The organism is Bradyrhizobium genosp. P (assembly GCF_049949265.1).
In the GTDB taxonomy this organism is placed as follows: Bacteria; Pseudomonadota; Alphaproteobacteria; order Rhizobiales; family Xanthobacteraceae; genus Bradyrhizobium.
Genome location: NZ_CP188195.1, coordinates 6,735,265 through 6,965,950 on the forward strand (window position 1 = coordinate 6,735,265; position 230,686 = coordinate 6,965,950).

191 protein-coding genes and 5 pseudogenes (2 of these 196 running past the window's edge) are annotated in these 230,686 nt (G+C 63.8%); 86 read left to right on the forward strand and 110 right to left on the reverse strand.

Annotated features, from left to right (window positions below):
* Positions 1-342, forward strand: the 3' portion of a protein-coding gene (locus ACP2YO_RS32320; RefSeq protein WP_024579268.1) for an Lrp/AsnC family transcriptional regulator. Its footprint begins 120 nt before the window's first position; only the last 342 of its 462 coding nucleotides appear in the window; its start codon lies off the left edge, out of view; the stop codon is at positions 340-342.
* 205 nt (positions 343-547) lie between these two features.
* Positions 548-1,588 (forward strand): IS110 family transposase, encoded by a 1,041-nt coding sequence (locus tag ACP2YO_RS32325; protein WP_426435186.1) that lies wholly within the window; start codon positions 548-550, stop codon positions 1,586-1,588.
* Between the two features lie 835 nt (positions 1,589-2,423).
* Here the strand turns inward: ACP2YO_RS32325 and ACP2YO_RS32330 are convergent.
* The gene (locus tag ACP2YO_RS32330) at positions 2,424-7,436 is read right to left on the reverse strand and encodes a putative Ig domain-containing protein (RefSeq protein WP_426435187.1); all 5,013 of its coding nucleotides are present in this window, start codon (positions 7,434-7,436) and stop codon (positions 2,424-2,426) included.
* A 335-nt stretch (positions 7,437-7,771) separates the two neighbouring features.
* Between ACP2YO_RS32330 and ACP2YO_RS32335 the strand changes: the two genes are divergently transcribed.
* Positions 7,772-9,427, forward strand: coding sequence for a Spy/CpxP family protein refolding chaperone (locus tag ACP2YO_RS32335; RefSeq protein ID WP_426435188.1), 1,656 nt, complete (start codon positions 7,772-7,774; stop codon positions 9,425-9,427).
* 28 nt (positions 9,428-9,455) lie between these two features.
* On the opposite strand, the gene ACP2YO_RS32340 is transcribed toward ACP2YO_RS32335, so the two are convergent.
* Positions 9,456-10,679: a fumarylacetoacetate hydrolase family protein gene (locus ACP2YO_RS32340; protein WP_426435189.1), complete on the reverse strand. Its 1,224-nt coding sequence runs from the start codon at positions 10,677-10,679 to the stop codon at positions 9,456-9,458.
* A gap of 258 nt (positions 10,680-10,937) precedes the next feature.
* On the opposite strand from ACP2YO_RS32340, the gene ppk2 reads away from it, so the two are divergent.
* Together ppk2 and ACP2YO_RS32350 are read left to right on the forward strand one after the other, a co-directional pair.
* On the forward strand, positions 10,938-11,792 hold the full coding sequence (gene ppk2, locus ACP2YO_RS32345; protein WP_426443367.1) for a polyphosphate kinase 2: 855 nt from the start codon (positions 10,938-10,940) through the stop codon (positions 11,790-11,792).
* A 277-nt stretch (positions 11,793-12,069) separates the two neighbouring features.
* Positions 12,070-12,963, forward strand: a complete 894-nt coding sequence (locus ACP2YO_RS32350; protein ID WP_426435190.1) for a transporter substrate-binding domain-containing protein — start codon at positions 12,070-12,072, stop codon at positions 12,961-12,963.
* Between the two features lie 135 nt (positions 12,964-13,098).
* On the opposite strand, the gene ACP2YO_RS32355 is transcribed toward ACP2YO_RS32350, so the two are convergent.
* From ACP2YO_RS32355 to ACP2YO_RS32365, 3 genes are all read right to left on the reverse strand, one after another.
* Positions 13,099-14,196, reverse strand: coding sequence for an ISAs1 family transposase (locus ACP2YO_RS32355; RefSeq protein WP_426435191.1), 1,098 nt, complete (start codon positions 14,194-14,196; stop codon positions 13,099-13,101).
* A 140-nt stretch (positions 14,197-14,336) separates the two neighbouring features.
* Positions 14,337-15,005, reverse strand: a complete 669-nt coding sequence (locus tag ACP2YO_RS32360; RefSeq protein ID WP_426435192.1) for an amino acid ABC transporter permease — start codon at positions 15,003-15,005, stop codon at positions 14,337-14,339.
* 158 nt (positions 15,006-15,163) lie between these two features.
* Positions 15,164-15,922, reverse strand: a complete 759-nt coding sequence (locus ACP2YO_RS32365; protein ID WP_426435193.1) for an SDR family NAD(P)-dependent oxidoreductase — start codon at positions 15,920-15,922, stop codon at positions 15,164-15,166.
* A gap of 217 nt (positions 15,923-16,139) precedes the next feature.
* On the opposite strand from ACP2YO_RS32365, the gene ACP2YO_RS32370 reads away from it, so the two are divergent.
* Positions 16,140-16,508, forward strand: coding sequence for a helix-turn-helix domain-containing protein (locus tag ACP2YO_RS32370; protein WP_426435194.1), 369 nt, complete (start codon positions 16,140-16,142; stop codon positions 16,506-16,508).
* 188 nt (positions 16,509-16,696) lie between these two features.
* Positions 16,697-17,641: a hypothetical protein gene (locus ACP2YO_RS32375; RefSeq protein WP_426435195.1), complete on the forward strand. Its 945-nt coding sequence runs from the start codon at positions 16,697-16,699 to the stop codon at positions 17,639-17,641.
* A gap of 145 nt (positions 17,642-17,786) precedes the next feature.
* On the opposite strand, the gene ACP2YO_RS32380 is transcribed toward ACP2YO_RS32375, so the two are convergent.
* The 6 genes from ACP2YO_RS32380 to ACP2YO_RS32405 form a co-directional block, all read right to left on the reverse strand.
* Positions 17,787-18,869: a zinc-binding dehydrogenase gene (locus ACP2YO_RS32380; protein WP_426435196.1), complete on the reverse strand. Its 1,083-nt coding sequence runs from the start codon at positions 18,867-18,869 to the stop codon at positions 17,787-17,789.
* A gap of 138 nt (positions 18,870-19,007) precedes the next feature.
* Positions 19,008-19,427: a hypothetical protein gene (locus ACP2YO_RS32385; RefSeq protein ID WP_426435197.1), complete on the reverse strand. Its 420-nt coding sequence runs from the start codon at positions 19,425-19,427 to the stop codon at positions 19,008-19,010.
* Positions 19,428-19,441: 14 nt separating this feature from the next.
* Positions 19,442-19,795, reverse strand: a complete 354-nt coding sequence (locus ACP2YO_RS32390; RefSeq protein ID WP_426435198.1) for a hypothetical protein — start codon at positions 19,793-19,795, stop codon at positions 19,442-19,444.
* A 182-nt stretch (positions 19,796-19,977) separates the two neighbouring features.
* Positions 19,978-20,967, reverse strand: a complete 990-nt coding sequence (locus ACP2YO_RS32395) for a DMT family transporter (RefSeq protein ID WP_426435199.1) — start codon at positions 20,965-20,967, stop codon at positions 19,978-19,980.
* Between the two features lie 174 nt (positions 20,968-21,141).
* A complete protein-coding gene (locus tag ACP2YO_RS32400) occupies positions 21,142-21,981 on the reverse strand; it encodes an aldo/keto reductase (RefSeq protein ID WP_426435200.1) in 840 nt (279 codons plus the stop codon).
* Between the two features lie 227 nt (positions 21,982-22,208).
* Positions 22,209-23,687 (reverse strand): aldehyde dehydrogenase family protein, encoded by a 1,479-nt coding sequence (locus ACP2YO_RS32405; protein ID WP_426435201.1) that lies wholly within the window; start codon positions 23,685-23,687, stop codon positions 22,209-22,211.
* 117 nt (positions 23,688-23,804) lie between these two features.
* Between ACP2YO_RS32405 and ACP2YO_RS32410 the strand changes: the two genes are divergently transcribed.
* Positions 23,805-24,890 (forward strand): substrate-binding domain-containing protein, encoded by a 1,086-nt coding sequence (locus tag ACP2YO_RS32410; RefSeq protein ID WP_426435202.1) that lies wholly within the window; start codon positions 23,805-23,807, stop codon positions 24,888-24,890.
* A 65-nt stretch (positions 24,891-24,955) separates the two neighbouring features.
* On the opposite strand, the gene ACP2YO_RS32415 is transcribed toward ACP2YO_RS32410, so the two are convergent.
* The 7 genes from ACP2YO_RS32415 to urtA form a co-directional block, all read right to left on the reverse strand.
* A complete protein-coding gene (locus tag ACP2YO_RS32415; protein WP_426435203.1) occupies positions 24,956-25,303 on the reverse strand; it encodes an FmdB family zinc ribbon protein in 348 nt (115 codons plus the stop codon).
* A 90-nt stretch (positions 25,304-25,393) separates the two neighbouring features.
* Complete coding sequence (gene fmdA, locus ACP2YO_RS32420; RefSeq protein ID WP_426435204.1) at positions 25,394-26,623, reverse strand: formamidase; 1,230 nt, start codon at positions 26,621-26,623, stop codon at positions 25,394-25,396.
* A 90-nt stretch (positions 26,624-26,713) separates the two neighbouring features.
* On the reverse strand, positions 26,714-27,403 hold the full coding sequence (gene urtE, locus ACP2YO_RS32425) for an urea ABC transporter ATP-binding subunit UrtE (RefSeq protein ID WP_426435205.1): 690 nt from the start codon (positions 27,401-27,403) through the stop codon (positions 26,714-26,716).
* A gap of 94 nt (positions 27,404-27,497) precedes the next feature.
* The gene (gene urtD / locus ACP2YO_RS32430) at positions 27,498-28,253 is read right to left on the reverse strand and encodes an urea ABC transporter ATP-binding protein UrtD (protein ID WP_426435206.1); all 756 of its coding nucleotides are present in this window, start codon (positions 28,251-28,253) and stop codon (positions 27,498-27,500) included.
* Between the two features lie 11 nt (positions 28,254-28,264).
* Positions 28,265-29,398 (reverse strand): urea ABC transporter permease subunit UrtC, encoded by a 1,134-nt coding sequence (gene urtC / locus ACP2YO_RS32435; RefSeq protein WP_426435207.1) that lies wholly within the window; start codon positions 29,396-29,398, stop codon positions 28,265-28,267.
* Between the two features lie 22 nt (positions 29,399-29,420).
* Positions 29,421-30,347 carry an urea ABC transporter permease subunit UrtB gene (gene urtB, locus ACP2YO_RS32440; protein WP_426435208.1) on the reverse strand — a complete coding sequence of 309 codons (927 nt, stop codon included), beginning with the start codon at positions 30,345-30,347 and terminating at the stop codon, positions 29,421-29,423.
* Positions 30,348-30,537: 190 nt separating this feature from the next.
* Positions 30,538-31,800 (reverse strand): urea ABC transporter substrate-binding protein, encoded by a 1,263-nt coding sequence (gene urtA, locus ACP2YO_RS32445; protein WP_426435209.1) that lies wholly within the window; start codon positions 31,798-31,800, stop codon positions 30,538-30,540.
* A gap of 170 nt (positions 31,801-31,970) precedes the next feature.
* On the opposite strand from urtA, the gene ACP2YO_RS32450 reads away from it, so the two are divergent.
* Both ACP2YO_RS32450 and ACP2YO_RS32455 read left to right on the forward strand, forming a co-directional pair.
* On the forward strand, positions 31,971-35,339 hold the full coding sequence (locus ACP2YO_RS32450; RefSeq protein ID WP_426435210.1) for a hybrid sensor histidine kinase/response regulator: 3,369 nt from the start codon (positions 31,971-31,973) through the stop codon (positions 35,337-35,339).
* A complete protein-coding gene (locus ACP2YO_RS32455) occupies positions 35,329-36,255 on the forward strand; it encodes a response regulator (protein WP_426435211.1) in 927 nt (308 codons plus the stop codon). Before ACP2YO_RS32450 ends, ACP2YO_RS32455 begins: the two co-directional genes overlap by 11 nt.
* Before the next feature lie 188 nt (positions 36,256-36,443).
* On the opposite strand, the gene ACP2YO_RS32460 is transcribed toward ACP2YO_RS32455, so the two are convergent.
* The 5 genes and pseudogenes from ACP2YO_RS32460 to ACP2YO_RS32480 all read right to left on the reverse strand — a co-directional run bounded on the left by ACP2YO_RS32460 (position 36,444) and on the right by ACP2YO_RS32480 (position 43,256).
* Positions 36,444-37,346: an SMP-30/gluconolactonase/LRE family protein gene (locus ACP2YO_RS32460; protein ID WP_426435212.1), complete on the reverse strand. Its 903-nt coding sequence runs from the start codon at positions 37,344-37,346 to the stop codon at positions 36,444-36,446.
* Between the two features lie 83 nt (positions 37,347-37,429).
* Positions 37,430-40,129: a molybdopterin-dependent oxidoreductase gene (locus ACP2YO_RS32465; RefSeq protein WP_426435213.1), complete on the reverse strand. Its 2,700-nt coding sequence runs from the start codon at positions 40,127-40,129 to the stop codon at positions 37,430-37,432.
* A gap of 1 nt (position 40,130) precedes the next feature.
* Positions 40,131-41,349 (reverse strand): annotated as a pseudogene (locus ACP2YO_RS32470) (NAD(P)/FAD-dependent oxidoreductase).
* 8 nt (positions 41,350-41,357) lie between these two features.
* Positions 41,358-41,783 carry a globin family protein gene (locus tag ACP2YO_RS32475; protein ID WP_426435214.1) on the reverse strand — a complete coding sequence of 142 codons (426 nt, stop codon included), beginning with the start codon at positions 41,781-41,783 and terminating at the stop codon, positions 41,358-41,360.
* 90 nt (positions 41,784-41,873) lie between these two features.
* On the reverse strand, positions 41,874-43,256 hold the full coding sequence (locus ACP2YO_RS32480; RefSeq protein ID WP_426435215.1) for an MFS transporter: 1,383 nt from the start codon (positions 43,254-43,256) through the stop codon (positions 41,874-41,876).
* Positions 43,257-43,894: 638 nt separating this feature from the next.
* On the opposite strand from ACP2YO_RS32480, the gene ACP2YO_RS32485 reads away from it, so the two are divergent.
* Positions 43,895-44,734 carry a formate/nitrite transporter family protein gene (locus ACP2YO_RS32485; RefSeq protein ID WP_426435216.1) on the forward strand — a complete coding sequence of 280 codons (840 nt, stop codon included), beginning with the start codon at positions 43,895-43,897 and terminating at the stop codon, positions 44,732-44,734.
* 105 nt (positions 44,735-44,839) lie between these two features.
* Here ACP2YO_RS32485 and ACP2YO_RS32490 read toward each other — a convergent pair whose 3' ends face one another.
* On the reverse strand, positions 44,840-45,754 hold the full coding sequence (locus ACP2YO_RS32490) for an intradiol ring-cleavage dioxygenase (protein WP_426435217.1): 915 nt from the start codon (positions 45,752-45,754) through the stop codon (positions 44,840-44,842).
* A 157-nt stretch (positions 45,755-45,911) separates the two neighbouring features.
* On the opposite strand from ACP2YO_RS32490, the gene ACP2YO_RS32495 reads away from it, so the two are divergent.
* The 3 genes from ACP2YO_RS32495 (at position 45,912) to ACP2YO_RS32505 (ending at position 50,300) form a co-directional block, all read left to right on the forward strand.
* The gene (locus tag ACP2YO_RS32495; protein WP_426435218.1) at positions 45,912-47,186 is read left to right on the forward strand and encodes a serine hydrolase domain-containing protein; all 1,275 of its coding nucleotides are present in this window, start codon (positions 45,912-45,914) and stop codon (positions 47,184-47,186) included.
* A gap of 175 nt (positions 47,187-47,361) precedes the next feature.
* Entirely contained in the window at positions 47,362-48,819 is a 1,458-nt protein-coding gene (locus tag ACP2YO_RS32500) for a sensor histidine kinase (protein ID WP_426443368.1), read from the forward strand.
* 161 nt (positions 48,820-48,980) lie between these two features.
* A complete protein-coding gene (locus tag ACP2YO_RS32505) occupies positions 48,981-50,300 on the forward strand; it encodes a dicarboxylate/amino acid:cation symporter (RefSeq protein WP_426435219.1) in 1,320 nt (439 codons plus the stop codon).
* A gap of 95 nt (positions 50,301-50,395) precedes the next feature.
* Here ACP2YO_RS32505 and ACP2YO_RS32510 read toward each other — a convergent pair whose 3' ends face one another.
* Complete coding sequence (locus ACP2YO_RS32510) at positions 50,396-50,788, reverse strand: hypothetical protein (RefSeq protein WP_426435220.1); 393 nt, start codon at positions 50,786-50,788, stop codon at positions 50,396-50,398.
* A gap of 477 nt (positions 50,789-51,265) precedes the next feature.
* Between ACP2YO_RS32510 and ACP2YO_RS32515 the strand changes: the two genes are divergently transcribed.
* Positions 51,266-51,661: a helix-turn-helix domain-containing protein gene (locus tag ACP2YO_RS32515; RefSeq protein WP_426435221.1), complete on the forward strand. Its 396-nt coding sequence runs from the start codon at positions 51,266-51,268 to the stop codon at positions 51,659-51,661.
* Between the two features lie 193 nt (positions 51,662-51,854).
* On the opposite strand, the gene ACP2YO_RS32520 is transcribed toward ACP2YO_RS32515, so the two are convergent.
* Positions 51,855-52,832, reverse strand: coding sequence for a Bug family tripartite tricarboxylate transporter substrate binding protein (locus tag ACP2YO_RS32520; protein WP_426435222.1), 978 nt, complete (start codon positions 52,830-52,832; stop codon positions 51,855-51,857).
* 253 nt (positions 52,833-53,085) lie between these two features.
* Between ACP2YO_RS32520 and ACP2YO_RS32525 the strand changes: the two genes are divergently transcribed.
* A complete protein-coding gene (locus ACP2YO_RS32525) occupies positions 53,086-54,432 on the forward strand; it encodes a L,D-transpeptidase family protein (protein WP_426435223.1) in 1,347 nt (448 codons plus the stop codon).
* Positions 54,433-54,613: 181 nt separating this feature from the next.
* The gene (locus tag ACP2YO_RS32530) at positions 54,614-54,949 is read left to right on the forward strand and encodes a hypothetical protein (RefSeq protein ID WP_426435224.1); all 336 of its coding nucleotides are present in this window, start codon (positions 54,614-54,616) and stop codon (positions 54,947-54,949) included.
* 33 nt (positions 54,950-54,982) lie between these two features.
* Here ACP2YO_RS32530 and ACP2YO_RS32535 read toward each other — a convergent pair whose 3' ends face one another.
* The 8 genes from ACP2YO_RS32535 to ACP2YO_RS32570 all read right to left on the reverse strand — a co-directional run bounded on the left by ACP2YO_RS32535 (position 54,983) and on the right by ACP2YO_RS32570 (position 64,031).
* A complete protein-coding gene (locus ACP2YO_RS32535) occupies positions 54,983-56,065 on the reverse strand; it encodes an isocitrate/isopropylmalate dehydrogenase family protein (protein ID WP_426435225.1) in 1,083 nt (360 codons plus the stop codon).
* A gap of 129 nt (positions 56,066-56,194) precedes the next feature.
* The gene (locus tag ACP2YO_RS32540; protein ID WP_426435226.1) at positions 56,195-57,265 is read right to left on the reverse strand and encodes an alcohol dehydrogenase; all 1,071 of its coding nucleotides are present in this window, start codon (positions 57,263-57,265) and stop codon (positions 56,195-56,197) included.
* 132 nt (positions 57,266-57,397) lie between these two features.
* Positions 57,398-58,354 carry an ABC transporter ATP-binding protein gene (locus tag ACP2YO_RS32545; protein WP_426435227.1) on the reverse strand — a complete coding sequence of 319 codons (957 nt, stop codon included), beginning with the start codon at positions 58,352-58,354 and terminating at the stop codon, positions 57,398-57,400.
* 8 nt (positions 58,355-58,362) lie between these two features.
* Positions 58,363-59,349 carry an ABC transporter ATP-binding protein gene (locus tag ACP2YO_RS32550; RefSeq protein WP_426435228.1) on the reverse strand — a complete coding sequence of 329 codons (987 nt, stop codon included), beginning with the start codon at positions 59,347-59,349 and terminating at the stop codon, positions 58,363-58,365.
* Positions 59,346-60,218, reverse strand: coding sequence for an ABC transporter permease (locus tag ACP2YO_RS32555; protein ID WP_426435229.1), 873 nt, complete (start codon positions 60,216-60,218; stop codon positions 59,346-59,348). Before ACP2YO_RS32555 ends, ACP2YO_RS32550 begins: the two co-directional genes overlap by 4 nt.
* Complete coding sequence (locus ACP2YO_RS32560) at positions 60,205-61,155, reverse strand: ABC transporter permease (RefSeq protein ID WP_426435230.1); 951 nt, start codon at positions 61,153-61,155, stop codon at positions 60,205-60,207. The genes ACP2YO_RS32555 and ACP2YO_RS32560 overlap by 14 nt, the downstream gene beginning before the upstream one ends.
* Before the next feature lie 6 nt (positions 61,156-61,161).
* Positions 61,162-62,703 carry an ABC transporter substrate-binding protein gene (locus ACP2YO_RS32565; protein ID WP_426435231.1) on the reverse strand — a complete coding sequence of 514 codons (1,542 nt, stop codon included), beginning with the start codon at positions 62,701-62,703 and terminating at the stop codon, positions 61,162-61,164.
* Positions 62,704-62,819: 116 nt separating this feature from the next.
* Positions 62,820-64,031 carry a CaiB/BaiF CoA transferase family protein gene (locus tag ACP2YO_RS32570; RefSeq protein ID WP_426435232.1) on the reverse strand — a complete coding sequence of 404 codons (1,212 nt, stop codon included), beginning with the start codon at positions 64,029-64,031 and terminating at the stop codon, positions 62,820-62,822.
* A gap of 200 nt (positions 64,032-64,231) precedes the next feature.
* Here ACP2YO_RS32570 and glgA point away from each other — a divergent pair.
* Both glgA and ACP2YO_RS32580 read left to right on the forward strand, forming a co-directional pair.
* Positions 64,232-65,627: pseudogene (glgA, locus tag ACP2YO_RS32575) on the forward strand (glycogen synthase GlgA).
* Positions 65,628-65,692: 65 nt separating this feature from the next.
* A complete protein-coding gene (locus tag ACP2YO_RS32580; RefSeq protein WP_426435233.1) occupies positions 65,693-66,151 on the forward strand; it encodes an N-acetyltransferase family protein in 459 nt (152 codons plus the stop codon).
* A gap of 22 nt (positions 66,152-66,173) precedes the next feature.
* Here the strand turns inward: ACP2YO_RS32580 and ACP2YO_RS32585 are convergent, their stop codons facing one another.
* The 4 genes from ACP2YO_RS32585 to ACP2YO_RS32600 all read right to left on the reverse strand — a co-directional run bounded on the left by ACP2YO_RS32585 (position 66,174) and on the right by ACP2YO_RS32600 (position 72,104).
* Complete coding sequence (locus ACP2YO_RS32585) at positions 66,174-67,493, reverse strand: MFS transporter (RefSeq protein WP_426435234.1); 1,320 nt, start codon at positions 67,491-67,493, stop codon at positions 66,174-66,176.
* Positions 67,494-67,497: 4 nt separating this feature from the next.
* The gene (locus ACP2YO_RS32590) at positions 67,498-68,016 is read right to left on the reverse strand and encodes a PRC-barrel domain-containing protein (protein ID WP_426435235.1); all 519 of its coding nucleotides are present in this window, start codon (positions 68,014-68,016) and stop codon (positions 67,498-67,500) included.
* 53 nt (positions 68,017-68,069) lie between these two features.
* Entirely contained in the window at positions 68,070-70,271 is a 2,202-nt protein-coding gene (locus ACP2YO_RS32595) for a glycogen debranching N-terminal domain-containing protein (protein ID WP_426435236.1), read from the reverse strand.
* A 69-nt stretch (positions 70,272-70,340) separates the two neighbouring features.
* The gene (locus ACP2YO_RS32600) at positions 70,341-72,104 is read right to left on the reverse strand and encodes an ABC transporter ATP-binding protein (protein WP_426435237.1); all 1,764 of its coding nucleotides are present in this window, start codon (positions 72,102-72,104) and stop codon (positions 70,341-70,343) included.
* A 311-nt stretch (positions 72,105-72,415) separates the two neighbouring features.
* Between ACP2YO_RS32600 and ACP2YO_RS32605 the strand changes: the two genes are divergently transcribed.
* Positions 72,416-73,483 carry a glycosyltransferase family 4 protein gene (locus ACP2YO_RS32605; RefSeq protein ID WP_426435238.1) on the forward strand — a complete coding sequence of 356 codons (1,068 nt, stop codon included), beginning with the start codon at positions 72,416-72,418 and terminating at the stop codon, positions 73,481-73,483.
* Positions 73,484-73,506: 23 nt separating this feature from the next.
* Here the strand turns inward: ACP2YO_RS32605 and ACP2YO_RS32610 are convergent, their stop codons facing one another.
* Both ACP2YO_RS32610 and ACP2YO_RS32615 read right to left on the reverse strand, forming a co-directional pair.
* Complete coding sequence (locus ACP2YO_RS32610; RefSeq protein ID WP_426443369.1) at positions 73,507-74,037, reverse strand: GntR family transcriptional regulator; 531 nt, start codon at positions 74,035-74,037, stop codon at positions 73,507-73,509.
* Positions 74,038-74,247: pseudogene (locus ACP2YO_RS32615) on the reverse strand (hypothetical protein); the annotation flags it as partial.
* Between the two features lie 245 nt (positions 74,248-74,492).
* On the opposite strand from ACP2YO_RS32615, the gene ACP2YO_RS32620 reads away from it, so the two are divergent.
* The 5 genes from ACP2YO_RS32620 to ACP2YO_RS32640 are packed head-to-tail and all read left to right on the forward strand — an operon-like array spanning position 74,493 to position 79,014.
* On the forward strand, positions 74,493-75,692 hold the full coding sequence (locus ACP2YO_RS32620; protein WP_426435239.1) for an ABC transporter substrate-binding protein: 1,200 nt from the start codon (positions 74,493-74,495) through the stop codon (positions 75,690-75,692).
* 16 nt (positions 75,693-75,708) lie between these two features.
* Positions 75,709-76,578 carry a branched-chain amino acid ABC transporter permease gene (locus tag ACP2YO_RS32625; RefSeq protein ID WP_426435240.1) on the forward strand — a complete coding sequence of 290 codons (870 nt, stop codon included), beginning with the start codon at positions 75,709-75,711 and terminating at the stop codon, positions 76,576-76,578.
* Entirely contained in the window at positions 76,578-77,564 is a 987-nt protein-coding gene (locus tag ACP2YO_RS32630) for a branched-chain amino acid ABC transporter permease (RefSeq protein ID WP_426435241.1), read from the forward strand. Before ACP2YO_RS32625 ends, ACP2YO_RS32630 begins: the two co-directional genes overlap by 1 nt.
* Before the next feature lie 9 nt (positions 77,565-77,573).
* On the forward strand, positions 77,574-78,317 hold the full coding sequence (locus tag ACP2YO_RS32635; protein ID WP_426435242.1) for an ABC transporter ATP-binding protein: 744 nt from the start codon (positions 77,574-77,576) through the stop codon (positions 78,315-78,317).
* Positions 78,310-79,014 carry an ABC transporter ATP-binding protein gene (locus ACP2YO_RS32640; protein ID WP_426435243.1) on the forward strand — a complete coding sequence of 235 codons (705 nt, stop codon included), beginning with the start codon at positions 78,310-78,312 and terminating at the stop codon, positions 79,012-79,014. Before ACP2YO_RS32635 ends, ACP2YO_RS32640 begins: the two co-directional genes overlap by 8 nt.
* Positions 79,015-79,124: 110 nt before the next feature.
* On the opposite strand, the gene ACP2YO_RS32645 is transcribed toward ACP2YO_RS32640, so the two are convergent.
* Positions 79,125-81,053 (reverse strand): alkyl/aryl-sulfatase, encoded by a 1,929-nt coding sequence (locus ACP2YO_RS32645; RefSeq protein ID WP_426435244.1) that lies wholly within the window; start codon positions 81,051-81,053, stop codon positions 79,125-79,127.
* A 39-nt stretch (positions 81,054-81,092) separates the two neighbouring features.
* Complete coding sequence (locus ACP2YO_RS32650) at positions 81,093-82,913, reverse strand: flavin-containing monooxygenase (RefSeq protein WP_426435245.1); 1,821 nt, start codon at positions 82,911-82,913, stop codon at positions 81,093-81,095.
* A gap of 122 nt (positions 82,914-83,035) precedes the next feature.
* Here ACP2YO_RS32650 and ACP2YO_RS32655 point away from each other — a divergent pair, with 122 nt between their 5' ends.
* Positions 83,036-83,824, forward strand: coding sequence for an IclR family transcriptional regulator (locus ACP2YO_RS32655; RefSeq protein ID WP_426435246.1), 789 nt, complete (start codon positions 83,036-83,038; stop codon positions 83,822-83,824).
* A 4-nt stretch (positions 83,825-83,828) separates the two neighbouring features.
* Here ACP2YO_RS32655 and ACP2YO_RS32660 read toward each other — a convergent pair whose 3' ends face one another.
* Positions 83,829-84,833 (reverse strand): ABC transporter substrate-binding protein, encoded by a 1,005-nt coding sequence (locus ACP2YO_RS32660; RefSeq protein WP_426435247.1) that lies wholly within the window; start codon positions 84,831-84,833, stop codon positions 83,829-83,831.
* Between the two features lie 100 nt (positions 84,834-84,933).
* On the opposite strand from ACP2YO_RS32660, the gene ACP2YO_RS32665 reads away from it, so the two are divergent.
* The 6 genes from ACP2YO_RS32665 to ACP2YO_RS32690 all read left to right on the forward strand — a co-directional run bounded on the left by ACP2YO_RS32665 (position 84,934) and on the right by ACP2YO_RS32690 (position 90,834).
* Complete coding sequence (locus ACP2YO_RS32665; RefSeq protein ID WP_426435248.1) at positions 84,934-85,581, forward strand: TetR family transcriptional regulator; 648 nt, start codon at positions 84,934-84,936, stop codon at positions 85,579-85,581.
* A gap of 785 nt (positions 85,582-86,366) precedes the next feature.
* Positions 86,367-87,137 (forward strand): ABC transporter permease, encoded by a 771-nt coding sequence (locus tag ACP2YO_RS32670; RefSeq protein WP_426435249.1) that lies wholly within the window; start codon positions 86,367-86,369, stop codon positions 87,135-87,137.
* An 11-nt stretch (positions 87,138-87,148) separates the two neighbouring features.
* Positions 87,149-88,186 (forward strand): NAD-dependent epimerase/dehydratase family protein, encoded by a 1,038-nt coding sequence (locus ACP2YO_RS32675; protein ID WP_426435250.1) that lies wholly within the window; start codon positions 87,149-87,151, stop codon positions 88,184-88,186.
* Positions 88,173-88,997: a GNAT family N-acetyltransferase gene (locus ACP2YO_RS32680; protein WP_426435251.1), complete on the forward strand. Its 825-nt coding sequence runs from the start codon at positions 88,173-88,175 to the stop codon at positions 88,995-88,997. The genes ACP2YO_RS32675 and ACP2YO_RS32680 overlap by 14 nt, the downstream gene beginning before the upstream one ends.
* A gap of 8 nt (positions 88,998-89,005) precedes the next feature.
* Complete coding sequence (locus ACP2YO_RS32685) at positions 89,006-90,061, forward strand: dihydrodipicolinate synthase family protein (RefSeq protein ID WP_426435252.1); 1,056 nt, start codon at positions 89,006-89,008, stop codon at positions 90,059-90,061.
* Positions 90,049-90,834, forward strand: a complete 786-nt coding sequence (locus ACP2YO_RS32690; RefSeq protein WP_426435253.1) for an ABC transporter ATP-binding protein — start codon at positions 90,049-90,051, stop codon at positions 90,832-90,834. Before ACP2YO_RS32685 ends, ACP2YO_RS32690 begins: the two co-directional genes overlap by 13 nt.
* A 32-nt stretch (positions 90,835-90,866) precedes the next feature.
* Here the strand turns inward: ACP2YO_RS32690 and ACP2YO_RS32695 are convergent, their stop codons facing one another.
* Genes ACP2YO_RS32695 through ACP2YO_RS32705 form a run of 3 tightly spaced genes read right to left on the reverse strand, consistent with a single transcriptional unit; the run spans position 90,867 to position 94,775 of the window.
* Positions 90,867-91,970, reverse strand: a complete 1,104-nt coding sequence (locus tag ACP2YO_RS32695; protein WP_426435254.1) for an ABC transporter ATP-binding protein — start codon at positions 91,968-91,970, stop codon at positions 90,867-90,869.
* Between the two features lie 15 nt (positions 91,971-91,985).
* Complete coding sequence (locus ACP2YO_RS32700; protein ID WP_426435255.1) at positions 91,986-93,011, reverse strand: ABC transporter substrate-binding protein; 1,026 nt, start codon at positions 93,009-93,011, stop codon at positions 91,986-91,988.
* A gap of 24 nt (positions 93,012-93,035) precedes the next feature.
* Positions 93,036-94,775 carry an ABC transporter permease gene (locus tag ACP2YO_RS32705; protein ID WP_426435256.1) on the reverse strand — a complete coding sequence of 580 codons (1,740 nt, stop codon included), beginning with the start codon at positions 94,773-94,775 and terminating at the stop codon, positions 93,036-93,038.
* A gap of 317 nt (positions 94,776-95,092) precedes the next feature.
* Here ACP2YO_RS32705 and ACP2YO_RS32710 point away from each other — a divergent pair, with 317 nt between their 5' ends.
* From ACP2YO_RS32710 to soxA, 8 genes are all read left to right on the forward strand, one after another.
* On the forward strand, positions 95,093-96,493 hold the full coding sequence (locus ACP2YO_RS32710) for an MFS transporter (protein WP_426435257.1): 1,401 nt from the start codon (positions 95,093-95,095) through the stop codon (positions 96,491-96,493).
* 152 nt (positions 96,494-96,645) lie between these two features.
* Positions 96,646-97,095: a (2Fe-2S)-binding protein gene (locus tag ACP2YO_RS32715; protein WP_426435258.1), complete on the forward strand. Its 450-nt coding sequence runs from the start codon at positions 96,646-96,648 to the stop codon at positions 97,093-97,095.
* A gap of 10 nt (positions 97,096-97,105) precedes the next feature.
* Complete coding sequence (locus tag ACP2YO_RS32720; protein WP_426435259.1) at positions 97,106-99,292, forward strand: molybdopterin cofactor-binding domain-containing protein; 2,187 nt, start codon at positions 97,106-97,108, stop codon at positions 99,290-99,292.
* Between the two features lie 56 nt (positions 99,293-99,348).
* Entirely contained in the window at positions 99,349-100,620 is a 1,272-nt protein-coding gene (locus tag ACP2YO_RS32725) for an FAD-dependent oxidoreductase (RefSeq protein WP_426435260.1), read from the forward strand.
* Complete coding sequence (gene soxX / locus ACP2YO_RS32730; RefSeq protein WP_426435261.1) at positions 100,607-101,062, forward strand: sulfur oxidation c-type cytochrome SoxX; 456 nt, start codon at positions 100,607-100,609, stop codon at positions 101,060-101,062. Before ACP2YO_RS32725 ends, soxX begins: the two co-directional genes overlap by 14 nt.
* Before the next feature lie 9 nt (positions 101,063-101,071).
* Entirely contained in the window at positions 101,072-101,551 is a 480-nt protein-coding gene (locus ACP2YO_RS32735) for a SoxY-related AACIE arm protein (protein WP_426435262.1), read from the forward strand.
* Positions 101,551-101,871, forward strand: coding sequence for a thiosulfate oxidation carrier complex protein SoxZ (gene soxZ / locus ACP2YO_RS32740; protein WP_426435263.1), 321 nt, complete (start codon positions 101,551-101,553; stop codon positions 101,869-101,871). Before ACP2YO_RS32735 ends, soxZ begins: the two co-directional genes overlap by 1 nt.
* Complete coding sequence (gene soxA, locus ACP2YO_RS32745) at positions 101,868-102,641, forward strand: sulfur oxidation c-type cytochrome SoxA (RefSeq protein WP_426435264.1); 774 nt, start codon at positions 101,868-101,870, stop codon at positions 102,639-102,641. Before soxZ ends, soxA begins: the two co-directional genes overlap by 4 nt.
* Here soxA and ACP2YO_RS32750 read toward each other — a convergent pair.
* Complete coding sequence (locus ACP2YO_RS32750; protein ID WP_426435265.1) at positions 102,638-103,411, reverse strand: ferredoxin--NADP reductase; 774 nt, start codon at positions 103,409-103,411, stop codon at positions 102,638-102,640. The two genes, soxA and ACP2YO_RS32750, sit on opposite strands and share 4 nt — an antisense overlap.
* A 165-nt stretch (positions 103,412-103,576) precedes the next feature.
* Here ACP2YO_RS32750 and ACP2YO_RS32755 point away from each other — a divergent pair, with 165 nt between their 5' ends.
* Positions 103,577-104,773 (forward strand): amidohydrolase family protein, encoded by a 1,197-nt coding sequence (locus ACP2YO_RS32755; RefSeq protein ID WP_426435266.1) that lies wholly within the window; start codon positions 103,577-103,579, stop codon positions 104,771-104,773.
* Between the two features lie 125 nt (positions 104,774-104,898).
* Here ACP2YO_RS32755 and ACP2YO_RS32760 read toward each other — a convergent pair whose 3' ends face one another.
* The 8 genes from ACP2YO_RS32760 to ACP2YO_RS32795 form a co-directional block, all read right to left on the reverse strand.
* A complete protein-coding gene (locus tag ACP2YO_RS32760) occupies positions 104,899-105,354 on the reverse strand; it encodes a MarR family winged helix-turn-helix transcriptional regulator (protein ID WP_426435267.1) in 456 nt (151 codons plus the stop codon).
* Between the two features lie 16 nt (positions 105,355-105,370).
* Positions 105,371-106,075, reverse strand: a complete 705-nt coding sequence (locus ACP2YO_RS32765) for an ABC transporter ATP-binding protein (RefSeq protein ID WP_426435268.1) — start codon at positions 106,073-106,075, stop codon at positions 105,371-105,373.
* Positions 106,072-106,863 carry an ABC transporter ATP-binding protein gene (locus ACP2YO_RS32770; RefSeq protein ID WP_426435269.1) on the reverse strand — a complete coding sequence of 264 codons (792 nt, stop codon included), beginning with the start codon at positions 106,861-106,863 and terminating at the stop codon, positions 106,072-106,074. The genes ACP2YO_RS32765 and ACP2YO_RS32770 overlap by 4 nt, the downstream gene beginning before the upstream one ends.
* Positions 106,860-108,749, reverse strand: coding sequence for an ABC transporter permease (locus tag ACP2YO_RS32775; RefSeq protein ID WP_426435270.1), 1,890 nt, complete (start codon positions 108,747-108,749; stop codon positions 106,860-106,862). Before ACP2YO_RS32775 ends, ACP2YO_RS32770 begins: the two co-directional genes overlap by 4 nt.
* A gap of 222 nt (positions 108,750-108,971) precedes the next feature.
* Positions 108,972-110,174 (reverse strand): ABC transporter substrate-binding protein, encoded by a 1,203-nt coding sequence (locus tag ACP2YO_RS32780; RefSeq protein ID WP_426435271.1) that lies wholly within the window; start codon positions 110,172-110,174, stop codon positions 108,972-108,974.
* 29 nt (positions 110,175-110,203) lie between these two features.
* Positions 110,204-110,788 (reverse strand): amino acid synthesis family protein, encoded by a 585-nt coding sequence (locus tag ACP2YO_RS32785; protein WP_426435272.1) that lies wholly within the window; start codon positions 110,786-110,788, stop codon positions 110,204-110,206.
* A 20-nt stretch (positions 110,789-110,808) separates the two neighbouring features.
* Complete coding sequence (locus ACP2YO_RS32790) at positions 110,809-111,717, reverse strand: UPF0280 family protein (protein ID WP_426435273.1); 909 nt, start codon at positions 111,715-111,717, stop codon at positions 110,809-110,811.
* Positions 111,714-113,165, reverse strand: coding sequence for a 6-hydroxynicotinate reductase (locus tag ACP2YO_RS32795; RefSeq protein WP_426435274.1), 1,452 nt, complete (start codon positions 113,163-113,165; stop codon positions 111,714-111,716). The genes ACP2YO_RS32790 and ACP2YO_RS32795 overlap by 4 nt, the downstream gene beginning before the upstream one ends.
* Positions 113,166-113,456: 291 nt before the next feature.
* On the opposite strand from ACP2YO_RS32795, the gene ACP2YO_RS32800 reads away from it, so the two are divergent.
* From ACP2YO_RS32800 to ACP2YO_RS32835, 8 genes are all read left to right on the forward strand, one after another.
* Positions 113,457-113,924, forward strand: coding sequence for a (2Fe-2S)-binding protein (locus ACP2YO_RS32800; protein WP_426435275.1), 468 nt, complete (start codon positions 113,457-113,459; stop codon positions 113,922-113,924).
* The gene (locus tag ACP2YO_RS32805; protein ID WP_426435276.1) at positions 113,924-117,460 is read left to right on the forward strand and encodes a molybdopterin cofactor-binding domain-containing protein; all 3,537 of its coding nucleotides are present in this window, start codon (positions 113,924-113,926) and stop codon (positions 117,458-117,460) included. The genes ACP2YO_RS32800 and ACP2YO_RS32805 overlap by 1 nt, the downstream gene beginning before the upstream one ends.
* Before the next feature lie 60 nt (positions 117,461-117,520).
* Positions 117,521-118,825: a nicotinate phosphoribosyltransferase gene (gene pncB, locus ACP2YO_RS32810; protein ID WP_426435277.1), complete on the forward strand. Its 1,305-nt coding sequence runs from the start codon at positions 117,521-117,523 to the stop codon at positions 118,823-118,825.
* A 44-nt stretch (positions 118,826-118,869) separates the two neighbouring features.
* Entirely contained in the window at positions 118,870-120,165 is a 1,296-nt protein-coding gene (locus tag ACP2YO_RS32815; RefSeq protein WP_426435278.1) for an O-acetylhomoserine aminocarboxypropyltransferase, read from the forward strand.
* A gap of 3 nt (positions 120,166-120,168) precedes the next feature.
* Positions 120,169-120,948: an alpha/beta fold hydrolase gene (locus tag ACP2YO_RS32820; RefSeq protein WP_426435279.1), complete on the forward strand. Its 780-nt coding sequence runs from the start codon at positions 120,169-120,171 to the stop codon at positions 120,946-120,948.
* Between the two features lie 252 nt (positions 120,949-121,200).
* Positions 121,201-121,521 carry a type II toxin-antitoxin system MqsR family toxin gene (locus ACP2YO_RS32825; RefSeq protein ID WP_426435280.1) on the forward strand — a complete coding sequence of 107 codons (321 nt, stop codon included), beginning with the start codon at positions 121,201-121,203 and terminating at the stop codon, positions 121,519-121,521.
* The gene (locus tag ACP2YO_RS32830) at positions 121,514-121,918 is read left to right on the forward strand and encodes a type II toxin-antitoxin system MqsA family antitoxin (RefSeq protein ID WP_426435281.1); all 405 of its coding nucleotides are present in this window, start codon (positions 121,514-121,516) and stop codon (positions 121,916-121,918) included. Before ACP2YO_RS32825 ends, ACP2YO_RS32830 begins: the two co-directional genes overlap by 8 nt.
* Before the next feature lie 311 nt (positions 121,919-122,229).
* On the forward strand, positions 122,230-122,511 hold the full coding sequence (locus ACP2YO_RS32835) for a transposase (protein ID WP_426435282.1): 282 nt from the start codon (positions 122,230-122,232) through the stop codon (positions 122,509-122,511).
* 759 nt (positions 122,512-123,270) lie between these two features.
* Here the strand turns inward: ACP2YO_RS32835 and ACP2YO_RS32840 are convergent.
* From ACP2YO_RS32840 to ACP2YO_RS32880, 9 genes are all read right to left on the reverse strand, one after another.
* A complete protein-coding gene (locus tag ACP2YO_RS32840; RefSeq protein WP_426435283.1) occupies positions 123,271-123,441 on the reverse strand; it encodes a hypothetical protein in 171 nt (56 codons plus the stop codon).
* Between the two features lie 135 nt (positions 123,442-123,576).
* Entirely contained in the window at positions 123,577-125,181 is a 1,605-nt protein-coding gene (gene tnpC, locus ACP2YO_RS32845) for an IS66 family transposase (protein WP_426443212.1), read from the reverse strand.
* A 73-nt stretch (positions 125,182-125,254) separates the two neighbouring features.
* Positions 125,255-125,599, reverse strand: a complete 345-nt coding sequence (gene tnpB / locus ACP2YO_RS32850; RefSeq protein ID WP_426433797.1) for an IS66 family insertion sequence element accessory protein TnpB — start codon at positions 125,597-125,599, stop codon at positions 125,255-125,257.
* Positions 125,596-125,982, reverse strand: coding sequence for a transposase (locus ACP2YO_RS32855; protein ID WP_426435284.1), 387 nt, complete (start codon positions 125,980-125,982; stop codon positions 125,596-125,598). The genes tnpB and ACP2YO_RS32855 overlap by 4 nt, the downstream gene beginning before the upstream one ends.
* Before the next feature lie 66 nt (positions 125,983-126,048).
* Positions 126,049-126,225: a hypothetical protein gene (locus ACP2YO_RS32860; protein WP_426435285.1), complete on the reverse strand. Its 177-nt coding sequence runs from the start codon at positions 126,223-126,225 to the stop codon at positions 126,049-126,051.
* A 555-nt stretch (positions 126,226-126,780) separates the two neighbouring features.
* Positions 126,781-127,803 carry a S1C family serine protease gene (locus ACP2YO_RS32865; RefSeq protein WP_426435286.1) on the reverse strand — a complete coding sequence of 341 codons (1,023 nt, stop codon included), beginning with the start codon at positions 127,801-127,803 and terminating at the stop codon, positions 126,781-126,783.
* A 79-nt stretch (positions 127,804-127,882) separates the two neighbouring features.
* Entirely contained in the window at positions 127,883-128,332 is a 450-nt protein-coding gene (locus ACP2YO_RS32870) for a hypothetical protein (protein WP_426435287.1), read from the reverse strand.
* A 7-nt stretch (positions 128,333-128,339) separates the two neighbouring features.
* The gene (locus ACP2YO_RS32875) at positions 128,340-129,941 is read right to left on the reverse strand and encodes a GMC family oxidoreductase (protein ID WP_426435288.1); all 1,602 of its coding nucleotides are present in this window, start codon (positions 129,939-129,941) and stop codon (positions 128,340-128,342) included.
* 148 nt (positions 129,942-130,089) lie between these two features.
* Positions 130,090-131,316: a cytochrome P450 gene (locus ACP2YO_RS32880; RefSeq protein WP_426435289.1), complete on the reverse strand. Its 1,227-nt coding sequence runs from the start codon at positions 131,314-131,316 to the stop codon at positions 130,090-130,092.
* Between the two features lie 237 nt (positions 131,317-131,553).
* Between ACP2YO_RS32880 and ACP2YO_RS32885 the strand changes: the two genes are divergently transcribed.
* Positions 131,554-133,191, forward strand: coding sequence for a flavin-containing monooxygenase (locus ACP2YO_RS32885; RefSeq protein ID WP_426435290.1), 1,638 nt, complete (start codon positions 131,554-131,556; stop codon positions 133,189-133,191).
* Between the two features lie 530 nt (positions 133,192-133,721).
* Here ACP2YO_RS32885 and ACP2YO_RS32890 read toward each other — a convergent pair.
* The 4 genes from ACP2YO_RS32890 to ACP2YO_RS32905 form a co-directional block, all read right to left on the reverse strand.
* Positions 133,722-137,024, reverse strand: coding sequence for a carboxyl transferase domain-containing protein (locus ACP2YO_RS32890; RefSeq protein ID WP_426435291.1), 3,303 nt, complete (start codon positions 137,022-137,024; stop codon positions 133,722-133,724).
* 198 nt (positions 137,025-137,222) lie between these two features.
* Positions 137,223-138,107, reverse strand: a complete 885-nt coding sequence (locus ACP2YO_RS32895) for an ABC transporter permease (RefSeq protein WP_426435292.1) — start codon at positions 138,105-138,107, stop codon at positions 137,223-137,225.
* The gene (locus tag ACP2YO_RS32900; protein WP_426435293.1) at positions 138,104-139,060 is read right to left on the reverse strand and encodes an ABC transporter permease; all 957 of its coding nucleotides are present in this window, start codon (positions 139,058-139,060) and stop codon (positions 138,104-138,106) included. The genes ACP2YO_RS32895 and ACP2YO_RS32900 overlap by 4 nt, the downstream gene beginning before the upstream one ends.
* A 64-nt stretch (positions 139,061-139,124) precedes the next feature.
* Positions 139,125-140,672: an ABC transporter substrate-binding protein gene (locus ACP2YO_RS32905; protein WP_426435294.1), complete on the reverse strand. Its 1,548-nt coding sequence runs from the start codon at positions 140,670-140,672 to the stop codon at positions 139,125-139,127.
* Positions 140,673-140,845: 173 nt separating this feature from the next.
* Between ACP2YO_RS32905 and ACP2YO_RS32910 the strand changes: the two genes are divergently transcribed.
* Positions 140,846-141,943, forward strand: a complete 1,098-nt coding sequence (locus ACP2YO_RS32910; RefSeq protein ID WP_426435191.1) for an ISAs1 family transposase — start codon at positions 140,846-140,848, stop codon at positions 141,941-141,943.
* A 70-nt stretch (positions 141,944-142,013) separates the two neighbouring features.
* Here ACP2YO_RS32910 and ACP2YO_RS32915 read toward each other — a convergent pair whose 3' ends face one another.
* Genes ACP2YO_RS32915 through ACP2YO_RS32925 form a run of 3 tightly spaced genes read right to left on the reverse strand, consistent with a single transcriptional unit; the run spans position 142,014 to position 146,511 of the window.
* Positions 142,014-143,006, reverse strand: coding sequence for an ABC transporter ATP-binding protein (locus tag ACP2YO_RS32915; protein WP_426435295.1), 993 nt, complete (start codon positions 143,004-143,006; stop codon positions 142,014-142,016).
* Positions 143,003-144,079 (reverse strand): ABC transporter ATP-binding protein, encoded by a 1,077-nt coding sequence (locus tag ACP2YO_RS32920; protein WP_426435296.1) that lies wholly within the window; start codon positions 144,077-144,079, stop codon positions 143,003-143,005. The genes ACP2YO_RS32915 and ACP2YO_RS32920 overlap by 4 nt, the downstream gene beginning before the upstream one ends.
* Positions 144,079-146,511 (reverse strand): CaiB/BaiF CoA transferase family protein, encoded by a 2,433-nt coding sequence (locus ACP2YO_RS32925; protein WP_426435297.1) that lies wholly within the window; start codon positions 146,509-146,511, stop codon positions 144,079-144,081. The genes ACP2YO_RS32920 and ACP2YO_RS32925 overlap by 1 nt, the downstream gene beginning before the upstream one ends.
* 279 nt (positions 146,512-146,790) lie before the next feature.
* Between ACP2YO_RS32925 and ACP2YO_RS32930 the strand changes: the two genes are divergently transcribed.
* Positions 146,791-148,005 carry a mandelate racemase/muconate lactonizing enzyme family protein gene (locus ACP2YO_RS32930; protein ID WP_426435298.1) on the forward strand — a complete coding sequence of 405 codons (1,215 nt, stop codon included), beginning with the start codon at positions 146,791-146,793 and terminating at the stop codon, positions 148,003-148,005.
* A 129-nt stretch (positions 148,006-148,134) separates the two neighbouring features.
* Here ACP2YO_RS32930 and ACP2YO_RS32935 read toward each other — a convergent pair whose 3' ends face one another.
* The 4 genes from ACP2YO_RS32935 to ACP2YO_RS32950 form a co-directional block, all read right to left on the reverse strand.
* On the reverse strand, positions 148,135-149,382 hold the full coding sequence (locus tag ACP2YO_RS32935; protein WP_426435299.1) for an ABC transporter substrate-binding protein: 1,248 nt from the start codon (positions 149,380-149,382) through the stop codon (positions 148,135-148,137).
* 261 nt (positions 149,383-149,643) lie between these two features.
* Positions 149,644-150,657 carry an IS5 family transposase gene (locus ACP2YO_RS32940; protein WP_426434110.1) on the reverse strand — a complete coding sequence of 338 codons (1,014 nt, stop codon included), beginning with the start codon at positions 150,655-150,657 and terminating at the stop codon, positions 149,644-149,646.
* Between the two features lie 205 nt (positions 150,658-150,862).
* The gene (locus ACP2YO_RS32945) at positions 150,863-152,902 is read right to left on the reverse strand and encodes a hydantoinase/oxoprolinase family protein (RefSeq protein ID WP_426435300.1); all 2,040 of its coding nucleotides are present in this window, start codon (positions 152,900-152,902) and stop codon (positions 150,863-150,865) included.
* 7 nt (positions 152,903-152,909) lie between these two features.
* The gene (locus tag ACP2YO_RS32950; RefSeq protein WP_426435301.1) at positions 152,910-154,565 is read right to left on the reverse strand and encodes a hydantoinase B/oxoprolinase family protein; all 1,656 of its coding nucleotides are present in this window, start codon (positions 154,563-154,565) and stop codon (positions 152,910-152,912) included.
* Between the two features lie 264 nt (positions 154,566-154,829).
* On the opposite strand from ACP2YO_RS32950, the gene ACP2YO_RS32955 reads away from it, so the two are divergent.
* Genes ACP2YO_RS32955 through ACP2YO_RS32970 form a run of 4 tightly spaced genes read left to right on the forward strand, consistent with a single transcriptional unit; the run spans position 154,830 to position 158,060 of the window.
* Entirely contained in the window at positions 154,830-155,318 is a 489-nt protein-coding gene (locus tag ACP2YO_RS32955) for a DUF305 domain-containing protein (protein WP_426435302.1), read from the forward strand.
* Positions 155,318-156,775 (forward strand): YncE family protein, encoded by a 1,458-nt coding sequence (locus tag ACP2YO_RS32960; protein WP_426435303.1) that lies wholly within the window; start codon positions 155,318-155,320, stop codon positions 156,773-156,775. The genes ACP2YO_RS32955 and ACP2YO_RS32960 overlap by 1 nt, the downstream gene beginning before the upstream one ends.
* Complete coding sequence (locus tag ACP2YO_RS32965; protein ID WP_426435304.1) at positions 156,772-157,302, forward strand: RNA polymerase sigma factor; 531 nt, start codon at positions 156,772-156,774, stop codon at positions 157,300-157,302. The genes ACP2YO_RS32960 and ACP2YO_RS32965 overlap by 4 nt, the downstream gene beginning before the upstream one ends.
* The gene (locus ACP2YO_RS32970; protein ID WP_426435305.1) at positions 157,299-158,060 is read left to right on the forward strand and encodes an anti-sigma factor family protein; all 762 of its coding nucleotides are present in this window, start codon (positions 157,299-157,301) and stop codon (positions 158,058-158,060) included. Before ACP2YO_RS32965 ends, ACP2YO_RS32970 begins: the two co-directional genes overlap by 4 nt.
* A 180-nt stretch (positions 158,061-158,240) precedes the next feature.
* Here ACP2YO_RS32970 and ACP2YO_RS32975 read toward each other — a convergent pair whose 3' ends face one another.
* The gene (locus ACP2YO_RS32975) at positions 158,241-159,485 is read right to left on the reverse strand and encodes an MFS transporter (protein WP_426435306.1); all 1,245 of its coding nucleotides are present in this window, start codon (positions 159,483-159,485) and stop codon (positions 158,241-158,243) included.
* A gap of 215 nt (positions 159,486-159,700) precedes the next feature.
* The gene (locus ACP2YO_RS32980) at positions 159,701-160,546 is read right to left on the reverse strand and encodes a CmcJ/NvfI family oxidoreductase (protein ID WP_426435307.1); all 846 of its coding nucleotides are present in this window, start codon (positions 160,544-160,546) and stop codon (positions 159,701-159,703) included.
* 306 nt (positions 160,547-160,852) lie between these two features.
* Here ACP2YO_RS32980 and ACP2YO_RS32985 point away from each other — a divergent pair, with 306 nt between their 5' ends.
* Complete coding sequence (locus tag ACP2YO_RS32985; RefSeq protein ID WP_426435191.1) at positions 160,853-161,950, forward strand: ISAs1 family transposase; 1,098 nt, start codon at positions 160,853-160,855, stop codon at positions 161,948-161,950.
* A gap of 271 nt (positions 161,951-162,221) precedes the next feature.
* Here the strand turns inward: ACP2YO_RS32985 and ACP2YO_RS32990 are convergent, their stop codons facing one another.
* The 6 genes from ACP2YO_RS32990 to ACP2YO_RS33015 are packed head-to-tail and all read right to left on the reverse strand — an operon-like array spanning position 162,222 to position 168,323.
* Positions 162,222-163,163, reverse strand: coding sequence for an ABC transporter substrate-binding protein (locus ACP2YO_RS32990; RefSeq protein WP_426435308.1), 942 nt, complete (start codon positions 163,161-163,163; stop codon positions 162,222-162,224).
* Positions 163,160-164,254 (reverse strand): LLM class flavin-dependent oxidoreductase, encoded by a 1,095-nt coding sequence (locus ACP2YO_RS32995; protein ID WP_426435309.1) that lies wholly within the window; start codon positions 164,252-164,254, stop codon positions 163,160-163,162. The genes ACP2YO_RS32990 and ACP2YO_RS32995 overlap by 4 nt, the downstream gene beginning before the upstream one ends.
* 32 nt (positions 164,255-164,286) lie before the next feature.
* Positions 164,287-165,459 carry an acyl-CoA dehydrogenase family protein gene (locus tag ACP2YO_RS33000; RefSeq protein WP_426435310.1) on the reverse strand — a complete coding sequence of 391 codons (1,173 nt, stop codon included), beginning with the start codon at positions 165,457-165,459 and terminating at the stop codon, positions 164,287-164,289.
* Positions 165,453-166,247: an ABC transporter ATP-binding protein gene (locus ACP2YO_RS33005; RefSeq protein ID WP_426435311.1), complete on the reverse strand. Its 795-nt coding sequence runs from the start codon at positions 166,245-166,247 to the stop codon at positions 165,453-165,455. Before ACP2YO_RS33005 ends, ACP2YO_RS33000 begins: the two co-directional genes overlap by 7 nt.
* Positions 166,241-167,251 carry an ABC transporter permease gene (locus ACP2YO_RS33010; protein ID WP_426435312.1) on the reverse strand — a complete coding sequence of 337 codons (1,011 nt, stop codon included), beginning with the start codon at positions 167,249-167,251 and terminating at the stop codon, positions 166,241-166,243. The genes ACP2YO_RS33005 and ACP2YO_RS33010 overlap by 7 nt, the downstream gene beginning before the upstream one ends.
* Positions 167,229-168,323 carry an ABC transporter substrate-binding protein gene (locus tag ACP2YO_RS33015; protein WP_426435313.1) on the reverse strand — a complete coding sequence of 365 codons (1,095 nt, stop codon included), beginning with the start codon at positions 168,321-168,323 and terminating at the stop codon, positions 167,229-167,231. The genes ACP2YO_RS33010 and ACP2YO_RS33015 overlap by 23 nt, the downstream gene beginning before the upstream one ends.
* Before the next feature lie 475 nt (positions 168,324-168,798).
* Here ACP2YO_RS33015 and ACP2YO_RS33020 point away from each other — a divergent pair, with 475 nt between their 5' ends.
* The 3 genes from ACP2YO_RS33020 to ACP2YO_RS33030 all read left to right on the forward strand — a co-directional run bounded on the left by ACP2YO_RS33020 (position 168,799) and on the right by ACP2YO_RS33030 (position 171,905).
* Positions 168,799-169,785, forward strand: coding sequence for an ABC transporter substrate-binding protein (locus ACP2YO_RS33020; RefSeq protein ID WP_426435314.1), 987 nt, complete (start codon positions 168,799-168,801; stop codon positions 169,783-169,785).
* Between the two features lie 301 nt (positions 169,786-170,086).
* The gene (locus tag ACP2YO_RS33025; RefSeq protein ID WP_426435315.1) at positions 170,087-170,866 is read left to right on the forward strand and encodes an SDR family oxidoreductase; all 780 of its coding nucleotides are present in this window, start codon (positions 170,087-170,089) and stop codon (positions 170,864-170,866) included.
* Between the two features lie 90 nt (positions 170,867-170,956).
* Positions 170,957-171,905 (forward strand): IS630 family transposase gene (locus ACP2YO_RS33030; RefSeq protein WP_426435316.1). Its coding sequence is split into 2 segments (ribosomal slippage): positions 170,957-171,292 and positions 171,294-171,905, totalling 948 coding nucleotides; the frame shifts between segments, so codons are not numbered across the junction.
* An 83-nt stretch (positions 171,906-171,988) separates the two neighbouring features.
* Here ACP2YO_RS33030 and ACP2YO_RS33035 read toward each other — a convergent pair.
* Positions 171,989-172,288 (reverse strand): HU family DNA-binding protein, encoded by a 300-nt coding sequence (locus ACP2YO_RS33035; protein ID WP_426435317.1) that lies wholly within the window; start codon positions 172,286-172,288, stop codon positions 171,989-171,991.
* A 423-nt stretch (positions 172,289-172,711) separates the two neighbouring features.
* Here ACP2YO_RS33035 and ACP2YO_RS33040 point away from each other — a divergent pair, with 423 nt between their 5' ends.
* The 4 genes from ACP2YO_RS33040 (at position 172,712) to ACP2YO_RS33055 (ending at position 178,048) form a co-directional block, all read left to right on the forward strand.
* On the forward strand, positions 172,712-174,325 hold the full coding sequence (locus ACP2YO_RS33040; protein ID WP_426435318.1) for an ABC transporter substrate-binding protein: 1,614 nt from the start codon (positions 172,712-172,714) through the stop codon (positions 174,323-174,325).
* 290 nt (positions 174,326-174,615) lie between these two features.
* Positions 174,616-175,593 (forward strand): ABC transporter permease, encoded by a 978-nt coding sequence (locus ACP2YO_RS33045; RefSeq protein ID WP_426435319.1) that lies wholly within the window; start codon positions 174,616-174,618, stop codon positions 175,591-175,593.
* A gap of 2 nt (positions 175,594-175,595) precedes the next feature.
* Positions 175,596-176,426, forward strand: a complete 831-nt coding sequence (locus tag ACP2YO_RS33050; RefSeq protein ID WP_426435320.1) for an ABC transporter permease — start codon at positions 175,596-175,598, stop codon at positions 176,424-176,426.
* Complete coding sequence (locus ACP2YO_RS33055; protein ID WP_426435321.1) at positions 176,423-178,048, forward strand: ABC transporter ATP-binding protein; 1,626 nt, start codon at positions 176,423-176,425, stop codon at positions 178,046-178,048. The genes ACP2YO_RS33050 and ACP2YO_RS33055 overlap by 4 nt, the downstream gene beginning before the upstream one ends.
* Before the next feature lie 242 nt (positions 178,049-178,290).
* Here ACP2YO_RS33055 and ACP2YO_RS33060 read toward each other — a convergent pair whose 3' ends face one another.
* Positions 178,291-179,595, reverse strand: coding sequence for an NAD(P)/FAD-dependent oxidoreductase (locus tag ACP2YO_RS33060; RefSeq protein WP_426443370.1), 1,305 nt, complete (start codon positions 179,593-179,595; stop codon positions 178,291-178,293).
* A 75-nt stretch (positions 179,596-179,670) separates the two neighbouring features.
* Here ACP2YO_RS33060 and ACP2YO_RS33065 point away from each other — a divergent pair, with 75 nt between their 5' ends.
* Entirely contained in the window at positions 179,671-180,525 is an 855-nt protein-coding gene (locus tag ACP2YO_RS33065) for a VOC family protein (protein ID WP_426435322.1), read from the forward strand.
* A gap of 22 nt (positions 180,526-180,547) precedes the next feature.
* Positions 180,548-181,711: an NAD(P)/FAD-dependent oxidoreductase gene (locus ACP2YO_RS33070; RefSeq protein WP_426435323.1), complete on the forward strand. Its 1,164-nt coding sequence runs from the start codon at positions 180,548-180,550 to the stop codon at positions 181,709-181,711.
* A gap of 231 nt (positions 181,712-181,942) precedes the next feature.
* Here the strand turns inward: ACP2YO_RS33070 and ACP2YO_RS33075 are convergent, their stop codons facing one another.
* Positions 181,943-182,644, reverse strand: coding sequence for an alpha/beta hydrolase (locus ACP2YO_RS33075; protein WP_426435324.1), 702 nt, complete (start codon positions 182,642-182,644; stop codon positions 181,943-181,945).
* A 294-nt stretch (positions 182,645-182,938) separates the two neighbouring features.
* Between ACP2YO_RS33075 and kynA the strand changes: the two genes are divergently transcribed.
* Both kynA and kynU read left to right on the forward strand, forming a co-directional pair.
* A complete protein-coding gene (gene kynA / locus ACP2YO_RS33080) occupies positions 182,939-183,775 on the forward strand; it encodes a tryptophan 2,3-dioxygenase (protein ID WP_426435325.1) in 837 nt (278 codons plus the stop codon).
* 124 nt (positions 183,776-183,899) lie between these two features.
* Complete coding sequence (gene kynU / locus ACP2YO_RS33085; RefSeq protein WP_426435326.1) at positions 183,900-185,171, forward strand: kynureninase; 1,272 nt, start codon at positions 183,900-183,902, stop codon at positions 185,169-185,171.
* Between the two features lie 77 nt (positions 185,172-185,248).
* Here kynU and ACP2YO_RS33090 read toward each other — a convergent pair whose 3' ends face one another.
* The 3 genes from ACP2YO_RS33090 to ACP2YO_RS33100 form a co-directional block, all read right to left on the reverse strand.
* A complete protein-coding gene (locus ACP2YO_RS33090) occupies positions 185,249-186,919 on the reverse strand; it encodes a regulator (RefSeq protein WP_426435327.1) in 1,671 nt (556 codons plus the stop codon).
* A gap of 13 nt (positions 186,920-186,932) precedes the next feature.
* Positions 186,933-187,625 (reverse strand): cysteine hydrolase family protein, encoded by a 693-nt coding sequence (locus tag ACP2YO_RS33095; RefSeq protein ID WP_426435328.1) that lies wholly within the window; start codon positions 187,623-187,625, stop codon positions 186,933-186,935.
* A 210-nt stretch (positions 187,626-187,835) separates the two neighbouring features.
* Positions 187,836-188,903, reverse strand: coding sequence for a YeiH family protein (locus ACP2YO_RS33100; RefSeq protein ID WP_426435329.1), 1,068 nt, complete (start codon positions 188,901-188,903; stop codon positions 187,836-187,838).
* 87 nt (positions 188,904-188,990) lie between these two features.
* Between ACP2YO_RS33100 and ACP2YO_RS33105 the strand changes: the two genes are divergently transcribed.
* Complete coding sequence (locus ACP2YO_RS33105) at positions 188,991-189,962, forward strand: LysR substrate-binding domain-containing protein (protein WP_426435330.1); 972 nt, start codon at positions 188,991-188,993, stop codon at positions 189,960-189,962.
* Here ACP2YO_RS33105 and ACP2YO_RS33110 read toward each other — a convergent pair.
* The 3 genes from ACP2YO_RS33110 to ACP2YO_RS33120 all read right to left on the reverse strand — a co-directional run bounded on the left by ACP2YO_RS33110 (position 189,910) and on the right by ACP2YO_RS33120 (position 192,999).
* Positions 189,910-190,167: a hypothetical protein gene (locus ACP2YO_RS33110; RefSeq protein ID WP_426435331.1), complete on the reverse strand. Its 258-nt coding sequence runs from the start codon at positions 190,165-190,167 to the stop codon at positions 189,910-189,912. The genes ACP2YO_RS33105 and ACP2YO_RS33110 overlap by 53 nt on opposite strands.
* Before the next feature lie 111 nt (positions 190,168-190,278).
* Positions 190,279-191,517 (reverse strand): ATP-binding protein, encoded by a 1,239-nt coding sequence (locus tag ACP2YO_RS33115; RefSeq protein WP_426435332.1) that lies wholly within the window; start codon positions 191,515-191,517, stop codon positions 190,279-190,281.
* A 198-nt stretch (positions 191,518-191,715) separates the two neighbouring features.
* Entirely contained in the window at positions 191,716-192,999 is a 1,284-nt protein-coding gene (locus tag ACP2YO_RS33120; protein ID WP_426435333.1) for an allantoate amidohydrolase, read from the reverse strand.
* A 375-nt stretch (positions 193,000-193,374) separates the two neighbouring features.
* Between ACP2YO_RS33120 and ACP2YO_RS33125 the strand changes: the two genes are divergently transcribed.
* From ACP2YO_RS33125 to ACP2YO_RS33145, 5 genes are read left to right on the forward strand one after another with little or no spacing between them, the layout of a single operon-like run.
* Complete coding sequence (locus tag ACP2YO_RS33125; RefSeq protein WP_426435334.1) at positions 193,375-194,484, forward strand: BMP family ABC transporter substrate-binding protein; 1,110 nt, start codon at positions 193,375-193,377, stop codon at positions 194,482-194,484.
* On the forward strand, positions 194,481-195,590 hold the full coding sequence (locus ACP2YO_RS33130) for an ABC transporter permease (RefSeq protein WP_426435335.1): 1,110 nt from the start codon (positions 194,481-194,483) through the stop codon (positions 195,588-195,590). The genes ACP2YO_RS33125 and ACP2YO_RS33130 overlap by 4 nt, the downstream gene beginning before the upstream one ends.
* A gap of 1 nt (position 195,591) precedes the next feature.
* A complete protein-coding gene (locus tag ACP2YO_RS33135; RefSeq protein ID WP_426435336.1) occupies positions 195,592-196,518 on the forward strand; it encodes an ABC transporter permease in 927 nt (308 codons plus the stop codon).
* 19 nt (positions 196,519-196,537) lie between these two features.
* Positions 196,538-197,221, forward strand: coding sequence for a cysteine hydrolase family protein (locus ACP2YO_RS33140; protein ID WP_426435337.1), 684 nt, complete (start codon positions 196,538-196,540; stop codon positions 197,219-197,221).
* Positions 197,218-198,750 carry an ABC transporter ATP-binding protein gene (locus ACP2YO_RS33145; RefSeq protein ID WP_426435338.1) on the forward strand — a complete coding sequence of 511 codons (1,533 nt, stop codon included), beginning with the start codon at positions 197,218-197,220 and terminating at the stop codon, positions 198,748-198,750. The genes ACP2YO_RS33140 and ACP2YO_RS33145 overlap by 4 nt, the downstream gene beginning before the upstream one ends.
* A 246-nt stretch (positions 198,751-198,996) precedes the next feature.
* On the opposite strand, the gene puuE is transcribed toward ACP2YO_RS33145, so the two are convergent.
* Positions 198,997-199,935, reverse strand: a complete 939-nt coding sequence (puuE, locus tag ACP2YO_RS33150) for an allantoinase PuuE (RefSeq protein ID WP_426435339.1) — start codon at positions 199,933-199,935, stop codon at positions 198,997-198,999.
* A gap of 1 nt (position 199,936) precedes the next feature.
* Positions 199,937-200,350 carry a DUF3830 family protein gene (locus ACP2YO_RS33155; RefSeq protein WP_426435340.1) on the reverse strand — a complete coding sequence of 138 codons (414 nt, stop codon included), beginning with the start codon at positions 200,348-200,350 and terminating at the stop codon, positions 199,937-199,939.
* Positions 200,351-200,558: 208 nt separating this feature from the next.
* Between ACP2YO_RS33155 and ACP2YO_RS33160 the strand changes: the two genes are divergently transcribed.
* The gene (locus tag ACP2YO_RS33160; RefSeq protein WP_426435341.1) at positions 200,559-201,293 is read left to right on the forward strand and encodes an SDR family NAD(P)-dependent oxidoreductase; all 735 of its coding nucleotides are present in this window, start codon (positions 200,559-200,561) and stop codon (positions 201,291-201,293) included.
* 131 nt (positions 201,294-201,424) lie between these two features.
* Positions 201,425-201,628: a hypothetical protein gene (locus ACP2YO_RS33165; protein ID WP_426435342.1), complete on the forward strand. Its 204-nt coding sequence runs from the start codon at positions 201,425-201,427 to the stop codon at positions 201,626-201,628.
* A 25-nt stretch (positions 201,629-201,653) separates the two neighbouring features.
* Here ACP2YO_RS33165 and ACP2YO_RS33170 read toward each other — a convergent pair whose 3' ends face one another.
* From ACP2YO_RS33170 to ACP2YO_RS33195, 6 genes and pseudogenes are all read right to left on the reverse strand, one after another.
* Positions 201,654-202,523, reverse strand: coding sequence for an aldose 1-epimerase family protein (locus tag ACP2YO_RS33170; protein WP_426435343.1), 870 nt, complete (start codon positions 202,521-202,523; stop codon positions 201,654-201,656).
* A gap of 113 nt (positions 202,524-202,636) precedes the next feature.
* Positions 202,637-203,406 (reverse strand): annotated as a pseudogene (locus ACP2YO_RS33175) (enoyl-CoA hydratase-related protein).
* 20 nt (positions 203,407-203,426) lie between these two features.
* Positions 203,427-203,861, reverse strand: a complete 435-nt coding sequence (locus ACP2YO_RS33180) for a MarR family winged helix-turn-helix transcriptional regulator (RefSeq protein ID WP_426435344.1) — start codon at positions 203,859-203,861, stop codon at positions 203,427-203,429.
* Positions 203,862-203,985: 124 nt separating this feature from the next.
* Complete coding sequence (locus tag ACP2YO_RS33185) at positions 203,986-204,813, reverse strand: carbohydrate ABC transporter permease (RefSeq protein ID WP_426435345.1); 828 nt, start codon at positions 204,811-204,813, stop codon at positions 203,986-203,988.
* A complete protein-coding gene (locus ACP2YO_RS33190) occupies positions 204,810-205,706 on the reverse strand; it encodes a carbohydrate ABC transporter permease (RefSeq protein WP_426435346.1) in 897 nt (298 codons plus the stop codon). Before ACP2YO_RS33190 ends, ACP2YO_RS33185 begins: the two co-directional genes overlap by 4 nt.
* A complete protein-coding gene (locus ACP2YO_RS33195) occupies positions 205,703-207,061 on the reverse strand; it encodes an ABC transporter substrate-binding protein (protein WP_426435347.1) in 1,359 nt (452 codons plus the stop codon). The genes ACP2YO_RS33190 and ACP2YO_RS33195 overlap by 4 nt, the downstream gene beginning before the upstream one ends.
* A gap of 156 nt (positions 207,062-207,217) precedes the next feature.
* Here ACP2YO_RS33195 and ACP2YO_RS33200 point away from each other — a divergent pair, with 156 nt between their 5' ends.
* The 3 genes and pseudogenes from ACP2YO_RS33200 to ACP2YO_RS33210 form a co-directional block, all read left to right on the forward strand.
* The gene (locus tag ACP2YO_RS33200; RefSeq protein ID WP_426435348.1) at positions 207,218-207,976 is read left to right on the forward strand and encodes a FadR/GntR family transcriptional regulator; all 759 of its coding nucleotides are present in this window, start codon (positions 207,218-207,220) and stop codon (positions 207,974-207,976) included.
* A 302-nt stretch (positions 207,977-208,278) separates the two neighbouring features.
* Positions 208,279-209,175: a CHAD domain-containing protein gene (locus ACP2YO_RS33205; protein WP_426435349.1), complete on the forward strand. Its 897-nt coding sequence runs from the start codon at positions 208,279-208,281 to the stop codon at positions 209,173-209,175.
* A 120-nt stretch (positions 209,176-209,295) separates the two neighbouring features.
* Positions 209,296-210,534: pseudogene (locus ACP2YO_RS33210) on the forward strand (SulP family inorganic anion transporter); the annotation flags it as partial.
* 38 nt (positions 210,535-210,572) lie between these two features.
* Here ACP2YO_RS33210 and ACP2YO_RS33215 read toward each other — a convergent pair.
* Positions 210,573-210,713: a hypothetical protein gene (locus ACP2YO_RS33215; RefSeq protein ID WP_426435350.1), complete on the reverse strand. Its 141-nt coding sequence runs from the start codon at positions 210,711-210,713 to the stop codon at positions 210,573-210,575.
* Here ACP2YO_RS33215 and ACP2YO_RS33220 point away from each other — a divergent pair.
* Positions 210,712-212,265 carry a hypothetical protein gene (locus tag ACP2YO_RS33220; protein ID WP_426435351.1) on the forward strand — a complete coding sequence of 518 codons (1,554 nt, stop codon included), beginning with the start codon at positions 210,712-210,714 and terminating at the stop codon, positions 212,263-212,265. The two genes, ACP2YO_RS33215 and ACP2YO_RS33220, sit on opposite strands and share 2 nt — an antisense overlap.
* An 11-nt stretch (positions 212,266-212,276) precedes the next feature.
* Here the strand turns inward: ACP2YO_RS33220 and ACP2YO_RS33225 are convergent, their stop codons facing one another.
* A complete protein-coding gene (locus tag ACP2YO_RS33225; protein WP_426435352.1) occupies positions 212,277-213,128 on the reverse strand; it encodes a division plane positioning ATPase MipZ in 852 nt (283 codons plus the stop codon).
* Positions 213,129-213,316: 188 nt separating this feature from the next.
* Positions 213,317-214,105: a crotonase/enoyl-CoA hydratase family protein gene (locus ACP2YO_RS33230; protein WP_426435353.1), complete on the reverse strand. Its 789-nt coding sequence runs from the start codon at positions 214,103-214,105 to the stop codon at positions 213,317-213,319.
* 107 nt (positions 214,106-214,212) lie between these two features.
* Between ACP2YO_RS33230 and ACP2YO_RS33235 the strand changes: the two genes are divergently transcribed.
* The 3 genes from ACP2YO_RS33235 to ACP2YO_RS33245 all read left to right on the forward strand — a co-directional run bounded on the left by ACP2YO_RS33235 (position 214,213) and on the right by ACP2YO_RS33245 (position 216,875).
* Complete coding sequence (locus tag ACP2YO_RS33235) at positions 214,213-214,782, forward strand: TetR/AcrR family transcriptional regulator (RefSeq protein ID WP_426435354.1); 570 nt, start codon at positions 214,213-214,215, stop codon at positions 214,780-214,782.
* 49 nt (positions 214,783-214,831) lie between these two features.
* On the forward strand, positions 214,832-215,590 hold the full coding sequence (locus ACP2YO_RS33240; RefSeq protein ID WP_426435355.1) for an SDR family NAD(P)-dependent oxidoreductase: 759 nt from the start codon (positions 214,832-214,834) through the stop codon (positions 215,588-215,590).
* 250 nt (positions 215,591-215,840) lie between these two features.
* Entirely contained in the window at positions 215,841-216,875 is a 1,035-nt protein-coding gene (locus tag ACP2YO_RS33245; protein ID WP_426435356.1) for an LLM class flavin-dependent oxidoreductase, read from the forward strand.
* A gap of 36 nt (positions 216,876-216,911) precedes the next feature.
* Here ACP2YO_RS33245 and ACP2YO_RS33250 read toward each other — a convergent pair whose 3' ends face one another.
* From ACP2YO_RS33250 to ACP2YO_RS33280, 7 genes are all read right to left on the reverse strand, one after another.
* Entirely contained in the window at positions 216,912-218,408 is a 1,497-nt protein-coding gene (locus ACP2YO_RS33250) for a sugar ABC transporter ATP-binding protein (RefSeq protein ID WP_426435357.1), read from the reverse strand.
* Positions 218,405-219,502 (reverse strand): SMP-30/gluconolactonase/LRE family protein, encoded by a 1,098-nt coding sequence (locus ACP2YO_RS33255; RefSeq protein WP_426435358.1) that lies wholly within the window; start codon positions 219,500-219,502, stop codon positions 218,405-218,407. Before ACP2YO_RS33255 ends, ACP2YO_RS33250 begins: the two co-directional genes overlap by 4 nt.
* Positions 219,499-221,622, reverse strand: a complete 2,124-nt coding sequence (locus ACP2YO_RS33260) for an ABC transporter permease (protein ID WP_426443371.1) — start codon at positions 221,620-221,622, stop codon at positions 219,499-219,501. Before ACP2YO_RS33260 ends, ACP2YO_RS33255 begins: the two co-directional genes overlap by 4 nt.
* Positions 221,623-221,690: 68 nt before the next feature.
* The gene (locus tag ACP2YO_RS33265) at positions 221,691-222,707 is read right to left on the reverse strand and encodes a sugar ABC transporter substrate-binding protein (protein ID WP_426435359.1); all 1,017 of its coding nucleotides are present in this window, start codon (positions 222,705-222,707) and stop codon (positions 221,691-221,693) included.
* A gap of 38 nt (positions 222,708-222,745) precedes the next feature.
* Positions 222,746-223,717 (reverse strand): ABC transporter permease, encoded by a 972-nt coding sequence (locus tag ACP2YO_RS33270; RefSeq protein ID WP_426435360.1) that lies wholly within the window; start codon positions 223,715-223,717, stop codon positions 222,746-222,748.
* The gene (locus ACP2YO_RS33275) at positions 223,717-224,490 is read right to left on the reverse strand and encodes a TetR/AcrR family transcriptional regulator (RefSeq protein ID WP_426435361.1); all 774 of its coding nucleotides are present in this window, start codon (positions 224,488-224,490) and stop codon (positions 223,717-223,719) included. Before ACP2YO_RS33275 ends, ACP2YO_RS33270 begins: the two co-directional genes overlap by 1 nt.
* Before the next feature lie 326 nt (positions 224,491-224,816).
* Positions 224,817-226,385 carry a GMC family oxidoreductase gene (locus ACP2YO_RS33280; protein ID WP_426435362.1) on the reverse strand — a complete coding sequence of 523 codons (1,569 nt, stop codon included), beginning with the start codon at positions 226,383-226,385 and terminating at the stop codon, positions 224,817-224,819.
* Between the two features lie 225 nt (positions 226,386-226,610).
* On the opposite strand from ACP2YO_RS33280, the gene ACP2YO_RS33285 reads away from it, so the two are divergent.
* The 3 genes in view from ACP2YO_RS33285 to ACP2YO_RS33295 are tightly spaced (each overlapping or abutting the next) and all read left to right on the forward strand, a layout consistent with a single transcriptional unit that may run on beyond the window.
* A complete protein-coding gene (locus tag ACP2YO_RS33285) occupies positions 226,611-227,669 on the forward strand; it encodes an HlyD family secretion protein (RefSeq protein WP_426435363.1) in 1,059 nt (352 codons plus the stop codon).
* The gene (locus tag ACP2YO_RS33290; RefSeq protein ID WP_426435364.1) at positions 227,666-229,996 is read left to right on the forward strand and encodes an ABC transporter permease; all 2,331 of its coding nucleotides are present in this window, start codon (positions 227,666-227,668) and stop codon (positions 229,994-229,996) included. Before ACP2YO_RS33285 ends, ACP2YO_RS33290 begins: the two co-directional genes overlap by 4 nt.
* On the forward strand, positions 229,983-230,686 hold the 5' portion of the coding sequence (locus ACP2YO_RS33295) for an HlyD family secretion protein (RefSeq protein ID WP_426435365.1). The gene runs 268 nt beyond the window's last position; the window shows 704 of its 972 coding nt (coding positions 1-704); the start codon lies at positions 229,983-229,985; its stop codon lies beyond the right edge, outside the window. Before ACP2YO_RS33290 ends, ACP2YO_RS33295 begins: the two co-directional genes overlap by 14 nt.

The window sequence follows — 230,686 nt, forward strand, 5'->3', positions numbered from 1 at the left end:
GTCAAGCTGCTCGAGGAGCGCGGCGTGATCAGCCGCTATATCGCGACCGTCGACCAGAAATCGCTCGGGCTGCATGTCTCGGTCTTCATCTCGATCAAGCTCGCGCGGCAGAAGGAGGAGGACCTCAACCGCTTCGCGCGCGCGATCTCCAAATGGGACGAGGTGCTCGAATGCTATCTGATGACCGGCAACCGCGACTATTTGTTGCGCGTCGTCGCCGCCGACCTTTCCTCCTATGAAGCGTTTCTGAAGAACAAGCTGACCCGTCTCGACGGCATCGCCTCGATCGAGTCGAGCTTTGCGCTTAGCCAGGTAAAGTATTCCACCGCGCTGCCGGTGTAGAGCTGCTTGTTCAGGGCTTCGCTCGCACCAATCTCTCTCGCTGTCGTCCTGGCGAAAGCCATAGCCACCGAATTCGATTGTGAACGGGATCGTGGCCCCAACCTGGCGCAATAATTTGCATTTGGGGTTGATGGTGTGGACGGCCCCCTACGGCATCAGTGTGCCAGAATGAGGTTGTTGCAAATCTCAGACAAGGGAGCCGTCCGTGAGAGAGATTATCCGCATTGGAATGGATACGTCGAAGTATATTTTTGTGCTGCATGGGGTTGATGCGGCGGAACAGCCTGTGTTGCGCAAGAAGCTTGCGCGCAAGCAGGTGCTGGAGTTCTTCGCCAAGTTGCCGCCGACCGTGATCGGGATGGAGGCCTGTGGGGCCTCGCACCATTGGGCACGGGAGCTTCGCAAGCTGGGCCACGAGGTGAAGTTGATGGCGCCGCAATTGGTGAAGCCCTATGTGTCGCGGAACAAGAACGACGGTCGGGATGCGGAGGCGCTGTGTGAAGCGATGAGCCGGCCGAGCATGCGGTTCGTGCCGGTCAAGACGGTCGAGCAGCAGGCCGCGCTGATGCTGACGGGTGTCCGCGCTGGATTGATCGCCCGGCGCACCCAGCTCGGCAATATGGTCCGCGGCCATGCGGCGGAGTTTGGCCTGATCGGGGCCCAAGGGACCGACAAGATCGAGCCGCTGCTGGCGCGGATTGCGCAGGACGAGACGCTTCCTGCCCTGGCACGCGAGCTGTTTACGGTGCTGGGCCGCGACTACACCAAACTCGTGGGCGAGCTGCAGGAGATCGAAGCCAGATTGATGGCCTGGCACCGCTCCGACGCCGTGGGCCGGCGTCTGGCGCAGATCCCTTCTGTCGGGCCGATCGTTGCAACGACGCTCGTGATGAAGACACCCGATCCCCATGCTTTCCGCTCCGGCCGTCACTTCGCAGCCTGGCTCGGCCTCACCCCCCAGGATCACTCCACCGCCGGCAAAACCAGGCTTGGCAAGATCACGCGGGCGGGCGACGAGGACCTGCGCCGCCTGCTGGTGATCGGGGCAACGGCGGTCATCCAGCAGGCCAGACGCGGGCGCGGCCATCACTCGCGCTGGCTGCTGGCCCTGATCAAGCGCAAGCCACCGAAGCTTGCCGCCGTGGCGCTCGCCAACAAGGTGGCCCGCATCGCCTGGAAGCTGATGGCGACCGGCGAGAGTTATGACGCCGCACGGATCAATGCCACCGCGGCAGTCGCCGTCTAACAGATTGGCCGGCTGGCGGGCTCGCTCGTCAGCCGACCCGGAGCTGCAGGAGCAGATGGAGCGATCGATCGAGCAACGATGCGAGACAGTCCGTAGGACCCATCGGCCGTCAACAGGCCGCGTGGTTGTTTGGAACTCGCATCGCGCAAACCATCTTGGCCAGCGATCCATCCGATCGCACTCAAAAGGCCGGACATATGGATGCAAGCGATCCGATCCGCTCAAAAAGCTCTTGTGCCACGGGGGCCGTCCACATATGGGTCCTGGCTCGCCAGGACGACGCCGAATGTTTGGCCCACGTATGAGCCATACATCCGCATTCTCGCGATATGATTTGTCCGAGCTTTGCATTTCGTTTGCCCTCTCATCTTGTAGAGGGCGCAGGGAAAGCCGGGTGCCGATCGCACCCGTGGGCCCGGTGCAACAAAAAGCACCGGGGTAGGACCACAGGTGTAACCGGAAACAACCCGGCTTTCCCTGCGCGATGGGTTACGGCTTATACGTGCTCTCCCCGGTGAGACTGGGCTTGCTTGTCACCGCCGTCAGCAAGAGACCTCAGTCTCTTGTGACAGGACACCTGCCACTAGGGCGGCAGGCCTGCACGATTTCGCCGTCCGCCACCTGCCACGATCGTCCATCGCGACATCGGCGTCCACCGCATCCCACCGCGCGTTCGTGACGATCGCGAGCGTCCCTCAATCGGGTGAGACGGACAAATCTATAGCACTGAGTTGCCCTTCTGAAAATCGGAATATTTCGCTAGGAAGGCCTTGACAGGTTTTGATGAGTTGCCCGTCGTCACGTCGCGACGTCCACATCGCGCGCAGCTCGGCGCTTACCAGAATGGTATTTGTGCCTTGGCGGTTGCGGTCCACGTCCTGGTGTCGCTGCCGATCCCGCCATATTGGGCACCTACCGCGATGGTCGCTCCGCTGCCAAGCTTTGCACCGAGACCGCCGGTCAGGCGAGCCGACCAACCCTGCAGCAGCGGCGTCGAGGCCAGCGGCACACCGCCCGTCGCGGCAATGTCGGCGGCATCATCCTGCGTGAAGTAGTAGTCGCCATAGAGCCCGAGATAGGGCACGAGCAGAACCTCATCCGCCCAGCTCAGCGGATAGGACATCTTGACGCCGCCCGATGCCCGGCCGGTGCCGAAATCGTGTTCCGCCTGCTGCGTGCCAAGCGAATCGACATAGGCATTCTCTCTTTCCCAAAGCGCATAGACCTTGGCCGACGGTTCGATGAAGAATCCTGCTGTCTTGTAATTGCCGGTCAGGCCGGTCGAAACCATCCAGCGCTGGCCGTTGAAATTGCCCTGCGCGGTGCCGGCTGTGCCGTCATAGCCGATACCGGAATAGGCTGCGGACAGATCGTAGAGCAGCGTCGGCAGGATCTTCCAGCCCATATAGGCGCCAACCGTCCAGCCGTCGCCGGTCAGCTTGCCGTTGATGTCCTGCTCCGTGTAGTTGAACGTCTCATAGCCGCCGAGCATGCCGACCACGAAGTTGGGCCGCAGCTTGTAGGTCAGTCCCATGATCGTATTCAGTTGCAGGCCGTGCAGCGTCGATTGGGACACGAGCGAACCTGCCGGTGTCGCCGCTGCTGCCCACCTGTCGACGCCGGCGCCGCGAACGTCGATCCAGAACAGCCAATCCTTCTCTTCATGAAACGTCTTCGGCGGCGCTTTCTTCGCCGCCTGCTGATCGATCGCCGCAAACGCATCGTCGATCCGTGAGGACTTCCGCTCGCGGCCGGATCGGCCATCCGGGCCTAGAATCCCGCCGCTGTTGCCCGAGCCCGGCGCGGTCGTTGTTTTGGTCTGGCCGCCCTGGTCATCCTCGCTGGCCGCGAACTGATCGGCCGCAAAATTGAACCGCACCCCCGACTGCGAGGGCGTGACGAACACGCCCCCGTTGCCGAAGGCGTCCGAGATCGCATCGTCGATCGCGCCGGAAATCGCCTGTCCGGAGCTTTGTGCCACCATGCGTGTGACGTTGAGCTGCAGGGCGCGCAGCCTCACGCTGTCGACGGGGATATTGACCGTCTGCGCGAGTGCCGGCGAGCTGCTGGGTCCGAAGGTGGCGTTGCCGGCATAGCGCGCGGTGATCGTGTGGCTTCCCGTCGTCAGCGTCGACGTGGTGAAGGCGGCAGCGCCGGAGGACAAAGCCGCGGTCCCGAGCAACGCGCCGCCATCGCTGAACGTCACGTTCCCGGCCGGCGTTGCGCCGCCCGCGCTCACGGTCGCCGTGAACGTGACCGGTTGTCCAAAGCTGCTCGGATTCAGCGACGAGGTGATCCCGACCGTGGTCGCAATGACGCCGACCCCAAGCGTGAAGCTTGCCGTTGCGGACGAGCCGAGGCTGTCGGTGACGGTCACGGTGTAGCTTCTCGCTGCGGCCGGCGCCGTTGGGGTGCCGCTGATCGTCCCGTTCGCGGCGTTGACCGTGAGGCCCGTGGGCAGTGTCGGCGAAACGGCGTAGCTCAAGGGCGCAGTGCCACCGGAGCCGGTCACCGGCACGAAGCTGGCGGCCTGGTTCACCGGCAGCAGCGTTGATGCGACGGCCGTGATCGCGGTCACGGGACCGCTGATGATCAGGCCAAAGGTCGCGGTCGCAGTCGCGCCGTTGGCGTCGGTCACCGTCACCGTATAGCTCGTGGTTGCACTCGTGACGGTCGGCGTGCCGGTGACCGCGCCGGTGCTCATGTTCAGGCTAAGGCCCGCGGGCAGGATTGGCGAGACGCTGTAGGACAATGGCGCGGTGCCGCCGCCGCCGGTCACGGGCGTAAAGCTGGTCGCGGGCCGGTTCTCCGTCAGCGTCGTGGAGGCGACCGCCTGGGTCGCCGTCACCGCGCCATTGACCGCCAGGCTGAACGTGTTGGTGGCGGTCGCGCCGTGGGCGTCCGTCACCGTGACTGTGTAGGCCCTCGCTGCGCTTGTCGCCGTGGGCGTGCCGGTGATCGCGCCGGTGGATGAGCTGAAGCTGACGCCCGCAGGCAACGCCGGAGATACGCTGTAGGTCAGCGGCGCGGTCCCGCCCGCACCCGTCACCGGCGTGAAGGAGGTCGCGGCCTTGTTCTGCGTCAGGGTCGTTGATGCGATCGCCTGGGTCGCGGTGACCCCGCCATTGACGGTCAGGCTGAAGCTGGCCGTCGCGGTCGCGCCGTTCGCATCGGTCACCGTCACGGTGAAGCTCGTGGCGGCACTTGTCGCGGTGGGCGTGCCGGTGACGGCGCCGGTGCTCGTGTTCAGGCTGAGGCCCGCGGGCAGGATCGGCGAGACGCTGTAGGTCAGGCTGCCGGTACCGCCGCCGCCGGTCACCGGCGTGAAGGATGTCGCGGCCCTGTTCTGCGTCAGCATCGTCGAGGCTATCGCCTGGGTCGCGGTCACCGCGCTGTTGACGGTCAGGCTGAAATTCGCGGTTGCCGTGGTGCCATTGGCGTCGGTCACCGTGACGGTATAGCTGGTGGCCGCACTCACCGCGGAAGGCGTGCCGGTGACGGCGCCGGTCGACGGGCTGAAGCTGAGGCCCGAAGGCAGGCTTGGCGAGACGAGGTAGGTCAACGGTGCGGTTCCGCCGCCTCCGGTCACCGGAGTAAAGGACGTTGCCGCCTTGTTCTGCGTCAACGAGGTGGATGCGATCGCCGTGGTTGCCGAAAGAGCACCATTGACGGTCAAACTAAAGCCCGCGGACGCGGTTGCGCTGTCGGTGTCGGTCACCGTGACGGTATAGCTCGTGGTCGAGACCGACGCACTAGGCGTGCCGGAAATGGCGCCGGTGGCGCTGTTCAAATTGAGCCCCGGCGGGAGGCTCGGCGAGATGCTGTAGGTCAGGCTGCCGGTGCCGCCGCCGCCGGTCACCGGAGTGAAGGGCGTTGCGGCGTGGTTCTGGGTCAGCATCGTTGATGCGATCGACTGGGTCGCCGTCACAGCCGGGTTCACAGTGAGCGTGAAGCTGTTGGCGGCGGTCGCGCCGTTGATGTCTGTCACCGTGACCGTATAGCTCGTGGCCGCACTCGTTCCGGTCGGCGTGCCGGTGATGGCGCCGGTCGAGGTGCTGATGCTGAGGCCCGCGGGCAAGCTCGGTGAGATGCCGTAGGTCAGGCTGCCGCTGCCGCCGGCGCCGGTCACCGGCGTAAAGGACGTTGCGGCGTGGTTCTGGGTCAGCATCGTTGATGCGATCGATTGGGTCGCCGTCACGGCGGAGTTCACAGTGAGCGCAAAGCTGTTGCTGGCGGTCGCATTGTTGACGTCCGTCACTGTGACCGTATAGCTCGTGGCCGCACTCGTCCCGGTCGGCGTGCCGGTGATGGCGCCGGTCGAGGGGCTGAGGCTGAGGCCCGCGGGCAGGCTCGGCGAGATGCTGTAGGTGAGGCTGCCGGTGCCGCCACCGCCAGTCACCGGCGTAAACGGCGTTGCGGCCCGGTTCTGCGTCAGCGTCCTGGACGGGATCGACTGCGCCGCCGTCACCGCAGGGTTCACCGTGAGCGTGAAGCTGTTCGAGGCCGTCGAGCCGTTGCTGTCAGTCACCGTCACCGTGAAGCTGCTCGCGGCATGGGTCACCGCCGGCGTGCCGGTGATGGCGCCGCTGCTTGAATTGATCGAGAGACCCGACGGCAGTGTCGGCGAGATGCTGTAAACGAGTGGCGCCGTGCCGCCGCTGCCAGTCACCGGCGTGAAGCTCGTCGCCGCATGGTTCTGTGTCAGGGCCATGACCGCGATCGACTGCGTCGCGACGACCGCGGGGTTAACCGTGAGCGAGAAGGTGTTGCTCGCGGTCTGGCTGTTGGCGTCCCTTACCGTCACCGTGAAACTGCTCGTGGCATGGGTCACGGCCGGCGTGCCGCTGACCGCGCCCGTGCTCGGGTCGAACGAGAGGCCGGTCGGCAGCGGCGGCGAGATGCCATAGGTGAGCGGCGCGGTGCCGCTACCGCCCGTCACCGGCTTGAAGCTGGTCGCGGTGACGTTCTGGGTCAGCGTTGCCGAAGCGATCGACTGGGCCGCCGTTACCGGTGCATTGACGACCTCGGGCAACGTCGACGAGGTGCTGGTCTGAAAGTTTGCGCTTCCGCTGAAAACGGCCACGATGGAATGGCTCCCGGCGGGAAGCGCGGTCGTGCAGGTTGCCTGACCGTTCGAAACGGTTTGTGCGCCGCAACCCGAAATGACGCTGCTGTCGCTCTTGAATGCGACGGTCCCCTCGTTGACCGTGCCGGTGCTCGTCACCGTTGCGGTGAACGTCTCGGTCTCGGGAAAGGTCGCCGGATTGACTGAGCTGGCGACAGTGGTCGTCGTCGCAGGCGCCTGGCTGATCGTAATGGGGATGACGATCGCCTGATTGCCTCCCGTGTTCCCTGGCGTGGTGTCGATGTAGACCGTTACCGAGTCGCTCGTCACCGACGTCGAACTCACGGACACCGTATAATAGGTATTGAGTGAAGGATTGCCCGCGTTACAACCGCCTGGAGCGACGGTTTGAAAGTTACAAGGAAGATAAGTGAACGTATACGTCGCGCCGCTGGTGCCGGTGACGGTAAAGCTCGAAAAATCTGCTGTGCTTCCGGCGCTCGGCAGCAAGCCGTAGTCATAGAGGTCGCACGTATTGCCGTCACTGTCGGTGTTTAAACCTCCGCCCACCAAGATCAGCCCCGGGGTGGCCGCGGCGCTCGAAAATGCCAACGGGGTCGGCGAGACGCATTGATTCCAGTTGAACGCCAATGCCTGCGTTGGAGAAAACAGCGACAGCAGCAGGACAAGCCCGGCGATCCACGCGCCGATCCTGGCGATATTGGCGCCGCTGGCAAATCCGCCGTCCCGAGCAACGCTTTCGCCGCCCATCAAACGCGACATTGGTGCACTTAAAGTTTCAAGTAAAAAATGCAAAACACTCCAAGCTTGAGTACCAGCCCGCTACCGTGACGAATAGGCGCACCAGCGGTTTTTCTGGAACAGTTGTCGATCTGCCACAGACGCCGAGCTGTGGAGAGCGCCTGACCGATCTCGGCACCGAGGTGCGAACGCGGCAGCGCTCATCGCAAATTCCCATTCCGCGCACGCGCGACATCGCCGGACGGGAGAGAGTGCTCTCGAACAATTGTTTACGGTTCGTGTCACCGCCGGAACTTCCCGGCCCTCCATCGTGTTGAGCATTAGTGCCCAGAACTCGATGTAGGTAGAGGACGAAGATGCTGAAGGCAGCCGGCAGATCGGCCATGCTGGCGTTCGTCGGGATTGTCGCCGGAACGCTCGCGGTCAATGGAGCCCATGCGGCCCGTGGCGGGGGTGGTTTCCACGGCGGCGGTGGCGGTGGCTTTCATGGCGGTGGTGGTGGCGGCTTCCATGGCGGCGGCGGTGGCGGCTTCCATGGCGGCGGCGGCTTCCACGCGGGCGGTTTCCGTGGCGGTGGTGGCGGCTTCCACGGCGGTGGTTTCCATGGCGGTGGTTTTCATGCTGGCGGGCTTCGTGCCGGCGGCTTCCACGGCGGCGGCTTTCACACCATTCATGCTGCGCCGCGAACGGGCCGCAGCTTCGGTGCGCGTCAATTCCCGTCACACGCTAATGTCCATGCTCCGGCCATCTCGCACGGCGCTGTCGCCGCCCATCATGCGCCCTCGGCCGCCGTAATGCGGCACAACGCCAGCGTCATCGGCCACTCCTTGTCCTCCCGTCAGATCAGAACCGCACTGCACCGGCCGGGCGGCCTGCGAAACCCGATAGCGCGTGCCGCCATCACGACCGCGGCTGCCGGAGCGGCGTGGAGCCATTTCCATGGCGGCGGATGGGGACGCCATCCCCATGGCGGCTACGGCTGGGTCGGTCCGGTGTTCTGGCCCTACGCCTATTATGATCTCTACGACTACACCTGGTGGGGCTCGGACTATGATCCGCTGTTCTGGGACTACGGCTACGGCGATCTCTACGCCGGCCTGTTCGCGCCCTATGGCTACGACGCCTTGAGCGGATATGCGGATTATCTGCCCGGCCGCGGCGGATCGCGGCAGCCGAGCGGCTCCAGCGGCGGTGGTCAAACAACAGCTCTCGCAGATATGTGCGGCAGCGATAGCCGCGACATCGCCGGTTTCCCGATCGAGCAATTCCGCAGCACCATCCAGCCCAATGCCGAGCAGAGTGCCGCGCTCGACGACCTCGCGAACGCCTCTCAGAAGGCTTCCGAAATCATTCTGAACTCATGTCCGAAGGACATCGCACTGACCGCACCGAGCCGCCTCGCCGCGATGCAACAGCGTGTCCAGGCCATGCGGGACGCCGTCGATACCCTGAAGCCGGCGATGGACAAGTTCTATGGTCTGCTCAGCGACGAGCAGAAGGCCAAAGTCACCGCGCTAGTGGACGATCAGCGGCGGTCGCGGAACGGTGGCGCGGAGCAGCAGAAAGTCGCTGATACCGGTAGCTGCAACGCCGGACCGACAGCTACCGCGCCGTGGCCAGGCGACATCATCGCGAGCAAGGTGAAGCCGACCGAGGCTCAGCAAGCAAGCCTGAAAGATCTTCAGGACGCGGCAGCGAAGGCGCAGGACATCCTGAAATCATCCTGCTCACCGGCAGACGCGCGCACGCCACCGGCGCGGCTTGCGGCCGCCGAAGCACGGCTGGATTCCATGCTTCAGGCGATCGGGACGGTTCGTCCTGCGCTCGACAAGTTCTACGGCTCGCTGACCGATGAGCAGAAGGCTGCGTTCGACGCGATTGGTCCCGAACAAAACGGATCGAAGACGGCGATGGCCACTGATACTGACGAGGCGCCGCGCGCACATCATCATCGGCACCATCGTTACGGGCTCAATGTCCCGCGCATGGTCTTCCGGATGATGGGGCTGTGAGGCGTGACGCGCAGGGTGGGTAACACCGTCATTGCGAGCGAAGCGAAGCAATCCATCCGTCCACGCGCGTTGATAGATGGATTGCTTCGTCGCTTCGCTCCTCGCAATGACGATGCAATCTGAGGCCGAACGTCCAGGGTTCGCATTCGTCACTGTTGCGCATCCGGTTGACGAGCTTGCCGAGCTGAGGGGCTGCGATGGTGACGATGTCGTCGGGCTTGTGGGTAAAGCCCTCGCCCTTTGTGTCGCGATCCTTGACCGGCGCGAACATGGTGCCGAGGAACAGCGCGAAACCATCGGGATATTGATGCACAGCCCCGATGGTCTGGGCGACGAGATCGGTGGGGTCGCGGCTGATCTTGCTGATCGAGGAATGGCCCTCGAGCACGAATCCATCGGCGCCCTTCACCGTCAGGCCGACATCCATCTTGCGCACGTCATCCAGTGAAAACGTCTGGTCGAACAGCCGCAGCAGCGGGCCGATCGCGCAGGAGGCGTTGTTGTCCTTGGCTTTCGACAGCAGCAGCGCCGAGCGGCCCTCGAAGTCGCGCAAATTGACGTCGTTGCCGAGCGCGGCGCCGACGATCTGGCCTGTGCTCGAGACCACCAGCACCACCTCCGGCTCCGGATTGTTCCAGGTCGATTTCGGATGCAGCCCGGCGTCCATGCCTGTGCCGACCGAAGACAATGTTGGCGCCTTGGTGAACACTTCGGCGTCCGGGCCGATGCCTACTTCCAGATACTGGCTCCAGGCGTTCTGCTCGATCAACACCTGCTTCAGCTTGATCGCTTCCGCCGAGCCCGGCTTCAGCTTCGAGAAATCGTCGCCGACCAGGCGCACAACCTCCTTGCGGATCGCCTCGGCCGAGGACGGATTGCCGCGCGCCCGCTCCTCGATCACGCGTTCCAGCATCGAGATGGCGAAGGTGACACCGGCGGCTTTCAGCACCTGCAGGTCAACCGGCGCCAGCAGCCAGGGCCTTGTCGCGTCGCGACCGTCGGGCGGCGTGTTGGCAAGGATGTCAGCGAGGTCGCCGATCCGCTCGCCTTTGGCTGCACGCAGCGCGGCCGCCGGATCGGGCTCCTCGCACAGCGCGCTGACCGTCGGGAAATGCGCGGTCACGTCGAACAGGCCATCACGGCGCGCCGCCATCACGGCCGGACCGCCGGCCTGTGGCAGCCAGACCCGCCCGGCCAGCGTGCCATCGGTGCCATCTGCCGGCAGTACGTCGTTTGGCGTGAGCGTGATCATCGGTTTCTCCCTTTTGCTCTTGTCGGCGCTTGTTAGCACAGTCCCGACAGCCCTGTGAAACGGCCGTCATCGCGATGTCACACGAAGGTAACACGGGCCGTCAATGCTCCCGGCGCGATCCAAATTTCATGGAAAGACGGATTCATGGCTGCCTCCGCCCCCACCCACGAAGCCTTGAGCGACCAAGCCTTAGGCGACAGACCCTTAAGCGACGAAGCCTTGCGTGACGAGGCCCTGCGCGCGCGCATCCACCAGGAGATGGCCGACAGCCTCGACGAGGAACTCGAACTCGAGCTCGACGACAACAGGCTCGACGACCTCGACCATGAGACGGGGCCGGCGCTCGACCGCAAGCTTTATTTCCGCGAGCTGCTGCGGCTGCAGGGCGAACTGGTGAAGCTGCAGGACTGGGTGCACCACGAGAAGAAGAAGGTCGTCGTGCTGTTTGAGGGACGCGATTCCGCCGGCAAGGGCGGCGTCATCAAGCGCATCACCCAGCGCCTCAACCCGCGCATCTGCCGTGTCGCGGCGCTGCCGGCGCCAAGCGAGCGCGAACGCACGCAATGGTACTTCCAGCGCTACGTCGCGCATCTGCCGGCCGGCGGCGAGATCGTGCTGTTCGACCGCAGCTGGTACAACCGCGCCGGCGTCGAGAAGGTGATGGGGTTCTGCACCGAGGAGCAGTATCAGGAGTTCTTCAAGTCGGTGCCGGAATTCGAGCGCATGCTGATCCGCTCCGGCACCATCCTGGTGAAATACTGGTTCTCGATCACCGACGAGGAACAGCAGTTCCGCTTCACCATGCGAATCCAAGACCCGCTCAAGCAGTGGAAGCTGAGCCCGATGGACGTCCAGGCGCGCAGCCGCTGGGAGCAGTACACCAAGGCCAAGGAGACGATGCTGGAGCACACGCATCTGCCTGATTCACCGTGGTGGATCGTCGACGCCGTCGACAAGAAGCGCGCCCGGCTCAACTGCATCTCGCATCTGCTGGACCAGATCCCCTATCAACAGGTTGAGCACGCGTCGGTCACGCTGCCGGCGCGGGTGCACAACCCGGACTATCACCGCGGCCCGGTCCCGCCAGACATGTACGTGCCGACGAAGTTCTGATCTTCTCCCTCTCCCCGCTCTTCGCGGGGTCGAGACGAGCGAAGCTCGCTCTTAGAGGGTTGGGGTGAGGGGCTGCCTCCACGAACACGGCGAGAGATGTACTCGCGGAGAGTCCCCCTCACCCGAATTCGAGCGTTGCTCGAATTCGACCTCTCCCCGCAAGCGGGGCGAGGTGACGAGATAAGCATCACCTCGCCTACTAATGGCGCAGGCTGGTACACTTGCTGCCGTCAGACGCCGACGCTAGGCTTCCCCGATTTGGTGCAGGGAGGCCTTGGTGACTCAATCCGACGATGTGAAGATTTCAGAAGACCGCCGCGACGCGCTGCGTTATGCGCTCGGGATCGGCGGTGGCGCCGCGCTCGCCGCCGCGATGGCCACTCCGGCCTCGGCGCAGACGGCCGCCGACAACACGCTCGACCGCATCCGCGCCAACAAGGTGCTGCGCATCGCCGTGCTGCCGGGCGAGCTGCCCTATTTCAACAAGGATCTCGCCACCGGCACATGGTCCGGCTTCTCGATCGAGATGGCCAACGATTTGGCAAAACTGCTCGACGTCAAGCTGGAATATGTCGAGTCCACCTACGGCAACTCGATCCTCGACCTGCAGGCCAACAAGATCGATCTCGGCTTCGCGCTCAACCCGACCCCGCAGCGCGCGCTGGTGGTCGACTTCACCAACCTGGTGTTCCCGCATCCATTCGGCGCGATGCTGAAGAAGGGCCTGGAGGCCAAGACTTCAGAGATCAAGACATGGGCCGACATCAACAAGCCCGAGGTGAATATCGCGGTCGACGTCGGCTCGGCCAACGAGGCGGTCGCCCGGCGCTTTGCGCCCAACGCGACCATCAAGTCGCTGAAGTCGCGCGACGAGGTGATGCTGGAGATGTCGTCGGGCCGCGTCGACGTCGTCGTCAACGCGCTGGTGCTCGGCCTGACCGCGATCGCCAAGAACCCGAATCTCGGCACCTACAAGATCCTGACCTCGCCGTCGGTGACGATCGCGAGCGGCATGGCGGTGCGCCGCGAGCCCGACAAGCACTGGCGCGATTTCCTGTCGGTGTGGGTCGACTACAACCGCGGCATCGGCCAGATGCGCGAATGGTTCGTCAAGGGACTGGCGCTCAGCGGCGTCAAGCCCGAGGACGTGCCGGTGGAGTTGAATATTTGATGTGAGAGCCTGCTCTCTCTCCCGCTCTTGCGGGGGACGGCCGGGGTGGGGGTGCCGCCCCGAGTCAGAATCTTCAAGTGGAGAAAGCCCCCACCCGCCGCGCTTCGCGCAGCGACCTCCCCCGCAAGCGCAGGGCTATCGCATGTGGCCGAGGAGTTCAAAAAGGAAGGCATCGTTCCATCCGGCGCGTTTGAGCTTGCCGCGCAGGGAGACTGTGGTGTCTGGGTGAGCCTGGGCGACGTTGAGGGCCAGGCGGCGAAGCACGGCCAGATTGGCCGGTCCGTTGTCTTTGCGATTGCGAGCAAGATCCTCGTCGAGGGTGACGTCGAGCGGCCAGTGAAGGCTATTTTCGATGCCCCAATGAGCGCGGACGATGCGCAGGACCTCTTTGCGGCTATAGGGGCGGCTCATCAGGAAGTAGCGCTCGACCGTGTCGTCCTGGCCCCGCTTGCTGGTGATGCGGGCAACAGCTTTGAGGCCTGGAAAGTCGTGCTTCCTGGCCATGTCGGGAGCCGGTGCAACGAGAGCAACACGCTTTTCGTTGCGTCCATGTTCAGCGTCTTTGGTGGTGAGCGAGGTCTTGCCCTTGCGTTTGGCGGCGCGGATTGCGGCTTTGGCATCCTCCAACAGAGTAGGCTGGTTCGCCTTCACCGCCAGCACGTAGTCGCCGCCCCGTTCCACGATCGCCTTGGCCATCGCGCGGTGGCAATGCAGGGCGTCGGCTGTGACCACGCAGCCCTTGAGCTGCAGAAGCGCAAGCAACTGCAGGGCGCCATCGGCTTCGTTGTTGTTCGGCGCCAGCACATTGGCGAGCGCCATGCGCGTCTGCGCCGCCCAGGCGGTCACCATCACCGGCGGCATGTGGCTCTTGCCGCGTTCGTAGCCGCGCCGCAACGCTTTGCCGTCGAGCGCGATCACCCCGCGTGGCCGCTTGATCTTCGCGCCTTGCGCAAAGGCCTTCATGAAGCGCCGAAACGCGACCTCAAACGCCTTCGGGTCAAGCATCCGGAACACCCGACTGAATGTGTCGTGGCTCGGCAGACCGTTCTTAAGCTCCAGCACATCCTGCCAAAGATAGGCCTTCATCCGGGCAAACAGCGCCATGTCGGTGCAACTCGTCGCCCCGCACAGCGTCGCCATCAGCGCGAGGAACAATATCTCGGTCAGGTCATGCAGCGCGTTGTCGGCCCGCGGGTCGGGCAACTCCGAAAAGCATTCCGCAAATCTCTGCATCGGCTGCTCCCTCAAGATCAGGAGCTATCCTCAGAATCCTTTTCTTCCGATTTGGCAACTACTTGCAGGCACGCACATGCGATTCCCCTGCCCGCAAGCGGGAGAGGTGAACTTTTGATGCGGCGGCAGCGTCGATCAGCTCACACCTTGTCGTAGGTCAGGCCGCGCTCCAGGTGCCGCGCCACCAGCGTCGACGGGAACAGGATCGCGAAATAGATCAGCGCCACGACCGTGTAGACCTCGAGCGGCCGGTAGGTGTCCGCATTGATCAGCGTCGCGTTGTAGACCAGATCGGGGACTGCGATGATCGACACCAGCGAGGTGTTCTTCAGTTGCGTCACCGACTGGTTGACATAGGGCGCCATCATCGGCTTCAGCGCCTGCGGCAGGATCACGAGCCGCATCAAGCGCCAGCCGCGGAAGCCGAGCGCCTTGGCGGCATCCCATTGCCCGACCGGTACACTCTCGATACTGCCGCGCACGATCTCCGCGTAGAACGCACCGCCATAGAGCGAGAGCACGCTGACGGCTGCGACATGCGCCGGAATGTTGACGCCGATCACCACCGGGAAGGCGTAGTAGAACCAGATGATCTGCACCAACAGCGGCGTGCAGCGGAACAATTCGATATAGGCGATCAGCAGCCAGTCAATGAAGGGAATGCGCCGCAAGCGCAGCATGCCGACGATCAGGCCGATCTGCGATCCCAGGATGATGGTGCCGATCGTGTAGGCGATGGTCCAGCCGAGCCCGAGCCAGAACAGATGACTGTATTTGGCAAGGATCCCAAAATCCCAAACGTAGTTCATCCTGCCTCTCGGTTACATCGGCCGATGTGATGTTCAAACATCGCAGGCGGGCTGGCAGAAGTCACGCGCTATAGCGGCTCGGCGAAACCGCGCGCGCATCGAATGACGACTGATCGACGGCGCCCAGCGCGACGACGTCTGCGCCAACGCCGATGCGATCACATCAAGGTCAGCCCGCCATCGACCGGCAGCATGGAGCCGGTGACATGGCCCGCTTCCGGCGACAGCAGGAACGCGACCACGGCGGCGACCTCGTCGGCCTGGGCCAGTCGCTGCATCGGATTGGCTTTTGCCACCCGCTCCCAGGTCTGCGGATCCAGCGCGCCGACCAGCCCGGGATCCTTCTGCGTGTAACCCGGCATCACGGCGTTGGCGGTGGCGCCTGAGGGCGCAAGCTCGATCGCCAACGACTTGACCAGCACTTCGAGCGCGGCCTTGGCCGCGGCCGATCCGGGATAGGTGGCGCCGGGCACGAAACGATGCGGCCCGAAGCTCGAGACCGCGACCACGCGCCCGTGCGCGTTACGGGTGAGATCAGGCAGCGCAGCGGCCGCCATCTCGTGGAATGCTGCCGCCATCACGGCAAAGGCGCGCTCCAGGCCTTCACGCGGCAGGCTGGCAAAATCGCGCCGGTCGGCAAAGCCCGCGGCGTGCACGATGGTATCGACCGGCCCGAACGCGGCGCGCGCCGCATTGACGAGTTCGGCGCCGGTGCCGGCCGCGGCCAGATCGCCGGTGCGATATTCGACTTTTGCGCCCTTGCTTCGGCAGGCTTCTGCAACAGATGCCAGCCGTTCGCGCCCGGCGGCTTCGGCGCCCCGTCCGTGCAGCATCAGGCACTGATCGGGGCCGGCCAGCCGCCGTACAACCGCAGCACCGATGCCGGAGCCGCCTCCCGTGATGATTGAAACTCGCATGAACCGCGTGAGATGAGCTGCTTGCCGAGGATTTTGGACTATAGGTTCGGCGTCACGAAATGCAAACCGGGATCACAATCCCGCGCGGACGCCGGGCGCCGCAATACGCCATTCACATGCGCAACCTATAGTTGACAACGGCTGCGAAAGTACCATTTTCAGCCGGGACGCGCACCGAGGCCGGGCTCGAGCGCGGGCGGGAAGCGGCAGCAGGGGCATGGCGGCGAACGGCGCGAAAACCATATCGACCCGCGGGGAGCGGCTGATCGCGGCCATGGAGATGCGTGGCATGCGCAAGCAGCATGCGCTGGCGCACGCGCTCGGCGTCAACGAGAGCACCGTCACGCGCTGGATCAAAAACGGGCCGATGTCGCTGGAGAGCGCAATCGCGCTCTGCCAGGCACTAGATATGTCGCTGGACTGGTTTCTTGCCGGTCACGGATCAATCGACCGGAACGGCACCGCGTCTGCGCTGCCGCCGGCGGACGCGCGGCTGTGGTCCTCGTTCAGGAAGTTCGAAGCCAGCATGAGCACGCAATCGAGGTCGCTGCTGATCGATTTCATGGACTCGATGGTGCCGCGCTAGGGCGCGGTCGCGGCGATTGTCCGCCTCTTGTTCCGCCCCTTGCCCGCGGCGCAAGGACAATTTCGCCGCGTTGCCCTCCGCGCAACTAAAACGCGACAATATAGTTATAACACATCCTAAGATTGAATCTCCCATAAGCTCCGACCAACGGTCGCAGAAACCCATGCTTGAAATTTAAGAGGATCGTCATGCCCACACCGATTACCATCAACGTGCGCAACAACAGCCCGACCCTTCAGAACTTCTTCTTCTTCCAGCAGCCGGCGGTCTACACCGGCGGGCAGGAAGTCTACACCAACAGCCTGTACACGCAGGCGCTGCTGCCTTACGCGACGTCGGGTGCCGTCCTGACGTTTTCGGTGGTGCTGCAGTTCTATGCGGGCGTTCAACAGCAGGTGAGCCCGCCGGTGATCGGCAAGCCGTCCGGACAATTGGCGGCCAGCCAACCGATCGGTCTGACGCCGGCCAGCGGCGGCGCGCAGACCAACAACACGACGACCATGACGGTCAATCCGTCGCTCGGCCTCTCGGTACCGGTCTCCACGTCCGGGCCGCAGACCGGCTCGTTCCGCATCATCACGCCGGTCTTCAATCCGGTGCTGACCAATTACAACGCCGGCTCGGCCGTGCAGACGCTGACCGGCGGCATCACGCTGTCGAACTTCGTGACCGCCCAGCCGAACACCAATCTGGACTGTCAGCCGGTCATCATCTTCTACGTCCAGACCGGCACCTACACGCCCGGCACGGTGATGAACTTCACGTCGTCATCGGCCACCGCCGCGCTCTGCAACGCAACGCCGGGATATTCGACCTTCAATGTCGTGTACAACGCGGACGGCACCTGGACGGTTACGCCCTTCGCGCTGGTTCGCGCTTTGGGGGGCGCATTTGAACTCGTCGAAGGTAACACCGCCACCAATGCCGAGATCCTGAACGAGGCGGGAACGGCCGTCATCGCGACCGGCTACGTCGCCGGAGGCAACTTCAATTCCCCGATCCTGGTGCAGAATCTGAACAACCCAGGGGCCATCAACATGCTCAGCGAGTATCAGGTCGGACCGATCGGCGGCCCGTATATCGGCACCATGTGCACCCAAAAGCTCGGAACCGCCGCGACGTTCTCCGCCTAGACCATGACCGGTTCTGACTGAATCAGGACCGGCAGGTGCGATCATGATGCGATGGCAGGACATCGCATCATGATCTTGTTGCTTGGCGTGATTGTCCGGGCGCCGAAGGCTACCGCCAGAAAACTACCGCCAAATTACCGCCAAATTACCGCCAGGGCTCGACGACGATCTTGGTGTGCGCCTCGGGATTGGCGAGGTCGGCAAACGCCTGCGCCACGCCGCCGATGCCGACGCGGCCGGTCACCAGCGATGCGGCATCAACCTGCCCTTCCGCGATCAGGCGCAGCGACCAGGCAAATTCCTCCGGCGTGTAGCCGAGCACGTATTGGACGTTCAGCTCCTTGACGATGCCGAGCATCGGCTCGGAATGATCGGTCTCCATGCAGACCCCGACCACGACGATTCGGGCGTGGCGCGGAGCCCCCTCGAACACCTGCTGCAACACGCCGGGAACGCCGACACATTCGAAGATCAGCGCGGGCTTCACGGCCGGCAACATCGCTTGCAAAGGTGGTCTCGCGGCCTTCTCTTCCGCCGTCATCTGCGCGTGCTCGGCCCAGCTCGCATAGGGCTGCGTCCTGGCGGGATCGATCACGACATCGGCGCCCATCTGCTCGGCGAGCCGGCGCCGCGCCGGCGAGTAATCGGCGGCGACGATCGGGCCGAGCCCTTTGATCTTCAGCGCGGCGATGACCGCGAGGCCCACCGGGCCGCAGCCGATCACTAGCGGCACCTCGCCACCCCTGATATTGGCCATCGCCACCGCATGCACGCCGACCGCGAGCGGTTCGGTCAACGCAGCGTGCTCGGCCGCAAGTCCGTTCGGCACTTCCAGCAGCAGGGCCTCGCTGAGCAGCATCTGCTCGGCATAGGCACCGAGATTGTCGTTGGAATAGCCGATGCCCTGCGGCCCCTGCGGCGTCACAAGCGTCGGCACCGAGCACACTTTTGTGCCGGGCTTCAGCCTGCGCGCGGTGTCCGGACCGTAATCAAGTATCTCGCAGCAGAACTCATGGCCGAACACGACGTCGCGGGACGGGTCCATCGGCTTGCGGCCGGGAAAGAATTTGGTCAATTCCGCCATGCGGTGAGCGTGCTTGCGCGCGTGCAGATCGGAACCACAGATACCGCAGGCCAGCGATTTGACCAGCACCTGGCCGGCGCCCGGCTTCGGCTCGGGCATGGTGCCGGCGACGATCTCGCCGTCCCTGAAGATGGCTGCGCGCATAATTCCTCCCCTGCTCTGTTTCCAGAACAGTAGCACGGCGGATCACAACGAATAGCGCATGGCACCCTTGCCGGCGCAGGATTGCGTCACGTTGGAAAACTCGCCTTCGAAGGTCGCTGCGACCGACCAGCCGTTGCGTCATTTGATCTCGGCAGAGGCCGTGGTCAGGGCCAAGGTCAGGTTGCTGGCGCCGCCGGCCTGAAATTTTGCATTTTGCAGCGTCACCGTGCCCGTGCCGACCGAACGGGAGTTGGTCACGACCGCCGTCGTCAAATCCACCAGCGTACCGCCGGAGTAGGTATTGATGCCCGACAGCTGAACGTTGGCACCGCTGGAGCCCGTATTGTTCAAGTGCAGGTTGCCGGCGCCGGTACCGTCCGCGATTACGCCCTGCAGATTGACCTGGGCGCCGTTCGCATCGACCGTGCCGCCCGCGGCATTGACGGCGATGGTGTTGGAGAAAGCGACGCTGGAGATCGTCGGCGCTTGCATCTGGAAGGTGCCGCCATTGAGCGTGATGGTGCCGCTGCCGACCGAATACGCATTCGTCGCCTGCACCGTTCCGGCCGAGATCAGCGTGCCGCCGGAATAGCCATTGGTACCAGCACGCTGGTGCCGAGCTGCTGTACCATCACGCCAGGCGTAATGCCGTCGTTGATGTTGGCGTTGATGGTGATGGTCTTGACAGGGACGTGGCCAGTGTCGTTCGCAAGGTTGATCAGGCCGCCGGTTGGCTGCGCGCCGGCGGTTGGGGACCAATTGCTTGCGGCTTGATAGTCGTCGGTGGCACCGGTCGATGTGAAGCTCTGCGCCTGCGCCGTGCCGCCCCACAGCGCGCCGGCAATTGCGGCGGCGACAAGCGCGGTGACCGCTCGTCGCGGACCTTGCTTAAACCGGCAAGTCAAAAGCCAATAAATGAAAAACACGACAACGCCCGGAAGCTCCGGCGCGCGCGGCACCGGTTACCTCAGCCTACCATGCGGTTTTCTGCAGTTTTGCGGATTGTTTCCGGACCGATCGTCCCGAAGAGACTTTCGGCCGATCTGTTGTACCCGTGCAACGTTCAGAGCGCCCTGCGTCGCAACCAGCGCGCGATTTCGACCGTCAATCAGGCATTTGGCGAGGGTTCGCCGGCTACGGCCAGCAATTGCGAGCGGCGGATGCGCTCGCGGTGGGCGGTGTAGAGGCCGCTCGCGACGATGAACGCGGCGCCGGCAATGGTCCAGCTATCGGGTAGTTCGCCGAAGACGAGGAAGCCGAGGATGCTGACCCACACCAGCTGCGTGTAGGAAAACGGCGCCAGCACCGAGGCATCGCCATAGCGGAACGCCAGTACCACGATCCACTGCCCCGCAGTCGACGCCACCCCGATCAGGATGCCGAACAGGATGTCGTGCCAGGTCGGTGTGACCCAGACGAACGGCACCAGCGCGGAGACAATGACGACGCCTACGATCGACGAATAGGCCATGATGGTGACGGGGCGTTCGCCGCCGCTCATCATGCGCGTCATGATCAGCGTGCCCGCCCAGGCCAGCGCGGACACGATCGGGAAGAACGCCGCAGGATGGAACGCGGCGGTGCCGGGCCGCAGGATGATGAAGACACCGACCAGACCGACCGCGGTCGCGATCCAGCGCCGCAGGCCGACCTTCTCGCCGAGGAACGCGATCGACAGCGCGGTGACGAACAGCGGCGAGACGAAGCTGGTAGCAGAAGCCTCCGCGATCGGCAGGAAGCTCAGTCCGGTGATGAAGAGCAGCGACGAGCCGAGCAGCGCCGAACCGCGCAGCACATGCAGGCCCGGACGGTTGCTCTGCAACGCAAACAACCGCGAGCCGGGCAACATCGAAGGCAGCATGATCAGCGCGAACACCACGAAGCGGATCCAGGTGATCTCGACCGAGGGCAACGTCGACGACAGATATTTTGCGGTGACGTCGGAGGTGCCCAGAAACACCGTCGACAGCAGGATCAGCGCGATGCCCTTGAACGGCCGGTCGGTGCGCGCAGGTGCTTTGCGAGCGGCGGTCGTCTTTGCAGGCAATGGCAAATAGGCGCCGTCCAGACTGGCGGCAGCGGCGGGGGGCGGAGTCACGGCAATCTCGATGGCAAAATAAAGCGAATCTGCGAGCCTCTCAAAAACTCCAATTCCGCCCAGAGAACAATGCCCGAAAACGGGACTCCGATATGCATCCGGGCGCGCGGCGGCCTGCCGCAGCCTGCGCGCAGCCGTCATTGAAACAGTTCGTTAAGAACTGTGTGCGCGGCGCTAGAGCATCGGAAGCGAGCGCGGCTTCGGCCCGCGCGGAAACGCCTTGTCGAGCGCTGTGATCTCGCTGTCACCGAGCTTGAGATCTCCAGCCGCCGCATTCTCCCCCGCATGATCCGCGCTCGATGCCTTCGGAATCGCAAGCACGGATGGAGCGCGAGTCAGGAAGCTGAGCGCCACCTGGCGCGCGGTCGCCTTGTGCGCATCCGCGATCGATTGCAGCACCGCGCCGCCCTTGCTCGATGGCGATGGAAAATCATTGTGGCCGAAGGGCGAATAAGCAACGACAGCGACGCCATGTTGCTCGCACCACGGGATCACCGCGTGCTCGAGCGCGCGCTCCTGCAGATGATAGAGCACCTGGTTGCAGGCAATCTTGCCCTCGCCCGCGACGTCGAGCAATTCGTCGAGATCCTCGGTGTCGAAATTGCTGACGCCCCAGGAACGGATCTTGCCGGCCGCGATCAACTCATCGAACGCCGCAACCGTGTCCGCCAACGGGTAGGACCCGCGCCAGTGCAGCAGATAGCAGTCGAGGCGATCGGTCTTCAGCCGCTTCAGCGAACGCTCGCAGGCGGTGATGGTGCCACGCCGAGACGCGTTGCTCGGCAGCACTTTTGAGACCAGGAACAGTCTGTCGCGCTGGCCTGCGGTGGCGTCCGCGATCACGAGCTCGGCGTCGCCATACATCTCCGCGGTATCGATATGGGTCATACCGGCGTCGATGCCGCGCTTCAGCGCAGCGACAGCCGACTTGCGGTCGCCGCGATCGAGATACCAGGTGCCCTGCCCGATCACCGAAACCCGCGGGCCGTTGCTGCCGAATGTTTTTGTCTGCATGGTCGTCTCGTCGTTCCCGTGATGTTTGGAACCGCGAGCAGGACGATAGAGCAAACGGGCGATAATGTCTCCACACCGTCGTCCCTGCGAAAGTAGGGACCCATAACCACAGGGCGTTGTTGTTGAGAAACGCTGTGGCCACAGCGTTCTGCAACACGCACATTTGTGGTTATGGGTCCCGGGTCAAGCCCGGGCGCGCGCTCGCACAACGGCGCCTCTCTACCACCTCAAACGTTGAGATTCATCCACACGGCCTTCGGCTCGGTGAAATTGTCGAGCGCGGCGGTGCCGTGCTCGCGGCCGAGGCCGGAGTCGCGCTCGCCGCCCCACGGCAACCGCACATCGGTATAGCCATAGGTGTTGATCCACACCGTTCCGGCGCGCGCCCTCTTCGCAAATCGCTGCACGCGGCCGATGTCGGCGCTCCAGACACCGGCGGCGAGGCTGTAGGCGGTGCCGTTGGCGATGCGCAGCGCATCCGCCTCGTCCTTGAACTTGATCACGCTGACGACGGGGCCAAAAATCTCCTCCTGCGAGATCCGCATTTCGTGCGCGACATTGGCGAACACCGCGGGGCTGATGAAATAGCCGCGATTGCCGACGCGTTCGCCGCCGGTCGCAAGCACAGCGCCCTCTTGTCTGCCGATCTCGACATAGTCGAGGATCGAGCGCATCTGCTTCTCGGAGATGACGGGGCCGAGCACGGTGGCGCGGTCGGCCGGATCGCCGATCCGCAGCGCCTCGGCGCGGGCGACCAGGCGTTCGACCACCTCGTCATACGCCTTCTCCTGCACCAGCACACGCGAGCCTGCCGAACAGACCTGCCCGGCGTTGAAGAAGATACCGGCCGCCGCCGCCTTGGACGCGGCTTCGAGATTGGCATCGTCGAAGATCACATTGGCGGACTTGCCGCCGAGTTCGAGCGATACCCGTTTGAAGTTGCCGGCGGCGCCCTTCATGATGCCGCGGCCGACGCCGGGCGAGCCCGTAAACGTCACCTTGTCGACATCGGGATGATTGACCAGCGCGTCGCCGACCACACGGCCGGGACCGGTGACGATGTTGAGCACGCCGCGCGGCAGGCCGGCTTCGAGCGCGAGTTCGCCGATCCTCAGCGCCGACAGCGAGGTCAGTTCGGCAGGCTTCATCACGACGGTGCAACCACAGGCCAGCGCCGGCGCGAGCTTCCACATCCCGATCATCAGCGGGAAATTCCACGGCACGATCGCAGCGACGACACCGACCGGTTCGCGCACCGTATAGGTCAGCGCGTCGTCGCGCGTCGACACGACCTCGCCGCTGATCTTGTCGGCCCAGCCTGCGTAATAGATCAGCGTGTCGATTGCGGCCGGGAGATCCTGGCGCAGCACCGCCGAGATCGGCTTGCCGGCATCGAGACTCTCGAGCGCCGCGATCTCGTCGGCGTGCTGCTTGAGAAGCTCGGCCCATTTCAAGAGGATGTGGCCGCGCTCGGCGGCGCGCATGGTGCGCCATGGCCCCTCGAAGGCGCGGCGGGCGGCGGCGACGGCGCGGTCGACATCGGCCTCGTTGCCTTCGGCAACCGTCGCGATCACCTGCTCGGTCGCGGGATTGAGCGATTTGAAGGTGCGTCCGGACAGCGAACGGACTCGTGCGCCGTCGATCAGCAGCAGTTCGTCCCTCGGAGCCTGGCGGCGGTCCTGAGCATGGTCATATGCAACTGACATCATATTTCTCCCTGTGTTCTGCTTCAACCTAGGAGACATTCTTCAGCAGTAAATATGATATCTTGTACCTATTGGTATACCAGTATATGAAGTAGACTTCATAAGCGGTGAACCAAAATGCTGCAGATCGAGATCGAGACCGTCTGGCGTTTTCGGAAAGACGACAGTCGGCAGACCATCGTCGTGATGCTCGGCATCCTCAACGAAATCAGGAAGACCGGGAAGATCACCAGCGCCGCCAACGACGCGCATCTGTCCTATCGCCATGTCTGGAACCTGATCGAGCAGTGGTCGGACTTCTTCGGCGTGCCGCTGGTCGAGACGCAGCGCGGCAAGGGCTCGAAGCTGACGCCGTTCGGCGAGAAGCTGGTATGGGCCGGCCAGCGCATGCAGGCACGGCTCGGGCTGCAGCTCGAAAATCTCGCCCAGGAGCTGGTCACCGAGATCAAGCCGTTCCTGCAGCAGCGGCCGCAGGTGATCCGCGTCCATGCCAGCCACGGTTTTGCGGTCTCGAAGCTGCGCGAATTCCTCGATCGCGAGAGCGGCATGGGCGTCGACCTGCGCTACGTCTCTAACCAGAACTCGCTGGTGTCGCTGGCGCAGGGCGCCTGCGATCTCTCCGGCGTCCATCTGCCGCGCGGCGAATTGCGCGCGCAGGGCATCAAGGCCTGCGCGGAATGGCTCGATCCGCGCGAGGACCGCGTGATCAATTTCGTGACCCGCGAGATGGGACTGATGGTCAAGCGCGGCAACCCGCTGAAGATCGCCTCGCTGAAGGACCTGGTCGACCGCAAGGCCCGCTTCGTCAACCGCGATCACGATTCCGGCACGCGGCTGCTGTTCGACCAGTTGCTGGCGCTGCACAAGATTCCCGAGAGCCGGATCAACGGCGCCCAGCAGATGGAATTCACCCATGCCGCGGTCGCGGCCTATGTCGCGAGCGGCATGGCGGATGCGAGTTTCGGCGTCGAGGCCGCCGCGCGGCAGTTCGGATTGGACTTCATCCGGCTGCTCACGGAGGATTATTTCTTCGTCTGCAAGCGCGCCTTCCTGGAGACCGAGCCGATGCAGCGCGTGCTCGACATCATGAAGAGCGGCGAGTTTCACAAGGCCGTGGGCGCCCTTCCCGGCTATATCGCGTCGAACACCGGCGCGGTCAGCGGCGTGAAGGATTTTCTCGACAAGATGTATTCGGATCGTTGATCAGGGACGTCCGTCGGCAAGCTGAGCCGCGGTACCGGTAACGCGACGATTTGGCGCCAACGCGCCTAGTGGCTGATCATCCAGGGACGCGCAGTCGGGAACCCCTTCGCACCGCTTTTGCTCTTGGTCACCAGCCGCGCCGGCTTCTTCTTCCCCGTCGAGCAGCAGCCGCAGCCCGGGCCGTGCGAAGCCTTGTACTGATCGAGCGTCTTCGGCGCGTGTCGGCTCTGCTCGTTGGTCGCATGTGCCTTGCGCTTGTCCGAGGGCATGCAGAAGAAGGCCGGCGCGGTCAGGATCACGCGCGGCGATTGCGTTTCGCATTGCGGACAGTCCAGCGGCAGGTCGCATTCGGCCATCGGCCGCATGTCGGTGAACGGGCCGCAATCGTTGCAGAGATATTCGTAGACGGGCATCTTTGATCCTTGCGCAATCGAGTGTGATATCTCTCGCGATGGATGCGGGGCGGCCACTAGCCGGGCCGTCCCGCATCCATCGCGCAGGGATCACTTGTCGGGTGAGATCGGCATCTGGATGTCGCCCTTGATGTGCTTGATCGGTCCGGCCGATGACGGCATCACGTCGAAGTCGAAGATCTCCGTCGGCAGCCACAGCGTGGCGCAGGCATTGGGCACGTCGACCACGCCGGAGATATGGCCCTGGCACGGCGCGGTGCCGAGGATCGAATAGGCCTGGGCGCCGGAGTAGCCGAACTTCTTCAGATACTCGATCGCGTTCAGACAGGCCTGGCGATAGGCGATGTGAACGTCGAGATAATGCTGCTTGCCGGCCTCGTCGACCGAGATGCCCTCGAAGATCAGATAATCCTTGTAGTTCGGCGTGATCGGCGACGGCTTGAACACGGGGTTCTTGATGCCGTATTTCGAGACGCCGTCCTTGATGATGTCGACCTTGATGTGCAGCCAGCCGGCCATCTCGATGGCGCCGCAGAAGGTGATCTCGCCGTCGCCCTGGCTGAAATGCAGGTCGCCCATCGAGAGGCCACCGCCGGGCACATAGACCGGGAAGTAGATCTTCGAGCCGCGCGAGAGATCCTTGATGTCGCAATTGCCGCCGTGTTCGCGCGGCGGCACGGTGCGTGCGCCTTCGAGACCGATCTTGGCCTTGGCGTCGCCCTTGGCCTGACCGGCATGCGCGGTCGGCGCAAACGGAGGATTGGCAAGACCCGGGACGCGGGTCGGGTCGGTCGCGATCAGCTCGGCTTCACGCTTGTTCCAGGCCGCCAGCATCTTGGCATCGGGCAGACAGCCGATCAGGCCAGGATGGATCAGGCCGGCGAAGTTGACACCGGGGATGTGACGCGACGACGTGTAGAGGCCTTTGATGTCCCAGATCGACTTCTGCGCCAGCGGGAAGTGATCGGTGAGGAACCCGCCGCCGTTCTGCTTGGAGAAGAAGCCGTTGAAGCCCCAGAGGCTCTCCTTCAGCGGGCCGACGTCGAGGAGGTCGACGACCAGGAGATCGCCGGGCTCGGCGCCCTTGACGCCGATCGGGCCTGACAGGAAGTGCACGATCGACAGATCGATGTCGCGCACGTCGTCGGCCGAGTCGTTGTTCTTGATGAAACCACCGGTCCAGTCGACGGTCTCGATGATGAAGTCGTCGCCCGGGCTGACCCACTCGACGATCGGAACCTCCGGATGCCAGCGGTTGTGGATCTTGTCGTTTTCATAGGCCGACTTGTTGAGATCGACCTTGATCAGTGTATCAGGCATCGCAATGCTCCCCTTGGTTTACACGGTTGAAAGTTTGAGCGTGATCTTGTCGGAAAACCGCTTCACACTTTTCCGGATCACGCTCCGTGGCTACACAGACAGATATTTCGAGATCTGCGCCGCATCGACGCTGGCGCGCGGATCGTCACGAACGATCTCGCCGTTCTCGATGACGAGAACGCGGTCGGCGATGTCGAGCGCAAAGCTCAAGACCTGCTCGGAGACGACGATTGACAGTCCCCGCTCGTCGCGGATGCGCTTCAAGGTCCGCGCCATGTCCTTGATGATCGACGGCTGAATGCCCTCGGTCGGCTCGTCCAGCAGCAGCAACTTCGGCTTGGTCGCGAGCGCGCGGGCGATCGCCAATTGCTGTTGTTGCCCGCCGGAGAGATTGCCGCCGCGGCGCCCCTTCATCTCCAGCAGCACCGGGAAAAGTTCATAGATATCACCGGGAACTTCCGAACCGCCGGAGACCACGAGCCCGGTCTCGATATTCTCCTCCACCGTCATGGTGGAGAAGATCATGCGGCCCTGCGGCACATAAGCGAGGCCCTTGGCGACCCGCTGATAGCTCTTCATGGTGCCGAGTTCGGTGCCATCCATGGTCACCGAGCCGCTCTTGGTCGGCAGGATGCCCATCAGCGATTTCATCAGCGTGGTCTTGCCCATGCCGTTGCGCCCCATGATCGCGACGATCTCGTTGGACGCGACCGAGACGTTGAGGCCGTGCAGCACCTCGCTCTGGCCATAGGCGACGTGAAGATCGTTGATTGCCAGCATGCGGTTCTCCTACGGCTTAACGTTCTTCACCTCTCCCCATCGGGGAGAGGTGAACTGAGTTCGCGGCTATGGCTCGACCTGCGTTGATCATCCGTCAGTGTCCGAGATAGACTTCGATCACCTTCGGGTCGTTCTTGACGTGCTCCATGGTCCCCTCGGACAGGATCTGTCCCTGGTGCAGCACGGTGACCTTGTGGGCGATGTCCTCGACGAACTTCATGTCGTGCTCGATCACGAGCACCGATCGGTCCTTGATGATGCGGTTGAGCAACTCGGCGGTCTTGGCACGCTCGGAGACGCTCATGCCGGCGACCGGCTCGTCGAGCATCAGCAGGTCCGGATCCTGGATCAGCAGCATGCCGATCTCGAGCCACTGCTTCTGGCCGTGGCTGAGCTGGTCGGCATAGGTGTTGAGCCGGTCCTTCAGGAAGATCATTTCGGCAACCTCCTCGACCCGCTGCTTGACGGCGTCGTCACGTTTGAACGCCAGCGAGCCGAACACGGTGCGCCCGCGCGGGTAGGAGATTTCGAGGTTCTCGAACACGGTGAGGTCCTCGAACACCGACGGCGTCTGGAACTTGCGTCCGACGCCGGCCTGCACGATCTCGTTCTCGCGCAGCCTCGTCAGCTCCTGGCCGCGGAATTGGATCGAGCCCGAAGTCGCCCTGGTCTTTCCGCAGATCAGGTCGAGCACCGTGGTCTTGCCGGCGCCGTTCGGGCCGATGATGACCCTGATTTCGTTCTCTTCGACGTAAAAGGAGAGATCGTTGACCGCCTTGAAGCCGTCGAAGGATACGGTGAGGCCGGAGACGGCGAGCAGGAAGTCCTTGGGCTGATGACCGACTAGCATGATGGTCCTCCTCACTCGGCCGGTGCGCCGTCGGCGATCAGGGCCGCCGATTTCGGTTTGCGTGACGCCAGCAGGCGATCGATGCGCGGCTGGACATAGTCCGCCCAGATCCCGGACAGGCCGTTCGGGAACGCCAGCACGACCGCGATGAAGAGCGCGCCGAGGCCGAACAGCCAGAGCTGCGGAAAGGATTCCGACAGGCTGGTCTTGGCGAAGTTGACCAGCAGCGAGCCCCACACCGCGCCGAAGATCGACATCCGGCCACCGACCGCGGTGTAGATCACCATCTCGATCGACGGCACGATGCCGACAAAGGACGGCGACATGAAGCCAACCTCGAGCGTGAACATCGCGCCGCCGATCGCGGCGAACACCGCTGCGGCGCAGAAGGCGAAGATCTTGAAGTTGGCGACGCTGTACCCGGAGAAGCGCACGCGGTCCTCCTGCTCCCTCATCGCTACCAGGATGCGCCCGAGTTTTGTCAACCGGATGAATTGCGCGGCGATGATGCAGCCGAACAGCAATACCACCTCGACGAAGTACAGGATGAACTTGGCGTGGTCGGTACGGATATCCCAGCCGTGCAGCGTACGCAGGTCGGTGATGCCGTTGATGCCGCCGGTGTAGCCCTGCTGTCCCACGATCAGGATGGTGAGGATCGCCGCGATCGCCTGCGTGATGATCGCAAAGTAGACGCCACCGACCCGGCGCTTGAACATCGCGGCGCCGATGATGAAGGCAAAGAACGCCGGCACAACGAGGATCGCGAGCACCGTGAGCGGAAAGCTGTGAAACGGCTTCCAGAACGTCGGCAATTCGGTGATCTGGTTCCAGTCCATGAAGTCGGGAATGCCCGGCGTCGACTGGATCTTGGTGTTCTCGACGCTGGAGGCCTCGAGCTTCAGATACATCGCCATGCAGTAGCCGCCGAGGCCGAAGAACACGCCCTGCCCCAGGCTCAGGATGCCGCCATACCCCCAGCACAGCACGAGGCCGATGCCGACGAAGGCGTAGGTCAGATATTTGGCAACCAGATTGAGGCGGAAGATATCCAGCGCCAGCGGCAGGATGACGAACAACACGAGCGCCAGTGCGATGAAGCCGATGAGTTCGGAGCGATTGAAAAAGCGCGAGTTGATGACCATGACTTTTATCGCCTGCCTGTTCTTACTTGCGGACCTTGAGCGCGAAGAGTCCCTGCGGCCGCACCATCAGGATCCCGACGATCGTCAGCAGCGTGATGACCTTGGCCATCGATCCCGACAGGAAGAACTCCAGCGTCGACTGGGTCTGCGAGATCGAGAAGGCGGAGGCGATCGTCCCGAGCAGGCTGGCGGCGCCGCCGAACACGACGACCAGGAAGGTGTCGACGATGTAGAGCTGGCCGGCGGTCGGTCCGGTCGATCCGATCATGGTGAAGGCTGAACCCGCGATCCCGGCGATGCCGCAGCCGAGGCCAAACGTGTAGCAGTCGACCTTCTCGGTATTGATGCCGACGGCGCCTGCCATGACGCGGTTTTGCACCACCGCACGAACCTGCTTGCCCCATTTCGACCAGAACAGCACGTAGGCGACCGCGAGGGTGATCAGCATGGTCAGCGCCATCACGAACATGCCGTTGATCGGGATCTGGATCGAGTCGGTGGCCTGCCAGGAACCCATCATCCATTCGGGCAGATCGACGCCGACCTCGCGCGCGCCGAAGATCGAGCGATAGGCCTGCTGCAAGATCAGGCTGAGGCCCCAGGTCGCGAGTAGCGTATCGAGCGGGCGCTTGTAGAGATGGCGTATCAACGCCCACTCGACCAGCATGCCGAGCGCGCCCGAGGCCACGAACGCCAATATCATCGCGACGAAGAAGTATCCGGGAAACAGTGACGGGAGATATTGCTGGAACGCATTCGACGTCATCCAGGTGACGTAGGCGCCCAGGATCATGAACTCGCCATGGGCCATGTTGATGACGCCCATCTGGCCGAAGATGATGGCGAGCCCCAGCGCCATCAACACGTAAACGGAGAACAGGATAAGCCCGGCAAAGCCCTGCATCGCGAGGATGGCGCCGAGATCGCCGATCGAATAGTCACCGAACATGATGGTTCTCCGTTAGTCCAAGGGCGCGCCTCGCTTCACCTCTCCCGCTTGCGGGGGAGGTCGCAGCGCATCGAACGATGCGTTGCGGGTGGGGGCTCTTTCCTCACGAAGAGCGTGACTCGCGGAGACACCCCCACCCCAACCCTCCCTCGCAAGCGGGAGAGGGCGTACAGTTTCCTCTGCGGCGGCCTTACTGGTAGCCCTTCGGGAACGGATTCGGCTCGACGAGATCGGCGGTTTCGTAGATCAGCTCGTACTGGCCATCGGCCTTGGCGCGTCCGACCCTAGTCTTCGACCACAAATGATGGTTCTCGTGGATACGGACATAGCCTTCCGGTGCGCCTTTGAACTCGACGCCGGGCGACGCCGCTGCGATCTTGTCGATGTCGAAGGAGCCGGCCTTCTCCGCGGTTAACTTCCACAGCCACGGGCCGAGATAGGCAGCCTGGGTGACGTCTCCGATCACGGTCTTCTCGCCCCACATCTTCTTGAACGCGGGCACGAAGGCCTTGTTGTTCGCATTGTCGAGCGACTGGAAGTACTTCATGCAGGCATAGGCGCCCGCGATGTTCTCGCCGCCGATGCCGTCGATCTCGTCTTCGGTCACCGAGATGGTCAGGAGCGTCTGCTTCGACAGGTCGATGCCGGCCGCCTTGAGCTGCTTGTAGAAGGCGACGTTGGAGCCGCCGACGATGATCGCGTAAATCACGTCGGGCTTGGTCAGCTTGATCTTGTTGATGACCGAGTTGAACTGGGTCGAGGCAAGCGGGAAGTATTCCTCGCCGACCACCTTGCAACCTTGCAGATGGCCCTCGATGTGCTTGCGCGCGATCTTGTTCGAGGTACGCGGCCAGATGTAGTCGGAGCCGAGCAGATAGAAGCTCTTGGACCCCTTGGTCTTGTTGACCCAGTCGAGGCCGGCGAGGATCTGCTGGGTGGCTTCCTGGCCGGTGTAGATGACGTTCTTGGACTGCTCGAGGCCTTCATAGAAGGTCGGGTAGTACAGCATGCCGTTGTACTGCTCGAATACCGGCAGCACCGCCTTGCGCGAGGCCGAGGTCCAGCAGCCCATCACGGCGGCGCATTTGTCGTTGACCAGCAGCTTCTTGGCCTTCTCGGCGAAAGTCGGCCAGTCACTCGCGCCGTCTTCCTGGATAAACTTGATCTTGCGGCCGAGCACGCCGCCGGTCTCATTGATCTGCGAGATCGCGAGCTTCTCGGCTTCGACCGACCCGGTCTCGGAGATCGCCATGGTGCCGGTCACGGAGTGGAGGATGCCGACGGTGACTTCGCTATCGGTGACGGCAAGACCCGTGGTATTGACCGCGGAAGTCGCCGGAACGTCCGCGAACGAGGGACGCGGCAACATCGAAATGGCCGGCAGCGCGGCCATCCCCATCAAGAGCTTGCGCCGAAGTGGAGACTTCAGGCCTCGTTTAATCTCGTCTGACATGAGCACCCCATTGGTTCGAGAACGCTTATTGGTGGGGCAAGGATTGCTTATTTTTGTGCAGCGCACTGATACGCAAGATCGCGTATACTGCACCGCAAAATAGCGACGTAGGTTTCTGGTACGGGATTGCCAGCGACAGAGAGCTTTTTCCGGATCAGGAGTGGGGCGAAGTGGCAGGGCGGCAGCGGATTGACCGCGTCAGGCGCCAGTACAACCAATGGGTTGCAAACCAGACGCTGGAAGACTACGCGCTCCGCTTCACCGCCAAGAGCGCGCGGCGGTGGTCGGCCGCCCGCGTCGCCAACACCGCGCTCGGCGCGATCTCCTTCCTCGCGCTGGAAGCGATCGGCGGCACCATCACGCTGAACTATGGCGCGATGAACGCCTCCGCCGCGATCCTGGTCGTCAGCGTGATCATCTTCCTGTGCGGACTGCCGATCGCCTACCACGCGGCCAAATGCGGCATCGACATCGACCTGCTGACCCGCGGCGCCGGCTTCGGCTATATCGGCTCGACCATCACCTCGCTGATCTACGCCTCCTTCACCTTCATCTTCTTCGCGATCGAGGCGGTGATCCTGGCGAGCGCGCTCGACATGTGCTTCGGCATTCCGCGACCGATCGGCTATTTGATCAGCGCGGTCGTGATCATTCCGCTGGTGATCTACGGCATCACACTGATCAGCCGCTTCCAGCTCTGGACCCAGCCGCTGTGGATCGTGCTCCACATCATGCCGTTCGCGGCGATCGCCTGGGCCAATCCGCATTCCTTCGCCGAGTGGCGCAAGTTCGCCGGCGACCACGGCGACCCGTCCGGCCATCTCGACCTCCTGCTGTTCGGCACCGCGGCCTCGGTCGTGTTCGCGCTGGTGGCGCAGATCGGCGAGCAGGTCGACTTCCTGCGCTTCCTGCCGCGCGACCGCCGTACCTCGCGAAAAGCCTGGTGGATCGCGCTGCTCGGCGCCGGCCCCGGCTGGATCGTGCTGGGCGCGCTGAAGCTGCTTGCCGGCTCGTTCCTCGCCTTCTTCGCGCTCAGCCACGGCGTCTCCGCTGAGCACGCCGCCGAGCCCGCGAACATGTATCTCGAGGCGTTCCGATACGTGCTGTCGCAGCCCGATCTAGCGTTGGCGCTGACCGGTACTTTCGTCATTCTGTCGCAGGTCAAGATCAACGTCACCAACGCCTATGCCGGCTCGATCGCCTGGTCGAACTTCTTCTCCCGCCTCACCCACTCGCATCCCGGCCGCGTGGTGTGGCTGGTGTTCAACGTCGTGGTCGCGCTGCTGTTGATGGAGATCGGCGTCTACAAGGCGCTGGAGCAGACGCTCGCGCTCTATTCCAACGTCGCGATCGCCTGGGTCGGCGCGCTGGTTGCCGACCTCGTCATCAACAAGCCGCTCGGCCTGCGCCCGCAGCACATCGAGTTCAAGCGCGCACATCTCTACGACGTCAATCCGGTCGGCGTCGGCGCGATGACGATCGCCACTGTCGTCTCGATCAGCGCGTTCTACGGCCTGTTCGGGCCGACCGCGAAGGCGCTGTCGGCATTCGTCGCGCTCGCGGTCGCCTTCATCGCGGCGCCGCTGATCGCCTGGGCGACCGACGGCAAATACTACATCGCGCGCAAGCCGAAGCGGAGCTGGCAGGACCTCGAGGCGATCCAGTGCTGTATCTGCGAGCATTCCTTCGAGCCGGAGGACATGGCCGCCTGCCCGGCCTATGCCGGGCCGATCTGTTCGCTGTGCTGCTCGCTCGACGCGCGCTGCCATGACCTCTGCAAGCCGCATGCGCGAGTCCAGGCGCAGGTGTCGGAGACATTGGGCAAATTGCTGCCGCAACCGATCTACGCCCGCATCAACTCGCAGCTCGGGCATTATCTCGGCGTGTTTCTGGTCTCCGCCGGACTCGTTGGACTGGTGCTCGGGCTGATCTATTTGCAGACATCGGCGACCGTGCATGGCGCTCCGTTCCTGGGCGACGTGCTCCTGAAGGTGTTCTTTGCGCTGATCCTGATCATCGGCGTGGTCGCCTGGCTGTTCGTGCTGGCGCAACAGAGCCGCCGCGCCGCGGAGGAAGAAACCCGGCGGCAGACCACGCTGCTGATCCAGGAAATCGACGCCCACAAGCGCACCGATGCCGAGCTGCAGCGCGCCAAGGAGGTGGCCGAGTCCGCCAACCTCGCCAAGAGCCGCTATGTCGTCGGCCTGAGCCATGAGCTGCGTTCGCCGCTGAACGCGATCTCCGGCTACGCGCAGCTCCTGGAGCAGGACAACAGCCTGCAGACGCGGCCGCGCGATCAGGTGCGTGTGGTCCGCCGCAGCGCCGATCATCTGTCGGGGCTGATCGACGGCATCCTCGATATCTCCAAGATCGAGGCGGGGCGGCTCTATCTCTCGCGCGACGAGGTGCGGCTGACCGATTTCCTCGACCAGCTCGTCGGCATGTTCCGCCTGCAGGCCGCCGCCAAGGGCGTCGACTTCGTATTCAAGCGGCCGAACGTGCTTCCCGTCGTGGTCTATGCCGACGAGAAGCGGCTGCGGCAGATCCTGATCAACCTGCTCTCGAACGCCATCAAGTTCACCCAGCGCGGCAGCGTGCGCTTCATCGTCCATTATCGCAGCCCGGTGGCCGAGTTCGAGGTCACCGATACCGGACCAGGCATCCAGGCCGACGATCTCGAGCGCATCTTCGCGCCCTTCGAGCGCGGCGCGCTCGGCGTCTCGCAGCCGCAGACCGGCACCGGGCTTGGCCTGACCATCAGCCGCCTGCTCGCCGGCGTGATGGGCGGCGACATCAAGGTCTCAAGCACGGTCAGCGCCGGCAGCACGTTTCGCGTCAAGCTGCTACTCTCCGAAGTCACCAATCCGCGACGCGATGCGCCGGTCGACGCTCCCGTTTACGGCTATCACGGCCCGCGCAAGACCATCCTGGTCACCGACGACGACCCGACCCATCGCGACCTCTTGCGCGAGGTGCTGGCCCCGCTCGGCTTCATTCTGCTCAGCGCCCCCGATGGGCCAGGCTGCCTCGCGCTCGCCCAGCATTGCCGGCCCGACCTGTTCCTGCTCGACATTTCCATGGCCGGCATGGACGGCTGGACGGTCGCCGAAACCCTGCGCTCCGCCGGCCATCACCAGGCGCGGATCCTGATGATCTCGGCGAGCGCGCTGGAAGCGCATGGCGCGCCGATGGCGCAGCCCTTCCACGACGGCTATCTGATGAAGCCGATCGACATCCCGCGGCTGCTCGAAACCATCCGCCAGGTGCTCAAGATCGAATGGCAGTACGAGGCCGCGCAGGTCGTGGGCCCGCAATGGAAGCCCGAGAGCGGCACGCGTCCGCCGGTGAAATATGTCGAGGAGCTGATCGGCCTCGGCCAGCTCGGCTATATCAGGGCGATCCAGCTCAAGCTCGACGAGATCGGCAATGAGCTGCCCGAGCATGCCGACTTCGTCGGGCAGATGCGCACGCTGATCGACCGTTTCGATCTCGACCAGTACATGGCGACGTTAAAGACATTGCATAGCTATGACCATTGAACAAAAAAAGCGCGACGTCGCCCTCGTCGTCGACGACTCTCCCGAAACGCTGCGCTTGCTGACCGACGCCCTCGACGGCGCCGGCATGACGGTGATGGTGGCGCTGGACGGCGCCTCCGCGATGCGGATCATCGACCAGATCACGCCCGACATCGTGCTGCTCGACGCCGTGATGCCCGGCATGGACGGGTTCGAGACCTGCAGGCGGCTGAAGCGCGATGCTGGATTGGACGGCGTGCCGATCATCTTCATGACCGGGCTCGCCGAAACCGAGCATATCGTACGCGGGCTGGAGGCCGGCGGCGTCGACTATGTCACCAAGCCGATCGTGATCGAGGAGATGCTGGCACGCATCCGCGTCCACCTCGCCAATGCGCGCATGACCCAGAGCGCGCGGGCTGCCCTCGACGTCTCCGGCCGCTATCTGCTTGCGGTCAACAATGCCGGCAAGCTGTTATGGGCGACGCCGCAGGCACAAAAACTGCTGTCGGACACATTGGCCGACGACGCCGACGATTTCATGCTGCCGGACCCGATGCTGCAATGGCTCGATCAGGCCCAGAAGGGCAAATCCGGCGCGAAGACCGCGACCATGGCGGCGTTCCCCGGCAACGAGCAACTCCGCCTGCAATATATGGGCAAGCTCGGCCCCAATGAATTCCTGCTGCGGCTCGCCAAGGACACCTCAGGCGACATGCCGGCCGAATTCTCCAGCGAGCTCGGCCTCACCACCCGCGAGGGCGAGGTGCTGTCCTGGCTCTCCAAGGGCAAGACCAACCGCGACATCGCGCAGATCCTCGGGCTGAGCCCACGCACGGTGGACAAGCATCTGGAGCAGATCTATTCCAAACTCGGCGTCGAGAACCGCACCGCCGCAGCGGCGATCGCCGTGAATGCGAGGAACAGCAAGGGGTAGAGAGCCTACTATGATGCTTCCTGCTCCCTCGCCCCGCCTTTGCGGGGAGAGGGTTGGGGTGAGGGGCTTTCTCCACAAACTCGATAACAAATGGACTCGCGGTAACTCCCCCTCACCCGGATCGCATCCAGCGATGCAATCTGACCTCTCCCCGCAAGCGGGGCGAGGTGACTTTTGAGGCCGCTTCGCTACCCATCCAGCCCGCTGATGTCAGCCACCAGCACCGAGCCGGTCACCGACTCCGTGATGTACAGCCGGTCGCGGTTGGCGCCGCCGATCGCGACGTTGGTGCAGCTCTGCCCGGCGCAGGACTTGATCCGCGCGATGCATTCACCGTTCGGCGCAAAGACGAAGACATGGCCGAGCGAGGCGTGCGCGACGAACAGCCGCCCTTTCTGATCCATCGTCATGCCGTCGGGTCCGCTCGGCCCGAACAGCGTGCAGAAACGCCCGACCTTCGAGATGCTGCCATCCTTCATGAATGGCGCGCGCCAGACCGCATTGTCGCGCGTCATCGCAACGAACAGCACGGCTTCGTGCGGATCGAGCACAAGACCGTTGGGGCTGATGCCGGTATCGATCAGGCAATCGAGCTGGCCATTGGTCCGCAAGCGATAGACACGGCCGGTCGGATCGTGCAGGCCGGTCTGGCCCTGGTCGGTGAAATAGATGTCGCCGTTACCAGCGATATGCAGGTCGTTGCAGCCGCGGAATGATTCCGAATTGCGCGAGCGCAGAAGCGGCGTGACCTTGCCCGATTTGGCGTCCAGCTCCACCAGCCCAAGCCTGTAATCAGCAATCAGGATGCGGCCCCTGGCATCGATCTTCAGCCCGTTGGGCCAGCCGTCATATTCCGCGACCAGCGACCATGTCTTGTCCGGCGCGATCCTGAAGACGCGGCCGAACGGAATATCGACGAGATAGAGATTGCCTGACGCATCGAATGATGGGCCCTCGATGAAGCAGTCGGTCACGGCGCCCGGCCGGTTGGCGTCGGCCCATTCGGTCGCCACCTTGCGGCGAAATTCGGCTGGCACGGCGGAGAAGATTTCGGTCGGGATCAGTCTCGGCGGCGTTTCCAGATACATCATTTTCTTGATTCACCCATTCGCGGAACGGGTGGACCATAAATCGTTCTCCCCGTCATTGCGATACGCAGGGGCGGACGCAGTGCCTAATTCGCCGCGGCCAATAGGGGTTGCCCGGTGTCAGACGGCGTCTGCGCAATCAACCGCTTCAGTTCCGGAATGCAGGAACCGCAGTTGGTGCCGGCTTTCAGCTGGGCGCCGATGTCGCCCGCCGATCTCGCCCCCGCCGCGATCGCATTGCAGATCGTGTCGCGGCCGACGCCGAAGCAGGCGCAGACTACCGGGCCCGCGCTTGCCACGCCCTCCGCCGACTTGCCCGAGAGCAGCATGCGGCGCTGCACGTCGCTCAACGCATCTGCTGCGAACAGGCTCTTCACCACGTTCCAGTCGCCGGCGTCCCCTGCCGGACCGATGAAGACGCAGGCCGCGATGCGGCTGCCGTCGAAGGCCGCCGCGCGGTACACGCCGCCGCCGAAATCGTTGAACTCGGCAAGATCGTCGCCGGCCTTCGCTTTCATCCAGGCTTGCCAACCCTTCAGATCGGCATTGTCGGCGAACAGGTAGCCGTAGCCGCCGTTGACGGCGACGCGCGCAACCCAGGCATGGTCGGGCAGTTCCAGCGGAACACGCGAGAGCGCGAAGCCGCGGAACACGTATTCGTAGGGCGCGATCGATGCCGGCGTCGCCTTGTTCTCGGGCTGGCCGGAGAACGGATCGATGAATGGCGCCACCAGCGAGCCGACCCGCGCGCCGGTCGCGGTCTCGGCACTCCAGTGGATCGGCGCGAACAGCATGCCGCGCTGCTGCCGCTCGCTGACGACGACGCGTAATGTGCTCTGGCCATAGTCGGTGGTGACGCGCGCAAAGCTGCCGTCGGCGACGCCGTATTTCAGCGCATCATCGGGATGCACCTCGACGAACGGCTCGGGAAGGTGCTGGCCGAGCCGCGGGCTCATGCCGGTGCGCGTCATGGTGTGCCACTGGTCGCGAATGCGGCCGGTGTTGAGCCGCAGCGGACGTGCCGCGGTCGTCTCGGTGCGCAGCGCCGGCGTCTCCGGTGCGATGAAGCGCGCCTTGCGATCGTTGGCGTAGAAGCTACCCTCGGCAAAGAATCGTTCCTGCGGCTGCGCATTGAGCCTAACAGGCCATTGCACCGGCGCCATGGCGTCGAAGCCTTCGTCGGAAACCGCCTTTAGCCCGCCGATGTCGAAATCGCGCGCCCCATTGTTCTCGAACGCGGAGAGCGCGGCATGCTCGCGGAAGATATCCGCAGCCGAATTGAAAGCGAAAGCGGCGCCGAAGCCGAGGCGTTTGGCGACCTCGCTCACGATCCACCAGTCCGGCTTGGCCTCGCCGGGCGCCTTCAGGAACGCACGCTGACGCGAAATCCGCCGCTCGGAGTTGGTCACCGTGCCCGACTTCTCGCCCCAGGCCTCCGCCGGCAGCAGCACATGCGGGCCCGCCGCGACGGTGTCGTTGGAAAGGACGTTCTCGGAGACCACGAACAGGTCGAGCTTTTGCAGCGCCTCGCGCACGCGGTCGGCGTCCGGCAACGACACCGCCGGATTGGTGCCCATCACCCACAGCGCCTTGATCTCGCCGCGGCCGATCGCCTCGAACATCTGCACCGCCTTCAACCCTTCATGGGTCGCAATCCGCGGCGCCTTCCAGAACCGCCTGACACGATCGATGTCGGGCGGCGTAAAGCCCATATGGGCGGCGAGCTGGTTGGCGAGCCCACCGACCTCGCGGCCGCCCATCGCATTGGGCTGACCGGTCAGCGAGAACGGTGAGGCGCCAAGCTTGCCGATCCGCCCGGTGGCGAGATGGCAATTGAGGATGGCGTTGACCTTGTCGGTGCCCTGCGCAGATTGATTGACGCCCTGCGAATACAGCGTCACCACCCGCGGCGTACTGGCGAACATCCGAAAGAACGCGGCGACGTCCTGCTCGGCAAGGCCGGTCGCGAGCGCGGTTGCGGCGATGCTGCCGACCATCCGGCGCGCCCGCTCAAGCGTGTCGTCGAAGCCGGCCGTGTGGCGCTCGATATAGTCAGGGTCGAGCGCGTCATTGTCAGCGAGATGCACCAATAGACCATTGAACAGCGCGCTATCGGTGCCGGGCTTCAACCCAAGGAAGAGGTCGGCGTCTCCGGCCGTGTCGGTGCGGCGCGGATCGATCACGACAAAGCCCGCCCCGCGCTTTTGCTTGTTGGCGAGCATGCGCTGGAACAGCACCGGATGACACCAGGCAGCGTTGGAGCCAACGAACACCAAAAGGTCCGCCTCGTCGAGATCCTCGTAGCAGCCGGGCACCGTGTCGGCGCCGAAGGCCCGGCGATGGCCGGCGACTGACGAGGCCATGCACAGCCGCGAATTGGTGTCGACATTGGCGCTGCCGATGAAGCCCTTCATCAGCTTGTTGGCGACGTAATAGTCCTCGGTCAGCAACTGGCCGGAAAGATAGAACGCGACCGCGCCCGGACCGTCGCGCCTGACGATGTGCTGGAAGCGATGCGCGACGTGGTCGAGCGCGTCGCTCCAATCAACGCGCTGCATCGCGTCGCCGCAACGGATCATCGGATGCAGCAAGCGGCTCCCGAGTCCGAGCGTTTCGCCGAGCGCGGAGCCCTTCGAGCACAGCCGGCCGAAATTGGCGGGGTGCTCGGGATCGCCCGAGATTGCTGCCCCGCCGCGGCCATCCGGTGTCGCCAGCACGCCGCAGCCGACACCGCAATAGGCGCAAGTCGTCCTGACGGCACGGAGCGCGGGATCGATCATCGTCATCTCACGCGGCCTCCGACTGCGTCGCGAGCGAGCGGCCGAAGATCATGTCGGCGCGGATCTGCGCGATCGGTTTCCGGCTCCGGATCAGATCGAGATACCAGAGTGCATCGGCGGTATCGCCGATCAGCACCGCACCGGTCAGGCGGCCGTCGGCAATGACGAGCTTCTTGTAGGTGCCGTGGTTGACGTCGCGAAGCACGAGAACTCTCGCTGCCGCCAGCCCCCATGAAATCGCCGGCCGAAAATACGCCGACGCCTGAAACCTTCAGATTGGTCGCGACGACGCTGCCGGCATAGGCCGCGTCGGTGCCGGCGAGATGGCTTGCCAGGACGCGCGCCTGCTCATAGGCCGGCTCGACCAGGCCGTAGCAGATGCCGCGGTGCTCGGCGCATTCGCCGATCGCAAACACACCGGGCACGCCCGCCTGCAGATGGTCGTCGACCACGACGCCGCGGTTGACGGCAATGCCGGCGTCACGTGCGAGCGCCGTGTTCGGCCGGATGCCGGCGGCGAAGATCACGGCGTCGGCGTCGATCTGCCTGCCGTCGACGAGTTCGACACCGGTCACGCCGGCTTCGCCATGAATGCGTGCTGTGCTGGCATTGAGCAGGATCTCGATGCCCTTGCGCTCGACCAGCGACTTCAACAGCGCCGCCGCCGGCCCGTCGAGCTGGCGCTCCATCAGCCGGTCCATCAGATGCAGCAGCGTCACCGTGGCGCCTGCCTTGGCGAGACCATAGGCCGCCTCTAACCCCAGCAGTCCGCCGCCGACCACGACGACGCGCTTCTTCAGCGCGGCCAACGTCAGCAAGAGGTCGACATCGCGGGTGTCGCGAAAGGTGTGGACCCCGGCGAGATCGGCGCCTGATACGTTGAGCCGCAGGGCCGACGATCCGGTCGCCAGCACCAGCTTGGAGAAGCCGATGCTCTCGTCGTTGGCGATCTTGATCTCGCGGCGGCCGACATCGATCTCGGTCGCCATGCAATTATACTTCAGCGTGACGCCGCGCTCGCGCCACCACGATGCCGGCTTCAGCTCGATCTCGTGCGAGGCGGCCTCGCCGGCCAGCACCGACGACAGCAGCACGCGGTTGTAAGCGAGCCGCGGCTCGTCACCGATCACGGCGATGGCATAGCGGCCGAGAGCGACCTTCGACAATTCGTCGACCAGACGCGCAGCCGCCATGCCATTGCCGACGATCACCAGCGGCTCGCTCATGGCAGCTCCTACTCGGCCGCCTGCGAGGCGCCATAGGCTTCGGAAATCATGTAGCCGGCCAGCGTGCCATAGGCTTCGGTCCAGGCGGTGGCGACCTCGGGCGTCCAGGCCTCGCCGAGGCCCTTCTCCAGCGTCCATAGCAGCGCGCCGCCGACCACCGGATAGTGCTCGGGCCTAGCGCCGTAGCCGACGTGGCGCTTGGCGAGCGCGCTTGCGGCGGGAAGCACCGACGGCAAATTGCTCAATCCGTTGACGACGACAGCTAGCGTCGCCATCAGCTTCTTGCGCTGCTCGGTCATGTCTGACGGAAACATCGCCTGGACGCCTGGCGCGACCTCGAACAGGCGATCATAGAAGATGACCGCGGCCTGTTCCGAAATCGGCGCCACCTTGGAAAAGGACTCCTGTACCAACGTCACTTGATCGGGTGTCATCGTTTCCTCCCTGTGGTTTGCGATTCCTCTCCCCTGCAAACAGGGGAGAGGTCGCTGGCGTGTGCGGCCCGAGGTGCCGCGCAGTCGGCGTCAGATCCGCGCTCCGGCAAGGCTCGACACGCTTGATGAAGCAGGGCTCCGGCGCAGGTAGTAGAACCAGGTGAGCGCGAGGCAGACCGCGTAGAACGCCAGATAGATTTCGAGCGCGAGCTGCGGGCCGCCGGTCACGGCGATCGACTTGCCGAAGCCGCTCGGGATCAGATAGCCGCCGCAGGCTCCGATGGCGCCGATGAAGCCGAGTGCGGCGCCGCTCTCGATGCTGGCCGTCTTCAGCGCCAGCGCCTTGCCGGCTTCGCCCTTGCCCTTGGCCTTCTGCAGGTTCTCCTCGCGGAAGATCGACGGGATCATCCGGTAAGTCGATCCGTTGCCGACGCCGGTGGTGACGAACAGGATCAGGAACATCACGAGGAAGCCGGTGAAATCCTTGATCCCGACGAAGTAGAGGACACCGATCGTCGCCGCTCCCATCGCGATGAAATTCCAGAACGTCACGATGGCGCCACCGACCTTGTCGGCGAGCAAGCCGCCGAGCGGGCGCGCCAGCGAACCGACCAGCGGTCCAAGGAACGCGATGGCGATGGTGACGGCCGGAAACTGCGTCTTGATCAGCAGCGGGAACGCCGCCGAGTAGCCGATGAAGGAGCCGAACGTGCCGACATAGATGAAGGCCATGATCCAGGTATGCTTGCGTCCGATGATCGCGAGCTGGTCCTTGAACGAGGACTTGGCCGACGTGAGATTGTTCATGAAGAACACCGCACCGAACACCGCGATGCAAATCGGGATCAGCCACATCAGCCCGGCATTCTGCAGATAGACTCCGGAGACCGGCGTTGCCTGGTAGAGGTTGATAATGCCGATGCCCATCAGGATCGGCGTGAGCAATTGCACGCTGCTGACGCCGATGTTGCCGCCGGCCGCGTTCAGGCCGAGCGCCCAGCCCTTCATCCGGTCCGGATAGAAGAACGAGATGTTGGTCATGCTCGAGGCGAAGTTGCCGCCGCCGAGACCCGCCGTAGAGGCAACCAACAGCATCAGCCAGAACGGCGTATCGGGCTGGCTGACGAAATAAGCGAGCCCGAAGGTCGGAATGAACAGCACCGATGCACTGAAGATCGTCCAGTTGCGGCCGCCGAACATCGTCACGGCGAAGGTGTAGGGAAATCGCATCAACGAGCCGATCAGGCCCGGAATGGCGACGAGCTGGAACAGCTGATCGGTGGTGTAGTGGAAGCCTGCCGCCGGTAATTTGGTCGCAACGATGCTCCAGATCAGCCAGACCGAAAACCCGATATGCTCGGCCACGATCGACCAGATCAGGTTGCGCCGGGCGACGACCTTGCCCTTGGAATTCCAGAACGCCTCATCCTCGGGATTCCAATCGGAAATCCAGGTCGGGTTCTCCTTGCTCATTACAAATTCCTTTCTGGTCGCTGTCGTTTGGACGCACGGAGACACGCTCCGGGGTGGCCCCAGCGTTTGCGGTGTCAAAATTCGGATGATTGGTTTCGAAGGACGGCGGCGATGGCGTCTGCCTGAGGTGATTCAAGCTTCGTGCCAAATCGCATGCGCGATGAAATACGAACAACTACAGTGTGTTGCGTCGATCGCACGGATCGCGCGCGGATTAGACCGCGCATTGAAAACTGGCGATTCGCTCAATCGTTGTGCGTCGCACAATTCTCAAGCATGCCGCTCATGAAATAAGCAAGCCATTGAACGCGGAGCGGGCGCGAGGCCCGCGCCATGCGAACAACGCGCAGAAACAACCGGAAACTCCGACAACTTCGCGCGCGCGCTCGTTGGCATAAGCGTTGCTTTGAATCCGGTCAGTCAACGAGGACTACGGGTCAGCCGGATTGTCGAGGCCAACGCTTGGCCGAGGCTGTCGGCGGCTTCCAAAGCCGCTTTGCCGAGAGATCTCGGCGCAGTCGTCGTGACGCCATTTCACAGGGCATTCGCACTTTTGCGCCGAACCCCGCGGTCATCCGCGGCGCTGCTCCGTGCTGAGCAATCGGCGCTCTCTTTCATTAGACGCAAGGGGAAACAGAATGTCCTATCTCGCACCTTCCGAATTCGTCACCAAGATGGTGGACGCCGGTGAGTCCAAGATCTTCATGTCCACCAGGGATACGGTCATCCGCGCCTATATGGCCGGCGCGATCCTCGCATTGGCGGCCTGGTTCGCCGTGACCATCAACGTCAACACCGGCCAGCCGATCGTCGGAGCGCTGTTGTTTCCGGTCGGATTCTGCATGCTCTATCTGCTGGGCTTCGACCTGCTGACCGGCGTGTTCGTCCTGTCTCCCCTCGCACTGCTGGACAAGCGTCCGGGCGTCACGATTGGCGGCGTTCTGCGCAATTGGGGCCTTGTGTTCGTCGGCAATTTTGCCGGCGCGCTGACGGTCGCGTTCATGATGGCCTTCGTCACGACGTTCGGCTTCACGCAGGACCCCGACAAGGTCGGCGCGGCGATCGGAAACATCGGCGAAAGCCGCACACTCGGCTACGCCGCGCATGGGGCCGCCGGTATGGCGACGCTGTTCATCCGCGGCATGCTGTGCAACTGGATGGTCTCCACCGGAGTCGTCGGCGCCATGATCTCCACCACGGTCCCCGGCAAGGTCATCGCGATGTGGATGCCGATCCTGGTGTTCTTCTACATGGTGTTCGAGCATTCCGTCGTGAATATGTTCCTGTTTCCGTCCGGGCTGATGCTCCACGCCAAGTTCTCGATCATGGACTATTTCATCTGGAACGAGATTCCGACCGTGCTGGGCAATCTGGTCGGCGGCCTCGCCTTCACCGGATTGACGCTCTACACGACCCACGTTCTGACGCAGCCGAAGCGCGCGGTGTCCAAGACGGCTCCGACCCGCGCCGCGGCCTGATCGCGGCTGCCTAGAACGAAGGGGCCACGCCCGAACAGGGCGAGGCCCCTCAATCTCTCGCCGTCGCCCCGGCCGACGTCCGGGGCGGATGGCACCGATCCGACTTCAAGCGGGCTCGGCCACCTTGGTCCCGAGCGGCGCCGGCGCCATTCCGCCGCCGGGCTTCACGCGGAACTCATAGCTCATCAAATGCCACGGACCATCGGACGTCTTGCCATCAGGCATCACCGGGTCGGTCCGCCTCTCGACCTTGGCGATCAGCTCATCCTTCACGCCGAACACGACGTCGGAGTCGATGTACTTGTCGCCCTCCATGAAGACATGCGTGATCAGCGGCTCGTGGCCATCGGCGTTGACCAGGAAGTGCACATGCGCCGGCCGCATCGGGTGTCGGTTGGTCTGCGTGATCATCTGCCCGACCGGACCGTCGGTCGGGATCGGATAGCTGCACGGCACGATGGTGCGGAAATAGAAGCGGCCGTCGGCATCGGTGATGAAGCGCGCGCGCGACGACGGGCCCTGCGTGGCGTAATTGGGTCTTTGTGAATCGTAGAAGCCGTCGTCATCGGCATGCCAGATGTCGACCGGGACATTGGCCAGCGGCTTGCCGTCGAGGTCGGTGACGCGGCTCTGCACGAACATGCGCTCGCCAGGCAGGCTCGCCGAGACGTCGGTGCCGTGCGGCGCCACCTTGTGCTCGCCGACATAGAACGGGCCGAGCACCGTGGTCTCGGTGGCGCCGTCGCGATCCTGGTGGTTGACCGCGTCGACCAGCATCGACACGCCGAGCACATCGGAGAGCAGAATGAACTCCTGGCGAATATCGGTGCACTTGTGGCCGGTCCGGGTCAGGAAATCGATCGCGTAATCCCACTCCTCGAAGGTGAGATCGGTCTTGCGCACATAGTCGTGCAGCGACTTCACCAGCTCCTGCAGCAGGAACTTGGCCCGCGGATTGGGCGTTTGGTCGAAGCTGTGGATCACGGCGGCGGTGAGCTCGGTGTCATTGAACTGAGTCATCTTGGCGTTTCCATTGAGGTCAGTTGAGGTCGCTCGGGGGGCGCGCTTGCAGGCGGCAGCCTACACCACCGCCGCAGGGCAGGTAAGCGGCGGCCGGTTGCTGCAACGGACACTTTTCGGCTATCAAATCCTTCCTCGCCAGCCGGAGAAGAGCCCGATGTTAGCCCCCACCCCTGCCTCGCCCGAATCCGCGGGAATGTCGACCACGGCGCTCAACCGCCTCGAAGCGCATCTGAAGACCCGCTACATCGATTCCGGCCGTTTTCCCGGCACACAGCTCCTGATCTACCGCCGCGGCAAGATCGTGCATTCGGCGGTCCAGGGCTTTGCTGATCTCGAGCGCAAGGCGCCGGTCAAGGACGACACCATCTTCCGCATCTATTCGATGACCAAGCCGATCACCACGGTCGCCTTCATGATGTTGGTCGAGGAAGGCCGCGTCGCGATCGACGAACCCGTCGCCAAATACATACCGGAGTGGAAGAACCTCGGCGTCTTCGTCGCGGGCAATGCGCCAGCCTTCCTGACCCGTCCACTGAGCCGGCCGATGCTGATCGTCGACCTGTTGCGGCACACCTCGGGTCTCACTTACGGCTTCCAGCAGCGGTCCAATGTCGATGCGGCCTACCGCGAAAAGAAGATCGGCGAGGTCATCAAGGCCGGCACGCTCGACGCCATGATCGAGGATCTTGCGAACATTCCGCTGGAGTTCTCGCCGGGCGAGGCCTGGAACTATTCGGTCGCCACCGACGTGCTCGGCTACCTCGTCGGCAAGATTTCGGGCATGCCGTTCGAGCAGTTTCTCAAGGAGCGCATCTTCAAGCCGCTCGGCATGAACGACACCGACTTCTTCGTGCCGGCCGACAAGGCGCACCGCTTTGCCGCCTGCTATTCCGCCGACCCGCAGGGCGGCATGACCTTCCATTCCACCGAGCGCAAGGGCTCGCTGACGCTGCAGGACGATCCGGCCACGAGTTCGTTCCTGTCGCCGCCCTCGCTGATCTCGGGCGGCGGCGGGCTGTGCTCGACCGCGGCCGACTACCTCACCTTCTGCCGGGCGCTGATCAATGGCGGCGAACTCGGCGGCGTTCGCCTGCTCGGCCCGAAGACGCTGAAGCTGATGACCTCGAACCATCTGCCCGGCGGCGTCGACCTGCCGGCGATGTCGCGCTCGCTGTTCAGCGAGGCGGCCTATAACGGCATCGGGTTCGGCCTCGGCTTCGCCGTCACCATGAACCCGGCCCAAACCATGATTGCCGGCAGCCCGGGCGAATTCAACTGGGGGGGTGCCGCGACGACGTCGTTCTTCATCGATCCGGCCGAAGAGCTGATCACGATCTTCATGACCCAGGTGCTGCCATCGAGCGCCTACCCGCTGCGGCGCGAACTGCGTACCATGGTCTATGCGGCGATCACCGAAAGCAATTTGTGACATCTGCGATTCCGCTGCGCACACCGGGCGCCGCGGAACTTTCCCGACCGCCGACTATTTCCTTGGCGGATTTTCCCGACTTCTCCTAAGTTCACGGCAAACAGGCGTTTGAGCCGGGACCTTCGTGCCGAAACTGACATTGCCAGTCCGTCTCGCGCTTCTGGTCGCGGGAACGATGTTGCCGCTGATCGTCTTCGCGGTCGGAATCGTCTTCCACAATTACGAACAGGACCGCAAGGACGCCACCCAGCGCGTGCTCGAAACCGTCCGCAGCATCCGCCTGGTGCTGGACGCCGAGATGCAGCGCATGACCGGCGGGGTGGAGGTGCTGGCGCTGACCGATTCACTGCGCAACGGCGACTTCAACAACTTCCGTCGCATGGCCGGCGGCTTCCTCGACCAGTACGGCAAGGACGGCGTCGTGATCGTCGCGGATCGTCAGGGGCACCAGCTGTTTTCCTCGGTCGCATCGGATACCGCAAGCCTGCCGCTGCGCAACAACGTCACGATCATCGAGAAGGTGTTTTCGACCGGGCACCTGCAATACTCCAATTTATTCACCGGCGCGGTGAAGCGGCGCCCGGTCGTCACCGTCGAGGTGCCGGTGATGCGCGACGGCGAGGTGCTCTATGACATATGCTTCAGCCCGCCGATCGATATCTTCCAGACCATCCTCGAGAAACAGCGCCCGAGCCGAGATTGGACCCTCAGCATTTTCGACGGCGAAGGCGTCAACTTCGCGCGCGTCCCGAGTTCGCATGACACTGTAGGCCAGCGCGCCTCGCCCTCGCTCCGGGCCGAGATGTCCCGCCACGACGAGGCGACCTTCCCGACCGTGTCGCTCGAGGGGGTGCCGCTGATCACCAGTGTCGCACGGTCCGCGATTACCGGATGGACCGTCGCCGCAGGAATCGCTGAAAGCTCGCTGGTGGCGCCGCTCTGGCGCACGCTCGCGATCACGAGCGTGATCGGCGGCGTGCTGCTCCTGGTCGGCCTCGGCTTTGCGTTGCGGATGGCGACCGCGATCGCGCGCGGCGAAATGCTGCACGATCTCCTGATCGAGGAGCTCAACCACCGCGTCAAGAACACGCTGGCGCTGCTGCAGTCGATCGCCACCCAGACGTTCCGCAGCGCCAGCCGTGCCGAGCGCGAGAAATTCGAGGGACGGCTCGGCGCACTGGCCGAGGCGCACAATTTGCTCAGCACGGAAAAATGGCAGGGCTCCGACCTCCAGGACGTGGTCGGCCGGGTGCTGCAGCCCTATGTGCTCAACACTCCCGAGCGGGTCAGGATGTTCGGCCCGCGTGCGCCATTGTCGCCGCGGCTTGCCGTGGTGCTGTCGATGATCGTGCATGAGATCGCAACCAACGCCGCCAAGTATGGCGCGCTGTCGAACGAGACCGGCACTGTGACGCTGGACTGGGAGGTCCGCGAGGACGGCGCGGACCGGAAGCTCAGGATGATCTGGACGGAGGCCGGCGGCCCGCTTGTGACAGCTCCGATCCAGCGCGGTTTCGGCTCGCGGCTGATCGAGCGTAGCGCCCGCGATCAGCTCGGCGGCGAGGCCACGGTCGATTTCCTGCCCCGCGGCGTCGTCTATACCCTGACCTGCACACTCGAAAGCGACGGCTAATCCGGACAGATTCCGCTGCAACTGGAAAGGCTTGCTCAGGCCACAACATGGTGGGCGCAAACAGCGCCACGGATCCTTCGGCACGAGGCTTCGTACGACATTCTGGCATGCAAGTTGCTACGACATGGCCGGTTCGGGCCGGCTAAAATCAGGGGGAATTCATGTCGACCATCGCAGTGGTTGCCACCGAGACACGCAAACCGCTTTACTCGTCGCTGTTCGTTCAGGTGCTGGCCGCGCTCGTGCTCGGCGTCGTGCTCGGCGTTGCCGTGCCCGATTTCGCCATCACGCTGAAAATCCTCAGCGACGCCTTCCTGAAGCTGATCTCGATGATTGTCGCGCCGATCGTGTTCTGCGTGGTGGTGCACGGCATCGCTGGCGCCGGCGACCTCAAGAAGGTCGGACGCGTCGGCGTCAAGGCGCTGGTCTATTTCGAGGCGATGACGACGGTCGCGCTCGTGGTCGGCTTGTTGCTGGCCTATCTGTTCGGACCCGGTCACGGGATGAACATCGATACCTCGACGCTCGATCCCAAGGCGCTCTCCAGCTATGCCGGCAATGCGCAGAAGCTGAAGGGCGAAGGTGTCGGCAGCTTCCTGATGAACATCATTCCGACCACCTCGTTCGACGCGCTGTCACGTAACGACGTGCTGCAGGTGCTGTTCTTCGCGATCATCTTCGGCACCAGCCTGGCGCTGGTCGGCGGCGAGAAGGGCGAAAAGATCACCTCCTTCATCGATGCGGTCTCGACCGTGCTGTTTCGCGCGATGGGCCTGATCGTACGCGTCGCCCCGCTCGGCGTGCTCGGTGCGGTCGCCTACACGGTCGGCAAATACGGTGTCGGTTCGCTCAAGCAATTGCTGTCGCTGGTCGCGCTGTACTATCTCTCACTCGCGATTTTCGTGCTGGGCGTGCTCGGCGGCGTGCTGGCGCTCGCGGGAATCAACATCCTCAAGCTCCTCGGCTACCTGCGCGAGGAACTGATGATCGTGCTGGCGACGGCATCGTCCGACGCCGTGCTGCCGCAGATCATGCGAAAACTCGAAGCGCTCGGCGTCAAGAAGTCCGTCGTCGGCCTCGTGATCCCGACCGGCTATTCGTTCAACCTCGACGCCTTCTCGATCTACCTCACGCTAGCGGTCGTGTTCATCGCGCAGGCGACCAACACGCCGCTGTCATTCGGCGACCTGCTGCTGGTGCTCGGTGTGTCCTTGATCACCTCGAAAGGCGCGCATGGCGTGCCGGGCTCCGCGATCGTCATCCTGGCTGCGACGCTCAATGCGGTGCCGAGCATTCCCGCGATCGGCCTTGTGCTCGTACTGTCGGTCGACTGGTTCATCGGCATGGCGCGCGCGCTCGGCAATCTGATCGGCAATTGCGTCGCCACCGTTGTTGTCGCCGCATGGGAGGGCGATCTCGACCGTGACCAGGCCCACCGGGTGCTTGATGGCGCCGAGACGGTGGATGTGACGGCAGGCTGAGGCCCGGTCAACACAAATGGCCCCCGCGCGTACCGCGGAGGCGCGACAAAATCGCGCACACATCAATGTGACTCAACCGGCGATTGAAAAATAGTCTACTTGATGAGCTTCAAATAGGGCGGCAGCCGGCTGGCCGGCTGCTGCGTCTCGACGTCCGATGCCACCATGTCGCACAATGCTTTCAGCTCGGAATCGGTCACCTTGTGCAGCTCCATCCGAAGCTCGAGGATGGCGAGGGAGAGCAGCCGCGCGGTCTCCGCGCTTGCCCGGTCGAGCAGAAATGCCTGGCACTCCTCCAGGGTCGCCAGAAGCGACAGCAATCGTTCTTCCGTACTTGCGACCGGCATATCTTCCACTCCCGAAGCCGCGAGGTAGAGTCGAGGCGTTTCCCTCTTTCGCTTCATTGGCCTCTCCCGCAAGGGCTCGCCGGCTTGTGGTCGGGCGCACGCCGGATGATTCAGAACTTTTTGGCGCTTGTCCAGCAACATTCCGAAAGCCTGGCTTGCACTTACGTCAAACTTTCGCAGGGACCCGCCAACTCGGGCTCACATCGTTCCGGCCTCTGCGACCTCTGGCTGCACCAGCAGGGGTTGCATCTGAAATCGGATGCCCGTAAGATAGGGAGGCCCGTAGAAATACGGGTAGTGCGTCGGTGCAGCAGTAACCATGCGCAAAATCTGTGACGATCAAACTCGCGCTAGTTGTGGTTCGGTCAATATTTTGCCAAATGTGGAAGGCGGGGTGTCGAGAGGCACCTTGGCGTGATCGACTTTAGGTAGTTAGTCACGTCGGTATCAGGATGCTTCCGCCGCGCCAGTGCGCTTGGATATCATCCCGCGATCTTCTTGGGTTTTCGTAGTTCTCACGACGAACTTACGATCCACACGAACTTGACGCGGTACATCATGGACGAATCCCTGACCTAATCCGGGCCAGGGATTCCTGATTGAAGGACGGTCACCAGAATGAACAGATCAGCAGCAAAGAAGATGAAGCAGCGCAGTGCCGGCAAACCGGACATTGAGTTGGGCAAGCGGATTCGCCTGCGACGCGTGGAGCAGAAGATCTCGCAGGCCGAGCTCGGCGACAAGCTTGGCGTCAGCTTTCAGCAGGTTCAGAAGTACGAGAAGGGTGTCAACCGCGTTGGCGCCGCGCGCCTTCAGCAGATCGCATCCGCGCTCGACGTGCCGGTCACCTTCTTCTACGACGGTGACGGCAAGGCCCGCGAAGTCGAAAGCCTCCTGTTCCTCGACAGCGCCTTCAGCCTGCGGTTGCTGCGCGCCTACAGCAAGATCAAGGACCAGACCGTCCAGCGTCAGCTGGTGTCCTTGATGGAATCGATTGCCGCCAACGAAGCCTGAGCGGCGTCACACGTCGGATCGCCGCGCCGCGAACGCGGTCAACGGACCGAGCGGATCGGTCGTTGGTGCGGTGCGCCGCTTGTGGGCGGAAGAATATCAAAGCGCTGCCATCGCGGATGGCGGCGCTTTTTTCTTTGGCTTCGCGTTTCTTCACGCGAATGCATCATCCGGATCAAGTCCGGGACAGAAACGCTCAGCGGATCCGGACACCGGATTTCTGTACGATCACAGCCCAGCGGTCGACCTCGGCCTTGATGTAGGCGGCAAAACCGTCCGGCGTCGATGCCGGGAACGGCTCAAGCCCGAACGACGTGAGCCTGGCTCGGGCGGCCGGATCGGCCGTCAGCCGGCCGATCTCCCCCGCAAGCTGGTCGACAATGCTGCGCGGCGTGCCTGCAGGTCCAACCACGCCCTGCCACGCCAACAGGTCGAAGCCCGGCAGCCCGCTCTCGGCAAGGGTCGGAAGATCCGGCACCGCTGCGATGCGCTTTGCCGTGGTGACGCCGAGCGCCCTCACCTTGCCCTCGCGGATCTGCTGCAGTGCCGGACGCAGGTCGACCATCATAAAGGGGATGTGACCCGCGACGACATCGAGCAGTGCCGGCAGGCTGCCACGATAAGGCACGTGGCGGATGTCGATGCCTGATGCCGCCTTCAGCATCTCCGCACCGAGATGCTGCGGACTGCCGTTGCCGGCCGATGCGTAAGCCAGTCCAGGTTTCGACCTGGCATAGGCGATGAACTCAGTCAGCGATTTCACCGGAATCGCAGGATTGACGATCAACACGAAGGGGACGCCGACGATCAGGGCGATCGGCGCGAAATCCTTGACGGGATCGTAAGGCAATTCCTTGTACAGCGTCTTGTTGACGGCAAGCGTCGTCGAGGTCGCCATCAACAGCGTGTAGCCGTCGGGATCGGATCTGGCCACCAGCTCGGCGCCGAGCGTGGTCCCGACGCCGGGCTTGTTCTCGACAATGACGCTCGCACCGAGCCCGTCTTTCAACTGATCGGCGACCAGCCGGCCCAGCAGATCCGTGGTGCCGCCGGCCGGATACGGCACGATCAGCTTGATGGCGTGATTCGGATAAAGGCCCACCGCCAACGCCGGCAGGTCCGCCAGCAGCAGCGCGCCGCTTCCTGCAAGGAGACCCCGGCGTGTCAGTGCCATCGCAATCTCTCTGCCCTTTTTTCTTGGCACGTCGCGAACCATACTATCCGTCAACACGACATAGAGCGAAACAAGAGACCGATTCGGGCGCCAACGTGGTGAGAAGGTTACGGCGCAGCAACAGCCACCACCAAAATTTAATCAAGACGCAACGCTCTTGGTAGATCATCACGCCCGCACGAACGTGCCGCCATTTCGTCCGGCCGAGGGCCGATCTGACTCCAGCGCCGCGCGCATTCCGGGGAAACGCGATATGCAGAGAGTGACACTCGTTGCCATGGCCACGATGCTTTCGGCTCTGCCGGCATTTGCCCAGACCGCCGGCGCACCCGGTCCGGCCACGGCACCCCCGCCTCACCATGCCGCGCCCGCGGCGGCTCCGGCGCCGGTCGCCACACAAGCAAACCAGCCAAAGCTGGCCATGGCCGCCGCCACGCCCGAATCGCGATCAGCCGCCGCCCTCGCACTCTCGCACGAACCGACCTACGACCAGGGCACCGCACAACGCATTCGCGAAGCGGCGCTCAGCTATTCCGATCTCGCCGTCCGCGGCGGATGGCCGACGATCCCGACCGACGCGAAATTCGCAACCGGCGTCCAGGGGAGCAATGACGATCTGCTGCGCAAGCGCCTGATCGTCACCGGCGACCTCGCCGCCGACAAGGCCACCGGCGCCTATGATGAGGTGCTGGCCGAGGCGGTGAAACGCTTCCAGACACGCCACGGCCTCGCCGCCACCGGGACGGTGACGCCGCGGACGCTAGCTGCGCTCAACGTTCCCGTGCAGAAGCGGATCAAGCAGCTCGACGCGTCGCTGGAGCGTCTCACCCAGATGGATTTCCAGTTCGTGCAGCGCTACGTGATCGTCAACATCCCCGCCGCCTTCGCCGAGGCCGTCGAAGACGACAAGGTCGTGCGGCGCTATCGCGTCATCGTCGGCAAGACTGAAAAGCCGTCACCGACGCTCACCGCCGAAATCACCAGCGTCAATCTCAATCCGACCTGGACGGTGCCGTCGTCGATCACGAAGACGGAAATCTCGACGCATATGCGCAAGGACCCGAGCTATTTGTCGCGCATGCACATGGAAGTGCTCGACGCCCACGACAACCCGGTCGATCCGAATTCGGTGGATTGGTCCGGCAACCATACGCCGAACGTCACGGTGCGGCAACAGAGCGGCACGTGGAACGCGCTCGGTGCGGTCAAGATCGACATGCCGAACGCCTATTCGGTCTACATGCACGACACCAACCAGCACAGCCTGTTCAGCGACGACTATCGCTTCGATTCGCATGGCTGCTCGCGTGTCGACAACGTCCGTGACCTCGCGGCGTGGCTGCTCAAGGACCAGCCGCAATGGACTCGCAGCGCGATCGATGCGGCGATCGCCACCGGGCAACGCCAGGACGTCCGTATGCTGAAGAAGGTGCCGGTCGCCTGGATCTATCTCACGGCCTGGATGACGAAGGACCAGACTGTCCAGTTCCGCAACGACATCTACGACCAGGACCAGCAACTGCTGGAAGCCACGGCCGAGGAAACGGCCTTCTTCAACAAGGCCGCCGAACATCCGCTGACCGCGCATCTGGCACAGTAAGCGCGACACCTCGCCATTCTGTCGCGCGGCCAATTGTCGCCCGACATGCGAAGCGACGTCAGAACTCCGCGTTCTCCTCGTTGAACTGAAATCCGTAAGACCAAGTGCACGGGCTCGTCTTTTTGTCGCAGCAACCAAGCGGCCGCATGGACGTTTTCAGACTTCAACCAAGGAGACCTCAATGAATATCAAGCTTGCTATTATTGGACTGGCCGCTTTGGGAAGCGCAGCCTCGATGCCGGGCGCGGCGTCGGCGATGCCGAACGGGCTTCCGCAAGCCAGCCACATCGCAGGCGAAACGTCCCATGTCGACCAGGTGCGCTATGTCTGTGATTCCTGGGGCCGCTGCCACTGGCGTCCAGGTGCGTATAGCGCTTACGGCTACTACGGTCCGCGCCATCACGGCTGGCATCATCGTCCGCAATTCCAGCGCCACCATCATCACGGGCCGCGCCATCACGGCGGATATCGCCAGGGTGGACATCAAGGCGGACATCAAGGTGGACACCGCCGCTGAAGTCAGCGAGGGGGCTTCGGCCCCCTCATCTCTCTACAGTGCCGCGATCACGGCCTTCGCGACATCGGCAGTGCCGTTGCTGCCGCCGAACTCGAACGGCTTGATGCCGTCGGCATAGACCTTGTCGACGGCACGCTCGATGTTCTCAGCCGCTTCGGCCGCGCTCTCGAGGCCGTGCTTGTCGGCGAGCCAGTCCAGCATCATCGCGACCGACAGGATCATCGCAGTCGGATTGGCCTTGCCCTGGCCCATGATGTCGGGCGCTGTGCCGTGGCACGGCTGGAACACCGCGTGACGATCGCCGATGTCGGCCGACGGCGCCATGCCCATGCCGCCGATCAGCCCCGCCGTCATGTCCGAGAGGATGTCGCCGAACATGTTCTCCATCACCATGACATCGAAATCCCAAGGACGCTTCACCAAGAGCGCCGAGCAGGCGTCGACGTAGAGGCGATCGGTTCTCACATCCGGATGGCGTTTGGCGGCCTCGTCGAACATCTCGCGGAAGAACGCAAACGCCTTGAACACATTCGCCTTGTCGACGCAGGTCAGCCCGCCACCCACGCGGCCCCGCGCCTTGCGCCGCGCGGCGAGGCGGAAGGAGAATTCGAACAGCCGCTCCGATGTCTTGCGCGTGATGACCAGCGTTTCGCGCGCCTCGCTGTCGGTGACGACACCCTTGCCCATTGAAGCGAACAGGCCTTCGGTCGATTCCCTGACAACGACGAGGTCGATACCCTTCTTGTCGGCACCGACGATCGGGCTCGGCACGCCGGGGATGAGACGCGCCGGACGCACGCCGGCATAGAGGTCGAAGTGAAAGCGCAGCTCGACCTGCGGCATGATCTCGGTGTTATCGGGATAGCGCACCGACGGCAGGCCGCACGCGCCGAGCAGGATCGCGTCCGCCTCCTCGCAGAGCCGCACCGTGGTATCAGGCATCGACTTGCCGGTCTCCTGGTAGTTGACGGCGCCGGCCGGCGCCTCGGTGAGGCGGAATCTCAGATCCGTTCGCGCCTCGATCTTGCGCAGCACCTCGAGCGCCGGCGCCATCACCTCCGGGCCGATGCCGTCGCCGCCGAGGACTGCGATATGAAGTGCGTTGTTGGCAGACATGGGATTCCCTTGGGATGAACGAAAGAAAGATGGCCGTCATTGCGAGCGAAGCGAAGCAATCCATATTTCAGCACGGGGAAAGATGGATTGCTTCGTCGCTTACGCTCCTCGCAATGACGACGATGGAGCCTAAGGCGTCAGCACGGCACGCCCGACCAGTTTACCCTTCTGCAGATCCGTCAGCGCCTCGTTCACCTTGGCGAGCGGCATTGGCGTCACCGGGATCGCAGGAATCTTCTTTGCACGCACCAGATCGAGCAGCTCCTGCGTCTCGCGGAGATTGCCGACATAGCTGCCCTGGATGGTGACGGCCTTGATCGGGATCAGCGGCAGCGCCCAGGGCGCGCCGCCGCCGAACAGACCCACCATCACGAGCTTGCCGCCCTTGGTCAGGCAATCGAAGCCGAGCTGCGCGGTCTGGGCATTGCCGACCAAGTCGATCGCGGCGCGGATCGGCTGGCCGGCCTTTTTCGTCAGTTGCTCCAGCGCATCCGGCGCCATGCCATCGACAGTGGCGAGTGCACCGGCGGCTTCAGCCGCCTCGCGTTTCCTGGCATCGATATCGACCACGACAGCGCCCTTGCCGCCCATCGCCTTCAGCAGCGACAGCGCCATCAGGCCGAGGCCGCCGGCGCCAAAGATCACGATCGGGGTATCGAAATCCTTCTCGACCTTCTTCAGCGCGCTGTAGGTCGTGACGCCGGAGCAGGCGTAGGGTGCGGCCGTGACCGGATCGAGCCCCTTGAGGTTGAGCAGATATTTCGGATGCGGCACGGTCATGTGATCGGCATAGCCGCCGTCGCAATAGACGCCGAGCGCATTCGGCTTGACCGCGCACATGTTCTCGTCGCCGCCGAGGCAGGTCGGGCATTTGCCGCAGCCGAGCCAGGGATAGGCCAGCGCGACATCGCCGATCGTGAGACCGCCCTTGTCGGCTTCCGCGACGTCGGGCCCGAACGCCGCGACCTCGCCGACCGTCTCATGCCCCATCGTGCGCGGCAGCGAGACGCCGCGATCCTTCAGGGACAGCGGCTTGCGGCCGTGGCCGAGATCGTAGCCGCCTTCCCAGATATGCAGGTCGCTGTGGCAGACGCCGGCGGCCTTGACCTTGATCAGCACCTGCGTGCCCGACGGTTGGGGCGTCGGATGATCGACCTCTTGCAGAGGGGCATGGAAATCGACGACCTGGAAACTTTTCATCACTGCTCTCCCGGAGACCTTGTTCTTGCGGTCGAGCTTGCCACGCCCGTCCGCTCAGGACAAACGCTCAAGACCCGTATTTCGAGCGAGGCGGTATGCACATCACTCGAAGACGGCCACGTCACCCGATATTCAGATCAGCGGGTGATGGCAAGCCGCGAGTTGGCCCGGCGCAACCATGCGCAGTTCCGGCACCTCGTCCGCGCAGCGCGCGTCCGCCCGCGGACAACGGGTGCGGAAACGACAACCCGATGGCGGCGCGATCGGCGACGGCGGCTCGCCGACCGGCACGCTGCTGTTAGGGCGGACATCCGGATCGGGTACCGGGATCGCCTCGATCAGCAGCGCGGTATAGGGATGCGCCGGCCTCGCGAAGAGCTGCTCGGATGGTCCGACCTCGCAGAGCCGGCCGAGATACATCACCGCGACACGGTCGCTGACCGCCTTCACGACGGCGAGATCGTGAGCGATGAACAACAGGGTCAGGCCGTAGCGCGCCTTCATCTCTTCGAGCAGATTGAGGATCTGCGCGCGGATCGAGACGTCGAGCGCGGAGACCGGCTCGTCGCAGATGATGAATTCCGGATTGAGCACCAGCGCGCGGGCGATGCAGATGCGCTGGCATTGACCGCCGGAGAATTCATGCGGCAACCGTCCGCTGACCAGCGCCGGATCAAGGCCGACCGCCGACAGCACGTCGGAGACAATCTGCTTGCGCCTGCCCGGATCCTTGACGCCCGAGATCACCAGCGGCTCGGCAACGATATCGCCGATCCGCCGCCGCGGATTGAGCGAGGCGATCGGGTCCTGGAAGATCAGTTGCACGCGTCGGCGCATCTTGCGCAGCGCATCGCCCTGCATGGTGGTGAGATCGTGGCCGTCGAACAGCACCTTGCCCGATACCGCCTGGCGCAACTGCAGCACGGCGCGGCCGAGGGTGGATTTGCCGCAGCCGGATTCGCCGACCAGTCCCAGCGTCTCGCCGCGCGCGATCTCGAGACTGACATCGGAGACCGCGTGGACCGTCTTGCCGCCCACCGAATATTCGACGACGAGGCTTTCGACCTTCAACAGCGGATCGGATGACATCTGTTGCATCATGCGCCGACACCCGCCGCGATCGGATGGAAGCAGGCGTAGAGATGCTCCGGCGTCTCGGCCGCGCGGAGCGGCGGCTTCTCCGCGCTGCAACGGTCGGCGGCATAGCGGCAGCGCGGCGAGAACGAGCAGCCCTTGAGCGGCCGGGTCGGATCGGGCGGGCGCCCCGAAATCGCCGGCAGCGGCGTATGCGGCGCGGCGTCAAGCTTTGGCAGCGCGGCGAGCAACGCCTCGGTGTAGGGCATCCGCATCTGCTTGAACAACGCCGGGGTCGGGGCACGCTCGACCACCCGGCCCGCATACATCACCGCGACCTCATCGGCGCGGCCGGCCACCACGCCGAGATCATGGGTGATGATGATCATCGCCATGTGGCGGCGCTGCTGTTCGCGCGCCAGCAGATCGAGGATCTGGGCCTGGATCGTGACGTCGAGCGCGGTGGTCGGCTCGTCCGCGATCAAGAGCTTCGGTTCGCAGGATAATGCGATCGCGATCGCCACGCGCTGGCGCATGCCGCCGGAGAGCTGATGCGGATATTGCGCCAGCCGCTGCTCGGGCGCGGGGATGCCGACGGCCGCAAGCAGCTCGATGCTGCGAGATTTTGCCTTGGCCAGATCGAGTTCGAGATGCTCCTGGATGGTCTCGATCAACTGGGTGCCGATCGTCAGCACCGGATTGAGCGACGTCATCGGGTCCTGAAACACCACCGCGAGCGAGCGGCCGCGCAACTTGCGCAATTTCTCCGGCGGCAGTTTCAGGAGATCCTGGCCGTCGAACATCACGCGGCCGGACAGCCGGGCCTTTTTCGGCAAAAGCTGCAGGATCGTCCGCGACAGCATGGTCTTGCCGCAACCGGACTCGCCGACGATGCCAAGCGTCCTGCCAGCGCCGACGGCGAGATCGACGTGATCGACCGCCCGCAGATTGCCGCGCGACGTCGGCAGGTCGACCACCGCGTCCTCGACCGAGAGCAGAACGCCGCTCACAGCGCGCCCTGCCTTGGATCGGTGAATGCACGCAGGGTATCGCCGATCAGGTTGAAGGCGAGCACGGTCAGGAACATCGCAATGGCCGGGATGAAGGCGAGCCGCGGCGCCACGTCGAGGCTCTCACGCCCCTCCCCGATCATGCTGCCCCAGCTCGAGATCGGCGGCGGGACGCCGAGGCCGAGGAAAGACAGCGCGCCCTCGACCACGATGGTGACGGCGACGCCGAGCAGGAAGAAGGCGAGCAGCGGCAGCAGCACGTTCGGTAATAGCTCGCGCAGCAGGATGCGCGCGTGCGAGGCACCGAGCGCCTGCGCGGCGATGACGAACTCGCGCCGCGCCAGCGTCAGCGTCGAGGCCCGCGCCACCCGCATGAAGGCGGGAATACCGAGCACGCCGAGGATACAGGTCAGGTTGAAGATCGATTGTCCGAGGAAGGCGGTCACCGCCAGCGCCAGGATCAACGGCGGAAATGCCAGTAGCACGTCCATGCTGCCGACCACCAAGGATTCGAAACGGCCACGGAAATAGCCCGCGAGCATGCCGAGCGCGCCGCCGAAGGTCACCCCGATCACCGGCGCGCAAAGACCGACGATCAGCGAGATCCGCGCGCCATAGATCAGCCGCGACAGCTCGTCCCGGCCGAGCCCGTCAGTGCCGAGCCAATGCTCGACCGAGAACGGCGCCCGCCGCTCCAGCATGTCCATGTCGGTCGGGCTCGGCAGCGGCAGCAAATCGGCAAAGATCGCAACCGCAAACACCAGCGCCATCCAGCCGATGGCAAACCAGAACAGCATTCCGAGCCGGCGCCCGCGCCGTGCCGGCCGCGCACCGGTCTGCTCGTCGAGGCTGAGCTCAAGCGTGGCCATGTCGGATCCTCGGGTCGAGCACGGCATAGAGCAAATCGACGATGAAGTTCATGATCACGAAACCGGCGGCAACGAGCAGCACGACGCCCTGCAGGATGATGAGGTCGCGGGTGTAGATCGCGCCGACCAGAAGGCGGCCGATCCCGGGCAATGCGAAGATCGTTTCGACGATCACGGTACCCCCGATCAGGCGGCCGATATTGATGCCGGTGATGGTGACGAGCGTCAGCGACGAGGGCTTCAGCGCATGCACGAACAGGATGCGCGACGCCTTCAGGCCCTTCGCCTTGGCGAGCGCGATATAATCCTCCTGCAGCGCCGCGATCATATCGGAGCGCAGCACGCGCATGATGCCCGGCCACTCCGCCAGTGCGAGCGTCAGCGCCGGCAGCACCATGAAGCGCAGATTGGCGAACGGGTCTTCGGTGAACGGCACATAGCCGGTCGCGGGCAGCCAGCGCAGCTCGACCGCGAACAGATAGATCAGCAGGATCGCGGACAGGAAGGTCGGCACCGATAGCATGCCGAAGGCGGATCCGGTCATGAAACGATCGAATGCGCTGCCGGCCCTGGCCGCGCAGGCGATCGCGAGCGGCACGCCGATCGCAAGCCCGATCAGCTCGGCGAAGATCATCAGCTCGAACGACACCGGAATGCGCTCGCTGACGGCTTGCAGCACGGTCTGCCCGGTGCGGAACGAGCGGCCGAAGTCGCCCTGCAGGATGTGCCAGAGCCAGCCGAAATAGCGTAGCCAGAGCGGCTGATCGAGCCCCATGTCGTGACGCAAGGCCGCGACGTTCTCAGGCGTCGCCTGATCGCCGAGGATCACGTAGGCAAGATCACCCGGCAGCAGCGAGGCGATCACGAAGGTCAGCACCGAGACGGCCATCAGCACCGGTATAAGATACAGCAGCCTTCGCGCGACGAAGAACAGCATGAAGGATTATTCCTTCCAGGCGTCGGAGACGTCGAGCACCCCGTTGAACATCTTCGGCACGCCCTTCACTTTCGCGCTCGAGATGGCGTAGTAGGTGTTCTGGAAGGTCCAGAACCAGATCGCCTCCTTGTTGATCAGGCGGCTCGCCGCGCAATAGTCCTCAGTGCGCTTGGCGACGTCAGCGGTGGTGCGCGCGTGCTCGAGCAGGTGGTCGAGCTCCGGGTCGGAGAAGTTCGCCAGTGCCACCGGGCTGCCGGTGTGGAAATTGGCGTACATCTGCGGATCGGGATCGGCAAGATCGACGATGCGCCACGGCGTCAGCTGGAACTGGCGCATGAAGGCGCGCGGCACGATGGTGGCCTGATCGACCTGATCGATCTCCATGTTGGCGCCGATCCGTTTCCAGAATTGCTGCAGCACCTGGCCGATGGTACGTCCGCGCGGCGTCGCGGACACGATCATCTTGAAATCAACCGGTTTGCCGTAATCCTTGAGCAGCGCCTTGGCCTTGGCGACGTCCTCCGGCAGCGCGCCGTCGTCCTTGCATTTGACCCAGGAGCCATCGCCATAGGGATTGGTGGCCGGCCGCGCGAGACCGTTGGTGACCGCCTGTGACATCTTCTTGCGGTCGAGCGCCATCACCAGCGCCTGGCGCACGCGGACGTCGTCGAACGGCGGAGCCTTGGTGTTGAAGGCATAAACCTGCGCGCCCGAACCGGCATAGGTGTGCACGGCGAGGCTCGGATCCTTCTGAGCCCGGAGGATGTTGTCGGCGTCGTATTCGTCGTCCCAGATGATGTCGGCTTCACCCGATTGCAGCGAGGCAAAGCGCGACTGCGCGTCCGGCAGCGGCTTCAGGACGATGCGGTCGAGGTAGGGCTTGCCCTTGTCCCAGTAGTCCGGGTTCTTCTCCAGCACCATGCGGTCGCCGGCATTCCAGGATTTCAGGATGTAGGGACCGGTGCCGACCGGGTTGCGATTATAGTCGTCGCCCTTGGTCTTCCATGCGGTCGGGGACTGCATGACGTTGTTGGAGCTTTGAATCGACTGCGTCGCCGGGAAGTTCACCGACGGGTCGCTGAAATGATAGATCACCGTCAAATCATCGACCACCTCCACGCTGGTGATGGCGGTGATGTAGAACGCGCAGCGGCACTTGTTGGCGGGATCCTTCTGGCGGTCGAAATTCTCCTTCACGGCCTGCGCATTGAATGGCGTGCCGTCGCTGAATTTGACGTTCGGGCGAAGCTTGATGGTCCAGGTCTTGAAGTCGTCGGAATGCACCCACGACAATGCGAGTTTCGGCTGCGGTTCGCCCTTGTCGTCGAGCGTGGTCAGCGTGTCGAAGATCGCCGCCGCCGCAGTATTGGCCGATGTGTCGTAGACGCCGACCTTGAGGGGATCGAAGCCCGGAATGTCCAGTTCCTGGCCGACGGTGAGCGCGCCGCCCGACTTCTGCGCGCTAGCGGGCATCGCGAATGCCGCCGAAGCAAATCCCGCGACAAGAAATAAACGCGCAAGCGCTTGCGCGCGGATGACCGGCTTCATCGATGCTCCCTCCGAGGTCCTCAGCGTCCGGTGTTCCGGATCGTCGTGTGATGTCAGGCACATTGTCCGGAATCGCCGCGCGCGGCAAGACCGTAACAAGGATGAAAGGCCGCAGGTTAGCTGCGCGCCGTTTTCGGCGATTGCGCGGCAAAACCTGCGATCTCATTCTCGGAGAGGCCGATCTCCTTCAGATAGGACAGCGTATGCTCGCCGAGCGTCGACATCCGTTTGCCGGCAGCAACCGTCGCGCCGGACATCCGGAACGGCAGATTGAGCACCTTGAAGCTGCCGCCGCCGTCCTCGACCTCGGCCAGCCCGCCGCGATGGGCTATTTGTGGATCGGCCAGCGCTTCGCGCACGGTGCGGTAGGCCGACGACGGCACGCCATATTCGTTGAGCGCCGCAAGGCAGGCTTGCGTGCTGATCGCACGTGACCAGACCTCGACGCCCTCCATCAGGCTCGCCCAATTGTCCCGCCGATCGGAATATCTTGCAAAGCGCGGATCGGACACCCATTCGGGATGGTCGATCACCTGCATCAGGCTCTGGAACGTCTTCTCGCTGGCGATCGCCACCATCACGTAGCCGTCGGTGGTTTCGATCGGCCCGAACATCGGACGCTGCGCCGGCTTCACCTCGAATTGCGACCACTGCAGTTCGTTCAAGGTCAGGCTCAGCATCGATTCCAGCATCGAGACGTCGATGTGCTGCCCCTTGCCACCGGCGCTGCACTGATAGAGCGCAGCCGAGATCGCGCCGAATGCGTAAACCCCGGTCAGCACGTCGGCGTGGTAGATGCCGCAATAGTCCGGCCGGCTGCGGCCCGGCTGGTAGGCGAGATGCGCCATTTCGTAGCCGGAGGCGGCATGGATCACCGGTGCATAGGCCGGCAATTCCGCCGACGGTCCGGTCTGGCCGTAACCCGAGATCGAGCAATAGATCAGCTTCGGATTGATGTCCCTGACGGAGGCATGGTCGAGCTTCAGCCGCCGCATCACGCCGGGACGGAAATTCTCGACCAGCACATCCGCGGTCGCGATCAGCCGGCGCACCGCCTCGACGCCTTCAGGCGACTTCAGGTCGAGCACGACACTCTTCTTGCCGATATTGAGCTGGCCGAAGGCCGTCGAGCAATTATTCCTGACCGGCGGGCGGGTCCGCATCGTCTCGCCCTCGGTGGTTTCGATCTTGATCACCTCGGCGCCCATGTCAGCAAGCATCCGGGTGCAATGAGGGCCGGCGATCGTGGTCGAAAAATCGAGCACGCGAAGGCCGCCGAAACTCCGTGTCAAACTCCCCTCATCGTTGCCGGCTATTGTCGTATCCAAGGCTTCCTCCACGCGCGGTTCTTCATTGCTCGATGTCGCGCGACCCTAGAGTGAGCTGCACGGACAGGAAAGCGTCTCGTCCAGACCGGGCCGCCGGCCGTCTTGCATTTTAATCAGCACCAAACTGGACCTAATCTTGCATAGTTCTTCACGGGCTGGAACGAGGGCGCTTGTTGAAGGTCTTATTCGTTACGACGGAGATGGACGATTTTGTCCGCGTGGGCGGGCTTGCCGCTGTTTCCGCGGCTCTTCCCCGGGCCTTACGCCCATGGAGCGACGTCAGGATCATGCTTCCCGGTTACCGGGACGTGGTCGAGCAGTTCACTCATATTGAAATTGTTGGGCAATGCGCCCCGCTTGCCGAGATGCCGGCCTGCACGCTCGGGCGCGCATCGACCAAGGACGGGCTGCCGGTCTATGTGCTGTTGTGCCCGCAACTCTACGACCGGCCGGGCAATCCGTACGGCGACGAGTTGGGCCGCGACTGGCCGGACAACGACATCCGCTTCGGCCGTTTTGCCTCAGCCGCTGCCGAACTTGCAGCCGGGACCTTGGACAAGAATTGGGCAGCGGACCTCGTCCATGCCAATGACTGGCAGGCGGCGCTCACACCGGCTTACCTCGCCTGGCGGGGGCTGCAGATTCCATCGATACTGACCATCCACAACCTCGCCTATCAGGGCCTGTTTCCGAGGGACTCGCTGCGGCGGATCGGCGCACCGGAAAGCTCCTTCCACATCGACGGACTCGAATTCTACGACAAGCTCTCCTTTCTCAAGGGCGGGCTCGTCTACGCTTCGCATTTGACCACGGTCAGCGCGACCTATGCGAGGGAGATCACGACCACCGAGCTCGGCTGCGGGCTCGAAGGCCTGCTGCGCGTCCGCTCCGACGCCGACCAGCTCACCGGCATCCTGAACGGCATCGACGAGAGCTGGGATCCGCGCTTCTGCGCGCAGCTTTCAAAACACTTCGGCGCCGGCGACTGGCAAGGCAAACAGGCCAACGCCGACTACGTCCGCAGGCAGTTCGGGCTCGCGCTCTCGCGCGGACCGATCTTCGGCCTGGTCGCCCGCCTCGTGCACCAGAAGGGCGTCGACCTCGTGCTGTCGGCGGCCGACGCGATCATCGGGGACGGCGGACAGATCGTCGTTACCGGCAGCGGCGAGCCCGCGATCGAGGATGCGCTGGTGGCCGCGCACCGGCGCCGGCCGGACGCGATCGGCGTCGTGATCGGCTTCAACGACACAGGCGCGCCGGATTTTTGCCGGCAGCGATTTCACCCTGACGCCGTCGCGCTTCGAACCCTGCGGGCTGAGCCAGATGTATGCGCAGCGCTTCGGTTCGCTGCCGATCGGCCACCAGACCGGTGGCCTTGCCGAGACCATCACCGACGGCGAGACCGGCTTCCTGTTCTCGCAGCCCTCGGCCGAGTCCTTCCTTGGCGGCGTCCGGCGGGCGTTCGACGCCTACCGCGCCAAGGATCGCCTCGATACCATGCGCCGCAGCGCGATGGCCAAATCCTACAGCTGGGATTTGTCGGCCACCTGCTACAGCGCGCTCTACAAGAGGCTGATCGTGCCGCGGGCGGCGTAGACTTGTCCTGACAGACCAAGGACCTGTATCACACCTACGGTCTTGTCTCCGTGAGGATCTGCTCAATGACGCACATTGCTTTCCGCCGAGCTGAAGCGGCCGATCTTCCGGCGATCGTTGCTCTGCTGGCGAACGATATTCTGGGCCAGCAGCGAGAGGACGTCAGCTCTCCGCTGAACCCGCACTATGTCGACGCGTTCCAGGCCATCCTTGCCGATCCCAACCAGTTGCAGATGGTCGCGACCTCAGGCGATGAGGTGATCGGCGCCCTTCAACTCACGTTCATTCCCGGACTGGCACGCAAGGGCGCCTGGCGCGGACAGATCGAGGCGGTCAGAATCGCGGAAACGCACCGGGGATCGGGTGTTGGGCAGCAGATGTTCGAGTGGGCGATCGACCAGTGCAGAGCGCGAGGCTGCAATCTCGTCCAGTTGACGACCGACAAGACACGCGCTGATGCCCACCGCTTCTATGACCGGCTGGGATTCGTCGATAGCCACCTGGGCTACAAGTTGACGCTTTGACGTTTGCGCCGTCCGGTTCGCCTCACGCCGTCCGCCGCGTCTCCGGCATCACCAGCCAGATCATCATAAGCCCAAGCGCGGCGACCCCGGCGAGCCCCATGAAAGCTGTGCTGCTGCCGAGCTTGTCGCTGACATAGCCGGCCAGGATCGTGCTGAGCGAGGCGCCGATACCGACTGCCGTGCCGACGATGCCCTGCGCCAGATTGAAATGGCCGCTGCCGAAGGCGACGTCGGCCACCACCAGCGGCACCATCACGCTGAACACCGCCGCGGTGATGCCGTCGAAGACTTGCACTGCGACCAAGAGATAGGGATCGGTCACCGTCGCAAACAGCAGGCCGCGGATCACGAGCGAGGCGAACGCGATCAGCAGCAGCGGCCGCCTTCCCCAGGCCTGCGCCTTGCGGCCGACCGAGGGCGAGGCAAGTGCTACGATCGCCTGAGGCACGATGATGCAGGCGGCGATCAGGACCGGCGCCCACTGGCTCGACCGCGTCGTGACCACGCCGGCCATCAGCGGCAGCATCGCGGCGTTGCCGAGCTGGAACAGCATCACGCTGCCGGCAAAGATCAGCAGCGTCCGCTGGCACACAAGGCTCCAGACGCTGGTTGCTTTCTTGTCGGGCTGTTCGCGCTTCACCTCGCCATGGGCCTGTGCGATGTCGATCTCGCGTTCGCGGATCCGCGACAGCGATAGCAGCGTCGGGATCGCAAGGATGAAGGTGACGAGGAACACCGAGCGGCTCGACAGCAGGTAGCCGCAGGCGCCCATCAGCGCCGCGGCCGAGCCGTTGCCGAGCGAGGCGAAACGCGCATTGCGCCCCAACCTCTCTCCGATCGCAAGCGGCCCGACCAAGCCGAGGCTGATCGCCGCGATCGCCGGACCAAGCACGCAGCTTGCGAGCGCATGAAATGTCGCGGCCAGCGCCACCACCGGGAAGATCGGCCACAGCGCATAGGCCAGCGCGCTGACGCCGATGGTGGCCACCGCAAACCCCGCGACGACCCGCTCGGAGCGCGCCGCATCGACGATCGCGCCGCCCGGCATTTGACCGAGCAAGCCGATGACGCCGCCGATCGAGAGCACGAAGCCGATCTCGACCTGGGTCCATTTCTGCGTCGTCAGATAGACCGCGACGAACGGACCGAAGCCGGTCTGAACGTCGGCCAGGAAGAAGATGAACCAGTCGAGCCCGTGCTGGCTTTCGCGCGACGGCGTGCGCGGCTCCTCCGGCTTGGGTTGATCTAGAACTAGGGGCACAACATTGGTGTCGCCGGCTGATCGCTTGCCACGACCGTCGCCAACCGTCTCGAAGGGGTTCGGACGCGCGACCAGCTTCATTCCCCTAATGTTCGTCGTCCCACGGGTGGAGGCTTCCGGCCGCGCCCAGCACGATCAGCGGTGTGTCTTCCTTGTATTCGGGCGCCGCGCTAACCTGCTGCTTGGTCAAATCCAGGGAGATGCTGTCGCTCTTGTTGGAAACCCAGGCAAAGCGCAGTGCCTTCCAGTCAACGACGATCTTGCGGCTGCCGACGCCGAGAAACCCGCCAAAGTCGATCACCGCGGCGCGAACCTTGCCGTCGCGGTCGACGATGACGTCGACGATACGGCCCATATCCTCATTGGCCGCACTTACCACGTCGCGCCCGAGAATGCCGTGCGCGTCGCGGGCCCCGATCACGGTAACGGACGGCGGCGGCGCTGGTTGCTTCGCAGTTTCCTTGGCAGGTTCCTTGGCAGGTTCCTTGGCCTGTTCCTTCGGTGCGGCGTTTGCCGGTGGAGGCGCTGTATCATCGGCTGCGCGGACGACGGCAGACGCCAGCAACGCCACCGCGGCGAGCGTGAACAAGATTCTCGAACGCATAAAACTCTCCCACGATGTTCCTGACCTCACGCGAGGCGACCGCGCGACTGTTCTTAATGCGTCAACACGATCGAGACCTGGATCTGCCCGCGCGTGCGCAATACTTCGAGCGACACTTCGCCGTTATGGCGGCGCAGCCGCAGGTCGACGCTGGAGGCGCCGAGCCGCAGGTCGCGCAACACCACCTCGTTGAGGAATTCCGGCAAATGCGGATCACGCAGGCGGATCTCGCCGCGTGCGGTGTCGAATTCGAGTCCGAGTGCGGCCTCCAGCAGGGTGAAGGGCGTTGCACTCGCCCAGGCCTGTGGCGCGCAGGCCACCGGATAAAGCACCGGACCGCGCCGGCGCTCGCGGCGGAAGCCGCAAAACAACTCGGGCAACCGCCGCAGCTCCATATAGCTCGCTGCGTCGAACAGCCCCTTGAACAGATGTGCCACCGAATGCTTCAGGCCGTAGCGGGCGAGACCAAGTGCGATCAGCGCATTGTCGTGCGGCCAGATCGAGCCGTCATGATAGGACATCGGATTGTAGCGCGCTTCGCCGACCGCGACGGTGCGGATGCCCCAGCCCGAAAAGAACTTCTGGCTCATCAGGTCGACGGCGACCAATCGCGCGCGGTCCTGGCGCACGATACCGGAAAACAGCAGCTGGCCGGCATTGGACGTGCGCACCTTGCACTGTTGCTTGGCGCCGTCGAGCGCCAGCGCATAGGTGCCGAGCTCCTCGCACCAGAACGCCGCCTCGAAGCGCTCGCGCAGACGTTCGGCCTCGCCCTCCAGCTTCTCGGCTTTCTCGGGCATGCCAAGCCGCCCAGCCGCACGCGCGGCGAGCCGCTTGCCGGCAAACACATAGCCCTGCACTTCGCACAGTGCGATGTATCCTTCGGCCAACCGTCCGTCGGCATGGAAAATGGCGTCGAAGGAATCCTTCCAGCCTTGATTCTGAAGACCCTGCTCGGTGGCGCGCTGATACTCGACGAAGCCGTCGCGGTCGGGATCGCCCGGTCCATCGATCCATTGCAATCCGGCTTCGACCGCGGGCCACAGCTCGCGCAGCGTCTCCTCGTCGCCGGTGCGCTCGAGATAGAGCCCGGCCAGCAGCACGAACAGCGGCGTCGAATCGACGCTGCCGTAATATTGCGCGAACGGAACTTCGCGCAGCGCCGCCATCTCGCCGCCGCGCATCTCGTGCAGGATCTTGCCCGGCGCAGCATCCGCAAGCGGGTCGACGGTCTTCGCCTGGAAGAAGGCCAGCCGCTTCAGCACGCCTCGGGCGATCCGCGGATCGACCCACAGCATCTGCATCGCGGTGATCAGGCCGTCACGGCCGAACGTCGTCGAGTACCAGGGGATGCCGGCATAGGGGTAGCGGCCCTGTGGTGTCTCGGTCATCAGCATATTGAGGTCGGCCATCGCCTGGCACAGCACCTCGTTGAAGATGTTGTTGGAGGTCTCGATGCTGGCCGCACCGGCCGTCGATTGCCGCATCTCGCGGCGATGGGCGAGCAGCCCGCGGAAGAACGGCACCGGCTTCTGCATGATCGGCTTGTTGCAGGACACCGCGACGAACAACGAGGTGGCCTGCGCCGGCGCGAGATCGAAATGATAGGTCGCCGCATTCACCGACAGCCGGGTCGGCCGCGGATCGAAATGCAGCGCCGTGATCCGCGATTGATCGTCGAGGCCGGAATATTCCAGCACCACGTCGGTTGGCCCCAGGAGCTTGCTTGTCGCCGCGCCGCGCCGCGGGCGGCGCTCACCACGCACCTCGAACAGATCGGCAAAGTCGTTGTCGAACAGCAGCGTGAGATCAAAGCTCGCCGGACAGTCGCCGTGATTCTGCAGGCCGATGCGCTGATAGGCAGTGCCGCGCCACAGGAAGATCGAGCGCACGATGTGCAGCGTATCCTTCTGCAGCACCAGGCGGCCGTTACGATAGACGTCGGAATTGGTAAGGTCGACCGACAACGCCGAATTGTCGTCCCGCATGTTGGAGCCGAGCAGCAGCGGCTGCACCTCCTCCAGCACCATTTCGAGCCGCGCAAGGTAGCGCGTATCGGCGTTGAACAGCCCGTCGGGGCCGCCGGCCGAAGCGCCGATGTCGCCGTGGCTATCGAGCACGATGAAGGTGTCGTCGTGCTTAAGCGAACGCCGCGGCCGCGCCGCCGGCCCGGTCATCGGAATGTAGAACGGCGATTCCACGATGATCTGCTCGGCGATGCGAGCGCTGATCTGCGTAACGACGTCGGCTGCCATCTGGACCTCGGGCGACTTTTATTGCTGCGACGAACGCAATGGAACGCAAGGACGCTTGATTGCGCGCCGTCAGGCCGCGCTGGTGGAGAGGCGGCCCATTTCGCGCGCGACCAGGTCGCGATACGGCCCCTTGCCCTTCACGAGGATGTCCGGCGGACCGTCCTCGACGATGCGGCCGCCCTGCAGCATCACGACGCGGTCGAAGTTTCGCAGCGTCGCGAGGCGGTGCGCGATCGCCACCACTGTACGCCCGCGCATCAGCCGCGACAACGCCTCGCGGATCGCCTCCTCTGAGTCGGCGTCGAGCGCCGCGGTGGCTTCGTCGAGCAGCAGGATCGGCGCATCCTTCAGGAAGGCGCGCGCGATGGCGATCCGCTGCCGCTGCCCGCCGGAGACCTTGATGCCGCGATCGCCGACGATGGTGTTCATGCCTTCCGGCAGGGTCTCGATGAAGTCGCAGCGCGCCGCGATCGCCGCCCGCAGCACCTCGTCGTCAGAGGCGTTCGGCCGGCCGTAGCGGATGTTCTCCATGATCGAGCGGTGGAACAGCGAGATGTCCTGCGGCACCACCGAGATCGCCTCGCGGAGACTGAGCTGAGTCACCCGGGAAATGTCCTGGCCGTCGATCGTGATGCTGCCCTGCTCCACGTCGTAGAAGCGCTGCAGCAGGGTGAACAGGCTGGACTTGCCGCCGCCGGACTGACCGACCAGGCCGACCCGCTGGCCGGGCTGGATGCGCAGGCTGAAGCGCTCGAACACCTGCATGCCGCCGGGATAGCCGAACGTGACATTGTTGAAGGCGATCGCCGCGCCGCTCTTTACCAGAGGCTCGGCTTCCGGGTGGTCGTTCAGCTCGTGCGGCTGCAACAGGGTCGCGAGCGCTTCGGTCAACCGTGCGACATGCTGGGTGACGTCGACCAGCGCGACGGCGAGATCGCGGGTGGCGCTGAGGATCGAGATGCCGAGTGTGCAAACCAGCACGACGTCGCCGGTGGTCGCCGTGCCCTGCTGCCAGAGATTGATGGCCCAGGCCAGCATGGCGATCGTCAGCACGACGGTCACGGCCGCGTGAGCGAGGCGGAGTTTCTCCAGATAACGCAGCGAACGGCCCCGCGCGACGACTTCCCGGTTCACCGTTGCATCAAAGCGACCGTGCTCGTAGCGCAGGCCACAGAACGCACGCACCAACGGCAAATTGTTGATGACGTCGACCATTTCGCCGTCGACCGCCGCGGCCTTGCTGGCGAAATCGTCGTGCAGCGGCTTGCCGGCGGCAGCCAGATGGAACATCGCCAGCACCATGGTTCCCGCAACAAGCACGAGCACGGCCGACATCGTTAGGCTTACGGTTCCAATCAGTGCGATTGCCGAGAAGGTCGCTATGCACGGCGGCAACACGTTCCATACGAACATATTCTCGACCGTGAACACCGCGTTCGAGGTCGCGGTGATCCGGCTGGTCAGCATGCCTGGCAACCGGTCCGAGAAATAGCTCGGCGCGTGGCCGGTGAGATGGCGGAACATGTCGCGTCGCAGGTCACCGGTGACGCCGACAAAGGTGTAACTCGCCGTCCAGCTTGCAATCCGCCACAGGAAGTTGTCGGCCGCGATCAGCGACATGAGCAAAGCGAATGCCAGCCATACGCCCCCCGCGGATGACGGACCTGCGGAGAGGGTATCGACCAGGCTCTTGACGCCGTATTGCGTGCCCACGGAGCAGGCAACTGCCGCAACGACAGCCGACAAGATGACAACATGCGAGGTGGGACGCTGGCGCAGATAGCGCACCACAAACGGAAACGGCCGATGCGCATATCCTGAGAGATGATCCATGACGTCCTGCAAACCTGTTGAGGGTGAACGAGATCTTTTTTAGTTAAGTTTCCCGTGCACGATGACGTGAAGAGCGGCGAGTCGATTCCTTGTTGCAGCCATCACTGCGCAACAATTTTGCAACGGTGCCGTCGACAAAAGCTGTTGGAGCGAGATGGCATCAGCAAGACCACAGTGTGAAGGAAGGAAGGAGCGGCAGATGTCACACACCTAAGGAACCTCGCACGTGCGAGAACGTTCCCGTCTCGGCATGCCGGTGCCATCAAAGGGCTAGGGTTGTTTCATTCACATCACACACAGGAGATGAAGAAATGCGCATCGCGCAGGTGGCCCCGCTGACGGAGGCAGTTCCCCCCAAGCTATACGGCGGGACCGAACGGGTCGTGCATTGGTTGACGGAGGAACTCGTGGCGCTCGGCCATGATGTCACGTTGTTCGCCAGCGGCGATTCTCAGACGTCAGGGAAGCTCGATGCGACCTGGCCGAAGGCCCTGCGCCTTGACGGTTCCGTGCGCGATCCAAACGCGCTGCACATGGTGATGCTGGAGCGCGTCAGGCAGAAGGCCGACGACGACGAGTTTGACTTCCTGCACTTCCATCTCGACTACTATCCGTGGTCGCTGTTCCACCGGCAGCCGACGCCCTTCTTGACCACGTTGCACGGTCGGCTTGACCTTCCCGAGCACCAACCTGTCTTCAATACATTCTCGAAGATTCCGGTCATCTCGATCTCCAATGCGCAGCGCCGGCCCGTTCCGCAGGCGCACTGGGTGCGTACGATTCACCATGGCCTGCCCGAGAACCTGCTGACACCGCAGCCCGCCAGGCAATCCTATCTCGCCGTGCTCGGACGCATCGCGCCGGAGAAAGGCGTCGATCGCGCAATCAAGATCGCGACCCGCTGCGGCATCCCCCTGAAGATTGCGGCAAAGGTCGATCGCGCCGACCAGGACTATTACGACGAGCTGATCAAGCCGCTGATCACGGACAATCCGCTGATCGATTTCATCGGCGAGATCAGCGACCGCGAGAAGCCGGACTTCCTGAGCGGTGCAATCGGCCTGCTGGTTCCGATCGACTGGCCGGAGCCGTTCGGTCTTGTGATGATCGAGTCGATGGCCTGCGGCACGCCCGTCATCGCCTATAACCGCGGCTCGGTGCCTGAGGTGATCGACGACGGCCTCACCGGCTTCATCGTCGAGGACGAGCTCAGCGCCGTCGCGGCGGTCGGCCGTCTCGCCACCCTCGATCGCAATGCGATCCGCAAGCAGTTCGAGACCCGCTTTACCGCACGCCGCATGGCGCTCGACTATCTCGCCGCCTATCGCGGCCTGATGGAAGCCAAGCCGCGCTTCAAACTGGTGGCGAGCGCCGAGTAGCTTGGCTTGGTTACCGGCTCCGTTCAGGGCACGGGAGTTAGCTCGGCCTTGCCGAAGCGGCGTTCATAAGCCTTGATATAGGCTTCCGGCGACGGCTTCAGGTGGCGCCGGGTCAACGCCACCAGATCGTCGCGACGCGAGCCGCGGAGCGCTTTGATCATATCAAGGTGATCGCGGCGCGCGCCGTCGAGCGATTGTGGAAAGGCATTTGCGTAAGAACGGATCCCGTAGACCTTCTGAGCGAGCCAATCGATGGTTTCGATCAGGCAGGCATTGCCGCACAGGCCGAACAGGGCCTGATGAAAACTGAGATTGCTGTAAAAGACAGTCAGGAGATCACCTGCGACAATGGCCGCGGCGTGCTTGCGCTGCAATTCCTCCAGCCGCTCGATATCCTTGCGGCTGACAGGGAACGGAATGATGCAGACCGCCATCACTTCCAGTTCTTCGCGGACCGCGTAGATTTCCTTGACTTCCAGCGGGGTCAATCCACGCACCAGCGCGCCGCGATTTGGAATGCGCTCGACCAGGCCCTTTTTCTCGAGCTCGAACAAAGCCAGTCTCACGTCACCGCGATGGGTCTGGAACAAGTCGCAGAGGTCCTGTTCGACCAGACGTTCCTTCGGCTGACGCCGCCCCAGCACGATGTCCTCCTCGAGCCGCTTTGCGATCACAACCGCCGCCGGCTCGCGCACAGGCGATGCCGCTATCTGACGGGACTTGGCGGCTCCAACTCTCGCGCGCTTGGATGGTTTTCCGACCATAATCTCCCCGGTTTGGCAGCCGCGTCCTGCCAGGCGCAACCCATCGGCGTCACACGACGGCGTATACAATCATGATAATATTGAAAACTATATTGTAAACAATTTTGGGAAAGGCTACGATCGCGAAAAACCGGTGGACAGCCAGCTGTACCGGTGCCACAGGGGGAAACGGCGTGAAAAAAGTTCGCAAGGCTTCTGTTGGCAACGCGACTTCTGTCGATGACAGAAGTGAGCCGAAAGCGAATTTGTCGAAGCGACAAAGCCGTCGCCAGTTTCTCGTCAGGACCGGCGGTGTGCTCGCCGCCGGCGCGTTCGGCGCCGTCCCGCTGCGGGGCTGGGCCGCCGATCCCGTCAATATCGGCGCATTGTATCCGACCACCGGCAGCATGGCGCAGATCGGCGGCGGCTGCGTCGCAGCTGCGAAACTCGCGGTCGAGATGGTCAACGAGGCCGGCGGCATCAAATCGCTCGGCGGCGCCAGGCTCAACCTCATCATGTCCGACGTGCAGAGCGACACCACGGTGACGCGCACCGAGACCGACCGCCTGATATCAGGCAACAAGCTCTCGGCGATCCACGGCTGCTATGCCAGCGCATTGACGCTGATCGCAAGCGAAGTCTGTGAGCGCGCCAAGGTCCCGATCATCACCGGCTCCAGCTCGGACCAGCTCAACAAGGGACGCACCTACACATTCACGCCGTTCGCGCGCGCTTCGCAGTTCGCCAAGACACAATTGCAAATGGCCAAGCTCGCCAGCGAGCAGGCCAAGGTCGCGGTCATCTTCGAGAACACTGCATTCGGCACCTCGACCTCGAACGGCCTGAAGGAACTGGCGCCCGGCGAAGGCGTCGAGATCGTGATGTTCGAGCCCTACTCCGCCGGCTTCACCGATGCAAGTCCGCTGATCAACAAGGTCAAGGCCTCCGGCGCCAATACGCTGTTCGCGATCTCCTATCTCAACGACCTCATCCTGATCGTCCGCACCGTGAAGCAGGTCGGGCTGAGCGTCGCGATCAACGGAGGCTCCGGCGGCTTCGTGATGCCGGATTTCTACAAGAATGTCGGCAAGGCCGCCGAAGGCCTGCAGGGCGTTGCGCACTGGAATCACGACGTCAGCGACGAGGCCCAGAAGGTCAACGTCGAATTCAAGAAGCGGACCGGGGATTTCGCGTTCGAATATGCCGGTGGCCTGGTCGCGCAGACATTCATGCTCGCCGACGCGCTGGAGCGGGCCGGCTCAGCCGATCCCAGGAAGGTGAGGGACGCGCTCTCGACGCTCGATGTCTCGTCCGGCTATGCAGCGATGGCGCCCGGCGGCAAGGTAAAGTTCGGGCCCGACGGCAAGAACATCTATGGCCGCCCGGTCGGCGTGCAGTGGCAAAACACCGATCTCGTCAGCGTCTTCCCGAAGGAAGACGCCCGCGCTCCGCTGATGAAAACCTGAACATCGGTCGCACCGCATGTGGGAGACTCTGGCCCAGGCCGTGATCAACGGCCTGCTCATCGGCGGCATCTACGCACTCGTCAGCATCGGCGTCACGCTGATCTTCGGCGTGGTCAAGATCGTCAATTTCGCCCAGGGCGAATTCGTGATGATCGGGATGTACATCTCGTTCTTCCTCGCGACCCAATTCGGCATAGATCCGCTGGTTTCGCTGGTCGTCTCGATGCCGGTGCTGTTTGTCGCCGGCGTGCTGATCCAGCACTTCCTGATCCGGCGGGTGCTGGGGCCGAACGACATGCCGCAGATCTTCCTGACCTTCGCGCTGTCGCTGCTGCTGCTGAACCTGGCGCTGATGCTCTTCACCGCAAATTACCGGACCGTCCACACCTCCTATTCCGACGAAGCGCTGCATTTCGGCGGGCTCTACATTCCCGTGGCCAAGCTGATCGCTTTCGGTGTCGCGATGGCGCTGAGCGGCCTGCTCTGGGTGTTCCTGCACACTACCGACCTCGGCCGCGCGATGCGTGCGGCGTCGCAGAACCGCGACGTCGCGATGCTGATGGGGATCAATCCCAACCGCGTGTTCGCGGTCGCGTTCGGCGCGGCGCTGGCGCTGGCCGGTGCCGCTGGTTCGCTCCTGATGCCGTTCTATTCGGCCTATCCGTTCGTCGGCCAGACCTTCGTGCTGATGGCATTCGTCGCGGTCGTGCTGGGTACGCTCGGCAACGTGATCGGCGCGCTGGTCGCGAGCCTGATGATGGGAGTCGCCGAATCGCTCGGCATCCAGTTCGTCGGCGCAGATTCAGGCTTGATCGTGGTGTTCGCCATGCTGCTGCTGACGCTCGCCTTCAAGCCAACGGGCCTTGGCGCCAGGTGGGGCCGCTGATGTCGGCGTCCGGAAAAATGAAATGGCTGTGGCTGGCGCTGGCCGCCGTGGTCCTGATCGCCCTGCCCCAGCTCGTCACCTCGTCGTTTGCGGTCGACATCTTGATCCGCATCCTTCTGTTCTCGTTCATCGGCGTCGCCTGGAATCTGATGGGCGGCTACGCCAAGCAACTGTCGCTCGGGCACGCCGCCTATTTCGGGCTCGGCGCCTACACCTCGACCATCATGCAGGTGAACTATGGCATCTCGCCCTGGATCGGGATGGTCGCGGGCGGTGTGGTGGCGATGCTGGCGAGCCTGCCGATCGGCTGGCTCTGCTTCCGCCTGCGCGGCCCCTATTTCACCATCGCCACCATCGCGACCGCACAGGTGCTGATGCTGATCTTCCTGAAATTCCGCGACTTCGCCTGGGGCGCCGAAGGCACCACGATCCCAAACCTCGGCAGCGCGCCCTTGATGATGCAGTTCGAAGACAAGTCGTCCTATTATTACGTGATCCTCGGACTTCTCGTCGTCGGCCTGTGGATCACCCATCTGATCGAGAGGTCATGGATGGGCTATTATCTCGTCGCGATCGGCGAGGATGAAGACGCAGCGGAAGCGATCGGCGTCAACGCGCCGAAGATCAAGCGCGACATCTACCTGATAAGCGCTTTCCTGACCGCGCTCGCCGGCACCTTCTACACGCAATACATCTACTTCATCGATCCCGCGACCGCCTTCAGCTTCAATATCTCGATCGAGGCGGCGCTGGTGTCGATCGTCGGCGGCATCGGCACGCTGTGGGGACCCGTCATCGGCACCGTGTTGCTGGAAACCACATCGGCGCTGCTGCAGAGCTGGCTCGGCAGCTCGGTCGGCGGCATCCAGCTCACGGTCTACAGCCTGATCCTGATCGCGGTGATCCTGTGGCGCCCCACCGGACTGATGGGCGTCATCAGGGACATCTACCAACGCTACGTCCGGCGCAAGCCGGCGCGGGCCTGAGGGCCGGCGATGGCGGACGCACTGGTCATCAAGGGTCTCAGCAAACGCTTCGGCGGCCTGCGCGCCGTGCAGGATGTCAGCTTCTCGGTGCAGGAAAACGAGACGGTGGCACTGATCGGTCCGAACGGCGCCGGCAAGACCACGAGCTTTCATCTGATCACCGGTTTCCATCGGCCCGACTCCGGCTCGGTGCTCGCCTTCGGCAAGGAGGTCGTGGGCTTAAGGCCGCATGACGTCTGCGCGCTCGGGATGGCCCGTACGTTCCAGGTGGCAAAGCCGTTTGGCGCGATGACGGTGCTCGCCAACGTGATGACGGGCGCCTTCCTGCGCGACCGCCACGTCGCCGCCGCACGCAAGACCGCGCTCGAGGCAATCGACTTCGTCGGGCTCGGCGCCAGGGAACAGACCGCGGCCAAGGACCTCACCACCATCGACCAGCGCCGGCTGGAAATGGCCCGCGCGCTGGCGACGCAGCCGAAGATCCTGCTGCTCGACGAGGTGATGGCCGGGCTCAATCCGTCCGAGATCGACCAGGCCGTAGCGTTGATCAAGAAGCTCGCGACCGCCGGCCTGACCATCGTGATCGTCGAGCATGTGATGCGCGCGATCATGGCGGTGGCGCGTCACATCGTGGTGCTCGACCACGGCCAGAAGATCGCCGAGGGCGCGCCGAAGGAGATCGTCGAGAATCCCGAAGTGATCCGCGCCTATCTCGGCTCCTATGTGCATCCGCCGGGAGACGCCCATGCTTGAGCTTACCGGCGTCAGCGCCAGCTATGGCTCGGTTCCGGCCATCACCGATGTCAGCATCTCCATTGGCGAGGGCGAAGCCGTGGGCCTGCTTGGCGCCAACGGCGCCGGCAAGAGCACGACGCTGCGCGCCGTCTCCGGCATGGTCAAACTGTTCGCCGGCAAGGTCACGTTCGACGGCGTCGACCTCGCCAGGCTGCCGCCCTACCGCATTCCCGAGCTTGGCATCGCGCATGTCCCGGAGGGCCGCCAGGTCTTTCCCGAAATGACCGTGCAGGAGAACCTCGAGATCGGCGCCTATGTGCCAAAGGCCAAGGCCGACCGCGCCCGCACGATGGAGCTCGTCTACAACATCTTCCCGCGCCTCGCTGATCGCAAGAAGCAGCTCGCCGGCACCATGAGCGGCGGCGAGCAGCAGATGCTCGCGGTCGGGCGCGGACTGATGCTCAAGCCTCGCCTCCTGATGCTCGACGAACCCTCGCTGGGCCTGGCACCCGTGATGACCGACGTGACCTTCGAGAAGATCGGCGAGATCCACAAGATGGGCACCGCGATCCTGCTGGTCGAGCAGAATGTCAGCCGCGCGCTGTCGCTAGTGCAGCGCGCTTATGTGCTCGAAAGCGGCAAATTGATCATACACGGCACCAGCACCGAGCTTGCCAACAACAAGCAGGTGCAGGCGGCGTATCTCGGGATTTGAGACGCTGCCTCCTCCGTCATTGCGAGGAGCGAAGCGACGAAGCAATCCATGCCTCAGCAAGCGGCAATATGGATTGCTTCGCTACGCTCGCAATGACGGCGAGGATTCATCTAATTTACCACCGTCCGCTTCGGCTCGACGATTTCGAACATCCGCGGGAATTCGTCCATCAGCGCCATCAACTCGCCGAGCCGCATCGGGTCGCCCGCTGCCTTGATCTTGCCGGCGCTGACGGCCTCCGGGAACGTGGTCAGCTTGGCGATGATCTCATCGAGCGTGCCGCGCGCCAGCGTGAAGCTGGCGTGCGCGTCGGGCGCCTGCGCGCCCTTCACATAGGTCAGCGCCGCATTCTCCAGATTGAGGATGAAGCTCTCGCCGGTATCGGTGAAATTCCAGTTCAGCACGATGCGCTTGCCTTCAGCCTTGGGACCGTTGAGGCGGATGCCGAGCACGTCGAAGAGCTGCCCGGTGCGCAGCGCGGCCAGCGTTTCGCGCGGCATCGGAGCGCGCGGCGGCGTCTTCGGCATGCCCTGCCGCAACTCCTGGGCGCCGAACAGATAGGCGTTGCGCCAGGTCGAGCTTTCGGCGGCGTAGCCAAGCTGCTCGAACGTGTCGGCCAGCATCGCACGCGCCCCCTGATTGTCCGGTTCGGCAAACACGAGGTGACCGACCGCCTGCGCCACGAAGCGGAATTCACCTTTGGCGAAATCCGCCGCGGCGCGTTTCAGGATCGCATCCGCACCGCCCATATACTCGACGTATTTCTTGCCTGATTGCACCGGCGGCAGCGGATCGAGATTGACCGGATTGGCGTCGTACCAGCCGAGATATTTTTGGTAGATCGCCTTCACATTGTGCCTGATGTGGCCGTAGTAGCCGCGGCCGTGCCAGGCGCCTTCGAGGCTCTGCGGCAGGCGGATGGTTTCCGCAATCTCGGCCGCGTTGAGCCCGTGGTTCATCAGCCGGATGGTCTGGTCGTGGGCATATTTGTAGAGATCGCGCTGCTGGCGGATCATGGTGTCGATCCGCTCCTGTCCCCAGACCGGCCAGTGATGCTGGCCGCACATCGCCTCCGCCTTGCCGCCCCACATCTGCAACGCTTCGCCGAGATATTTCGACCAGGCCAGCGCATCGCGGACATCGGCGCCGCGGAACGGCAGCAGATTGTGGAAATTGTGCGTGCAATTCTCCGCGAGGTTGAGAAGCTTGTAGCGCGGCAGGAAGAAATGCATCTCCGCCGGCGCCTCGCTGTTCGGCGCCATCTGGAATTCGAATTCGACGCCGTCGATGATCCTGATGTCGCCGGTCGAGATGATCAGGTCGGTTGGCCGCAGCAGAGCCACGGCGCCGGCCGCCATGGTCTTGCCGAGGCCGCAATCGACCTGGCCGCGCACACCCTTGGCGAGGAACGGCCCGAACTGGTATTGCGCGCGACGCAGCATCGCCGGCCCCGCGATGATGTTTTCGGAGACCGCGTGCTCCATGAAAAGATCAGGCGCGATAATCGGCACGCCGGCCGCCAGCATCTCGTCATCGATCACGCCACGCGCGCCGCCCCAATGGTCGGTGTGGGTGTGGCTGAATATGACGGCGGCGACCGGCCGCTTGCCGCGATGCTGAAAATAGAGCTCCATCGCCGCGCGTGCGCCTTCGATCGAGGTCAACGTGTCGACCACGATCACGCCCTTGTCGCCCTCGATCAGCGTCATGTTGGCGATGTCTAATCCGCGCACCTGGTAGACGCCCGGCACCACCTCGAACAGGCCATGGTGCATGTTGAGCCGCGACTGCCGCCACAGGCTGGGATCGACGGATGGCGGCGCCTTCTCCTCGGAGAGGAAGCCATAGGGTTCGAGGCTCCAGACCGTCCGGCCCTGCGCCGAGGTGATCTTCGCGTTTTCGATGGTGCCGAGGAAGCCGCGCGCAGCGTCGTCGAAATCGCTGATATCCGAGAACGGCAACGCCTTCAGCGTCGCCTCATGCTGCGCGATGACGGACGGAGATGCGGCTTTCTGTGACGTGTCGCCTTCTGTCGTCATGGTCGTTTACTCCCTCGTACCAAGTTTGATTGCGCTTGCTCAGCGAAACCGCACACCTTCGAACTGGCCGCTGCGGCGCCACTCGTCGATATATTTGAAATAGGCCATCGCGCCGGCCGGATGGCCGACACTGAGCTTGGCCGCCGGACTCGGCGCATGTCCCTCATTGTTGTAGTAGCCGGGCGTGCAATCGGGACCGCCGATCATCCGGCCGACGCCGGTCAGCAGCAGTTCGACCCAGCGATCTTCAGCCTCCTTGCTGACCTCGATCTGCCCAAAGCCGTTTGATTGCGCATGCTGGACCATCTGCGCAATCGTCCGTGCGGCCTCGGTCAGATTGTGCGGTACGTTGGAAATGAGATTGGCGCCTTGCGTCGGCTGCACGAAGAACGCGTTTGGAAAGCCGTGGACGTGGATGCCGTGCTTGGTGCGCATGCCCTGCGCCCAATGGTCCGACAGCTTGATGCCGTCGCGGCCGGTCAGGTCGAAGCCGGCCCGGCGCTTGTACTCGGTGCCGACTTCGAATCCGGAGGCATAGATGATGCAATCAAGCTTGTATTCCCTGCCCGCGACGACGATCCCGTTTCCGGTGATGTGCTCGACGCCCTTTCCGTCGGTATCGACCAGATGCGTGCCTGACGTATTGAACGCTTGAAGATAGGAGTCATGGAAGCAGGGCCGCTTGCAGAGCTGGCCGTACCAGGCTTTGAGGTTTTTCGCCGTGTCGCGATCGCCGACGATGCTGTCGATCCGGTTGCGGATTTCTTCCATCTTTTCGAAGTCGGAATCCTCAAAGGCGGCCCGCATGTTTTCGACGGTCCTTTGTTCGCGCGGCAGCAGCATGACCTTGGCGCGGATCCGCTTCGACAGATCGGTCCAGCCATCCTGCACCAGATCTTCTTCGGCCGAGCCGCCGGCCTGGTTGGCCGTGAAATTCTCCAGCCAGCGCAGTTGCCAGCCGGGCGTGGCGATTCCGGCGAACCAGTCGGGATCGATCGGGACATTGCCGCGCACGTCGACCGACGACGGCGTGCGCTGGAACACGTACAATTCCTTGCAGGCGCGCGCGAGATACGGCACGCACTGCACGGAGGTCGCACCCGTCCCGATGATGCCGACGCGCTTGTCGGCAAGCTTGTCCATCAGCGCGCCCAAGGGATCGCCGCCGGTGTAGTCATAGTCCCAGCGGCTGGTGTGGAACGAGTGCCCCCTGAAATTCTCGATGCCGGGAATGCCGGGAAGTTTCGGCACGTGCAGCGGGCCGGTGCCGATGCCGACATATTGCGCGGTGAAGATATCGCCCCTGGTGGTACGGATGGTCCAGCGCGACTGCGCCTCGTTCCAGTCCAGGCTCACCACCTCGGTGTGAAACAGCGCGTTGTCGTACAGGCCGAAATGTTTGCCGATCCGCTGGCAGTGCGCGAGGATTTCAGGCGCGTGCGCGTATTTCTCCGACGGCATGTGGCCGGTCTCTTCCAGCAGCGGCATGTAAACCATCGACGCCGTGTCGCATTGTGCGCCGGGATAGCGGTTCCAGTACCAGGTGCCGCCGAAATCGCCGCCCTTCTCGATGATGCGGACATCCTTGATGCCGGCCTCGGTGAGCCGCGCCGCCGTGGCGAGCCCGGCAAAGCCGCCGCCGACGAAAGCGAAGGTGACGTGGTCGGTCTTCGGCGCGCGCGGGGTGACCGGTGTGTAGGGATCGACGAGGTAGTGCGCCAGTTGTCCCTTGATCTGCAGATACTGCTCGTTGCCGTCAGCACGCAGCCGCTTGTTGCACTCCTCCAGATACTTTTGGCGCAGCCGCTCCTTGTCGATGGCAGCGGGTTTCAGGTCGCGGGGCTGGTCCGTCATCGTCATCTGAAAGCGCCTTGATTCAGGGAACTCAGCGGGATTTCGCTCACAGATAAACCTATATCGACATGATTGGCAAATTCATTCCGATATGTTGACAAAATTCCAATATGAGACCACTATTTCGTATGACGTCACTGATTGCAGCCGAGCCGCAGACCGATCCGTCCTTTGCGACCACCCTGGCGCATGGGCTCGACGTGCTGGCGGCATTTCGCAAGCACACCGGCGCCCTGTCGAACGCCGAACTCGCCCAGCATACCGGCCTGTCGCGGCCGACGGTGTCGCGGCTGACCTACACGCTGGAGCAGCTCGGCTACCTCCGGCGCGACCCTAAGGGGCGCTTCGTGCTCGGGCTCGGCGCGCTCGCCGCCGCCTATCCGGTGTTGTCGTCCCTGAAGGTCCGCCAGCTCGCGCGGCCGCTGATGCGCGTCTTCGCGACCTATGCCGGCGGCACGGTGTCGATCGCGATGCCGTTCGGGCTCGACTTCATCTATGTCGAGACGCTGCGCACCACCGACGCGGCGCCGCATGTGCCCGATGTCGGCTTCGTCAGCACGCTGGCGCCGACCGCGGTCGGCCGCGCGCTGTTGTCGCTGTTCACAGGCGATGAGCTCGACGGCTACGTGGCGCGCGTCAAAGCCGACCGTCCGGACGAGTTCGATTACGTCGAGAGGCGCACGCTGCCCGACATCGAATTATGCAAGGAGCGCGGCTTCGCTGTTTCGCTCGGTGAGTGGCGGCGTGAAATCTTCGGCGTCGCCGCGCCGCTCTACCGCACGCCGACAGGCGAATGCCTGGCAGTCAATTGCGGCGTTCCCTCATTCCGCTTCAGCGCCGAGCAGATCGAGCGCGAATGCGGCCCGCGCATCCTCGGCCTCGCCCGCAGCATCCGCGCACTGGTCGCGGAGGGTTAGCCGGTCACTTCTTCACCTTGCTCGCGTCCATCTTGATGCTCTCATCGAGCATCCTGGTCGTGAACGCGGTGTTGACGTCGAACGGCTTCTCCATCCCAAGATAGGTCTGGACCAGCTCGTAGTCCTTCTTCATCCGCTCGCCGTCGATCCAGCCCAGCGCCTTCGTCGTGGTGAATTCGTCCGTCATCAGATATTTGATGCGTTCCCACTGCCGCTGCTGGTTCTCCTTGTCGAGGCCGGAGGCTTGGTCGAGCAGCGCTTTCAGGCAGGGCGCGACGTCGGCGACGCAGGCCGCATAGGCCTTCTGGGTGACCCGCACGAACGCTTCCACCAGCTTCGGGTTCTTCGCCATGTAGGCGCCGTTGACGATGAGCGAATTGCCATACGGGTTGAGCCCGATGTCCTTCCAGTTGATGTAACCGAGGTCGCTGCCGAACTCGATCACCTTCAGGTCGTGCTCATTGTAGAAGTCGCTGATGATATCGACGCTATGGCTCTTCAGCGCAGCGATCTTCGCGGTCGGGCCGACATTCACAAAGGTCACGGAGTCGGGCGTAATGCCTGCGGCCTTGGCGAACGCCGGCCACATCACGCGCGAGGCGTCGCCGGGCGGGTTGCCGATCTTGTGGCCGGGAAAATCCTTCGGCCCGTTCACGCCGTAGCTCTTCAGCCAGTAGAAGGTCTGGCCGGTGTTGGCATAGATGCTCATCAGCGCCACCACGTCGGCGCCCTTGCCCTTCGCCACCAGCATGGTCGCGAGATCGGCGATGCCGAACGGCGAACCGCCGGAACCGACCTTCAGCGCCGAGACGCCGGAGCCCTTGCCGACCTCGATGGTGAGATCGATGCCGGCCTTCTCGTACCAGCCCTGCGACTTGGCATAATAGAACGGCGAATGATCCGCGGTCGGCGTCCAGTTCAGGGTCAAATTGACCGGCTCGCCCGCGAAGCACGGCACCGTCGGCATCGCGAGCGCCATTGCCACAGCCGCCGCTCTCAAACCCCTCATCGCACTCTCCTCAGGCCACAAGGCCGGCCTTGTCGTTGCGCGCCCCTGACGCTACCAATGCAGCAGAGGACAAGACGAGTTGTCAACTGTTTGGTTGGAAATGCTCAAGAGACGATCGGACGACACAAAGCCGCAGCGGCGTGACCCCGTCGCCACAAGGAAGAAACTATTGACCGCCGCGCGGCGCGAATTTGCGCAAAATGGCCTCGCCGGCGCCCGGGTCGACGAGATCGCGGCCCGCGCCGGCGTCAACAAGCAGCTCGTCTACCACTATTTCGGCGACAAGGACGCGCTCTACCTCGCGGTGCTCGAGTGGGTCTATGAGGAAATCCGCGCCCAGGAGCGCAAGCTCAATCTCGAAGGCCTGCCGCCCGATCAGGCGATCAAGGCGCTGATCGAGGCCTCGTTCGACCATCTCGCCGCCCACCCGGATTTCATCGTGCTGCTGAACGACGAGAACCGCGGCGGCGCCCGGCATGTGCGCGGTTCGCGGAAACTCGAGGCCATGCACTCGCCGCTGGTCAGCATGGTCTCGAAGATCCTCGCTGAAGGCGTTCGCGCCGGCACCTTCCGCAAGGGCGTCAACCCGGTGCATCTCTATATTTCGATCGCGGGGCTGAGCTATTTCTTCTTCTCCAACACGCCGACGCTGTCGGCGATCTTCGGCAAGGACCTGTCCAGCACGACGGAGAAACGCGCGCGGCGCAAGCATGTGGTTGATCTCGTGATGCAGTCGCTGCGGCCGTAGGGCGCTTCATCCCCCTAATCACTGATTTGCCCGACGGCGCAAGCCCTCACAATAAAAATATTCTGATTTTCGGAAGCGCAACTCAGTGATATAGATGTCCCCGTCTCACCCGATTGAGGGACGCTCGCGATCGTCACGAACGCGCGGTGGGATGCGGTGGACGCTGCTGTCACGACTGACGAGCGTGGCAGATAGCGGACGGCGAAATCGTGCAGGCCTGACGCCCTAGTGGCAGGTGTCCTGTCACAAGAGACTGAGGTCTCTTGCTGACGGCGGTGACAAAAGAGCCCAGTCTCACCGGGGAGAGCACGTATAAGCCGTAACCCATCGCGCAGGGAAAGCCGGAGTTCCCGGTTACACCTGTGGTCCTACCCCGGTGCTTTTTGTTGCACCGGGCCCATGGGTGCGATCGGCACCCGGCTTTCCCTGCGCCCTCTACCAAGAGAGAGGGCAAACGAAATGCAAAGCTCGGACAAATCATGTCGCGAGAAGGCGAAGCTGCGTCCTCATCTAAACCTGTCATCGCCCGGCCTTGTGCGCAATTGCGCACTGGGACCGGGCGACCCAGTACGCAGCGGCCCATCGGCTCAAGCACAACCATCTCTGGAATACTGGATCAACCGCATGCGCGGGTGATGACACCGCGATCGTTGATCGTGAATCGAGAACCATCCTCGATGTCGTCCTGGCGAAATCTAATCAACCAGATAGTTGAAAGATGCTGGAAGTCGCGGTAGGCTGCCCGCACGGGCCCGGCGCACGGACCCAGCCAACGGAGTATCCAGGTGTTCAACGACGGAGGACGATCGACGCGGACGATCGCGATCATCCTGATCGTGCATCTGGCCGTGATCGTGCTCTGGCAGGTCGCGGTCGACGCATTCCACATCCCGAAATTCATCCTGCCCTCGCCGTTGGCGACACTCGCGACGCTTGGCGGCGCCAAATATGCCTGGCTGCCGAATCTTCTGGTCACCGCGGCTGAAATCCTCGGCGGCTTCTGCCTCGGGGCCCTGGTCGGCGTCGCGCTCGCCGTGGTGTTCAGCTGGTCGCCGCTGGTCAGCCTGGTGCTGCTGCCGCTGTTCGTGACCCTCAACATGATCCCGAAGGTCGCGCTCGGGCCGCTGTTCATCGTCTGGTTCAGCTACGGCATCATCCCGAACATCCTGATCGCGTTTTCGATCTGCTTCTTCCCGATCCTGCTCACCACCGCGCGGGGCCTCAGCGAGGTCGAGCCCGATCTGCTCGATCTCGTCAAATCGCTGCGCGGCTCACGCTGGACGCTGTTCCGCAAGATCCAGCTGCCGGGCTCGCTGCCTTACGTGTTCTCGGGGATGAAGGTCGGCGCCATCCTCGCGGTTGCCGGCGCGGTCGTCGGCGAGTTCATCGCCTCCGAGCGCGGGCTTGGCTACCTCATGATCCAGGTGCAGTCGTCGCTCGATACGCCTGCCATGGTGATGGCCGTGGTGCTGCTGACCCTGCTCGGGGTCGCCCTCTACGGTCTCGTGCTCGGCTTCGAACGGTTGTTCGTGGTCCGCGACATCAGGCTGCAATGACAGGACGAAACATGCTGCTGACCCGCGACACCCTGCCCGATACCATCCCCGACATCGCAGAGCTCGACGATCTGTTGTGCCGGCCGAGCCAGGCGTTGATCGACGATCTCGGCAAGGTCGACGGCGACATCATGATCCTCGGCGTCGCCGGCAAGATGGGCCCGACGCTGGCAGCACTTGCCAAGCGCGCGGCGCCCGATCGCCACGTCATCGGTGTTGCGCGCTTCAGCGATCGAAGCGTGCAGGATTGGCTGCAGTCCCGCGGCGTCGCGACCATCAATTGTGACTTGCTCGACGAGGCCGCGATCGGGGCGCTGCCGAAAAGCCCGAACGTGATCTTCATGGCCGGCCGCAAGTTCGGCGCCGAGGGCGATCTCTCGCTGACCTGGGCGATGAATGCGCATGTGCCGGCGCTGGTCGCACAGGCCTTCGCGAGGTCGCGGATCGTCGCGTTCTCGACCGGCTGCGTCTATCCCTTCGTGCCGGTCGACGGCAAGGGCTCGGATGAAGAGATGGCGCCGAACCCGCCCGGCGAATACGCGCAATCCTGCGTCGGCCGCGAGCGCATGTTCGAATACTTCTCGCGCCAATTCGCCACGCCCGGCCGGCTGTTCCGCCTCAACTACGCGATCGATATGCGCTACGGCGTGCTGCACGACATCGCGACCAAGGTCCTGACGGGCAAGCCGATCGACGTCAGCCTCGGCCATGTCAATTTCATCTGGCAGGGTGACGCGGCGGCGCAGGCGCTGCGCTGCCTGGCTCATTGCGACACGCCGACCTCGCCGATCAATGTCAGCGGCCATGAGATCCTCGCGGTGCGCGATCTCGCCGCCAAATTCGGCCAGCGCTTCGGCCGCACGCCTGTCATCGTGGGCAAGGAGGAGCCTACCGCCTGGCTCACCAACACCGCGCAGGCTGTCAAACTGTTCGGCCTGCCGGTTGTCGATACCGATCAGCTCGTCGCATGGACCGCCGACTGGGTTGCGCGGTCGATGCCGAACCTCGGCAAGCCCACCAAATACGAGGTCCGCGATGGCCGCTACTGAGGAGCTCGCGATCGTCGAGCTCGGCGTCGACGACGCGCCGGCGGGATTGACGTTATCGACGGAAGCGCACTGGAACCAGAACGAGGCCGACTGGCGGTTCTTTCTCACCCACGGTATCGTATTCGGCGTCCGCGACCGCGGTCAGTTGATCGCCAGCGCAGCGCTGTTGCCCTATTCCGGCGGCAACGCCTGGATCAGCATGGTGCTCGTGACTGCAAGCTGGCAGCGCCGCGGTATCGCGACACGGCTGGTCGATGCCTGCCTCGACGCGGCGAGAACGCGGAAGCTGACCACATGGCTGGACGCGACACCCGCAGGCGCCTCGATCTACGGGCCGCTTGGATTCACGCCGGCGTTTGAACTGCGGCGGCTACGCCTGATCACCCCTGCGCAAATCACGAGCGTGCGCGCGCTCTCGGCCGGAAATCCGGACGAACTAATCGCGCGCGACCGGCAAGCGATCGGATTTGATCGCGAATCGCTGCTCCGGGCGTTTTGCGACCGCCCCGGCTCACGCCTCGTCTCCGATGAAAAGGCGATCGCCCTCGTCCGCAGCGGGCGCGTCGCCCGCCATATCGGGCCGCTATTCGCGGACGATATCGCAAGCGCCGTCGCGCTGGTCGACACCATCGCGCACTCCGAGGCGCGGCCGCTGATCATCGACGCCGTGCATTCGCAACTCGATTTCCTGAAGGGTCTTACCGTCGCCGGCTGGACCATCGAGCGGCCATTCCAGCGGATGCGATTCGGCCCACGAACCGCAGAGGCTGCCGCGCTGCCCTTTGCCGTCGCCGGCCCGGAATTTGGATAGGACACGCCATGCATCACAGTGAGATCAAGCCGGACATACGCAAGCTGATCGCCGACGGCACGGTGATTCCGGCGCACCCGCTCGCGCTCGATGCCAACCGCCAGCTCGACGTCAGGCATCAGCGCGCGCTGACGCGCTATTATATCGATGCCGGTGCGGGCGGGCTCGCGGTCGGCGTCCACACCACGCAATTCGCGATCCGCGACGTCGGCCTCTACGAGCCGGTGCTGGAACTTGCCGCCGAGACCGCAGCAAGCTGGAGCAAGCGGCCGCTCGCGATGGTCGCCGGTCTTGCCGGTCCGACCAACCAGGCAACTGCGGAGGCCAAAGTCGCGCGCGGCATCGGCTATCACGCCGGACTTCTGAGCCTCGCCGCGATGAAATCGGCCTCCGAGGACGAGATCATCGCCCATTGCGCGGCAGTCGCGAAGGAAATCCCGCTGGTCGGCTTCTATCTGCAGCCGGCGGTCGGCGGCGTCATCCTCGGTGCCAATTTCTGGCGGCGGTTTGCCGCGATCGACAACGTCATCGCGATCAAGATCGCGCCGTTCAACCGCTATCGCACGCTCGACGTGCTGCGCGGCGTGCTGGCGGCCGGCGCGCTAGACCGCGTCGCGCTCTATACCGGCAATGACGACCATATCCTGCTCGATCTCACATTGCCGTTCGACCTGCGCGACCGGGGCATCACAACGCGGACTTATTTCAAGGGCGGCCTGCTCGGCCACTGGTCGGTCTGGACCGCAAGCGCCATCAGGCAGTTCGAGACCTGCAAGGCGGCACGCCACCAGGAGACCGTGCCGGCCGACCTGCTGGCGCTCGACGCCCGCGTCACCGATTGCAACAGCGCCTTCTTCGACGTCGCCAACAATTTCCACGGCTGCATCGCCGGCTGCCACGAAATCCTGCGGCGCCAGGGGCTGCTGGCCGGCATCTGGTGCCTCGATCCGAATGAAGGCTTGAGCCCGGGCCAGATGGAAGAGATCGACCGCGTCTGCCGTGAGCACGCCGATCTCTCCGATGATGCGTTCGTCGCCGCAAACCTGCAGAAATGGCTGGCATGACGGCGGAGCCCTTCATCAGCCTGCGCAACGTCCGGAAGGTCTATCGTTCCAAGCGCACCGAATTCCTCGCGGTATCGGACGTCACCATGGACGTGCAGGAAGGTGAGCTGGTGTCGCTGGTCGGCCCATCCGGTTGCGGCAAGACCACCGTCCTGAAGATCCTGGCCGGCCTGCACGCTGCCGACGGCGGCACGGTCAGAATCGGCAACGCGACGACGCCGTTCGATCCGGCGCGCGATATCGGCATGGTGTTCCAGCAGGCGCTGCTGCTGAAATGGCGCACCATCCTCGACAATGTGCTGCTGCCGGCGGAGATCGTCGGCCTCCCGATCAAGGCGGCGCGCGAGCGCGCCCGCGATCTGCTCAAGCTGGTCGGGTTGGCCGGCTACGAGGACAAATATCCGCAGCAGCTCTCCGGCGGCATGCAGCAGCGCACCGCAATCGCACGCGCCTTCGTCCACGATCCAAAACTGATCCTGATGGACGAGCCGTTCGGCGCGCTGGACGCGCTGACCCGCGAGCAGATGAACCTCGAAATGCTGCGGATCTGGCGCGAGAGCGGCAAGACCATCATCTTCGTCACCCACTCGATCCAGGAAGCCGTGTTCCTGGCCTCACACTGCGCCGTGCTGACGGCCGGCCCGGCGCGGATGGCCGAATATTTCCCGATCGACCTGCCCTTGCCGCGCGACCTGCCGATCAAGACGACGGATGCGTTCGGCGCCTATGCGCGGCGGATTTACGCGAGCCTGGGGCTGGCGCCACACGCTTAGGATTTAAGGATATCGAGCAAAGCCCAGACGAGCTATTCATACGACGACGGCCCGCTGTCGCGATAGGCCCACAGGCAGTCGCGCGGCAGTGCGACCTGCGCCTCGACGCCGACCTGGTGCCGCGCGGCGGTGCCGAGTTCGATCGCCTCCAGCCGCTTGCCGAACAGCTCGAGACCGTAGGCGGTCTGGGTGCCTTGATAGCGGCGGTCGACCACCTTGGCCTGGAAGGTGTTGCCGCCGTCCGGACGCCCGATCGCGATGTTCTCCGGCCGCAGCGCGACGCGCACCTTCTCGTCAGGTGCAAGCGCGTGAAACAGGGCCACCTCGCCGAGCCTGCCGTCACCGAAATCGACCACGCCGTATTTGCCGTTGCACGCGACCAGCGTGCCCGCGAGTTCGTTGGTGGCGCCGGTGAAATTCGCGACGAACAGATCGGCCGGACGATTATAGATCCGATCGGGCGTATCCATCTGCAAGAGCTTGCCGTCCCGCATCACGCCGATGCGGTCGCCGAGCACGACGGCTTCGGCCTGGTCGTGGGTGACGTAGAGCGCGGTCATGCCGGTCTGCTTGAGGATGATGCGGAGATCATCGCGCAGCCGCAGGCGCAATTTGGCGTCGAGGTTCGACAGCGGCTCGTCGAGCAGCAGCAATTGCGGTCGGTACACCATGCTGCGCGCCAGCGCCACGCGCTGCATCTGCCCGCCCGAGAGCGCGACCACCGGCCTATCGGCATATTCGGACAGGCCAACCAGCGCCAGTGCTTCGTCCACCTTGCGGTTGGCGTCAGCGCGCCCGATCTTGCGGTGTTTCAGCGGATAGACCACGTTCTGCCGCACCGTCATATGCGGCCAGACCGCATAGGACTGGAACACCATGCCGAGTTCACGCGATCGCGGCGGCACCTGGATTCCGCGCGCGGGCGACGATACCACGCGTCCCGCAATGCTGATCTCGCCATCGGTCGGATGCTCGAGCCCGGCGACACAGCGCAAGGTCGTGGTCTTGCCGCAGCCCGACGGCCCGAGCAGCACTACGATCTCGCCGGCAGGCACGGTGAAGCTAACGCCGTCGATCGCCGGGCGGCCGATCGCGAACTGTTTTCTGAGCTCGGTGACTTCGAGCGTCGCCGTCATCTCTGCATCCGTCGCTTATTGCCGGTAGCCGAACGTCTTGTCCCAGTCCGCCACCCATGCGGCGTGCAGCTTCACATACTCGTCGAATTTCGGATACCAGAGCTTGACCACCTTGGAATCGAACCCCTCAGGGAATGCCGGCGGCACCTTCAGCGAGGTGAGGTTACCGAGTTCCTTGATCATGAAGGTCTGTCCCTCTTTCGACATGCACCAGTTCAGGAACAGCTTGGCGGCGTTCGGATGAGCGGCCGTCTTCGGAATGCCGGTGGCGTAGGGGTTGACCGGCGCGCCCTCGGGCGCGAAGAAGATTTCGATCGGCGCGCCGTCCTTCTTCTTCTGATAGATGATGTTATAGAGCAGCGGTCCCATCGCGATCTCGCCGCGCACCAGCGCATCGGCCATCGGCGCCCCGGAGGGATAGAGAATCGGATGGGTCGCCGCCTGCCTCGCCCAATAGTCCTCGCCGAGCACCTGGCGTTCGAACATGATCCGCGTCCAGGTCGTGCCGCCGGACTGCGCGAACACCTGCCCCGTCATCTTGTCATATTGCGGCTTGGTCAGGTCCATCCAGGATTTCGACGGATCCTTCACCAGCTCGGTGTTGTAGGCAATCGACCACGCGATCGTCGCGCGTGGCCAGAGTTTTGGCGAGATCAGCGCAGCCGGATCATACTCCGCGGCATTCGGCGGCGCGTAGTCCTGGAACAGATCCTCGAGCGGCTGCATCAATGCGCGGTCGGAGTGATCGACCACGTCGGCGATCAGCTTGCCGGCGGCGGCCTCGGTCTTGACGCGGGTGATGAGCTGGCCGCCGGGCGCGCGGACCATCTCGACCTTGATCTCGGGAAAACGCTTGTTGAAGGCCTTGATCACCTCCTGCTCGATCTCGGCAAAGTTCGCCGTGTAAAAGACGAGCTTGCCTTCGGCCTTTGCGGCTGCGATCAGTTCCGACGAGCCGAACTCCTGCGCCTGCGCAATCGGTGTCAGCGCGAACGTCGCGACACCGGTCAAGGCCAGTGTGGTGAAGGTCCGTCGATCCATCGCCAATCCTCCGCTTGCTTGTTGTTATCCGGTCCGGCCCACATTGGCCTGCGTCACCCCGCGCGACAGCCAGTTGGCGCCGCCGATCAAGACGCCGAGCAGCACCGTCTGCACCAGACTGAAGGCCGCCGTCTTTCCGATGTTGCCGCCCTCGTAGTAGTCGAGCAGCAGCACCGACATCACCATCGTGTTGCTGGTGTAGAGAAACAGCGACGAGCCGAGCTCGCGGATCGCCAGCACGAACAGCAGCGTCATGGCCGCCAGCACGCCCGGCCGCGCCAGCGGCAGCACGATGGTCCTGATCGTGCTCAGCGTCCCCCTGCCGCAGACCCAGGCCGCTTCCTCGAGCTCGCGGTGGATCTGCAGGAACGAGGTCGACAGCGCCTTCACGGTGTCGGGCATGAAGCGAGCAATGAAGGCGAGCGCCAGAATCCAGATCGTGCCGTACAGCCCGCCGGGCACGCCGATCCAGGCCCAGAGATAGGCGACGCCGACCACCAGGCCGGGGATCGCAACCGGCAGCGTCGAGATCAGGTCGATCGCGCGCCGTCCGGTGACCCGCGTGCGATGGATGGTGTAGCCGATCGCAAAGGCCAGCGCTCCGCCGGCGATCGCGGTGATGACGCCGACCTCGACCGCGTTGTAGATCGAGTTCAGCGTCAGCGGATTGTCGAAGATGCTCTGGAAATGCATCAGCGAATATTGCCGCATGTCGAACAAGCTGGCGGCGTCGCGGATGAACATGAACTTGCGGAAGGCGGCAACGATCAGCGCCAGCAACGGCAGCACCACGACGATGAGAAGATAGACGATCGCAAGCGCCAAAGTGAGCCACCGCCACGGGCCGAGGTCGAGACTGCGCGGCCGGAATGCCTTGCCGGCGACGGTCGTGTAGCTGCGTCCGCTCAGCACCCTCTGCTGGAGGTAGACCAGGCCACCCGTCACCACCATCAGGATGATCGCGACGGCGGCCGCGGTGTTATAGAGCGGCGGCGACCAGTTGGTGAGCTTGAAGATGTAGGTGGTGAGCACGCTGAGATTGGTCGGCGCGCCCAGCACCGCGGGGATGCCGTAGATACCGAGCATCACGATGAACGACAGCAGCATGCCCGAGACGATCGCCGGCATGATCAGCGGAAACGTCACCGTGAACAGGGTTGCGAACGCGCTGGCACCGGAGATTTCGGCGGCCTCCTCCAGGCTCGGATCCATGTTGCGCAGCGCCGAGGCGGTGAACATGTAGACGTAAGGCGCGTAATAGATGCCGAACACGAATACCAGGCCCCACATCGAATAGAAATCGACGCGCAGGTCGGACCCCATCGACTTCAACATCGTATTGATCAGCCCGGTCTTCGGCGAACCGAGGATCGCCCAGGCCACGCCGGCCACCAGCGGGGGCGCGAACAACGGCAGGATGCTGGCGGCGGCAATGAAGCCCTTGAATGGCGTGTTGGTGCGCACCACAATCCAGGAGAAAAACAGGCCGATCGCGACCGCTACTCCCGTGCCGCCGCCGCAGGCGATCAATGTGTTGAGCAGCGCCTCCCCGACATTCGGATTGGCGAGCACGGTGAGGAAATTGGCGACCGACAAATGGCTCAGGCTGATACCGTCGACCACCGGATTGGTGTCGGTCAGCGCGCCGAGCAGCAGCATGAAGACGGGATAGATGACCAGGAAGGCCAGGATCGCCAACAGGGCTGCGACCCAGAGACCGGTGAGCGCACGCTGACGGGCGCCCTCGCCGGCGCCACGCGTCATCTCGCTGCGCCGGTCCGCCTGTCCGTGCAATGCGCTTCCCCTCTGCGGCCCATTCTGAAATTGCAGCCGCCTTGTATACCAAGGGTAGTCGAATGCTCCGGTGACGCAAGCTATCCGAAAGTCGCCTTGGCGCGATTGTATGACGCACCGGGCCCCGCCGCCGGCCGCCGGATCCTGCGCGCCATCGAGGGATATCTGCATGGGCCATGACCCGACGTGCACGGCTTCGAAGGCCGCATCGCATACGCATCATGCAGCAGAACGGCTGTAGAACGGGGGGCCGGCGTAGTACATGGCGAGTTGGAGATATCTGAGGCATGCTCGAAAAGACCCCGACATCAGGCGCAGCTTCGGCGCCCGTCACCGATGGACTGCCCTGGGAGACCCGGCGCTGGGCAATCGCGGCGATCTTCACCGCGCTGGCGATGGCCTCGCTCGACACGGCGATCGCCAACATCGCACTGCCCGCGATCGCCAACGATCTCCATGTCAGCCCCGCCGAGGTCGTGTGGGTCGTCAACGTCTACCAGATCGCCCTGGTCGCGACGCTGCTGCCGCTCGGCGCACTCGGCGAAATCGTCGGCCATCAGCGCATCTATCTCGCCGGCCTGCTGCTGTTCACGTTGGCGTCACTCGGCTGCGCCCTGGCGTGGTCGCTGCCTAGTCTGCTCGTGGCGCGCGCCCTGCAGGGACTGGGCGCCAGCGGCCTGATGAGCGTGAACACCGCGCTGGTGCGCTTCGTCTATCCGAACCGGATGCTCGGCCGCGGCTTCGGCCACAACGCGCTTGTCGTCGCGACCGCCTTCACGCTGGGGCCGACGATCGCGTCGGGCATCCTGGCCTTCGGCCCGTGGCCCTGGCTGTTCGCCGTCAACATTCCGTTCGGGCTGATTGCAATTGTGATCGGACTGAAGACGCTGCCGGCGACGCCGCGCGCCACGCACAGCTTCGATTTCACGGGCGCGGCACTGGCCTGTGCCTGTCTCGGCCTGTTCATCATCGGGATCGGAAGCGCCGCCCACAAGGCGCAGCCGGCGCTTGTGACTGCCGAAATCATTTGCGCCCTGGTGTTCGGCTGGATCCTGACCCGGCGACACGCCGAACATCCCGCGCCGATGCTGCCGATCGACCTGTTCAGGCGGCCGGTCTTCGCGCTCTCCGCAGCCACCGCGGTCTGCTCATTCGCTGTGCAAGGCCTCGCCTTCGTGTCCTTGCCGTTCTACTTCGAGGACATATTGCATCGGTCGCAGGTCGAGACCGGCTTCTTCATGACGCCGTGGCCGCTGGTCGTCGGCATCATGGCGCCGATCGGAGGGCGCCTCTCGGACCGCTATCCCGCGGGCATTCTTGCCGGCATCGGCATGCTGCTGCTGTGCTTTGGCATGGTGCTGCTGGCGACCCTGCCCCCCGAGCCGAGCGTTGCCAACATCGTCTGGCGCACGATGGTCTGCGGCGTCGGGTTCGGCTTCTTCCAGACGCCGAACATGAGAGCGATCATGTCGAGCGCGCCGCCTCACCGCAGCGGCAGCGCCAGCGGCATCGTCGCAACCGCACGGCTGATGGGGCAGACCACCGGCGCCGCGCTCGCCGCGCTGTGCTTCGCGCTGGCTGACCGCGAGGGCGCAACCGTCGCGCTCGCGCTCGGCGCCGGCTTTGCCGCGCTTGGCAGCGTCATGAGCTTCCTGCGGCTGGTGGTTGCCTCACCGCAAAAGGCATGACAGCCATGTGCGCAAGCGCGGGCGGCCCAACACCGGCCCTTCAATTTTCTTCCCGCCCTGCAAACGCATTTTCTTGATTTGAACGGTTCCAGTTTCAAGGCCACCATCGCCGCGAAGTTCAATCGGAGGATTGGACCAATCAGGGGATAGCGATGGCAAACCTCAATATCAACGGCAAGACAATCAATGTGGACGTCGAGGACGACACACCGCTGCTGTGGGCTATCAGAGAGAATGTCGGACTGACGGGGACCAAATACGGTTGCGGCATCGCGCAGTGCGGCGCCTGCACCGTGCATCTCGACGGCGTCGCGATGCGCTCGTGTGGCGTCACGGTCAGCGAAGCCACCGGCAAGCAGATCACCACCATCGAAGGGCTCGCGGTCAACGGTGTGCTGCACAAGGTGCAGCAGGCCTGGATCGCCAATGACGTTCCGCAATGCGGCTACTGCCAGAGCGGTATGATCATGGCAGTGGCAGCACTGTTGAAGGAGAACCCGAAGCCATCAGACGACGACATCAACGACGCCATCACCAATATCTGCCGCTGCGGCACCTTCCAGCAGGTGCGCGAGGCGATCCATGCTGCCGCAAGCGCGTGAGGGGGCAGCCATGAATCAGCACGTCATGCCAAAGCTCAATCGCCGCGCCTTCGTCGTCGGCGCAACCACCGCCGGCGCCGGTCTCGCGCTCGGCCTCGATCTTCCCTTCGGCGGACTCAGCGCGGTGCGCGCCGCCGACGGCTCGCCCGAGGTCAACGCCTGGGTCGTGATCCGGCCCGACGACACGGTGGTGATCCGTATCGCCCGCTCCGAAATGGGACAGGGCACACTCACCGGCCTCGCCCAGCTTGTCGCCGAGGAGCTGGAATGCGACTGGTCGAAGGTCACGACCGAATTCCCGACGCCCGGCCAGAGCGTCGCGCGCAAGCGCGTCTGGGGCGACTTCTCGACCGGCGGCAGCCGCGGCATCCGTACCTCGCAGGACTACGTGCGCAAGGGTGGCGCGGCCGCCCGCATGATGCTGGTCCAGGCGGCGGCCAATGACTGGAAGGTGCCGGCCTCGGAATGCAAGGCGTCCAACAGCGTCATCACGCATACGCCCTCCGGCAGGACCACGACCTACGGCAAGGTCGCGGAAGCGGCCGGCAAGCTCGAACCGCCAACCGACATCAAGCTGAAGGATCCCAAGGACTGGACCATCGCCGGCAAGGGCCTGAAGCGACTCGATACCGTCGACAAGACCAACGGCAAAATGATCTACGGCATCGACGTCAAGCTGCCGGGCATGTTGAACGCCGCGATCAAGGATTGTCCGGTGTTCGGCGGCAAGGTGAAGAGTTTTGACGAATCCAAGATCACCAGCATGAAGGGCGTCAAGAAGGTGGTGCAAGTCGGCGATAGCGCCGTCGCTGTCGTTGCCGACACCTGGTGGCACGCCAAGACCGCGCTCGACGCGCTGCCGATCGTCTGGGACGAGGGCCCCAACGCCAAGGTCTCCAGCGAAACGATTGCGAAATGGCTCGCCGAAGGCCTCGACAATGCACAACCGGCCTTTGTCGGCCAACAGAACGGCGACGTGAAAGTGGCGATTGCGGGCGCGGCCAAGAAGGTCGAGGCCGTCTACAGCTACCCCTACCAGAACCATGCCACGATGGAGCCGATGAACGCCACCGCGATCTACACGCCTGACAAGTGCGAGGTGTGGTGCGGAACGCAGAATGGCGAGGCGGCCTACGCGGCGGCGCTGGAGGCCTCCGGCCTACCGGCGGAGAAAGTCGACGTGCACAAGCTGATGCTCGGCGGCGGCTTCGGCCGGCGGGGCATGACCGACTATGTCCGCCAGGCGGTCGCGATCGCCAAGGCGATGCCGGGCACGCCGATCAAGCTGTTGTGGTCACGCGAAGAGGACATGCAGCACGGCAAGTATCATCCGATCACGCAATGCAAGCTGACCGGCGCGTTCGATGCGGATAACAACCTGGTCGCGCTGCACTACCGGCTGTCGGGACAGTCCATCCTGTTCTCGGTGCGCCCTGAAGCGCTGCAGAACGGCATGGACCCCGCTGCATTCCAGGGCGTCGCGCAATCAGGCGAAGCCGCGATAGGCTATTCGGTACCGAATTTGCTGGTCGAGCATGCGATGCGCAATCCGCACGTCCCGCCGGGCTTCTGGCGCGGCGTCAACGTCAATCACAACGCGATCTATCTCGAATGCTTCATGGACGAGATGGCCCAGGCCGCAGGCCAGGAGCCGCTCGAATTCCGTCGCAAGTTGATGGGCAAGCACCCCAAGCACCTCGCCGTGCTCAATGCCGTGGCCGAAAAGATCGGCTGGGGCACGCCGGCGCCGCAGGGGGTGTATCGCGGCATCGCGCAGGTGATGGGCTATGGCAGCTATGTCGCCGGCGCCGCCGAAATCTCGGTGACCGACGGCAGCAAGATCAAGGTGCATCGCATCGTCGCCTCCACCGATCCCGGCTACATCGTCAATCCGGCGCAGGTCGAACGGCAGATCGCAGGCTCGTTCGTCTTCGGCCTGAGCGCGCTGTTCTACGGCGGCTGCACCGTGAAGGACGGCCGCATCGAGCAGACCAATTTCGACACCTACAACTCGATGCGGATCAACGAAATGCCGAAAGTGGAAGCGGTGATGGTGCCGAGCGGCGGGTTCTGGGGCGGCGTCGGAGAGCCGACGATCGGCGTTGCGGCGCCAGCCGTGCTCAACGCCTATTTCGCGGCGACGGGCAAGCGGATCAGGACGTTCCCGCTGCGTAACCAGAACATCACCTTCGCCTGAACCAACAACGAGCGGCGGCCCGACCGGCCGCCGCTCCCTTTTTCGGATTATCACGCATGGCCGTCACGCGTCGTCCGACGCGCAGGGATGTCGTCCGCGGAGCCGCCGTTATCGCAGCGGCGGCGCTGGCATGTCCGTCATTTGCGCAAGGCTCACCACGTGTCGTCGTGATCGGCGGCGGCTTCGGCGGCGCGGCTTGCGCGCGGACGCTGCGGCGGCTCGATGCGAGGCTTCAGGTCACGCTGATCGAGCCGAACAGGACTTTCACCGCTTGCCCGTTCAGCAACGAGGTGATCGCGGGCTTGCGCGACCTCGCCGCGCAGCAATTCGGCTACGACAGGATCGCGGCCGATGGCATTGCGATTGCCGCCCAAGCGGCCACGAAAGTCGACGCACGGGCGCGCACGGTCAGCCTCGCCGACGGCACCAAACTGCCCTATGACCGGCTTGTCCTCGCACCGGGCATCGAGATGCGGTTCGACGCCCTGCCCGGCTATGACGAGGCGGCGTCCACGAGGATGCCGCATGCCTGGAAGGCCGGCGAGCAGACGCTGCTGTTGCGCAAACAGCTCGAGGCGATGGATGATGGCGGCCTCGTCGTGATCGCAGTACCCGCCGCGCCGCTGCGCTGCCCGCCCGCACCTTACGAGCGCGCCAGCCTGATCGCGCATTATCTGAAAACGCGGAAGCCGCGCTCAAAGGTCCTGGTTCTCGACGCCAAGGATAGCTATTCGCAGCAAAAGCTGTTCGAGAATTCCTGGAAGGAGCTTTATCCCGGCATGATCGAGCGGATCGGGCTTTCGCAAGGCGGACGCGTAACGTCGGTCGATCCTGCGACCAACGCCATCGTCACCGACTTTGGCAATTACACCGCCGCCGTCGTCAATGTGATCCCACCACAGAAGGCCGGCCGTATCGCCGAGATCGCCGGCGCCGCCGACCACACCGGCTGGTGCCCGATCGATCCTGTCAGCTTCGCCTCGAAGCTCGTACCCGATGTCCATATCATTGGCGACGCCTGCATCGCCGGCGGCATTCCGAAATCCGCATCCGCCGCGAGCGCGCAAGGCAAGGCTTGCGCGGCCGCGATCGTGAATTCGCTTGCCGGAAGGACGCCCGATGCGCCCCGGCTCGATGGGGCGTGCTACAACACCGTGGCACCCGGATATGCGTTCTCGTTGAGAGGCATCTACCAGCCGAAACAGGACCAGTATGCCGAGACCGAGGTGACCACGAGCCCGGTCGAGGCATCGCGCGAGGCACGGCAGCGCGAGGCCGCGCAGGCGCTGGAGTGGTTCAAGACCATCACGGTGGATGCCTTTGGTTAGACCAGCTATCATAGCGTTGTTCGCAGCCGCCTCACTCGTGACCTGCTGGCCGGCGGGAGCACAGGGTTTGCGTCCCTACGCCATCGTCGGAGATGCGGTTCCAGATCCGCTGGGCGGAACCAAGGGCGACGCGACGCGCGGCCGCGCGCTGATCGTTGAACGCTCCAGCACTTGCATCCTCTGCCATAGCGGCCCATTTCCGGAGCAAGCGTTCCAGGGTGACCTGGCGCCGAACCTGTCCGGCAGCGGCAAACGCTGGACGGAAGGGCAGTTGCGGTTGCGATTGGTGGACGCTTCGCGCCTCAATGCCGCGACGATCATGCCGTCCTACTATCGTGTCGACGGGCTCAATCGCGTCGGTGCCTCCTGGCGCGGCAAGCCGATCCTTTCGGCGGAGCAGATCGAGGACATCGTGGCCTATCTGGCGACGTTGCGCGACTAGGGAAGGACGATGCCGAATTCGGATCAGACCACGCGCCGAACATTCCTGGGCCTCACGGGCGGCGCCGCCGTGCTGAGCACGGTTCCGATCGTGACCGTGCGACCAGCCGGCGCGACCCCTGCCATGCTGTCGGCTGCGATCCGCAACGTTATCGGCGAAGCCAATGTGCGGACCGGCAAGGTCAAGCTCGACATTCCGCCACTGGTCGAGAACGGCAATACCGTGCCGATGACGATCAGCGTCGTCAGCCCGATGACGGCTGACGAGCACGTGAAGAGCATCCACGTCTTCAACGAGAAGAATCCGCAGCCCAACATCGGCAATTTCTATCTCGGGCCGCGCGCCGGACGCGCCCAGGTGTCGACCCGCATCCGCCTCGCCGACAGCCAGAAGGTCACGGCCATCGCGCGGCTTTCCGATGACACGTTCTGGTCGGCAACCGTCGATATCGTGGTGACGCTCGCCGCCTGCACCGAGGAGGCGATCTGATGCCCTCCGCCCTCATCAATGTGCCGGCCAAAGCGAAGCGCGGCGATATCATCGAGATCAAGACGCTGATGTCGCACATCATGGAAACCGGCTATCGCCACACCGCCTCCGGCGAGGTGGTCCCGCGCGACATCATCACGAGCTTCACCTGCCGCTACAACGGCGCAGAGATCTTCCGCGCCGATCTGTTTCCGGCGATTGCCGCCAATCCGTTCATCACCTTCTGCACGACGGTGACCGAGAGCGGCAAGTTCGAATTCGAGTGGATCGGCGACAAGGGATTTTCGGAGACCGCATCGGCTTCGATCACGGTCGAATGAGGATTGTCGGCTGCCTTGCGATTCTAACAGTGATCAACGGCGCGGCGCTCGCAGCCGAAATCCCGCAGGCCGAACGCCGTTCCGGCACTAGCTTCATGGGCCCGGACACCAGAGCGATGCAGGACGAGGACACTGCCAATCCCGGCATGCTCTGGGTGCTTGACGGCGAAGCGCTGTGGAAGCGCGATGCGGGCAGCGCGGGCAAAGCCTGCGCCGACTGCCACAACGATGCGCACGTCAGCATGAAGGGCGTCGCTGCGCGCTATCCAGCGTTCGAGAAGGCCCTTGGTAAGCCGATCGATCTGGAACAGCGCATCAATCTCTGCCGCAGCAATCACCAGCAGGCGCCACCGCTCACCCATGAAAGCCGCGAGCTGCTGGCATTGACGGCCTATGTCGCGGAGCAGTCACGAGGCATGCCGATCGAGACCGGCGATGATCCCCAACTCGCGCCATTCGTCGCGAAGGGACGCGAACTGTTCATGCAGCGGCAGGGCCAGCTCAATCTCGGCTGCGCCAATTGCCATGATGATAACTGGGACAAGAAGCTTGCCGGTTCCCCAATCACGCAAGGACAACCAACCGGCTATCCGCTCTACCGGCTGGAATGGCAGTCGCTGGGATCATTGCAGCGCCGGCTGCGCGCCTGCATCACCGGCATCCGGGCGCAGCCCTATGACTACGGCTCGACTGAATTGGTCGAGCTTGAGCTCTATCTGATGACGCGGGCGCGAGGGATGAAGATCGAGACGCCCGCGGTCAGGCCTTAGCGCTCTGCGAACGCCTTCTCGACCACGAACTGCGCGGGTTCGCCGTGATTGCCCTCGACGAGGCCGCAGCCGTTGAGCAGCGCGCGGGTGTCGGCGACCAGCGCCGGCGAGCCGCAGATCATGACCCGGTCGTGCGCGGCATCGAGCGCTGGCAGGCCGATATCGGTGAACAGCTTACCCGAGGTGATGAGGTCGGTGATGCGTCCGCGGTTGCGGAAGGGATCGCGAGTCACGGTCGGATAGTAGATCAGTTGGTCGCGTACGAGTTCGCCGATCAGCTCGTCGTTCGGCAGCTTCTCGGTGATCATCTCGCCATAGGCGAGCTCCTTGACCTTGCGGCAGCCATGCAGCAGCACGACCTTCTCGAAGCGATCGTAGGTCTCGGGGTCCTTGATCACGCTGAGGAACGGCGCGAGGCCCGTGCCGGTACCGATCAGATAGAGGTTGCGGCCGTCCTCGAGGTTGTCGATCACGAGCGTGCCGGTGGCCTTGCGGCTGACGATGATCTCATCGCCTTCCTTGAGATGCTGGAGGCGCGAGGTCAGCGGGCCGTCCGGCACCTTGATCGAGAAGAATTCGAGCGTGTCCTCGTAGTTCGCGCTGGCGACGCTGTAGGCCCGCAGCAGCGGCTTCTCGCCGACCTTGAGCCCGATCATGGTGAATTCGCCGTTGCGGAAACGGAACGTGGGATTGCGGGTGGTCTTGAAGGAGAACAGCGTGTCGGTCCAGTGGTGAACGCTGAGGACGCTTTCCTGGTTGAAATTGCTCATCGCACCAATCCCTGATTTTGCTGAAGCGGGAAGGACCTGAAGCCGTTGACCGGCTCGATCGTTTGTATACGATCATTCGTATACAAACGAATAATCCGGCTTGATCGAAAAGTCAAGCCGGGCTCAAATTCACCAGCAATTTCAGTGAACGGAAGGAACCTCTCCATGGCTCACGACGCGCCCCAGGCCACCGGTCCCAGCAAGCTGGTGATCCGCAATATCGGGCTACTGTTGTCGGGGGCCCTGGAGAAGCCGATCCTGGATGCCGATACGATCACAGCCGAGAACGGCAAGATATCAGCGATCGGCCGCTTCAAGGATGTCGATACCGAAGGCGCTACGACTGTGGTCGACGCCAATGGGACGACGGTCGCACCGGGCCTGATCGACAGCCACGTCCACCCCGTCGCCGGCGATTGGACACCGCGGCAGAACCAGACCAGTTGGATCGACAGCTATCTGCATGGCGGCGTCACCACCATGATCTCAGCTGGAGAGGTGCACATGCCCGGCCGGCCGCGCGACATCGTCGGGCTGAAGGCGATGGCAATTTTCGCGCAGCGCGCGTTCTGGACGCTGCGGCCCGGCGGCGTGAAGGTGCATGCTGGCGCGCCCGTGATCGAGTGCGAGATGGTCGAGGACGATTTCAAGGAACTCGCAGCCGCCGGTGTGAAACTGCTCGGCGAGGTCGGGCTCGGCGGCGTCAAGGACGGCCCGACCGCGCGCAAGATGGTCGGCTGGGCGCGCAAATACGGTATCCAGAGCACGATCCACACCGGCGGGCCGTCGATCCCCGGCTCCGGCCTGATCGACAAGGACGTGGTGCTGGAGGCCGACACCGATGTGGTCGGTCACATCAATGGCGGCCACACGGCCCTCCCGGACGACCAGATCCGCTGCATCTGCGAGGGCTGCAAGCGCGGGCTGGAGCTGGTTCACAACGGCAATGAACGCTCAGCGCTGTTCACGCTGCGCACCGCGCGTGAAATGGGTGACCTGCACCGCGTCATCCTCGGCACCGACGCGCCGGCCGGCTCCGGCGTGCAGCCGCTCGGCATTTTGCGGATGGTCTCGCTGCTGTCCTCGCTCGGCGATCTCCCCGCCGAACTGGCGTTCTGCCTTGCGACCGGCAACACCGCGCGGATGCGCGAACTCGATTGCGGGCTGATCGAAGTTGGCCGCTCGGCGGATTTCGTGCTGATGGACATGGCGCAGCATTCGCCGGGCAAGAACATCCTGCACAGCGTGCAGCTCGGCGACCTCCCCGGCATCGGAATGACCATCATCGACGGCATCGTCCGCACCCAGCGCAGCCGCAACACCCCGCCCGCTGGGAGGGTGCCGGAGATCGTGGGGAAATAGACCAAAGACGTCATTGCGAGGAGCGAAGCGACGAAGCAATCCACGCCGCAACAAGCGGAGGGGTGGATTGCTTCGCTACGCTCGCAATGACGAAAGGATAGATCCCGTCGATGCCGGCAGGGCGATCACCGCAACCTGCTCAGCAGCGCCACCAGCGTGTCGCGCTCCTTGGCGTCGAGCGGGGCCAGCGTTTCCTTCGAGATCGTCAGCGCATTCGTCGCGGCTTTTTCGGCTGTTTGCTGGCCGGCACGCGTAAGACTGACCATCAGGCGGCGGCCGTCATCGGGATCTGATGAGGTCTCGGTCAGGCCGCGTGCGGTAAGACGGTCGATCACGCCCTTGATGGTCGCAACATCCATCGAAGTCAGGCGCCCGAGCTGGTTCTGCGAGCAAGGCCCGATTTCCGAAAGCTTCGACAGCGCCGCCCACTGCGTCGGCGTCAAATTGATGCCGATCTCGCGCGCAAAGATCATGGCGTGGCGCTGCGATACCTGGCGCAGGATGAAGCCGATCTGCTCGTCGAGCACGTAGGATGGCTTCGCCGGCTTCACGCTTCGCTTCTGGGCAGTTGTTCTGGCCATTGTCTTGCCCTGCCCCTTACAGCGACAAATGCGCGTCGCGGATATCCGGACGCGCGTCAAGTTCAGACATCGTGCCGCCGAAACAGATCCGGCCGCGCTCGATGATGTAGGCGCGATCCGAGATCAGGCGCGCGAAGTGCAGATTTTGCTCCGACACGACGATGCTGACGCCCTCTTTCTTCATCGCGAGGATCGCATCGACCATCTGCTCGACGATCTTCGGCGACAGACCTTCCGATGGTTCGTCGAGCAGCACCAGCGACGGGTTGCCCATCAAGGTGCGCGCGATCGTCAGCATCTGCTGCTCGCCGCCGCTCATGCGGCCGCCGGGGCGCCCGCGCATCTCGCCGAGGTTCGGGAACAGCTTGAACAGCTTGTCGCGATCCCATTGCGGCGCGCCTGCCCGCTTCGGCTGGCGCCCGACCTCGAGATTTTCTTCAACCGTCAGCTCGGTGAAGATGCGCCGCTCCTCCGGCACGTAGCCGAGGCCACCGCGAACGATCGCATGCGTCGGCTCGCGCGACACATCCTTGCCCTCGAACACGATGCGGCCGGAGCGGTTCTCGACCAGGCCGACGATGGAGCGGAACGTCGTGGATTTTCCGGCGCCGTTACGCCCGAGCAGCGCGACCACCTCGCCCTCCCCCACCTCGAGCGCGATGTCGAACAGGATATGCGCCGGGCCGTAGAAGCTGTTGAGGTCGTTCACGGAGAGCTTCATACGGGCGCTCCCTCGCGGTGACGCGCGTCGTAGAGCAGGCCATCGCCAAGATAGATCGCCCTGACCTGGGCATTTCCGCGAACCTCTTGTGGCGAGCCTTCGGCAATCAAGGTGCCGCGGTTGAGCACGAGAATGCGGTCAGAGTGCTCGAACACCACGTCCATGTCGTGCTCGGTAAAGAGTACGCCGATCGACTGCTCGCGCGCGATGCGCGCGGTCAGCCGCATCAGTTCGATGCGTTCGCGCGGCGCCATGCCGGCGGTCGGCTCGTCCATCAATAGCAGCTTCGGCTGGTTGGCGAGTGCGATCGCAAGCTCCAGCCGCTTGAGATCGCCATAAGCGAGTTCGCCGCAGGGCCGCTCGGCGTAGGCGCCCATGCCGACCAGATCGAGCAGGCGCCCGGCCTCGTCGCGCGCGTAGCCCGCCGTCGTGGTCCACAGATTGAACAATTGCCGGCCATGCGACACCAGCGCGACCTGCACGTTCTCGCGCACCGTCATGGTCGGGAACGTCGCGGTGATCTGGAAGGTGCGCCCGACGCCCATCCGCCAGATCGCGCGCGGCTTCTTGGCCGTAGTGTCATCGCCCAGCACCCGCACGCGCCCGGAGTCCGGAATGATCTGGCCGTTGAGGACGTTGAAGCAGGTGCTCTTGCCCGCGCCGTTCGGTCCGATCAGCGCCAGGATCTCGCCGGCGCGCAGCTCGAACGAGACGCCGCGCACGGCATGCACACCGCCATAGGATTTGGTCAGGCCTTCGACCGACAGCAATACAGGAACCATGCTCATTCGGCGGTCTCGATGCGCGAGGTAATAAGTGGTGATGTCGATGAGGTGGATTTTCGACGGCGGTACAGGATCGTCTCAAGCGTGCCGACGATGCCCTTCGGGAAGGCAACCACAATCAGCACCACGAAGGCGCCGAGCACGAGCTTGGAGAGATCGGTCTGGCTGACCAGCCAGATGTTGAGCGCCTTGTAGACGATCGCCCCGACCACCGCGCCCGACACCGTCTCGACGCCGCCGAGCAGCACCATGACGAGTGCGTCGACCGAGAGCGAGATGCCCATATTGTCCGGGAAGACGCTACCCTTGAGATAGGCAAACAGCGCACCGGCGAGGCCGGCCACGGTGCCCGCGATCACGAAGGCGGTCCACTGGATGCGCTTCCCGTTGATACCGATGGCTTCACTGCGCAGAGGAGAGTCTCGCGTCGCGCGCAGCGCGAAGCCGAACGGCGAGAACACGATGATCCGCAGGATCACGACCGCGAGCGCGGCGACGCCGAGCGACAGCCAGTAGAAATGCGACGCGCTCGCCGCCCAGCTCGAAGGCCAGACACCGAGAATGCCATTGTCGCCACCGGTGACCGACACCCACTGAAACGCAATCGACCAGACGATCTGGGCAAAGGCCAGCGTCAGCATCGCGAAATAGACGCCGGATAGCTGGACGGCGAAGAAGCCGAACACGGCGGCGCCAAGTAGCCCCAGCAGCGGGCCGAGCAGCAGGCACGCGATCATCGGCAGACCGGCCATCTTGGCGAGCAACGCCACGCCATAGGCACCGAGCCCGAAATAGGCCGCATGGCCGAACGACGCGAGCCCACCGACCGACATCAGGAAGTGCAGGCTGACCGCGAAAATCACAAAGATCGCGATCTCGGAGCCGACGGTCAGCGCGTAATTACCGGCGAAGAACGGCAGCGCGGCGGCGACGATCAACGCGGCGATCGCGGCGAAGCGTTCGTTCGACGTCAACGGCCGCCACGGATTGACTGTCAGCCCCGGCGTGCGTCGCACCGCTGCCTCGGGCTTGCCGAACAAGCCCCACGGGCGGACGATCAGCACCACCGCCATCACCAGGAATACCAGGATGATGGAGATTTTCGGAAAGATCAGGATGCCGAACGCGTTGAGCTCCGACACCAGCACAGCCGCGACGAAGGCGCCGATGATGCTGCCGAGGCCGCCGATCACGACCACGACAAAGACCTCGACGATGACACGCAGATCCATCGCGTGATTCACGGCATCGCGCGGAATCTGCAACGCACCGCCAAGGGCGGCGAGAAAGACGCCGAGCGCGAACACGCTGGTGAACAGCCATTTCTGATTGACGCCGAGGGCCGCGACCATGTCGCGGTCCTGCGTCGCCGCGCGGACCAGGATACCCCAGCGGGTGCGCTGGAACAGAAGCCAGAGGATACCGAGCACGACCGGCCCAAGCACGATCAGGAACAGATCGTAGCTCGGAATGTTCTGGCCGAAGAAATCGATCGCGCCCCTGAAACCCGGCGCCCGGCGCCCGACCAGATCGTCCGGGCCCCAGATCAGCACGACGAGGTCCTCGACCATCAGCGTGAGGCCGAAGGTCGCGAGCAACTGAAAGAGCTCGGGCGAATGATAGATCCTGCGCAGCAGCACCATCTCGACCAGCACGCCGATGGCGGCAACGACAAAGGCGGCCACGACGATGCCGCCCCAGAAGCCCAGCGTACCTTCGAGGCGCTCGGTCAGGGTGAAGGCGACATAGGCGCCCAGCATGTAAAACGCGCCATGCGCGAAATTCACGATCCGCGTCACGCCGAAGATGATCGACAGGCCCGAAGCGACCAGAAACAGCGCCGCCGCGCTGGCAAGACCGGTCAGGAACTGGACGACATAGAAGGCCATGGGCGATCCGCGTTGGAGTGGTTGCGCCGATCGAGATCGCCGCGTCGGCTTCCTTCACCTCGCCCCGCTTGCGGGGAGAGGTCGAATTCAGGCGCTAGCCTGAATTCGGGTGAGGGGTCTCTCCGCGCGCACAACTCGCGGAGAGACCCCTCACCCCAACCCTCTAAGAGCGAGCTTCGCTCGTCTCGACCCCGCAAGAGCGGGGCGAGGGAGAAAACAGCATCAATCCTTCGGCCGCATCTTCTCGACTTCAGTGTCGCTGGGCAGGTAGTCCGAACCCTTGCGATAGGCCGCATCCACCATGATGCCCTTGCCGTCCTTCAGCGCGGTCTTGCCGACGAAGGCTCCTAACGTCGACTGGTGGTCGATCTTGCGGAATGTGATTTCGCCGAACGGCGACGGCACCGCGATCCCTTCGGCCGCGGCGATCAGCTTCTCCGGATCGGTCGAGTTGGCCTTCGCCAAAATCGCCGCTGCGGACTTGATGGTCTCATAGCCGACGATCGAGCCGAGCCGCGGATAGTCGTTGTATTTCGCCTGGTAGGCCTTCAGGAACGCATCGTGCTCGGGCGTCTTGATCGAGTACCAGGGGTAACCCGTGACGATCCACCCCTCAGGCGTCTCGTCCTTCAGCGGATCGAGATATTCCGGTTCGCCGGTCAGGAAGCTCACCACCTTGCGATCCCTAAACAGACCGCGGGTGTTGCCTTCGCGCACAAGCTTCACGAGGTCGGCGCCAAAGGTGACGTTGAGGATTGCTTCCGGATTGGCGGCGGCAACCGCCTGCACCACGGGGCCAGCATCGATCTTGCCCTGCGGCGGCCATTGCTCGTCGACCCACTGGATATCGGGCCGTTTCTCCGACATCAGCTTCTTGAACACCGCGACCGCCGACTGGCCGTATTCATAGTTCGGCGCGATCGTCGCCCAGCGCTTGGCGGGCAATTTCGCCGCCTCCTCCACCAGCATCGCAGCCTGCATGTAGTTGGAGGGCCGCAGGCGGAAGGTGTAGCGGTTGCCCTTCGACCAGGTGATGGCGTCGGTCAAAGGCTCGGCGGCGAGAAAGAATACTTTCTTCTGGTTGGCAAAGTCGCTGACGGCAAGACCGATATTGGAGAGGAAGGTTCCGGTGAGCATCGCGACGTTCTCGCTCGAGACCAGTTCGTTCGCCGCGGTCTGCGCATCCGCCGGCTTGCCGCCATCATCCTTCGAGATGACGACGAGCTTCTTGCCGTTGATGCCGCCGGCGGCATTGACCTCCTCGACAGCAAGCTGCCAGCCCTTGCGATAGGGCTCGGTGAACGCCGGCAACAGCGAGTAGCTGTTGATCTCGCCGATCTTGATCTCGCCGCTTTGTGCCATGGCATTACCCGCCATGGACGCAACCGCAATCGCCAATCCCGCCCCCACGACATAACTACGCATCCCGTACCTCCAGCTTTCTTTCAAAGTGATTATCGCAATCCGTCTTCGCCCTTGACCTCTGTAACCGTCAGTCCGCCGACCCGCGGCAGCGGCCGTCCGCTGTCGGTCACCGCGACCGCGACCATGATCTCGTTGGCGCGTGGCGCGTCGTTGATCTGGACCTCCATGCCGTCGAAATGACTGCGCACGAAGGCCGCGTCCTTGTGGCCGAGCGGAATGTCCAGCGTCGTGCCCGGACCGGAGCGCTTCTTCGACGAGGGTATCAATGCCGCGCCCTTGCTCAGCACCTTCCGCACCGGCGCGCCCATCTTCGGATGCAAGATCGCCGCCGCATGCTCCAGCTCGCCATTTTCGCCGACGGCGGCGGCCTTGCCATAGGAATGCGCTTTCGATCCCTGGATACCGAGCGCGGCCACCGCCCGCCTCGACAGCAACTCGCCGAGTTCCTCGCCAATTGCGATCAGCGGCGACAGATCCTCGACATAGCGTCCGGCAAAGGGATTTTCGATCACGGCGATCGCCGCAGCCCGCCGGGTCGGCGGGGCGATAGTCTTGCCCATCTCCAGATGGGTTTCCTCTACCACGGTGACGATCTTGCGAATGACGGCGCTCATTGTGTCAGCCTCGCTCCCGGTCATGCCTGCATCATGCTTGTTATCGTTGTTTCACGAAACGCCTGCGATTTCGGCGCCACGGCCCCGGTTGCACCGACGACCACCGTTTCGCCCAGTAGACGCAGCGCTGCGCCCTCGATCAACCCCGACATCAGGAGGTCGCGCGCCCGGATGGCGCCGGCCTCGAGCGCCTGCCTGACCTTGATCTCCGACAATACGCCGACATCGCGAGTCACCAGCCGTGCACCGAGATCGCTGTCCGGCTGCACCTCGCAGGCCGGGACGCGCAGGATCGCGGGATGCCCGGGCAGATCGACCGCATTCGCAATGACGGTCGCGGCGGCATCCGCCTGCGACGCGGTGCGTGCCAGCACGGTGACCGCGTCCGCAATGCCAAGCGAGAAGCTGCGGCCATGGCGGCCACTGGTCGCGATACCACGAACCGGCATGTCGGCATCGACGGTCATCGAGCGGATCACGCCGTGACGGTCCGGCCGATCCATCAGCCCGACGGTGAACTTCTCACCACCGGTGAGATGCAGCGCGATATCGCCACCATTGTTGACATAGGCGCGATCGAGCGGCGCCGCCCGCAGCATCGCACCTAGAATTTCTTCAGCGACCGAACCCGCCACGGCCGCCATCGGTGTGATGAAACAGTCGGCGGCAAACGGCGCGACCGCTGCATGCATGCGCCGAGCGACCACGCCTTGAAGCGCACAGTGCCGGAGATCGGCAGCGGCGCGCAACAAGCTCAACTCCGCACAGAGCTCATCAAGCAAACCGGTGAAGCGGTGCGCCGCAGCCTGAAAGGCCGCGCGAACGTCGGCGTCCCTGCCCTTGGCCTCAACAATCAGATCAATCGGACCGTCCTGCAAATGCAGCCGCTTGCCGTCAGGAAGAAGCGCGATTTGCGGGAGCCGGGTCATGCGCGACGTCCGGGAATACGGGGCATCGGGCGAACCTCGGCGCTCTCCCGCAGAGAGGATAGCGGCTGGACGAAATCCATGTGACCACCAAGCGCCGCGTAGTCGGTCGATTTCATCATGAACTCGATCGGCGCCACCAACGCGGGTGTCGGCACAAAGCCGAAGGCGCCGGCCGGCATCTGCGTGACATCGACCATGAAGGTGATGCCGCCGCCCGGCCAGACATAGACCGGCGCGCCGCCGCTGGTCACTCGCGTCAGCGCGTCCTTGACCGAGCGTGTCAGCCGCACCGGATTGTCGGTGACGCCGGCGCGCAGCGATCCGCCGGCGCCGCCCATGAACAGCACGGTGCACAGCGCCGGCTCACAATTTTCCTGGATGCGCTCGACTGAAAACTTCAGGTCGGGAGGCATCTCGGTCTCAACCGGATTCAGCACCTCATCGAGTACGTAATAGGATGCGTGCTCGCCCGTCGTCGAGACCATCAGCATGGTCAGCCCGGGCCGCGCCTCCTTCGGATTGAAGGGTCCGAGGATCGATAGCGGATCGGAAATATTGGTGCCGCCCCATCCCGTGCCGGGATCGGCGACCTGGAAGTAGCGGCCGGGCGTCGAGCGCCGGCCCTTCATCTTGATGCCGGTATCGGCGATGTCGAGCAGCTTGCCGGCCTGATGCTCACTGAGCACGCCGGTGATGTGGTCATCGACCACCACGACCTCATCGACCTTGCCGTGCCACTGCTTGGCGAACATGCCGATGGTCGCCGAGCCGCAGCCGACCCGCATGCGCTCTTCCGCCATGCCGTTAACGATCGGCGGCTGGCCGGCCTGCACAACCACCGTGGCACCGCCGTCGATGGTCAGTTCAACCGCCTTGCAATTGGAGAGGTCCATCAGCGTGTCGCAGGTGACACGACCCTCCTTCTTCGAGCCGCCGGTCAAATGATGCACGCCGCCGAGCGAGAGCATCTGCGAGCCATATTCGCTGGTCGTGACGTGGCCGACCGCTTCGCCTTCTGCGCGGACGGTTGCCGTCTCAGGACCGAGATAGCGGTCGGTGTCGATCTTCACCTTGACGCCGCAATACGAAAAGATGCCCTCGGTCACGACCGTGATCATGTCGACGCCGTCGACTTCCGACGACACGATGAAAGGCGCGGGCTTGTAGTCTGGATAGGTGGTACCGGCCCCGATCGCGGTAACAAAGAGATCGGGCTGGCGGACGATCTTGCCGTCCCAGTCGCCGCTCACCTGGAACGGAACCAGCTTGCCGCCGTGTTCGACGGTGCGCTCCAGCACGACGTGCGGATCGACGCGCACCAGCGTGCCGTCGTGATTGGCGTAGCGGTCGCACGCGCCGGCTGCACCCGGCTTGATGTAACACATCACCGGGCAGGCATCGCAGCGGATCTTGTCGCCGGCGGCGGCGACGGTCATTGTGTCAGCCATCGTGACCTAGCCTGGACTTGTAACGGCGGCAGATCAACCTGTGTCCGGCCGCCTGCCCATATCGTTCGTATACGAATGATCCTGCGCGCGGACCCGAAACCTGTCAAGCGGCCTTTGCAATCAAAAGCTGCCGCTGCCGAATAATAACCCAATTGCCTAGACTCCCTGTTTATAAAGCGGGCACACGCTGCAGCGCGGCACGCCGCCGCTTGCACGTTTGTATACAAACGTTATCCTCATCTGCGATTTGGCGCTGTCGTTGCAGCGCAAGCGCGAGGGAGAACCAGGGCGATGCGCCTGACCGTGAACGGCAGGAACCATGATGTCGACGCCGCTCCCGACACCGCATTGCTTTACGTGCTGCGCAACGATCTTGAACTGAACGGACCGAAATATGGCTGCGGCCTCGGCGAATGCGGTGCCTGTGCCGTGCTGATCGACGGCGTCGCCGCGCGCGCCTGCGTGATTCCGATCGAGGGCTGTGAGGGCCGCAACATCGTGACGCTCGAAGGCCTCGGCACCCGCGAACATCCCGACCCCGTGCAGGATTCCTTCATCCGCGAGCAGGCCGCGCAATGTGGCTACTGCCTCAACGGCATGATCATCACCACCAAGGCGCTGCTCACGCGCAATCCGAGCCCGTCCGAGCACGAGGTGCTGGAAGCGCTGCGCTATAATCTCTGCCGCTGCGGCGCGCATATCGAGATTGTCAGAGCCGCCATGCGCGCTGCCGGACATCCGCTCGAGGCGCGTGATTGATGAGCGGTCCGGAGCAACGCCTGCGCGGCTCGTTGTCGGTCGTCCGTCCCGCGGTGCTGGGCGCGGAAGGCGCGTTCGAGACATTCATCACGATCAGCGCCGACGGCTCCGTCAGTGCCTACAACGGCCATGTCGATCTCGGCACCGGCATCCGCACCGCGCTGGGGCAGATCGTTGCCGAAGAGCTCGACGTGTCTTTTGCCCGCGTCGTCGTGGTGCTTGGCGACACTGCCGTGGTGCCGAACCAAGGCCCGACGATCGCCAGCGAAACGATCCAGATCACCGCTGTCCCCCTGCGCAAGGCCGCAGCGCAAGCACGACATTTCCTGGTGTCGCGCGCAGCCGCGCGGCTCCAACTGCCGGTCAGTGATCTCACGGTCGAAGACGGTCTTATTCGTGGTCATGACAATCGCAGCGTCAGCTATGGCGAGCTGATTGCGGACGAGACCATCCGGCTCGAACTGGCCGACGACGTTCCGGTCAAGGCGGTGAGCGCCTATTCCGTCGTCGGCAAATCCGTGCCGCGCGTCGACCTGCTGGCGAAAGCCACCGGCGAGCTCGTCTACGTCCACGACGTGCGAGTATCAGGCATGCTGCACGGACGCGTTGTCCGGCCGCCCTATGCCGGCGTCGACACCGGTCCGTTCGTCGGCACCAGCCTGATCGCGGTCGACGAGGCCTCGGTACGCGACATCCCGGGTTTCGTCGCCGTGGTGCAGATCGGCGATTTCGTCGGCGTGGTCGCCGAGCGCGAGGAGAACGCGATCAAGGCCGCCGCGCAGCTCAAGGTCACCTGGAAGCCGGGGCCGGCGCTGACCGATCTCGGCGACATCGAGAAGGCGCTGCGCGCCCATCCATCGACGCCGCGCACATTGATCGACAAAGGCGACGTCGATGCCGCGATCAAGGCCGCCGCCAAACCGATTCAGCGGACTTATGTCTGGCCTTACCAGATGCACGGCTCGATCGGTCCGTCCTGCGCGGTCGCCGATTACAGCGACGGCGCGGTCCGCGTCTGGTCCGGAACGCAGAACCCGCACATCCTGCGCAGCGATCTCGCGCTCCTGATCGAGCGTCCCGAGACCGAGATCGATGTCGTGAGGATGGAGGCCGCCGGCTGCTATGGCCGCAACTGCGCCGATGACGTGTCCGCCGATGCGCTGCTATTGTCGCGCGCGGTCGGCCGTCCCGTGCGCGTCCAGCTCACCCGCGAGCAGGAGAACGCGTGGGAGCCGAAGGGCACCGCACAACTGATGGACGTCAATGGCGGGCTCAACGCCGACGGCAGCGTCGCCGGTTACGATTTCTCGACGCGCTATCCTTCCAATGGCGCGCCGACGCTGGCGCTGCTGCTCACCAGGCGGATCGCGCCTGAAGCGGCAGCGTTCGAGATGGGCGACCGCACCGCGATCCCGCCTTACGACTACGAGAACCTGCGCGTGGTCGCCAATGACATGCCGCCGATCGTGCGCGCCTCGTGGCTGCGCGGCGTCTCGGCGCTGCCGAACACGTTTGCGCATGAATCCTACATCGACGAGCTTGCGGCCGAGGCCGAGGTCGATCCGGTCGAATATCGGCTGCGCTATCTGAAGGACAAGCGCGCGATCGACCTCGTCAACGCTGTCGCCGAGCGCGCCGGCTGGGCGCCGCGCCCGGTCCGGCGGGAGCCGGAAGCCGAGGGCGACATCGTGCGCGGCCGCGGCTTTGCCTATGCGCTATATGTGCACAGCCAGTTTCCGGGTTACGGCGCGGCATGGTCGGCCTGGATCGCCGATGTCGCCGTCAACAAGGTAACCGGCGACGTCAGCGTAACCCGCGTCGTCGCCGGCCAGGATTCTGGATTGATGATCAATCCGGATGGCGTGCGGCATCAGATCGAGGGCAATGTCATCCAGTCGACCAGCCGCGCCCTGATGGAGGAGGTCTCCTTCGAGCGCGGCGTGGTGACGGCGCGGGAATGGGGCGCCTATCCCATCATCAAATTCCCCGACCTGCCCAAGATCGACGTGTTGATGCTGCCGCGGCAGGATCAGCCGCCGCTCGGCGTCGGCGAATCCGCCTCGGTTCCGAGCGCCGCCGCGATTGCCAATGCGATCTATGACGCGACCGGCGTGCGCTTCCGTGAATTGCCGTTCACACCGGAACGCATTTTGAAGGGACTGCGTGGTGAGCAGCCTGCGACGCCCGCTCCGCTTCCCGCGCCCGCATCGGCACCGCCAGTCGACACGTGGCAGAATCCCTTCGTAAAGCGCGGCGGCGTTCTCGCCGGCATCGCGGCGGTGTGCGCCGCGGCCATCAGCATCGGTGCGGCAATCCAGCCATGGCGCGTGATCGCGCCGATCACGCGGCCGGATGCGTCGGTCTATTCCGCCGCGACGATCGCCCGCGGCCAGGAGTTCGCCGCGCTCGGCGCTTGCGCGGTCTGCCATACCTCCGATCATGGCATCCCGAACGCCGGCGGCCGGCCGCTGGAGACGCCGTTCGGCACGATCTATACAACCAACATTACGCCCGACGTCGACACCGGCATCGGCGCCTGGTCCTACCCCGCCTTCGAGCGCGCGATGCGCGAGGGCATCCACCGCGACGGCCGCCATCTCTATCCCGCATTTCCCTACACGCATTTTGCCAGGACCGATGACGCCGACCTGCAGGCGCTCTACGCCTACCTGATGGCGCAGGCGCCGGTGCGCGCCACGACACCCCAGAATAAGCTCGCGTTCCCGTTCAACCTGCGCCCGCTGCTGGCGGGGTGGAATGCGTTGTTCCACCAACCCAGGACCTTCCAGCCCGCCCCTGCGAAATCCGAGACGTGGAATCGCGGCGCCTATCTGATCGAAGGTCTCGGCCATTGCAGCGCCTGCCATTCGCCGCGCAACGCGCTCGGCGCGGAGCGACAGACCACCTATCTCGCCGGCGGGTTTGCCGACGGTTGGGAGGCGCCGGCGCTGACGTCGCAGTCGAAGGCGCCGATCCCCTGGAGCGAGGACGAGCTGTACGCCTATTTGCGCACCGGCGAATCCCGCTTCCACGGCGTTGCCGCAGGCCCGATGGCGCCGGTGGTGAAGGAGCTCGCCGCGCTGCCCGACCAGGATATCCGCGCGATGGCGGTCTACCTCGCCTCCTTCAACGAGCCCGCGAGCGATCAACCCGCCCGGGAAGCCCTCGCCGCCCGGCTCGAAACCAGCACTGCCGCGACCACCGCCGCCTCGGCCGGCGCCCGAATCTATCAAGGCGCCTGCGCGGTCTGCCACGAGGTCGGCGGGCCCCCTCTGTTCGGCAGCCGTCCCTCGCTGGCACTGAACAGCAATCTGCACAGCGACGTGCCTGACAATCTGATCCAGGTGATCCTGCACGGCATCGCCAAATCGGCCGTGACCGACCTCGGCTATATGCCGGCCTTCAAGGACAGCATGACCGACCGCCAGCTTGCCGAGTTGGTCTCCTACCTCAGGCGGCAATTTGCCCCCGACAAACCGGCCTGGGCCGACGTCGCCGCCACGGTCGGCCGTATCCGGCAGAACACAGCGCGCTGACCTGCCATGTTCCGGCAAAACCCACTGGGCGGACGGCTTTCGGCGCGATAGAGTTCCCGCATGACGGTCACAGATATTGCAACCCGGACCTACAATCACGGCTGGCGGCTCGACCCGATCGTGCGCAGCCTGCTCGACACCGATTTCTACAAGCTGTTGATGCAGCAGATGATCCGGGAATGCTATCCGGACACGCGCACGACCTTTTCGGTGATCAACCGCTCCACGCATATCAAGCTGGCTGAGGTTATCGACGAGGGCGAACTGCGCGCCCAGCTCGACCACGCCCGCACCATCCGCTTCGCCAAGAAGGAGCTGATCTGGCTCGCCGGCAACACGTTCTACGGCAAAACTCAGATGTTCTCGCCGGATTTCATCAACTGGCTCTCGAACTTTCGCCTGCCCGAATACGAGCTGCACAAGGTCGACGGCCAGTATGAATTGCATTTCCACGGGCCGTGGACCCACACCACGATGTGGGAGATCCCGGCACTCGCGATCCTTAACGAATTGCGCTCGCGCGCGGCCACCAAGGACTACGGCCGCTTCGCATTGGACGTGCTCTACGCCCGCGCGAAAGCAAAGCTGTGGTCCAAGGTCGAGCGCTTGCGCAAGCTGGACGGCCTGCGGCTGTCCGATTTCGGCACACGCCGCCGCCACGGTTTTCTCTGGCAGCGCTGGTGCGTTGAGGCCGTCAAGGAAGGGCTCGGCCCGTGCTTTACCGGCACATCGAACGTGCTGCTGGCGATGGACAACGACCTCGAAGCGATCGGCACCAATGCGCACGAGCTGCCGATGGTTGCCGCCGCGCTCGCCAATTCCGACGAGGAGCTGCGCTGGGCGCCCTACCAGGTTCTCGACCAGTGGCGTCACACCTATGGCGGCAACCTCCTGATCGCCCTGCCCGACGCCTTCGGCACCAAGCCGTTCCTGCGCGACGCGCCGGACTGGGTCGCGGACTGGACCGGCTTTCGTCCCGACAGCGCCCCGCCGATCACGGCGGGCGAGGACATCATCAAGTGGTGGAAGCAGAAGGGCCGCGATCCCAGGGAAAAGCTTTTGGTGTTCTCCGACGCCATGGATGTCGGTTCGATCGAGGAGACGTTCCGCCACTTCAGGGGCCGCGTCCGCGTCAGCTTCGGCTGGGGCACCAACCTCACCAACGATTTCGTCGGCTGCGCGCCTGACGGCACCGCCGCACTCGATCCGATCTCGATCGTCTGCAAGGTGACGTCGGTCGACGGCCGGCCTGCGGTGAAGCTGTCGGACAATCCGGAGAAGGCCACCGGCATCACCACCGAAGTCGACCGCTATTTGCGCGTGTTCGGCAATGCCGGCCGCGTTCGCACCGCAGTCCACGTCTAAACCGCGTACGAACCATTCCCATCGATTGAGCTGACGAGTTTCGCATGCCCGCACCCAAGCCGCCTGCCTTCGAAACCCTGAGCCTGCACGCCGGCCAGCGTCCCGATCCCGCGACCGGTGCGCGCGCGGTTCCGATCTATCAGACCACGTCCTACGTCTTCCAGGACGCCGACCACGCGGCTGCGCTGTTCAACCTGGAGCGGGCCGGGCACATCTACACGCGCATCTCCAATCCGACGACATCAGTGCTGGAAGAGCGCATCGCCGCGCTCGAATGCGGCGTCGGCGCGATCTGCACCTCAAGCGGCATGGCCGCATTGCATCTCGCCATCGCCACGCTGCTCAATGCCGGCGACCACATCGTCGCCTCCGCCTCGCTCTATGGCGGCACAATCAACCTGCTCGCGCACACGCTGCCGCGTTTCGGTATCACCACCACCTTCGTGAAGCCGCGCGCGCTCGATGATTTCCGCGCTGCGATCAAACCGAACACAAGGCTGGTGATCGGCGAGACCATCGGCAATCCCGGCCTCGAGGTGCTGGATATCCCCGCTGTCGCGCAGATCGCGCATGACGCGAAGATTCCGCTTTTGATCGACAACACCTTCGCGACGCCCTATCTGAGCCAGCCAATCGAGCTCGGCGCCGACCTCGTGATGAACTCGGCGACCAAATGGATGGGCGGCCACGGCATCGCGATCGGCGGCGTCATCGTCGACGGCGGCCGGTTCGACTGGCGCGCCTCCGGCAAATTCCCGCAACTGACCGAGCCGTATGCGGGCTATCACGGCATCGTCTTCGACGAGCAGTTCGGCAAGGCCGCGTTCATCATGCGCGCCCGCACCGAAGGCCTGCGCGATTTCGGCGCCTGCCTGTCGCCGACCAACGCGTTCCAGCTGCTGCAGGGCATCGAGACGCTCGGCGTTCGGATGGATCGTCACATGAGCAACACGCACGCCGTGCTGGACGCCCTCGCCGCGAACAAGGCGGTCGACTGGGTGCTGCATCCAGCGCTGGAGAGCCATCAGGATCACGCGCTGGCCAAGAAACTGCTGCCGCGCGGCGCCGGCTCGATCATAAGCTTCGGCATCAAGGGCGGCCGCGCCGCCGGCAAGAAGTTCATCGAACAGCTCAAGCTGATCAGCCATCTCGCCAATGTCGGCGATGCCAAGACGCTGGTGATCCATCCGGCCAGCACCACCCATCAGCAAATGGACGCCGAGCAGCTCAAGGCCGCTGGCATCGGCGAGGAGCTGGTGCGGCTGTCGGTCGGCATCGAAGCCGTGGCTGACATCATCGACGATCTCGGCCAGGCGCTGCGCGCCTCGCAAAGGACCTGAGCCATGCAGCTTTCCGTCAATGGGTCGGACACCTTCATCGCCACCGGCGGCAGGCCGTTCGATCCGTCGCTCCCGGCGGTGGTGATGATCCACGGCGCCGGCTTCGATTCCTCGACCTGGGCGCTGCACAGCCGCTGGTTCGCCCATCACGGCTTTTCCGTGCTGGCGCCCGACCTGCCGGGGCATGGCCGCTCCTCGGGCAAGCTGCTGCCGACCATCGGCGAGATGGCCGACTGGATCGCGGGGCTGATCACGGCCGCCGGCGCGCCGAAGGCGAGGCTGATCGGCCACTCCATGGGCTCGCTGATCGCGATCGAGACCTCCGCGCGGCATCCCGACAAGGTGTCGGGTCTCGCGCTGATCGGCACCGCCGCGACCATGACGGTGGGCCCCGATCTCCTGAAGGCCGCCGAAGCCAACGATCCCGCTGCGATCGACATGGTCTCGATCTGGGGCCTCGGCTTCAAGGCCGAACTCGGCGGCAGCCTCGCGCCCGGACTATGGATGCACCAGGGCGCGCAGCGCGTGCTGCAGGAGATGCGGCCGGGCGTGCTATACAACGACCTCAACGCCTGCAACGCCTACCAGAACGCGCTCGCCGCCGCAGCCGCAGTCAAGGTGCCCGCGACCTTCATCCTCGGCGAGCGCGACATGATGACCCCTGCGAAGGCCGGCAAGACGCTCGCCGCCGCGACGCCGGATGCCCGCATTGTGGTGCTCGCAGGCGCCGGCCACATGATGATGGTCGAGCAGCCCGACGAACTGCTGGCGGCGCTGCGATAGCAGCGCTCTGCCGCCGAACGTGGGCGCCCCCAAAATATCGAAAACAACCCCATGCAAAGTAGCACTGCGGCCGCCGGCACTCGGACAAGCAACTTGACGTGTCGGGCAAATCAGCGATATCTTCTATTATTCCGAAATCTTGTGAACACCCCCGAGCGACATAGGTTGCGTTATACTGATCACGCAGCTTTAAGTGCAAGTACGTACGGCTATGGAACCATCTTGACAATCCACCATTATGGTGTATCTACGATGACCGAGAAGCGAACGCCACATCACGATCTGGAGGCTATTAAGCAAGCCTTTTCAACGGGTAGGGGGAACTTTACCGGCGTAGCAATTCGGGATGCGGCAAGTCTGGGCTGTGGAAAGGCAGAGATTGTGGCCGTCATTCAGACGATCGGAAAAGGCCACTTCTATAAGTCCATGACGTCGAATTACAACGCCAGGGTTTGGCAGGATGTGTACCACGTACCTGACGCCACGTTGGGAGACCTCTACGTCAAGTTCACCGACAACGGTTTGATGACTGAGTTCACCCTCCTGTCGTTCAAGGAGAACACAAATGACTGAAGCGCCTCTTTCTCCCGTTACGGAAAAACCCATGGTACGCGACACGCGGGCGTTGGAGCTTAAATACAAGAGCGAGTCAGTCACGGTCCAAATGCCGGGATGGTATTGCTCTGCGTCCGACGAAAGCGTTCATACCGACGATGACATGAAGGTTTCCGATGCCGCTTTGAGAAATCTCAAAATAAAGGTCGAAAACCTGCTGCCTCCTGAAGAGATTAAACGCATCAGGAATAAGCTCGGGCTTACGCAACGCGAGGCAGGAGATCTGATCGGAGGCGGCCCAAACGCTTTTCAAAAATACGAAAGCGGGGACGGACTCCTTAGCAAGGGTATGAGCAATTTTCTTCGAATGCTTGATAAGCACCCGGAGCAGCTAAAAGAGTTGGAGGCCACTTAATCGATCAACCCCGCTTCGGCGGGGTTCGTGTTTTTGGTGGGCTTCTTTTTCTTCCTGGCAGTCCGACGCTGTGGCGGCGACTTCGCAACCGCGCCAACGGCGCGCTCAAAGCGATCCCATGCTTCGGGATGTATTTCGATGTCAGATGCTTTGCATTACGGCATTACGGTGACAGTGCACTCAATTGTTTGAGCTGCACGATTGCGTGGCAGTGCTCCCATCAGGGCGCAACTTTGCAATTAAGTGCACTGTCACCGTAATCCCCCCAAGCTGCGGCCTTCATCAAGGCCCGTATCGCCAAGGGGACCGTGGTGAACGCTGACGAAGCCGCCTCTTGGGACGGCCTGCATGAGCGTTTCGAGATGAAGCGCATCAACCATCAAGAGGCCTATAGCCTTGACGGTGCCCGCACCAACCACGCTGAAGAGTATTTCAGCCGCCTGCGCCGTGGCGAGATCCAGCATCCACCATCACATTGCTGGCGCGTATCTACTCCGCTACGCTCGGGAATCGTCATTGCGGGAGGACAACCGCCGCGTCTCGAACGGCGATCAGGTGAGTCGAATTGCCGCACGGGCTTTAAATCGACGTAAATCAGTGGACTTTACCGGTTATTGGCAGCGTCATTTGGGGGAGTAGTCATGGCTGATATAATTCGTCTTGAAGATCGAAGACGCAAACCAACACCCACAGACGGATGTCGCGATAGTCGCGTCATTATAAAAATCGTCGATGGAGAGGAAGTGGAGTGCATCAACATAGATGCGCTATCCGAGACTCAAAAATCCCAATACCTCTCTTCATAAAAAAAGCCATTCGCTTCACAGCGAAGAGGCTTTTCTCGTCTCAATTATGTCGCAGGGTCAAGCGACGTTAGCAGTATCGCAGTTGGTCGGCCTCGAAGTTGCAGAGCCGTTGCTGAAGAGATTGCGGCAATGCGTAATCATAGATTCGATGAACCGGCCGTGATAAACGCTGTAAATCGCGATCGGCATCTTCTCGGGAGTATGCGTGAAGTCGCCATCGCTATCGTATGACCAAGTGACAATATGCTTGTCATCAATAGCCTTCTTGAACGCCGCGAGGAGACCCTGCGGATTAGTGGTCTCAAAGTTTTGCTCGTTCTTTCTAGAATGACACGAGCAGCGATACCAACGTGTTACTTGACAACTAGCAAAGAGTGTACATTTAGTTGCCATGTGATCACACCAATCCCGCTGCTCGTGGGGTTATCGGCCCGGAAGACGTGCAACCGTCTTTCGGGCCGATCTGCATCCGGCGCATGCCGGATCGGCATTATTTGGTAGCTCATCACGAAGTCTCAAGGGACCGCGAAAGGGACTATTAACCCTTTATGAATTCGCGAGTTTCCACCGCGCCGGATTGCCATCGCCAATCACCGCGCCGCTCTTCTGCTTCCGCAAGGCCGCACGGATGGCGGCTTGCAGGTTGTTCTTCTGCTTCTGAGTGGCGGCTGGGCGCCGTGTGGCCAATAGCGCCTTGCAGATATCGTCCGCCGTCATCGGGGCCTCAGCGCGCCGCAGTGTGTCCACCGCGGCCCGGTAGAGCGTCCCGCGCTTGAACCACGGATTGCTCTGGTTCCGTCGCTTGACCGAGATGGCGCGGGCGTTGAAAGGTAAGCGTGTAGCCGAAGCCGTTCAGGCTCTGAAGTTCCACGGCATGAGGGCATCGATCTGAGTGATCGGCCACCGGTTCGCGATGCGCTCGAGCGTTTGCGTGAGCCAGGCGAGTGGATCGACGTCGTTCATTTTGGCGGTCTGCAGAAGCGTAGCGATGGTCGCCCAGGAGCGGCCGCCACCATGGCTACCCGCGAAGAGCGCATTTTTTCTTGTGATTGCCTGGGGTCTGATGGTCCGCTCGACGATATTGGAGTCGATCTCGATACGACCGTCGCTCAGAAAGCGCTCGAGTGCGGCGCGTCTGGATGTGGCATAGCGGATCGCCTCGGCGAGCTTGGATTTGCCGGACAGACGCGGCAGCTCCTTCTCCCACAGATCGAACAGCGCCGCAACGATGGGGGCGGACCTTTGCTGGCGCGCATTCAGCCGCGTCTCAGGATCCTGGCCGCGGATATCGGCCTCGATCTCCCACAGCTCGACCATGGTGGTGACGGTCTGTGTCGCCAGGCGCGAGCTCTCGTTGACGTGAAGCTCGTAGAACCGTCTCCTGACGTGGGCAAAGCACGCTGCAAGCCGCACTCCCTCGTTGGCGCCCGCCGACCTGGCGAGCCGATTATAGGCGGCATAGCCATCGACCTGGAGGATGCCAGCAAAGCCTGCCAGATGGCGCTCGACGCATTCGCCGCCACGGCTGTCCTCGAAGCGATAAGCGACCATCGGTGGACCGATGCCGCCAAACGGCCGGTCGTCACGGGCATAAGCCCACAGCCAGGCCTTTTGCGTCTTGCCGGATCCGGGAGCGAGCGTTGGCAGGGTCGTCTCATCGGCGAAGATCCGTTCGCCTTGCTTGACCTTTTCCAGCACATAGTCGGCCAGCGGCTGCAATTCGAAGCCGACCTTGCCCATCCACTGCGCCATCAACGAGCGGTCCAGCTCGACCCGATCGCGGGCGTAGATCGCTTCCTGCCGGTAAAGCGGCAGCCCGTCCGCATATTTGGAGACGGCAATCTGGGCCAGAAGCGCTTCAGTCGGAAGGCCGCTCTCGATCAAATGGGCAGGCGCTGGCGCCTGTACCACGCCGTCGCGGTTGCGATAGGCGTATTTCGGGCGGCGCGTGACGATCACGCGGAACTTCGCCGGCGTCACATCCAGCCGCTTCGACACGTCCTCGCCGATCAGCACCTTCTCCAGCCCCTCGCACCCGGCAGGAACCTCCGGCTCGATGACGATCTCCACCCGCTCCAGATGCGCCCCGAACTCCTTGCGCGGCCGCGGCACGCGTTTCGGCATGTCCTTGCCGCCAGCCTTGGCCAGTTCGGCTTCAACCGCCGACACGCCGGTCTCAATCTCCTCGAACACGAAGGCGATCTGCTCCGTGCTCAGCTTGTCGCTGCGCAAGCGTTCCGACCGCGTGCCGTAAAGCGTGCGCTCCAGCATTTTGACGATCGCCGTCAGCTCCACGATCCGCGCATCGGCGGCCTTGTTGATCGCCGTAAGATCGGTGTTTGCAGCGGCAATGCGGCTGTTCTCGGCCTCGATCGCCGCCCGCTCTTCCGCCAAGGCGACGATCAGCGCGTGGGCTTCGGCAAGCGTCGTCGGGAGCTCTGTAACGGGCGTCGTCATCGTCGCCATCACAGCAGAGTCGCCGCCACTCTTCCAAACTTTTCAGCACCCTGATTCAATTCGCCGCAGCTTGTCAGCCTACCGTTTCTGGGCGCTTCACAACCACCGGACGCACCTTCGTCCAGTCCAGCCCGTCAATCAGCGCGAGCAACTGCGCATGGTTCAGCTGCACCCGGGTCGGCGCAATCCTCGGCCAGCAGAACTTTGACTCCTCGAGAGTCTTGGCAAACAGGCATACCCCGCTGCCGTCCCACCAAACCGCCTTGATCCGATCCGCCCTTTTCGAACGGAACACGTACAGTGCTCCGCTGAAGGGGTCGGCCCCACCATCTCGAACCAGCGCCATCAAACCCGTGGCTCCCTTGCGGAAGTCGACCGGCGTGCTGGCCACGTAAACCTGAACACCCGCCGGGATCATGCCTGCCGAACCGCCCGGATCACAGCAGCAAGCCGCCCCGCCTCCACATCTCCACCAACGCGCACCACGACATCGCCGATGACGATTTCCACCATCTCCCCCGCCATGGTCTCAAAGCGCGCGAACTTAACCGATCGGTCTCGCGCCCCAGAGAGCGGCGCCACCATTCCCGAGGCCAGCGCCTTGCGTCGCCACGCAAACAACTGCGATGGATCGATCCCATGACAGCGCGCTATCGCCGACACGTTCGCCCCCGGCGCAAACGTTTCCCCGACGATGCGATCCTTCTCCTCCCGCGACCAGGTGCGGTAGCTCCGCCCGGGACTCACCGAAAGCCGCTCGGCCGCCGCTGTGATAACTTCGAAATTCTTGGTATCAGACATATGTTCGCTCTCATGAACTCCTGGGACAAATCACCAGGAGATTCTCTGACAATCGAACATCATCCGCTACGTGGGATGACCTACACGCTTACGTTGAAAGCCGGGTCCAGCATCTTCATGACGGCCTCGACCCGGATCCATGGATGATCGCAGGCGGACGGCCTCAGCCTTATTGGCGAGCGCCTTGCCGGCCAGCTCGGCGTGAAGCAGCTTCAGCGTATGCAGGGCTTGTTTTGAAAGCATCTCGGCTCTCCGCATAATAGCCTCCTTGCCGGAGACCTAAGCCGCACCGTTCAAATTGCTTGTGGCGTTTGCGCCATAATACCGGGTCGACGTGGATCGCGTAGCCAAAAACGTTTACAAGGACGACCACGCAGGTGGCCGTAAACAACTTCCACGCGACTGCTAGCGTCACGCGTCGGAACGGCGACCGCGCAGTTTGGCGGACGATGCTGCGGTCAAGGTGCCCGCAACCTTCATCCTCGACGAGCGCGAGATGATGACGCCAGCCAGGGCCGGCAAGGCGCTTGCCGCCGCGACGCCGAACAGCCGCACTCTCGTGCTGCGGCCACATGATGATAGTCGAGCAGCCAGACGAACTGCTAGCGGCGCTGCAGTAACGGTGTTCCTTCCCTTCTCCCCTTGTGGGAGAAGGTGGCGCGGATGCAATCCGCGACGGATGAGGGGTCTCTATCCGCGGCGACAAACCCCTCACCCGGTTTCATCTCGCTCCGTTCGATTTCGCCACCATCTCCCACAAGGGGAAAGGGTTCATCTCACGCGCGGCGCCGTCATCCCTCACTGCTTCGCGGGCTTCCTTTCGATCGGGTGGATCTCGATCGCGCGCAGGCGGCCGAGGCGGAGCAGGTCCATCGACAAGGTCCGGTCGATGCGGTCGCGGTCAAGTGCGCGGATCAGATCGTCGACGCCGTGGACTTCGATGCCGTCGAGCCTGATCACGACGTCGCCGGGGAGCAGCCCTGCCTTCGCGGCCGGGCTGTCCGGTTCGATCTGCGCGAGCAGCGCGCCCATCTTGTTCTCGACGCCGGCAACCACCGCATGGCGTCGTGGGACCGGCGCGGTCTGGCCGGCGACGCCGATATAGGCGCGGCGGACATAGCCGTGGCGGATGATCTCCGACAGCACGAACTGCGCGGTGTTGCTGGCGACCGCAAAGCAGATGCCCTGCGCGCCGTTGATGATCGCCGTGTTGATGCCGATCACCTCCGCATTCGACGATACCAGCGGGCCGCCGGAATTGCCGGGATTGAGCGCTGCATCGGTCTGAATCACGTCCTCGATGGTCCGTCCGCTCACCGAGCGGATCGAGCGTCCGAGCGCCGACACCACGCCGGCCGTCACCGTCGATTCGAAGCCCAGCGGATTGCCGATCGCTACGACGAGCTGGCCGCGCCGCAAGGTCTTGGAGTTGCCGAGCGAAGCATAGGGTAGATCGCGCGCCCCATCGGCCCGCAACAAAGCGAGGTCGGTGTCGGGATCGACGCCGAGCACATGCGCATCGGTGACGAAGCCCTCGGTGTCGCGCAGTCGGATCTCCTTCGACGATCCGACCACGTGGCTGTTGGTCAGCACAAGCCCGTCGGGCGAGATCACGATGCCCGAGCCGAGCCCGCCGCGCTCGCGGGCATTGCGGACTTTCGGGCCGGTCTCGACGCGCACGACGGCGGGGCCGACGCGTTCGGTGACGTCGATCACGGCAGTGGAATAGGCATCGAGCAAAACCCGGTCGTTATCGCGGGCAGGTTCAGCCGCTCGCGATGACGGCCTGTCATCGGCGATTTCTGAGGTAAAATCCAACATGGCGAGGTTCCTTCGGTCTTACCAAATGGTGACCGGCTGCCGCCGCCGCAAGTGGGCACGCCCGGGGCGCAGGGCTACCCTACGGTGCCCGTCTTAACGTGCCGCCCCGCGCCCTGACCAGATCAAGCAACGACCAGTCGCCTTCGGCCAACACATAGCCCTTCGGAAACGGCGCGCGCAGCTCAAGCCCGAGCGAGCGCAGCACGCGGTCGTCGCGGTAGTAGCATTGCAGGACGACGCGGACGAGCGTGGTCGCGGCGACGCCGCCGCTGGCGCGAAACTCCTGCGCCACCGCGTCACGCCTGGCATTGTCGAGCGCGGCGAGCGGCCCGCCGGCCAGCTTTGCCAGATGATCGAGCGCCTTCGCGACCTGCGCGGTGTCGCGACCAAGGGTTGCCAGCATATCGGCCTGAACAGCGGGATCATCCGCGCCGGGCACTTTGTACTCGTCGCTGGCGGGGACGATCATCGCGGCGAGGTTGCGGAGATCGTCGCGTTGGGCGGAGGTCAGTTCATTGGCATCGGACATGGCGATCTCAATCGAACAGATTGGCGAGACGCTGCTTCATCTGATCGGCGATGTAGAGCGCAAGGGCCTGGATGGTGGAGGTCGGGTTCACGCCGCCCGAGGTGACGAAGATGCTGCCGTCGACGATGAAGAGGTTCTTCACGTCATGCGACCGGCCCCATTCGTTGACCACCGAGCGCGACGGGTCGGTGCCCATCCGCGCGGTGCCGAGCAGGTGCCAGCCGCCCCAGGGGATCGGTGCATTGATGCAGATGTCGGTCGCGCCCGCAGCTTCAAGAACTTCCCGGCCGCGCGCCAAACCATGCTCCATCATCTTCCGGCTGTTCTCGCTGATCGTGTAGTCGATCTTCGGTGCCGGAATGCCGTGGCTGTCCTTCAGCACGGGATCGAGCGTGACGCGGTTGTGCTCCTCGGGGAGATCCTCACAGATCGCGGAGAATCCGAGCCGATGGCCGTTGAGCTTGCGGAACACACAATGATGATCCGAGCCCCACGGCAGAATGCCCTTCTGCTCGCTGGTGACAGCCTCGAACACCGGTCCTGCACCGCGCACGAACTGGACGCCGTAACCGCGAACGAAACCGCGCGACAGGTCCGTGTCGTACCACTCCTTGCTCCACAGGCAGGTCGGCGGGGCGCGGTTCGAATCGGTCGGCTGCTCGACATAGCCGTAGATCTGCGCATAGGGGTGGAACATCAGGTTCTTGCCGACCAGGCCGGATGAATTGGCGAGCCCGTTCGGAAATTTGCCGGACACCGAGTTGAGCAACAGCCGCGGCGTGCCGACGCCGTTGCAGGCGATGATCACGACCTCGGCCGGCTGAAACTGCTCGACGCCGTCCTTGTCGTAATAGACGACGCCCGACGCCATGCCGTGCTCGTTGATCAGGATTTCGCGCACCCGGCAATGCGTCTTCAGCTCGACGCCGGCGCGGACCGCGTGCGGCCAATAGGTGATGTCGGTCGACGCCTTGGCGCCCTGCGCACAGGCCGGCGTGCAATGGCCGAGATTGATGCAGCGCGCCCTGCCCTCGTAATCCATCGTCGCGACCGTGGTATCCGATGGCCACCAATGCCAGCCGAGCTTGTTCATGGCCTTGCCGATCAGCGGACCGGAGAGCCCGAGCGGCTGCGGCGGCATCGGCGGATGCGACAGCGGCGACAGCGGATCGCCCGACAGGCCCGAGACGCCCATCATCCGGTCGTTCTCCTCGAAGAACGGGGTCAGCGCGTCATAGTCGATCGGCCAGTCATCGGCGACGCCATCGAGCGTCTTCACCTTGAAGTCGGAGGGATGCAGCCGCGGCCAGTGCGCGGTATACATCACGGTCGAGCCGCCGACCGCGTTGTAGTTGACCACCTTGATCGGCGAATTGTCGTCGTTGATCGGGTAGTCTTCGGGCCGCTTGCGAATGTTCGGGCTGGACGACCACTCGCCGAAGAATTTCGCCTCCCAGTCGCGGCCGGTGCTGGGATATTCTGCAGGATTCATCCAGCCGCCCTGGTCGAGGCAGAGGATGTGCATCTTGGTGTCGGCAAGGCTCCAGGCCACCGCAGCCCCGGAAGCGCCGGCGCCGATGATCAGGACGTCAACGGGATCGTTCTTCATTATTATTTCCTGGTGACTTCGTCATTGCGAGGAGCTCGCGACAAAATTGCAAAGCAATTTTGCGCTGGAGCGACGAAGCAATCCATTATTTCGCCTTGTGGAAGCATGGATTGCTTCGCTTCGCTCGCAATGACGGGGGCTGACGGGCTCAACTGACGATTCTCACCGGCAAGCTTCGTATACCGCGGATGAAATTGGAGTAGAGCCTTTGTGGTGGGCCCATGATCTCAAAGCGCAGGTCGCGCTGCAGGATCTCCTCCCAGAGGATGCGCAATTGCTGCTCGGCAAGGCGGTCGCCGACACAGCGGTGGACGCCGGCGCCGAACGCCAGATGCTGGCGTGGCTTGGCGCGGTCGATGATGAATTCGTCGGCGCGCTCGATTCTCGCCTCGTCGCGATTGCCGGAGATGTACCACATCACCACCTTGTCGCCCCTCCTGATCCGGCGGCCGGCGAGCTCGACATCATTGCGCGCGGTACGGCGCATATGCAGCACCGGCGTCTGGTAGCGGATGATCTCGGACACGAGGTTGGGGATCAGCTCGCGCCGCGCGCGGACCAGCTCGAACTGCTCCGGATTCTCGCACAGCGCCAGCAGCCCGCCGGTCATCGAATTGCGGGTGGTGTCGTTGCCGCCCACGATCAGGAGGCCGATCGTGCCGATGAATTCGCGCGGCTCCAGATTCTGCGTCGCCGGCGAATGCGCCAGCATCGAGACCAGGTCGAAGGCCGGCGGCGCGCTGATCCGCGCATCCCACAGCTTGCGGAAATATTCCCCCATCTTGACCATTTCGGCCATGCGCTCGGCTTCCGAATGCACGACAGCATCCGGCGAAGCGACATTGGCAATCGCGACGTCGGACCACCAGGTCAGCCTGGTTCGATCCTCCCAGGGGAAATCGAACAGCGTTGCCAGCATCATGTTGGTGAGATCGACCGAGACCAGCTCGGCCCAGTCGAAGGTCTCATGGCGCGGCAGCGCGTCGAGCACGGCGGCGGTGCGCTCGCGGATCAACGGCTCGAAATTGGCGAGATTGGACGGCGCGACGATCGGCGCCACCGTGCGACGCTGCGCGGTGTGGCCGGGCGGATCCATCCGGATGAAGCTCGGCCGCTCCTGCCCTTTGGGCTGATCGGCCACCTGAATGCCGCCGAGATCGGAGGCCGAGGAATAATTCTGGTGATCCAGCTCGACCGCGAAGATGTCGTCGTAGCGGGTCACCGACCAGTACGGGCCGTAGACTGAGGCCGCGCAATAATGCACGGGATCGTCGCTGCGAAGCTGCGCGAACACCGGACGCCAAGTGTCGTCCTGGTACAGCCCGGGATCGCTGACGTCGATCGAAATCGGCGTGCGTTGCAGCGCTTCTCCCATCGGTTCACTCCCGCTGGTTCCGTCGCCGCTTGGCGGGCGATCGTGTCGTGGCAGCGACGATAGGGTGAATCCCGCGGTGGAGTAAAGCCGCAGAGACCGCAATCCGCGGCGTGGAATGCCACGGGCGGGCCTGCGCACCCCGCAAATCGCGATACCTGACCCGCTTCCCGACGTTTGTCGGCCACGGCAAGACCGGCTAGCCTTGCCTACAAGCAACATATCGGGGAGCAATATCAGGTGGCCGCGCCGCGCCAGGATCAGATGTCGCCGGAGACGGCTGCGCTCGACTATGACGTCATCATCATCGGCGCCGGCCTGTCCGGCATGTACCAGCTCTACCGGCTGCGCGAACTCGGCCTCACCGCGCGCGTGTTCGAGACCGGTACCGGCGTCGGCGGCACGTGGTACTGGAACCGCTATCCCGGCGCACGCTTCGATTCCGAGAGCTACTCCTACGGTTATTCCTTCTCCAAGGAGCTGTTGCAGGAATGGGAATGGTCCGAGCATTTCGCCGGCCAGCCGGAGACGCTGCGCTACTGCAACCACGTCGCCGACAAATTCGATTTGCGCCGCGACATCCAGTTCGAGAGCCGAGTTACCTCTGCAATCTACCAGGACGGCACGCGGAGCTGGGCGGTCACGCTCGAAGGTGGCGCGCGCGTAACATGCCGCTTCCTGATCACCGCGATCGGCCCGCTGTCGACACCGACGCTGCCGCGGATCGAGGGCCGCGATAGTTTCAAGGGGCAATCCTTCCACACCGCGCGCTGGCCGAAGCAACCGGTTGATTTTGCGGGCAAGCGCGTCGCGGTGATCGGCACGGGCGCCACCGGCATTCAGACCATCCAGACCATCGCCGGTGAGGTCGGGCACCTCACCGTGTTCCAGCGCACCGCCAACTGGGCCGCGCCGCTGCACAACGGCAAGATCGACGCCGAGACCCAAGGCAGGATCAAGGCCGGTTATCCCGAGATTTTCCGGCGCTGCCAGGAGACCTTCGCCTGCTTCGTCCACACGCCCGACCCGCGCGGCGCGTTCGAGGTGAGCGACACGGAGCGCGAGGCGTTTTATGAAAAGCTCTATGGCGAGCGCGGCTTTGGGATCTGGCAGGGCAATTTCAGGGATATCCTGATCGACCGCAAGGCGAATGCGACGATCAGCGATTTCGTGGCGCGAAAAATTCGCCAGCGCGTCAGGGATCCGAAGGTTGCGGAGAAGCTGGTCCCGAAGAACCACGGTTTCGGCACCCGGCGCCTGCCGCTCGAGACGTTTTATTACGAGGTCTACAATCGCGATAACGTCTGTTTGGTCGACCTGAACGAGACGCCGATCGAGCGGATCACGCCCGAGGGCATCCGGACCAGCGACAAGGATTATGCGTTCGACATCATCATCTACGCGACCGGCTTCGACGCCATCACCGGCAGTTTCGACAAGATCGATTTTCGCGGCAGCGGCGGCGCGCGCCTGACCGAGAAGTGGAAGCACGGCCCCGAGACCTATCTCGGGTTGATGGTCGACGGCTTCCCCAACATGCTGATGCTGATGGGTCCGCACACCGCGCTCGGCAACATCCCGCGCAGCATCGAATACAGCGTCGACTGGGTCACCGGCCTGCTGCGGTTTGCGCAGGAGAGAGAATTGACCTTGCTCGACGCAACGCCCGCGGGCACCGCCGGCTGGACCGATCATGTCAAGGCGCTCGGCGTCGGACTGCTCTCCAACGAGGTCAACTCGTGGATGACCGGCATCAACTCCAACGTCGAAGGCAAGCAGACCCGCATCGTCGCCCGCTACAGCGGAAGCGCCCCCGCCTACCGCGAACGCTGCGACGCAGTCGCGGCGAAGGGGTATGAGGAGCTGAGGTTGGCCTGACTCTCCCCACGCGTCGTCCCGGCGAAGGTGTTGCTCGGGTTGTGAGTCATGCATCCGAATTTCGGAACGACTCTAGGGCGTCAGGCCTGCACGACTTCACCGTCCGCCTCATGTGCACTCGTCTGTTGCGCAATCAGCGTCACCGCATCCCACCGCGCGCTCGTGGCGTGCGCTCGCCTCTCAAATCGGGTGGGACGGCAATTCACACACCGAGTTACGCTTCTGATAAATCGAAACATATTTAACGTGACGCCTTGCGCCGTCAGGCAAATCGGTGATTGACGCGTGAAGGAGGCACCGATGGAAGGGTTCCCTCCGCCTTGCGGGGGAGGGATAGGGAGAGGGGTACCACACGGCGTGCTCTCACAACATGCGTTTCGACACGATAAAAGATTGCGAGACTGATGCACCCATCGATCAGCTCGCCCGGGGCTACCCCTCTCCCCGCCCTCTCCCGCAAGGGGAGAGGGGGCCGTACCAGCGTGCTCGCCTCACGTACGATGAGAGAGCGAAGCGAACGCCGTCACTGCCTACCACGCATCGATGCATGGGCGCTTGCGCGTCGTCCGCGGCTCGGCCTTCGGCACCGAGCGCAGGCCCGCCATGATCCAGTGGCGAGTGTCGGCGGGATCGATCACTTCGTCGATCTCGAGCACGGAAGCGATCGAGACCGCCTTGCCGTTGGCATAGAGCTCGGCGACCTTGGTCTGGAAATACTTTTCGCGTTCGATCGGGTCCTCGATCGCCTCCATCTCCTTGCGGAAGCCGAGCCGGACATAGCCTTCCAGCCCCATGCCGCCGAATTCGCCGGTCGGCCATGCCACCGTGAAGAACGAGGCATGGAAACCGCCGCCGATCATCGATTGTGCGCCGAGGCCATAGCCCTTGCGCAGCACGATGCCGAACAGCGGCACGGTGAGGCTGGCGCCGGTGACGAACATCCGCGCGACGTGACGGACGATCGCAGTCTTCTCGGCTTCGGGACCGACCATGAAGCCTGGCGTATCGCACAGCGAGATCAGCGGAATGTCGAAGGCGTCGCAAAGCTGCATGAAACGCGCGGCCTTGTCGCCGGCCGGCGCATCGATCGCGCCGCCGAGATGTTTTGGATTGTTGGCGATCAGGCCGAACGGCTTGCCTTCGATGCGGATGAAGGCCGTGATCATGCCGGCACCGAAATCGCGGCGGATCTCCAGCACCGAGCCTTCATCCGCAAGCAGATCGATGACGGTGCGGATGTCATAGACCCGAAGGCGGTTTTCCGGGATCGCACGGCGCAACAGCCGCTGGTCCGGCGCTCGCCAGTCGGCGACCGCGCCCTGGAAGTAGGACAGATATTTTTGCGCCGTCGTCGTTGCCTCGGCTTCGTCCTCGACCAGAATATCGACAACGCCGTTCGGCGACTGGACCGACACCGGGCCGACCTCGGCCGGATGATAGACACCGAGCCCGCCGCCCTCGATCATCGCGGGACCGCCCATGCCGATCGACGCATTTTTCGTCGCGATAATGACGTCGCAGACGCCGAGCATCGCGGCGTTGCCGGCGAAGCAATAGCCGGAGACGATGCCGATCACCGGCACCAGGCCGGAGAGCTTTGCGAACTGCACAAAGGATGGGCCGTCGAGCCCGGTCATGCCGAGCCGGTCGGTGTCGCCGGGACGGCCGCCGCCGCCTTCGGCGTAGAACACCAGCGGCATGCGCCACTGCTCGGCGAGGCCCAGCATGCGATCGATCTTCTTGTGGTTCATATGGCCCTGCGTGCCCGCCAGCACGGTGTAGTCGTAGGAGATCACCATGCAGCGCGCGCCATCAGCGCCAAAGTCCTTGGCGTTGAGGGTGGCGACGCCGGCGATCAGGCCGTCGGCGGGCGTGTTCTTGATCAGGTCCTCGACCTTGCGGCGGCGGCGTTGCGCCGCGATCGCGAGCGAGCCGTATTCGACGAACGAGCCCTCATCGACCAGCTGCGCGACGTTCTCGCGCGCGGTGCGCTGGTTGGTCTTGCGGCGGCGCTCCACCGACGCCGGGCGGTTCTCGTCCAGCGTGATCGCCTTGCGCGCAACCAGCTCGGCAAGGTCAGGCCGGATGTGATCGAGATCGATCGCCGCCTCTTCCTCGGCATGGTGGCCGTCGACGTCGGCGGGTTCGAGGAACAGGATCGGCTCGCCATGCATCAGCGTCACGCCGGGGCCGCCCGCGATCCTGGTGACGCGGCCGCCATGCGGCGCGGCGACGAGATGCTCCATCTTCATCGATTCCAGCACCGCGATCTGCTGGCCGGGACGAACGAGATCGCCCTCCGCGACCTCGATCGCAACGATCGTGCCTTGCAGCGGCGCAGGCACCGGGACTGACCCTTCCGGCGCGACTTCAGCGACGACAGGCTTTGCGACCGCCGCTTCGCTCACCTCAACCAACGGCTCCGCGAGATCCTTGGCCGCGCCGACCAGCGCCGCGACATGGCTGTCGATGAAGCCGGTGCTGATGTGATTCCGGACGAACTCGCGATGCGCGAGCACGGCGCCGAGGAACGGGATGTTGGTGGCGACGCCGCCGATCCGGAATTCGCGCAAGGCACGCGCCGCCTTGTGCACCACGTCGGCCCATTTCGGGCTCGGCGAATGCACGATCACCTTGGCCAGCAGTGAGTCGAAGGCCGCGCTCGTCCTGTAGCCCGAATAGCCGAAGGTATCGACGCGGACGCCGGGGCCGGACGGCAGGTCGAAGACGGCAAGCGTGCCGCCGGTCGGCTTAGTCACGCCCTTGGCGTCCATCACCTCCATGTTGACGCGGAGCTGCATGGCATAACCGCGCGGCGATGGGACCGCGGCTTGCGCGAGACCGAGCGAGGCCAGTGTCGCACCGGCCGCGACCGCGAGCTGCGACCGCACCAGATCGACACCGAGCACCTCCTCGGTGACGGTGTGCTCGACCTGGAGCCGCGGATTGGCCTCGATGAAGGCGAAGGCGCCCTGCTCCGATGTCGCGTCGTCGTCGACCAGGAATTCGAAGGTGCCGAGACTGTCGTAGTGCGCGGCGGTCGCAAGCTGCTTCGCCGCCTCGATGATGCGCGCGCGCAAGCCATCGCTCAGCGACGGGCTCGGCGCCACCTCGATGAGCTTCTGGTTGCGGCGCTGGATCGTACATTCGCGCTCCCAGAGATGGCTGATCGCACCATGGCGGTCGCCGATGATCTGGACCTCGATGTGGCGAGCCTTGCGGATCAGCCGCTCGACATAGACGCCGTCGCTGCCGAACGCGGCCTTCGCCTCCGACTGGCAGCGCGCATAGGCCTCCTCGAGCTTGGCGGCATCGTCGACCACCCGCATGCCGCGTCCACCGCCGCCGGCGATCGCCTTGATCATGACCGCCGCGCCCGTGCCAAGCGAGGCGAAGAACGCCTTGGCCTCGTCGAGCGTCGTCGTGCCTGACGTGCCGGGAATGATCGGCACCCCGCATTTCGTCGCCAGCGCCTTCGCCTTGGCCTTGTCGCCGAACAGATCGAGCGCCTCCGGCGACGGGCCGACGAAGGTGATATTTTCTTGCATGCAACGCCGTGCAAGCGCCGCGTTCTCGCTGAGGAAGCCATAGCCGGGATGCAGCGCGTCACAGCCCGCGGCGTTGGCCGCAGCGACGACCGCCTCGATATCGAGATAGGCACGCGCGCCGCGGCCTGCGATCTCGCGGCTCTCGTCCGCTGAACGGACATGCAGCGAGGCTGCGTCGTCGGCGGGATAGATCGCAACCGTGGCAAGCCCGCTCTCGGCGGCGGCACGCGCAATGCGGATGGCGATTTCACCGCGGTTGGCGATCAGCAATTTCTTGAAGGACATGGGGCGGTTCCGTTGAACGTTCAGGCGACTGGACTCTTCACCTCGCCCCGCTTGCGGGGAGAGGTCGAAGCCGGAGCGAAGCGTAGGCTTCGGGTGAGGGGGACTCTCCACGGGCTCGCTTGCGGAGAGTCCCCCTCACCCGAAATTTGCGCTGCAAATTTCGACCTCTCCCCGCAAGCGGGGAGAGGTGACAACAACTCAACGATCCTTCATGGTCGGATCGAGCACGATACGCAGGGACTCTCCGAGCGCGTTGAACGCCAGGGAGACGACGAGGATGGCGAGGCCCGGCGCGTACATCTGCTCAGGCGCAATCTCCATGTATTGATAGGCGCGCGCCAGCATGGCGCCCCAGCTCGGGTTCGGCGGCTGGATGCCGAGGCCGAGAAACGAGAGACTGGCTTCGGCGAGCAGCGCCGCGGCGAGCAGCAGCGTCACCTGCACGATGACCGGCTGCAGCGTGTTCGGCAGCACGTGGCGCCACAGGATATGCCAGGTCGGCGCGCCGAAGCCGCGGGACGCATCGACATAAAGCTCCTGCCGGACGATCAGCGTGCGAGCGCGAACGATCCGCGCCAGCGCCGGGAACATCGTGATGCCGACCGCAATCATGCCGTTGGTGAGCCCGATGCCGAGCGCGCCGGTGACGGCGATCGCCAGCACGATCGCGGGAAACGACAGGAAGGTATCGATGATGCGGCTGATGATGTCGTCGGTCCAGCCGGCGAAATAGCCGGCGATAAGCCCGACCGGCAGCCCGATCGCAACCGCGACGCTGACCGCAAGCAGGCTGGCATAGACGGTCGCCGGCGCGCCATAGATCAGGCGCGAGAAGATGTCGCGGCCGAGGTCGTCGGTGCCGAGCAGATGCAATGGCCCCGGTGGCGCCAGCATGTTGTTGACGTCCTGCGCGGTCGGCGCATAGGGCGCGATCCAGGGTGCGCCGATCGCGACGATCACGAGCACCAGCAGCACGAGGATCGAGAGCGCGGCGCGGAGATCGCCGGCAAGCCAGCGCAGCAAACGCCACAGCAGGGTCGGCCGCGCGGGGGTCTTGAGCGGGGCAAGCGCTGTGTCCGTCATTGCTCGATCCTCGGATCGATGGCGGCACAGAGCAAATCGGTAACCAAATTCACCACGATGACCACCACCACCATGGTGAAGACGACGCCCTGCACGATCGGAAAATCGCGCTGGATCGCGCCGCGCACGATCAGGCTGCCGAGACCGGGAATGGCGAACACGGCCTCGATCACGACGGTTGCCGCCAGCATGCGGTTCACCAAGAGGCTGATGATCGTGAGCAGGTTGACGCCGACATTCTTCAGCCCGTGCTGCCAGAGGATGCGCGACATCGAGAGGCCCTTGGCATGCAGCGTGCGGACATATTGCGACGACAATACCTCGAGCAGCGAGCCGCGGAGCTGGCGCGCGACCTCGGCCATGCCGTAGGCGGCGATTGCAATTCCCGGCAACAGTGCGTGCCGGATGGCCTCGATCGGCGACGCGATGAAGGACGTCGCGCCGGTGGCCGGCAACCAGTTCAGCTTCAGCGAGACTTCAGCGACCAGGATCATCGCGAGCCAGAAGCCGGGAATCGCGACGCCAAGCGAGGCGATGAGGCTGACGAGCTTGTCGATCCAGCCGTTTGGCTTGATCGCCGCGATCACCCCCATCGGAATGCCGGTGACGAGGGCCAGCGCCAGTGCGATGACGACGATGAGAAGCGTGTTCGGGAACGCCCGCCCGATCGAGGTCGCGACGTTCTCGCCGGTCAGCAGCGATTGCGAGAGGTCGCCTTGGGCGACCTTGCCGAGCCAGGCGCCGTATTGCACCAGGAACGGACGATCGAGGCCGTAGATCTTTCTGATCTCGGCAATGCGGGTGTCGGTGGCATTGTCGCCCGCCAAGGTCACCGCGATGTCGCCGGGCACCAGCTTGAGCAGCGCGAACACCATGAAGGTCGCGAGCAGGATCACCGGCAGCGCCTGTAACAGGCGGCTGCCGATGACCCGGACCGGTGACCGTCGCGCCATCGTTAGCTCCTTGTTTTCAGCATGATCGTTTCGGAAAACCGCTGCACACTTTTCCGGATCATGCTCAGCTCTCCAGCCAGACGTCGTCGTATTTCGGCTTGCCCAAGAGGTTCGGCCTGTAGCCCTGCACCTTCTTGTTCATCGCGACCAGCTCGAACTGGAACGCCAGCGGCGCGACGAAGCCGTTCTCCATCACCAGCCGCTGCACGGTGGCAAAAGCCTTGCGTCTGACATCGATATCCTCCGATGCCCGCGATTCCCTGATCGCGGCTTCCAGTTCCGGCGGCACCGGCGCGCGGCCGCCATTGTAATAGGCGTCCTTGGTGAACATTAGCGAATAGGTCAGGCTCGGGTCCGGCCGCCCGGTCCACGCCGCGAGGATGCCGGAGCCGCGTTTTTCGGAGCCGAAGAACGCAGCGGAGGCTTCCGCGATCGGCGCGTTGGCGAAGCGCACATTCATGCCGGCCTTGCGGAATTGCTCGATCAGGATTTCCTGGCGCTGCACCGAATCCTGATCGGAATAGCCGACGAGATCGATCTGCGTGCCTTCCTTGAAGCCGGCTTCGGCGAGCAGCTTGCGCGCCTTGTCGGGATCGTAGGGATAAAGCTTTGCGACCCCGGCGTCATAGGCCCAATGCGCCTTCGGCAGGTTCATGTAGGCGGGCTCAGCGAGGCCGGCGAGCGCGGCCTTGACGAAGGACTCGCGATCGATTGCGAAGTTGAAGGCCTGCCGGACCTTGAGGTTGTCGAACGGCGGCTTGCCCCAGTTCAGGAAAATCTGGAAGACATAGAGCGTCGGGCCGTGCACCACCTTGACGCTGCTGACGCGGTCCATGATCATCTTCTGCCGCGGCGGAAGCTGGTAGATCAGGTCGTTCTGGCCCGCGGTGACCGAGCGGGCGCCGGTGGTGAGTTCCGGGATGATCGAGAGCTCGATGCCGTCAGGATAGGGCCGGTTCGGCTTCCAGTATTTGTCGTTGCGCTTGACCACGATCTTCTCGCCGTCGGCCCAGCTCACGAAGCTGTAGGCGCCGGCGCCGACCGGCTTGCGCGTGACCGTGCCGCCTTCGGCCGCCTTCAGCGCTGATGGCGACACCATCATGCCGGCGCGATCGGAGAGAATGCCGGGCAAGGCAGTATCGGGTGTGCTCAGCTTCAGCGTGACCTGCAGCGGGCCGCTCACCTCAACGGCGGCCACCGAGGCGAGGTCGGCCTTGATGTTGGACTTCGGATCGCTCTTGTTGCGCTCGAGGTTGAACTTGACGGCCTCGGCATCGAGCGGCGTGCCGTCGTGGAAGGTGACACTGGGGCGGATGTTCAGCACGAGCGTGTTGGGATCGGTGAACTTCCAGCTTTCGGCCAGCCCCGGCTTCGGCTTCAGCGTCTCGAACTCCCATTCGGTCAGCGTGTCGTACATCGTGAACAGGAACGCGTGGTCGGAGCCAGCGCCGCCGGTGGCAGGATCAAGGCTCGACGGATTCGCCGGCGCGGAGATGCGTAAGGTACCGCCCTTCTTCGGCGTGCCTTGCGCGAATACAGGGACGCCGAGTGTTGTGCTGGCCAGCGCGCCGGAGATCAGCGCCATGGCCTCGCGTCGCGTCGTCGTTGTCATGACATTACTCCAGTGCTCGCGATCGGGATAAAGTTGGATTGCATCAGTCCAGCGGCAGGCTGGCTGTACCTCCCCCGCAAGCGCAGGGGAATCGCATGTGCGTGCCTGCAAGTAGTTGCCAAATCGGAAGAAAAGGATTCTGAGGATAGCTCCTGATCTTGAGGGAGCAGCCGATGCAGAGATTTGCGGAATGCTTTTCGGAGTTGCCCGACCCGCGGGCCGACAACGCGCTGCATGACCTGACCGAGATATTGTTCCTCGCGCTGATGGCGACGCTGTGCGGGGCGACGAGTTGCACCGACATGGCGCTGTTTGCCCGGATGAAGGCCTATCTTTGGCAGGATGTGCTGGAGCTTAAGAACGGTCTGCCGAGCCACGACACATTCAGTCGGGTGTTCCGGATGCTTGACCCGAAGGCGTTTGAGGTCGCGTTTCGGCGCTTCATGAAGGCCTTTGCGCAAGGCGCGAAGATCAAGCGGCCACGCGGGGTGATCGCGCTCGACGGCAAAGCGTTGCGGCGCGGCTACGAACGCGGCAAGAGCCACATGCCGCCGGTGATGGTGACCGCCTGGGCGGCGCAGACGCGCATGGCGCTCGCCAATGTGCTGGCGCCGAACAACAACGAAGCCGATGGCGCCCTGCAGTTGCTTGCGCTTCTGCAGCTCAAGGGCTGCGTGGTCACAGCCGACGCCCTGCATTGCCACCGCGCGATGGCCAAGGCGATCGTGGAACGGGGCGGCGACTACGTGCTGGCGGTGAAGGCGAACCAGCCTACTCTGTTGGAGGATGCCAAAGCCGCAATCCGCGCCGCCAAACGCAAGGGCAAGACCTCGCTCACCACCAAAGACGCTGAACATGGACGCAACGAAAAGCGTGTTGCTCTCGTTGCACCGGCTCCCGACATGGCCAGGAAGCACGACTTTCCAGGCCTCAAAGCTGTTGCCCGCATCACCAGCAAGCGGGGCCAGGACGACACGGTCGAGCGCTACTTCCTGATGAGCCGCCCCTATAGCCGCAAAGAGGTCCTGCGCATCGTCCGCGCTCATTGGGGCATCGAAAATAGCCTTCACTGGCCGCTCGACGTCACCCTCGACGAGGATCTTGCTCGCAATCGCAAAGACAACGGACCGGCCAATCTGGCCGTGCTTCGCCGCCTGGCCCTCAACGTCGCCCAGGCTCACCCAGACACCACAGTCTCCCTGCGCGGCAAGCTCAAACGCGCCGGATGGAACGATGCCTTCCTTTTTGAACTCCTCGGCCACATGCGATAGCCCTGCCCGCAAGCGGGGGAGGGAGCGCAGCTCCTTCGCGGGTGCTATTCGATCTGATCTCATCGTGCTCTCAGTTCGGCGAAAAGTTCGGGCGGTCGGCGAAATGGCATGCCACCCAGTGATCGGGTTTCAGTTCGCGCCAGTCCGGCGCCCGCTCCGCGCAGAGCGGCAGCGCGTGCGGGCAGCGGGTGTGGAAACGGCAGCCCGACGGTGGATCGATCGGGCTCGGGACCTCGCCCTGCAGCACGATCCGCTCGACCTGCCGCATCGATGACGGCAATGGCCGCGGCTCGGCCGAGAGCAGCGCCTGCGTATAGGGATGCAGCGGCCGCTCGGACACCTCCTCGGTCGGGCCGAGTTCGACGAACTGCCCGAGATACATCACTGCAACGCGCTCGCTGATATGCGAGACCACGGCGAGATCGTGGGTGATGAAGACGTAGGTCAGGCCGAGATCGCGCTGCAGGTCCGCGAACAGATTGAGCACGTCGCCACGGATCGACATGTCGAGCGCGGCCACCACCTCGTCGCAGACGATCAGTTTCGGCTTCAACGTCAGTGCTCGCGCAATCACGACGCGCTGCTTCTGGCCGCCGGAGAGCTGATGCGGATAGCGTTCGCCGAACTCCTGCGGCAGGCCGACGCGCTCCAGCGCCTGCCTCGCCTGCCGCTCGCGCTCGGCGCGGGTACCGACGCGGGCCAGCTCCAGCGGCTCCAGCACCGAGGACAGAATGGTCATGCGCGGGTTCAGTGCGGCATTCGGATCCTGGAAGATGATCTGGTAGTCGCGCCGGTGACTCTGAAACTCTCCGCGCGGCAGCGCCAACGGATCGATACCGTCATGCAGGATGGCGCCGGCGCTGGGCTTCAGCAAAAATACCAGCGCGCGGCCGATCGTGGTCTTGCCCGAGCCGGATTCCCCGATGATGCCGAACGTCTCGCCGCGGCGAACGTCGAAATTGACGCCGTCGACGGCCTTCACGGTGGCGCGACGGTCCGTGGTCTGGAAGCGCACCTGAAGGTCGCGCACCGAGACGATGGGGTCAATGGCGCGTGCGGTCATTGTCGCGCCACCATCGCTGCGGGCGACGGATCAGGCGGATGCAGCGCGCCCGGCAGATTGAGCTCGGCAAAACGCCAGCAGCGCACCTTGCGGCCGCCGCCGGCATCCTGTAACGCCTGCTCGGCCTCGCAGCCATCCGCGGCATGCGCGCATCGGGCGCGAAAGCGGCAGCCGTTCGGCATGTCCGATATCGACGGCACCCGGCCGGGGATCGACGGCAGCCGGCCGTGGCGCGGGCTCAAATGCGGCAGCGAGCGCAACAGGCCCGATGTGTAGGGATGCAGCGGCCGCACCAGCGCCTCGTCGACCGCGGCGTCCTCGATCACCTCGCCGGCATACATCGTGATCATGCGCGTGCAGGTCTCGGCGACGACGCCGAGGTCATGGGTGATCAGCATCAGCGCGGTGTGCGAGGTTTCGCTGATGTCGCGCAACAGTTCGAGGATTTGCGCCTGCACGGTGACGTCGAGTGCGGTGGTCGGCTCGTCCGCGATCAGGAGCTGCGGTCCGCAGATCAGCGCCGCTGCGATCATCACGCGCTGGCGCATGCCGCCGGAAAGCTGGTGCGGATAGTCGTCGATGCGGCGCTCGGGCGAGGCGATGCCGACGCGACGCAGCATCTCCAGCGTCTTCGCCCGCGCTTCCTCATAGCCGATCCTGGTATGGACCCGCAGCGTCTCCGCGATCTGGTGGCCAACGGTGAACACCGGATCGAGCGCGCTCATCGGCTCCTGGAAGATCATCGCGATGCGCTTGCCCCGGATGGCGCGCATCCGCCGTGTGCTGCACGAGGCGAGATCGATCCCGTCGAACAGGATATTGCCGTCAAGCCCGGCAGAATTGCCCGGCAACAGCCGCAGGATCGACAGCCCGGTAATGGTCTTGCCGCAGCCGCTCTCGCCGACGATGCCGACCCGCTCGCCAGGCGCGATATCGAAGTCGATTTTGCGCGTCGCCTGCCAGAGGCCCTGCGCAGTCTTGAAGCGGATGCCGAGCCCGCGCACCTGCAACAGCGGCCGCGCGCCCTCACGCGCAACGTCCGATACGCGCTCTGCCGGCTGGTTTGCCTGCATCAACCCGCCGCCCGCTTCTTCTCTTTCACCAGTTGCTCCTCCATCAGCATCTCGGTGCCGATGATGCCCTCGCGCGCGAGCTCCTCAAGCTCGATATCGGAAAGGCCCAGCATGCCTCCAAGGATCTCGCGATTATGCTCGCCAAGCGTTGGCGGAACGGACCGGATCGCAAACGGCTCCGTGCCTTCGCGAAACGGCATCGACGGCTGCGGATGTTTTCCGATGAAGGCGCGATCGATTTCCTGGATGAAGCCGCGGGCGTGGAGCTGTGGATCCCTCAGCAGATCAATCGGCAGCCGCGCGACGCCGGACGCGACACCGGAGGCCTGCAGGGCAGCCATCGCGGCTTCCGGATCGCGCGTCGAGGTCCAGGCCGTGATCGCGCTCTCGATCTCGGCCTCGATCGCGCGGCGGCCGGCAGCGCAATTGAATTTTTCGTCGCTGGCCCAGTCCGCGCGGCCGATCAGCCGTGCAAGCTTCGGCCACATCGCGTCATCGGACACTGCGACGACGATCCAGTTGTCCTCGCCTTGGCAGCGGAAGCAGCCATGCGGGACGAAATCCGGATGGCGGTTGCCGTATTTGACCGGCTCCTTGCCATCGATCGAATGCGCGACGATCCAAGGTGCTGCGAACGGCATCATGCATTCGATCTGGGCGAGATCGATGAACTGCCCCTGCCCGGTGAGTTTGGCGTGGATCAGCGCGGTCAGCACCGCGGCGCAGCCGTTGAGGCCGCCGACCGCATCGCCAAACGCGGTGTGGCTCATCACAGGCGGCCCCCCGGCATCGCCGATCACGCTCGGCAGGCCCGAGCCCTGCTCCAAGGTCGAGCCATAGGCACGGCAGTCGCGATTGCTGCTGCCGGCGCCGAACGCCGACATCGACATCATCACGAGTTTTGGATTGATCCTGCTCAGCACGTCATAGCCGAGGCCGAGCTTCGGCAGCACCTCGACCGAATAATTATCGACGACGAGGTCAGCATCCGCGAGCAGGCGTTTGGCCAGCTCAAGCCCCTTCGGCCGGGTCAGATCGAGCGTGATGCCGCGCTTGTTACGGTTCATGATGCAGTAGCGCACCGACTTCTCGTACATCTGCTCCAGCACATAGGCCGGCCGGCGGTCGACGCCGCGCCACCAGTCCGGATACTGGATCGCCTCGATCTTGATAACGTCGGCGCCGAGATCGGCGAGCGTGCGGGTGCAGATCGGCCCGGCCCAGCCCATCGAGAAATCGATCACGCGGATGCCTTCGAGCGGCAGCCGATTGGCCGCCGCTGGTTTTGGCACGGGCGCGTGCGGGGCGGCGTCACGTGGCGCCTGCTGCTCGCCGATGCCAGGCACCCTGCCGCCCCGCAGCGGCGGCGTTCCCATCAGCCGCTGCATCGTACCAGCGGTGAAGCCGGTCTCATCGCCAACGGCGATCGGCACGATGGCACCGCGGGCGCATTTTTCTTCATCGGCGATGAGATCCGGGATCTCGGGCACTGGCACGATCGGAATCTTGCGCCGCAGACCCTCTGCGAACCATTCCTGCGCAGTGCGCTGCTTCAGCCTTGGCAGGATCTTGGCTTCGATCATTCCGACATGTTGGAGGCGGTCGACGCCCATGACCAGCGCCGGATCGTCGCGCAGATCGGTGAGCCCGAGCATCTCACAAAATGCGCGCCACTGCGCCGGCGTCACCGTGGTAACGCCGAGCCAGCCCTGCTTGGTCTCGTAGATGCCGACCGGAAAGGTCGGCCAGAAGCGGTTGACGCCGATCCGGCGCATGATGTCGCCGCGCTGGAACGCCTCGAACATGATGTATTCGGTGACGGCGATGCTCGCCTCGAAGATGCTCAGATGGCTGGCGCGCCCGCGTCCGTCCTGCATGCGGCCTATCACTGAGGAGCTTGCTGGGATGAACCCCCAGAGACCGCCGAGGATTCCGGTCTGGAAATCCGGCGCGTGCATCGGCGGACCATCCTCCGGACCTACCAGCTTCACGAGCCCGGTCAACGCACGGATCGTGGAATCGGTCGCTGCAAAATGGGCGTAAGGACCGCGATCGCCGAACCAGCTCACGTCGAGATGGATCAGGCCGGGATTGACCTGCTTGATCACATCGAGATCGATCGCGGGACAATCCGCCGCGTCGAGACCGCGGCCGTCGAGCAAGATGTCGCAAGCCACGATCAAGTCGCGCAGGCGGGATGCCGCGTCCGGATCGTTTCGATCAAGCGCGACGCTCGACTTGTTGAAATTGAGAAACGCGAACCACGCGCTCTGCCCGCTCAGTGTCAACGGCGCGGTGCGGCGCAGCGGGTCGCCCTGCGGCGGTTCAATTTTCTGCACGTCGGCGCCAAAATCGGCGAACAGCCGCGCGCAATAGCTCGTCGCAGCGGCACTTCCGATTTCGACAATCCGCAGATGCGACAACGCGCCCATCACGCTTCCTCACGAATAATCAGCGACGAACGATCACTGATTCAGTTTTCTTGTTGTCTGAACTTGAAGCCGCGCAGGCGCGTCGATGCAAGTGGAATTTTGTTCCGCTTGACGGAATTCATGACAGAACGGCTGCAATTGCTGCAGAATCGCTGGACGCAGTGCTGCATGCGCGAAGCGGATATCGATGCTCCGAAATCCGGTCGCACAGTCTGTTCAAGCTGCGGTACAACAGGTGCAGTCGCGGCTGTCGACAAGAAAAATGCGAAGGCAGGAAACATGACCAAAGCCACCATTGTCAAAAGCGTCGAAACCCTGGCCTGCGATGCCGGTTGGCGGAATTATCACTTCGTCAAGGTGACGACCGCCGATGGGCTGGTCGGCTGGAGCGAATTCGACGAGGGCTTTGGCGCACCGGGCGTGACCGCGGCGATCGAGCGGTTGTCGGCGCGGGTGGTCGACAAGAACGCGTTCCAGCATGAGCGGATCTACGCCGAACTGTTTGCCGCCACGCGTCCGGCCGCCGGCGGCGTCGTGGCGCTGGCACTCGGCGCAATCGAGAACGCGCTGCTCGACGTCAAGGCCAAGGCGCTCGGCGTGCCCTGCTACGATTTACTCGGCGGCAAGATCCGCGACCGCGTCAGGGTCTATTGGTCGCATTGCGCGACCTGGCGGATCAATCATCCCGACTGGTACAAGCCGGCCATCACCGACCTCGACGGCGTCAAGGCGATCGGCCGTGAGGTGCGGGAGAAGAAGTTCTCGGCGATGAAGACCAACATCTTCGTCTACACCGACGGCAAGCCGCAGGGCTGGCGACCCGGCTTTGGCTCTCCGTTTGAGCCGGAAATCAATGTCGACCGCAACGTGCTGCGCAATCTCTGCATGCACCTGGAGGCGATCCGCGATGGCGCCGGGCCGGATGTCGATCTGCTGCTCGACCTCAATTTCAACGCCAAGACCGAGGGCTATCTGAAGATCCTGCGCGCCATCGCTGACATGGACATGTTCTGGGTCGAGATCGACAGCTTCAACCCGCAGGCGCTGGGCTATATCCGCCGCCAGAGCCCGCACCCGATCTCATCCTGCGAAACACTCTTGGGCCTGCGCGAATTCCTGCCCTATTTCACCGAACAGGCGATGGACGTTGCGATCATCGACACGCCCTGGAACGGTGTGTGGCAGTCGATGAAGATCGCCGCCGCCGCCGAGCATTTCGAGGTCAACGTCGCGCCGCATAATTTCTACGGCCACCTCTGCACCATGATGAACGCGCATTTCTGCGCGGCGGTGCCGAACTTGCGGATCATGGAGACCGACATCGATCGCCTGGCGTGGGACCACGAACTGTTCACGCATCTGCCCGACTATGTCGACGGCCACCTCGTGATCCCCGATCGCCCCGGCTGGGGCACCGAGCCGAACGAAGAAGCCTTGCGCGCGCATCCGCCGAAGAACAAGGGCGGGCTGTTGAATTATGGGCTGAAGAAGTAGTTCCCTGTCGTCCCGGCGAAGGCCGGGACCCATTACCACCGAATTGAGCGAGTGAGAAAAGCCGACGCCGCTTGTGCCTCTTCCTGTGGCCGCGGCGTATGGGTCCCGGCCTTCGCCGGGACGACGGGACTAATTATCTTCCCTGACCGACGTGAACGCGGTGTCGACCACGTCGCCGATCGGCTGCCAGGTGGTGCCGTCGAACTGCACCAGCCGCATCTGCTTGATCGGGCGGAAATCCTTGGGTCCGGTGTTGATGGCGATCCCCGGCAGCGCGGTCGGGGTCTGGTAGTTCTTCAGCGACTCCGCCTGCCGCATGATGTTCTCGCGTGAGACGTCATCGCCGCACTGGCGCAACACTTGCACCAGCGTGTCCGCTGCGGCGTAACCGAACACGGCGTAGAGATCATCCTTGTCACCGTCAGGGAAATATTTGTCCATGAAGGCGAGCCACGCCTTGATGTGCGGATCCTCCTTCCAGGACGAATCGCCGGCGTCCTTCAGGAACGACGTCGAGATCACACCGAGCGAATTCTGCAAGCCGGCCGGGCGCAGCGCGCTGGCGATCGAGGCCGACGCATTGTCGAGGATGAATACCGGGTGCCAGTCGAGTTCGGCAGCGCTGCGGATCGCGCGCGCGGCAATCGCGGGTGCGCCGTCGAACACCAGGATCTCGGCGCCTGAGTCCTTCAGGATTCCGAGTTGGTTCTCGATCCTGGTCTCGGATGCATCGAAGGCGAGATCGGCGACGATCATGCCCGCGGTGTCGCCGAGCCCCTCCTGCAATCCCCGGAACAGATCGCGGCCGAACTCGTCGTTCTGCCAGAGCACGGCGATCTTGCGGTCGGGATAGGCCGCCTGGATGTAATTGGCATAGATCCGCCCCTCGGCGCGGAAGGTCGGCTGCCAGCCCATGGTCCAGGGATAGGCCGTCGGATGCGCCCACTCCTCGTTGCCCGAGGCGACGAAAAGCTGCGGAACTTTTTTCTCGTTGAGATAGGTCCGTACCGCCAGATTGTCCGGTGTGCCGAACGAACCGAACATCATGAGCACGTTCTGCTTCTCGACGAGATCACGGGTTTGTTCGAGCGCGGTCATCGGATTGGAACTGTCATCGACCGAGAAGAACCTGATCTTGTGGCCGTTGATGCCACCATGATCATTGATCATGTCGAAATAGGCCGCCTCTGCCCTTCCGATGGAGGCGAATGCCGCGAGCGGGCCGGTGTAGGGCATGATGTTGCCGATGCGGATCTCGCTGTCGGCGGCAGCCACCGGCGCCTGCTGCGCGCGCGACGGCGTGCCGGCAAGCAACGCGGTCAGGACAAGGAATATCGCAAGAGTTATCGAAAGTGCGGTTTGTGTTCTTGTTTGCATCAACATCGCCATAAACGCCGGCAACGACGCCGACGCTCCCTCCCGAGCGCCCCGACCTTATCGTCCTATGCAACGCCCTGAAAATGAAATGTTGATGGCAAAGCCGGGCTACCTTCACCTCTCCCGCTTGCGAGGGCTTTGCGCAATCGCCTCTGCGGGAGTGAGGGCCTGTATCAGGGATTTTTTTGCTTGCTCTTGGACGGCGCGCGAGGATGTACGGCCTCGTTTGCCCAGCCGATCGACAGTATTGCGGAGCGGCGGTCATGCCGGAACTCCGATTGGGCGCAATATTGCCCATCGTTTGAGGTTCATGGCCAGGCAGAGAAGGCGCAGATGAGTGTGGTTGCGTGCCAGGCCCAGATAGCGAGCGCGGGCCCAGCCGTAGACGCCCTTGAGGCGCGCGAAGACTTGCTCGACCGGCGCGCGGCGCCGTCCCACGGCATCGTTGAAGCGCTTCTGTCGCTCGGTCAGGGCATGATGCTTGTTGGGCCGGAACATCAGCCGCGGCTTGATGCCCCGGGCCGCGAGCCCGGCGCGGCGCTCGTGCTTGTCATAGGCTTGGTCGGCGTAGACCGCCTTCTCGTCACCGCTGATCAACTCGTCGGCCGGCACCGTGTCGTTGACCGCGGCGTCGGTCAGCTTGCTGCGACGGATGATCGCCGAGCTCTGGTCGACGCCGACATGCGCCTTGTAGCCGAAGTACCGCTTGCCACCCTTCTTGGTCCATCGCGCATCCGCATCGCGCTCGCTGTTGACCAGCTTGCTCGGCGCGCGCCCGTCCGGGCCGGGCGGCAGTGGCTCCTTCGGTGGCTTCGGCGGCTTCACCGCCGACGGGATCAGGCTGGCATCGATCAATGTGCCTCGGCGCAGCACCAGCCCGCGCGCGTCGATCTGGCGCAGGATCTCGGAGAACAGCGTCTCGTCCAGACTGGCCTGCTGCAAAGCTTCGCGGAAGCGCCAGATCGTCGTGTGGTCGGGCGTCTCGTCACCGAGCACAAAGCCGCAGAATTCTCGGAACGAGGTCCGGTCATCGAGCGCTTCTTCCAGCTCCGGATCGGACAGCCCGTACCATTGCTGCAACAGCAGCGCCTTAAACATCACCAGCCGCGGATAGGGCGGCGCGCCACGCTCCGGTTCCGGGAGGCCGCGCAGCACGCGCTCGATCGCCGCCCAATCGACCAGCTCGCAAATCCGCCTCAGCACCGCACCCCCTTTCCCCCGCCGCGACGCCAGCGCATCTGCGAAGCTCGCTTGCCCAACCTGCCGATACGCCATCCCCAGCTCCATGTTCAGCTCGGTCTTAGAGAATCGCAGATTCGCCTTTACGCAAAGCCCTCGCTTGCGGGGGAGCTCGGATCGCATCGAAAGATGCGATCCGGGTGGGGGCTATCTCCAGATAATGACGGTCCTGCTCATGGTGAGACCCCACCCCGGCCCTCCCCCGCAAGCGGAAGAGGGAGTGCAGCTTCGCTCGCGGCGATCAGCGCAATGTTATATCGAGCCAACCCAGCGGATTGACCGCGACGCGGTCACCGGTGTCGACCAGGACAGTCGTGGTCTCGGCCTCGATGATGGCGGGGCCGGTGAGCGATTGTCCGGGCTTGAGATCGTCGAGCGCATAGACCGGCACCTCGCGCCAGGCGCCGAACCAGGCCTGCCGCCTGGTTCGGGGCGCGCATGACGCAGACGACGACACTGCGCCGACATCGCTGCCACGCTGCGCGACCTTGCCCACGGCAGCGACGCGGGCGTTGACGAACACCACCTCCTGCCCGCGCGAGGCATAGGTGTAGAGCTCTTCGTGGCGCCGGTGGAAACGGTCCTCGATGTCAGCGACCAGATCGGCAGTGCCGAGATCGAGGTCGCCGAACGGCACGTCGATCTCGAACACCTGCTCGCCATAGCGCATCTCGGCCGAACGCTCGATGGCGATGTCGCCCTTGAACCAGGTGCGCAACCGGCCCACTGCCTGGTCTTCCAGTTCGGCGAACAGAGCCCGGATCTCGCCGGCGGAAATCCGGCCGGTGCCGTAGTGGGTGCGGCTGACCTCGTAGCGGAGATCGCTGGTCAGCATGCCCCAGGCCGAGAGGACGGAGGCGACCGTCGGCACGATGATGCGCTTGATCTCGAGTTCGCGCGCGACTTCCGCAGCGTGCATGCCGGCAGCGCCGCCGAAGCTCAGTAGCGCGAATTTGCGAGGATCGACGCCGCGGCGCAGCGTCATCAGGCGGATGCCGTCGGCCATCTTCAGATTGATCATCTTGGCGATGCCGGCGGCGGCGTCGAGCCGCGATAGATCCAGCGCAGCGGCGATGCGATCGACCGCGGCCTCCGAGGCTGTGCGATCGAGCGGCCGCGCGCCGCCCATGAAGGCTGCGGCATCGAGATAGCCGAGCACCACATTGGCATCGGTGACGGTGGCAGCAAGGCCGCCATTGCCGTAACAGGCCGGCCCCGGCACCGAGCCCGCGCTCTCCGGCCCCACCCGCAAGGTGCGGCCGCCATCGACGCTCGCGATCGAACCGCCGCCGGCCGCGATGCTCGCGATATCGAGGCTGCGCAGCGCGATGCGCTGGCCGGCGAGCATGCCGTCGGCGGAGAGCGACGCCTGGCCACCTGATATCAGCGAGATGTCGGTCGAGGTGCCGCCCATGTCGAACGGCACCAGATCAGGAATCCCGAGCATGCCTGCGCAGCGGCGGCTGCCCGAGATGCCACCGGCCGGCCCCGACAGCACCGTGCCGGCGGCGAGCCGCGAGGCCTCCTCCACCGGCGCCATGCCGCCATGGGAGAGCACGACGAAGAGCGAGCCCTTGAAGCCGGCCTCATGCAGGCGCTGTTCGAGATTGGTGAGATAGCGCTGCACCGTAGGCTGAACATAGGCGTTCACGATGGTGGTCGAGACGCGCTCATATTCCTTGATCTGCGGCAACACGTCGCTCGAGCGCGACACGCTGATGTCGGGAAGCTCCTTCGCGAGCCGTTCGACCGCAGCGAGCTCATGCGCGGGGTTGAGATAGGCGTGCAGGAAGCAGACCGCGACCGAGGTCGCGCCGGATTTTTTGACATCGGCGATGACAGCGCTGAGCGAGCCGGCATCGAGCGGGATGGCCGCGCTGCCATCGGCCTTCATGCGCTCCCGGACGCCAAAACGACGCTCGCGCGGCACCAGCGGCTCGGGCGGCGGCGTGCGCAGATCGTAGCGGTCGGGCTTCAGCCCTTCGCGCATCTCGACGACGTCGCGATGGCCCGCGGTCGTCAAGAGCGCGACCTTGGCGCCCTTGCGCTCCAGCAGCGCGTTGGTCGCGACCGTCGTGCCATGCACCAGCCGATCGGTATCAGTCAGCATTGCCGTCCGCGTCACGCCCAGGCGGCGCGCGAGTTCGTCGAGGCCGGCCATCACGCCGATCGATTGGTCGGCCGGCGTCGACGGCGATTTTGCGAAAACGGTGCGCCCGGTTTCATCCGTGGCAACCAGGTCGGTGTAGGTGCCGCCGACGTCTATTCCGATTGTAAACATCGCTTCCCTACACCGCCTTCGAAATCAAACCCTGCGCAACATCGCGCGCACGCGCCTCTGCCGTCCGCTTCTGGGGCGGTCCCCAACCACCGCCGCCGGAGGAGCGAATTTCAAGGCAATCGCCGGGACGGAGCTCGATGCCGACCTCCTTGGTCTTCAGCACCCGTGGCTCGCGGCCTTCCGACAGCAGGCGATAGTGATGCGGCTCGCCATCTTCGCCGCCGAGCATGCCGCACGGGCCATGACGCGCACCGTCGCCGGCGGTGTTGCCCTTGGCCGGCTTCGCGATTTCCAGCACCATGTCGAGCGCGACACCGAGGCCGCCGCGATGCTGGCCGTCGCCGCCGGAATCCGGACGGAATTCGTGCCGGCGGAAATGCAGGGGGAAGCGCACCTCGGCGACCTCGAGGCTGCCGAATTTGAGGCCGCCGACCGAGTGCCACTCGCCGATCGACGAATAGCCGTCGCCGCCGGGCGAGGCACCGCCGCCGGGCCGCGCCTGGAACATGTGCCAGATGAAGCTGCGTCCGTTGCGCGGATCCTCGCCCTGGATCGCGATGCGGAATCTGCGGCCCCAGCCGCCCATCACACGGTCCGGACACGATGCCGACATCGCCTTGATGATGGCCTCGACGATCTCGTTCGAGGGATGGCTGGTGCACAAGGTAACGGGACGGCCGGGATCGGCCCAGACGATGGTGCCTTGCCTGGCCACCACCTTCAGCGGCCGCAGCGCGCCGGTGTTTTTGGGGATATCGGCGTCGATCAAGTAGGCAAAGGCCATCGCGACCGCGGCCTGCATGTTGGCATGCGACGAATTGACGAAGCTGGTCGATTGCGGGTCGGAGCCGGAGAGATCGACCTCGATGTCGCTGCCCTTCTTGGTCACTTTCGCGGCGATCTTGATGTCGGTACGGCCGTGGCCGTCGTCGTCGAGCAAGGCCTCGCCGTGGAACACGCCGTCCTTCCAGGTCGAGACCACGGCACGGGTCTGCTGCTCGGTGGCGTCGAGAATGGCCTCGATCGCGGCCTCAACGACCTCGGCACCAAACTCGTTGAACAGTTTTGCCACCCGCCGCTCGCCGAGATGCGCGGCGCCCAGCATCGCCGCGAGGTCACCGCGGAATTCACGGGGGTTACGGATGTTCAGCGCCAGCAGATCGAGCAGATCCTCGCGCGGCTTGCCGGCCTCGTAGAGTTTGATGGGCGGGATCCGAATGCCTTCCTGATAGATTTCCGTGGCGGCCGGATTGTAGGCGCCGTGGGTGGCACCACCGATGTCGCTCTGGTGCGCGCGCACGATGGTCCAGAGCAGCCGCTTGCCGCCGTCGAACACCGGCACGAAGGCGGTCAGATCGGGCAGATGGCTGCCACCACCCTGATAGGGATCGTTGAGCAGGATGACGTCGCCGGGCGCGATATCCTTGAACCGTTCTTCCACCGCGAGCGTAGCCCAGGGCAGTGCGCCGACATGGACCGGGATATGGTCGGCCTGCGCGATCAGCCGGCCGCTGGTGTCGCAGATCGCCAGCGAGAAATCCCGGCTGGAATTGAGGATCTGCGAATAGGAGGTGCGAAGCATGGCTTCGCCCATTTCCTTCACGATCGACGAGAGGCGGTGCTGGACGACGGAGCGGGTGATCGGATCGATCTTGGCGGACATCTTTGCCTTGTTGGCGCATGGGATGCGCGAATGGAGGTCGAGGAACCGGCCGATCGAAACCGGAATTCCCTCTTTATACCCAGAGGCTTCCGGATCGCAAACCGGCGCCTCGGGCCGCAAGGTTCACCGATCAGCAAGTCGTGATCGGCAAAAATCTGCGCACCTCGGAATAGAACTCCGCGCTCCGCGTCACACCCCTGCAAGCCGATTGCTTCAGGCAAACGGCTCGCGCGGGCCTCCCCGTCAATCTCCAGGGTGAACGTGATGATCCCACGACTTTTCAGACCCGGCATCCGCGCCGCACTGCTCGGCATGCGTGTCCTGTTTGTCCTTGCCGTCCCTCCGGTGGCATCAGCGCAAGACGCGCATCAGCCGGCCCAGGCTGCTCCGACGGGCGATGAAAAGGCGTTCCTCGCGGACAACGACATCGCGATGACCAAGATGATGAACGACATGGCCGCCAAGCCGAGCGGCGACATCGACCGCGACTTCGTCGCGATGATGACGCCGCATCACCAGGGCGCGATCGACATGGCCGTGATCGAGCTCCGCTACGGCAAGAACGAGCAACTGCGCCGCATCGCGCAGGAGATTATCGTCGACCAGATGCAGGAGATTGCGGCCATGAAGCTTGCGATCGGCGAACAGGTTACAGACTCTGCGCCGGCCCCGACGCAACCCGGTCCGGCGACTGCGGCCGCTCACGATCACATGAACATGTCCCACGACATGAAGAAGCAGGAGATCAAGTGATGAATCGCCAAGTCCTGAAGGGCCTGCTGGCCACCACCGTGATCGCGATGTCGACTTCTGCCTTCGCCGGGCAGGCGCCGGGTGCTGCAGCCTCGCCCGATATTCCGATCAGTCATCACGACCGCGTCTATGCGGCAGAGCAGTTCTCAAACACGGTTTCGGTCACCGATCCCGTCGACAACAAGCTGCTCGGCGTCATCAGGCTGGGCGATCCGCAGCCCGGCAATTTCAGCCCGCTCTACAAGGGCCAGGTGCTGGTCCACGGCATGGGTTATTCGCCCGATCATCACACCCTTGCCGTGGTCTCGATCGGCTCCAATTCAGTGACCTTCATCGATACGACGACAAACGCGGTCAAGCACATCACCTATGTCGGGCGATCGCCGCACGAAGCCTTCTTCACGCCTGAGGGCAAGGAGGTCTGGGTCACCGTGCGGGGCGAGAATTACATCTCAGTAATCGACGCGGCGACTTTCAAGGAAACGATGCGCATCGAAGTGCCGCCCGGTCCGGGCATGCAAATCTTTTCGCCCGACGGGAAATACGGCTACATCTGCTCATCCTTCAATCCGGAGACCGACGTGGTCTCGGTCGCCGACCATCAGATCGTTGCAAAGGTTAAGCAGGAGAGCCCGTTCTGCCCTAACATCGCGGCCACGCCCGATGGCGAGCAGGTTTGGTTCACGCTGAAGGATATCGGCAAGACCCAGGTGTTCAACGCCAAGCCACCATTCAACCCGATCAAGACGATCGACACCGGTCCGATCACCAATCACGTCAATTTCGCCAGGACTCCCAAGGGGACCTTCGCCTACGTAACCATCGGCGGCCTCAATGAGGTGAAGGTATTTCGGACTGACGACTTCTCAGAGGTCGCCACCATTCCCGTGGGCAACCTCCCGCATGGCATCTGGCCATCCGGCGATGGCTCGCGGATCTATGTCGGCCTGGAGAATGGCGACGCGCTCACCGCGATCGACACCGCGACCAACAAGGTGATATCAAACATCCCGATCGGCCAGGCACCGCAGGCGATCGCCTATGTGCCGGAAGCCGCCCCCAATCCGGACGACCGCGAGAATCTCCAGAGCCTCGGCGTCGCCGGCCAGGTCGCTCACCTCACGCTAGCTCCGAAGAAAGAGGCCAAGGGCGACAAGCCGCCGACCAGCGTTTCCCTGTTCGATCAAGGCTTGATCCAGGTTCTGCAAGCGTCCGTCACCGGGCTCGAGCCGAAGCAGCACTATGTCCTTGCGCTGGCCGAGAAGGCGGATGGGACAGGCATGGTGCAGCCGTTGGCAGCTTTCATGACCAATCCTGCTGGCTCCGCGATCGTCGACGCGGCTGGCCCAATCCGCCAGATCGTGCAAAGCTCGGCCAAGGCCGAACGGCGCTACCTCGTCATTTCTGCTGGCGAGCCGTCAAAGCTCGGCGCAGCCGTGCAGGTCCAGATACCTTGAGCGACATGCTGCACCAGATCGAGCCGCTCATTCCAGCGTTGCGCCGCTATGCGCGCGCGCTGGTCCGCAACCACGCGACGGCCGACGATCTGGTGCAGGACTGCTTGGAGCGCGCCGTCAGTCACTGGGACCAGCGCCGCGAAGACGGCAATCCACGGTCATGGCTATTCGCGATCCTGCATAACCTGGCCGTCAACCAGTTTCGCCGCGCGGCGACGCGCGGCCAACACGTCACCATCGATGAGGTGCACGAACAAGAGGTCGGGCAGAACGCGGTGCAGGAACAGACAATGATCTACCAAGAAGCGCTCGCGAAACTCGCCAGACTTCCCGACGAGCAACGCGCCGTGCTGCTGCTGATCGCCGTCGAAGACCTGACCTATGCAGAGGCTGCCAAAGTCCTCAACATTCCCGTCGGCACTGTCATGTCGCGCCTGTCGCGCGCCCGCGAGCGGTTGCAGCAGGAAATCGAGAGGCCCGCGGACCGCCCATCAGGGAACGTCGTGCAGTTGCGGAGCAACCCATGAGCAATCGCCCCATCACGGAAGACGATCTGCACGCCTATGTCGACCGTGCCCTCCAGCCGGAACGCGAAGCCGAGGTCACCGCCTATCTGGAGAGTCATCCGGATGTGGCAAAGCGTGTCGCTGGCTTTTCGGACCAGCGCAGCCTGTTGCGCGCGGCTCTGGCACCGATTGCGGAAGAGCCGCTGCCGCCGCAGCTCAATCTTGCCCGGATGATCGAGAGCCGCCGCCGTCCCTCGTCATTCCGCTGGGCGATCGCAGCCATGCTGATGCTGTGCATCGGCGGTCTCGGCGGATGGGTGATGCGCGGCGCGACGCTGGCGCCGGCGGGCGGAATTGCCGCGCTCGCCCAGGAGGCAAGCGCTTCCTACAACGTCTACGCCTCCGATCGCACCCGGCCGGTCGAGCTGCGTGACAGCACGGAGCTCGTCGATTGGGTCTCCAGCCGACTGCATCAACCGGTCAAACTGCCTGACCTGACGACGTCAGGATATCGCTCGATGGGCGGACGCGTGGTGCCGACCGCGCACGGTCCTGCGGCGATGTTCATGTACGACGATGACCATGGTGACCGGCTTGTCGTGCTGACGCGCCCGATGATAGCAGATCAGAACGCGCCGATGGTCCCGCTGTCGGGCGACGGCGTCGCCGGCTTCACCTGGGCTGACGATGGACTGGGCTATAGCCTCGTGGGGCCACGCACCGTCGAAACGCTGAGACCGCTTGCCAACGAGATTCGAAAGCAGGCGCGGACGATCTAAAGCCGGATGAAGTCAGGTTTAATCGATCTTGCCTCGGGTTCGGTTTCACCTCTCCCGTCGGGGAGAGGTCGATTTGCGTAGCAAATCGGGTGAGGGGCCGCAGCTCTAACGAGAGACCGTAACCCCTCACCCGGCGCTGCGCGCCGACCTCTCCCAAGGGAGAGGTAAACCTATTTTGCCTCAAGCGCGCGTATAGACCAGGAACAGTACTGTCCCGATCAGCAGCGCGACCGCCATGAACAACAGCACCGCCGGCAATCCGAACAGCGCCGCGATGCCGGCGGTGCTCGACTGCATCAGCGCGGCGCCGAGGAAGAAGGCGAGGTTGACCGCCGATAACGCCTTGCCGGTGTTCTGGGCGTCGACGAGCTGCCGCGTCATGCCGAAGATCAGCGGCTGCGCCGAGGTCGTCAGCCCGATCAGGATCAGCAGCACGAGGTCATATTGCGACGGCATCACGGCGACGCCGAACAGGTTGGAGACCGGAAGATGCGGCGCGCCTGCCGCCATCAGCGCGAGCAGCAGCGCGGCCAACGCGTGAGCGGCCGCCACCATGGCGCGGCGATGCCCGAACTTGCGATCGAAGGCGCCGATGCAGATCGGACCTATGATCATCGCCAGCGTGAACAGGCCGAGCAAATTGCCGGCCTCGATGCGGCTGAGGCCCTTCACATTCATCAGCCACGGGCCACCCCACAGTCCGCGCAACGCCAGCGAAGCGCCGAGCGACACCAGCGACAGCGCGATCAGCCCGCGCAGGCCACGCGACAGGCCGAGCCGCAGCACCTCGGTCATCTGCTGCAGCGGTGAGGAATCATCGGCATGGGCGGCGGGCTGCCGCGGCACCAGCGCGAACACGGCGATCAGCACGGCAACGCCAAATCCGGCCGCGATCCAGAAGCCGGCCCGCCAGCCGAACTGGTCGACGACGAAGGCGAGCGGGCTTGAGGACAGCAGCATGCCGATATTGCCGATCGACAGGATCATCCCGGACCACAGGCCAAACTTCGCGGCCGACATTTGCTTGGCCGCGAGCGTCATCGGGCACATCAGCATGCCCGAGGTGGCGACGCCGAGCAGAAGCTGGCCGAGCACGAAGCTCGCCGGCCCGACCGCAAGCCCCGAGACCAGCGTCCCGACCACGGTCCCGGCCAAAAGACACAATGACACCGGCCGCACACCGAAGCGATCCATCGCGGCGCCGACTGGAACTTGCGCAGCGGCAAAGGAGAAATGATAGATCGAGGTGAGGCTCGCGAGCGCCTGTGGCGAAGTGCCGAAATCGGACGCCATCAGGTCGAGGCTGATCGCCGGTATCGTCCGCAGCAACGTCGACAGCATGTGGCCGCAGGCCAACGCCAGAAGCGCAAAAATCAGTGTGCGGAGATCGATCCCCGCATCGTCAGTCGTCGTTACGCCGTCCACGAATCGTCTCTTCCCCGAGCGCTTTGGGAAGGGCGTAACACTATTGGGACGATGGCGGCAATCTGGTTAGCCCTCTCCCCGTTCTTCGCGGGGAGAGGGCTGGGTGAGGGGCTCTCACCGCTGAGATGGTGGTTACCGGATAGTCCTGTACCCCCTCACCCGGATCGCCTCTTCGCGGCGATCCGACCTCTCCCCGCAAGCGGGGCGAGGTGACTTCAAGGCTTATGGAACACCAGCGTCCGCAGCTCGATGCTTTCGCGCGGTGCCGCATCCGCTGGTGTCGTCGGATCGACGAAGGCGGTGTGCGGCCCGAACCGCGTACGACCATCGGTCGCCGAGTCGTAGCACTTGAGCAGGATCGCCTCGTCGGGCGTCATCTCGGGGATGTAGAACCAGCGATGGTTCGGATTGTACTTCACCGAATAGGTCTCGCCGCTGCGGTTCGGATAGATCAGGTCGGAGGCGACGAGATCGCCCGGCGCAATCGTGGTGCCGTCGGCCATCGCGAGCGGCGAATCGCGCAACGGGCCACGGATCGGACGCCACAGATTGATCACCTGGACGCGGCCCTTCACGAGCTCCTCGGCCTCGTCAGGCAGATGCTCGAACACGCGGTTGCGACCGGAGATGTCGGTCTGATCGACATGGACACGGGTCGCAGGCTGGCGCGGGCTGCCGCCTCTGACATCAGCGGCACCGTCGATGCGCTTGCGCACGGTGTGGTCGAAGATGAGGACGCGGTCGGCCTTCAGCGTCGCCTTCAGGAAGGCTTCGACGGCCGGGTAGTAGACGTTCCGAACTTGGTTGTCCTCGTAAAAATCCTTGACGGCCGTCGGGTGCTTGACCAGCGCAAATCCTTCGCGATCGAGCGAGAAATTGTTGGCGATGAGGCGCCCGTCGAAGATCGGAACGTTGTGGGGTTCGGGCAGTGCGGTCGATTTGGGTTCGCCGGGCGGAGGATCGAAGGCGTAGGTCCGGGGCTTGCCCGGCGTCGGTGCGAGATAGTTGAGTTCAGCGGTAACAAACGGCAGCGACTCGATGCGAGTTTCTTGAAGGCCCATGGTGATCTCCCGGACTCGATTGTTCGTGTTGTCTCATTTTGGCGGTGCGGGAGGGGCCGGCAAGGCCGCAGCGAAAATAGCGACGTTCCTATTCTCTCCGGTAAGGAACGAGGAAAATCCTTCCGTTGTCGTCGGCATCGCGTGGATGGTTATTTCGCGGTCACACGAACGGACCGACTCGCGGCTTACCCCTCTCCCCGCCCTCCCCCGCAAGGGCAGGGGAATCGCATGTGCGTGCCTGCAAGTAGTTGCCAAATCGGAAGAAAAGGATTCTGAGGATAGCTCCTGATCTTGAGGGAGCAGCCGATGCAGAGATTTGCGGAATGCTTTTCGGAGTTGCCCGACCCGCGGGCCGACAACGCGCTGCATGACCTGACCGAGATATTGTTCCTCGCGCTGATGGCGACGCTGTGCGGGGCGACGAGTTGCACCGACATGGCGCTGTTTGCCCGGATGAAGGCCTATCTTTGGCAGGATGTGCTGGAGCTTAAGAACGGTCTGCCGAGCCACGACACATTCAGTCGGGTGTTCCGGATGCTTGACCCGAAGGCGTTTGAGGTCGCGTTTCGGCGCTTCATGAAGGCCTTTGCGCAAGGCGCGAAGATCAAGCGGCCACGCGGGGTGATCGCGCTCGACGGCAAAGCGTTGCGGCGCGGCTACGAACGCGGCAAGAGCCACATGCCGCCGGTGATGGTGACCGCCTGGGCGGCGCAGACGCGCATGGCGCTCGCCAATGTGCTGGCGCCGAACAACAACGAAGCCGATGGCGCCCTGCAGTTGCTTGCGCTTCTGCAGCTCAAGGGCTGCGTGGTCACAGCCGACGCCCTGCATTGCCACCGCGCGATGGCCAAGGCGATCGTGGAACGGGGCGGCGACTACGTGCTGGCGGTGAAGGCGAACCAGCCTACTCTGTTGGAGGATGCCAAAGCCGCAATCCGCGCCGCCAAACGCAAGGGCAAGACCTCGCTCACCACCAAAGACGCTGAACATGGACGCAACGAAAAGCGTGTTGCTCTCGTTGCACCGGCTCCCGACATGGCCAGGAAGCACGACTTTCCAGGCCTCAAAGCTGTTGCCCGCATCACCAGCAAGCGGGGCCAGGACGACACGGTCGAGCGCTACTTCCTGATGAGCCGCCCCTATAGCCGCAAAGAGGTCCTGCGCATCGTCCGCGCTCATTGGGGCATCGAAAATAGCCTTCACTGGCCGCTCGACGTCACCCTCGACGAGGATCTTGCTCGCAATCGCAAAGACAACGGACCGGCCAATCTGGCCGTGCTTCGCCGCCTGGCCCTCAACGTCGCCCAGGCTCACCCAGACACCACAGTCTCCCTGCGCGGCAAGCTCAAACGCGCCGGATGGAACGATGCCTTCCTTTTTGAACTCCTCGGCCACATGCGATAGCCCTGCCCGCAAGGGGGGAGGGAGCCCTACCGATGTGCTCATCACACGTTGATCGGTTGACCAAAGCAATCCCAATCGCTTCGGCCGACCCATGCCAGGCTACCTGCGCCGATGTGAGGGAGGCACGGTCGAAAGGGTTCCCTCCCCCCTTGCGGGGTCCGAGGCGAGCGAAGCTCGCTCTCGAGGTTAGGGAGAGGGGTGCCACGCGGCATGCTCTCTCAACATGCGCCTCGCAAGCGGGAGAAGGAGCGCACCGCCTATGCGAGCAAAACTAAAGCCCGGTGCTCTTCTCGACAGCTCCGATAAACGACCGATCGACGATATCGGCGGCATTGACCTTCTGCCGGATCAGGCCCCAGCGGTCGTAGAGATCAATGGTCTTCTGCTCGTCGGCCACCACGCCGTCATCGATCGGAACGATCCGGATCTTGGCCCGCGCCAGCCAGTTCCGCGCCACGGCGGACGGAATGTTCATCAGCCTGCCCCAGGTGGCGGCGTAGCTCTCGACATTGCCCTGCGACCAGGCGCGCGCGGCGGTCAGCCGGCGCACGAAATCCTCGAGCTCCGCACGCTTGTCCTTGATCGCATCGGGCGTCGCGACCTGGAAGCCGATGCCGGGCGTGATGCCCTCCGCCGTAATCACGCCGCGTGACTTGAACAGCACCTCCTCCTGGCTGACATAAGGCTCCCACGTCGACCATGCATCGACCGAGCCTTGCGTGTAGGCGACCTTCGCATCCGACGGCGCCAGATACACGATCTGCACGTCGCTGGCCTGCCATCTCCGCTGCTCCAGCGCGGCCAGGATCAACTGATGGCCGATCGAGCCGCGGCCGGTTGCGATCTTCTTGCCGCGCAGATCGTCAAAACTCTTGATCGCGGACTTCTCCGGCACCACGATCGCGAGCCCCTCGCGCGACTGCCGCACGGCAGCGATCGCCTTCACCGGGACGTTGGCGGCGGCGGCAAAGGTAAACGGCGCATCCCCGACCAACCCGGTGTCGATCGCGCCTGCGCCCAGCGCCTCCAGCAACGGCGCTGCCGCGGCGAACTCCTTCCATTCGATCTTGTAGGGTACGTCCTTGAGCACGCCGGCCGCCTCCATCACGGCCTGCGAATTGCCCTTCTGGTCGCCGACACGCAGCACGGTCTGTGCGGCGGCAACGTCGATGGCGGCGAGCGCAATCGCTGCCGCGACAACAAACCGGATCATTCCGCGGCAATCCCCCGCTGCTCGTCGCGCGCGGCGATCAGCCTGCGCGTCTGCGGGATCAGTTCGCGGCCATACTCGATGGCGTCGACCAGCGGATCAAAGCCGCGGATCAGGAAGTGGCTGACGCCGAGGTCGTAATAGTCGCCGAACACCTCGGCGACCTGCTCGGGCGTGCCAACCAGCGCCGTGGTGTTGCTGTTCGCGCCGGTGAGTTTTGCCATCTCGGTCCACAGCCGCTTGTCGATGCGCGCCCCCTGATCGGCCAGCGCCAGCAGCCGCTTGGCGCCATCGGTCGCGTGGTTGGGCCGGCGGTAGCCGGTCTTGTCTTGCAACGCGGTGGCCCGTTCCAGAATCTCATCGGCCTTCGCCCAAGCCTTCTCCTCGGTATCGGCCAGGATCGGCCGCACCGACAGACTGAAGCGCGGCGTTGGCCGGCCGTATTTTGCCGCGGCAGCGCGCACCCGCGCGGTGACGTCGCGGACCTGCGCATAGGATTCGCCCCATAGCGCGAACGTATCCGCGTGCTTGCCCGCGACCTCGATCGCAGCGTCCGATCCGCCGCCGACGAAGGTGTAGACGCCACCCTTCTGCAGCGGCTTCACCGTCGAAAAACCGTCCTCGACGTTGTAGTATTTGCCGGTGTAGTTGAACGGCTTCTCGCTGGTCCATTCCAGCCGCACGACATCGAGAAACTCGTTAGTGCGGGCGTAGCGCTCGTCCTTGTCGTCGAGCGTGTTGCCGTCCTGGCGCAACTCGATGGCGTTGCCGCCGGTGATGACGTGGAGCGAGACGCGGCCGCCATAGAACTGGTCCAGCGTCGCGAGCTGCCGCGCCAAAAGCGTCGGCGCGGTGAAGCCCGGCCGCTGCGCGATCATCACCTTCAGCGATTTGGTGATGGTCAGAACATGCTGGGCGACCTGCAACGCATCGGGCGTGGTCGAATGGAACGCCAGCAGCGCGCGGTCGAAGCCCGCGAGCTCATGCGCCTTCGCGACCGTCTCGATATAGGGCGGATCGAGCACCGGGCCGGAACGGACGACGGTCTCGGAAGAATTGTTGTTGGTGATGAAGCCGATGAACTCGACGGACATGGCAGCAACTCCGGTTTCGTTGACTGTTGTTTTCAAACGCCCAGCGCAAGGCGTCCGGCGGAGATACGGGTGGCATCGTCTTGCGGGGTATGGACGCGGCCGCACAGCACGTCGCGGTAATGACGCTCGAGCGGATTGGTTCGCGACAGACCGTGATTGCTGGTCAGCGACAAGGCATCCTCCACCGCTTTGACGGCGTTGTTGGTCACCGTCAGCTTGACGATGTTAGACTCGATCGCGGTGAGCGGGAAGCCGTTATCGAAATCGGCGGCAAAGCTCTCGATCAGGCGCGTATTGACGGCGAGCCGCGCCTCGATGCGGCCAACCACCTCTTGCATGCGCGGCAACGTCGCCAGCGGCGCCCCGAGATTGGCGGGCACCCGCTCCCTCAAGAAGGTGACGAGCCAGTCGCGGGCCGCGCGCGCGACGCCGTCGTAGATCGCGGCCACGAAGATGGCATGCACGACGCTGTGCGTGAAATCGGGAACCCTCCACTCGTCAGGCTTGCGGACGTCGATCTCGGAATCCAGCGGAAACACGACATCGTCAAAGATCACGGTGTGGCTGCCGCTGGCGCGCAGGCCGAGGTGATCCCAGGTCTGCTCGATCCGTGTTCCCGGCAACCCGGCCGGAACCAGAAACAGCCCGACCCGCGTCTCGGTCTCGTCGGTCTTGGCCCAGACCGCGTACCATTTCAGGATCGGCGCGCCGGTCGAATAGATCTTCCTGCCGCTCAGCCGCCAGCCGGTTTCGGTGCGCCGCGCTGATGTCGCCGGCAGGCCGCCGCGTGCAGGCGAGCCTAGTTCGGGCTCGACCCGCAATGCGTTGATCAGTGCCACGCCCTCGACCGTTTCCCTGGCGAGCTTGCGCGAGAGACGACCGGGCCAGCGCGTGCTGCGCGCCATCACCAGATGCTGGATGTAGTGCATCGAAAGGACAAGGGCGGTCGACGGATCGGCCTTGGCGATGATGCCGAGGATGCGCGCGGTATCGCACGCGCCTGCCCCCACTCCTCCGAGCGCTGCCGGCACGGTCAGCGCCAGCAGTCCTTCGCGCGACAGGTCAGCGAAATTCTCGAAAGGGAAGCTGGCATCGCGGTCATGGGAGGGGGCACGCGCGGCAAATACATCGGCGAGCTGCAACGCGCGCACGACGTAGTCGGGCTCGCCGGTGGACGACAGCTCCCTGGCAGCTATCGTCACCATGTCGCCTCCAATCCGAGCAGGCCGAGGATCTGTTTGCGCAGCTCGGCAAGATAAGGATCGCCGCGATGACGCGGATAAGGCCGCTCCACGGCGATATCGGCCGTGATCCGCGCCGGGCGATCGCTGAGCACGACGACCCGGTTGGCGAGCACCAGCGCCTCTTCCACGTCGTGGGTAACGAGCAGCGTGGTAAAGCCCTTGCGCTGCCACAGCGCCACGATCTCGGACTGCATCGCGATCCGCGTCAGCGAGTCGAGCTTGCCGAGCGGCTCATCGAGCACGAGGATTTTTGGATCGTTGACCAGCGCACGCGCCAGCGCCACGCGCTGCGCCATGCCACCGGAGAGCTGATGCGGATAGGCATTGCGGAACGACGACAGCCCGACCAATTCGATCACCGCGTCGACCCGGTGCCGCTGCGTCTTCAGGATGCCCTGCGCTTCCAGCCCGAGCGCCACATTGTCCCAGACCGAGCGCCACGGAAACAGCGTCGGATCCTGGAACACGACGACGCGGGACGGATGTGGCCCGGTGATGCGGATTTCATCCTCCCGCAGCGCGCCGGCGCGCGGCTTCTCCAGCCCGGCAACCAGCCGCAGCAGGGTCGACTTGCCACAGCCGGATGGGCCGAGCAGTGCGACGAATTCGCCGGGCGCGATCGACAAACTCACATTGTCGAGAACCGGAAGCGTGGCGCCATCGATGTCGAAGGCATGGCTGACACCTTCAATGTCGAGCGCAGCGCCGACCGCGGGATAGGTGATGGCCTCGGCGGCTTGCGCTACCATTTGACGACACCTTTCTGCCAGACCAGCAGGCGATCGCGGGTGCGGAACAACAGCGTGATCGCGCCGGAGCACAGCAGCGACATCACGATCAACGCCGCATACATGTTGGAGTAGGCCGCCCAGCCCTGCGCCCATTGCAGGTACCAGCCGAGACCCGCCTTGACGCCGATCATTTCGGCAACGACGAGCACGGCAAAGGACGAGCCGAGACCCATGAACAGGCCGACGAACACATGCGGCAGCGCCGCCGGGATCGCGACCTTCAGCACCAGGAACGACGGCTTGGCACCGAGCGTGCGGGCAACGTCGTAATAGGCGCTGTTGACACCAGCGACGCCCGACCAGGTCAGCACCGTCACCGGAAAACCGGTGGCGAGCGCGATCAGGAAGGTCGAGGCGCTCCAGCTCGACGGAAAGGAGAAGAAGGCGATCGGCAGCCAGGCGGTGGCCGGCAGCGGGCCGATGAAGCGCAGCACCGGATGCACCCAATAGCCGATCTTTTGCGACCAGCCGATCGAGACGCCGGTCAGGAAGCCGACCGTCGCGCCGATGATGTAGCCACCGAGTTGCAGCTTGACCGAGGCGAACACGCTGTCGAGCAGCTTTGGCAGATCGTCGGTATAGACCTCGAGGATTGCCTGCGGCGGCGGGAAGAACGGCAGCGGCAGCCAGGCGAACTTGGCGGTCGCCACCTCCCACAGCGTCAGGAACGCGCCGAGCGCGACAAGCCACAGCGTACGCTTGCGCAATGCCTCACCTGCATTGCCGAGATAGTCGGCGCCGAAGGTGCCGAACAGCACGAAGGCGGCGACCACGATGGCGCCGATGCCGAGTGAGTCCGTGCGTGACCAGTCGCCAAGATCCGGCCAGTACAGGCATGCCAGCCCGAAGGCGAGCCATGCGAGGCTCGCCGCGAGGCCTACACCATAGCCACCGCTGCGCAGAGTTACCCATGTCGTTGCGGCGCGGGGCGCCGCCGCGTCAGACACCGAGTACGTCGACATAGATCCGCTCCGCGAATTTGGCTGTATCGGTGCTCGGCTTGAACACCGAGACCGATTTCAAGTCGTCGGCATAGCCCTTCAGCTCGCGCTTGAGTACTTCTCCCACCGGATGATGGTGATGAGTGTGGTAGCGCGCCATCGCCTCGAGATCGGCGAGGCTCGCGGCCTTCGGCGCATAGGGCTGGAACGACTTCGCCGCCTTGTCTGGATTCTGCGAGGTGAACATTGCAGAATCCAACAACGCCTGGGTGATGGCGCGCGCAACCTGCGGCTCCTCCCGCACCAGGCTGCCACGCAGGCCGACGATGCAGCAGCTCTTGTCCTTGTATTCGCCGTCGAGGTTGGAGGCGACCTCCTTGTACTGCGGGTCCTTCAGCCAGAGATAGGCCAGTGGATCCGACGACAGGAATGCCTGCACCTCGCCCTTCTCGACGGCGAGGTTGAGCAGGTTGCCGGGATAGGCGCGCCAGTCGACGTCCTTGACCGGGTCGATGCCGAGCTTGGACAACTGGATCGAGAAGAAATTCTTGTCGGGCCCCGCGAGATCGCCGACCGCGACAGCCTTGCCCTTGAGATCGGCGAGCTTGTCGACGCCGGAATTGCCGCGCGTCAGCACCCGCATGCAGCCGCCATGGGTGCCGGCGGCGATCTTGACATCAAAGCCCTGCTCCAGCGGCTTGAGCCAGCGCAGCGCCATGCCGAGGCCGGCGTCGCTCTTGCCGGTGGCGATCGCCTCCAGCAGTTGGTCCGTCGAACCCGAATAATTGACGAGCTCGACCTCGAGATTCTGCTTCTGGAAGAAGCCGTAGTCGATCGCGACCGGCAGCGGCGCCAGGCAGACCGCGCCCGCATTCCATGACAGCTTCAGCTTGCGCGGGCTGCCTGATAGCGGCGGCGCATCGGACGCCGTCTTGCAGACCGGGAATTCCGAGAAGTCGATCGCCGGCACCGGACCTCGCGCCGAGAAGGCCTGCGCGCCAAACGCCCCGATGGGCGCCGCAAACGCCGCGGCGGCTCCCGCGCGCAGCAATGTGCGGCGATCCATCACCGTCTTGTTGTTATCCGTCGACATCTTCACTCCTGCATTTCGCATTCCGGCACAGCTCCGCCCGCGCTCAAACTTGTCCGTTTGCGCGTCTCTCGATCGAAGCTCGTGTTGTAGAAAAGCTGGTCTCTCCGGCGCCATCGCCATCAAAGCAACACGCAAATGATGCGGTGCGATGTCGTCATCGTCAATGAAATGGAATTTCTAATGTTGCCGGGGTGGCAGCGATTATCTCCACGAACGCATCGCGCGACGATGAAAGGATTTCAGCCCAATTGGAGCACAGATGCGCCGCGCGCCGGCGCGGATCGCATTGCAATTGAGCATTTTTCAATCAGGCGCGTAACCTCTTCTACTCAGGCCATGCTCGACGAGATCATCCTTGCTGCGCAGCGCAGGAATTCAGTTTTCCGTTTCGTTGACGGCGAACAGGTTGCCTATCAACCTGATCGAACGCTGATGCGCTTCCTTGCAGCAGCCAATGAATCGGAAAGAAATGGATATGCGCAAACTGACCCGCCCGGGCTCGCCCCATTCGCTCACCCGCCGCACGGCGACCGCGCTGATCGCAGCTGCGATCACGTTGTCGACATCGGTCGCAGCCTTCGCCGCCGACACCATCGTGCTGCGCGTCGGCGACCAGAAGGGCGGCAATCGTTCGCTGCTGGAGATTTCCGGCCTCGCAAAAGACCTGCCCTACAAGATCGAGTGGGCGGAATTTCCGGCGGCCGCGCCGATCCTCGAAGCGCTCAATGCCGGCGCGCTCGATGTCGGCTATACGGGCGATCTCGCCTTCCTTTCGGTGTACGCCGCGGGCGCGCCGATCAAGGCGATCGGCGGGACACGCGCCGACCCGAAGACCCAGGCGATCCTGGTTCGCGCAGACTCACCGATCAAGTCCGCGGCTGATTTGAAGGGCAAGCGGCTCGCCGGCACGCGCGGCGGCTGGGGCCAATTCCTGATCGACGCGACGCTGGAGAAGAGCGGCAGCAAGATCGAGGACGCGACCTTCGCGCCGCTCGGTCCGGTCGACGCCAAAATCGCGCTGCTCGCCCATTCGATCGACGGCTGGGCGATCTGGGAGCCCTACGTCTCCTACGCGACGCTAAAGGACAAAGCGCGGGTTATCGCCGATGGCGAGGGCCTGACGCCGACCATCACCTTCATCGTCGCCTCCGACAACGCGATCGAGACCAAGCGTGCCGCGGTGCAGGATCTCGTGCAACGGCTGAACAGAGCGCGGCTGTGGTCGCTCGACCATCTCGCCGAGTATGCGAAGAGCACCGCCGAACTGACAAAGCTGCCGGAGGACGTGCTGCTCGCCGCCTACACCGCGCAAAAGACCTCACCGATCGCGATCGACGAGGCCGTGGTGAAAGAGGTGCAGGCGGCTTCCGATCGCGCGACGCGGTACGGCATCCTGTCGAAGACGCTCGATGTCGGCGAAGCCGTCGACCGCAGCTTTACGGCGAACGCAAGCCTGAACTAGCGGGTCGTTTACCTCCCCTTGAAAAGGGGAGGTCGGGCTGCGCGTCAGCGCAGACCGGGTGGGGATCCTGCCTCCTCAAGCGCCAGCGTTCGTGGAGAGCAACCCCCACCCCGCCCTCCCCCATTCAGGGTGAGGAGCCAGAGAACGGTGCCCGCCTCACCGCACTCCGGAGACGCCCCCAATGTCCAGCCCGCTCCATCTCGTACTTATCGTCGCAGCACACCTGCTCTGCATGACCTTGTTGGTCGCGCTCTCGGTTTGATACGCTTCTCCCCGGGGATCGTGCCCAGGGAGAACAACAATGAACCTATCCATGAAAGACCGCGTCGCCGTGGTCACCGGCGGCAGCAAGGGCATCGGGATCGCGGTGGCGCGGCGGTTTGCCGAGTCAGGTGCCAAGGTGGCGATCCTGGCCCGCGGCGCAGCCGACCTCGCGGCCGCGCGCGAGGCGCTGGCGAAAGATGGGCTCGCGGTCCGCGATTACGTCTGCGATGTGTCGAAGGCTGCCGACATCACGAAAACCCACGACAGGATCGTCGCCGATCTCGGCGGGATCGACGTGCTGGTCAACAACGCGGGAACGGCGCGCACGCTGGCCTTCGAAAACATCAGCGACGAGGACTGGCAGGAAGACCTCGACCTGAAGCTGTTCGCCGCGATCCGCTTCAGCCGGCTGGTCTGGGGTGGGATGAAGCAGCGCAAATGGGGCCGCATCATCAACGTGCTCAACACCTTTGCGAAGGCGCCGGCCGGCCATTCCGCGCCGACCTCGGTGTCGCGCGCCGCCGGCATGGCGCTGACCAAGGTGATGGCCAATGAAGGCGGCGAGCACAACATCCTGGTGAATGCGCTGTTGGTCGGCCTGATCATGAGCGATCAGTGGGTCAAGCGCCACGCGACGCAATCGCCCAACATGGATTTCGACGAGTTCGCCAAGGGCCTTGCCAAGGGAACGCCGCTCGGCCGCATCGGCACGGCGGAGGAGTTTGCCAACCTCGCCTGCTTCCTCGCCTCCGACCAAGGCTCCTACATCACCGGCACCGCCATCAATGTCGATGGCGGCCGATCGCCGGTGGTTTAGAGCGGTTCATGGCTAGGATGAATCGGGAGGGATTCCCCTGAGGGGCGGTTTGTGATTCAAGATGCTGGCTGGGCTGGGGGCCAGCATCTGATGGGCCGACCTCTTTCCAATGACCTGCGAGAGCGCGTGGTGGCAGCGGTGGCAACTGGCGAGAGCTGCCGTATAGTGGCGGCACGGTTTGGTGTTGCAGTGTCCTCTGTAGTGAAGTGGTCGCAGCGCTACCGGGCGACCGGCTCAGTGGCGCCGGGCAAAATGGGCGGGCACCGGAAGCCGGTGCTGGAACCGCACCGCGCGTTCATCAAAGAGCGGATTCGCCAGACACCGCATCTGACGCTGCACAAGTTGAAGGACGAACTCGCTGCGCGCGGGGTCAAGGTCTCTCACAATGCGGTCTGGACATTCCTGCGGCGCGAAGGGCTGCGATTCAAAAAAAACGCTGTTCGCCCTCGAGCAAGCCCGCGCTGACGTTGCGCGTCGGAGGCGACGCTGGCGGTCATGGCAGGCCAGCCTGGATCCCCAGCGCCTGGTTTTCATCGATGAGACCTGGATCAAAACCAGCATGGCCCCGCTGCGCGGATGGGGACCGAAGGGCGAGCGAGTGGGAGGTTTTGCCCCGCACGGCCACTGGCGAACGCTGACCTTTCTCGGCGCTCTGCGTTGCGATGGCCTCACGGCCCCTTGCGTCTTCGATGGGCCAATCAACGGCGAGTGCTTCCGAGCTTACGTCGAACAGCAGCTCATCCCCGTTCTCAAGCCGGGCGACATCGTCATCATGGACAATCTCGGCAGCCATAAGTCGGCCGCTCTGCGCCGCGCCATCCGCGGCGCCGGCGCCAAGCTCTGGTATCTGCCGCCTTACTCACCAGACCTCAATCCGATCGAGCAGGCCTTTGCTAAAATCAAGCATTGGATGCGCATCGCCCAGAAGCGCACCCTCGAAGACACTTGGCGTCACATCGGCGACCTTGTTGCAACTATCCAGCCCCGCGAATGCAGCAACTATTTCGCCAACGCAGGTTATGCTTCCGCCAAATCGTGAAACGCTCTAGAACGCTGGCAACCTAAGTCAGGAACAGCAGGCTCAAAAGCAAAAGGCCTCCGTCACCGGAGGCCTTTAACTTCTTAAACCGCGTCCTTGGCGGCCTTGACCGGCCGTGCGCGGACGATCTTCCTGGCCGGCTTGGCCTTGAACATCATTTCCTCGCCCGTGAAGGGGTTGGTGCCCTTGCGCGCCTTGGTCGCAGGCTTCTTGACCACGACGAACTTGGCGAAGCCGGGGACGAGGAACACCCCGGCCTTCTTCAGCTCCTTGTGGCCAACGTCAGTGAGCGTGTCCAACACGTTCTTGACGTCGCGCTTGGAAAGTTCGGTGGTGGTCGCGATCTTCTCGATCACTTGCGACTTCGACAATTGGGTAGCCATGGTTGCTCCATTGATTCTGGAGCGGCAACGATATGGCGAAAAACGCCGAAAAAAACAGGCTTTTCTGCACTCCCCACAGCAATATCGCTGTGGATAGTGCCCGAATCAGCGAATTTTCCGGGGTTTTTCCAAGTCAAGATGCCTCGGAGCCCTGAAATAACAGGGTTTGCGCGCGTCCTTGCCTGCGAAAAGCGGGCTCCGGAGCGAATCACTGCACGCACCTCACGTCGCCGCGAGGCACGACAACGCCAGTCCGGATTCGAGTTGCGAAGGTCTGCGGCGCGACTTCTGGTTTTGGAAATGATCCTCCAAAAGGCCGAGGCATTAGAAAATGACTCAGATTCCCTTTCCATCGTAACATCGGCCAAAGCCGGCCATGACCCAATGGCGGACCATCTGATGTAAGCTTTGGAGACCCCGCGTATGGATTTGACCCGCCTCGAGATCAACCGCCGCACGGCCCTTTTGACCTCGGCTGCCATCGCGGCCAACGTCATCAATCCGATGCGGGCGTTCGCGCAGGAAACCCCGCGCAAGGGCGGCGTGTTCAACGTGCAATACCCCGCCGAGCAGCGCCAGCTCAACCCGAGCATCCAGGCCTCGACCGGCGTCTACATCATCGGCGGCAAGATCCAGGAGAATCTGGTCGACCTCGACGCCAACGGCCAGCCGGTCGGTGTGCTCGCCGAGAGCTGGGAGGCAACGCCCGACGGCAAGACCGTCACCTTCAAGCTGCGCAAGGGCGTCACCTGGCATGACGGCAAGCCGTTCACCTCCGATGACGTCGCCTTCACCGCCATGAACATGTGGAAGAAGATCCTCAATTACGGATCGACGCTGCAGCTCTTCCTCACCGCAGTCGACACGCCGGACCCGCAGACCGCGATCTTTCGTTATGAGCGGCCGATGCCGCTGAACCTCTTGCTCCGTGCCCTGCCCGATCTCGGCTACATCTCGGCAAAGCATCTCTACGAGAGCGGCGACATCAGGCAGAACCCGACCAATCTGGCGCCGGTCGGCACCGGTCCGTTCAAATTCGTCAAATACGAGCGCGGCCAATATGTCATCGCCGACCGCAATCCGGATTATTGGCGGCCGAATGCGCCCTATCTCGACCGCATCGTCTGGAAGGTGATCACCGATCGCGCCGCAGCAGCGACGCAGATGGAGGCCGGCGAACTGCAATACAGCCCGTTCTCCTCGCTCACCATCTCCGACATGGGACGACTGGCCAAGGACAAGCGCTTCATCGTCACGACCAAGGGCAATGAAGGCAACGCCCGCACCAACACCATCGAATTCAACTTCCGCCGTAAGGAACTGGCTGATATCCGCGTCCGCCGCGCCATCGCGCACGCGATCAACGTGCCGTTCTTCATCGACAACTTCCTCGGCGATTTTGCCAAACTCGGCACCGGGCCGATCCCGTCGACCTCGGCCGACTTCTATCCCGGGTCGAATACGCCGCAATACCCTTACGACAAGGCCAAGGCGATCGCGCTGCTCGACGAAGCCGGCTTCAAGGCGAGCTCCGGCAGCCGTTTCTCGCTGAAGCTGCTGCCGGCGCCGTGGGGCGAGGACATCTCGCTGTGGTCGACCTTCATCCAGCAGTCGTTGTCGGAAGTCGGCATCCAGGTCGATATCGTGCGCAATGACGGCGGCGGCTTCCTCAAGCAGGTCTATGACGACCACGCCTTCGATCTCGCCACCGGCTGGCACCAGTACCGCAACGACCCCGCGGTCTCGACAACGGTGTGGTACCGCTCCGGCCAGCCCAAGGGCGCGCCGTGGACCAACCAGTGGGGCTGGGAAGACAAGACCGTCGACAAGACGATCGACGACGCCGCCACCGAAGTCGACCCGGTCAAGCGCAAGGCGCTCTATGCCGAGTTTGTCAAGGAGGTGAACACCGAGCTGCCGGTCTGGATGCCGATCGAGCAGATCTTCGTTACCGTGATCACAGCGAAGGCGCGCAACCATTCCAACACCCCGCGCTGGGGCTCGACGAGCTGGCACGATCTTTGGCTTTCGGCGTGAGACTCCACTTCTCCCTCGCCCCGCTCTTGCGGGGTCGAGACGAGCGAAGCTCGCTCTTAGAGGGTTGGGGTGAGGGGCTCTCTCCGCGACATTGATTCTATCGATAGACCTGTACCCCCTCACCCGGATCGCATCTTGCGATGCGATCCGACCTCTCCCCGCAAGCGGGGCGAGGTAACCGAGAGGCCGGCGCCAGTTCAACTCGAAGTCATCACGCTTCAGCTTTCACTTTGACGCGCTTCTCGACACGAACCGATGTCCACTTCGCTCGAAAACGCTATAGATAGCCGATGCGCATCCTGAGCCTTGCGGGGCGGCGGCTCGCCGCCTCGATCCCAACCCTGTTCCTGATCCTGATCGGCGTGTTCCTGCTGCTGCAGCTCGCGCCGGGCGACACCGTCGACGCCTTGATGGCGCAGATGGGCGGCGGCGATGCGGCAACCGCAAAAGAGCTGCGCCAGTTCTATGGGCTCGACCTCTCGATCCCGGCGCAGCTCGCGAACTATTTGTGGCGGCTGGTGCGGCTCGATCTCGGTTTCTCCTCGATCTACGGCAAGCCGGTCGCGACCGTGATCCTGGAGCGGCTGCCGCCGACCATCCTTCTGATGACCGCATCGCTGTCATTTGCGTTCTTCTTCGGGCTCCTGTTCGGTGTGATCGCCGCGCGCGGCGTCAACCGCTGGCCTGATACGCTGATCTCGACGCTCGGCCTCGTCTTCTACGCCACGCCCTCGTTCTGGTTCGGGCTGATGGCGATCGTGGTGTTCTCGGTCTATCTGCAATGGCTGCCGCCTGGCGGCTTCGAGGACATCGGCACCGTGCGGACCGGCATCTGGCACGTCTTCGACATCGCGGCCCACCTCCTGCTGCCGACGCTGACGCTCGGGCTGATCTTCCTTGCGATTTATCTGCGGATCATGCGCGCCTCGATGCTGGAGGTGCTGAACCTCGATTTCGTCCGCACCGCGCGCGCCAAGGGGCTCGACGAAACCCGCGTCATCACCCGTCACGTGCTGCGCAACGCGCTGCTGCCGATGGTGACGCTGATCGGCCTGCAGGCAGGCACCATGCTTGGCGGCTCGGTCGTGGTGGAAAGCGTATTCTCGCTGCCGGGGCTCGGACGCCTCGCCTATGAGTCGGTCGTGCAGCGCGATCTCAACACCCTTCTCGGCATCGTGTTCGTCTCCGCCCTGCTCGTGATCGTCGTGAACTTCGTCGTCGACCTGCTCTACGCGCGGCTCGACCCGCGCATCGCGGCGGAGCGCTGACGATGGACGCCGTGAAACGCTATTTCCGCAGCCCGGCGGCCGTGATCGGCCTGGTCCTGCTGTTGCTTGTGATCGCGATGGCTGTTAGCGCGGGCTTCCTCTATCCGCGCGATCCGCTGGCGCTCGCCGGGCGGCCGCTGGTCTGGCCGTTCACCAACCCGCGCTTCCTGCTCGGCACCGACAATTCGGGGCGCGATATCGCCGCGCAAATCTTCTACGGCGCGCGGATATCACTGCTGATCGGCGGCGTCGCCACCGTGATCGCGATCCTGATCGGCATCCTGGTCGGGGCGTTCGCGGGCTATTACGGCGGCTGGGTCGATAATGTGCTTATGCGGATCACGGAGGCGTTCCAGACGCTGCCGAATTTCGTGCTGCTGCTGGTGCTGGTCGCCGTGTTCGGTTCGACCCTGACCACGGTGACGATCGCCGTCGGCGTGGTGTCGTGGCCAGCGCCGGCGCGGCTCACCCGCGCCGAATTCCTGTCGTTGCGCAATCGTGAATTCGTGCAGGCCGGCAGGACGCTCGGGATGAGGGACATCCAGCTCATCCTCGGCGAAATCCTGCCCAACGCGCTGCCGCCGGTCATCGTCTATGCCAGCGTGGTGATGGCGGTGGCGATCCTGCTCGAAAGCGCGCTGGCTTTCCTGAGGTTGTCGGATCCGAACGTCGCCTCCTGGGGCAATCTGATCGGGCTCGGCCGCGACGTGCTGCGGGTGCAGTGGTATGTCTCGGCAATCCCCGGCATTGCGATCCTCGTCACCGTGCTCGCGGTCTCACTGGTCGGCCAGGGGTTGAACGACGCGCTCAATCCGCGGCTGAAGAGCCGATGAGCGAATCTGTTCTTTCCCTCGATGGGCTGACGGTCCGCCTGCCCAAAGGGGCGGACCGTCCGCACGCGTTATCCGACGTTTCGCTGTCAATCGCCTCGAACGAGATTCTCTGCGTGGTCGGCGAATCCGGCTCGGGCAAATCGATGATGGCCAACGCCATCATGCAGCTGTTGCCGAACGAGGTGACGATCGAGCACGGCCGGATGCTGTTCAATGGCCGCGATCTTTGCACGGCTGATGCCGCCGAGATGCGCCAGGTGCGCGGCGCCGGGATCGCGATGATCTTCCAGGAGCCGATGACGGCGCTCAATCCGCTGCGCAGCATCGGCGACCAGATCGGTGAGATGTTTTCGATCCACACCAAACTGTCGAAAGCCGAGATCGCGGCGCGGGTACTGGCGCTGCTCGAGGATGTCCGGATCCCCGATCCGAAGGCCGCGGCGAAGGCCTATCCGCACGAGCTTTCCGGCGGGCAGCGCCAGCGCGCCATGATCGCAATGGCGCTCGCGCTCGACCCGAAACTCCTGATCGCGGACGAGCCGACCACCGCGCTCGACGTCACGACGCAGTCGCAGATCCTGAAACTGATCCGCGACCTGCAGCGGCGCAAGAAGACGGCGGTGCTGTTTATCACCCATGATTTCGGCGTTGTTGCCGACATCGCCGACCGCGTGGTGGTGATGCAGCACGGCGTGATCGTGGAACAAGGCACGACCGAGAAGGTGCTGAACGATCCACAACATGCCTATACGAGGCAGCTGATATCAGCCGTGCCGCCGCTGAAGGCGCCGCCGCCACGCATCATTTCAGACAAGAACATCCTGACCATCGACAACGTCTCCAAGACCTACCGCACCGGCGGCTTCCTCGGCCGCGGCGCGCGGGTCACCGAGGCGGTGAAGGACGTCTCGCTGCATTTGCCGCGCGGCGCGACGCTCGGGATCGTCGGCGAGTCCGGCTCCGGCAAATCGACGCTCGCGCGCTGCATCGTGCGGCTGATCGACCCTGATGCCGGTGCGATCCTGCTCGACGGCAAGGACTGGGCAAAGCTCACGCGCGAACAGGTTCGCCGCGAGACGCGCCATATCCAGATGGTATTCCAGGATCCCTTCGCCTCACTCAACCCGCGCCGCAAGGCTGCGGAACTGGTGGCGCAAGGGCCGATCGTGCATGGTACCGATCGTGGTGTTGCGATCGCGGAGGCACGAAAACTGTTCGAACTGGTTGGGCTTGAACCGTCTGCCGGCGATCGCTTCCCGCACGAGTTCTCCGGCGGTCAGCGCCAGCGCATCGGGCTCGCACGCGCGCTCGCGCTGAAGCCGGACGTACTGGTCGCCGATGAGCCGGTCTCGGCGCTCGACGTCTCGGTGCAGGCGCAGGTGCTGAAACTCCTCGCTGACCTGCGCCAGCAGCTTGGCCTCTCCATCATCTTCATCACACACGATCTCCGCGTGGCCGCGCAGATCTGCGATCTCGTGGCTGTCATGAAGGATGGCGTCGTAGTCGAGCAAGGGCCGACCGCTGAGGTGTTCGGCAACCCGCAGCACCCCTACACACAGGCGCTGCTATCAGCGATCCCCGGCGGCGATTTCACCCGCAAGCGCGATGCGGCGATGGTCTAGGCATGATAAAGTCAGGTTGAATCGGTCTTGCCGCAGACTGGCTACACCTCTCCCGCTTGCGGGGTCGAGACGAGCGAAGCTCGCTCTTAGGTCGCATCGCATCGCATCGAAGATGCGATGCGGGTGGGGGCTCTCTCCGCAATGTGACTCGCGGAAAGAGCCCCCACCCCAGCCCTCCCCCGCAAGCGGGAGAGGGAGCGCACTGCCTTCGCGACTGCTACTCAACCTAATCTCATCCCGCTTTAGGCAATCTCCCGCGCATCGCGACGGCGATAGATCAGCAGCATCAACGGCGCGAGCTTGCGCAGCAGGCCGTGCGCAGGAATTGCGACCGACTCGGTGAAGGGCAGCGCGAGGTCGCCCTCCGGCACGCCTTGCACGGCTTTCGCCAGCTCCCGCCCAAGCGGCATCGTCAGTGCCACCGCACGGCCGTTGCAGCCGGTCCAGCCGAAGGCATTGGGCCCGAGCTTGTGGATCCGTGGCAGGAAGTCGGTGGTCATGCCGACATAGCCGTTCCAGACATAATCGAACTGAACGTCGCCGATCTGCGGCCAGAGTCGCTGCAGCCGCTCGGTCACCCGCGCTTTCAGCCGCGCGGGCTTGTCGCCGGGGCCGATCACGGCGCCACCGGTGACGAGGCGATTGCGGGCGTCGTAGCGGGCGAAATAGAGCTCGCCATGGGTATCCGACATCGCCTGCCGGCTCGGAATAATGGTCTTGCGGACATTGTCGGACAGCGGCTGCGTCGCCATCTGCCAGGACAGCACCGGCATCACCTCATGCGCAATCTGCGGCACCAGCGATTTCGAGAACTCACCGCTATAGGCATTGGTCGCGACCACCAGCGCGCGGCCGGAGATTTCGCCCTTCTCAGTTTTCACGACCCATTTGTCGCCACAGCGCTCGAAGCTCACCGCGGGCGAACGGGCGTAGATCCGTGCGCCGAGGCCGAGCACGGTACGCGCAAGGCCCCGCGCCAGCGCCAGCGGATTGATGTGGCCGCCGGTCTTGTTCCAGAAGCCGCCGAACCACGCATCCGAGCCGAGCATGTCCCTGGCCCGGTCGCGGGACAGCATTTCGACCGGCGCGCCGAATTTCGACCATTGCCGTACCCGCCGCTCCGCGATCTTGATGCGGCCCGGCGAGTGCACCGGTTGCACCCAGCCAGCCTGCTCCTGCTCGGCCTCGATGTTGTATCGCCTGACGATGTCGAACAGGGTGGAGGCGCTGTCGCGCAGCATCGCGACAAAACGTTCGCCGGCCGCACCATGTTTGGCGACGATGTCCTCGGGATCCGGCCGCGACAGCGTCGGGATCACCTGCCCGTTATTGCGGCCCGATGCGCCCCAGCCGGGCTCGGCAGCCTCGACGATGGCGACATCGATATTGGCTTCCCGCAGATGCAGCGCGGTCGACAGGCCGGTGAAGCCGCCGCCGATGATGACGATGTCAGCCTGCTGAGCACCGGTCAGTTCGGGACACTCAGGGCCGGGCGGCGTCGCCGCGGCCCAGAGCGAATTGGGCCAGCGTACGGCATTGCTGCTCATCATGATCCTTTCTTGCGGGCGCCCGGTCGTTCTGGTTAGCTTTAATCCTCCATTCCAGCCGGGGAAAGACAAGAAGTGGCACTCAAAAACGTCATCGGAATCGACCACGCGGTGGTCATGGTGAAGGACCTCGACAAGGCCGCCGAGAACTACAAACGGCTCGGCTTCACCGTATCGCCGCGCGGCACCCACAGCGCGCATATGGGATCGGGCAATTACACCATCATGTTCGACCCCGACTACATGGAATTGCTCGGCGTGCTGACGCCGACAGAGCATAATGCTCCGGCGCGCGCCTTCCTGGACAAGCACGGCGAAGGCATCGAGCGGATCGCATTCACCGCGGTGGATTCAGCCGCCGGTGCCGAGGAGATCCGCGCGCATGGCTACACGCCGGTCGGCCCGACCGATTTCGAGCGGCCGGTGACGATGCCCGACGGCACCATCTCGGCGGCGAAATTCCGCACCTTCCAGTGGCCGACCGCGGAGGCCCCCGGCGGCGTTCGCATCTTCGCCTGCCAGCACAAGACGCGCGAAACGGTGTGGATTCCCGAGCTGATGACGCATGCTAATGGGGCAAAACGGCTCAAGCAGGTGCTGATCGTCTCGCCGGAGCCGGCCATCGATGCCGCGCATCTCTCGAAGATGATCGACATCGCGGTGAGAAGTGAAGCTGATGGCGCCGTCGCGGTGCCATCAGGCGGAGACCGCGCCGACTTCGTGTTCCTGACCAAGGACCAGCTCGGCAAACGCTATCCCGGCGTGTCGCTAAACGGCTTGTCCGATCGCGGCGGCGCGGGCCTTGTGATCGCGGCCGATCTTGCGGCCACCGAAAGGGCGCTGGGCGAGACCGGCGTGAGCAGCGGCAGCAGCCTCTGCGTGCCGCCCGCCACCGCCAACGGCACACTCCTGGCCTTCGTCAAGGCATAGCTGCCATCACCGAGGACATCGCGTGCATTACGACGTCGTCGTCATCGGTGGGGGAGCGATCGGCGCGAGCGTCGCCTATTTCCTGGGGCGCCATCCGAAGGCGTGCTCGGTGGCGGTCGTCGAGCGCGACAAGACCTATCAGCAGGCTTCGACGCCGCGCGCATCGGGCGGCGTCCGCCGGCTGTTTGCGCTGCCGGAGAACATCGCGTTGTCCAACTTCAGCATCCCGTTCTACCAACGGTTCGAGACCGAGATGGCCATCGACGGCGAGCCGGCCCGAATCGACTTCAGGAAGAACGGCTATCTCTTCATCGTCGCCGCCGCTGACGTCGGGGCGCTCGAGACAAACTTTCGGGTACAGCAGGACAACGGCGTCAATGTCGTGTGGCTGGACCGGGATGGATTGAAGCGCAAGTTTCCGTCGATGAACGTCGCCGATCTCGCGGCCGCGGTGTATTCGCCGGATGATGGCTGGCTCGATCCCTACAGCGTGCTGCGCGGGTTGCGCAGAAAGGCGACATCAACGGGCGCGACATTCATTGACGACGAGGTCGTCGCGATCGAGGCCGAGCGCGGACGCGTCAGGAACGTGACGCTCAAATCGGGCGCAGTCATCACGACGGATCATGTGGTAAACGCAGCGGGCGCCTGGGCCAAAGAGATCAGCGCGATGGTCGGCATGCGGGTGCCGATTGAGCCGATGCGGCGATACGAGCACTATTTCGAATGCGAAGCGGCAATCGAGCCGCTACCCTACCTCAAGGACACGCAGCGATTGGCGTTCCGTCCTGAAGGCAAGGGCTATACCGGCGGCGTCCCCGATACAAATGAGCCGCGGGGCTTCAACTTCGAGGTTCAGCACGACTATTTCGAGACGGTGGTGTGGCCCGCGCTCGCCCATCGCTTCCCGGCGTTCGAGCGAACCAAAGAGAAGAACGTGATGGCCGGGCTGTACGACCAGAACGAGCTCGACGGCAATGTGATCATCGGACCGTGGACCGGCGGCCTGGAGAATTTCTACATGCTCGCCGGCTTTTCGGGACACGGCCTGATGCATGCGCCGGGCTGCGGGCGAGCGATGGCGGAATTGATCCTCGACGGCAGCTATCAGACCATCGATCTCAGCCGCCTTGGATGGCAGCGCGTACCGGACGGCACGCCCTATCGGGAGACCGGCATCATCTAGAGCATAATGAGATAAGGTCGAGTTGGACCGGTGCCGAAGGTTCACCTCTCCCTTGGGAGAGGTCGATTTGCGCAGCAAATCGGGTGAGGGGTTACGGTCTATCGAGAAGCAAGAGCCCTCACCCGGCGCTACGCGCCGACCTCTCCCCGGCGGGGAGAGGTGAACCGAAACCGCTGCGAACCAATTCGACCAAAACTCATCTCGCTCTAGCGTCGATCGGGTCTGATCCGCTCACAGAAGCGGATTAGTGTCGACAAGCAATCGCGACAGAATGTGTTCGGGATCGGTCATCCCGTCGAGAACGTTAAAATGATGCCGGTCAGGTGCGACGATGGCCCGAGTGCCGACGCCAAATCCACTCCAGATATTTTCCAGCAGGCTGTTCTGCCGCAGGAATTCACTCCGCTCCGCCCCGCCCACATAGCAAGTGAGAGCAAAGCCGTCTCGGGGATCCAGCAGTGCCGGGCTCTCCCGCGCGGCCTCCGACGCATCTATCCGCAGCACGCGATTCATGTCGGTTCGCATCAGCGGTCTCAAGTCGTGCAGGCCGGATATTGATACGACATGCTTGATACGTTGAGCGACGCTTTCCTGCAATGTGGACGTCGTGCACATCTGTCGCGCTACGAGATGACCACCCGCCGAATGACCACTCAAAGTGATGGGACCGTCGACCTCGCCGGCGGCGTGGTTGATGCTTGCCGCGATGTCTGACGTCATTTCGCCGATGCGCGCTTCCGGCGCCAATCGATAACTCGGTAGAGCAACGCCATAGCCCAGCTCGACAGCACCGCCGGCGAAATGGGACCAGGAGCTCTTGTCGAACGCCATCCAGAAACCGCCATGAACGAAAACGACGAGACCCTTTGCCGTTCGTTTCGGAAGAAACAAATCAAGACGTTGCCGCTCGTGCGGGCCATAGGCGATATCCAATCGTGCACGCCCTTCCGCGATGGCTCGCTCGCGAAAGGCGGACGCGGAGCGCAACCATCTGTCCGGATAATCCGCTCCTCCAGGAATGTGAGCGCCGTTTCGATAGGCGTCGTCCCAATCTTCAATCCTATGAAGCGGCATCCCATCTCCTCCCTCACGCCGAATACGGCCGGCGAAGATCGCCGAACGAAAGGATATAATACTTTATAATTAAAGCAATTGACGTCCCGCTTTATTTGTCGCAGCTTAAGTGGCGCGAGCATGATCGACAGGCGAGTTTAAATTTGAGGTTCGATGGAACAGTCTCACGACTCAATTCCTGACGGTGCTCAAACGCGCTTTGAGGACCTCATGTCCTATAGCGACTATCTGCAACTCGACGCGCTCCTGGGTTCGCAGCGGCCATTATCCGCCGCACATGACGAGCTGCTTTTCATTATTCAGCATCAGACTTCAGAGTTGTGGATGAAGCTCGCCATCCACGAACTGCGTTCGGCGATGAAATGCATTCGCCGGGATGAATTGCAGCCAGCCGCCAAGATGCTCTCGCGCGTGGCTCGTATCTTCGAGCAGCTGAACAATGCGTGGGACGTTTTGCGCACGATGACCCCGTCAGAATACACCGAGTTTCGCGGGAGCCTCGGACAGTCGTCGGGTTTCCAGTCCGTGCAGTATCGCATGATCGAGTTTATCGTTGGGAACCGAAATCTGGCTTTGTTGTCTCCTCACGCGCATCGCGAGGACTATTTGGCGGCGTTGGAGGAAATTCTGGCGGCCCCAAGCCTGTACGACGAGGTCCTGCAGGTGCTGGCGCGGCGTGGTCTCGATATCGGGCCTGACGCAGAACGCGTGGATTGCCGCCTGTCGCGCGCCGCAAACGACCACGTTCGTGCAGCATGGAAGATCGTTTATTCCAATCCGAAAGAGTATTGGGACCTTTATGAACTCGGCGAAAAACTCGTAGACTTCGAGGACTATTTTCGCCGCTGGCGTTTCAACCACGTCACCACGGTTGAGAGGGTCATCGGTTTCAAGCGGGGAACCGGCGGCACAGGCGGTATATCCTATCTGCGCAAGATGTTGGAGGTGGTCTTGTTTCCCGAACTGTGGAGTGTGCGTACCGACATGTAGTGGGAGGCAAAGGGATATGCGTCGCACTTGGTCTTTTGCAGAACGCCGTCCTTCGGTCCGTTCCAACTGAGAACTGGCTTTTACGGCAACGCGCCGCGATCAGGCGCCACGTCAGGGAGATACGATGTCATCGGATTCCAGCAGTGCACTGGAATTGGATCAATCCGATTCCTTTGCGCATGTCCGCGAGCAATTCTATTTGCCCCGAGATGCGATCTATCTGGACGGCAATTCCCTTGGCCTCGCATCAAAAGCCGCCGAGCGGGTCCTGCTTGAAGCGTTCGATGAATGGAAAACCCACGCGATCGATGGCTGGAGCCATGGGCAGCGACCATGGCTTTACAATGCCGAGGCTCTGGGGGCACGCCTTGCGCCCTTTATTGGCGCCAAGCCGGGCGAGGTCGTTGCGACGGGATCAATAACCGTCAATATTCATCAATTGTTGTCGAGTTTCTACAAGCCGACGCCGCAACGCAGCCTGATTCTGGCTGATAGCCTCAACTTTCCGACCGATCTTTACGCGCTGCAAAGTCAGCTGCGTCTCCACAATCTCGACATTGCAGAGCACCTCCTTTGCACGACGTCGCGTGATGGCCATCTGCTCGACGAAGACGACATCATCGCCAATATGAGCGATCGGGTTGCGATATTGTGGCTGCCAACGGTGATGTATCGCAGTGGTCAATTGCTCGATATTGCCAGACTGACCGATGAAGCGCATCGGCGCGGCATCCTGGTTGGCCTCGACCTGGCTCACTCTGTCGGATGTATGCCGCATCGCCTGCATGATTGGGGCGTCGATTTTGCCGTGTGGTGCAACTACAAATACATGAACGGCGGCCCCGGAGCCGTCGGCGGCCTCTTTGTGCACGAGCGCCGTTTCGGAAGCCCGCCCGGACTGGCGGGCTGGTTTGGCTCGGACAAGAGTAAACAATTTGCGATGGATCATCATTTCACCCCCGCGGCAGATGCGGGGGCTTATCAGATCGGCACTCCGCACCTTTTCAGCAGCGCCCCGTTGTTTGGATCCCTGGAGATCATGGAAGCGGTCGGCATTGAGCATATTCGAGCCAGATCGCTTCGGTTAACCGACTACATGATGCGACAGATTGATCTCGAACTGCGGCCGTTTGATTTCACGGTGGTCACGCCAAGAGAACATCACCGCAGAGGCGGCCACGTCAGTGTCCAGCACAATGACGCGGCGCGGATCGTCAAGGCGATGAAGACGGCTGGCGTCATTCCGGACTATCGCGAGCCGAATATCATCCGTCTGGCGCCTGTTGCGCTCTACACATCCTATCAGGACATCGAGGAAGCCATCCACCGTATCCGCCGTATCATGACGGACCGAGCCTACGATGCCTTCGCCAATGAGCGCGGCATCGTGGCTTAGAGCGTTTAGCGAAGTGGACGCCGGTTCGCGTGAAGAAAACGCGTCGAAACAAGAATCGCCGCGCTATGACGTCATGATCACTCCGCCGGCGCCGCAGCCGGCATTTCCGGATGCGAGCTGTAAGCCGCACTCCCCGCCGACTTATCGAGCGCATAGAAGCCGGCAGCCATCGCGAGATAGGCGACCGCCACGCTGGGCGTCACGCCGAGCCCACCGCCGATGCCGACGGCTTCGCCGTGCATAAATCCAAAATAGGTCAGGACGGCGCCGGCGAGCGCGAAGGCCGAGGCCTTCATGAAATCGCGTTCGATCACGAACACGCCGATCGCGCCCAGGATCAAGCCGGCGAGGATCGAGCCGCCGCCCAACACTTCGAGGCCATGGTAGAGCACGCCCTGTTGCGGTAACGCTGCGATGGCCGCGGTCTTGACCTCGCCGACCTTGTCGGCGGCAAGGCCGCCGACGGCCTGGGCAGCGTTCAAGGTCAAGCCCAGCATGGTGTCGATCTGTAGTTTTGCCCACGCCGCAAGATGCGGCGTCAGCGCCAGCACGATCGCGGGCGCATGCTTGATCGGCGTGGTCTGGAACGCCTGCGCACCGATTAGCATGCCGATATAGAGCAGGATCGGCGAGATCGCGACCACAGGTACCAGCGCCAGCAGCACCGAGATGATGCCGAACCAGGACAGCGCCACCACCATGAGTCCGGTCGCGGCCGAATAGCCGATCCGGCCGCCCATCGCCTTCCAGCCGGGATGGCCGATATAGACCGCGTTGATGAAGGGATTGCCCATCAGGCAGCCGATCAGGCTGACCACGCCGTCGGCCGTCAGCACGCGGGTGGTCGGGTATTCGTCGCCGGCCGCTTCCGCGCTCTCGACATTGTCCATGGCTTCGACGAGATCGTAGATGCCGAACGGGATCGCCGTGACCAGAATGACGCCGAGGTATTCGAACCCGGAAAATACCTGCCCGACAGCCGGAATAGGCACGGAGAAGCCGAAGCTCGCAAAAGCGTCACCGACGCCCTTGACGCTGAGGCCGCCGAGCCCGAGGCCGAACAAGTTCGAGCCCCACGCGATGATCATGCCGACCGCGATGGCAACGAGGCCTGCGGGGATGTTCTTTGGATATTTCACGCCGCCGAACCAGCTCACCAGGATGATGGCAAAGCACACCAGCCCGATCTGCGGCGTCATGTACATTTCCAGCGCGGGCCGCATCGAGATGAACGTCACCGATACGCCGGCGAGCGTGCCGAGCAGCGCCGCGCGCGGCGTGATTTTCCGGATGAAGGGCGCGATGAAGCCGCCGATCATCAGGATGAAGCTCTGGAAGAACACCCAGACCAGGCCGGCGGACCAGCCCTTCATGGGATCGCCGGTCTTGATCGTGACCGGCAGCATGATCACGAAGGTGACGATGAACATGTGCGGCACGCTGACGCCCGACGGCAGCGCGCAGACGTCGCTGCGGCCGGTCTTCTGCGCCAGGCGATAGGCGAGGAACGCGTAGTAGAAAGTGGAGAGGCACATCATCAGGCCGAGCGCCGGCAGAATGCGGCCGAACACCAGGCTGTCGGGCATCTTCAGCACGAAGCGCAACAGACCGGTCAGCACCAGCATGTTGACGAGGATGTTGGTGCCGAAGCCGAAGAACGCGTTCCAGTCGCCTTGTGTCCACAGTACCGGCTTGAATTCGGACTTGAATTCGGACTTGCCGGCCGTCCCTGTAATGCTCGTGCTCATGATAAATGATCCCCTAGGCCAATGTTTTTGACGTCTCCATTGCTTCCAGCACCGCGGCCGAGTTGGTGACCCAGCCGAAGATTCCGCCCTGGGCCTTGATCATCTTGAGGCCCATCTCGTGAAATTCAGGAAAGTAGGACGCGCAGCCATCGCCGATCACGACGCAGCGATAGCCGCGGTCGTTGCCCTCGCGGACCGTGGTGTTGACGCACACTTCGGTGGTGACGCCGCACACCAGCAAGTTCTCGATGCCGTAGTTCTGCAGGACATCGCCGAATTCGGTGGCGTAGAACGCGCCCTTGCCCGGCTTGTCGATCACGATCTCGCTGTCGAGCGGATAGAGCTCGGGAATAATGTCGTGACCGGCCTCGCCGCGGATCAGGATCCGCCCCATCGGCCCGGGATCGCCGATGCGCAAGGATGGCGCGCCGCGCTCGACCTTTGCCGGCGGCGCATCGGAGAGATCAGGCAGATGGCCTTCGCGGGTGTGCACGACGAGCATCCCGCTGGCGCGGGCTGCCGCCAGCACGGACGCAATCGGCTTCACGGCTCGCGCCAGCTGGCCGACGTCGTTGCCGAGCGTCTCGCCGAAGCCGCCGGGCTCCATGAAGTCGCGCTGCATGTCGATGATGACGAGCGCCGTCTTGGTCCAGTCGAGCTTGAGAGGCTCCGGCTCGGCCGCGATGGTGCCGCTTGAGTTCGTCATGACGCACGCCCCGAACGAGAGAACTCCTGAGAAGGCTCAAGCAAGGTGCATGCCATTGTGTACAATGCCATCCTGCGTACAGCCGGAACCGAATCCATCACGATTTCAATTTGTTGGATATTCGGCGGAGCGTTGCTCGTTCGCCAGGCGTCGCTGTTGCGACGTGCAGTTGCTCATTTGCTAAGCGCAAACCGTGCGGTGCCGGCATCGCTATTTGAAGAAATGGACAAGCCCGATGCTTAAGCCCAGCAGCAACAGCAGCGACAGCGTCACCGCCGCCGTCACCCGGCCGCCGACGGTCGAGAGTACACGCACGTCGACGCCGAGCCCGAGCGCCGCCATCGAGACCACGGTGAGCACGCCTGCGATCTTCGTCACCGGCACGATCGCGATATCAGGCACGAATTGGAACGAACGTAGTGCGGCCAGCACCAGAAAGCCGATGATGAACCAGGGCACCAGCTTGAACGGGCTGATCGAGACCGTTTTGGCGTGACCGGCCAGGCGCTTGCGGCGGGCGGCGAACAGCGAGAGGCCGAGCACGATCGGCCCGAGCATCAAGACCCGCACCAGCTTCACCAGCGTGCCGATCTGCGTAGAGACGATGCCGGCGGGTACGGTCGCCGCCAGCACCTGCGGCACGGCATAGACAGTGAGGCCAGCCAGGATGCCGTATTGCGTGGCGGACAGCTTCAACAGCGGGATCAAGAGCGGGAGGCCCAGCACCATCAGCACGCCCAGAATGGCGGTGAATGAAATCGACGATACGATGTCGTCGCCGTCGGCCTCGATGACGGGTGCAACGGCTGCGATCGCCGAATTGCCGCAGATCGAGTTGCCGCAGGCGATCAGGATCGAGAGTTTTGTCTTGAGCCCGAGCATCCGGCTCAGGCCGAAGCTCACCGCGATCATGATCAGGACGGTTGCCGCGATCGCCCCGATCAGGAGATAGCCTGACGCCAGGATGGCGGCAAAGCTGATAGAGGCGCCGAGCAGCATCACGGCGACCTCGAGCAGTTGCTTGGCGCTGAACGCGATGCCGGAGCGCCAGCGCTCTGACGGCTGCCATGCGGTGCGCACCGCCATCCCGAGCAGGATCGCAACGACAAGGGCCTCGATATAAGGGTGGTCGAAGACGCGTTCCTCGACGGCCTGGACACCCAGCGAGATCAACGTGACCACACTGCAGAGCAGAATGCCGGGAACGAGCAGGAGCGCGCGCTTGAACGCGCCTTGCTTTTGCCCGTCACGGCCAGATTCTTGCGATGGCACCGGCATGGAAATCTCCTTTTCGGACAAAATTTTATGCGCCAGACCCCACCGATTGGCTAATATATTTTCGGACTTCCCCGATAGAGAGAAGTTATGTCCCTCAACCTGCATCTGCTCCGCCTGTTCACCGCCGTGGCGAGGACCGGAAGCTTCTCCCGCGCCGCCGACCTCCTGCACATCAGCCAGCCGGCGATCTCCAAGGGTGTGCGCGATTTCGAGTTGCAGGTCGGCTGCCGGCTGCTCGACCGCACACCGAAGGGGGTGCGCCCGACCCGGGAAGGCGCCGCGCTGGCGCGGCATGCGGAGACGTTGTTCGCGGCCGAGCGCGCCGCGGAAGACGAGCTGCAGGCGCTGCGCAACCTCGACAGCGGATCGCTGCGCATCGGCGCCAGCACGACGATCGCGACCTACATGATCCCGGAATATCTCGGCATCTTTCACCGCGCCTTTCCCGGCATCGATCTTCACCTGGTCAGCGCCAACACCAGCGATATTGCCGCACTCATGCTGGCGCATGAAATCGAGATCGCTCTGGTCGAGGGACCGGTGGAGGACGAGAACCTGATCAGCGAAGCTTGGCGCCCCGACGTCATGGGCCTGATCGCGGGTCCCGATCACAGCTTCGTAGCAGCCCAGGGGCCGATCGACTTTCGCCTGCTGGAGAACGAGATCCTGATCGTGCGCGAACCGGGTTCGGGGACGCGCGAGGTGGTCGCGCAGGCGCTGGCCGCCCACCGCATCGAACCGCAACGGACGCTGGAAATTGGCAGCACCGAGGCGATCAAGCAGGCAGTGGCCGCAGGCGTCGGGGTCGCCATTGTCTCGACGGCAACGATCGACGATCAGGTCCGGCTTGGGAAGCTGAAGGTGATCCCGATCACGGGTGTCCACATCGAGCGTATGCTGTGGCAGTTGAGATCGCCGGGCCGGCTCGAGGTGCCGGCGGCGACAGCGTTCGACGGGATCGTCAGGGAGACGCGCGGCGCGCACGCCGGTCCGCGCAAGGGGGCGGCTAGAGCGCGGCGAACAGACCCTGCGCCCAGGCCGCGGCGTGCTGGAAGTTGAACACGTCAGGATCGAAATAGACGGCGCGCGCCAGCACGATGCCGACCACCAGCACCCAGAACACGCTGGTGCCCGCTGTCTTCAGCCATTTCGACGCATGCTCATGCCCGATCGAATTGTCGACCGCAGGGACCGGCTCGCCGAAGGGATCGAATGCGGATTGGCTCATCGTCGCCACCATCAGGAATGCCATAAATGTCACCACTTCCGGCGCCAACGCAAGGGCGGCGCAGTGCCTTTTGCGGCAGCTACTTGGAAGGAAGTTTTGTGGCGCGAAAGCCGAGGAGTATTTTCTTCTCGACGCTCCAGTTGGACATCAACTATCGGTCCCGCGCTGTGGCGCCACCCGCGGCAGCGTGATCCGCACGCGGGTCCCCTTGCCCAGCGCGCTATCGAGATGCAGTTCTCCGCCCAGCCGGCCGGTCACGATATTATGGACAATGTGCAGACCGAGCCCGATACGGCCGTTGTCGCGGCTCGTGGTGAAGAACGGATCGAACGCCTGCCGCCGCACGTCAAGGCTCATGCCGCAGCCGTCGTCGGCGAACAGGATGTCCGCATCGCCGATGCCTGACGCGCGCAGCCTGATTGCGATCAAGCCGCCCTTGCCGTCCGGAAATGCGTGCGCGACCGAATTGAGAAACAGGTTTGTCAGCACCTGGCCATAAGGGCCAGGATAGCTGTTCATCACAAGACCGGGTTCGCCGTCGAACTCGAGAGTCAAATTGTTCTTCGGCAGTGCCGGGCGGAGGTTCAAGAGAACCTGCTCGGTCAATTCCACGAGATCGAACTGGCGCCGATCGGAATAGCTGCGGTCGACGGCAACCTGCTTGAACGACTGCACCAGTTCCGCCGCGCGGTTGAGGTTGCTGACGAGCAGTGATGACGCACTTTCGACGACCTCCAGGAAATCATTCAGGCTGGAGCGCTTCAACTTGCCCCGTGCGGCTTCGGCAGCAAAGTCGGCGCATTTGCGCTCCAGAACCGAGGCGACCGTCAGACTCGTACCGACCGGGCTGTTGATCTCGTGCGCAACGCCGGCGACCAACCGGCCCAACGCCGCGAGCTTTTCCGCCTCGATCAGCGACGCCTGGGTCTCCTGCAAGTGCTGCAGGGCCCTCTCGGCCGCATCCCGGGCAGCGCGAATCTCGCGTTCGCTGCGCTTGCGGTCGGTGATCTCTTCGGCCGCAACGTTGACGCCGACGATATTCCCGTTCGGCCCGCGCTGCGGATGCCAGTGGGTTATCCAGCAGCGTTCGTCATTATGGCCGGGGCGCTGGCCGTAGACCTCGATGTTGGTGACGGGCTCCCCGGTCTCCATGATCGAACGCACGATCCCCTCGACCGCAGGGGCCAGCGCAGGCACGCAATCGCGCACCGTATGTCCGAGATGACCCTCGACCGAAATCCCGCAAATCTCGGTGAGCCGCTGGTTGATCTGCAGATAGCGGCAGTCGGGAGAGAGATACGCAAGACCGATCGGCGCCGTGTCGTAGATCAACTGCAGCGCCGGTTGCTTCGGGAACTGAATGTCCTGAACAACGGACGGCTTCATGTCGCCTCTCCCTGCCCGGGCATGTTAGCCGGTCACAACCGATCACAATAGCCCCTAACCGTGGTGCCTGCGGGGCAGTCCTTTCCACGACCGGACGCGACGGACGCCGGCTGTCCGGCCCGCACCTGTGATGGCAATTGTTCTGGCGGCATGACCGGCCGGGACGCCTGAGAACCGGCTTCGCTGTCCCGGTACCGGTCAGGTACTCGGGGTCACCGCAGCCGGTGACCTGAAATTCTCGATGAAACGCAGCAGCACCCGCGCGCCCGTATCGGCATCGGCCGGTTCGACATGCTCGGCCGGATTGTGGCTGACCCCACCGCGGCAGCGCACAAAGATCATGCCGATATCGGCGATATCGACCATCGCCATGCCATCATGCCCTGCCCCGCTCGGCAGCTCGAACACGGCAAAGCCTTCGGCCGCGACGGCGCCCGCGATCTGCGACTGCAGCCATGGCGCGCACGGCACGCTGCGGTTCTCGTGGGTGACGTCGATCTGCAGCGACAGTTCGCGGCGTTTTGCGATCGCCTCGATCCGCCGCACGATGTCGGCCACCGCGCGCTTGCGATGCATGTCGCCGGGCGCGCGGATGTCCATCGTGAAAGAGACTTTTCCCGGGATCACGTTGGTGGCGCCGGGCATCGCGGTGATGTAGCCGACGGTGCCGACGAGGCCGCCCTCGTCGGTCTTGCAGAACTCCTCGATCGCGACGATGCATTCTGCGGCGCCTGACAGCGCATCGCGCCGCAGCGCCATCGGCACGGTGCCGGCATGGCCGGCGACGCCGGTGAGATTGGCGGCAAGCCGGGTCGCGCCTGCGATCGCGGTGACGACGCCGACCGGCAATCCCTTTTCTTCCAGCACCGGCCCCTGCTCGATGTGCAGCTCGACGTAGCCGAGCAGCTCGCGGCGGGTGCGCGCCGCCTTGCCGATATGGTCGGGGTCGAGCCCGAACCGGATCAGCGCTTCGCGCATCGAGACACCGGCGCGATCGCGGCTGGCAAGCACGCTCTCGTCGAATGTGCCGGCAACCGCGCGGCTGCCGAGCAGGGTCGAGGCGAAGCGCACGCCCTCTTCGTCCGCAAAACCGACGATCTCGACCGCGAATGGCAGCCGCGTGCCGCGCCGGTTCAGATCGGCCACGCAGGCGATCGCCGTGATGACACCGAGCGGGCCATCCCAACTGCCGGCATCGCGAACGGTGTCGTAATGCGAGCCGAGCATCAGGCACGGCAGACCCGGCCGTTCGCCTTCGTAGCGGCCACAGACATTACCGATGGCATCGAGATGCGCGCTCATGCCAGCCTCTCGCATCCAGGACAGGATAAGATCGGCGGCCTGGCGGTGCTCGAGGGTGAGGAAAATCCGCGCCAGATGCTCGGGCGTCTCCGAGATCGCACCGAGCTGGCCGATCCGCGCCACAATCTCACCGCCGAGCGATGACCGCCTGGTTCCTGCTGCTGTTTCCATCTCGCTCATGCTTTTCCAGTGCAGTCGCCCTCGGTGACCACCAAGCCGCTCACTTCGTAGCAGTCCCGGTTCAATTCACCAGCCGGCAAATTGCAGGATTTGCGTGCCTCCCGCCGAGGTAACCTCACCGGCGTCGCCGGCTAATGACTGCTTAACGGCATTGCATACAATACAAGTATAGCGCCCAAAATATATGCATTTCATTCTTGCTCGAACTCTGAGCATACCCACGTCGTCAATTATTATCGTGTAAATTCAATCGTTTGTTCCGGCATGACCAGTAAACATGCTCTGGCACGAAGCTTGCGACATCCCTTCTGAGCTCCGCCGTTAGGGGGGCTTGCGAAAACGAACGGCGGGCGGACCGCCGAAGGGGAGCAGGCAATGGATTTTAGCAGGATTTCACGACGGCATTTATTGCAGGGAAGCGCGGCACTGGCGCTGGGCAGCACGCTCGGCGCGCGGAGCGCCGCCGCGGCAGAGACCACGGTCGGCTTCATCTATGTCGGGTCGCGCGACGACTACGGCTACAACCAGGCGCACGCGCAGGGCGCCGCCGCCGTGAAGAAGCTGCCCGGCATCAAGGTGGTCGAGGAAGAGAAGGTTCCGGAGACCGACGCCGTCGAAAAGACCATCGAGTCCATGATCAATCTCGACGGTGCCACGCTGCTGTTTCCGACCTCGTTCGGCTACTACAACCCGCACGTCGTCAAGATGGCGAGCAAGTTTCCCAAGATCCACTTCGAGCACTGCGGCGGCCTGTGGACCGACAAGGACCCGAAGAACGCCGGCAGCTATTTCGGCTATATCGACGAGGCGCAATACATCTCCGGCATCATCGCGGGCTATTCGACCAAGAGCGGCAAGCTCGGCTTCGTTGCGGCCAAGCCGATCCCGCAGGTGTTGCGCAACATCAACGCCTTCACGCTCGGCGCCCGCCTCGCCAACCCGAAAGCGACCACGCAGGTGATCTTCACCGGCGACTGGTCGATGCCGGTCAAGGAAGCCGAGGCCACCAACAGCCTGATCGACCAGGGCGTCGATGTCCTCACCTGTCACGTCGACGGCCCGAAGACCATGGTTGAAAACGCGGCGCGCCGCGGTGCCATGGTCTGCGGCTATCACGTCAACCAGTCGCCGCTCGCGCCAAAGGCCTATCTCACCGGCGCGGAATGGAATTGGGAGGCGCTCTATCCGAAGTTCGTCAAGATGATCACCGCGGGTGAATCGATCCCGAACTTCTACCGCGGCGGCCTCAAGGAAGAGATCGTCAAGGTCTCGCCCTATGGCGATATGGTCTCGGCCGAAGCCCGCAAGCATGCCGACGACGTCAAGGCCAAGTTCATGGCCGGCGAGTACACCATCTTCAAGGGGCCGATCGCAGATAACAAGGGCAAGACTGTGATTGCTGGCGGCACTGACCGCGGCCAGCAGGACCCCGAGTTGGAGAAGATGGACTATCTGGTCGAAGGCGTGATCGGAGCGACTGCGTGACGACCGATACGGTGGAATCAGGGGATGCGGTCGGCGTTGCGCCGGCCGCCGATCCAGGATTCCTCCAGCGCTACGGCGCGAGCATCGAATACATCCTGATCCCGGGCGCGGCGTTGATCGGCGCGCTCGCGGTGTTCGGCGCCTTTGTCGCACTCTACGGCAAGAACCCGCTCGATCTCTATTTCTACATGTACTACGGCGCGTTCGGCACCTGGTTCTCCTGGCAGAACACATTGACGCGCGCGGCCCCGTTGATCCTGACCGCGCTATGCACGGCACTGCCGGCGCAGCTCGGCATGGTGATCATCGGCGCTGAAGGCGCGCTCCTGATCGGCGCATTGTCGGCGACCGCGGCCGCACTTGCCGTGCAGGGCGCTTCGCCGTTCATCGTGCAGGTCGCGATGGTGATCGGAGGCGTGATCGGCGGCGGCCTCTGGATCATGCTGTCAGGGGCGTTGCGGCAATATCGCGGCGTCAACGAAACGATCTCGAGCCTGCTGCTGGTCTATATTGCGCTTGCCATCCTCAACCACCTGGTCGAGGGCCCGATGCGCGATCCGGCGAGCCTCAACAAGCCGTCAACGCGCGAGATCGGCGCCGCCAACATGATCGGCAGCATTCCCGGCACCGACGTGCATTGGGGCCTTGTGTTCGGTCTCGTCGCCGCGGTCGCGGCCTACATCCTGATCTATCACACCACCTTCGGCTTCGCGGCGCGCGTCGCTGGCGGCAACATCCGTGCGGCGAAGATCGTCGGCCTGAGCGTCGGCCGGCTGATCCTGACCATCTGCTTCCTTGCCGGCGGCTGCGCTGGGCTTGCCGGCATGATCGAGGTCGCGGCGGTGCAGGGCCGCGCCAACGCCAACCTTGCGGCGGGCTACGGCTTCACCGGCATCCTGGTCGCATTCCTGGCGCGGCAGAATCCGCTCGCGATCATTCCGGTGGCGATCCTGCTTGGCGGCATCAGCGCCTCCGGCGGCCTGCTGCAGCGGCGGCTTGGACTGCCCGACGCATCGGTGCTGGTGCTGCAGGGCATCATCTTCGTGTTCGTGCTCGCAAGCGACGCGCTCTACGGGCGCATCGGCTTCCTGAAGGGAAAGTCCTGACATGGCGGACGCTTCGATCGGGCTCTGGACCGTCCCACTCGCCGTGTTCGGCGGCGCCATTCGCGTCTCGACGCCGTTCCTGTTCGTTAGTCTTGGCGAATGCATCACCGAGCGATCCGGCCGCATCAATCTCGGCCTCGAAGGCACGCTGGTGATGGGGGCGATGAGCGCGTACGGCATCTCCTATCTCTCCGGCTCGCCGTGGCTCGGCGTGCTTGCGGCCGGCATCACCGGCGCCCTGCTCGGCGCGCTGCACGCCGGCATCTGCTCGCTGCCACGGGTCAACGACATCGCGGTCGGCATCGCGCTGATGCTGTTCGGCACCGGGCTCGCCTTCTTCCTCGGCAAGCCCCTGATCGAACCCACCGCCGCAAGACTGCCGGCCATCGATTTCGGCTGGTGGAGTGACCTGCCGCAGCTGCGCGCAGCACTCCGCATCAACGTGCTGTTCCTGGTCGGCGTCGCGATCGCACCGCTGCTCTACTGGGCGTTCAAGACCACGCGCTGGGGCCTGTTGATCCGCACCGCCGGCGAAAGCGCCGACGCCGCGCGCGCCATGGGTCATTCGGTGCTGCTGATCCGGCTACGCGCCACCATGGTCGGCGGATTTCTCGCCGGCATCGGTGGCTCATTCCTGTCGCTGTTCTATCCCGGAAGCTGGAACGAAGGCCTCTCCTCCGGCCAGGGCATCACCGCGGTCGCGCTGGTGATCTTCGCGCGCTGGGATCCGATGCTGTGCCTGTGGGCCTCGCTCGCCTTCGGCGGCGCCGCCGCGCTCGGACCCGCGCTGCAATCGGTCGGCGTCACCTCCGGCTATCACCTCTTCAATGCGGCGCCCTACATCCTGACGCTGGCGATCATGATCATCACCTGCTCGCCGAAGCGCACACTGACCGGCGCGCCGGCCGAACTGTCCATCACCCGATAGCTTCCCGCGAGGTCTTCCGATGCCCGAGCGCACCATCAAGTCCGAACCTTATGCGTGGCCCTATAATGGCGATCTTCGCCCCGAGAATACCGCGCTCATCATCATCGACATGCAGACCGATTTCTGCGGCGTCGGCGGTTATGTCGACAAGATGGGTTACGATCTGTCGCTCACCCGCGCCCCGATCGAACCGATCAAGAAGCTGCTCGCGGTGATGCGCGCGAAAGGCTTTCACATCATCCACACCCGCGAGGGCCACCGGCCCGATCTGACGGACCTGCCCGCCAACAAGCGCTGGCGCTCGCGCCAGATTGGAGCGGGCATCGGCGATCCCGGTCCGTGCGGCCGTATCCTGGTGCGCGGCGAGCCGGGCTGGGACATCATTCCCGAGCTGGCGCCGCTGCCGGGCGAACCTGTGATCGACAAGCCCGGCAAGGGCTCGTTCTGCGCCACCGACCTCGAACTGATGCTGCGGCTGCGCGGCATCGAGAACCTCGTGCTGACCGGCATCACCACCGACGTCTGCGTTCACACCACGATGCGCGAAGCCAACGATCGCGGTTTCGAATGCGTGCTGATCGAGGATTGCTGCGGCGCGACCGACAGGAGCAACCACGACCACGCGCTGAAGATGATCAAGATGCAGGGCGGTGTGTTCGGGGCGGTGGCGACCTCGGCCGATCTGATCGGGGTGCTGTCGTGATCATCGGCGAACCGCCCGCACCATCAGGCGCGTTCGGCGTCGATGCTATCGCCATGACGATGCGGTTCGGCGATTTCCTCGCGCTCGACAATGTCGAACTGAAGGTGCGGCCCGGCTCGTTCCACGCCCTGCTCGGCGAGAACGGCGCCGGCAAGAGCACGCTCGTGAAATGTATCATGGGCTACTACCACGCCACCGAGGGCGAGATCATCGTCGGTGACCGCCAACAGACCATCGCCAACCCGAAGGACGCCCACGCGCTGGGCCTCGGCATGGTCTACCAGCATTTTACCCTGGTGCCGGCAATGACGGTTGCCGAAAATCTCGTGCTGGCGCGCGACGACGTGCCGGCCGTGGTCGATTGGGGCAAGGAAAAGAAGGAGCTCGAGGCGTTCCTGGCGCGGATGCCGTTCAAGGTGCCGCTCAACGCAAAAGTCTCCGACATCTCGGCCGGCGAACGGCAGAAATGCGAGATCCTCAAGCAGCTCTATCTGAAGCGCCGCTTCCTGATCCTGGACGAGCCGACGTCGGTGCTGACACCAGGCGAAGCCGACGAAGTGCTGGGCATGCTGCGCGCCATGGTGGTTGCCGGCGAGTTGACCATCCTGATGATCACCCACAAATTCCGCGAGGTGATGGCCTTCGCCGACGAGGTGACGATCCTGCGCCGCGGCAAGCTTGCCGGCAGCGGCAAGGTTGCCGATCTCACACCCGACGAGATGGCGCGCACCATGATTGGCGCCGAGCAGTTGACGGTGCAGCCGGCGCGTACCGGAGATGCCGGCGCGCCGCGGCTCGAGCTCGAGAAACTTACCGCGCTCGACGATGCCGGCGCGGTCGCCGTGCATGGCGTTTCGCTGACAGTGAAGAGCGGCGAGATCGTCGGCATCGCCGGTGTTTCCGGCAACGGCCAGCGGCAGCTCGTCGAGGTGCTGGCCGGCCAGCGTGAGGCCGAAAGCGGCGTGATCCGAGTCCAGGGCGACGCCTATTCGGCGCGCCGCGAGGAGATGCGCCGCCACAAGATGTCGCTATTGCCCGAAGAGCCGCTGAAGAACGCCTGCGTCGGCGGCATGAGCGTCGCCGACAACATCGCTTTCAGAGAATTCGACCGCGCGCCGTTTGCGAGCGGCGGCTGGTGGCTGAATCGCGCAGCGTTCCGGAAAGACGCGGAGCGCAAGATCGGCCTCTACAAGATCAAGACCCGCACGCCGGATACCCCGATCGCGGCGTTGTCGGGCGGCAATGTGCAGCGCGCGGTGCTGGCGCGCGAGCTCTCTGATAACGTCGAGGTGCTGATCGCGGCCAACCCCTGCTTCGGGCTCGACTTCGCCGCGGTGGCGCAGATTCACGCCGAGATCATGGCAGCACGCAATCGCGGCGCGGCGGTGCTGCTGGTCAGCGAGGATCTCGACGAATTGCTGGAATTATCCGATCGCCTCGTCGTGATGTTCCATGGCGAACTCGTCCACGAGGCGCGCGCCAGCGAGGCCGACCTGACCGAGATCGGCCGGCATATGGCGGGACACTGAGGCCGCCTCAAATCTGAAGAAAACCGCAGCCGCAACGGAACTTTGCCCCCTCGCCCCGTTCTTACGGGGTCGAGACGAGGGGAGCTCGCTCTTAGAGCGTTGGGGTGAGGGGCTGCCTCCGCATCGATGGTGAGACTGGACTCGCGGAGACTCCCCCTCACCCGGAACGCATCTGACGATGCGTTCCGACCTCTCCCCGCAAGCGGGGCGAGGTGAAGGAAGAGTCCTCGCACTCGGCGCAAAAGCCTATCCGATCTCGAATGCGTCCGCGGCGAGATGCTTCAGATTGGCGTGCCAGTGCTCGGCGATTTGAAGCCGGGTCGGAACCCAGACGCGTTCGTGCATCTGGATATAATCGAGGAACCGCATCAGCGCGGCGGCGCGGCCGGGGCGGCCGACCACCCGGCAGTGCAGGCCGATCGACATCATCTTGGGTCGCGTCGCGCCCTCGGCATAAAGCACGTCAAAACTGTCCTTCAGGTAGGTGAAGAACTCGTCGCCGCCGCCAAAGCCTTGCGGGTTGACGAAGCGCATGTCGTTGGCATCGAGGGTGTAGGGAATGACAAGATGCGGCTCCGTTCCCGCCGCCTTGATCCAGTACGGCAGATCGTCGGCATAGGAGTCGCAAAGATAGCGCAGGCTGCCGGCTTCCATCAGCAGCCGCAGGGTGTTGATCGAGGAACGGCCGGTGTACCAGCCGAGCGGCCGCGCGCCGGTCGCCTGGATGTGAACGTCGATCGCCCTGGCGATCTCATCGCGCTCCTCGACCTCCGACATCTCCTTGTGCTCGACCCAGCGCAGGCTGTGGCTCGCGATGTCCCAGCCCGCTTCCTGCATCGCGGCGACAACGTCCGGATTGCGCTTCAGCGCCATCGCGACGCCGAACACGGTGGCGGGGATCCTGCGCTCGGTGAACATCCGCCACAGCCGCCAGAAGCCCGCGCGCGAGCCATATTCGAACATCGATTCGATATTGGCGTGGCGCTGGCCGACCCAGGGCTGCGCGCCCAGCACATCAGACAGGAACGCTTCCGAGGCGCGATCGCCGTGCAGGATGTTGTTCTCGCCACCCTCCTCGAAATTGACTACGAACTGCACGGCGACGCGTGCACCGTCAGGCCATTTCGGATCGGGCGGATTGCGGCCGTAGCCGCGGAGATCGCGCGGGTAGCGGGGCTCGGTCACATCAGACTTCCTCGAAGCGGATCTTCTGCGCGCCTTTCCACAACACCGCCTTGCCGAAGGCAGTGAGGTTCTCGAGCCCCGAGGTCAGGGTGATGAAATGATTGCCTGCGAGCTGGCCCATCTTGCTGGCAAAATGCACCCCGCCATAGGCGAGCAGGATCTCGGTCTCGCTGATGCCGCCGGGATAGAGGATGATCTGGCCCGGCGCCGGATAGCTGGTGTGGTTCTCGTAGGAGACGCCGAAATCGAGATCGCCGAGCGGCATCCAGACGCCCTCGCCGCTCCAGCGCACATGGATCGCCTGGCTCTCGAACGGCAATGCCTTGCGGAAGGCGGCGACCGTCTTCGGCGCGAGCTGCTCCTCGAAACGGGCGTCAAAGGTGAACTCGCCGGCGCGGACAATCAGTTTGCTCATCGATCTCTCATAGCTAGCTTTTGGGAGGTGTGACGTCCTCACCATTGCCGCCGGCCCACCCGGGACGCAAGGCCAATTCCGGCCATTTCTGCCGGTTTTTCGTCCTGGTGCGAGCCCCAACGGAGATGTGAGCAGGCCGGACGCCGGATACGCATTGCACCCCTTTTCCGCTTTTGCGAGCCTGAGCGAAATCAGGAAGGAGATCCCGATGACCACCGGCAGTCTGCACGGACACGTTGCGCTTGTGACGGGAGGGTCGCGCGGCATCGGCGCCGCCATCGTCAAGATGCTGGCGGAGGCAGGCGCCGCCGTCGCGATCAACTATCGGGAGCGCGCAGCTGAAGCGGAGACGCTCGCAAAGGGCATCACCGCGGCCGGCGGCCGGGCCGTCGCAATCGCCGCAGATGTGTCGGAAGCCGCCGCCGTCGCCGGCATGGTCGAGCACGCCAAATCCGAACTCGGCCCGATCGACATCCTCGTCAACAATGCGGGGATTGCGATCGTTAAAGGCCTCGACGATCTCACCGAAGAGGATTTCGACCGCACCATCACTGTCAACCTGAAATCGGTATTTCATTGCACGCAGGCCGTGCTGCCGATGATGCGCACCAAGCAATGGGGCCGCATCGTCAATATCTCGTCCGGGGCCGCGCGCGGCGCCGGCGCGATCGGGCCGCACTACAACGCATCCAAGGCCGGCGTCGAAGGGCTGACCCGCGGCTATGCTGCGCGCCTCGTCAAGGAGGGCATCACCGTCAATGCCGTCGCGCCGTCCCTGATCGAGACCGACATGATGCGGGGGCAGACCGGACTGCTCAACCGCATTCCGATGGGACGTTTCGGCACGTCGGAAGAGGTCGCTAAGGCCGTGATGCTGCTGGTCAACAATCCCTACATGACCGGCCAGACGATCGCGATGAGCGGCGGGATGGCGTTCAACTGACGCGGCCTGATCCGGCGCGATCGAACCATCAGCCCAGGGCGTTCCACTCTGGCGCTGTCATCAAATCATGGCAGGAACTGTGCTTGCCTGGGGGCGTTGACTGTCGAGCGAAACCGGGTTTGGAGCTTGTCGTGATCGATCCGAAAACGCTTCTCGAACGCGCTTCACAATTAGCTGATCAGGCCAAGACCGAAGAAGACCAGGGCATCCGCGAACGGCTGCTGCGCATGGCTGACCACTACCGGGATCTGGCCGCGCACGAGGCTTGGGCGCGTGAGAACCCGCCATCGGTCAGCGGGATTACGGGCGCCTTCGCCACACGGGCGGCGCATTGACGACTTGACCGCGGCCGCGCCGCTATCAACTGACGCGGATGCGGTAGCTCAGCGACTGGCGCGCCCCCGGCGCGATGTGCATCAGGCCGGGCTTGTCGGCAAACTCGCCGTCGAACTCGGCAGGGCTGGCAAAGCCGCGCCACGGTTCAATGCAAAGGAACGGTGCGCCACCGGGCTTCGACCAGATGCCGAGTTCGCGAAACCTAATCCAGGAGACCTCGATTGCCGGGCCTTGCGCTGCGGCGAACCGGACCGATGTGCTCGCGACCCGATCGAAGATGATGGCGTCGTCATCGAATAGACGCTCGGACAGCACGAGCGTGCGGCCCTCGACCGGACTGGGTTCCGGTTGCGGACGCATCAGCCCGTCCTTCAACCGTCGGATCGGCGCAGGCTCGTCGTTGGCGAAGGTCAGCGAGTAGGCATCCTTCGGCAATTCCGGCAGCAGCGGCCAGTTGAACGCGGGATGCCCGCCGAGCGAGGCAGGCAGCAGATCGCCGCCGGTATTGATGACGTCGAAGGTGACGTCGAGATCGGCGCCGTCAATCGTGTAGGTGACTTCGAGCCGGAACGCGAAGGGATAACGCGCGCGGGTCTCGGCGTCGTCGACCAGCGCGAGCTTGCAGGACCGCGGCCCCTGCTCCAGCCATTCAAACCGCCGGTCCCGCGCGAACCCGTGCTGCGTCATCGGATAGGTCTTGCCGTTGTGGCGCAGCGTGTCGTTCTTCAGTTTGCCGACGATCGGGAACAACAATGGTGCGTGGCGCGGCCATTGTGGGCCGGCCTGCCAGAGCAGTTCCGTACCCGCGCCATTCCTTAGCGAGCTCAGTTCAGCGCCCTGTGCCTGAATGGTCGCGGCGATCTTGTCGCCGCGCAGCGTGTGACTGTCGCTCATGCCTGGCCTCACCGAAATGCGGTCTACCGGACAAGCAAATGTTTGATCGCGGCGGCGGCGTCAAGCCTGTCGACGCATGCCGCGATCAATTTCATTAGCCGCGCGTATCTAAACTATCCGGCAATCTTGGAGAAATCGGGCTGACGGCGTTCGGCAAAGGCGGCGAAGGCCTCGCGCGCCTCCGCGCTCATCAGCCGCTCCTGGAAGATTTCGCCCTCGCGGGTCATTTGCGCGCTGATCCTGGCGGTGTCGCGCATCAGCGCCTTGGTGTGCTGGAGCGAGCCGAACGGCCGCTTCGCCAGCGCCTCGGCCGCGGCCCTCGCCTTGGCGCGAAGATCGCCGAGCGGAACGACCGCATTCGCAAGCCCGATGGAAACGGCGGTCTCCGCCTCAACCGGCTCGCCAAGCGCGAACATTGCATAAGCCCGCGCGTAGCCGACACGCTGCGGCAGGAGATAGGTCGAGGCAGCCTCCGGCACCAGCGCAAGGTTGACGAACGGCGTGATCAGCTTGGCATTCGGCGCGAGATAGACGAGGTCGCAATGCAGAGCATGGTGGTGCCGATACCGACAGCATTGCCGTGCACGGCGGCAACCAGCGGCCGCGTCGCGGTGGTGAGCCGGTCAAGGAAGCGCGTCACATGGCGCTCGCCCCGCGCGCCTTGCGAGACTGCCGCGAAATCGGCGAGATCATTGCCTGCGGTAAAACTGTCGCCATCGCCCTGGAACAGCACCGCGCGGATCGCAGCATCGGCCTCCGCACGTTGCAGCGCATCGGCCATCGCGCCGTACATGGCGTTGGTGATTGCATTCTTCTTGTCCGGACGCGCCATGGTGACCGTGAGGACCCCTGCTTCCAGTGCTACGTCGACCAGTTCACCCATGTCTCACTCCTGTTGCCTTGCTAACCGTCTTTGTCTTTCGGAAACTTCACTTGCAGGCTGGTCAGCCAGCGCGACACCACGTCGATCTCCGCTTCTGAAAAGCCATCCATCAGCCTGCTGTTGATCACCCTGGTCCGCATCGCGGCACGCTTGCCGAGTTCCTGTCCCGCCGCGGTCAGAGTGAGCCGCTGACTACGGCCATCAGCGCCATCACGCTTGCGCTTGACGAGGCCGTTACGTTCCATCCGGTCGGCAAGCCCGGTCATCGCCGACGGCACGATGTCGAGCGCCTGCGAGACGTCGCCGATCAACGCGCCGTCATTGCGCCCGAGATAGAACAGCACACCTGCCTGAGCCGACGTCAGGTCGTGCGCTGCTGTTTCCTGCTCGATTGCGCGCTGCAGCCGTCGATAGGCCACGTTCAGAAGAAAGATCAGCCGGTGCTCTGCCTTCATGCTCATCTCGATATATATTTCGCACGCGAAATATCAAGCGGAATCTTCTGAGGTTGCCCCGATCAAATCGATCCGAAATGTGAAAATGGGAGACATGCGCTCCCGCAGCGCGGTCCACGTTCGGTCAGCCCTTCACGGCGCCGGCCGTCAGCCCGCTGACGAGATAGCGGCGCACGGCAAGCGAGAAGATTAGGACCGGTGCCATCACCAGCGAGCCGCCGGCGGCGATCTTGCCCCACTCCCAGCCCTCATAGTTCATGAAGTTGACCACGGCGACCGGCGCGGTTCGTGCACTGGTCCGCGTCAGGATCAGCGCGAAGAAGAAATCGTTCCACGCATAGAGGAAGCAGAGGATCGCGGTCGCCGCGATGCCAGGTGCAACCATCGGCAACACGATCTGGGTGAAGACGGTGCGCGTCCGCGCGCCGTCCACCAATGCGGCCTCCTCCAGTGAGGATGGCACGGTGTCGAAGAACGGCTGCATCATCCAGATCACCAGCGGAAGGTTGAAGCTGGTATAGACCAGGACGAGACCTGTCACGGTGTCGAGCAAGCCGATCCAGCGATAGAACAGAAAGAACGGAATGGTGAATGCGATCGGCGGCGCCATGCGCGTCATCAGGATCGCAAAGGACAGCGCGTGCTTGCCCTTTCCCGCCCAGCGCGACAACGCGTAAGCCGCCGGCACGCCGAGCAGGAGCGCCAACGCGGTCGAGAACGAGGCGCTGAGCAGGCTGTTGATGAACGATGCCGAGAACGCGCTGTGCCAGAGCGCGGTGTAGTTCGCAAGCGTTGGCATAAAGATCAGCGGCGGTGGAAATCGCAGGATCTGGTCGTTGGATTTGAAGCTCATCTGCAGCAGCCAGAGGAACGGCGACAGCAGCACCAGGAGCGTCACGCCGATCGCGATCAGCCTGCCCGGGCTCGCCTTGCGTCCGGATCCGACGCTCATGCCATCACCTCCCGGCGACGGCCCATCCAGACGAGGCCGAGGCTGATGCAAGCAACGAGCAGGAGCATGACGACCGTGACGGCGCTGGAATAGCCGATCTCGTTGGTGTCGAACGCCAGCAGGTAGGCGTAGTAGTTGGTCACTTCGGTGACGGTGCCGGGTCCGCCGCCGGTGAGGAGGAAAATCAGCGGAAACGCCTTCACGCTGTCGATCAGGCGGAACATGCCCGAGATCACCAGGATCGGCACAATGAAGGGCAGCGTGACGTACCAGAAGATCTGCAGCCGGTTGGCGCCATCGACCAGCGCGGCTTCGGAATATTCTTCAGGGATCGTCTGCAACGCCGCCAGCACCATCAGGAAGGTGAAGGGCATCCATTCCCAGGTATCGGCGATGATGATCGATACCAGCGCGAACTGGACGCTGGAGGTCAGCGCCGGCAGCGTAACGTTCAACAGGCTTGCCGCGTAATAGAGCGGGCTGATGTCGGGCGTGTAGATCAGCTTCCAGATCACCGCGACCACGATCGGCGGCAGCACCATCGGAATCAGAAAGAACGTGCGTGCAAACTCAACGATGCGCGACTGCGTGTGCAAAAGAAGCGCCAGCCCCATGCCGAGCAGAACCTGGAACAGCACGCTCCAGAACGACAGCTTGGCCTGGACCCACAGCGAATTGACGAACCGGGGATCGCCGGGCAGCAGGCCGTAGTTGCGGAACGGCGCGCTGAAGTCGCTGGCCGAGCCGGGGTTGACGAGCTGGAAGGGCGTCAAACTCGTCACCACCAAATAGAGTGCCGGCAGCACCGCCACCGCGAACAGCACGATCAAGCTTGGCGTCAGGGCCCAGCGCCGAAAGCTGCGGCGCTCGGCATCGATTCCAGTGTCGCTCAAAGCGTACTTCCGGCGCGGCGCATGTTGGCAACCGCCTGGTCCTGCGCCGCATTCATGGCGTCACGCACGGGAAGCTGTCCGGTCGCGACCTGCTCGAATGCCTTGTTGAGAACGTCGCCGACGATCGGGAACTCCTTCACCGTGCGATAGGCCATGTAATTGTCACCCTTGGCCGGCAGTTCCAGCACATCGAGATATAGCGCGCCGAGATCCTGGCCATTGACCGTGTTGAGCTTGCGATAGGTGTCGCTGGTGATGATCGACCGGCGGCAGATCGACGAGTGGCCATGCTCCTTGACCATGCGCATCGAGATATCCGGGCCGAGCGCCCATTTGATGAACTCCCACGCCGCCTTCTTGTTCTTGGCGTTCTTGGGGATGCCGAGCCCCTGGCTGTTCGAGGCCGGATGGTCGTGCACGGGACCGGCGGGCATCCGCACGATGCGCGAGGTGTCCTTCACCTTGCTCTCCTCCGACAGCAGGATCGGCGTCACCCAGGAACTGGAATGGATAAAGACGTTGGAGCGGCCGGTGAGCAGCGACTGCCGTGCCTGATCCTCCGTATAGGTCAGCACGCCGCGCGGCGCGCTCTTCAACAGGCCGGCGTAGTATTCGATACCCTGGATCGTCTCCGGCGTGTTCAGCGTCGGCATGATGTCCGAGGGCGGATTCTTGAAGATGTTGCCGCCGAAGCCCTGGATGTAGGGCGGCAGGCACCAGTGGTGGAGCTGGAACGAAACGATGCCGTTGACGCCATCGGTGCCGTTGATCTCGCTGACAACCTGCTGCAACTCGGCGAAAGTTGCCGGAATCTTCAGCCCCTTCTTTTCCATCAGGTCCATGCGCGACAGGCCCATCAGCATGGCGCCGCCTTCCCAGGAATAGCCGTAGGTTCCGCCCTTGGCATCGCGATACGGGACCTGCGCACCATCGACGAAATCCTTCGGATTCCATTCCGCGGGCGTCAGGTTCGGATCATCAGTGAACTCGTCGAGATTGGAAAGCAGCCCTGCGGCGACCCAGCGCGCGGCAAGGATGAAAGTGACGTTGACGAAATCGTAGGCCGAGCCGCCCGACGACAATTCGAGATTGGCTTGCTGGTTGTAGACCGGGAAAGCCGAGAGCTCGAGGTCGACCTTCATGCCGGTCTGTTGCTCGAATTCCGGAATGTAGTTTTGCAGCAGGGTGAAGAAATGGTGCTGGAACGAGGCGCCATGCAGCGTGACTCCGGCAAACGGCTTCGCCTGTGCGATCGAGGGTGCCGGGAATGCGGCTGCGCCGAGCGCCGCAGCGCCGGCCTGCAGCAGCGTCCGGCGGCTGACACTCGACCCGTAATGCGATTTTTGACCGGTCATGCTGGGCACCCTCCCGCTGGTTTTTCGATAATATGACCGACATAAAATGGCCTGTCAAAATGACGAGAGTGTCGTCAGGACGGCGAAATACGAAGGATAATTGACATCGCAGCGCAATAAAGCAGACAATATTATTCCGAAGCCTGAGGATCCGATTTGCCCAAAGCGGCCACAGCCCGTCAATCAAACACCCATATCGCCCGCGAGATCGCGCGGCTCATCGTGACCGGTACCTGGCAAGAGGGCTCGACGCTGCCGCGGGAGATCGAACTCGCCGCGCAATTCGACGTCAGCCGCACCTCGATCCGGGAATCGCTATCGATCCTGAAAGCCAAGGGATTGATCGCGGCACGCCAGAAGGCCGGCACGCATGTGCGCGAGCGCATCAACTGGAACATGATGGACGCCGAACTGCTGGAATGGACCTGGGCGGACCGGCCGCGCGAGGAGTTTGCCCGGCAGTTGATGCAGGTGCGCAGTATCGTCGAACCCGAAGCATCCGCAATATCAGCGGCGCGCGCCACCGATTCCGATCTCGCCCGCATCGAGCGGGCCTATCGCGACATGGATGCCGCCGGCATGGACCGGGCGGCCTATGCGGAGCCCGACCTTCGCTTCCATCGAGCCATTCTGATGGCGACCGGCAACGACTTCCTGATGGCTTTCGCCGCCACAATGGAAGCGGGCATCCGGGTTTCGCTTGAATTATCGATGCGCAATCCGGACGCCCCGCGACGCGGCCTGCCCTACCACCGTGCCGTGCTCGATGAGATCTGGGCGCGCAACCCGGCCGGTGCGCGCGCCGCCATGCACCGGCTGATCGATTTGACCGAGCGCAACATCGCCGCTGCGCTGCCGCGCCGCAAGGGCGGCGTGGCGACGGCGGAGACGATCATTGATCGACCGCCGAAGTAACGGCGAGCGATGACGCCAGGCACGGCGCGGCCCGCGGAAATATCAAGCAAATTCTCGTGAAATTGCCTGGGTTGAAGCGGAAGACATTCCGCTGACGATAGGGCATGGGCTCCCGCAGCGACGATCTCCTGCCCGGATCACCCGCCCCGGTTGCGCGGAACGCGACATTTTTGTCGCCTTGCAACATCCTCATGCGAGCCGTGCTTCAGAAAACCCTTGATAGAGGTCCATCAAACCGGAAAGGTCTGCCCCCAAGGATGCCGCCAGTGGCGCTGCGGCTCCGACGGGGTCGCGAGAGAGTCATGACGTTTTCGGCAAGTCCGGCCAAGGAGCGTGCTGTCCGCCCGAAACGGCCGCGCCACCTCAGCCACGCGATGCGTTGCGAGACCGCATTCCGCCTGATCCTGTCGGAATGCCTCGAAGAGGTCTCGACCAACCACGAAGCGGTCTGTACCGGCGATCCTTCGGCACTCCACCGCACCCGCATTGCGCTGACACGGTTGAAAGCCGCGATCGCTTTCTACGGACGAATGGTGGCGGACACGGAATGGACGAGGTTGAGATTCGAGCTGAAATGGCTGAGCGCGTATCTCGGCGCGACCCGCGACCTCGACGTCGCGATCGAGAACAGCAAGGGCCAGCCTGAAGAGCGTTCGTTCAAGGCCGCGCGGGCCGAGGCCTTCGAGCGGCTCAAGGACGCGCTGCAAAGCGAGCGTTACCAGCAATGGCTGGAGGGCATGTGGGACTGGATCGGCAGCGGCCCGTGGACCACAAGGCAAGATCGCACCGCCGCGCAGCGGCGGGCCGTTCCGGTATCGGTCTTTCATGCACGCCGACTTGCGCGATGGCACAAGAAGCTGACGCGCAAGAGCCGCGGCTTGCCGGGCATGGGCAAGAACAAGCGGCATCGCGTGCGGCTTGCCAGCAAGCGGCTGCGCTACGCGATCGAGTTCTCGGAAGGCGGGTTGGGGGCCGAGGACTATGCGTCGTGGCGGCTCATTCTGAAACATCTGCGCAAGGCGCAGCAGATCCTCGGTGAACTGAATGACGCCGAGGTCCGCCGCACGCTCGCCGCGAGCACGACGGATCAGCAGAAGGTCATGAACCGCCAGGCCGGGCATGAGAAGACGCTGGATCGGAAGCGCAGGAGCCAACTGCTGCGCCGGGCCACGGTCGTCTATCGGAAGATTGCCGGATGAATCCATCCGCTCGTTTGCCGCGCCTGCCCTCGCGATCCGCATCGGCGATCCCCGGTACGATTCTCATGTGCGGCTACTCTGCCATAGTGTTTCCGAAACCCCTTTCGCTCGGTTATCACCATGCCTGACGGCTCTTCCACGGCGCATCTCTATCGGCCCAAGCTCGTCACCACGCTGACCGAGGGTTATGGGCTGGCTGCTTTCCACCACGACGTGATGGCCGGGTTGACGGTTGCGGTGGTAGCGCTGCCGCTGTCGATGGCGATTGCGGTCGCCTCCGGCGTGACGCCGGAACGCGGGCTGTTTACGGCGATCGTCGGCGGCTTCCTTGTCTCGGCGCTCGGCGGCAGCCGGTTTCAGATCGGCGGACCGGCCGGCGCCTTCATCGTCCTGGTCGCGGCGACCGTCGCACAGTTCGGGGTTGAAGGGCTGCTGCTTACCGTCCTGGTCTCCGGCCTGATGCTCACGCTGATCGGTGCGGTGGGACTCGGATCGCTGATCCGCTACATCCCGCATCCGGTCACCGTCGGGTTCACCTGCGGTATCGCTGTCACTATCCTGGCGAGCCAGTTGCGGGATCTTGGCGGGCTGACCTTCGCCGGCACCGAGCCCGGACCGTTTCTGGAGAAGCTCGCAGCCCTTGCCCACGCGCTTCCGACCTTGAACTGGTCGGCGCTGGCGGTCGGCGCCGGTTCGGCTGCGCTGATTTTTGTACTGCGCGCGTGGCGGCCGGCATGGCCGGCGATGCTGATCGCCGTCGTGCTGGCTTCGATCGCCACGCTACTGCTGCATCTGCCGATCGCGACGATCGGCAGCCGCTTCGGCGAGATTCCGCGCGGCCTGCCGGTGCCGCATTTGCCTGGTATCTCGTCAGGCCTGTTGCTAAAGATCCTTCCGGCCGCGCTCTCCTTCACGCTCCTCGGCGGCGTCGAAAGCCTGCTCTCGGCAAAGGTCGCCGACGGCATGACCGGACGCAAGCACCGCTCCAACATGGAACTGGTGGCGCAGGGGATTGCCAACATCGCCTCGGCGCTGTTCGGCGGGATCAGTGTCACTGGCACGATCGCACGCACGGCAACCAACGTCCGCGCCGGCGCACGCAGCCCTCTCTCCGGCATGATGCATTCCGCGTTCCTGCTCGCGTTCATGGTCCTGGCCGCGCCGCTCGCGAGCTATATCCCGCTCTCGGCGCTCGCCGGCGTCCTGGTTGTGGTGTGCTGGTACATGGCGGAGAAGGAAGCATTCCTGCAGCTGATCGTCGGCTGGCGCGGGGCAGCGGGGTTGATTCCGGCCTTTGCCCTGACCGTGTTCAAGGACCTGACGTTCGGTATCGTTACAGGGTGCCTGCTCGCCGCGATGTTCGCGGCCATCGACCGTTGGCGGCGGCCCGACGAGAGCTAATCGCTGTCGCGCAGCACCAGTTCGAAGCCGAGATCGGCGCGACGCTCGCCGCTCCAGCGCCAGCGCCAGCGGGCTGCAGTCCGGTCGCTCGCAGCGCCATTTACTCCTGCGTTGATTCCAGGAGACCGCGGCGGCATGCTGAAACGAACCGGAGTCCGGACGTTGCGAAGACCCGTGCACGATCATGGCTGCACTGATCCGTTCCGACGCTTCGCGTGCGGCGTTGCCTTGATCCTGGTTGGCTTCGTTGGCGCGAAAGCGTGCGCGGCGGAGCTGTCGCTGGACGTGGCGAACATGCCGCGCATTGCCGTCGTCGACCCGCGTTTCCAGTCCTACAACATCGAGATGGTCGAGGTGACCGGTGGCCGGTTCTGGAAGCCCTACGCAGCAACGGGCGCGCTTGCCGACGAGAAAGTCGATCGGTTCGCGGAACGCTCCCCGCTCGATCTCCACGACATCAGGCTGCGCAAGCTCGCTGCGGCCCTGTCTCCCGCCTATCTCCGCGTCAGCGGAACCTGGGCCAATAGCACCTTCTTTGCGGATTCCGACACACCACCGTCGGTGCCGCCGGCGGGCTTCAAGAGCATCCTGACGCGACAGCAATGGCAAAGCGTGATCGATTTCTCGCGCGCGGTCGATGCATCGATCGTCACGTCATTTGCGATCAGCGCCGGGACGCGGGACGCGAACGGCCACTGGACACCGGACCGGGCGCAGCGCCTTCTCGCCTTCACTCGTTCCATCGGCGGACATATCGCCGCCGCCGAGTTCATGAACGAACCGGATCTCCTCGCCATCGGCGGCGCGCCCGAGGGATACGACGTTGCCGCCTACGGCCGAGACTTCACCGCGTTCCACAACTTCATGAAACAGGCCGCGCCTGATGTGATGGTGCTTGGCCCAGGCACCGTCGGCGGCGGCGCCGATGTAAAGGGTCTCTTTGCCGCCACCGCACCAGACGTTGATGCGGTCTCCTATCATCACTATGGTGCTCTCTCGGCACGGTGCGGCGGTGATCGCACGCCGGAGGCCGCACTGTCGGACGACTGGCTGGCGCGAACCGACGACACATTGACCTTCTATCGCGCACTGCGGGATCGCTTCGCGCCGGACAAGCCGATCTGGCTGACCGAGACCGCCGAGACCGCGTGCGGCGGCGATCGCTGGGCCGCAACTTTCATCGACACATTCCGCTACGTCGATCAACTCGGGCGGCTTGCCAGGGCAGGCGTTCAGGTGGTGATGCACAACACCATCGCCGCAAGCGACTATGGCCTGCTCGACGAGCGGACCCACCTGCCGCGGCCGAACTATTGGGGCGCGCTGCTGTGGCGTCGGCTGATGGGCACGACCGTTCTGGATGCCGGGATTGCGCCACGACCCGGTCTTCACATCTACGCGCATTGCGCGCGCGATATTCCGGGCGGCGTCGCCTTGCTCGTTATTAACATTGATCGGGAAAAGCCGCACGAGCTGGCTATCCCGGCCACATCGCAACGCTACACCTTGTCGAACAAAAATCTCGCCGATGGCTCGGTCCAGCTCAACCGAACCACACTGGCGCTCGGGCCTGCGGATCAATTCCCGGCTCTCAAAGGTGAAGCAACCGCGGCCGGGACGATCACGGTCGCACCGGCAACGATCAGCTTCCTGACCGTTGCCAAGGCTGAGAACGCCAATTGCCGGTAGTGGTCGATATCCTATGCGGCGTCGCGGCCGGCGTCCGACGTGTCAGGTGAGCGCGCCACCAAGTGACCGAGCATGATCGCCGTCATCAGCCGCTCCATCTCGAGCCAGGCGGTGACGTGCGACATTGTCGGCCGCGCGCCACGCGCCAATTGACTTGCGTCGTCGATCGCCGTCAATCCGCGCGGATAGAACTCGCGGAAGATCACCCTTTCGGCCAATCCATCGACCACGCGGAAATTCAGCGTCTTCGACAGTTCGCTCAGGGCTTCTCCAACGAGGCGCTTGTTGCGCGAGCCGAGCGTGGACAGCCGGTTGCGCAGCACCACCCAATCGAATGCCGGCTGGTCGTGGGCGCTGCGCTGGCGCCGCGCCTGCTCCACCATCTTCGCGTAATGGCTGATGCCTGTGACCTTGAAGGACTCGGCATCGACGGTGCCGAGCACGTCGAAATCGAGAAAGCTGTCGTTCAACGGCGTGATCAGCGTATCCGCCAGCGAGTGGGCAAATGAGGTCAGGTAGGTGTCGTGACCGGGACCGTCGATGACGACGAAATCGTGTGAACGGCTGAGCCGTTCGACGATCTCGGCCAGCGCGCTACGCCCGAGCGTCTCAACCTCGCTGGTCCTGCCACTCACGGTCTCGAAGCACATATGCGTCGGGACGCCAAGTTCGAGCGAGGCTTCGCGCGCCCAATCCCGCCGGTTGTCGACGTAATGGGTGAGCGTCTTCTGCTTGTTGTCGAGATCGAGGGTGGCAACGCGCTGACCCGCCTTGATCAGTGCAATGGCGACATGCATGGCAACTGTCGATTTGCCGGAGCCGCCCTTGTTGTTTCCTACGACAATTACACGTGCGCTTGTCATGCGTTTCCAGACCGGACGCTTGAGCCAAAGCAGGACGAAATTGAATTCGGTAGCGAATCAAATTCTCGCTGATTCGACGAATCTCGACAAGAGTCGTTGCAACATCGTCATGATCGAAATATGGGCTGCGACATCATTGTCACAACCACAACCAGTGCACGTATCGTGAACAACCCCAAAGCTGGAATCTAGCGCCCCTGGAACACGGCCGCGCGGCGTTCCACGAACGACTTGATGCCCTCGGCCGCATCCGCGGTGTTGAGCACGCGTTCGCGGATCTGCGGGATGACCGCAATCGCCGCCTGCTCACCCGCTTCGATGAACTTGCGGCCCGCCTCCTTGGTGACCTGGATGCCGAGCGGCGCGTTACGCGCGATGATTTCGGCCAGCGCCATCGCACGCTCGACCTGTTGTCCCGCCGGCACGACCTCCTGCACCAGACCAATGCGATGCGCCTCAGCCGCCGAGAACTCGTCGCACAGCAGCAGATGATACATCGCGTCGCCCCATCCGGCACGGCTGATGTAGCGGAAATGCGCGCCCGCCAGCGGCGCGATGCCGCGCTTCGCCTCCATCTGGCAGAAACGGCAGTCGTCTGCGGCGACGACGATGTCGCCGGCCAGCATCATCTCGATGCCAACAGTGAACACGATGCCCTGCACCGCGGTGATGATTGGCTTCCGGCACCGCTTCGCTAATCCGAACGGATCGATATTACCGTCCGGCAACGGCTTGCGCGTCGCGGTCGGGCCGAAGAATTTCGGCATGTCGAGACCGGCGGTGAAATTGTCTCCGGCGGCGCAGAGCACACCGACCCAGAGGCCGTCGTCGCCGTCGAGCAGCGTCAGCGCGTCGGACAGTTCCGCCATCATCTCCGGGCTGAACGCGTTCTTCTTGGCGGGATTGTCGATGACGATCTTCAGGATGTGGTCATGCCGTTCATGACGGACCCGCCCCTCGCTTGCGCTGCCTGACATCGGTTCCTCCCACGTTTGTGACTGGTTGAATTCTGGATGATACTTGTCATCCATATGCATGATGGTCATAATGCTAATCCAGAGTCAAACTGCCGAGGTTACGCGAGATGGGTCATTCCCAGGCCGACAAGGCCAGGAGCCGCGAGCGCATTCTGAACGAGGCCGCGACTGAGATTCGCGACAAGGGCCTCGATGCGCTGAGCATCGGCAGCCTGATGCAACGGGTGAATCTCACCCATGGCGGCTTCTACGGGCACTTTGGGTCGCGTTCGGACCTGATCGCGGAAGCGCTCGAGCAGGCGCTGGCCGCCGGCGAAGCCGCTGCGCACGCGTCGCGCGACCCCGATAAGCCGGTCAGTCTGAATACGATGGCCCGGAGCTACCTCAGCCGCACGCATCGCGACTCCCGCAAGTCCGGCTGCGCGATGGCCGCGCTGATCTCGGACGTCGGGCGCGCGGATGAGCCGTGTCGCGCCGTGATGGAACCGTATATCGAGGCATTCATCGCCAAGGTCGCGCGCGTACTCGGCGATGAAGACGATGAACAGGCGATCATGGCGGTCAGCGCGATGATCGGCGCGCTCGCGATCTCGCGGGTCATCACCGACCAGAGGCGGTCCGATGCCGTGCTGCGTACCGTCCGGGACGGCATTATCGCGATGGCGTCGGATCAATGATTTTGCCCACAATGCGGGTCAAATTGACGCCAAGTTGACGGAGTGAGCCATGAACGATCGATCTGGCCTTGAGCCAAACGCCGTGCAGGGAAGCGTGTTGATCGCAGGTGTCGGCGCATCGAATGGCCTCGGCGCCGCGATCGCGCGCCGCTTTGCCGCGGGCGGCTATCCCGTCGCGATTGCAGGTCGCAACGCCGAGAAGCTTACAGCCACCGCGGCCGAACTTGCCGCGACCGGCGCGACGATCGCGCAAATCGTCGGCGATGCCTCCACGGCGGCCGACACGGCCCGCTTCGTCGAATTTGCCGAGAGGCTCGCGCCGCTGGCGATGGCCGTGCACAATGCAGGCTCCAACCGGCCGGCGCCGTTCCTGAAAGTCAGCGAGCAGCGCTTCGAGGAACATTGGCGCGAGCATGCGCTCGGTGGTTTCCATCTGGCACAGGCCGCGATCCCGGCGCTGCTCAAGCGCGGCGGCGGCACACTGGTATTCACCGGTGCCAGCGGCTCGTTGCGCGGCAAGGCCAACTATTCGCCATTCGCCTCGGCCAAGGCTGCGTTGCGCGCGCTGGCGCAGAGCGTTGCGCGCGAATTCGGGCCGCAGGGCATTCACGTCGGCCATGTCGTGGTCGATGGCGGCATCGAGGGCGATCGGCTTCTCAGCCTGCGCCCGCAATTGAAGGACGACCGCGGGCCGGATGGGCTGCTCAATATCGCCGCCATCGCGGATGCCTATTGGGTGCTGCATCACCAGCATCGCAGCGCGTGGACGCTGGAGCTCGATCTGCGCCCATGGGCGGAGTCATTCTGACGCCGCGACGCCGATTTGTGGTCGATCCGGACCGCCTCCGAGCGGGCTGACCAGTCTGCCAGACACGGAAACCCAGCGTTTCACGGCGTATCCTTGTCCGGCCGTGGTCAGCCATTAGTTTCGGGTGATCCCAACCGAAGCCTCGACTGCGCAGGCTTGCGGACGTCGCCTCGCAGGCGTCGCCCCCGTGATCCGCGCAGATTGGAGGCGCATGGCGTAGATTGCGCCACACCGACAACTGGATTGAGCGATGACCACCTCTCTCGAATTTGGGCTCGATACGTTCGGCGACGTCACGAGAGACGCCGTCGGCGCGCCGCTGCCGCATGCGCAAGTGATCCGCAACGTGGTCGACGAGGCAATGCTGGCCGATGAACTCGGGATCGATTTCATCGGGCTCGGCGAGCACCACCGCGCCGACTTCGCGATCTCCGCTCCCGAGATCGTATTGGCCGCGATCGCCGCGCGGACCCGGAACATCCGCCTCGGCTCTGCCGTCACCGTGCTGAGCTCCGACGATCCGATCCGGGTGTTCCAGCGCTTCGCCACCGTGGACGCAGTCTCGAACGGCCGCGCCGAGGTGATCCTCGGCCGCGGCTCCTTCACCGAGTCGTTTCCGTTGTTCGGCTTCGACCTGCGTCAGTACCACGAGCTGTTCGAGGAGAAGCTCGACCTCTTCACCGAGCTGCTGAAGCAGGAGCCGGTGACCTGGCAGGGCAAGCTGCGCCCGCCGCTGAACAACCAGTCGGTCTATCCACCGGTCGAGCACGGCAGGCTGAAGACCTGGATCGGCGTCGGCGGCAGCCCTGAATCGGTGGTGCGCGCGGCGCAATACGATTTGCCGCTGATGCTCGCCATCATCGGCGGCGACCCCAAGCGCTTTGCGCCCTATGTCGACCTGCACCAGCGCGCCTATCAGCAGCTCGGCCGCGCGCCGCAGCCGATCGGCGTGCATTCGCCGGGCTACGTTGCCGAGACCGACACCCAGGCCAGGGAAGAGCTGTGGCCCGACCACAAGGTCATGCGCGACCGCATCGGCAAGGAGCGCGGCTGGCCGCCGATGGGGCGCGATGAATTCGTGCAGGAAGCCGATCACGGATCGCTCTATGTCGGCTCGCCCGAGACCGTCGCGCGGAAGATCGCCACCACCGTGAAGGCGCTCGGGCTGGCGCGTTTCCAGCTGAAATACTCGGCCGGACCCCTGCCGCATGAGAAGCTGATGACGAGCATCGAGCTCTATGGCCGCAAGGTGGTGCCGATGGTGCGCGAGATGCTCGCGTCGTGAAAAGTAAAACCCCGGCGGTTCACTGGTGCGCCCGCATCAGTGGATCGCCGCATACATGATCTTTTCCTCGGTGGCTTCGAGCGCAGAGAACTCCTCCACCACCTTGCCCTGGCGCGAGACGAGAATGCGGTCCGACAAGGCCAATATCTCCGGCAGGTAGGATGATATGACCACGACGGCCTTGCCTTCGTCGGCAAGCCGGTTGATCAATTCATGAATCTCGACGATCGCGCCGACGTCGACGCCGCGTGTGGGCTCGTCGAAGATGATCAGTTCGGGCTCCTGCACCAGCGATTTGGCAATCACGACCTTCTGCTGGTTGCCGCCGGAGAGCTCGACCACTTTCACCTCGTCACCAATCGCGCGCACGTTGAGACGCTCGATCCAGGTCTTGCCGACCGCATTGGCCTCGCGCGAGGACACCAGCATGCGGCCGTTCGGAAACTTGGCTAGCAGGCCGAGATAGATGTTCCGCGCGATCGAGGCGGTCTCGAAGAAGCCCTCGACCTTTCGGTCCTCAGTGACGTAGGCGATGCCGGCCTTGACCGCCGGCGCCGGGACCCGATACCGCACGGGCCTGTCATGCAGCAGGATTTCGCCACCGTGAAAGAAATCCCGCTTCAACACGCCGGCGACGACCTTGAAAGTTTCGGTGCGGCCCGCCCCGACGAGGCCGAACACACCGGTGATCTGCCCGGCAAACACCGACAGCGAATTGTTCTTCACCATCGGCGCCATCTTCAGGTTCTGCACCGTCAGAACGCGCGCACCGGGCGCGCGGACGCGATCCTTGCGTGCGCCGTAGAGCGTGTTGGAGAGATCGCGCCCGACCATCGCCTGGACGATTGCCGCCCGGTCGAATTTGGCCGCGTCATCAGTCACGACATGCTTGCCGTCGCGCAGCACCGTGATCCGGTCGGCGAGCAGCAGCGCTTCCTCGAGCGCATGCGAAATGAAGATGATCGAGACGCCGCGCTTCTTCAGATCGCGAACCAGGTCGAAGAAGTATTTCTTCTCTTCCGGCGTGAGCGATGCTGTCGGTTCGTCGAAGATGATGACCTTGGCGCGGTGCAGGACCGCTCGCGCGATCTCCACCATCTGTTTCTTGGCTGCGCCAAGCGCGCCGACGGTCGCCGTCGGCGTCACGTCGAAATTGAGCGACTGCAGGAACTGCTGCGCGGAGATATAAATCCCGCGCAGGCGGTTGTAGAATTTCTCCTGCCCCAGAAACAGGTTCTGCGCCACGGTCATGGTGGGCACCAGACTGTTCTCCTGGAACACCATGGCGATACCGAGATTGCGCGCCTCCAGCGGGGTCTTCGGCGCGAACTCGGTGCCGTCGACCCTCATCGTTCCCGATGTCAGCGTCACGACACCCGCCATGATTTTGGTCAGCGTCGACTTGCCGGCGCCGTTCTCGCCGACCAGCGCATGGATTTCGCCGCGGCGGAGGTCGAAATCGACCTGCTCGATGGCAGGGACGCCCGCATAGAGCTTGGTCGCCTTGCTCAGGGACAGCACAATGTCGCTCATGCGCCGAATTCCTCCGTGAGCGCAGCTAGCGGCAATCTCAGGACCCGCCCAGGCCCCTTGGCGATGATCACCAAATCGGTGCCGGATTCGATCGCCGCGACGATGCCGTGATTGACGCCGTCGACGCGGCTGTGCAGCGAATACAGCGGCACGCCCTCTTCGCTGAGGCGGATGACAAGGCCATAGGAGCGCGGCGGCGCCCACGGCTTGATGACGCCCATCGTCTTGATGTGCGCGCCCTGCATCGGTTCCTTGAACGACTGACCGGAGCGCACCCGCGGCGCCACCCAATAGCTGGGATCAATCTCCGCCATCATACGGCGGCGAAAAGCCGGCTCGCGCAGGACGAATTCGACGAGTTGGGTGCGCGCTGTGAACGCCGTCAGCCAATAGCCGCCCCCCGAAGCCCTGGAAAGCCGCGACGGATAGACCGGCAGATGGCCGAGCACGACCCGGCTCGATCCATCCGGCGCGATCAGCATCAACCGGTGCCGCCAGCTCTCGCTGACGAAGACGCCGTCGCTCGCGGCGCAGGCGCCAAAGGCATAGCCGAGCCGTCCGGCGACCTGGGTCACGGATCTGCTTTTGGGATCGAGCCGGTAGACCCGGCCGCTACGGTTCAGCTCCATCAGGTCGCGCGCCCAGTCGTCGACGCCACAACTCGCCGAACCGTCCGTTGCGATCAGCGTGCCGTCGGGCGCAAGCGCCAGCGCATTGATGGCGTTGAAAGCGGGATCAGCAAAGGTCGCGGTCGCCTCGCCAGAAGCTGGATCGGAATAGAGACGCACCTCGCGGCCCGCAAGCGCGACCGCAAGCCCACCATCGGGCAGCGCACAGAGCGCCGAGATCGGCTGGTCGAAGGTGCGCAGCTCGGTTGCGGTGCTCTCGTCGAGACGCAGCAGACGCCTTCCGTCGGCGAGATACAGCCGTCCGCCGGCGCTTGCGAGATCTTCCGGCGCGTCGCACGAAAACAGCGTCTCGGCGGCTTCCAGCTTCTGGTTCGGCTTCAGTGCCCCGTCGAACGACGGCACGGTGATGGTCGCTTCGCCGCGGCCGAGAAAGCGGTTGGCGAACTCCCTGACAGCGGCGATCAAGACAGCTTCCCCCATCGCTTGTCATACTGCACGAAGTTTGGATCGGCGCCGTCGAGCTTGTAGCGGCCGATGCGATTATTGGCGATGCCGCCGAGATAGAGATAGCCACGGTGCTCGCGCATCGAGGTGATCATCGGATGATTGGCGCCGCGCAGGTCCCAGAACGATTCGAGGATCTTGCCCTGCTCGTTGAACTTGACGACGCAGCCGGTATTGATGTTCGGGAACAGCCACTCGTCGACCGGCACGCGCTTGGCCATGCGGCGGCGGAAGCCCGGCATCTTCCAGGCGAGATCAAGCGAGGGGCTGCGCATGCCGACCAGGGCGAGCCAATAGTTCCCGTCGGACGCGAGGTTGATGTTATCGGGATAGCCCGGCAGATTATCCATTACGACCTCGACCGTCCCCTTCCTGGCGCCTTCGAACCAGTAGCGCTTGATCGAGCAGCCGAACGTCTCGGCGAACAGGATCGACTGCCCGTCGCTGGCGACGCAGATGCCGTTGGGAAATTTGAGCCCGCGTAATGCGGTATGCGTGCTGCGCGTCTTTGTGTCATAGCAGATGATGCGGCCGTTGCCGCGCGCTTCAAGGCCGTCGATCGGCCACTCGTCCATCTCGTAGCGCACGGTCGCCTCGGAGAAGAAGATCAGCCCGTCGTCGGTGATGTCGAGGTCGTCGGCGAGCCGAAGCCTAGAGTCGTCGTTGACCGAATGCATGCTGCGGTTGGTCTCGTCGGTCGCCTTCTCGACCGTCCCGTCAGGCTTGATCCGGTACAGTCCCATCCCACCGATGCAGACATAGAGATTGTCTTCGCGATCGAAGGCCATGCCGAGCGGCTGGCCGCCGATATGGGCAAACACTTCCATCTTCTCATAGTCCGGGGCGAGAAAGCGCATGATGTCGCCATGCCGCGAACCGGCATAGAGATTGTCGTGGCGGTCGAGGATGACGTCTTCCGGCGCCTCGATCCGCCCGAGCCCGATCAGGGTCACGTCGCGCAGCTTGTCGTTCTGTTCGAACGGTCCGCCCGCGCCGATCTCGGTTGCCGGCGGCGGCGGCAACGCGTGATAGGTCGGCGCGACGTAGACCTTGCTGATGATGCGGGTGCGGTTCTTCTGCCAGCGGATATCGACCATCGCGGCAATCAGCAGGATGCCGGCGAGCGCCATGCGGTTGATGCCGCCCCGCGCGTTCATCGTCGTCAGGCCGTTTGTGATCAGCAGGACGATCAGCACGCCAACCAGTGACTTCGCGACCGACCCCTTGCCGCCGCCGAGCGTGATGCCGCCGAGCACGGTTGCGGTCAGCACGATGACCTCGAGGCCGACACCGATGTCGCCGCCGACCGTGCCGAGCCGAGCCGCAAAGAACAGCGCGCCGATGCTGGTCAGTACGCCGCTGGCGACATAGCAGAGTGCGATCGTGCGGCGGACCGGGATGCCGGAATTGTAGGCCGAGCGGCGCGAGCCGCCGATCGCGGTGATGTGCCAGCCGGGACGCAGCCGCGTCATGAAGATATGGCCGAAGATCACGATCACGATGTAGACGATCGCGACGCTGGGGACGCCGAAGACGTCGCCGCCGCCGATGAAATTCCATGACGGAATATCGGGAAATGCCGCGGCGATGTCGTTGGAATAGCGTTGAATCAGAAGATCGAATGCCGAGCGATAGATGATCAGCGTAATCAGCGTGGTGATGAAGGCACGCAGCCTGAGATAGCCGATCAGGACGCCGTTGACGGCACCGAGCAACGCTCCGAAGACGAGCGTGGCCGCGACCACCGCCGGAACCGGCCAGCCCAGCACGTCGAGAAGATACAGGGCACAGAAGTCGGTGAGTGCAAACGTCGAGCCAACCGACAGATCGATGCCGCCGACGATGACGACCAGCGCCATCCCGAGCCCGATGAAGCCGATCTCTCCGGCCTGGCGCGCGGTATCAGCCAGGCTCGCCGGCGACAGGAAGTGATCGATGGATCGACTGAGCGCGAAGCCGATGAGCAGCAGCAGGATGACCGGGATTGCGGTCTCCGTCCACCGCTTGGACAGGATCTCGCCGAGAAGGTGATCGGGCCAGTAGCGGTAGCGCAGGCTCGTCAGGGTGTCGCGCATCGGCATTCCATCGGTCTTCGAATTTCGGGGCATGACGTCCCGGGCGCAAAGCAGCCCGGGACGTCTCGTCGCGGCTATTTCTTCATATCGCTGAGATTCCAGCACGCGGTTTGGCTATCGGCATTTTCCTTGGTGATCGGAATCAGCGTGGTGTATTCCGAGCCCTTGACCGAACCGGCCTTCACGCCTGACGACAGCAACCACTTGATCGTGCCGGCCATCTGCGCCGCCTGCGTCGGCACGTCGTAGCTCAGGTTGAGGTCGAAGGCGCCGGACTTCACCAACTCGCAGGCGCCCTTGCGTTCGCCGCCGCCAGAGGTCGCCAGGAACACCTTCCCGGTCAGGCCAGCTTCCTTCACTGCGGCTGCCGTGCCGATGTCCATGCCGTCCCAGAAGCCCACGATGCCGCAGAGATCCGGATTCTGTTTCAGCACGGTCTGCGTGATCGCCTTGGCCTTCGCCGCATCCCAATCGGCGGCCTGGCTCGACACCACCTTGATCTCCGGATGCTTGGCGAGAACGTTCTCGACGCCCTTGAGCGTGTAGGCACTGGTGGCCGCCGACAGCGCGCCCTGAATAATCGCGATCTTGTTGGACTTGCCCTGGCACGCCTTCACCACCGCCTCGGCGTTCTTCTCGCCGATCTCGATCCAGTTGGCGCCGACGAAGCCTGAGCTGCGATAGGCCGATCCCATGTTGATCTGGATGACATAGATGCCTTCGTTTTCGGCGCGTTGCAGCAGTTTGGCATAGGTCTGCACGTCCGGGTTATGGATCACCATCACGGCCGGCTTTTCCGAGATGAGCGAGGTTACCGCCTGCGCGCCCGCATTGGTATTCCAGTTGGGGTCGCGGATCTCGAACTTCACGCCAAGCGGCTCGAGTTCCTTCTTCAAGCCGGCGTACCAGCCCTCGGTGAGGTCGAAATTCATGGCGACCGGCACATAGGCCACCGTCTTTCCCGCGAGGGACTCCTTGAACGATTTCTGGAACGGCTCGTCCAGGCCTTGTTGGGCCAGCGCCGGTGCGGCGACGGCCGCGAGCCCTAGCGTCACGATGATCACCTTTGCAGTCCTGACAACACGCTTCATTGCTTCCTCCTTGGTCGTGGTTTGTTATCGCTTCGATTTTAGATGTCGCCCTGCTGTGCCGTTTCCTCGTTGCGCGGATTCAGGACTGAGTCCGTAATCACGGCGAGCAGCAGGACCACGCCCTTGATTAGATTTTGCCCGGCATACGAGATGTCGAGGATCGTCATGCCGTTGAGCATGGTGCCGATCAGCAGCGTGCCTATGACGACGTTGAGGACGCCGCCGCGGCCGCCGGATAGCCCGATGCCTCCGAGCACGACGACGAGGATGACGTCGTAGATCAGCGTCGAGTTGAAGATGCGGGTCGGCATCGAATTGACCGACGCCGCCATCACCAGGCCGGCGAAGCAGCCGATCAGCGCCGTCACGACATATTGCAGCACCACGATGGGGCGCGAAGGAATTCCGGTGGCGCGCGCGGCGTAGGGATTATCGCCGATGGCGTAGATGTAGGCGCCCCATCGTGTCTGGCGCAGCAGAAACGCGACGACGACGCAGGCGATGGCGAACATGATGATCGGGGTCGGAATCCCGAGAATGGTGCCCTGTCCGAGCCGCTCGAAGCCCGCCATGCCGGGGCTCCATTGCACGACGTCGAGCTGGAACAGCGCGGCCTGGCCGAGCCCGGCCAGCAGCAATCCGGTGGCGAGCGTCGCGAACAGCGACGGCACTTCGGCATAGGCAATGAGCCAGCCGTTGACGAGGCCGAAGGCGATCGCAAGCAACAGCGCCGCGATCAGCGACGTCGGCAGCGAGTACCCGTTCTGCACCAGTTGCAGCACGAGACCCGGCGGAACGGCAAGCGCCGCGATCAGCGAGATATCGATGCCGCGGCCGATCACGACGATCGCCATGGCAAGGCCGAGAATGCCGAGCACCGCCACGTTCTGCAGCAGGGTGAGCATGTTGTCCGCCGTCAGGAAGCCGCGCAGGAAGATCGAGAATGCCAGGAACAGGACGGCAAAGACCGCGAAGACGACCTCCTGCTGGCTGAATCGAAAGCGCTTCATTACGTTGTCCTTCTTCCGGGCCGTTCCCGCCCCGCTTGTCTTGACCTTGACCGGGCGCCGTTCGCCGCACCGCCTCCCGGGCGCACCTGGTTCGACAGAGCGGCGCCAACAAATGCCCCGACCGCATCGATGTAACTGTCGATCGACGTGCCGCGCCTGCGGTACTTGGCGCGTTTGACGTACCAGTCCTGCAGCAGCGGCTTGATCAGCGACGCGCTGAGCGTGATTTCGTCGGTCGCAAAGCTGCCGCTCGCAACGCCCTGCTTGATGACGTCGGCGATGATCTTTTCGGTCATCACTTCCATATCGACCGCGCGCTGTCGCTCCGCCGGCGGAAACGATTTCGCCTCCATGAACGCGAAGACAAACCAGGGCTGCATCGCCTCGCTCATCCGGACATGGGTCGCGATCACCCAATCGAGATGCTTGCGGGCGTCCGTCTTCACCTCGTCGGGCGGCGCGGTGAGGATTTCGACCGCAGTGGCCGCGACTTCGCCAAGGATCATCGAGAGCAGTGTCGGCTTGCTGTCGAAATAGGTGTAGAGGCCTCCCATGCTGAGGCCGGAGGCTTCGGCGAGCTGCCGCAGGGTGGTGGCGTGAAAGCCCTGCTTGTTGGAAAGGGCCAATGTGGCGCTGATGATGCGTGCGAGGTTCGCGACCGCGAGGCGGGTTTTCCGGACGCGGACGGAATCCCGATGGCGCTCGAGGATGCGTGCGCAAAGCACTTCCGTCGAGAACGCGTTCGGCCACGGCGCTTGTCGCGCGAGGTCCACGTCGCCTCCCAATTCTTTTTCCGGACGCTTGTTGTCGTCCGGGTTCGGGCTGATGCTCCCGTTGTCTTAGTCTTAGCGCAGGGTTCGCCCGCGGGAAAAGGGGGAACCGGATTTTTTTCGAGCAAGCGCTCGCTTTTTTCTGCGACCACCGGTTGCAGCAGATTGCGCGATCCCAACAAATGATGTCGGTCGCGTCGGCGACGCCCCAAGTGTCAACAGCTATCGAAAGCTCAACAAAAACAATGAAGTCTGCTCGCGATTGATCACCTTGTCGCCGCTTGTTGGCGGGATTTCAGTGGTCAATCGGTGGTCGGCGGCATTGCCTCTCACGTCGCGCCCTTCAACCGATCCGCCATGCGCTCAGCGATAGCAACCGTGGTCAAATGGGTGTTGGCGCGCGGGACCTCCGGCATGATCGAGGCGTCGATCACGCGCAACCCTGTGCATCCGATCACCCGGCATTCGCGATCGACGACCGAGCGCGCATCGTCCGGCGCGCCCATGCGGCAGGTGCCGCTCGCATGCTGCGCGTCGCTGCACTCGGCGAACAGCCAGTCATCCAGCTCTGCGTCGCTGAACGGCTCGTTCATCGAGCGCCCGCTTGCACCGTAATCGACGCGGTGGGCGATATCGGTCACTCCAGGCTGCAGGCAGATATCGCGCAGGCGACGCACGCCGTCGCGCAGGCGCACCAAATCCCCGGGGTCGGACAGCATGCGCTCCTCGACCGACGGATCGACCTCGGGGTCGGTCGTGGTGATGCGGACGTGGCCCTGGCTGAAGGCCTGATAGACGGAGACCGCGATGCGTCCCAGCGTGACATCAGCCATCGATTGCCGCGAGCGGGCGAGGTTGCCGGCGATCATGATCATGTCATTGTCGCCGGTCCCTGCGAGGCCGGACGAGTAGCGCAGGCAACAATTGGTGTGCCGGTGCATCAGCGTGCTGACCTGACTGCCTTCGCGCAGATGCAGCAGTGCGTTCACGATCGGATGGTCGAGCAGGTTGTCGCCGACCGGCAAGTCTGCGCGGATCGGGATGCCGAGCGTCTCAAGCAGGGCGACGGGCCCGACGCCGGAGCGCTGCAGGATGGCCGGCGAATGGATGGCGCCGGCGCAGAGGATCACCTCTTGCGTCGCGCGGGGCATGTAGGATTGGCCGTTCACGCGGACCCGGACGCCGCTGGCGTGCAGCCGGTTGCCTTCGAAGGCGATGGTGTCGACCAGGGCATCGCCGACGATGTCGAGGTTGGCGCGGCCGCGCGCCGGCTCCAGATAGCCGTCATTGGTGGAGATCCGCAGTCCGGCCTCGCTATTGATGGCGTAGGGCGAGACGCCGGTGCCGCTCGGCGCGTTGTGATCCTCACACCAGCCATAGCCCAGGGCGAGCGCCGACGAGCGTAACGCCCGGTCGACATTGCCCCAATCCGGGATCGGCGCTCGATACACCGGGATCGGGCCGCGATCGCCGTGATAGGGCGCATCGGGGAAATTCTTGTCGGTCTCGAGCTTGCAGAAATAGGGCAGCATCTCGTCCCACGACCAGCCCGTGCAGCCAGCGGCGGCCCAGCGGTCGATGTCGTCGGGCACGGCGCGGATCGCGATCTGGCCGTTGATCGTGGAGTTGCCACCCATGGCGCGACCGCGCCAGAGCAGCAGCGGCTGCTGCCGCTCAGTGCGCCGCGCCAACAGCTTCGGCCAGCGGAAGTCGTCATCGCCGATGGCGCGCATCGGGTTCGGGATGCGGATGTGTTCCGGCGTGGTCGCGGTGCGCAGATCTGGCCCGGCCTCGAGCAGCAGCACGCGATGCGCCGGGTCTTCGCTGAGGCGCGCGGCCAGCGTCGCTCCGGCGGAACCCCCGCCGATGACGATCGTGTCGTATTCGTGTTCAATCACGTCGGGTTACTTCCAATGCCTGCGTTGGTTCGAAGGAGAGAGTCGTAGCATAAAACCGAAGTCACCACGGCGAGGCTACAGGAAGCCGAGGCGTCCCTGCCAATCATTCGCCTTCCTGCTCGAGGAATTAACTCGACCAAAACAGCGCATCGAGATTGCACGCGATTCGACAATCGATGCATAATCGTCAACTATCGCGGTCCGGGAGCTGGGTGGAGGCGGGACATGGACGGGACGCCGGATAAGCAAGGTCAAAACATGTCCGACGTGCCGAATGATGGACCGCAGAAGGATACCAGCGCTGCGACGCGCACACCGACCATTATTGTCGGTGTCGTTGCGGCGATCATCGTCGGGCTTTCCCTCTTCTATCTGCTGCGGCCGGTACCGCTGCTCGTGCAGGGCGAGGCCGATGCGACGCGGTTCGATATCGCCGCGCGTGTCGATGGACGGGTCAAGGAAATACCCGTCGAACGCGGTCAGAACGTTGCTGCGAATGCAGTGCTCGTAAGAATCGACAATCCGGAGACTATTGCCAAGCTCGAACAAACGAAAGCGGCGATGGCTGTTGCCGAGGCGCAACTCGCCAACGTGCTCGTCGGAACGCGGGCCGAAACCATTGCAGCGCGGAAGGCGGAGCTGGAGCGCGCGCAAGCGGCCGTGGTGCTGTCGCAGAAGACCTTCGACCGAACCCACACTTTGACCGAACAAGGCAATGCGCCGCAGGCCCGCCTCGATCAGGCGACCGATGCACTGCACGAAAGCGAACGCGGGGTCGATCAGGCCCAATCGGCCTACGAGCAGGCGGTCAACGGTTATACGAAGGAAGAACGCGCGATCGCGAAAACCAATGTCGAAAAGGCCAACGCCGACATCCAGAGCGTCCAATCGATCATCGATCAGCTCGTGGTCTACGCTCCCGTTGCGACGCAGATCTATCAGCGCAATGTGGAGCCGGGCGAATATGTCTCGCCGGGCGTGCCACTCGTTACCCTGATCGACTTGGCCGATGTCTGGATCCACTTCGATCTCCGCGAGGATCTCGTCAAGAGCCTGAAGGTCGGCGATCGCTTCGATGTCCATATTCCGGCTCTCGATGATCGTCGCGTGACGGTCGAGGTCAAGCTCATTGCGACCAAGGGCGAGTATGCGAGTTGGCGAGCGACGCGCGCGACGGGCGATTTCGACCTGCGGACGTTTTCGATCCGCGCCTACCCGGTCCAGCCGGTGCCCGAGCTGCGACCAGGAATGAGCGCCTATCTCGACTGGCAGTCACGGAAATGAGCGCGGCGTCGAAACCGGGATTTCTATCGGTCGCGCGCCGCGAGTGCCGATGGCTGTTTCACGATCGTGTGGCGTTGCTCCTGATCTTCGGCGTGCCGCTCTTTGCATTCGTGGTTCTCACAACGGTGTTCAGCCACCCGGTCATCCGGGGGCTCGGCGTGACTGTGGTCGACGAGGACAAGTCGGACGCGTCGCGGGCCCTGATACAATACGTCGCGGCGTCTCCAAGCCTGAAAATCGTCGACCGCTCCGGAACGCTGTCAACGGCCGTGCAGGACATACGGTCCGGGAAGGCGATCTCGGCAGTCTATATCCCGCCGGATTTCGAGCGCGACCTGAAGGCCGCACGCCGACCGCAGGTGGTCGGCTTCTATAACCAGCAGTTCCTGACAGCAGCCGGCATTGCATCCTCGGGGCTGAGCGATGCTCTGTCTGCCGCGGCGGCCGTGGCCGCTCCCGCCACACACGCTGCACCCGCGCCGGCGTCCTTGGGAACGATGACGGCGGAGACGATCGCGCTGGTCAACCCGCAGAAGAACTACGCGCAGTTCCTGTTGCGTGCGCTGCTGCCGACGATCATCCATGTGGTGATGACGCTCGCCGCGGGCTATTCCGTCGGTTCCGAATTCCGCCGCCGCGACGCCCGGGCCTGGCTCGAAAGTGCCGGTGGCGATCCGGTCGTCGCTCTGGTCGGAAAGCTCGCGCCGCTATTCGGCATCTTCTTCCTGATCATGTTGACCGTGCCGCTTCTCCTGGAGGGCGTGCTGCAAATCCCCTTCAAGGGAGATTTGCCGTTGATGCTCGCCGCCGGCTCGCTGCTCATTATTGCCTATCTGTCGCTGGGTGCCCTGCTGCAGCTGCTGGTCGGCGACCTCGCGACGGGGCTGGGACTTGCAGGCCTCATTGCCTCTCCTGCCTTCGGTTATGCGGGTGTCGGCTTTCCCTCCGTCGGCATGAGTGCGTTTGCGCAAACCTGGGGCGCGATCCTGCCACTGCGCTGGTACATGTCTGTCTTGCTGGGACAGGCGGCGCGCGGATTGCCGGTCTCGGAATCCGCCGTTCCATTCGCCGCGCTCGCGGGCCTCACGGTGCTGTTTGCCGGTCTCGCGCTGTGGCGCATGGCGAGCCTCCAGCGCAAGGGCTGGTTCGAGGCGGCCCGGCCGGTCGAGCCAACCGCCAGCGATCGGACACCGCGCGGCATCGGCGGTGCCTTCAAAGCCGAGTGGCGGCGCGTGCTCGGAACAAGAAGCGCCTTCAGCCTGCTGTTCCTGGCTCCACTGATTTACGGTGTCTACTATCCTCAACCTTATCTCAATCAGATCCTTCGCAAGCTTCCTATTGCGGTGGTCGATAACGATTTGAGCGACCTCAGCCGCCAGATCGTCCAGACGCTGGATGCGAGCGGCGCACTGAGCGTTACGGTTCGCGCCCGCACCCTCGCGGAAGCGCACGCCGCAGTCGATCGTGGAGAGGCATTTGCCGTCGTCGATATCCCGCCAGGCACCGAGCGCGACGTGCTCAAGGGTACCACCGCTCACATCCCGGTCTACGCCGACGCCACCTACCTTTTCATCTTCAGATCGACTGCAAGCGGCGTTGCCACGGCGGTCGGAGCATTGACCTCCGACCTGGTTTCGCGAGGCGCCCGCTCGGACGGAAGCCTCGTCAAGGCGAAACTGGCGAGCTTGAGCCCGGCGGACGTCCTGTTGCAGCCGATCTTCAACCCGGTCGGCGGCTACGCCAGCTACGTCGTCCCGGCGGCGTTCGTGTTGATCCTGCAACAAACCCTGCTGATCGGAGCGGCGATGCTGACCCGCACTTCTCTGGCGAGTTCCGGCGGAGCGGTGTCCGGCGTGTTCGGTCGCGGCATCGCACACCTGACCATCTACCTTCCGGCGCTCGCGCTTTATCTCATCGTGCTGCCGCATATCTACGGCTTCTCGACGCTCGGCCATCTCCCACAATTGTTCGCGCTCGCGACCGTCTTTCTGCTGGCGACGAGCTTCATGGGGCAAGCCATCGGAGCCTGGTTCACGCGTCCGGAAAACGCGACCATCCTGCTCCTTGCCACCAGCCTGCCTCAGTTCTTCACGGCCGGTTTTGCGTGGCCGCGCGAAGCCATTCCCGACGCAGCCCTCGCGCTGGGTCGGCTGTTCCCGGCCGACGCGGCGATTGATGGACTGGTGCGCATCAACCAGCTGGGCGCCGGCATCTGGGAGGTCGCGCATGACTGGCTCGGGCTGTGGTGCCTTGCACTGATCTATTTTGCGCTCGCCGCGATCTCGGCGATTGCGGTCAAGAGGGGACAGCGACATGCGCAAGGCTAGCCGGGCCGCCATGATTGGGATCCCGCTCGTACTCGTCGCGGTCGCCCTGATCTATTTCGAGCGCCGTTCGGAATCGCCGGTCCCGATCGTCGGCGTCGTGCGGGCGACCGAGGTCAGGGTCGAGCCGGAAGTGAACGGCCAGCTGGTGTCGATTGCGGTCGCGAAGGGTGCGCAGGTGCGCGCGGGCGATGTCCTGGCCAAGCTCTCCGCCATCGAGTTGACGGCACAGGCGGACCAGGCGCGCGCAGCGCTCGCGTCGGCAACCGCGAACCGAAACAACGTCTATGCCGGCGTTCGTCGTGAGCAGATCGACTCCCTGAAGTCCGCAATCGCCAAGGCGAGCTCTCGCCTCGACTACGTCCAGGCTCAGCTCACCAGGACTAGCACGTTGGCTCGTCAGAGCTTTGAATCCCAGCAGACGCTCGACCAGGCCGAAAACGACGTCGCAAGCGCGCGCGGCGATGTGGAAGAAGCGCAGGCGAATTATGATGCGGCGGTCGCAGGTCCGACCCGGGAGGAACGCACCATCGCCGACGCGCAGGTCGGGGCTGCTGCGGCCGCGGTCGCGGTGCTCGATCGGCGTCTCGACAAGATGGTCTTGCGAGCGCCGGCCGACGGCGTGGTCAGCGTGATCGCCGCCGAAGTTGGCGAGAACGTTCGTGCGGGTCAGCCGATCCTGATGGTCGAGGC

Bases quoted from the DNA above. Each gene is read 5' to 3' on its own strand.
- ACP2YO_RS33215 (WP_426435350.1), bottom strand. From the start codon at position 210,713: ATGCCGCCGCGGTCTCCTGGAATCAACGCAGGAGTAAATGGCGCTGCG.
- ACP2YO_RS32950 (WP_426435301.1), bottom strand. From the start codon at position 154,565: ATGTCCGCCAAGATCGATCCGATCACCCGCTCCGTCGTCCAGCACCGC.
- ACP2YO_RS32680 (WP_426435251.1), top strand. From the start codon at position 88,173: ATGGCCGCTACTGAGGAGCTCGCGATCGTCGAGCTCGGCGTCGACGAC.
- ACP2YO_RS32910 (WP_426435191.1), top strand. From the start codon at position 140,846: ATGCAGAGATTTGCGGAATGCTTTTCGGAGTTGCCCGACCCGCGGGCC.
- ACP2YO_RS32515 (WP_426435221.1), top strand. From the start codon at position 51,266: ATGAACAGATCAGCAGCAAAGAAGATGAAGCAGCGCAGTGCCGGCAAA.
- ACP2YO_RS32780 (WP_426435271.1), bottom strand. From the start codon at position 110,174: ATGCGTAGTTATGTCGTGGGGGCGGGATTGGCGATTGCGGTTGCGTCC.
- ACP2YO_RS32650 (WP_426435245.1), bottom strand. From the start codon at position 82,913: ATGACGATGACGGACCAGCCCCGCGACCTGAAACCCGCTGCCATCGAC.
- ACP2YO_RS32510 (WP_426435220.1), bottom strand. From the start codon at position 50,788: ATGTTGCTGGACAAGCGCCAAAAAGTTCTGAATCATCCGGCGTGCGCC.
- ACP2YO_RS32500 (WP_426443368.1), top strand. From the start codon at position 47,362: ATGTTGCCGCTGATCGTCTTCGCGGTCGGAATCGTCTTCCACAATTAC.
- ACP2YO_RS33170 (WP_426435343.1), bottom strand. From the start codon at position 202,523: ATGAGCGACAGTCACACGCTGCGCGGCGACAAGATCGCCGCGACCATT.
- pncB (WP_426435277.1), top strand. From the start codon at position 117,521: ATGACGGTCACAGATATTGCAACCCGGACCTACAATCACGGCTGGCGG.
- urtA (WP_426435209.1), bottom strand. From the start codon at position 31,800: ATGTCAGACGAGATTAAACGAGGCCTGAAGTCTCCACTTCGGCGCAAG.
- ACP2YO_RS32705 (WP_426435256.1), bottom strand. From the start codon at position 94,775: ATGACGCGTGGCGCCGGCGAGGGCGCCCGTCAGCGTGCGCTCACCGGT.
- ACP2YO_RS32535 (WP_426435225.1), bottom strand. From the start codon at position 56,065: ATGTCTGCCAACAACGCACTTCATATCGCAGTCCTCGGCGGCGACGGC.
- ACP2YO_RS32465 (WP_426435213.1), bottom strand. From the start codon at position 40,129: ATGACGATGATCGATCCCGCGCTCCGTGCCGTCAGGACGACTTGCGCC.
- ACP2YO_RS32495 (WP_426435218.1), top strand. From the start codon at position 45,912: ATGTTAGCCCCCACCCCTGCCTCGCCCGAATCCGCGGGAATGTCGACC.
- ACP2YO_RS32760 (WP_426435267.1), bottom strand. From the start codon at position 105,354: ATGGCCAGAACAACTGCCCAGAAGCGAAGCGTGAAGCCGGCGAAGCCA.
- ACP2YO_RS32685 (WP_426435252.1), top strand. From the start codon at position 89,006: ATGCATCACAGTGAGATCAAGCCGGACATACGCAAGCTGATCGCCGAC.
- ACP2YO_RS32330 (WP_426435187.1), bottom strand. From the start codon at position 7,436: ATGTCGCGTTTGATGGGCGGCGAAAGCGTTGCTCGGGACGGCGGATTT.
- ACP2YO_RS33185 (WP_426435345.1), bottom strand. From the start codon at position 204,813: ATGAGCGTCGGATCCGGACGCAAGGCGAGCCCGGGCAGGCTGATCGCG.
- urtC (WP_426435207.1), bottom strand. From the start codon at position 29,398: ATGGTCATCAACTCGCGCTTTTTCAATCGCTCCGAACTCATCGGCTTC.
- ACP2YO_RS32355 (WP_426435191.1), bottom strand. From the start codon at position 14,196: ATGCAGAGATTTGCGGAATGCTTTTCGGAGTTGCCCGACCCGCGGGCC.
- ACP2YO_RS32405 (WP_426435201.1), bottom strand. From the start codon at position 23,687: ATGTCAGTTGCATATGACCATGCTCAGGACCGCCGCCAGGCTCCGAGG.
- tnpB (WP_426433797.1), bottom strand. From the start codon at position 125,599: ATGATCCCGGCGGGTGTTCAGGTTTACGTGGCCAGCACGCCGGTCGAC.
- ACP2YO_RS32455 (WP_426435211.1), top strand. From the start codon at position 35,329: ATGACCATTGAACAAAAAAAGCGCGACGTCGCCCTCGTCGTCGACGAC.
- ACP2YO_RS32940 (WP_426434110.1), bottom strand. From the start codon at position 150,657: ATGGCGTATCGGCAGGTTGGGCAAGCGAGCTTCGCAGATGCGCTGGCG.
- ACP2YO_RS32415 (WP_426435203.1), bottom strand. From the start codon at position 25,303: ATGCCCGTCTACGAATATCTCTGCAACGATTGCGGCCCGTTCACCGAC.
- ACP2YO_RS32530 (WP_426435224.1), top strand. From the start codon at position 54,614: ATGAATATCAAGCTTGCTATTATTGGACTGGCCGCTTTGGGAAGCGCA.
- ACP2YO_RS33220 (WP_426435351.1), top strand. From the start codon at position 210,712: ATGCTGAAACGAACCGGAGTCCGGACGTTGCGAAGACCCGTGCACGAT.
- ACP2YO_RS32645 (WP_426435244.1), bottom strand. From the start codon at position 81,053: ATGACGACAGAAGGCGACACGTCACAGAAAGCCGCATCTCCGTCCGTC.
- ACP2YO_RS32800 (WP_426435275.1), top strand. From the start codon at position 113,457: ATGCGCCTGACCGTGAACGGCAGGAACCATGATGTCGACGCCGCTCCC.
- ACP2YO_RS32980 (WP_426435307.1), bottom strand. From the start codon at position 160,546: ATGGGCCTTCAAGAAACTCGCATCGAGTCGCTGCCGTTTGTTACCGCT.
- soxX (WP_426435261.1), top strand. From the start codon at position 100,607: ATGCCTTTGGTTAGACCAGCTATCATAGCGTTGTTCGCAGCCGCCTCA.
- ACP2YO_RS33020 (WP_426435314.1), top strand. From the start codon at position 168,799: ATGCGCAAACTGACCCGCCCGGGCTCGCCCCATTCGCTCACCCGCCGC.
- ACP2YO_RS32665 (WP_426435248.1), top strand. From the start codon at position 84,934: ATGCTCAAGAGACGATCGGACGACACAAAGCCGCAGCGGCGTGACCCC.
- ACP2YO_RS32605 (WP_426435238.1), top strand. From the start codon at position 72,416: ATGCGCATCGCGCAGGTGGCCCCGCTGACGGAGGCAGTTCCCCCCAAG.
- ACP2YO_RS32690 (WP_426435253.1), top strand. From the start codon at position 90,049: ATGGCTGGCATGACGGCGGAGCCCTTCATCAGCCTGCGCAACGTCCGG.
- ACP2YO_RS32815 (WP_426435278.1), top strand. From the start codon at position 118,870: ATGCCCGCACCCAAGCCGCCTGCCTTCGAAACCCTGAGCCTGCACGCC.
- ACP2YO_RS32870 (WP_426435287.1), bottom strand. From the start codon at position 128,332: ATGTCCGATGCCAATGAACTGACCTCCGCCCAACGCGACGATCTCCGC.
- ACP2YO_RS33155 (WP_426435340.1), bottom strand. From the start codon at position 200,350: ATGAGCAAACTGATTGTCCGCGCCGGCGAGTTCACCTTTGACGCCCGT.
- ACP2YO_RS32750 (WP_426435265.1), bottom strand. From the start codon at position 103,411: ATGAGCAATTTCAACCAGGAAAGCGTCCTCAGCGTTCACCACTGGACC.
- ACP2YO_RS32460 (WP_426435212.1), bottom strand. From the start codon at position 37,346: ATGATGTATCTGGAAACGCCGCCGAGACTGATCCCGACCGAAATCTTC.
- ACP2YO_RS33005 (WP_426435311.1), bottom strand. From the start codon at position 166,247: ATGGTAGCGCAAGCCGCCGAGGCCATCACCTATCCCGCGGTCGGCGCT.
- ACP2YO_RS32955 (WP_426435302.1), top strand. From the start codon at position 154,830: ATGATCCCACGACTTTTCAGACCCGGCATCCGCGCCGCACTGCTCGGC.
- ACP2YO_RS33125 (WP_426435334.1), top strand. From the start codon at position 193,375: ATGGATTTTAGCAGGATTTCACGACGGCATTTATTGCAGGGAAGCGCG.
- ACP2YO_RS32490 (WP_426435217.1), bottom strand. From the start codon at position 45,754: ATGACTCAGTTCAATGACACCGAGCTCACCGCCGCCGTGATCCACAGC.
- ACP2YO_RS33000 (WP_426435310.1), bottom strand. From the start codon at position 165,459: ATGGTGACGATAGCTGCCAGGGAGCTGTCGTCCACCGGCGAGCCCGAC.
- ACP2YO_RS32635 (WP_426435242.1), top strand. From the start codon at position 77,574: ATGGCGGACGCACTGGTCATCAAGGGTCTCAGCAAACGCTTCGGCGGC.
- ACP2YO_RS32755 (WP_426435266.1), top strand. From the start codon at position 103,577: ATGGCTCACGACGCGCCCCAGGCCACCGGTCCCAGCAAGCTGGTGATC.
- ACP2YO_RS32985 (WP_426435191.1), top strand. From the start codon at position 160,853: ATGCAGAGATTTGCGGAATGCTTTTCGGAGTTGCCCGACCCGCGGGCC.
- ACP2YO_RS32995 (WP_426435309.1), bottom strand. From the start codon at position 164,254: ATGTCCGTCGAGTTCATCGGCTTCATCACCAACAACAATTCTTCCGAG.
- ACP2YO_RS32880 (WP_426435289.1), bottom strand. From the start codon at position 131,316: ATGGGAGAAGCGCTGCAACGCACGCCGATTTCGATCGACGTCAGCGAT.
- ACP2YO_RS32855 (WP_426435284.1), bottom strand. From the start codon at position 125,982: ATGTCTGATACCAAGAATTTCGAAGTTATCACAGCGGCGGCCGAGCGG.
- ACP2YO_RS32830 (WP_426435281.1), top strand. From the start codon at position 121,514: ATGACTGAAGCGCCTCTTTCTCCCGTTACGGAAAAACCCATGGTACGC.
- ACP2YO_RS33205 (WP_426435349.1), top strand. From the start codon at position 208,279: ATGACGTTTTCGGCAAGTCCGGCCAAGGAGCGTGCTGTCCGCCCGAAA.
- ACP2YO_RS32840 (WP_426435283.1), bottom strand. From the start codon at position 123,441: ATGACGGCGGACGATATCTGCAAGGCGCTATTGGCCACACGGCGCCCA.
- ACP2YO_RS32935 (WP_426435299.1), bottom strand. From the start codon at position 149,382: ATGCAAACAAGAACACAAACCGCACTTTCGATAACTCTTGCGATATTC.
- ACP2YO_RS32960 (WP_426435303.1), top strand. From the start codon at position 155,318: ATGAATCGCCAAGTCCTGAAGGGCCTGCTGGCCACCACCGTGATCGCG.
- ACP2YO_RS33105 (WP_426435330.1), top strand. From the start codon at position 188,991: ATGTCCCTCAACCTGCATCTGCTCCGCCTGTTCACCGCCGTGGCGAGG.
- ACP2YO_RS33090 (WP_426435327.1), bottom strand. From the start codon at position 186,919: ATGAGCACGAGCATTACAGGGACGGCCGGCAAGTCCGAATTCAAGTCC.
- ACP2YO_RS32555 (WP_426435229.1), bottom strand. From the start codon at position 60,218: ATGGCCACGCTTGAGCTCAGCCTCGACGAGCAGACCGGTGCGCGGCCG.
- ACP2YO_RS32590 (WP_426435235.1), bottom strand. From the start codon at position 68,016: ATGCGTTCGAGAATCTTGTTCACGCTCGCCGCGGTGGCGTTGCTGGCG.
- ACP2YO_RS33265 (WP_426435359.1), bottom strand. From the start codon at position 222,707: ATGAAGCGTGTTGTCAGGACTGCAAAGGTGATCATCGTGACGCTAGGG.
- ACP2YO_RS32410 (WP_426435202.1), top strand. From the start codon at position 23,805: ATGCTGCAGATCGAGATCGAGACCGTCTGGCGTTTTCGGAAAGACGAC.
- ACP2YO_RS32625 (WP_426435240.1), top strand. From the start codon at position 75,709: ATGTGGGAGACTCTGGCCCAGGCCGTGATCAACGGCCTGCTCATCGGC.
- ACP2YO_RS33290 (WP_426435364.1), top strand. From the start codon at position 227,666: ATGAGCGCGGCGTCGAAACCGGGATTTCTATCGGTCGCGCGCCGCGAG.
- ACP2YO_RS33230 (WP_426435353.1), bottom strand. From the start codon at position 214,105: ATGTCAGGCAGCGCAAGCGAGGGGCGGGTCCGTCATGAACGGCATGAC.
- ACP2YO_RS32710 (WP_426435257.1), top strand. From the start codon at position 95,093: ATGCTCGAAAAGACCCCGACATCAGGCGCAGCTTCGGCGCCCGTCACC.
- ACP2YO_RS33095 (WP_426435328.1), bottom strand. From the start codon at position 187,625: ATGACGAACTCAAGCGGCACCATCGCGGCCGAGCCGGAGCCTCTCAAG.
- ACP2YO_RS32585 (WP_426435234.1), bottom strand. From the start codon at position 67,493: ATGAAGCTGGTCGCGCGTCCGAACCCCTTCGAGACGGTTGGCGACGGT.
- ACP2YO_RS32720 (WP_426435259.1), top strand. From the start codon at position 97,106: ATGAATCAGCACGTCATGCCAAAGCTCAATCGCCGCGCCTTCGTCGTC.
- ACP2YO_RS33060 (WP_426443370.1), bottom strand. From the start codon at position 179,595: ATGAGCAGCAATGCCGTACGCTGGCCCAATTCGCTCTGGGCCGCGGCG.
- ACP2YO_RS32775 (WP_426435270.1), bottom strand. From the start codon at position 108,749: ATGGCCTTCTATGTCGTCCAGTTCCTGACCGGTCTTGCCAGCGCGGCG.
- ACP2YO_RS32920 (WP_426435296.1), bottom strand. From the start codon at position 144,079: ATGCAGGCAAACCAGCCGGCAGAGCGCGTATCGGACGTTGCGCGTGAG.
- ACP2YO_RS32900 (WP_426435293.1), bottom strand. From the start codon at position 139,060: ATGGCGCGACGGTCACCGGTCCGGGTCATCGGCAGCCGCCTGTTACAG.
- ACP2YO_RS33240 (WP_426435355.1), top strand. From the start codon at position 214,832: ATGAACGATCGATCTGGCCTTGAGCCAAACGCCGTGCAGGGAAGCGTG.
- ACP2YO_RS32520 (WP_426435222.1), bottom strand. From the start codon at position 52,832: ATGGCACTGACACGCCGGGGTCTCCTTGCAGGAAGCGGCGCGCTGCTG.
- ACP2YO_RS32630 (WP_426435241.1), top strand. From the start codon at position 76,578: ATGTCGGCGTCCGGAAAAATGAAATGGCTGTGGCTGGCGCTGGCCGCC.
- ACP2YO_RS32380 (WP_426435196.1), bottom strand. From the start codon at position 18,869: ATGCGCGCAGCCATCTTCAGGGACGGCGAGATCGTCGCCGGCACCATG.
- ACP2YO_RS32805 (WP_426435276.1), top strand. From the start codon at position 113,924: ATGAGCGGTCCGGAGCAACGCCTGCGCGGCTCGTTGTCGGTCGTCCGT.
- ACP2YO_RS32785 (WP_426435272.1), bottom strand. From the start codon at position 110,788: ATGAGCGCCGTCATTCGCAAGATCGTCACCGTGGTAGAGGAAACCCAT.
- ACP2YO_RS33270 (WP_426435360.1), bottom strand. From the start codon at position 223,717: ATGAAGCGCTTTCGATTCAGCCAGCAGGAGGTCGTCTTCGCGGTCTTT.
- urtB (WP_426435208.1), bottom strand. From the start codon at position 30,347: ATGTTCGGTGACTATTCGATCGGCGATCTCGGCGCCATCCTCGCGATG.
- ACP2YO_RS32970 (WP_426435305.1), top strand. From the start codon at position 157,299: ATGAGCAATCGCCCCATCACGGAAGACGATCTGCACGCCTATGTCGAC.
- ACP2YO_RS32890 (WP_426435291.1), bottom strand. From the start codon at position 137,024: ATGTCCTTCAAGAAATTGCTGATCGCCAACCGCGGTGAAATCGCCATC.
- ACP2YO_RS33135 (WP_426435336.1), top strand. From the start codon at position 195,592: ATGGCGGACGCTTCGATCGGGCTCTGGACCGTCCCACTCGCCGTGTTC.
- ACP2YO_RS32765 (WP_426435268.1), bottom strand. From the start codon at position 106,075: ATGAAGCTCTCCGTGAACGACCTCAACAGCTTCTACGGCCCGGCGCAT.
- ACP2YO_RS32655 (WP_426435246.1), top strand. From the start codon at position 83,036: ATGACGTCACTGATTGCAGCCGAGCCGCAGACCGATCCGTCCTTTGCG.
- ACP2YO_RS33045 (WP_426435319.1), top strand. From the start codon at position 174,616: ATGCGCATCCTGAGCCTTGCGGGGCGGCGGCTCGCCGCCTCGATCCCA.
- ACP2YO_RS32370 (WP_426435194.1), top strand. From the start codon at position 16,140: ATGGCGGCGAACGGCGCGAAAACCATATCGACCCGCGGGGAGCGGCTG.
- ACP2YO_RS32360 (WP_426435192.1), bottom strand. From the start codon at position 15,005: ATGAACTACGTTTGGGATTTTGGGATCCTTGCCAAATACAGTCATCTG.
- ACP2YO_RS32990 (WP_426435308.1), bottom strand. From the start codon at position 163,163: ATGATCCGGTTTGTTGTCGCGGCAGCGATTGCGCTCGCCGCCATCGAC.
- ACP2YO_RS32545 (WP_426435227.1), bottom strand. From the start codon at position 58,354: ATGTCATCCGATCCGCTGTTGAAGGTCGAAAGCCTCGTCGTCGAATAT.
- ACP2YO_RS33040 (WP_426435318.1), top strand. From the start codon at position 172,712: ATGGATTTGACCCGCCTCGAGATCAACCGCCGCACGGCCCTTTTGACC.
- ACP2YO_RS33025 (WP_426435315.1), top strand. From the start codon at position 170,087: ATGAACCTATCCATGAAAGACCGCGTCGCCGTGGTCACCGGCGGCAGC.
- ACP2YO_RS33285 (WP_426435363.1), top strand. From the start codon at position 226,611: ATGGACGGGACGCCGGATAAGCAAGGTCAAAACATGTCCGACGTGCCG.
- ACP2YO_RS32735 (WP_426435262.1), top strand. From the start codon at position 101,072: ATGCCGAATTCGGATCAGACCACGCGCCGAACATTCCTGGGCCTCACG.
- ACP2YO_RS32695 (WP_426435254.1), bottom strand. From the start codon at position 91,970: ATGACGGCGACGCTCGAAGTCACCGAGCTCAGAAAACAGTTCGCGATC.
- ACP2YO_RS32795 (WP_426435274.1), bottom strand. From the start codon at position 113,165: ATGGCTGACACAATGACCGTCGCCGCCGCCGGCGACAAGATCCGCTGC.
- ACP2YO_RS33225 (WP_426435352.1), bottom strand. From the start codon at position 213,128: ATGACAAGCGCACGTGTAATTGTCGTAGGAAACAACAAGGGCGGCTCC.
- ACP2YO_RS33160 (WP_426435341.1), top strand. From the start codon at position 200,559: ATGACCACCGGCAGTCTGCACGGACACGTTGCGCTTGTGACGGGAGGG.
- ACP2YO_RS32540 (WP_426435226.1), bottom strand. From the start codon at position 57,265: ATGAAAAGTTTCCAGGTCGTCGATTTCCATGCCCCTCTGCAAGAGGTC.
- ACP2YO_RS33260 (WP_426443371.1), bottom strand. From the start codon at position 221,622: ATGCCGATGCGCGACACCCTGACGAGCCTGCGCTACCGCTACTGGCCC.
- ACP2YO_RS32865 (WP_426435286.1), bottom strand. From the start codon at position 127,803: ATGTTGGATTTTACCTCAGAAATCGCCGATGACAGGCCGTCATCGCGA.
- ACP2YO_RS32725 (WP_426435260.1), top strand. From the start codon at position 99,349: ATGGCCGTCACGCGTCGTCCGACGCGCAGGGATGTCGTCCGCGGAGCC.
- ACP2YO_RS32475 (WP_426435214.1), bottom strand. From the start codon at position 41,783: ATGACACCCGATCAAGTGACGTTGGTACAGGAGTCCTTTTCCAAGGTG.
- ACP2YO_RS32485 (WP_426435216.1), top strand. From the start codon at position 43,895: ATGTCCTATCTCGCACCTTCCGAATTCGTCACCAAGATGGTGGACGCC.
- ACP2YO_RS32505 (WP_426435219.1), top strand. From the start codon at position 48,981: ATGTCGACCATCGCAGTGGTTGCCACCGAGACACGCAAACCGCTTTAC.
- ACP2YO_RS33010 (WP_426435312.1), bottom strand. From the start codon at position 167,251: ATGTCGACGTACTCGGTGTCTGACGCGGCGGCGCCCCGCGCCGCAACG.
- ACP2YO_RS32895 (WP_426435292.1), bottom strand. From the start codon at position 138,107: ATGACGGACACAGCGCTTGCCCCGCTCAAGACCCCCGCGCGGCCGACC.
- ACP2YO_RS33115 (WP_426435332.1), bottom strand. From the start codon at position 191,517: ATGAAGCCGTCCGTTGTTCAGGACATTCAGTTCCCGAAGCAACCGGCG.
- ACP2YO_RS32860 (WP_426435285.1), bottom strand. From the start codon at position 126,225: ATGCTTTCAAAACAAGCCCTGCATACGCTGAAGCTGCTTCACGCCGAG.
- ACP2YO_RS32565 (WP_426435231.1), bottom strand. From the start codon at position 62,703: ATGAAGCCGGTCATCCGCGCGCAAGCGCTTGCGCGTTTATTTCTTGTC.
- tnpC (WP_426443212.1), bottom strand. From the start codon at position 125,181: ATGACGACGCCCGTTACAGAGCTCCCGACGACGCTTGCCGAAGCCCAC.
- ACP2YO_RS33195 (WP_426435347.1), bottom strand. From the start codon at position 207,061: ATGACCGGTCAAAAATCGCATTACGGGTCGAGTGTCAGCCGCCGGACG.
- ACP2YO_RS33035 (WP_426435317.1), bottom strand. From the start codon at position 172,288: ATGGCTACCCAATTGTCGAAGTCGCAAGTGATCGAGAAGATCGCGACC.
- ACP2YO_RS32945 (WP_426435300.1), bottom strand. From the start codon at position 152,902: ATGTTTACAATCGGAATAGACGTCGGCGGCACCTACACCGACCTGGTT.
- ACP2YO_RS32335 (WP_426435188.1), top strand. From the start codon at position 7,772: ATGCTGAAGGCAGCCGGCAGATCGGCCATGCTGGCGTTCGTCGGGATT.
- ACP2YO_RS32600 (WP_426435237.1), bottom strand. From the start codon at position 72,104: ATGGATCATCTCTCAGGATATGCGCATCGGCCGTTTCCGTTTGTGGTG.
- ACP2YO_RS32700 (WP_426435255.1), bottom strand. From the start codon at position 93,011: ATGGATCGACGGACCTTCACCACACTGGCCTTGACCGGTGTCGCGACG.
- ACP2YO_RS33250 (WP_426435357.1), bottom strand. From the start codon at position 218,408: ATGAGCGACATTGTGCTGTCCCTGAGCAAGGCGACCAAGCTCTATGCG.
- ACP2YO_RS32770 (WP_426435269.1), bottom strand. From the start codon at position 106,863: ATGAGCATGGTTCCTGTATTGCTGTCGGTCGAAGGCCTGACCAAATCC.
- ACP2YO_RS32915 (WP_426435295.1), bottom strand. From the start codon at position 143,006: ATGACCGCACGCGCCATTGACCCCATCGTCTCGGTGCGCGACCTTCAG.
- kynU (WP_426435326.1), top strand. From the start codon at position 183,900: ATGTCATCGGATTCCAGCAGTGCACTGGAATTGGATCAATCCGATTCC.
- ACP2YO_RS32925 (WP_426435297.1), bottom strand. From the start codon at position 146,511: ATGGGCGCGTTGTCGCATCTGCGGATTGTCGAAATCGGAAGTGCCGCT.
- ACP2YO_RS32675 (WP_426435250.1), top strand. From the start codon at position 87,149: ATGCTGCTGACCCGCGACACCCTGCCCGATACCATCCCCGACATCGCA.
- ACP2YO_RS32930 (WP_426435298.1), top strand. From the start codon at position 146,791: ATGACCAAAGCCACCATTGTCAAAAGCGTCGAAACCCTGGCCTGCGAT.
- ACP2YO_RS32595 (WP_426435236.1), bottom strand. From the start codon at position 70,271: ATGGCAGCCGACGTCGTTACGCAGATCAGCGCTCGCATCGCCGAGCAG.
- ACP2YO_RS32400 (WP_426435200.1), bottom strand. From the start codon at position 21,981: ATGCAGACAAAAACATTCGGCAGCAACGGCCCGCGGGTTTCGGTGATC.
- ACP2YO_RS32375 (WP_426435195.1), top strand. From the start codon at position 16,697: ATGCCCACACCGATTACCATCAACGTGCGCAACAACAGCCCGACCCTT.
- ppk2 (WP_426443367.1), top strand. From the start codon at position 10,938: ATGGCCGACAGCCTCGACGAGGAACTCGAACTCGAGCTCGACGACAAC.
- urtE (WP_426435205.1), bottom strand. From the start codon at position 27,403: ATGCTGGCAATCAACGATCTTCACGTCGCCTATGGCCAGAGCGAGGTG.
- urtD (WP_426435206.1), bottom strand. From the start codon at position 28,253: ATGCTAGTCGGTCATCAGCCCAAGGACTTCCTGCTCGCCGTCTCCGGC.
- ACP2YO_RS33245 (WP_426435356.1), top strand. From the start codon at position 215,841: ATGACCACCTCTCTCGAATTTGGGCTCGATACGTTCGGCGACGTCACG.
- fmdA (WP_426435204.1), bottom strand. From the start codon at position 26,623: ATGCCTGATACACTGATCAAGGTCGATCTCAACAAGTCGGCCTATGAA.
- soxZ (WP_426435263.1), top strand. From the start codon at position 101,551: ATGCCCTCCGCCCTCATCAATGTGCCGGCCAAAGCGAAGCGCGGCGAT.
- ACP2YO_RS32560 (WP_426435230.1), bottom strand. From the start codon at position 61,155: ATGCTGTTCTTCGTCGCGCGAAGGCTGCTGTATCTTATACCGGTGCTG.
- ACP2YO_RS32340 (WP_426435189.1), bottom strand. From the start codon at position 10,679: ATGATCACGCTCACGCCAAACGACGTACTGCCGGCAGATGGCACCGAT.
- ACP2YO_RS32525 (WP_426435223.1), top strand. From the start codon at position 53,086: ATGCAGAGAGTGACACTCGTTGCCATGGCCACGATGCTTTCGGCTCTG.
- ACP2YO_RS32875 (WP_426435288.1), bottom strand. From the start codon at position 129,941: ATGAAGAACGATCCCGTTGACGTCCTGATCATCGGCGCCGGCGCTTCC.
- ACP2YO_RS32365 (WP_426435193.1), bottom strand. From the start codon at position 15,922: ATGCGAGTTTCAATCATCACGGGAGGCGGCTCCGGCATCGGTGCTGCG.
- ACP2YO_RS32480 (WP_426435215.1), bottom strand. From the start codon at position 43,256: ATGAGCAAGGAGAACCCGACCTGGATTTCCGATTGGAATCCCGAGGAT.
- ACP2YO_RS33140 (WP_426435337.1), top strand. From the start codon at position 196,538: ATGCCCGAGCGCACCATCAAGTCCGAACCTTATGCGTGGCCCTATAAT.
- ACP2YO_RS32640 (WP_426435243.1), top strand. From the start codon at position 78,310: ATGCTTGAGCTTACCGGCGTCAGCGCCAGCTATGGCTCGGTTCCGGCC.
- ACP2YO_RS33050 (WP_426435320.1), top strand. From the start codon at position 175,596: ATGGACGCCGTGAAACGCTATTTCCGCAGCCCGGCGGCCGTGATCGGC.
- ACP2YO_RS33015 (WP_426435313.1), bottom strand. From the start codon at position 168,323: ATGTCGACGGATAACAACAAGACGGTGATGGATCGCCGCACATTGCTG.
- kynA (WP_426435325.1), top strand. From the start codon at position 182,939: ATGGAACAGTCTCACGACTCAATTCCTGACGGTGCTCAAACGCGCTTT.
- ACP2YO_RS33235 (WP_426435354.1), top strand. From the start codon at position 214,213: ATGGGTCATTCCCAGGCCGACAAGGCCAGGAGCCGCGAGCGCATTCTG.
- ACP2YO_RS33100 (WP_426435329.1), bottom strand. From the start codon at position 188,903: ATGCCGGTGCCATCGCAAGAATCTGGCCGTGACGGGCAAAAGCAAGGC.
- ACP2YO_RS32825 (WP_426435280.1), top strand. From the start codon at position 121,201: ATGACCGAGAAGCGAACGCCACATCACGATCTGGAGGCTATTAAGCAA.
- ACP2YO_RS32660 (WP_426435247.1), bottom strand. From the start codon at position 84,833: ATGAGGGGTTTGAGAGCGGCGGCTGTGGCAATGGCGCTCGCGATGCCG.
- ACP2YO_RS32715 (WP_426435258.1), top strand. From the start codon at position 96,646: ATGGCAAACCTCAATATCAACGGCAAGACAATCAATGTGGACGTCGAG.
- ACP2YO_RS32905 (WP_426435294.1), bottom strand. From the start codon at position 140,672: ATGACAACGACGACGCGACGCGAGGCCATGGCGCTGATCTCCGGCGCG.
- ACP2YO_RS33055 (WP_426435321.1), top strand. From the start codon at position 176,423: ATGAGCGAATCTGTTCTTTCCCTCGATGGGCTGACGGTCCGCCTGCCC.
- ACP2YO_RS32580 (WP_426435233.1), top strand. From the start codon at position 65,693: ATGACGCACATTGCTTTCCGCCGAGCTGAAGCGGCCGATCTTCCGGCG.
- ACP2YO_RS33120 (WP_426435333.1), bottom strand. From the start codon at position 192,999: ATGAGCGAGATGGAAACAGCAGCAGGAACCAGGCGGTCATCGCTCGGC.
- soxA (WP_426435264.1), top strand. From the start codon at position 101,868: ATGAGGATTGTCGGCTGCCTTGCGATTCTAACAGTGATCAACGGCGCG.
- ACP2YO_RS32820 (WP_426435279.1), top strand. From the start codon at position 120,169: ATGCAGCTTTCCGTCAATGGGTCGGACACCTTCATCGCCACCGGCGGC.
- ACP2YO_RS33180 (WP_426435344.1), bottom strand. From the start codon at position 203,861: ATGAAGGCAGAGCACCGGCTGATCTTTCTTCTGAACGTGGCCTATCGA.
- ACP2YO_RS32790 (WP_426435273.1), bottom strand. From the start codon at position 111,717: ATGACCCGGCTCCCGCAAATCGCGCTTCTTCCTGACGGCAAGCGGCTG.